Below are 228,797 nucleotides of genomic sequence, written 5' to 3' on the forward strand. Positions count from 1 at the left end.
TTTGAAATGGACTGCGGAAGGTAAGACCTCAGCGGAAATAGCGATCATTCTCTCTATCTCGGAGAATACCGTTAACTTCCATCAAAAAAATATGCAGAAGAAATTCAATGCACCAAACAAGACGCAGATTGCGTGCTACGCGGCGGCTACGGGAGTGATTTGAGTAGATAAGACGTTCTGCGTGACAGACGAGATAACGGCTGAATGCCCTGCATTCAGCCGTTTTTTGTTACTGGCGGTAGGCTTGTTTGATCTGCTTAACGGTGTTCGCAAATACCGCAGATTCAGCCTGGTCTTCCATCTCCGCGATTTGTTTTTCCATTTTAATGATCACACGACCGGCGTCAGCCTGGCCCATCGCCTGCAGCATCAGCGTCAGCAGCGCTTTCAGGCAGTTTACTTCCTGTGCCAGTTCCTGGTTATTCTCCGCAGTGGCAAATTCAGGTGTGCTCATTTATTTTCCTCATTATTTAACGGCGCTAAAACGCGACGACGAAAGTCAAGGCGGCGGAGTATACCACAAGCTGTCGCAAAAAATGCAGCGGTTGTTTTTCGTACTTTTATGCGGATGTTTAATTGCGTAAACAGAGCGAGCCGGTAAACTGAGCTGCTGTTTCTGGCAATTAATTGTTTATGTCCGGTTCGCTTGCCGTTAATTATTGTTACAAAAATTTGAGAGCTGTTTTTTTGCAGGTCAAGCATGCAAGGTTTTTGTAACTTTTTGAATACAGATGCTTAAAAAAAGCCGCAACAGCACTGTATGTACGGGCTCGCTTTCCAGGGACTGTACAGGCTAATTTCCAAAAACGAGAGCGAAATCGAATAGCCGGTTTTTTAACGTTTTAATCTTGTGAGGAAAACCGTTAATATAAACCAAATTATCACTCAGTAGCGTTATCCCTATTCTGGAGACATTTCCTTTGATCAACGTCCTTCTTGTTGATGACCACGAACTGGTGCGCGCAGGGATACGACGCATTCTTGAAGATATTAAAGGTATTAAAGTTGCCGGTGAGGCGTGCTGTGGCGAAGATGCCGTAAAATGGTGCCGCACAAACTCCGCCGACGTGGTACTGATGGATATGAACATGCCCGGTATCGGTGGTCTTGAAGCAACGCGCAAAATCGCGCGTACCTTTGTTGATACGAAAGTCATCATGCTGACCGTGCATACCGAGAATCCACTGCCTGCGAAAGTGATGCAGGCGGGCGCTGCTGGTTACCTGAGTAAAGGTGCTGCACCCCAGGAAGTGGTTAATGCTATCCGTTCCGTGTTTGCCGGGCAGCGCTACATTGCTTCCGACATTGCTCAGCAGATGGCGCTGAGCCAGATCGAGCCCGAGAAAACCGAATCGCCGTTTGCCAGTTTGTCCGAGCGTGAATTGCAGATTATGCTGATGATCACCAAAGGTCAGAAGGTGAATGAGATCTCGGAACAGCTGAATCTCAGCCCGAAAACGGTGAACAGCTATCGTTACCGGATGTTCAGTAAACTGAACATTCATGGTGATGTTGAACTGACGCATCTGGCCATCCGGCATGGTTTGTGTAATGCGGAGACGTTGTTAAGTCAGTGAGTGATGTGTTCGATTCAAAAGCATTTCTAAAAACCGTAACCAGCCAGCCTGGCGTCTATCGCATGTATGACGCTGGCGGTACGGTTATCTACGTGGGGAAGGCCAAAGATCTTAAAAAACGCCTCTCCAGCTATTTTCGCAGCAATCTTGCCTCCCGTAAGACCGAAGCGCTGGTCTCACTCATTCAGAATATTGATGTAACCGTCACGCACACGGAGACAGAAGCGCTGCTGCTTGAGCATAACTATATTAAGCTCTACCAGCCGCGTTATAACGTGCTGTTGCGTGATGATAAATCCTATCCGTTTATCTTTCTGAGCGGCGACACCCATCCGCGCCTCGCCATGCACCGCGGTGCAAAACATGCGAAGGGTGAATATTTTGGCCCGTTCCCTAACGGCTACGCCGTGCGCGAAACGCTGGCGCTGCTGCAGAAAATCTTCCCGATTCGCCAGTGTGAAAACAGCGTCTACCGTAACCGCTCGCGCCCGTGCCTGCAGTATCAGATTGGGCGCTGCCTGGGGCCCTGCGTTGCCGGGCTGGTGAGTGAAGAAGAGTACGCCCAGCAGGTGGAGTACGTGCGCCTGTTCTTAGCCGGAAAAGACGATCAGGTGTTAACGCAGCTGATCGAGCGGATGGAAAAAGCCAGCGCCTCCCTTGAGTTCGAAGAGGCCGCGCGAATCCGCGACCAGATCCAGGCGGTGCGCAGAGTTACTGAGAAACAGTTTGTCTCAAATACCGGTGACGATCTCGACGTCATCGGGGTGTCCTTTGACGCAGGGATGGCCTGCGTGCACGTTCTCTTTATTCGCCAGGGCAAAGTGCTCGGTAGCCGCAGCTATTTCCCGAAAGTGCCCGGCGGCACCGAGCTGGGTGAAGTGGTGGAAACCTTTGTCGGTCAGTTCTATCTGCAGGGAAGCCAGATGCGCACGCTGCCTTCTGAGATCCTGCTTGATTTCAATCTCGACGATAAAACCCTGCTGGCCGATTCGCTTTCCGAACTTGCCGGCCGTCGGGTCAATGTACAAACCAGGCCGCGCGGCGACAGAGCGCGTTACCTGAAGCTGGCGCGGACCAACGCGGCGACGGCGCTCACGACGAAACTGTCTCAGCAATCGACGGTGAACCAGCGCTTAACGGCCCTGGCGACGCTGCTGAAGCTGCCGGAAGTGAAGCGTATGGAGTGTTTCGACATCAGCCATACGATGGGTGAACAGACGGTTGCGTCCTGCGTGGTGTTTGATGCCAATGGCCCGCTGCGCGCCGAGTACCGCCGCTACAACATCACCGGCATCACGCCGGGCGATGACTATGCGGCGATGAATCAGGTACTGCGTCGTCGCTATGGTAAAGCCATCGAAGAGAGCAAGATCCCGGATGTGATCCTGATTGACGGTGGGAAAGGGCAGCTTGGCCAGGCGAAGGCGGTATTTGAATCGCTTGACGTCAGCTGGGATAAAAACCATCCGCTGCTGCTGGGCGTCGCAAAAGGGGCCGATCGCAAGGCCGGTCTGGAGACATTGTTCTTTGAGCCGGAAGGTGAGGGCTTCAGCCTGCCGCCGGACTCCCCGGCGCTGCACGTCATCCAGCATATTCGCGATGAGTCACACGACCATGCCATCAGCGGCCACCGTAAAAAGCGGGCCAAGGTAAAAAATACCAGTACCCTGGAAACGATTGAAGGCGTGGGGCCGAAGCGTCGGCAGATGCTGCTGAAGTATATGGGCGGATTGCAAGGATTACTCAACGCCAGTATGGAAGAAATTGCAAAAGTGCCGGGTATTTCGCAAGGGCTGGCAGAAAAGATCTACTACTCGTTGAAACATTGAGGGCTCTGTAGCAACATAGAGCTAAATTTTACTGACAACAAATAGTTACCGTCACTATGCAATATAATATCCCTACGTTGCTCACTCTCTTTCGTGTTGTACTCATCCCGTTCTTTGTACTGGCGTTTTATCTGCCGGTCGTCTGGGCACCTTTTGCCTGCGCATTGATCTTCCTGATTGCAGCGGTCACCGACTGGTTCGATGGCTATCTGGCCCGCCGCTGGAACCAAAGCACCCGTTTCGGTGCCTTCCTCGATCCGGTAGCGGATAAAGTCATGGTCGCTATCGCGATGGTGCTGGTGGCCGAGCACTATCATACCTGGTGGGTAACGCTGCCGGCAGCAACCATGATCGGCCGTGAGATCATCATCTCCGCGCTGCGCGAGTGGATGGCTGAACTGGGCAAACGCAGCAGCGTGGCGGTCTCCTGGATTGGTAAAGTGAAAACGACAGCGCAGATGGCGGCGCTGGTCTGGATGCTCTGGCGTCCGAACGCCTGGGTTGAATGGGCGGGAATTGGTCTGCTGTGGGTGGCGGCAGTGCTGACGTTATGGTCAATGCTGCAATATTTGAACGCTGCGCGCGGGGATTTGCTTGATCAGTGATCGTTTCGCCGTAATTTTCAGCAAACGATCCGGGGATGCAAAAAATAACGTTGACTCATAACGTCATATCAGTAGAATGCAACGCATCGAACGGCGGCACAGCAAGCCGGACGATAATGAAATCAAGTGGTTAGAAGTTAACTTGATGACATGCGGGAATAGCTCAGTTGGTAGAGCACGACCTTGCCAAGGTCGGGGTCGCGAGTTCGAGTCTCGTTTCCCGCTCCAGATTAAAGACATGCGCAATAGCGGGTGTCAGTTTGAAAGATTTAACGGCGCGTTAGCAAAGCGGTTATGTAGCGGATTGCAAATCCGTCTAGTCCGGTTCGACTCCGGAACGCGCCTCCACTTTCTTCCCTGGCCGGATGGTGGAATCGGTAGACACAAGGGATTTAAAATCCCTCGGCGTTCGCGCTGTGTGGGTTCAAGTCCCACTCCGGCTACCATGGGAAAACTAGAATAAAATCAATGATAAGCAGTGTCGTATAAACCACCGAAAGGTGGTTTTTTATTGTCGTTTTTTCGCCATTCGCCATTCTTTCGCCATTCGACTTCGCCAGAGAAAGAGGGCATTACTGTCCCCCGACCACCGGAACGATAGGTATTTTTCTATCATAGCGCGCTGTCTGTGACGCATTTTTATGACCAGCTATTCCCTGTTTTTCATTTAGGGTTCCTTCCAGGTCAGATATCCCTTTTGCCTTTAAATCGTGGAAGGTGAATTTGAAGTCAAGCTCAGGAAATTTTTCTGAGGCAAGGGCTTTAGCTTTTCCCCACTGCGCATTAAACGCATCTCTTGTGTATCTCAAACCAGATGGCTGGTGGATCAGATAAATACTCACCATTCCTGTATTTAGAGGGAGAGATTCAGCAAGTCTGACTGCTTTATCCAGTCGCTCCGTCCATGCTTTAATTTGAGGAACGGCTGTTTTGCTCTGTTGAATCATTATGCCTTCATTGAGGATCTGGCTTTTCTTCAGGTCCAATATATCCCCCTGCCTGGCACAACATAAGTAAGCAAGTTCCATTGCCACCTTTACGGGGGCGCCAGCAACGCTTAATAAAGCTTCATATTCCTTATCAGTGACATAGCGAGTCCTGGCCTTTTCCTTAAATTGCTTCACACCCTGACAAGGATTCATCTTCACTTTTCCACGCTCATATGCCCACCTGAACACCCTCGATATAAACGCTTTCTCTCGGTTCGCCTGAACCCTGCTTTTAACACCTCTCTTATCCATATACTTTCTGATATGCTCAGGCTTAATGTTGTCTGGCTTCATCTTCCCGAAAACAACATTTACCTTTGCGCCATACTTTCTGTAGTCCTTTCTGGTTTCAGTGGCCAGTTCATGAAAGTCACCAGAGTTAAAGAACTCTTCGCAAAGTGCGTGGAAGTTGGAACTTACCTTGATATCGTTGATGAAGTTTTCATAGGCCGCCCAGACCTGAGACTTAGTAAAATCGTGATTGCACAATCTTACAGTTCTGCCGTCTGGCGTTCTGAATTCATAGGCTGACTTGCCCCGACGAACGCGGGGCGGCATCCAATTATCTTCTGGGTTTTTGCGGATTCTGGGCATTACATGTCCTTAAAGTTTGGTTCTTCTTCCTCTGGATTGTTCACTACCAGCTTTAGGCCTGCAGGGTTAGTTACATGATCCCATGTAGTGCCAGGCCTACCGTCTTTTCGTGGCACGAAAAATACACCGCTTTCTTTCAGCGCGCGGCACTGAAGGGAAGGGCGGCGATAACCAGTAAGCTGATAGAGGTCATCAGGGGTAAGAAAACGTTGGCTTTGTCCGCTCATCGTATAGCTCTCCACTTAACCGGCTGCACCCGGCTGTAATTTTGATTAGCTCTTTTTAGCGTTCATAAAAAGACCAACGCATAAACCAACTATTCCTAACGCTAACGTTCCACATATCCAGTAGAATAAATTTATGAATCTTTCAAGTTGCTTGTCCGAATACTCACTTGAAGCTTTAATAGTTTTTTCTAAAGAGTCAATGTCTTTTCGCATTAAAGGTAGTGCCATTGCTTTTTCAGGTGAGTTGTTAAGTATATTTTCAAGGTTGTTTATTTTGTCTTGAAGTGTTTTAAATTTAGATTCTAATGTTTCAATTCTTATATTTTCCGATGATAGGGTGGAGGTATTCTTTAATCCCTCAATCATACTTGTAAGCTGAATTGTTTCGTTTCTATAATTATCAATTTGTTTAATTTGCTCTTTATATTTATTCTCAAACTCTTCTGTTGCAGAGACTGTACTGCCGATGTTCAAAGGAAAAGTCTTATCCATATTGTTTTTGAGAAGCACGACTTGTGAGCCTGCTAATACAGTGATAGCAAATACTGCTACTGATATTGATTTAGTGATGATTGAAACCTTATCCATTTTAACCTCTAGTCATATGTTTATTGATTTAGATTTCAGAAGTTTGTTTTCTTGTAAATTGGGGTAGATTGAGGAGACCTAAGTGTACGACCCCGAGTTGAACAATTTATATGCACTTCCAAAGCGTCTAGTCTACTACCTCATCATCAATAAAAGACGATGCAGGAAGCCATTTTTATTATTGTTGAAGATATTTCATATAATATTCCCCTTATCTAAAACTTTGTCTTGAATTACCCATAAGCTATCATTTACGTATTAGCTGGGTAGTTGAAATGATTTTGGACCATTGCTTGTAATAATGATATTGATAATTATCGATAATGCGACAATTTTCATTTTGTATCCAGTTGTGTTTTGTGATTTTTTACAAAGTGGGCCACAGCCTTAGATTGACTGGTGACGATCCCGTTTAGGATAACTTTCTTGCCGCGATAAATTTGTGCAGTGCCGATCCCAATTCCTTCCAGGCTGACGTAAAGGGTTTTCCCTCTTACTTCTGTTTCAGGCACAGGCTGTGAAAGGCGGTAGGTTTCACGCGCTTCCGCAATCGCTTTGTGCTCGTCCATGATGGCCAACGCTTCAGCAAGGGAAGCGCCTTCGAGAGTGAAAACACCTTCATCACTGATCGTGGCCTGAGCCATAAGCTCAACGAAACGGCGCGCGTTCTTTACGCTGAGTTCCGGAGCGATAGAACTGCGGGTAACTTTCGTTTTCCCCTGGGCAGCTGCTACTGCCTTATCGTGCTGGAGAACTTTTCCGGCTTGTTCGCCATACTCCATAACGCGATCAACCGCGACATCGACTGACACCGCACCGGATTTAACTTCCTGCTGAACGTCATGGTTCGCCGTGCTCAGGAGCAGCAACTTCTCTACCGTAACCACTGACTTATTTACCAGTTTTGCGATCTCGCTGGGGGTCTGGTTGAAGGCGTTATGAAGCTCCTGAATAACTGCAGCCTGTTCCATATCGGAGAGCGGGAGCTGGTTGTTACTCGTCATGATGCGAGCCAGGCGCTGAACATCATTACCGTTGAATGGCATGATGTGGATGCGATCTACTGGCTTACCAGCTTCAGCGCAGCGGGCATAGCAGCGACGACGGCGGTGACCTTCAACAACCCACACACCACCTTCATCACGGGCGATAACTTCCAGCGGTGGAACTGATCCGCCGTTCATCAGATAGTTGAACAGGTCATCATCAGCCTGGCGGGTACGTTCATCGTCCTCACGCTTGTTGAAACCTTCACGCACATAGATTTCATCTAGACTGATGAACATCCCGGTATCGGTGCGCTTGATGGTCCCGTCACGGGTCATTTGCTTGAATGAGTTAGCCATCAGAGAGAAACCTCGTTATTCAGGGAAATGACGACACGAGGCAGCTCACGGAGTTCTTGCTGAGCTTCCAGCAGGTGCATGTTGGTAGGTGTTTTGGTGTGGTGCTCTTCGATACGGTCACACTCTTTGGCCCAGCTGGTGACATCCTCACGCAGCGTAGCGTTCTGCTCCGCCAGTTCCTTCCGCTGTGCGATCGCTTCACACAGCGCGTCGCTGGTATAGTCAAGGCGGTTAGCCAGTTCGGTCACAATGCCGCTATAAGCTGGCGGGAGGAGAGGGGCAGCTTTACGTGCTGCGCTGATCAGTTGATCCCGGGTCATTCGTGGTTGTAACTCGGCGTCGTTTAGTGTGTTTTTCATGGTTCGTTTCTCCGTGATATATGCGCTCTGCACAGCGCTGATTTTTGGTTGCACGAATCCCTCGCCGGATGGCGACAAAAAATAAATGGGTTTCGTTTTAGTAAGCACCCAACCAGGGCACTTAGTGAAACGAGCGGCTGCCACCGCAGTTAGCTTCTCCACAATTGGGAGCGCGTTCCCCTGAGTTGATTTAACGACTTCGGCCTCTCAAGGAACCGGCTGAACGCGCTTTCAGTTGTGTAAAAGGGGCGGTCGACATTAAGGACATTCACAACTGCCGACCGCCAAGACTGCACACAGCATCTGGTACAGCTACTACGGTTTACCACGCTGGCTACGTGATAGGGTGAAACTCTTCGAGAGCAACCAATCCATAACCACCATTGCCATAGCTCTCTTTCATACACCTAATTTCAGCCACATCGGTATGCTCATAACCCATACGCTGACGTTCAATTTTCAGTCTTTCGATGGCTTCAATTTCGCTGCTCGCGCAATTGATAGTGCTAATCCAACCATTGGTAAGTTTGATGTCATAAGTTGCCATGCGAGCTCCTAAATAATGTTTGTCTGGCGCGGCATGCAGGATTCGAACCTGCGACCGACGGCTTAGAAGGCCGCTGCTCTATCCATCTGAGCTAATGTCACAACTGGAAGCGCACTCCGTTCGTTTACTTACCTGTCATCCACAACCGATAGTTGATGGAGTGCGCTTTCATGTTATGTGCCTGTCTTTCCACCACATCAGGCTCGGTGGATGTTGTTGTTCCCCAAAAACAAGGATTCGGTTAATCTAGATAACTCAGAGTCCGGAGGGTTATGATTTTGATTAAAATGAAAGTGCAGCTTTACGTGCCTTTAAATCAGAGGCCTTTACTTCCCTCAGAACCAAATCCTTCAAAAGAGGATTGCCAATGAGTCGCTTTGATCTTGAGTTTGATATTCACTACTCTTTTTTTCTAGAGAAAATGAATTACACATTACTAACTCGCATTGACAAGGCTATTACTCTTACTCTAATGGTTCTCGGATTTTCCGTATTCGCGCCATTTGCAAATTTATTTATTTTTGGTGTGATTGTCGCTTTTTTGTCCGTCATTCAACTTGTTTATCAATTCGGTCAGGCTGCAGGCCTTTCAAAAGAGCAGATGAGACAATATCGAAAGTTAATGGTTAATTTTGAGTCCATGGAGGAATCAGAGATAAGAGAACATTTTCTAAAACTTCAGGATGCAGACAGCTTTCCATGGCAGTCGCTCGAGTTTGCCGCTCATAAAAGAGCATCAATTGTGTTGGGACTGGAAGATTGCTCAAAACCACTCACATTGAAGCAAAAAATAATTTGTCACGTTGCAGGAGATGTTCCTTGATGATTAGATACAAGCAGTTTGTAATTGGTGAAGAGGAAGATGTAAATGAACATTTTTCACCAAACAGAAGACCAGTTATACCACCAAACCAATAGGGAATTTAATGTCTAAACCTCCATCAAATAATGATTGGTCACAGTTCGGAGCTGGCTTGGAGCACTTCTCGCCAGTTTCTAGGCCTCAACCCAAACCAGTTTCAGAGCCCAAAAATTCTGAGAAGAAAACTGACAGTGGCAAAAAAAGTTGACTCATCAAACTGAGTTATCCAGATTGTTAAAGAGCGAAGCGTCCAGAGTGGGCGCTTTTTGTTGTTTATAAATCAATCTCGTCTGTTTCGAGGTATCACATCTAACCGCTACGCTGATGAAGCGACCCTAGCATAGTGCGTGCCTGGCTTGCTTCCGCTATGAAAAGTAGCAACAAATGAAATTTACCGGACCGCTGCGGCACATGTGCCATATACCGTACTGCTACCCTACCGCTGGGTTTAAACATCATCACCCCGGCGCATAATGAGTATCACCAATAGTAATTAAATGATCAACACCTTTAGTGATAAAAATATCACTCATAGTGTTAACTTCATGAAAAATAAGGTGAAAAAAGATGCAAAAAAAAGGAGCCGTTTGGCTCCTTATTCGAAGATGTTTTCAGGCCATTGGGCCTTAACAACTTTGCCGATTATCCTGCAATTTTCATTACATTCAATGGCTTGATATCGTGGGCTTGGGTTGAGTGGTTCTAGCCAGGGTCTACCATCTTCACGAACAAATCTTTTAAACGTGACTTCTGAATCATTGAAAATACCAGCAACACAAAAATCACCAGCCTCTACCGGCTGCTCGGGGTCTATAAGAATGAGCATCCCTTCAGGAAAGCTTGGTTTTACGCCTGGCGGGGCTGTCATTGAATGCCCAGAAACCTCAAGCCAAAAGGCTGAATCACTGGCTTTTGCAGTAGTTGAAACCCATTCTTTAGCGTCACGCTCAGTATATGTACTCACAGGACAGAATGATCCGGCCTGAACCTCCGTTAAAAGAGGGTACTCATATACCGAAGATTGACTTCTTCCGTTTGCAATGGCTTCGAACATTGCTGATATCTCTGCAGCAAGGGAGGGGCTGAAATCATCGACTTTCACACCAAGAATCTTGGCAAACTGTGCTGCATGAGTTGCATTAATAGCGTTTGTCCCATTCAGCAACTGCGCTACACCACTCTGACCCATCCCCATTTGTTCAGCCAAAGTCTCCTGTGAGAGTCCGAGATTTTTTTTCTTGGACTCAAAAATTGCTTTCAGCCTGCTGGCATCGGCGAGTTGTTCGGCGGTTAAAGGTTTCTTTTTCATTCTCATAATTTATCACCGCAGGGCATAATCACCAATCACCGCTAGTGTTGACATGATTATCACTAACAGTGATACTTATTATGTGCAATCCACGAGGAAAACCAATGAAGATTATTCCGCTATCTGAATATGTTTTGGAAAACGGTCAGGCAAAAACAGCTGAGGCTCTTGGGATATACCAAAGTGCGATCAGCAAAGCCCTAAAGCGTAATCGCCGGGTAAACATCCTGGTTAAGGAAGACGGGAAAATTGAAGCTGAGGAAGTACGACCATTCCCTAACAAAATCAAACCTGCTGATCCTGAAGCTGCAGTAACACCGTAACCCAGCGAACAGCCTTACGTAACTACCAAAGGAAAAACAACATGGTAGAGCCAAGCTTGAAAGAAGTAGTTAAAGCGATGTGCAAAGCATATCCAGGTGGCCGTGAGGCTATGGCCGGTGCTCTTGGCATGTCCGTTACGCAGTTCAACAACAACCTGTACGAGAAGAATGGCTGCCGCTTTTTCGAAGTGAACGAGCTGGAAGCGATGGAAGACATTTCAAACACAACTCTCCTGGCTGATTACTTCGCGCAACGTCGCGGCGCTTTGCTGGTGGACGCTCCCAAGCTGGAAGACCTCGATCGCGTGGACCTTTTTACCCGAGCCATGAGAACTGCAGCAGCACGCGGACAGGTTGATCAGATTATCCAGAAGGCCCTGGAAGACGGAGTGATAGAACCGCATGAAGCTGAAGAGATTCACGAGCATCACCGCCGCCATCTGGCAGCGCGTGAAGAAGAAATCCGCGCAATTGTCACTCTGTTTAGCAGGAAGAAATCACCAAAAAAGTGACGCCAGCGGGCGTGCAGGCCCCTGGCGTCTTGGCGTGTCGTATTCAGTGGAGAAACTAACGCATGAACAGTTTAAACCGATTGAGACCAGCGAAGCAATTCAGATGCCTTCAGCTGGTGGTTAAAGACTCCCCGTTCGGCTATGTGGAGAGATTAAATGAGCAGGCTGACGCGAACAACTACCAGCCTGACAACGCGATGGTAGAGGCTTTTGCTCAGATGAACGAGAAGGGGCGTGAGGAATGGCTGAAGTTGACCGGCGATTCAGAGACCAAAGAGGCATCGCCGTCCACGTCGTTAGGTGGGAGCCCGAGACTCGACGCGTTATATACCTTCGCGAAGGGTACGATCATGAGTGCTTCAGCCCTCTTGAGCAATTCCAGCGTAAATTTACAGAGTTAAAGGACGACCATGAGCCTGTTGATGCCATCCCGGCCGATAGTGATAAACCCTGACCTTGCATGCAGCATTGGCCTGAATGAGGCCATTGCGTTGCAGCAGGTGAACTACTGGCTTAAAGAAACCACCTCCGGGCTGGAGCGTGACGGCGTGCGCTGGATTTACAACACCAACGAGCAGTGGCTGGAACAGTTTCCGTTCTGGTCTGAGTCTACTCTGAAGCGCACATTCACCCGCCTGAAGAACCTCGGCGTGCTCAAAGTTGAGCAGCTGAACAAGTCTCAGCGCGATATGACGAACTACTACACGATCAACTACGAAAGCGAGCTTTTAGATGAGGTCAAAGTGACCAAATCGAAGAGTTCAAATTGCACTCTTCCATCAGGTCAAAATGAACCGATGGATGAGGTCAAAGTGGAACGCTCCAACGGGTCAAAACGAACCGCTCTCATCAGGTCAAATTGCACTGATGTTCTTACAGAGAATACAACAGAGAATACTACAGATAATAAAAACCCTATTTGTCCGGTTGCACCGCAACCAGACCGTGATGTGTTGATCACCGATCAGGCTAAACAGGTTTTAACCCATCTCAACCAGGTGACCAGTTCGCGTTATCAGGTTTCAACAACCTCGCTGCAAAACATTCGTGCCCGAATCGGGGAGGGCTTCACCGTTGAAGAATTGTCGCTGGTGGTTGATTACTGCAACGCCAAGTGGAGCGAAGACCTGACGATGGCGGCCTACCTTCGACCACAGACGCTTTTCCAGCCGACCAAATTTCCAGGCTACCTGAAGTCAGCGACCAGCTGGCATAAAGCTGGCCGTCCACCGCGTGTTAACGGTGAGTGGGTCCGTGAAGATGGGGTATTCCGCTCCAGCTTCCAGAACACTGATTACAGCAAAGTCCCGGCAGGTTTCAGAGGAGCTAACTCATGATGGAATTAACGTCGCGTCAAGTGAATGGCGGAAGGGTAGAAATATCTATAACCAAGCATCAACCAGCAATGGGGGTAATTAGGTGAGAGCCATACTGACACCTGAAATTGCGCCAATGTCCGGGGTTGTGTTGTTCCGCCCAGGCAACGAGCTGCTGTGGCTGTTTCGTCGTGGCCGGGTGGTGATTGAAACTCCTTCGGAAGCTATCCAGCATCTTCCATCTGGGCTGATTCCTGAAGCATACCAGCCACTGACAGATGATGTCAGTATGCAGGAGCTTTTCCTGAACGAGAGGGTTATTCAGCGTGCTGGGGGGCTAAGCAGTCTTGATGCCTGGCTGGAACGTAAATTCGAATGTCAGTGGCCTCACAATGACTGGCACTCAAAGGACTTTACGGTAATGCGTCACGCACCCGGAAGCATTCGCCTCTGCTGGGGTTGCGATAACCAGCTACGTGAACAAACCACTGAAAGACTGGCAGGAATTGCCATGCAGAACCTGGTAAAATGGCTGCTCGAAAGGGTGAATATCATGCTGGGTTTCAGCGCTGACCACACACTGACGCTGCCGGAGTTTTGCTGGTGGATGGTACGTAACGATCTTGCTGACCTTATTTCTGAATCAGTGGCGCACCAGGCTCTCAGGATTAAGCCCGAATCGCACAGTTCAGTGATGCGGGAAAGCGACATTGTGCCGTCATTACCGGCTACTGAAATTCTTCAGGAGAAAGTTAAGAAGATTGTCTCGGTGAAGGTCGATCCTGAATCACCGGAATCTTTCATGCTGAGGCCAAAGCGCCGCCGCTGGGAGAACGAGAAGTACACCCGCTGGGTGAAGTCGCAGCAGTGCAGTTGCTGCAATAACCCGGCAGACGACCCCCACCACCTGATAGGCCACGGGCAGGGTGGAATGGGTACCAAAGCGCATGACCTGTTTGTGATACCGCTGTGCAGAGCGCATCACGACGAGTTGCACGCTGATCCTGTGGCATTTGAAGCGAAGCACGGCGGCCAGTTATCGCTGTTGATACGGTTTTTAGATCGTGCGCTGGGAATCGGCGTATTGGCGTAAGTGGAGACGCAAGATGATCAATCCTTCTGAAGTTGGCAAATCCGGCGAGATGGTTCGCCTTCGCACTCTTGAAAGCATCTGGGTACAGGGAAAGCTCCGCATGTGGGGCCGCTGGTCTTATATCGGTGGCGGCTCTGGCGGAAACATGTTTAACCAGTTGCTGGCATCCGGGAAAATCACCAAGACTGCAATCAACGATGCACTGCGCCGCATGAAGAAATCCGGCATCACTAAACCTGAACTGGAAGCATACCTGCGTGAAATTCTCGACAGCAAAAATAAAAGCGGCTTAGCTTTCTGCTCCGACGAAGAGGGCCTTAAGGTGGATAGTGTTATTGCTTCGGTCCTGATGAATAATGAATACCGTGGGTTATATGGCGTAATAGTTGACCGTCACCGGCTGCGTAAGAGCAAACTACAGATGGCCAACGAGCTGAATGCAAAACACCCTGACTGGACCCTAATTACTTGCCGCCGTCGAATCGACACATGGGTAAGTTTGGCAGAATCGATCCTGTACGCTCCACTTTGTGACGTGTTTGGCACAAATAGCGACAGATTTAAGTTGCAGAGGGAGCAAGAAAATGTTCAAATTGTGGTAGGCTCGGGACGTTAAAGCGAACTGAGCAGCAAAAAAAGAAACCCGCGTCGTGCGGGTTTTTTGGTAAAATGCACCAAAAAACTATTGGTGACGTTATGAACTGGCAAGGAATTCCTTTCAAATTTTTAACTGAGCAAACCGAATCGCTTAATCTCGCTGTGCAAGCTCTTCCAGATTTAGTCTTGAAAAGTGATCCTGATTATAAAACCGCCTTCATTACAGGATTAGTGTCATTGATCGCGGGCCTTATCCCTGCTGGTATTGCTATTTATACTTTTTCCAAAAACACTAAATTGATTAAACAAGAAAGAGTGGAACAGCAACTTTTTTTGAAAACTGAACGTGAAGAACAACACAAATTTCTCAAAGAGGAGAGATCAACTCAAACAGCTTCTATGGAAGCAGATAGGGCCACTCAAAAAGAAATAGCCGAAAGAAATTTCAATATGCAGGTTTTGTCAGCTAACAGACAGGCGTGGATAAATCGACTAAGGGAATTAATTGCTGAATACATGGCAGCTGCCCCTGATTTTTTGACTGCTCAATATGATTTTATAAACAGAAAGAAGTACTTTGAAGCTATAGCTGAGAATAGAAAAATCTTAGTTAATGCTGGTTCTGCAAGTGATGCTGTTAACCAGTCATATTCTGAAGCTAGTGAAAATCTTGTGAAGGCGATAAGGCATCTAAGTGAAATGCGCCAGAAAGAGAAGTTATTAACTGCTAATATCAAGTTAATGCTTAATCCTGAAGAAAAATGGTATGGGGTGCTTGAAGGTATATTTGGGGAAATATCCATTATTTACAACTCACTAGATACCCTTGACCAAGAAGTTCTTCTTGAAAAAATTAATAACATCAATAGTCAAATTTCCAGATGTTTAATTTGTTCTCAAGAGCTACTAAAATATGAATGGGAACGAGTAAAGAAAGGCGAGTAGTTCGTTCCATTTGTGTGAATTTTCATTAATAAATCAACAGGGCCGCTATAAGCGGTCTTTTTTATTCCCCTCGTTCTGAGAGGACTCACGGCAATAAGAGGGGGCTAAATGTCCGATCCTGTTTCTGGCACTACGGTAGCGGCTGGTGGTCTGATGGGGGCCAGCATGTTTGGCCTGGCAACTGGCATAGATTACGGTGTGGTGTTTGGCGCATTCGCTGGTGCGGTGTTTTATGTCGCTACAGCGGTTAATATCAGCCGCCTTAAGCTGGTTGGCTACTTCATCACCTCATTCATATTCGGCGTTATCGGCGCGCCATTGCTTGGCTCTTACTTCTCCAAATGGACTGGGTACAGCGACAGGCCTCTTGATGCGCTGGGCGCGGTAATCGTAGCCGCAATTGCTATTAAGCTGCTGACGTTCGTCAACAGTCAGGATTTGGGTAGCCTGTTTGGAATTCTCTCACGTTTACGTGGTGGAGGGGCCAGCAATGGTAACAAGTGATCCGAGTGCGATGGTGAATGCCCTAATCTGTGGGGTGATCGTCATTGCTCTGATGTTCTACCAGCGCGGCGGGGCGAGACATCGCCCTCTGATATCGCTGATGGCTTATTTCACGGTGCTGGTGTACGCCAGCGTCCCTTTCCGTTACCTGTTCGGCCTGTACCATGAATCGCACTGGTTCGTGGTGCTGGTGAACGTCCTGATATGCGCCGCCGTTCTCTGGGCTCGGGGAAACGTGGCGCGCCTGGTTGACGCACTGAGGCACTAATGAATCAATCACAATTTCAGAAGGCGGCTGGGTTAAGCGCCGAGTTAGCTGCGCGCTGGTTTCAGCCAGTCAGCGAAGCGATGAAAGAGTTCGGCATAACCAAACCGGTAGACCAGGCGATGTTCATTGCTCAAGCAGGGCATGAGTCAGCTGGCTTCACTCTGCTGGTGGAGAGTTTTAACTATCGGATTGCGGCACTGGCTAATTTCATTCGTGCCGGACGTCTCACAACAGACCAGGCAAATACGCTTGGCCGCCATCCTGAAGAGCGGACATTACCGCTTGAGCGCCAGCGAGCCATTGCTAACCTGGTATACAGCAAACGCATGGGGAACAACGCTCCCGGCGACGGCTGGTTATACCGTGGACGAGGGCTTATCCAGATTACTGGCCTCAACAACTACCGTGACTGCGGTAACGGCCTGAAGGTTGATCTGGTTAAGCAACCTGAGCTATTAGCCGAAGATGTTTATGCGGCCAGAAGCGCGGCGTGGTTCTTCGCTACTAAGGGATGCCTAAAGTATTCCGGCGACGTACTGCAGGTGACGAAGATTATCAACGGCGGCACGAACGGACTGGAAGATCGTCGCGCTCGCTTTGGTCAGGCCAAAACAGTACTGGTGTGAGGGTGATATGGGATTAGAAACAATAATTGGCCTTGCTGCACTGGTCATGGTTGCTATCGCTGGTGCCTTTGGCATTGGTCATTCACGCGGCACCAGCAAAGCGAAAGCGAAAGCCGACCAGCAGCGTACCGAAGATAACGCAGCAGCCACGGTCGCAGCAGCAGAACGCCGGGTAGAGACAACGAAAGAGGCCAGCAATGTACAGCAGAATGTTAACCGCATGCCTGATAACGATGTTGATCGCGAGCTGCGTAACACGTGGAAGCGTCCCGGCGGTGGTTGATACCGCCTGTGACTGGGTAAAGCCAATCTACCTGACCGATCACGATATCGACGTTATGGATCGCCAGACGAAGAAAGACATCCTGGTGCATAACAAAGCGTGGCAGGCTAACTGCCAGCAACTAAAAGAAGTGAGGTCCAAGTGATCGCAACCATCGGAACAATTCTTGTTTGGGCTCTAATCGTTATTGCGGGAGCCGCTGGGCTGCTATTCGCATTCATCGGCTTTATGTTTTTTATCAGTTGGCCGAAGTGACACCGAGCGTAAGCTATTACAAAGCTCACCTGCTGGTGGGCTTGATAATGGTTATCCCCACAACCGGATAATGTTGGCGGCATCCCCTGTAAGATATGGGGAAGAGCAGGCAACGATTGATTACCTGCTCTTATCTTTTAAAGACTAAATCCAAGCTTTTTGGCAAGGTTTTTAATCAAACTATTGGTATTGAGATATTCCGTTGTTCCTACAGCTGCGCCGCAAGACGCGCACTGGATGAAAAGGATACGAAAATTACTGTTTGAGACAGGGTGCTCTTTCATTTCGAACCTTGTAGATGAGCACTTTGGGCAAGAAGTTGTAGCCATAAAAATCCTTATCAGAGGTAATCAGCCATCCCTCTTGTTTAGGTTCGCTGATGTCCCACCATCAACGGACTGAGTAGTCACCATATCCAAAATTAATAATCCTAGCAATTACATGGTTTTGGTTTTATGCGCATCGCACGCGCATATCAAAGAAAGTCTTTCAGCTGTGAGCCTGGGCAAACCGTTAACTTTCGGCGGCTTTACCGTGCGACAGGCTCACGTCTAAAAGGAAAATCAAATGCAGGTCACTATTGATGGTGTCCCGTATGCGCCTGCCTGCGCAATTTCATCGCGGCTCGGCATTGCAATAACGACACACCAGCGCGCCGACGGCAAATTCAACGTTAAAATAAAACGCACTAACCTTCTGTTTTATTTATATATTTACAGTTAAGGAGACCTGTTGGTGGAGTATCTTCGCTATGCTTGAAGAAACATGACTTAGAGTGTACTATCATCATCCATTATGTTGACGTTACATTTTTATCGTCAGTTACTCATAATAAGGACTTTTATGGCTCAAGCAGAAGCAAAAAAAATCGTAAACGACTTTAACGATGCATTGAGTAAAGTTGTTGACGAATATCGTGCGCTGTCTGTGCCTGAAAAATTTAGAATTAATACAGCGTTAGATTCTATGTATCGATTGGATAAAGCTAAGTATTATGCTCTTTATTCTGCGTACAGTTCATTAATTGGTGATATGCCTGCTCTTGAGGATTGCGTTAATTACTTCTTTTCTCGTGGTGTCGTGAATTTAAATAGTAATTCATATCGATGCCTGCTTTCGATGAGTAATTCTGCAATGTTCGATGAATTATATACTTTATTGAATACGTTAAATGATATTCCTGACGAGTATGTAGAATTGTATCGGGTGCATTTTAATATTGCAGTGACTTTGTTGGATGCTGAAAAAGCAAAAGAGATACACTCTAAAATACCAGCTGAATTCTTCACTGAAGAAGATATGAATTTGTTCAATGGAATGCTTTCTAACGTTAAGTTATTCGATGCGTTACATGGCAAAGAACAAATTGTAGTTTATCGCGATTACATTTCCGAGATGCTTAAGTTACATCGGAATAAAATAATAAAAGCTGTGTATAAGAATTCAGGAGCTTGTATTGTAATACCACTTTTTTATGCTGATGATGACAAAGGAATGCTAAATATTAATGTTGAGTATGTTTCTGACGACGTTGATAAAGCTATTGAGTTAGAAGATTATTATTATAGCATTTTGTTCAAGAGTGACCTTGTACCAAGAGAAGCTCTTAACACTATTGTTTATAGCTTAACACCAATAGTCACTAAGCAAGCCAATGTGATATCTGAAAGAGTTGTCGGAGTGGACTTTTCATAATGATAATTTGTGATGATTTTTTAGATAAAGCCCAGCGGGTTTATTCTCGTATTGATGATAAAGAGTATAAAGCCCCATGTCCTGAAATGGACTTTAGAGAATGTGCACGCACTTCATACTATTATATCTTTCATGTGGCAAATCAAAGAGCATCTCAAATCCCCGGAGAAATTAACTCGCAAGTAGGGCAGCATCAACGTGTTATTGACAAATTACGCAGTAGTGCAGATATCGCCGATAGAGATTTAGGTGATTTGTTGGCGCTAATGAAACTCTCTAGAGTTAAAGCTGATTATAATCTAAGTTACAACTTCACCAAAAATGATGCCTATAAAGTATTACGTAGGGCAGAAAAATTGAAATTACTTGTAGTTGGCAGTGATTTGAAAGATACCTCTGCTTAATTTTTTTCATTCTATATGATTTATTGACTTTTTATATTTTCTAATAAGTGGAGGGGCGATTTTCTTTCGTGGATTTTAATTCAAATTAACTGAGACGTCCTAAATCGTATTCAGTGATTGAGGATAAATGATTTTTGCTGGGCCTTTCGTTAAACCGTTATCTCTTCTTGACGATGTTAGTTAAGGGTTGAATTGCCGTTTAGAATGACCGTACCGCAGTCTGCCTCCACCCTAGTGGTGCTTTTAGAACATTTTGGCCACGATAATTCACTATTGAACTCTCCCAACTGATAACTAAGCCCCCACTTTAAATTATGTAATCTCAGAAAAATTAAGAGCTATTATTTTGCCTCTGCGAATTAGATGACCTTGCCGGCATAATGGATGTACTGCGTTTACAAATGACTCTAGCAGCTATATTGACCAACATCGGGAGCAACATGCTGGTGAAGGTTGGCGAAACTAGCAGGATGGCAAAGCCGACAAGAGCATGGTTACTCGCGTCCCTGGGAAGTCAGGCGTAAACGTATTCTTCAGCGAGATAAACATATGTGCCAAGAGTGTCGACGCCCTGGAATAGCAACAATTGCATCGGGGATGCATATCCTCGCTAAAGCTCACGATGGAACAAATGATGACCTCAATCTGGAAGCGCTATGCTGGAAATTCCATATAGCCAAGACTAACGGCTTTGCGGGTCCTTTCCGGAAATCATCCCTGTTACGGGGCGGCGACCTCGCAGGTTCTCGCTATTTATCAAAATTTTCAGGATTTTGCCTTTTCCGTTCTTCTTCTTGCTAAGTATCTGTCTTTGCTGGGTATAACCCACCACAAGAAAGGAAGTGTTAAAGCCTGGTAGTTGTCATTTTACCCGGCATGGTTTCCTTACCCTGTGTTTCGCCTGGAGTTCGTCATGGAGGTCAATAAAAAACGCCTTTCAGAGATTTTTGGTGTCAGCATCCGCACGATCCAGAACTGGCAGGATCAGGGAATGCCAGTTGCGCGCGGTGGTGGAAAAGGTAATGAAGTGCTTTATGACTCTGCCGCCGTAATCGAATGGTATTCCGCCCGTGACGCAGCGATAGAAAACGAAAAGCTGCGAAAAGAGGTTGAACAGCTGAGAGTTGATTCAGAATCAGACCTTGTGCCTGGCACGATTGATTATGAGCGCCATAGGCTTACCCGAGCCCAGGCTGATGCTCAGGAACTAAAAAATGCTAAAGAGTCCGCTGAGGTGGTGGAGACCGCATTCTGCACGTTCGTGTTGTCGCGGATAGCCGGAGAAATTGCCAGTATCCTTGATGGAATACCTCTGTCGGTTCAGCGGCGCTTTCCGGAACTGGAAAATCGACATATTGATTTCCTCAAGAAGGACATCATAAAAGCCATGAACAAAGCAGCTGCGCTGGATGAAATGATACCGGGGTTGCTGAGTGAATATATCGAACAGTCAGGTTAAGGGGCTACAGCACTCCGCGCGCTCGGGGCTCCGTTCGTTGTACCGGCCAGAACCGCAAACGGCGGTTGAGTGGGCAGACGAAAATTATTACCTTCCAAAAGAGTCTGCTTATCAGGAAGGGCGCTGGGAAACGCTGCCGTTTCAGCGTGCGATAATGAATGCGATGGGTAATGACTATATCCGCGAGGTCAATGTCGTTAAGTCTGCCCGAGTAGGCTATTCAAAAATGCTGCTCGGCGTGTATGCGTATTTCATCCAGCATAAACAGCGTAACTCGCTTATCTGGTTACCTACCGACGGTGATGCAGAAAACTTCATGAAATCCCATGTCGAACCGACAATCCGGGACATCCCCTCACTGCTGGCGCTGGCGCCCTGGTACGGTAAAAAGCACCGGGACAACACGTTGAGTATGAAACGTTTCTCGAATGGGCGAGGTTTCTGGTGCCTCGGTGGTAAAGCTGCAAAAAACTACCGTGAAAAATCTGTTGATGTGGCGGGTTATGACGAGCTGGCGGCATTTGACGATGATATCGAGAAAGAGGGCTCTCCAACGTTCCTGGGGGATAAACGTATTGAAGGGTCGGTCTGGCCTAAATCGATACGAGGATCCACACCCAAAATTAAAGGGACATGCCAGATTGAACGTGCCGCCAAGGAGTCTGAGCATTTCTTGCGCTTCTATGTTCCCTGCCCACATTGTGGGGAGGAGCAGTTCCTTAAATTCGGCGATAAAGAGACGCCATTCGGGTTCAAATGGACGCCGGGCGATCCTGCCAGCGTTATATATCTGTGTGAACACAATGCCTGCGTAATTAAACAGCAGGAGCTCGATTTTTCGCAGGCGCGGTACATCTGTGATGAAACCGGGATCTGGACGCGCGACGGACTTTGCTGGTTTTCATCATCGGGTGCCGAAATTGATCCGCCTGACAGCGTAACCTTTCACATCTGGACGGCCTATAGCCCCTTCACAACCTGGGTGCAAATCGTCAAGGACTGGATCAAGACCAAAGGGGACACGGGTAAGCGTAAGACGTTCGTCAACACAACGCTTGGTGAAACGTGGGAGCCTAAAATTGGTGAGCGTCCTGATGCTGAGGTGATGGCCGAACGTATTGAGCACTTCGGTGCCAGGGTGCCGGAGCGCGTGGCCTATCTTACTGCCGGTATTGACTCCCAGCTTGACCGTTACGAAATGCGTGTCTGGGGCTGGGGGCCTGGTGAGGAAAGCTGGCTTATCGACAAAATTATCATTATGGGGCGCCATGATGATGAATCCACGCTTCTGAGGTTGGATGAGGCGATCAATAAAACCTATCCGAGGCCTAACGGCGTTGAGATGCTTATTTCCCGCATCTGCTGGGATATCGGCGGCATAGACCCAACGATTGTTTATAACCGCTCGAAAAAGCATGGTCTGTTTCGTGTCATCCCCGTTAAAGGCGCATCTGTCTACGGCAAGCCCGTGGCGAATATGCCTCGTAAGCGTAACAAGAACGGCGTTTATCTCACTGAGATAGGAACAGACACCGCGAAAGAGCAGATTTATAACCGTTTCACGCTGGTGGCAGAAGGCGACGAACCGCTGGCGGGAGCGGTTCACTTCCCTAATAACCCTGAAATATATGATTTAGCTGAGGCTCAGCAGCTTACGGCTGAAGAGCAGGTTGAGAAGTGGGTAGACGGGAAGAAAAAAATCGTCTGGGACAGTAAAAAACGACGAAATGAGGCGCTTGACTGTTTTGTCTATGCACTTGCAGCTCTGCGGATAAGTATCTCCCGCTGGCAGCTGGATCTGGATTCTCTTCTGGCCAGCTTACGGGAAGAAGACACTGGCCGTAAAAATAATAAATCTCTGGCGGATTATGCCAGGGCATTAGCGGGAGATGAATAATGGCAACACAGGCTGAACTGGATGCCGCGCGCGCAGCGTTACATGATCTGATGATGGGAAAACGGGTTGCGACGGTACAGAAAGACGGTCGAAGGGTGGAATTTACGGCGACGTCAGTCAGCGATCTGAAAAAGTACATCGCCGATCTAGAGTCACAGGTCGGTACCACTTCACGACGCCGCGGGCCGGCAAGGTTCTACGCATGAAAATTCCTTCTTTAGTTGGCCCCGACGGGAAAACCTCCCTGAGGGAATATGCAGGCTATCACGCCGGTGGCGGCGGATTCGGTGGGCAGCTAAATGCCTGGAATCCCCAGAGTGAAAGTGCCGACGCCGCACTTCTGCCGAACTTTGCCCGGGGGAATGCCCGTGCTGATGATCTGGTCCGTAACAATGGTTATGCGGCGAACGCCGTTCAGCTTCACCAGGATCACATCGTCGGGTCTTTTTTCAGACTGAGTTACTGCCCGAGCTGGCGTTATCTCGGCATTAAAGAAGAGGAAAGCCGAGCATTTGCCAGGGAGGTGGAGGCCGCCTGGTATGAATATGCGGAGGATGACTTTTGCGGAATTGATGCCGAGCGCAAGCGTACCTTTACGATGATGATCCGTGAAGGCGTTGCGACGCACGCATTTAACGGTGAACTGTGCGTCCAGCCCACCTGGGACAGTGATTCATCCCGACTTTTTCGCACGCAATTTAAAATGGTTAGTCCAAAACGCGTGAGTAATCCCGGTAATACAGGTGACACGCGTAACTGTCGCGCGGGTGTCAAAATCAGTGATAGCGGCGCAGCGCTGGGGTACTACGTCAGTGAAGACAGCTATCCTGGCTGGATGTCGCGAAAATGGACCTATATACCACGGGAACTGCCGGGCGGAAGGCCATCATTCATCCATATTTTTGAACCGCTTGAGGATGGACAGACCCGCGGCGCAAACGTGTTTTACAGCGTGATGGAGCAGATGAAAATGCTCGACACACTGCAAAATACTCAGCTCCAGAGCGCAATTGTAAAAGCTATGTATGCGGCGACAATCGAGAGCGAGCTTGATACCGATACGGCGATGGACTTTATCCTCGGCGCGGATAGTAAGCAGCAAAATAAGCTGACGGGCTGGCTTGGTGAAATGGCAGCATACTACGCTGCAGCGCCGGTTCGCCTCGGTGGCGCGAAAGTGCCTCATCTTATGCCTGGCGATTCCCTGAACCTTCAGTCAGCACAGGATACCGATAACGGTTATTCCACCTTCGAACAATCACTCCTGCGCTATATTTCGGCCGGTCTTGGTGTTTCGTATGAGCAGCTTTCCCGTAACTACTCTCAGATGAGCTATTCGACGGCGCGCGCCAGCGCCAATGAATCCTGGGCGTTCTTTATGGGGCGTCGCAAGTTTGTCGCGGCCCGGCAAGCCTGCCAAATGTTCGTCTGCTGGCTCGAAGAGGCGATTGCGCGCCGGGTTGTCACGCTCCCGTCCAAAGCCAGGTTTAGCTTCCAGGAGGCGAGAACTGCCTGGGGTAACGCCAACTGGATTGGCTCGGGGCGCATGGCTATTGATGGGCTGAAGGAGGTGCAGGAGGCCGTGATGCTGATTGAGGCTGGTCTCAGCACATATGAGAAGGAGTGTGCCAAACGCGGAGATGACTATCAGGAAATATTTTCTCAGCAGGTACGTGAAACTATGGAGCGCCGGAGCGCGGGACTTAAACCTCCGGCATGGGCGGCAGCTGCATTTGAATCTGGGCTGAAAAAATCAAACGAGGAGGTAAAAGATGACGCCAGAGCTGCGTAATCTCCCGCATATTGCCAGCATGGCCTTCAATGAGCCGCTGATGCTTGAACCCGCCTACGCGCGGGTTTTCTTTTGCGCGCTGGCAGGCCAGCTGGGTATCACCCGACTGACTGATTCCGCTTCTGGCGTCTCGCTCGGCGCTGAACAAATTGCAGAGCCGCTGGCGCTGTTTGGCGATGACGAGGAGATGGGGCCCCGGCCAGCGCGGAGCTATCAGGTAACAAACGGGATCGCGGTGCTGCCCGTTTCCGGGACGCTTGTCAGCAAAACCCGGTCACTTCAGCCTTATTCCGGTATGACGGGCTATAACGGGGTCATTGCCCGACTGCAGCAGGCAATGAGCGATCCAGGTGTAGACGGTATTCTGCTGGATATGGACACGCCGGGCGGGATGGTGTCCGGGGCTTTCGACTGTGCCGACATTATTGCCCGGATGCGGGATATCAAGCCCGTTTGGGCGCTGGCAAATGATATGAACTGCAGCGCAGGGCAGCTAATTGCCAGTTCTGCATCGCGACGGCTTGTCACGCAAACGGCCAGAACCGGCTCCATCGGCGTCATGATGGCGCACAGTAATTATGGCGCTGCGCTGAAAACTAACGGCGTTGAGGTCACGCTGATTTACAGCGGCGATCATAAAGTCGACGGCAACCCCTACGAAAAACTACCAAAGGACGTTCGCGCTGATTTTCAGACGCGCATCGATGCCACTCGTCAAATGTTTGCCGAAAAGGTTTCCGCTTATACCGGAATGTCAGTGCAGGCCGTACTGGACACCGAAGCGGCCGTCTTCTCCGGCCAGGAGTCCGTGGATAACGGTCTGGCGGATGAACTTGTTAACAATTCCGACGCGCTCAGCGTGATGCGTGAAGCACTCGACAGACGCAAAAAAACAACCACTGGAGGAACTATGCCATCACCTTCTGCATCTGCAGCGACCAATCAGCCAGCTGACCAGGCAGCAACACAGACGACTGCACCGGCTGAGCAGGTCACCACCGTTGACACAACAACTGCTGCCTTAACGGCCCCGGCAGACCTCAGCGCTCAGGTATCGGCAGCCGTAGCCGCCGAGAATGGTCGCATCATGGGTATTCTGAACTGCGAAGAGGCAAAAGGTCGTGAATCACAGGCCCGTGCCCTGGCCGAAACGCCGGGCATGACGGTCGAGAGTGCACAGCGCATTCTGGCCGCGGCGCCGCAAAGCGCCCAGGCGCGTACCGATACGGCGCTGGATCGCCTGATGGAAACCGCACCAGGCGCTCTTTCAGCAGGGAATGCCTCTGCTGAAGCCGGCGACGATTTGTTAAACACCCCCGTTTAAGAGGCTAACATGGCAATCACCGAAGTATTTACTCATCACCAGCCGCTCGGTAACAGCGATCCGGCACACACCGCGTATGCACCGGGCGAACTGACAGCATCCACCCCGGCAATGACCCCGCTCATGCTCGATGCTACGTCCGGCAAGCTAACCGTCTGGGACGGCGAGCATGCAGGTGCAGCAACCGGCATTCTGGCGGTTACCGCTGACCAGAGCAGTGCTGAACTGGCATTCTATAAATCCGGTTCTTTTCGCATCGAAGATGTGCTCTGGCCATCTGCCGTTACCGACGAAAATATCAAGCGTAACGCGTTCGCCGGTACTGCGATCAGCATCGTTTAATCACCCTCAACTTTCATAAAAGCCGCTTATGCGGCTTTTTTTACGGGAAAAATCTATGTCAGTTTACACAACAGCCCAGCTTCTGGCGGTCAATGAGAAGAAATTCAAGTTCGATCCGCTCTTCCTGCGTATCTTCTTTCGCGAAACTTATCCCTTCAGTACAGAAAAAGTCTACCTGTCGCAAATTCCGGGCATGGTCAATATGGCGCTGTACGTATCGCCGATTGTCTCCGGGAAAGTGATTCGTTCCCGTGGTGGCAGCACGTCGGAATTTACGCCGGGGTATGTGAAGCCAAAACACGAAGTGAATCCGCAGATGACCCTCCGCCGCCTGCCTGATGAAGATCCACAGAATCTGGCCGACCCTGCCTATCGCCGCCGACGCATCATTCTTCAGAACATGAAAGATGAAGAGCTTGCAATTGCGCAGGTAGAAGAAAAGCAGGCCGTTGCTGCAGTCCTCAGTGGTAAATACACCATGACCGGGGAAGCGTTTGAGCCGGTTGAAGTTGATATGGGACGCAGTGCCGGTAACAACATCACCCAGGCGGGTGCAGCAGCCTGGTCTTCTCGCGACAAAAAAACGTACGACCCGACCGATGATATTGAAGCGTACGCGCTTAACGCCAGCGGTGTGGTCAACATTATCGTCTTCGATCCAAAGGGCTGGGCGCTGTTCCGCTCCTTTGACGCGGTGAAGGAAAAGCTGGATACGCGTCGCGGCTCGAGCTCTGAGCTGGAAACCGCCGTGAAAGACCTGGGAATGGCCGTCTCTTATAAGGGGATGTATGGCGACGTGGCCATCGTTGTGTACTCCGGTCAGTACATCGAGGATGACGTCAAAAAGAACTACCTGCCGGATCTGACAATGGTGCTGGGAAATACCCAGGCGCGCGGTCTGCGTACCTATGGCTGCATTCTGGATGCAGATGCACAGCGTGAAGGCATTAATGCTTCAACGCGCTATCCGAAAAACTGGGTGCAAACGGGCGACCCGGCTCGCGAGTTCACCATGATTCAGTCAGCTCCGCTGATGCTGCTGCCAGATCCGGACGCGTTCGTTTCAGTCAAGCTAGTATAACTTTCCCCAGTGGCCCTGTTGGGCCACATTTCTGGAGTATTTCCCATGACAGAAAAAGAAACCCTTATCGCCCGACTGAAAGAGCTGGGCGTAAAGCTTGATCGTGAGGTCAACGTCACAGGCACCATCCAGGAGCTTACGTTACGTATTTCTGAGCTCGAAGAGGAACTCGACGAAGACGGAGAAGAGGGCGCTGAGGTGTCCGTTGCCAGCACTACTGCTATCAGCACCTCGGGCCAGCCCGGCCCAGAGAACACCTCTGGCTCTATTACCGAGAATCCTGCGTCAAATGAGCCCGGCGAGCTGGTGGCGGTTGAGACACTGGTGACCTTGCACATTGTTGCACTTCACGCCACACGCAACGAGTCCCTCTCTATTGTTGAGCCTGGTGTCGTTATTCGCGTGACCGACGCGGAGGCTACCGAACTGGTTTCTCAGGGGCTGGCCCGGGAAGTCTGACAGGGGGCCTAATGGCTGATTTCGATAATCTTTTTGATGAAGCGATGGCGCGCGCGGATACCACTATACGTGGAGTGATGGGCGCAGAGGCAAGGATAACCTCTGGATCTTTATCCGGCGTCACGCTCCTCGGGGTCTTTGACGATCCAGAGAACATCGGTTTCGCAGAAGCGGGGATCAGAATTGACGGAACCAGGCCGACGTTTTTTGTGAACTCATCGGATGTAAGCGGGCTGGAACGTCTGGACACGCTGAAGGTAAACGGGCGTGAATTTTGGGTTGATCGCGTGGGCCCGGATGATTGCGGTTCCTGCCATGTATGGCTGGGTAGTGGATCACCTCCCGGCGGATCGCGGCGTCGTTAAGGAGCATTCATGTCGATAAAAGGTCTTGAGCAGGCGATTGCTAACCTGGATAGCCTGGACAGAAATATGGTTCCCAATGCCAGCGCATGGGCTGTGAACCGGGTTGCTGCTAATGGCGTCTCGGTTGCCGTCCGAAGGGTGGCGAAAGAAACGGTAGCCGGTGATAACCGCGTTTCGGGGATACCTGTAAAGCTGGTCAGACAAAGGGTGAGAATCAACAAAGCCTCGGCGTCAGGGCACTCAGCGGCCCGAATTAAGGTTAACCGGGGCAACCTTCCCGCCATCAAACTCGGTGCCGCGCAGGTCAGGGCGACGAACCGAAAAGGCCCGCTGGTTCGAAAAAGTAGCGTGCTGAGAATTGGCCGTTATGTTTTTCGCGACGCCTTTATACAGCGCCTGGCGAACGGCCGCTGGCACGTCATGAAGCGCATTGCAGGAAAAAGTCGTTATCCCATCGACGTGGTCAAAATCCCATTGTCCGCGCCCCTCACTACTGCTTTCGAAGCAGAGAAGAAACGCATGCTTGAAGAGGAAATGCCAAAACAACTTGGCTATGCCCTCAGGCAACAACTGAGGTTGCATCTGACACGATGAAACACACTCTCATTCGCCAGAAAATTATTGATGTGCTTGAAGAGGCCATCGGGATCGACGTCATGTTTTTTGACGGGCGCCCGGCTGTCATTGAGGAGGAGGATTTTCCTGCCGTCGCGGTCTATCTGACCGATGCGGAGTATACCGGCGAAGAACTTGATGCCGATATGTGGGCGGCAACGCTACATATCGAGGTCTTCCTGTCCTCGCAGGTACCAGATTCCGAACTGGATGAATGGATGGAAAGCCATATCTATCCGGCCCTCGCTGATGTTCCCGGCCTCGATTCACTGTTAACGCTCATGGTTCCACAAGGCTTCGATTACCAGCGCGATGATGCGATGGGGCTGTGGACCTCCGCCGATATGAAATATTCAATCACTTACGAAATGTGAGGAAAACATGCCAACACCAAATCCACTTGCTCCTGTAAAAGGCGCCGGTACGACGCTCTGGCTTTACACCGGAACGGGCAACGCTTTCGCTAACCCACTCTCTGATATCGACTGGAATCGCCTGGCGAAAATCAAAGAGCTGACGCCGGGCGAAATGACCGCCGAATCGTATGACGACACTTACCTCGACGACGAGGATGCCGACTGGAACGCGACGGCCCAGGGGGCAAAATCTGCTGGCGATACCTCGTTCACCCTCGCCTGGAAGCCGGGCGAAGAAGGGCAAAAAGACCTGGTCGCATGGTTTATTGATGGCTCAGTACGCTATTACAAAATCAAATACCCGAATGGTACCGTCGACGTTTTCCGCGGCTGGTGCAGCAGCCTGGGTAAAGCCATTCCGGCAAAAGAGGTCATTACCCGTACAGCGAAAATCACCAATACCGGCAAGCCGGAACTGGCAGAAGAAAGCGGTACCCCGAATATCCCCGTGACCGGCGTTACTCTCGATAAAGCCACGGCAAGCGTGGCCGTCGGCGCAACCACAACGCTCAATGTGACGGTTAACCCTGCCAGCGCCTCAGATACCTCGTTTCGCGTGGCAACCTCAGACGGGGCAAAAGCAACGGTCACCGTTAGCGGCAACGCGATCACCGTCACCGGCGTGGCGGCAGGCACCGCTGACGTTATTGTTATGACCAGCGACGGTAATTTCGTTGCGGTCTGCAAAGTCACCGTAACTGCAGCGTAAGGAAGGACGCATGTTTCTGAAAAAAGAGAAGTTCACCTGGCAAAAAGAATCATTGACCATCTTTGAGCTGTCGGCGCTGCAGCGTATTGAGTACATCACGTTTATGGCCTCAGAGGAAAAGGCCGTTAGCGCTGACAGCGACGGCATCAGCGATCAGGAAATGACGGCTAGGCTGATTGGCTCAAATATTCGCTGCGGTGCGCGTCTGATTGCGATGTCTTTGTGGCATAACGATCCGGCTGGTACGGATGTGGAGACGCTTTATCAGCAGGTGCTTAGCGGCTGGCCGCCGGAGGCGATCGGTAAAGCAGAAATGGAAATAAAGCTGCTCTCCGGCATGCTCGTTCCGGTTGAGGATGACAACGCTGCCGATCCGGATGCCTCAGCGGAGGCCGAAAGCGCAGAACCCGTTACGGCGGAAAAGCCCTTGCCAGCGAGCTGAAGTTTGTCCTGAATCTGGCGCGCGAGTTCGGGCGACCCGACTGGCGCGCCATGCTGGCTGGAATGACTTCCAGTGAGCTGGGCGACTGGCACCAGTTCTACCGGGAGCATTATTTTCAGGACGCGCAGCTCGATGCGCATTTCTCAGAGCTGCTTTATTCCATCTCCACTCTTTTCTTCCGCGACCCGGAACTTACCCCCGCACATTTCAGCCTGCTTTCTCCTTCGGATGTCGTCATCAGCGATGACGAGCCGGATGATGACACGCTGATGACCGCCGCTGAGGGGATAACAGGAGGTATCCGATATGGCCCAGCAGATTAGCGATCTGGTTATTAAGCTGGATGTTGACCGCGCAACCTTCAGCGAGCAGGTCGCCCGAATCAAAGGGCAACTGACAGGAATGGCGGATGAGTCTGATAAAGTTCAGGCGCGAATGCAACGTGCTGCGGACCGTCAGAGCGCTGCACTAAAGAGTGTGGGCGACGCTGGCGCGGCGGCGGCCGCAGACATGAAAGCCCGTCAGTCGGCCGCAACGGAAGGGCTGACCAAAGACTGGCAGAGCGTTTCCAGGTCCGTTGATGAAACTCACCGCCGCGTGACCGAGCTTAATCAGCGCATGCGTGAGAATGACGGGCAGGCCGCAGCGCTTGCCCGTCGACAGGATGAACTGGCGGCATCATTTTTCCGCCAGATTGACGGCGTTCGCCAGCTCAATGGTGAAACACAGTCGCTTGCGAACGTGCAGGCGCGCTTTCGCGCAGCCAGGGCACAGGGCAACATAACCCAGCAGGATTATCTCGCCCTTATTTCCCGCACCACGGCCCGGCAAAAAGAACTGCAGATCGTGGAGGAAAAATCGGCCGCAGCGCGCACGCGATTCCTCAGCCAGCTGAAGCAACAGGTTGCAGAGCAAAAGCTCTCCGGTACCGAGCTGCTGCGCATGAAGGCGGCGCAGGTCGGTGCCAGCGATGCGGCTGAGGTCTATATCCGCAAGCTTGAAGCTGCCAAAGTGGCCACGCACGGTCTGGGGCTTCAAAGTGCTGCTGCCCGGCAGGAGCTGGGGGTACTTATCGGCGAGGTCATGCGCGGTAACTTCGGTGCACTGCGCGGCTCCGGGATCACGCTGGCGAACCGGGCAGGATGGATAGACCAGCTGCTGTCGCTGCGCGGCCTGGGGATCGCCGGCCTGGTTGGTGGGATTGCCGCGGCGGTATTCGGGCTGGGTAAGGCCTGGTATGACGGCAGCAAAGAGTCTGAGGAATTTAACAGGCAGCTGATCCTGACCGGGAACTACGCGGGGAAAACGTCAGGGCAGCTTCAGGCGCTGGCCCGCTCGCTGGCCGGTAATGGCATCACGCAGCATGCCGCTGCAGGCGTGCTGGCACAGGTCGTTGGAAGCGGTGCGTTCAGCGGGAATGACGTCAGCATGGTCAGCAATGTTGCCGCCAGGCTGCAGCAGGCTACCGGGCAGGCCGTTGACGAAACCATAAATCAGTTTAAACGCCTGAAGGATGATCCGGTTAACGCGGTCGCTACGCTCAACGATTCCCTTCACTTTCTGACGGCCACCCAGTATGAACAGATCGCTTCTGCTCAGGCGCTTGGGGATTCGCAGAAAGCTGCCGAGCTGGCCATGCGGGCATATTCCGACGCTGTCATTCAGCGCGCCGGGGCGGTCGAGGATAATCTTGGCTCCCTCGAAAAAGCCTGGAACTGGGTGAAGAATGCCGCCTCAGGCGCATGGGATGCGATGCTTGGCATAGGGCGTAATCCTGACTCCGCGATGAAGCGCCAGGACTCTTATGCTGAATGGCAGGCAGCAGAGAAAGAGTACCGCGCGCTGTCCAGCAATCTTAAGGTCGACCCGGATTATGCCGGTAACAACGTTCTGCAGAAAGCGGATGCGGAAAGGCTCAGAAACGCGCGCCAGCAGGTGGAGCTGAAAAAGCAGGCTTACGATCTTGCCGATCAGCAATACGCCCAGGAAGGGCTGGCAGCCGCGCGGGAAAAAATGCGGACGGACCAGCAGGCTCAGGCAATCCGCAGCCAGCAGCAGTTTAACCAGCTGGTGGAGTCCGGCGCGACGGCGGCAGAAAAGCGGGCTTCAGCAGAGAAAAAGCTCAGTCAGCTTATTGAGAAAAACCGCCAGGATGCGAAAGACGGTGTCGCCACGCTGTGGACTGAAAAGGACATTGCCGCTGCCCGCGCCGGGATTGAAAAGCAGTGGAAGGATCCAAAAACGCCGAAAGGCAAAAGCTACTCAACGCCCGCTGGGGATAAAGCCGAGGAAAAGGCGCAGGCCGAACTTCTCACCCTTCAGGCCCAGCTTAAAACGCTTGAGCAGCATACCAGCGTGAACGACGTCATAAGCAAACAGCGTCAGGATCTCTGGCAGACTGAAAATCAGTTCACCGTTCTGCAAGAGGCCGCGGGGCGTCGTCAGCTTACGGCGCAGGAAAAATCCCTGCTGGCGCACAAGGAAGAAACGCTCGAGTACAAGCGGCAGCTGGCCGATCTGGGCGATAAGGTTGCCAGCCAGCAAAAGCTCAACCAGCTGGCCGATCAGGCCGTGAAGTTTGAGCAGCAGCAAAAAGCCGCCAGGGCGGGCCTGCAGGCTCAGTCTGAGGGGGTATCCACCCGGGAAGCCGGGCGACAAACTACGCTGCAGCGTCTCAACGAAAGCTATTCGTACAACCCTCAGGCGCAGCAAAAGGTTCTGGAAGAGCAAAGGGCGACGTTTGAGGCTGAAGATGCCCTGCGCGCAAACTGGCTGGCCGGTGCGAAACAGGGCTGGGCCGAATATCAGGATTCAGCGACAAACGTTTTCAGCTCTGTTCAGCAGATTTCGCAGGCGACGTTCAGCGGGCTGGCGGGCCAGCTTACCAGCCTGACGACAACCGGGAAGGCGAGCTTCAGGGACTTCACCAGCTCGATCCTTAAAATGATTGTGTCCGTTATCAACCAGCTGCTGGTGGCTTACACCATCCAGAGCGCAATGGGATGGATAAGTGGCGGAACCAATACGGCATCTGCAGGACAGTCATTCGCGGTACCGTCTTTCCGGCCCAAACTCTACGACGTGGGTGGTTACACAGGAGATGGCGGCAAGTATGAGCCTGCCGGTCTTGTGCACAGGGGAGAGTTCGTCTTCAACAAAGAGTCAACCAGCCGTCTTGGCGTGAGCAACCTTTATCGCCTGATGCGCGGGTACGCCACGGGGGGACTGGTCGGTGGCGGGAGCGCAGCCGGTGCTGGCATGGGCGGGATCAGTGTTTATGCCCCAGTTAGCATCAGCCAGCAGGGGAGTGATGGAAGTATAAATCAGGCGAACGCCACGGGGACGGCGAAACAGCTGCAGGCGATTGTTCAGCAGACAATCACCGAGCGACTGAAAAAAGAAATGTCCGCGGGCGGCGTGCTTTATTCGAGGAGAACATAGTGACGGACACATTTACCTGGCGCACGCGCAAAACCGCGCAGGGCACTGAAACAGCCCGAACGCTGCAGGCCCAGTTCGGAGATGGCTACAAACAGATAGCAGGGATGGGGATCAACGACAAACAGGAAACGTGGAACCTGGACTGGACGGGAACCAGACAGGAGGCGGCTGCGCTGCGCGCTTTTCTGATGTCTCACGTTACTAAATCGTTCTGGTGGACCACGCCATGGGGTGAAAAAAAGCTGTTCAGAATGAAAGCCGATTCGTTCAGCGTTTCATTCCCTACCGGGAAAAAAGCCACTGTGGCCTTCACTTTTGAACAGGCGTTCGCGCCCTGATTTTCTCGACAAACACTGAAAGCTGCTTCCGGGCGGCTTTTTTTATGGGGGGGGTATGAGTTTTACGGCAGATATACAACAGCTTGAGCCCGGCAGCCGTATTCAGCTGATTGAGATCGACGGCACTGAATTCGGTATGGATCAGGTGCTGCGTTTTCATGCGCACAATATACAGGAAGAAGGGTGGGCAGCCTTCGCCGCGGAAAATCTTCCCGCCATTATCTGGCAGGGAAACCAGTACGATCCCCATCCCTACGAACTGAAGGGGATGGAATTATCGAGTACAGGGTCCCAGCCAACGCCCACGCTGTCCGTCGGGAACGTCGGAAACTTTGTCACGGCGCTGTGTCTTGAATATAACGATATGGTCAGGGCGAAGGTCAAAATCCATACCACGCTTTCGAAGTATCTCGATGCCGCCAACTGGAAAAACGGTAATCCGGGTGCCAGCCCGGCAGATGAGCGCGTACAGCTATTTTACGTCGATGCTAAAACCGCAGAGTCGCGGGTACAGGTTGATTTTGAGCTGTGTTCTCCTTTCGATATTCAGAGCCTTCAGCTGCCGACGCGGCAGATTACGCCTGTCTGCACCTGGTGCATGCGGGGCTGGTACCGAAGCGGGACCGGATGCGATTACAACGGCACGAAATACTTTACCAAAGACGGTACGCCGACCGATGACCCGTCGAAAGACGTTTGTGGCGGCCGCCGGCCGGATTGTCAGGATCGTCACGGTCCGGACGCGCCGCTGCCGTTCGGCGGTTTTCCGGCTGCAAACCTGCAGGGGAAATAAAAATGCGTGAAAAATTGCTGGATGCTATCCGTCAGCACGTCGCTGCTGAATACCCCAAAGAAGCCTGCGGCCTGATTGTTCAGTCAGGCCAGCAGCAAATCTATATTCCCTGCCGCAACATTGCCGATAAACCCGAGGATACATTCACGCTCTCCCCGGAAGACCAGCTCGCTGCCCGCGCGCGCGGTGAGATCATCATGCTCATTCATTCCCATCCGGATGTGGTTCGGCTGGTGCCCTCAGAGCTGGACCGGATTCAGTGCGACTGGTCGGGGATTGAGTGGGGGATCATGTCCTGGCCGGACGGGGATTTTTGTACGATTTCCCCGCGTGAAGACCGGGATTATGCCGGGCGGCAGTGGGTACTGGGTTATGCCGACTGCTGGGCGCTTATCCGTGAATTTTATCTGCGCGAATACGGCATTGTTCTCGGGAACTATTCGGTACCTTACGAATGGTGGGAGAGCGGCAAGGAGCGGCTCTACGACGATAACTGGGAGCGTGAGGGATTTGTTGAGATTGCTGCCGGTGCAATGCAGCCCGGGGATATCATCATGATGAGTGTGCAGGCATCGGTGACTAATCACGCCGCGGTATATGTGGGTGACAACATCATTCTCCATCATCTTTTCGGACACCTTTCTTCGCGAACGCCTTATGGAAAATATTATCGCGACAGAACGGTCCGGGTGGTCAGGCATAAGGACAGAATGCATGGTTAAGACGCTTATTCTCGAAGGGAAAATGGCTAAAAAATTCGGTAAACGCGTTCAGTTTGACGTTGCCGACCTGCGCGAAATGCTCAGGGCCATGTGTTCACAGGTTCCCGGATTCAAAAAATACATGTCGGAAGCCCATATGAAAGGGATCCGTTTCGCCTTTTTTAACGGCGACAACAATATCGGGCTGGAAGAGTTTGATATGACCCGTGGTGGAAACGTGTACCGGATCGTGCCCGTTTATGAGGGGGCCAAAAGCTCGGGCGTCCTGCAGATAGTTGTCGGCGCTGTTGCGCTGGTCGCTGCATTCTTTACCGCTGGTGCGAGCATGGCAGCCTGGGGGGCGGCCATGAGTGCAACAGCCATCAGCGCCACGTCAATTCTGACCGGGGTTGGGGTGTCAATGATGCTGGGCGGCGTTGTCCAGATGCTCACACCCCAGCCATCCTTCGGCGCGGGTAAATCCTCCAGCACGGACAACACGCCTAACTATGCCTTCGGGGCGCCGGTCAATACCGTCGCTATGGGGCATCCTGTCCCCCTGGCCTACGGTCTGATCGAGGCTGGGGGAGCGATAGTCAGCGCCGGTATGTACTCGAGCGATCAGCAGTAGGCCAGCGGCCACTAACTTAAAGGTGCTTCGGCACCTTTTTTTATGGGTGAAAAAATGCAGCTTCTTAAACAAGAAACCATCCTGCAGGGTGCCAAAGGGGGAGGTGGCAATTCACATACTCCGGTTGAGCAGCCTGACGATCTCCTGTCGGTCGCAAAATTAAAAATGCTCATTGCCGTTTCTGAGGGGGAAATACAGGGCGACCTGACCGCTCAGAACATTTTTCTCAACGATACGCCGCTGGCAAACGACAGCGGGGAATACAACTTCAGCGGCGTGAAATGGGAGTTCCGCAAGGGCACACAGGACCAGACCTATATTGCCGGGATGCCCCAGGTCGACAACGAGCTGGCCGTGGGCACAACTGTCACCACCACCGCGCCCTGGACGCGCCAGTTTACCAACCTTTCCCTGGATGCCATCCGCATCAAGCTCAGCCTTCCGGTCCAGTATCTCTATAAAGATAACGGCGATATGGTGGGCACGGTCACCGAGTATGCGATCGATTTATCAACGGATGGCGGCGCCTGGAAAACGGTTGTAAACGGCAAGTTTGACGGAAAGACCACGACGGAATATCAGCGTGACCACCGTATCGATCTGCCAAAATCCACGTCCGGCTGGTCTGTCAGGGTCAGGCGTATTACGGCTGATGCCAGCGGATCAAATTCGAAACTGGTTAACGCCTTCAAAGTGTTTTCGTATGCGGAAGTCATCGACAGCAAGCTTCGTTATCCTTTAACCGCGTTACTGTATGTCGAAGTGGACAGCAGCCAGTTCAACGGCAGCGCGCCGAAAGTGACCTGTAAGATAAAAGGCAAGCTGATTAAGGTTCCGGATAATTACGATCCGACAACCCGAACCTATTCTGGCTCATGGTCCGGCGGGTTCAAAATGGCCTGGTCCAATAACCCCGCCTGGATATTTTACGATCTGGTTCTGGATGAAATTTACGGCATGGGCACGCGCGTGGATGCGTCCATGGTGGATAAGTGGGCGCTGTATTCAATTGCCCAGTATTGCGACGAAATGGTTTCCGACGGGGCCGGTGGTACCGAACCTCGGTTCACCTGCAACGTTTTCATTCAGAGCCAGGAGGACGCCTGGCAGGTACTTAACGATCTCGCCGCGGTATTTCGTGGAATAACGTTCTGGGGCAACGATCAGATTTATGTCCAGGCAGACGTCCCGCAGGACGATGTTGACTGGGTTTATAACGCCTCAAACGTTATCGATGGGCTGTTTACTTATGCGGGCGGCTCATACAAGAATCGCTACAGCTCCTGCCTGGTGTCCTGGTCCGATCCGCAGAACCATTACAGCGATACCGTTGAGGGGGTCTACGATTCAGAGCTTGTAGAGCGTTACGACGTCAGGCAAACGTCCCTGACCGCAATCGGCTGCACCTCGCAAAGTGAAGCGCACCGGCGCGGTCGCTGGGTATTACTCTCCAATGCCAAAGACGGGACCGTGTCGTTTGGGGTGGGACTGGACGGCTATATTCCTCTGCCCGCTGAAATTATCGGTGTCGCCGATCCTTTCCGTTCCGGAAAGGAGAACGGGGGCCGCATAGTGGCGGTCAATGGCCGCCAGATTACGCTGGATCGAGAAATAGATTACGCAGCGAAAGACCGGCTGGTGGTTAACCTGCCCGACGGAAAAGCCCAGACGCGGACAATCAGCGCGGTGAGCGCCGATAAAATAACGGTGACGGTGGCTACGGCCTTCAGTCAGGCACCTGCCGCTGGTGCTGTGTGGGCGATAGACAGTGATAACCTCGCGATACAGTACTTCCGGGTCACTTCAATCGCTGCCAACGACGACAGCACAGGCGGTTTCACAATTACGGCCGTTCAGCACGATCCAAACAAATACCGTTACATCGATGATGGCGTTCGGATCGAGTCGCCCCCGATCACCGTCACGCCGATAAGCGTCCTGTCTGCGCCGAAGAATATCGTGGTGACTGAGAGTGATCATGTGTCTCAGGGTCTGACAGTAGCAAGCCTTGACGTGTCATGGGACAAGGTTGAGGGCGCAATCCGGTACGTTGCTCAGTGGCGCAAGGATAACGGGGACTGGATCAACGTTCCGGTTACCAGCGCGCAGGGGTTCTCCGTTCAGGGCATTTATTCAGGCAGCTATGATGTGCGCGTCCGGGCGCTGAATGCGCAGGATACGTCGTCACCATGGGGATACGCCGAAACAACGTACCTTTCCGGAAAAACGGGAAAACCGGGTACCCCGCTCAACTTCCTGGCGACCGAAGATGTGGTCTGGCATATCGATCTGACCTGGAAATTTCCGGATGGCTCAGGCGATACGGCCTATACAGAGATTCAGCGCGCTACAACCTCTGACTTTGCCAATCCTGAATTGCTGGTTCTGGTGCCGTACCCGGCCGCAGATTATCAGCATGGCCCAATGCCTGCCGGCGTCCGCCAGTGGTATCGTGCGCGCCTGATTGATCGTATCGGTAATGCTGGTGACTGGACCGACTGGGTCATGGGCACGTCCTCGATAGACGTCAGTGAAATAACTAACGACATTCTGGAGGACATGAAAGATTCCGACACGTTCAAAGACCTGATCGAGAACGCGGTGGACAGCAATGAAAAAGTTGCAGGCATGGCGGATGACATCAAAAAGCATGCCGACGAGATGGAGCAGCAGGCGAAAGACATCCAGGAGAACGCTGACGGGCTGGCGCAGGCCGAAGTGAAGATAGACGAGATTTCTGTGTCTATGGACGGCATGACGGGAGGTGTGAAGAACTCGGCAATTGCGATAATCCAGGCCAATCTTGCTCAGGTGGCCACGCGTAAAACTCTGTCGGCATCGGTAGCCGGTAACAGCGCGCAGCTGGACCGCATTGATGAGGTGATCGTCACTGACAGGGAAGCAACGGCACGCGCATTGCTGAGCCTGCAGACGAACGTCAACGGCAATACGGCATCCATCAACAGTCTGAGTCAGACGGTTTCGAATTATCAGCAGGCCACGGCGACGCAGATAAACGCCATCACTGCGACCATAAACGGTAATACGGCGGCGATAACAACGAACGCTCAGGCCATTGCGAACGTAAACGGCCAACTCAGCGCGATGTACAACATCAAGGTTGGGGTAACGAGCAATGGACAGTATTACGCCGCGGGGATGGGGATCGGCGTTGAGAATACGCCGAACGGCATGCAATCCCAGGTCATCTTCCTCGCTGACCGGTTCGCCGTCACTTCTGCCGCAGGTAACAGCGTGTCGCTGCCGTTCGTTATTCAGAACGGGCAGACCTTCATCAATCAGGGTTTTATCGGTAAAGGTTGGATCGAGAATGCGATGATTGGCGATTACATACAGTCCAACAACTATGTCGCTGGCTCAGTCGGGTGGAGACTGGATAAGGCCGGTACGTTTGAGAACTACGGTTCGACAGCTGGCGAGGGGGCCATGAAACAGACCAACCAGACAATTAGTGTCCGGGACTCCAACAATGTGTTGAGGGTGCAGATCGGAAGAATCACTGGTACATGGTGACGGGAGGCCTCTTGCGGGGCCTCTATTTTTTCAGGAGATACGATGGCGGAATACGGTGTTCAAACATGGGATGCATCAGGCAAGGTTAACAACTATGGAATTAAGCCAGTCAGCGTTTGCGGCTATCTGCAACTGGCCGTTAACCAGAAAACAGGCTCTTATTCCGTTGCCCTGCCACCAGGTTGCAAACTGACCTACTTTCAGGCCATGAACGATGATAAGTGGGGAACTGGAAGAAGGAAGATAACCATCTCCGGCGGTACTGCAACGGTTTCCTCTGTGGGGGATACCGACTACTCAGCAGGGACTGAACCCGCTGTTGCAGCTTTTTTCATTTTCCAGATCGAGAGGGCATAAATGGCGCAGTACGGCGTTTTACTGACGACGACGAGCGGTGAGGTGTGGGTTACCGCCAACAGCTCGCCAATTGCATTACAGGCGCGAAAGACAGCGGCACTGCAGGGAACATCGGGTTTTAATACCAAGGTGACGCACACCTTTCCCTCAGGTCAGCCCGTAGTGGCCTTCGTTCATTGCACGGTTGAGGTGGAAATCACTCAGACGGTAAGCGGAAACACCATCACGATTGATTTTCTCAGACCTAATGCAACCGGCACAGCGTACGTTTATTTTTTCTCTATTTTCCCCCAGACAAAGCCAGATTACGGGATGGCCGTGTGGGATGCATCGGGGACCCTGATTTTGACCCACGAGACGCGCACGCTCGGCGATGTCGTTACCATAGGCACTGCCGGAGTGGATGCAAGCTCAGGCTACAACATCAACACAACCTTGGCGGGGAAATGGGCCTGCATGCCCGTTATGCTCGGCCTGATTACCGGGGTTATATCAGCCGGTGGCCAGCCGCAGCCCTACGCTGCAATTTACAAGAGCATGGCAAAACTCGAGGGAAGCAACACGCGGATATTTGCCAGACCTCAGACAACCCCCTCCGGAGGGCTGCAAAACGTCGCGTACTCAAACATGAGAAACGTCATCATGGCCATCAACTGCGCTAACTACGATTGATCGTTTTCAACGATCAATTTTGAATAATTGATCTACCAAATCAATTATATCCCGTTGATTCATATTGTTATTGTGTAACCTTGTGAATGCCCTGGGATATAACCACGATGAAAGACATGATTCTTTACCTGGCGGTGGTGGTTTTGCTCTCCGGTTGCGCTGGCGTTATTGAGAAGCAGCAACCTGTTTGTTCTGGTACCGCCCTTATCGGCGGGCAGGAAAACAGTATCCAGATTTACGGAGTGCGTAAACAAAACAATCAGACCCAGTACCGCGCCGGTTATCCCTTTAACTGGGCCTGGGTTAGTGCCAACACGTTCACCAGCACCACCTGCCAATAACTCATTCTGTTTCAAAACAAACCTCGCTACGGCGGGGTTTTTTATTGCCTGGAGAAAATATGCTTTATAACACTGGCACCATCGCCGTTAACGGAAACACCGCAACCGGCACCGGCACGAACTGGACGGCACCCGCCAGCCAGGTCCGCGCTGGCCAGACTATTATCGTGATGTCTAACCCGGTGCAGCTGTTCCAGATTTCAGCCGTGAACAGCGCCACGTCAATGACGGTTACGCCAGCTGCTTCCCCGGCACTGAGCGGCCAGAAGTATGGAATTCTTGTCTCGGACAATATCTCGGTCGACGGCCTGGCCCAGGCAATGTCCCAACTCCTCAAAGAGTATGACGAGAATATTGGCGCGTGGGAGTCGTTCGCCACCACCTCAGCAAACCAGACTATCACCGTTACCATCAACGGGGCCTCCGTGAATATTCCTGGTATTGGCGCACTTGCCAGAAAGGGGGTAAACAGCGATATCACCGAACTGAAAGGGCTCACTACTGCGCTTTCTGTTGCACAGGGCGGGACAGGGGCAACGAATGCCGCTGACGCTCGTTCAAACCTCGAGCTAGGAACTGCTGCAACCAAAAATACTGGCACCGCAACAGGCGAAGTGCCGCTAATAGGTACTTTGGGTTTTGGTTTTGCCCAAACGGTCAATTACCACAACGAATACTTTGATCGTGCCATTTTTCTTGCGACTAACGTTCAACAGACGTGGTTCCCCGGAAGCCAGCAGGGAACAATTATCAATGTGGCCTATCCCTCTAACACACAATTTGTTTCCCGCTGGATGGGGGACACGAGCGGCAGAGCCTTTTTCCAGTCAGTGGTTAACGGGGCGTACAGCAACGCGGCAGAAATTTGCATGATTGGTAAGAGCGTCACAGTAGATGGAAACGGATTTATTAAGAAAGCATCACCCATAGTTAATATTTTGGGGGATGGAAGTGCAGAAACTAACGAAGAATCCGATGGGGTAACCGTCCAGCGCCTCGACAAGGGGGTATATCTCATTGAAGGCTGCATGGGATTGAATTCAGATGCCGCCTGGGGTGGCATAGATGGCGGCTTTGAAATACCAACTGATCGAAATAAGCAGCCTTTAATCTGGCTGGACTTTGAGGTTAATTCTGACGGTTCTGTGCTGGTTAAAACCTATCACCGCACCCACCCATCGGCCCCTGAATTTGCCAGAAATGAGCGGGCGGGGTTAGCTGATGGAGACCCGGTTGATATCCCATCAGATCAGTTTGTAAGCGTCCGAGTGGAAATGCCAGCTGACAGCATCTGGAATAAGAAACTTAATGCGGCCAGAACTGCTCTTAATGACGAGCCGGAACAAGCGGTTTAACAGATGGCTTAATTCTGCTGACCCAAGGCCATTGTCGAAAAATTTACAAAAGCCATAATTCGAAGCGTGATAAAAGCTTAGAAGCGAAACGGCGAAGCTTTAAGCAATAGCTTTTGGGGCTGCATCTTGCGGACACATACAAATAAAACTACTGTATATAAAAACAGTGTTTGAGGTGTGTGTCATGGAATTCATCAGGCCTACAGAACTGCGAGAAATCATCGCTCTCCCGCTTTTCAGTGACTTAGTACAGTGCGGCTTCCCCAGCCCCGCGGCTGATTACGTTGAACAGCGCATCGATCTCAATGAGTTACTTGTCGCTCACCCGAGCTCGACATATTTCGTCAAAGCAGCGGGCGACTCGATGATCGAGGCCGGGATCAGCGACGGTGATCTGCTGGTGGTGGACAGCTCACGCACTGCTGTGCATGGTGACATTGTCATCGCCGCGGTGGAAGGGGAGTTCACTGTTAAGCGCCTGCAGCTACGCCCGACAGTCCAGCTCATACCGATGAACAGCGCTTACTCGCCGATAATCGTCGGCAGCGAGGACACGCTTGATGTGTTCGGTGTCGTGACTTTCATCGTGAAATCTGCGAGCTGAGTATGTTTGCACTCTGTGATGTGAATTCGTTCTACGCATCATGCGAGACGGTGTTTAGACCTGATCTGAGGGGGCGGCCAGTGGTCGTTCTGTCGAACAATGATGGTTGCGTAATCGCACGAAGCGCCGAGGCCAAGGCCGCTGGAATTACCATGGGGGAGCCATTTTTCAAGCAAAAGGAGCTTTTCCATCGCGCTGGCGTTGTTTGCTTCAGCAGTAATTACGAGCTTTACGCTGACATGTCGAACCGGGTAATGACGACGCTGGAGGAAATGAGCCCCCGCGTCGAAATTTACAGCATCGATGAAGCTTTTTGCGACCTGACAGGTGTTCGCAACTGCCGTGACCTGACGGAGTTCGGCAAAGAGATCCGCGCTACGGTTCTGAAGCGTACGCACCTAACTGTCGGGGTTGGCATCGCGCAGACGAAAACCCTCGCTAAGCTGGCAAATCACGCCGCCAAGAAATGGCAGAGGCAGACGGGTGGTGTTGTTGATTTGTCCAATATTGATCGCCAGCGTCGGTTGTTGGCTATTGTGCCTGTGGAGGATGTCTGGGGCGTCGGCAGGCGCATCAGTAAGAAGCTGAACGCCATGGGCATCAAAACGGCTCTAGATCTCTCAGAACAAAGCACATGGATTATCCGTAAACATTTTAACGTGGTACTCGAGCGAACGGTCCGGGAGTTGCGTGGCGAGCCTTGTCTTGATCTGGAGGAGTTTGCTCCGGCAAAGCAGGAAATTGTCTGCAGCAGGTCGTTCGGTGAACGCGTCACCGAGTACGAACAGATGCGCCAGGCTATTTGCAGCTATGCGGCGCGCGGTGCTGAAAAGCTTCGCGGCGAGCATCAGTATTGCCGCTTTATTTCTGCATTCGTGAAAACCTCTCCCTTTGCGCTTAACGAGCCGTATTACGGTAACAGTGCGTCCATGAAGCTTCTCACACCCACGCAGGATTCCCGCGACATTATCAACGCCGCTGTAAAGTGCCTGGACAAAATCTGGAAGGATGGCCACCGCTATCAAAAGGCTGGAATCATGCTGGGAGACTTCTTCAGCCAGGGGGTGGCCCAGCTGAATCTTTTCGATGAGAACGCGCCACGCGCCGGAAGCGAAAGGTTGATGGAAGTGCTCGATCACCTGAACGCTAAAGACGGGAAAGGAACTATCTACTTTGCCGGACAGGGCATTCAGCAGCAATGGCAGATGAAGCGTGAAATGCTGTCTCCACGATATACAACGCGTATTAGTGATTTATTAAGTGTCAAATAAACTTCCTATGGTATCTTACTGATATGTCTATTATTGACTTCAATAAGATTGAACAAGGACCTAGAATGAGTAACAAACCAATTGTTTTCATTGCATCTTCGTCGGAAGCATCTTTACACGCTGAAGCTGTCAACTTACAACTTACTGAAGAAATGCAATCCGAGGTATGGACAAATGCTTTTGATTTATCATCAATTACAATAACTCAAATCATAAAAAAAACTAAAGAGTCTGACTATGCGGTATTCATATTTCATCCTGATGATCAAATTTTTATCAGAAATATTGAATATAACTCAGTAAGAGATAATGTGGTTTTAGAGCTAGGGATGTTTATTGGCAGTCTAGGGCTTGAAAAATGTTTTATTTTAATTCCAAAATCAACGGAACGGGATTTTAGATTGCCATCTGACCTGCTCGGTGTGACTGTATCTCATTATGATGTTCAAGATAAAAATATAATCCGTGCTATCACCCCAAGTTGTACAAAAATTAAATTTTCGATTAAGAGCTTGGAAAATTCAAAGATTGAAACTGATGTACTTAGCCAAGAAAGTATATTAAAGGCACAATTAAATGATGCTAAGTCTCAGATATGGACAATGAACTTTGACATGCAACGCATGACAGAGAGTGCAAATAATGCAAATGACATCATCAAAAGAATGTTTTTCTCTATTGCGAAGCCAGCTACACCTTTAGAAATAAAACAATGGGAAGACGGCGCCAAAGCAACTCAACTTAGAGAGATTAAAATCCAACGACATAATGTTTTTATAGTAGATAAGGATGTGATTATACCTCCTTTATTTGGTTCTGAATTAATATCATTGATTGTTAAAGAAGGTGTCAATGTTTATGGTTTGGATAATTGCGGGCATAATTTAATATATTTCATGGATGGGTTTAGAGTAAATAAAGAAATGGGGCATTAATTAATCTAAGTATAAAAACATAGTGCAACAAGAGTTATTTTATAAGGTGTTTATTTCATTTAATATATTTATAACTAAGGGAGTCGGCAATTAATTCGGCCCCTTGGTTCTTCACATTCCCCACGGCGCGCGACACAGCGTGCCAGATAAACTTGTCAGCTGGCACTGCGCCGTCGGCAGCTATCTCCTCAGCTTCTTTCCCGCCTATGTCCTGGCGCATCCATTCGCGCGCCGCTTCAGGTGACAGAACCAGCGGCCTGCGGTCGTGAATATCCACGAGGCCTTTATCAGCAGCAGACGTCACAATGAGAAAACCTTCTGCTTCGTCGCCACGCTCGAACGGCGTGCTGCCGATTGCAGCCATAAAGATTGGCTGATTGTCGGCGCGGTGGATGAAGAAAGGCTGTTTCTTGTCACCTTCCCGTTTCCATTCAAACCAACCATCTGCGAAGCATATCGCTCTGCCATGTTGCCAGAGCGGTTTAAACATTCTGCTCGTTGCCGCCGTTTCAACACGAGCGTTAATCAGTGGCGGTTTATCCCACCACCCGGGCGCGTAAGACCACAGGACAGGATCGAGGTGCAGCTGCTCGTCGCGTTCGCTCAGCAGGAGAACTTTTGTGCCTGGTGCCACGTTGTACCGGCCAATAGGCTCCGGGTCGTACGCGATGTCACGATCGGCTTCGTCGGCCAGGTATGCCAGATAGTCTTCACGGGTTTGGGCTTGTGCAAAACGTCCACACATAGAAACCTCCAGTCAGTCAGACTGAAAGTATAGGGCAGGGAGAAAAAGTAGCGCGCGCTGGTTAAGTCTTACAAACGGATTCGCGGTGATTATGCTGATGAGGATGAAATGCGTAAAGCGATACGTTGTGAAACTGAAGGATCTACGCAAAAGTGTCAATTTTGGGGGCAAATTTGGGGGCAAAATTGAGCCGGGGGCATGATTTGGGGCGATAAAATGACCATTATTGTCCGATAATGTCCGCCCTGAAATTGTTATATGTTATTGATTAATATATAAGTTATTGTTTTAGTGATGGTTGTGTTTTTCGCTAAGCAGTTTAACGCTGATTATATAGTTTGAAACCAGCACAATGAAATTAAATGAGTTTTTCATGAGATTACTCAGACGAAAGGGGGCATGCGGGCCAACTGGTTGCGAACGGCATGGACAGAAAGCAAGAGGCGATCATCTAAGATGTAGTTGCATTTCCCGCCTAATTGAAAACACTGGGGCTCCAGCTCCAGCTCCAGCTCCAGCTCCAGCTCCAGCTCCAGCTCCAGCTCCAGCCGCAATAAACCTACCGGCGACCGAGGCTATGACCGGCCTCCGGCAGAAGGAGATTTTTCAGGAGGCGAAATCCAGCAGAGGGGCATTTTTGAATTTCAGCCAGGTCTCTTTATCCGGGGCTGGTGGGATTTTCGCGCGGGTTATTGCAGAGAGAACGTCCTGGCAAAACTCAGGATCACCCTTCTCAATCTCTGCACTCAACAGCAATCCGTCCGGCGCTATGGAAATCCTGACTGTGCATTTTTTCCCCTTATATGACGATCTGTCCGAAAACTGTTCAATTACTGCCTGATGTATCTGTGAAGCATAGTCCTGGTTTTGCTCTTGTTCCGCTAATCTCGTTACTGAATGTTCCTGAGCCTGAGAAACAGATTTTCCGTCGCTGGTGCAGGCGTTCAGGAGAAATGGAAGGAGTAAAAGAACCGGTTTAATAAGTCGTGATGTCACGTAGGAAAGTCCCTGTAGTTGCTTAAAAACACATACTAATATCTTTTTTTAGCAGCCGTAAACTCCTGAAAATAGCCTTTGCATACACTTCGCTTCTGTTGTCTTCTCTGTGCAGTAACTTGCAAGCCCTTTCGCCATGACACGCTACAACTGGGAGCGCGAACAGCCAGTGAATTTGATGTGTCATGAACGGTACATGCCATAAAAAGTGACTGCGTCTCCTGTTTCCTTTTATCTATCGTAGAGCTTAAAGGCGGTCTGACATTTGTTGTTTGCACATGGCAAATAATGGTAGGGGAAATCCTGTTGACGATGTGAGATAGCCAAGCGTAATATTGTAAACACTGTATATAAACACATTGTTATTTATACAGTATTTTTGGTGTGCAGTGGATTTCAACAGCGTGCCGCTAACAAGGCAGCCAATAAACCGCACACCTGATTATTAAACGTCAAAGAGGATATTTTTATGAGCACTGAGTTAAATAGCGGTTCTGTCGGTGGCTTTGGTCACATGGGGAAAAATGACCCTTACAATGATGGTCATAGCGGATCTGGTAGTTCTGGTGGTAGTGGTAACGGTGGTGGTAATGGTGGCAATCATTCTTCGTCGGGCAGTTCGTCATCAAATGTTGAACATACTCCCTGGGGAGATGTTATATCCGGTGCTGACGGTTTTAATTATATGAATGGTATTAAAATGACGGGAGAAAACTCGCAACTTGCATACGTTTCTTCAACACGTCTTGTGCGAGTGCTTAATTCTCTCCTTGATCGTTCTTACATGAAACCTGAACCTGGTGAACATAATGGTGTTACTGGTGTCCCTGCGACATCACCAAGCCGTCAGGAATTAGCTGCCAATGCCCTTACAGCTGCGCAAACAAATGCTAAAACAGCGGCTGATAATGTTGCGAAAGCAAATGCTGCTATTAATCAGCAGCAGACTCGACTGAATACGGCAAAATCGAAAATCCCAGGTCTGGAAGCTAGTGTAACAACTAAGCAACAGGCTTCAGATAAGGCTACCGCTCGTGCTCATGAACTGGGGCATTTCCTGAATGATATGGGAGGGCCTGGTCGCTATCAGGCCTTGCAGGCGGGTTATCAGGCTGAAGTTGCACAGAATGAACTGAACAGTGCTAAAAAGGCTTTGGCAAACGGGCAGGCTGAAATTACCGCAGCTCAGAAAGCTCTGGATGATGCTCAAAAGGCATTACCTGTTGCGACATCGAACAAACAGAACGCAGATGCTGCTGTTGCTTCAGCTGCTGAAATGAAAGATGCGATAACGACTGCGACAGCATTTTTCGAGTCAGTTTCGAAAAAATTTGGCGAACGCTCTGCTCGTCTGGCACAGGAGTTGGCTGCACAGGCGCGCAGTTCAAAAATTCGTAGTGTGCCTGAGGCTGTGGCATTGTTTGATAAATATAAAGGTTCTGCTGTAAACAAGCTTAATGCAGCGGATAAAGCGGCCATTGCTAATGCATTTAAATCTCTCGATCAAGCTGCTATGGCGAAACAGCTAGCTGCATATTCTAAGTTGTTTGGACGTTTTAATGCTTTCGCTGATTTAGCGGATCTTTCTAATGCAGTATACAAAGGTTTGACTACTAATGATTGGAAAGATGCATTTAACAAACTGGAATCAATGGCTGTAAGTAAAGTTGCTGGTGAGTTGATTACAGTAGCGTTTGCTGCTGCAGGAGCACCACTTGGTATTGTTGGTTTTGGTATGGTAATGATGCTAAGCGGAGCACTGTTCGCGAATGAAAATGTGCTGAGTGCAATCAATAAGTCTTTAGGTCTTTAGTAGATATAGAAGGCCATTTTAAATGGCCTTTTTATTATTGGATATGAGTGGGTATAATAATGATAAGGGAATGGCAAAAGCAAAGCACAGTATCGGTATTATTACAGAAAAAAATTTTGATGGGGTTTGTTCATTCACACATTGGTTTTCCCAGAAAGTCGGCAAGTATTTCATACCTGCTCTTTCTATTACGTTGTAAGAAATAGGGAATAAAATAAGGCTGATTGAGGAAAGGATGAAAATGATCTTTTCACGATCCGATAGTTCGACCCATTCGTGACTGTATAATGTGTTGTAAAATACAACTACCCACATGATGGCGCCCCACCAAATTTTGGTTATATAGTATTTAGTACTCATGCCATCTCCTTTCTCTCAGTTCTGGTTATTATAATTCAAATCGAGTGGGGTAGATAGACTACTATAAATCACAAGCACTTTGTCGGTCCCGGCTTGTTTATTGGCTTTGCGGTTATCGAGTCGTGAGTGAAAACCAGCGAAGGGGATATCCTTCTGATTTTGAGCGATGGGCGTACGCAGTTTGTCAAGTTGATAGGAAAAGCGCTCATTACGGATGAAGGTGAGGCGATAGAGGGAACCGCGCATGCAGAGGTGAAGGTTCTTGTGGTAGCGACGTTCTTTATCAATCGGGTTAGAGATGATGATTGCACGGCTATTTAATTAACGTTTCACCACTGTTTCACCGCGCTTCATTGCAGACATTTAAAATCATTCGTAAGTGACTGGTTTAAGGCATATTTTTTTGGTGCGAGAATGTTTGAACCTCCGCCCCGCGACACCCCATGATGGTGTGTTAGGCAAAAATTAAGAGCACTTAGCCAGTACCGAGATAGACTCGGAGTGGCCAGGGATGGCACCAGCAGCGACGCTTACTATTCCAGCCCAAAGAGTTTCACAGATGCATGAAGCGAACATTAGGATACTGCGGAATACTTTATTCATAGGCTTTTCCTTATTTACATGATTCATCAAGACGACACTTACGAGACGTAGGAGCGATATGACTGACATTATGATAAGAGCCGGAATAAAAGGCATGCTCATGAGAATCGAACTCATGTTACTGGCTAAATACTCTTAAGTGAAAATTAACAATTTTCTTCAATCGGATCAACGCTTTTGCGGCAAGGGTTTCGCCATTGTGACTTTTCGATATACGTAAGCTATTGATTCATTTGATCTTAAAATTATGAGTTAATGGCGAAAAATAAACGTATCTATCTGATTATCATAGATAACACGCATGATTTAAAATCCCTCGGCGTTCGCGCTGTGTGGGTTCAAGTCCCACTCCGGCTACCATGGGAAACAAAGAATAATCAAAGCAATAAGCAGTGTCGTGAAACCACCGAAAGGTGGTTTTTTTGTACCTGAGATCCGGCCTCACACCCCGCCCAAATAAGCCTTCCTCACCTCCTGATTACCCAGCAGCTCCTCGCCGCTGCCGCTTAGCCGGATCTGTCCGTTAACCATCACGTACCCTCGGTCAGACAGCTTTAACGCGTGATGCGCATTCTGCTCCACCAGAAAAATGGTCATCCCGTTGCGGGCCAGCTCGCGCAGCGTCTGGAAGATCTGTTTCACCACTATTGGGGCTAAGCCCAGGCTAGGTTCATCCAGCAGCAGCAGTTTAGGGCGGCTCATCAGCGCCCGGGCAATCGCCAGCATCTGCTGTTCCCCGCCGGACATGGTCATGGCGCGCTGTTTGCGCCGCTCTTTCAGGCGAGGGAAGAGGTCAAACATGGTTTGCATATCGTCAGCGGCAAACTGGCTGCCAATGGGGATGGTGCCCATCAGCAGGTTCTCTTCAACGGTCATATCGGGAAAGATACGTCGTCCCTCAGGTGCCTGCGCAATGCCGCCTGAGGCGACGTAGTGGGTGGATTTATGGCTGATATCTTCACCACCGAAAAGGATCTGCCCGTTGCGGATACGGGGCTGGCCAAAGATGGACATCAGCAGCGTTGATTTCCCGGCGCCGTTTGCGCCAATCAGCGCCACGGTTTCACCCTTATTGACCTCCAGAGAGACCTGCTTCAGCGCCTGAATGACGCCGTAGAACACATCCACTTCGCGAAATGCCAGCAGCGGTTCGCTCATAGGGTGACCTCGCTTTCGTCAGTGCCCAGGTAGGCGGCAATCACCTTTTCATCATGCTGGATCTGCTCGGGTTTTCCTCTGGCAATCACATCGCCGTGGTCGAGCACGATAATGTCGTCTGAAATCTCCATCACCATCCCCATATCGTGTTCAATCAGTAATACCGTGATGTCATGGCGATCCCGCAGAAAGCGAATAATACTGCTCAGCTTGTGCGTTTCAACCGGGTTAAGCCCGGCAGCGGGTTCATCCAGGCAGATCATTTCCGGCCCGGTGCACATTGCTCGCGCAATTTCCAGACGCCGCTGCTGGCCGTACGACATCTCTCCCGCCAGGCGATTGGCGCACTCCACCAGATCCACCACTTCCAGCCAGTAGAAGGCCCGGTCCAGGGCGTCGCTTTCCGCCCGACGGTAAGCCGGCGTATTTAAGATCCCGGCGAGCAGATTGCGGTTTACGCGCATGTGCTGTGCGACCAGCAGGTTTTCCACCACCGACATCTCGCGAAAAAGGCGGATATTTTGAAACGTGCGGGCCAGCCCTGCGCGGTTGACCAGGTGCGTTCCGCCAAACATTTTGTAGAAAAGACGCTGCCCTAACTGGGCGGGATGGATCCAGTCGCCGGGCTGGAATTTTTGTCCGAGTACCTGAATGACGTTGGTCGTTTTATTGCGGGTATTAAATAAAATGTTGCCGCCCGAGGCTCTGTAGAAGCCCGTCAGGCAGTTAAATACGGTGGTTTTTCCCGCCCCGTTGGGCCCAATAAGGGCGGTAATTGACCCGCGCTGAACGTCGAGGTTGACGTCGTTTAGCGCTTTAATCCCGCCGAAGTGCATCATTAAATGTTCAACGCGTAATATCGTTTCGTTCATGGCGCGACGCCCTTACGCACGGCAAACCCGCTGCGGTTAATGCGGATCAAACCGCGTGGACGCCAGATCATCATCACCACCATGAGCATGCCAAACAGCAGGACACGGTACTCTGCAAAACTGCGCAGCAGTTCTGGCGTGACCGTGAGCACAAAGGCGGCCAGCACCACGCCCAGCGTCGAGCCCATGCCGCCCAGCACGACGATGGCGAGGATCAGCGCGGATTCAAAAAACGTGAATGAGGTTGGGTTCACGAACCCCTGGTAGGTCGCGAAGAACACCCCGGCAATGCCCGCGGTTGACGCGCCCAGCGTAAACGCCGAGAGCTTGACCAGAACATGATTCAGCCCCATTGAGCGACAGGCAATTTCGTCTTCACGCAGGGCTTCCCACGCCCGGCCAATCGGCATTCGCGTCAGGCGGTGCTTGATATAGAGTACCAGCATCACCACCAGAAACAGCACCGCATAGATAAAGATAAATTTCATGTTCGGGTTGTAGGTCAGGTGGAAGAACTCGTGAAACGGCACCCCACCTTCTTTCGCGCGCCGACCAAATTCCAGACCGAAGAAGGTGGGGGGAGGGGCCGAAACGCCGTTAGGCCCGCCGGTGAAGGTCAGCCAGTTGTTCAGGATCAGGCGAATAATCTCCCCGAACCCAAGAGTGACGATGGCCAGATAGTCACCGTGCATGCGCAGCACCGGGAAGCCGAGCAGGGCACCCGCGGCGGCGGCCATGATTGCCGCCAGCGGCAGCATGCTCCAGAAGCCCAAGCCGAGATACTGGTACCCCAGCGCCAGGCCGTAAGCGCCAATCGCGTAGAAAGCGACGTATCCCAGGTCCAGCAGACCGGCCAGACCCACGACGATGTTCAGCCCGAGACCCAGAAGCACGTAGATCAGCCCGAGGATGGCGACGGTCAGCACATATTTGGTGGCGACAAACGGGAAGCAAACCGCAAGGGTAATCACCAGAGGAATAATCCAGCGCATGCGGCTTTTGTATTCCGGTGGCCGGACATACACGCCTGCGCTATCGGCCTCGAAGCGCGCCTGGAAACGGGCGCCGGCAGGGGTACCTAAAAAAGCGCTCAGCAGAAAACGCCCCAGCATCACAATGCCGACCATCCAGGCCAGGCGCTGGCCGGCGAAGTTAAAGCTGTACCCGTCCAGCACCACGCCCGCAATGGGGCCGAAGATAATTAGCGCAATCAGCCCGGAGAAAATCGCGTCCAGAATGCAGCGTCTAAGCGAAAAAGTGTGCGATACCATGTCGTTCTCCCTCACACTTTGGCCACAATTGGGCGCCCAAGCAGCCCCTGGGGACGGAAAATCAGGATCATCACCAGCAGCCCAAACGAGAAGACATCCTTATAGTCGGAGTTCACCATGCCCGAGAACTGCGCTTCCGCCACGCCGAGGATAAGGCCGCCGAGCATTGCGCCGGGCAGAGAACCGATGCCGCCCAGTACCGCCGCCGTAAAAGCTTTTATGCCGATCACAAACCCGACGTAGAAATCAAAGGTGCCGTAATTCATGGTGATCAGCACACCCGCCAGGCCGGCCATCGCCGCGCCGATGACAAAGACCAGCGAGATGATCCGGTCGGTGTTAATGCCCAGAATGGAGGCCATTTTTCGGTCCTGCTGCACCGCGCGGCACATCCGCCCCAGCCGGGTATGGTTGATTATCCAGGTGAGCACCAGCATGCCGGCAAACGAGGCGAGCAGAATAAACACTTTGGTGTAGGTTATCTGAACGAACCCGTCGCCCAGATGCAGACGAATAACGCCGTCCAGCATGGTTGGCACCCCCTGCTGGCGCGGGCCCTGGCTCAGCTGCGCGTAGTTTTGCAGGATAAGCGACATCCCGATGGCGGAGATAAGCGGCGCCAGGCGCGTGGAGTTTCGCAGCGGCTTGTAGGCGATACGCTCGATGGTCCAGCCGTACACCCCGGTTACCACAATGGTGAATACCAGCGTCCCGAGGATCAGCAGCGGGAACGACTGCAGGCCGAAGAAAGAGAGCAGCGCCAGGCCAATGGCGCAGAGATAGGCGGAAATCATATACACTTCGCCGTGGGCGAAATTAATCATGCCGATAATGCCGTACACCATGGTGTAGCCGATGGCGATCAGGCCGTAGACGGAGCCCAGCGTTAAGCCATTAATTAACTGTTGCAGGAAGAATGTACTCATTTTAGCGCGCTCGTTTTATAGGCTGCGCGAGCCGCGCAGCCTGATGTTTATTACGCGCCGGCAGGCAGGCCCGCCGACGTTGAGCGTGACTCCGTCCCGTTACTGCACTTCCTTATATTTTCCTTTGTCGTCCCACTGGTAAACCACATAGTCAGAGACCTTCAGGTCGCCTTTGCTGTCCCAGGCTTTTTTGCCCATTACCGTGTCGACGGAGTTGGCTTTCAGCCACTCGCTGGCTTTGGCTGAATCCTTGCCGCCGGTGGCCTTGAAGGCCGCTGCAATCGCCTGTACGGAAGCATAGGAGTAGAGGGTGTAACCTTCCGGCTCGAATTTACCGGCGCGGAATTTCTCGATAACCGCTTTACCGTCCGGGATCAGGCGCGGATCTTTACCGAAGGTCATGTAAATGCCGTTGGTGTACTGCGGGCCGCCCGCGGCGGTGACCATCTCTTCGTTGACGATACAGTCCCCGGAGAAGAATTTCGCCTGTACGCCCTGTTCACGCATCTGTCGAACCAGCGGGCCGGCTTCAGGGTGACACCCGCCGAAGAACACCACGTCCGGTTTTTGTGCGCCAATTTTGGTGACCAGCGCGTTGAAATCTTTTTCACCGCGCGAGAGACCCTCGTACATCACATCCTGAACCCCGCGTTTCGCCAGCGCCGCTTTGGTGGCGTCAGCCAGGCCTTGTCCATAGGTGTCTTTATCGTGAATGATGACCACGCGTTTGGCTTTCAGCTTGTCGATGATGAAGTCGCTGGCAACCTGTCCCTGCTGGTCATCGCGGCCGCACATGCGGAACATGTCGCTCATGCCGCGTTCGGTAATCAGCGGGTTGGTCGAGCCGGGGGTGATGGCGATGATCCCCGCATCGCTGTAAACCTCGGAGGCGGGCATCGTGGAAGAGGAGCAGAAATGGCCGACCACGGCGTTGACTTTATCCTGGTCAACTAAACGGTTGGCGACGGCCACGGCCTGCTTAGGCTCGCAGGCGTCATCGCCCTGAACCAGTTTGATCTTCTCACCGTTAATGCCGCCGGCAGCGTTAATGTCTTCAGCGGCCTGCGTTGCGCCGTGCCAGTACTGATCGCCATAGGTGGCATTAGGACCCGTGAACGGCCCGGCCACGCCAATCACAATATCGGCCCTGGCGGAAAACGCCGTCACCAGGCAGCCGGCCAACACGAGAGAAAGAGGAGTTCTGATAAATTTCAGCGACATTATTATGTTCCTTAGCAAAGAGGTTTTTGCACCACGGCGTAAACCCAAACGCCCGACGGCGCAGCCAATCCAAAACGTGAACAAGAACAAAATGCACTAAACGAACAAGATACAGACGGCATCCTGCATATTACGGCGAGGTTTCCCTGCGCAGCATCGCGCGAAGAACAGCAAGCAAAAACGTTGCCAGAATGGTTAACCCATTGACGGGCCTGTGACCTGTTTGAGTATAGAGCGCCGCGTTATGCCGCCCTGCGGGAGGAGAAGAAATTACAGCGGAGATCACATATCGTTAACAATAAAGCCCATAAGTTGTGCAAAGGTCACGATTTGCACGTTTTTGCAGCAATAAAGACCTAAACTTCCGCCCGTAGAGGCGGGAGATATGTGTTAGGATCGTTTCCTTTTTATCAGGAGTGTCAGCGATGACTGAAGGCCCATTAAATGAAAGCGAAATGGCGTGGCTTGAAGAGACGTTAATGTCTTACGGTCATGATGATGCGTCCGTTATTGACGTGTCCGAGCTGGACGGCATGCTCACCGCAGTGCTTTCCGGCCCCGTTGTCGTTGAGCCAGATGCCTGGCTGGTGGCGGTATGGGGTGGCGAGAAATACATTCCACGCTGGAAAAACGATCGTGAGATGAACCGTTTTATCGATCTCTGCTTTAAGCACATGAACGATATTGCCGAGCGCCTGAGCGAATATCCGGATCAGTTTGAACCGATGTTTGGATATAACGACGTAGACGATGAAAGCTATACCGTTGTGGAAGAGTGGTGCTACGGCTACATGCGCGGCGTGGCGTTGACGGACTGGTCAGCCTTGCCGGAAGCGCTGAAGGCCGATCTTGATGTGATTGCGCTGCACGGTACGGAAGATAACAGCGAAAAGCTGGATGAACTGTCCGAAGAGGAGTATATCGCCAGCATCGAGAGCATCCAGCCTGCGGCACTGCGTTTATATCAATACTGGGTCAACAACCCGCAGCAGCCGGAAGTGAAGAAACCGACGGTGAACGGCACCAAGGTTGGGCGTAACGATCCGTGTCCTTGCGGCAGCGGGAAGAAGTTTAAGAGCTGCTGTTTGCACTGATAAAAAAGGGGCTGATGATAGCCCCTTTTTTATTTAACCCACTTCCGGCAGCATTCCCGCTGCAATCAACACCTGCACCAGAATAATCACCACTCCACAGGCAAACACAATGCACAGCAGCGGTTTTCCCCCCGCCACGCGGTATCCCTGCTGCGGATGCTGCTGGCGGCTCTTCCATGCCAGCAAGGAAGGGAGGAGCAGAGCAAGGACCGACAGCGCCACCCCTGCGTATCCCAGGGCCATCACAAACCCGCGCGGATAAAACAGTGCGAATGCCAGCGGCGGCAGGAAGGTGATTGCCCCGGTCTGTAAGCGTCCTGCGGCGGTATTGCGACGCTGGAACAGATCGGCCAGGTAATCGAACAGGCCAAGCGCCACGCCCAGGAACGAGGTCGCCAGCGCCAGGTCGGCAAACAGGTGTACCGCCAGCTCAACGTGCGGGGAGGTGACGACCTCGCGCAGGGCCAGCAGAAAACCGTTCAGGCCAGCGTGCTGTGCCATCAGCCCAATAAAGGTTGAAGAGTCAATGCTGCCCAGCGTGACCAGCTGCCAGAAAATATAGGCGATCAGCGGGATCGCGCTGCCGATAACAAAGACGCGGCGCAGCTTGCGAATATCGCCGTTCATATAGCTGACGATGCTCGGCACGCTGCCGTGGAAGCCAAACGAGGTGAAGATGACCGGGATGGCGGAAAGCGCCAGCCCTTTTTCCAGCGGCAGCGTTAGCAGGTTGACCTTGTGCACGTGCGGCGCCAGCAGGACCAGCATGACAATCAGGAACAGAATTTTGGCGCTGAACAGAAAACGGTTAAACAGATCGACAAGCGATGTTCCCACGCAGACCACGCCGCCGCCGATGAGCGCAAAGAAGATAGCCCCCGTCGCAGGGGTAATGTCAGAGCCGAACCAGTCATTAACGCTGGAGGCGATCAATTCCCCGGCGCCGCTGATGTAGGCGGCGGTCAGGGCATACATCAGGAACATCATGCTAAAGCCGGTTATCCACTGGCCGTAACGTCCCAGGTAGCGCGCCGCAAGTGAACCCAGGCCGGTGTCGGCGGGCACGTGCTGGTAAACCTCAAGCAGCAGCAGGGCGGTGTAACACATCAAGGCCCAGAGCGTACCCAGCAGCAGCAGGGTCATGCCAAATCCCACGCCTGCGGCCGCCAGGGGCATTGCCAGCATTCCTGCGCCAATTGTCGTTCCGGCGACGATAAAAATACTTCCCAGGGTTCTGTTTTTCACGCTTTCCTCTACAACGACTCTACATCGCGACAAAATCTGCGGCGCAGAGTAAGGGAAAAGCGGCAATTCGTCAAACCACCGTTACAAGGGGTGTAATGTAAGGTTTACGCATTGCGCTGCCGCCAGTCCGACGTGGGGCGAAGGTCAGGCGTGACGTAAACAAGGCGTTCAGGGAAAAATGCGGGTTTTGATGCGGGGGGAAGGTAAATTAACGCGGTGCCGGAAACCAGCACCGCATTGATATTAATTCTGCGTGTCGAGAGTGGAAAGTTCTTTATCAATAAAGTAAAGACCTTCGCCTGATTTACCGACCAGAGATAATTTATCCAGAACGGATTTAAACAGCTTCTCTTCTTCGTGCTGTTCTGCGACGTACCACTGCAGGAAATTAAAGGTTGGATAATCCTGGCTGGTCATAGCGGCATGAACCAGTTCGTTAATTTTCTGCGTGATCAGCTGCTCGTGCTCGTAGGTGGCGCGGAACAGTTCATCGAGAGAATTATATTCAGCAAAAGGGGATGTCACGGTTTCAATGCGCGGCAGGCTGCCCGTATCTGTCAGATAATCAAACAGACGCTGCATGTGGGTCATCTCTTCCTGAGCGTGACGACGCAGAAACGCGGCTGCGCCTTCGAAGCTGTGGTAGCTGCACCAGGCGCTCATCTGCTGGTAGAGGAGAGACGAAAAAAGCTCAAGGTTCATTTGTGCGTTGAGCTTGTCGATCATTTCAGTTTTCAGCATGGTGGCGCTCCGGTTTATTATTTCTGGTTCACAATGAGCGACACTATAATTTGTTATTTAATTATTTGCAAAACGTAAAATATTTATTTCTTTATTTAAAATACGAATGGGAATAAAACGCATTGGCGATATTTATATATATTAATGAGAATTGTTTTTGTTCGTAATAAATATACCCTAAATAATTCAGGTTGCATGCAGGCGGCAAGGGAGTGAATCCCCGGGAGCTTACATAAGTAAGTGACCGGGGTGAACGAGTGCAGCCAACGCACAGGCAACGTGAAGTATGACGGGTATAAAGTGCCAGCAAGCGCTGGCAGCCTCGATCAATACCACGGATTATTTGACTTAGGGTTAACGGCGTACCCCATACATTTATACTGGATGGTCACGCTCTCGTTCAGACACAACGCGCCGCTGGTCAGGGTGCAGGTTTTAATGGGCTGACCATAGGCTGATGCTGTGGCATACCCCATACTCTGACACGCTTTTGCCGCCGTTCCGTTATTCACATACTCATCGGAATACGCATTTTGCAGCACTGCCTGGCCGTAGTCGAGGCGGACGATGCCGTTCGGCGCGTCGAGGCTGCTGACTTCAGCCTGGCGGTTAATACTGCATCCTGCGAGCAGCAGGAGCATGCCGGCTACAATGACTCTTTTCATGGTTCGCTCTGAGTGGATGGAAATACGATATCGTACCCGCAGATGCCCGCTGCAATGCCTGGAATAGCCGGACATTCTGCCCTCACTCTTTGCAACGGGTCAGAGATGAACGCTTTCAGGCTACACCCTGAGAAAAATTGTGATGAATGTCACAAAAATATTGATTTTTGTGATAGTGGTCATATTATAGGCACGTTGATAATAAAGTTGTATAACAAGTTAATGGAGCCTCATCGTGAAACTGCGCAAAATCCTGAAAAGCATGTGGGCCAATTACTGCCGCACGTTCAAAGACGTGCCGCCGGGCGCCATGTTCTGATAAAAAAACCTGCTTCGGCAGGTTTTTTTGTCTCTGCAGACGACGAAGGGGAGATGAAAGGGGCTGCGTTTTGCTACTATGGCCGCCTTTAAATAAGGAGAACGCCCCATGTCACAAAACCTGAGCGCCGATCAGGAGCTGGTGTCTGACGTTGTTGCATGCCAGCTGGTTATCAAACAAATCCTTGATGTTCTGGACGTGATTGCGCCGGTTGAAGTGCGCGAGAAGATGTCTACGCAGCTGAAAAACATCGATTTCGCCAGCCATCCTGCTGCCGCTGACCCGGTTACGCTTCGTGCGATCCAGAAAGCCATCGCGCTGATTGAGCTGCGATTCACGCCGCAGGGTGAGTCCCACTAACGCGGGAAATGGGCGACGGCACGTGTCGCCCGTTGATGCCGCTAAAAGAACGTCTGGACCAGCAGGTAGCTCGCCGCGCACGCGCAGCTTACCCCAATCAGCCCCGGCAAAATAAAGCTGTGGTTGATGATAAATTTGCCGATGCGGGTGGTGCCTGAACGGTCAAAGCCGATGCAGGCCAAATCGCTCGGATAGGTCGGCAGGACAAAATAGCCGTATGAGGCCGGGAAAAAGGCGATCAGCATTTTCGGATCGATACCCAGCATAAGGCCCATCGGCGCAACGGCCGTCAGCGCAGCCGCCTGGCTGTTCACCAGTTTAGACACCAGAAACAGGACAATCGCATACGTCCACGGGTGGCTTTTCACCACGCCTTCCAGCGCCAGCTTTAGCTCGTCGAGATGCGCCTGGAAAAAGGTATCGCTCATCCACGCCACGCCGAACACCGAGAAGATCGCGACCATTCCAGCCTTGAATACCGCGCCGTTAGAAATCGCGGACGCATTGACCCTGCAGGCCATCAGCATCACGGCGCCCGCAATCAGCATCATCATCTGGATGACAAGGTTCATCGACAGCGCCGTCATTTTGCCTTTCAGTTCAAAGGCGGGGCGCAGTTCAGGAAATGCCCCCAGCAGAACGACCACGGCAATACCGGCAAAGAAAATCCACGTGGACCAGTAGGCCTGTTTTGGGAAGCGTTGATCCATTAACGTCTCCGTTCCGCCATAGATAAACTCGCGCTGCTTTGGATCTTTCAGCTTTTCCTGAAACTCTGTGTCGTCAGCCAGGTCTTTTCCGCGGCGCAAGCTCCACAGGGCCGCAATGGCCACGCCGAACAGTGAAGCGGGAACCGACACGGCGAGTATTTCAAGTATCCCCCACGCGTGACCGATCCCATGCTGGGCCGCCAGGATGGAGACCAGCGACACGACGGCAACGGAAACGGGGGAGGCCGTAATCGCCATCTGCGATGCCACCGATGCCACGGCCATTGGGCGCTCCGGGCGGATCCCTTTTTTCAGCGCGATATCTGCAATGATGGGGAACATGGTGTACACCACGTGCCCTGTCCCGCACAGGAAGGTCAGCATCCAGGTGGTGAACGGGGCGAGCAGGGTGATGTGCTGCGGGTGTTTGCGCAGCAGACGTTCGGCAAACTGCATCATGACGTTGAGGCCGCCCGCCGTTTGCAGGGTAGCCGCGCAGCCAATCACCGCGAGAATAGTCAGCATAACGTCGACCGGCGGCTTGCCTGGCTGCAGGCCAAAGACAAAACATAAAATAAAAAGACCAATACCGCTTATTAACCCAAGCCCCATCCCGCCGAAACGTGTACCCGTCAGCAGGCAGAGGAGAATGACAACAAACTCAATGGTGATCATGATGCTCCCTCGTCAATGATTATGTAATTAAATAAATCATTACACGTTGTAGGGTTAATCATTGGGAGCAAGATCTGATTTGTTAAATTTCAGCAAAAGCAGGAGGTTGGAGATAGGGAAGGGAGTCCAGCCTCCGGTGGGTTGAGGGATCCCCATAAAATAATGCCTGCTCCGACGGCCCCCTCTCCCTTGAGGGAGAGGGCTGGGGTGAGGGGGAACATACGGCTCTGGTGGTCATTCCGTTCACTTTATGTTCCTTGCTACTCTGTAACGGCATGACCTGTGAACGTGCCAGGGTGGCTCAATCGCCACCGCCCTGGCGACCCGGGCTCCCGGCGGTAAATCGCCGCTTCGCGGTGCCCTCAGCTTATTCCTTCAGGCTATCGGGTCGGGCATGAGCCTGCATCCCTGCAGGCCACGCCCTCTCGGCGCATCCCTGCGCCTCGCCCCGGCCTTACGGAAACGCTTCGGCGATTTACAGCCGGACCAGGACATCGCTGTAAGTTATTCACTTGCCTGATACAAAATTCATCGCTTCAGGTTAATAAATTCCTGGGAAACCCTCAGCCCCGTTGGAGCAGATTAAAAACTCAGTGGTGCTGTACCGCCACAATGTCGAGCAGATGACGGTCGGTTTGCTCAGGGCATAAACCCGCCTGCTGCGCATGATGAATCTCATCCGCCAGCGTCTTCAGCAGTATGCCGTCCTGCTGCTGCTCTTTGTCCATATCACGTAAGAACGTGAGGGTGGTCATGTCCTGCTGCGCTCTGGCTTCATCGGCCAGTTTGCTGAGCGTGCTGCAGCGTTGTTCATACTCTTCAAGCGTTTTCTGGAACAGCTCTTCCAGAGAGGAGTAGCTTTCATTAATTCCATCAAGGGCTTTAACGACAGGATTTGCTCCTGAGGCCTTAAGGAAGTTAAAGACGCGCATCATGTGAGTGACGTTACTTTGCGCCTGAGAGCGAAAGAATGTGGCAGAGCCCGTAAGGCTATTCTCGGCGCACCATGCGCTTAAGTGAAGGTGCAGATTCGAGGCGTAGAACTCAAGGTTCATCTGCGCGTTAAGTTTTTGCATCATCGTTTGGGTAGCCATACTCATATCCTTATTGACTGTGGGACGTGATGTCCGTTGCTTAACCTGAGCACCAGGCAAATGCGAAGAAAAAGGCAGAAATACAATTCCTGCAGTGACCTAAGTCGACCGAAATACACTTCCTGTGTTCGATATAAATAAGCATACCCTTGTCTGTGGTCTAAGAAAACTCTTAATTAGGCTGTGTTTACCATACATTACAAAGTTTAATATAGTACAGAAATGCAATTAGTTCGCCATGAATTAAGTATTTCTTAATTCTTTGATAACTAATGTTTTTCATTGGGTGTGTACATTGTTACTCTTTCGGAATTATTTAGGTGGAATAATCCTCGGCGAAAAAGAGAAATACGCATTTATTAATTTGAATATATGATGTTTTAGTAAATTTGCGCTAAATCAATTTCTGCGAAATAACGGTTTTTCAGGTTCGTTATGCTTTCGTGATGAAACACCTGCTCAATGCTTTTTAGGAATGGGTGCCATTTTGCCCGCCGCAGGGCATCAGGGATTTCTTAGCTAATCTTATGGATAATTCTGCTTAACCTCTTTTTATTTGTCAGACAAATCCTGCCTTTTTTATGTCATTTTTCGCTGAATTTATGTACGCAATTACTGTAATTCTGCGGTGTGATGGGGCTCTCTTATGGATGATTAATTTCCCGCTAAAACTATCACCAGCAATAACGCTTATGACGAGGTAAGCGCTAATGCCTTGTTTTAAGTCCGATTAAATTAGAAGCACGCAAATATTCCCTACAGAAAAGAATGCTAAAGCTGGAGTTTACCATGCACAAATTTACTAAAGCGCTGGCGGCCATCGGTCTGGCTGCCGTTATGTCACAATCCGCTATCGCTGAGAATTTAAAACTCGGTTTTTTGGTAAAACAGCCCGAAGAACCCTGGTTCCAGACCGAGTGGAAATTCGCTGATAAAGCCGGGAAAGATTTAGGTTTTGAAGTGATTAAAATCGCCGTGCCTGACGGTGAGAAAACCCTGAACGCTATCGACAGCCTGGCGGCCAGCGGTGCGAAAGGTTTCGTTATCTGTACTCCGGATCCAAAGCTCGGTTCGGCCATCGCGGCGAAAGCCCGCGGTTACGACATGAAAGTCATTGCCGTTGACGATCAGTTCGTCAACGCCAAAGGCAAGCCAATGGACAGCGTTCCGCTGGTGATGATGGCGGCGACCAAAATCGGCGAACGCCAGGGCCAGGAACTCTATAAAGAGATGCAAAAGCGCGGCTGGGATGTCAAAGAAACTGCGGTTATGGCCATCACCGCGGATGAGCTGGACACCGCACGCCGTCGTACTACCGGTTCAATGGACGCGCTGAAAGCGGCCGGCTTCCCGGAAAAACAGATCTACAAAGTCCCAACCAAGTCTAACGATATCCCGGGCGCTTTTGACGCCGCAAACTCCATGCTGGTTCAGCATCCGGAGGTGAAACACTGGCTGGTGGTCGGCATGAACGACAACACCGTGCTGGGCGGAGTACGCGCGACGGAAGGCCAGGGCTTCAAAGCGCCTGACGTCATCGGGATCGGCATCAACGGCGTTGACGCCGTCAGCGAGCTGTCCAAAGCGCAGGCCACTGGCTTCTACGGCTCTCTGCTGCCAAGCCCGGACGTTCACGGCTACAAATCCAGCGAGATGCTTTACAACTGGGTGACCAAAGGGGCGGAACCGCCGAAATTTACCGAAGTGACCGACGTGGTGCTGATCACCCGCGACAACTTCAAAGAGGAGCTGGCGAAAAAAGGACTGGGCGGTAAGTAATACGCTGTGATTGTGCCCCTCACGCATCGTGAGGGGCCAGACGTACACACTACAGGAATCACGGAGACGTTATGCGACAGTCTGATCCGTATCTCTCATTTCGCGGCATCGGGAAAACCTTCCCCGGTGTTAACGCGCTGACCGATATCAGCTTCGACTGCTATGCCGGCCAGGTTCACGCCCTGATGGGGGAAAACGGTGCGGGAAAATCCACGCTGTTAAAAATCCTCAGCGGCAACTACGCGCCCACGACCGGCACGCTCGCTATTCGCGGCGAAGAGATGGCCTTTGCCGATACCACGGCGGCGCTCAATGCCGGGGTAGCCATTATCTATCAGGAGCTGCACCTCATCCCTGAGATGACCGTGGCGGAAAACATCTATTTAGGGCAGCTTCCGCATAAAGGCGGCGTGGTGAATCGTTCGCTACTTAATTATGAAGCGGGGCTGCAGCTAAAACACCTGGGTCTGGACGTCGATCCCCAGGCGCCGCTGAAATATCTCTCCATCGGCCAGTGGCAGATGGTTGAAATTGCCAAGGCGCTGGCGCGTAACGCCAGAGTGATTGCCTTCGATGAGCCCACCAGTTCGCTCTCCGCGCGTGAAATCGACAATTTGTTCCGCGTGATCCGCGAGCTGCGTCAGGAAGGCCGTACGATTTTGTATGTATCACACCGTATGGAAGAGATATTTGCCCTGAGCGACGCCATCACCGTGTTTAAAGATGGCCGCTATGTGCGCACCTTTACCGACATGGCGCAGGTTAACCACGACCAGCTTGTTCAGGCGATGGTCGGGCGCGAGCTCGGTGATATTTATCACTGGCAGCCGCGGGCGTACGGGCCAGAACGCCTGCGTCTGGACAGCGTCAAAGCGCCGGGCGTACGTACGCCTGTGTCGTTATCCGTGCGCAGCGGCGAAATTGTCGGACTGTTTGGCCTGGTGGGCGCGGGACGCAGCGAATTAATGAAAGGCCTGTTCGGCGGTACCCGCATTACCGAGGGGCAGGTCTCCATTGACGGCGAGCGGGTAGATATCCAGAAACCGGCCCACGCGATCAGGGCGGGGATGATGCTCTGCCCGGAAGACCGGAAAGCCGAGGGGATTATTCCGGTGCACTCGGTGCGCGACAACATCAATATTTCCGCCCGCCGCAAGTTTATTCATGTAGGCTGCCTGATAAACGATAGCTGGGAGTCGAGCAACGCCGACCACCATATTCGTTCCCTGAATATCAAAACGCCGGGACCGGAACAGCTGATCATGAATCTTTCCGGCGGCAACCAGCAGAAGGCCATTTTGGGCCGCTGGCTGTCAGAGGATATGAAGGTCATTTTGCTGGACGAGCCGACGCGCGGTATTGATGTGGGGGCAAAACACGAGATTTATAACGTGATCTACGAGCTGGCAAAACGCGGCGTGGCGGTGCTCTTCGCCTCCAGCGATCTGCCGGAGGTGCTTGGCGTGGCCGACCGCATTGTGGTGATGCGTGAAGGTGAAATTGCCGGTGAATTGCTTCATGAACAGGCGAATGAACAACAGGCGTTGAATCTCGCCATGCCTAAAGTCAGCCAGGCTGTCGCCTGAGTAAGGAGTTAATGATGTCCTCTGTTACTACATCCGGAGTGCCGAAGTCGAAGTCGGCGTTGAGTTTTGGGCGTATCTGGGATCAGTACGGCATGCTGGTGGTCTTTGCCGCACTCTTCCTCGCCTGTGCGATCTTTGTCCCGAATTTTGCCACCTTCATTAATATGAAGGGGCTGGGGTTGGCCATTTCCATGTCCGGGATGGTGGCCTGCGGAATGCTGTTCTGCCTGGCCTCCGGCGATTTTGACCTGTCGGTGGCGTCGGTGATTGCCTGCGCGGGCGTCACGACGGCAGTGGTGATCAATATGACCGAGAGCCTGTGGATTGGCGTCCTGGCCGGTCTGTTACTCGGCGTCATCAGCGGTCTGGTGAACGGTTTTGTTATCGCCCGCCTGAAGATTAACGCCCTGATCACCACGCTTGCGACGATGCAAATCGTCCGCGGTCTGGCCTATATCATCTCCGACGGTAAAGCGGTGGGGATTGAAGACGAGCGCTTCTTTACCCTGGGTTACGCCAACTGGCTGGGCCTGCCTGCGCCTATCTGGCTGACCGTGGCCTGCCTGATCCTGTTCGGTTTCCTGCTGAACCGGACCACCTTTGGCCGTAACACGCTGGCGATTGGCGGTAATGAAGAGGCCGCTCGTCTGGCCGGCGTGCCGGTCGTGCGAACCAAGATTATTATCTTTGTGCTCTCAGGGCTGGTTTCTGCCGCCGCGGGGATTATTCTGGCTTCGCGTATGACCAGCGGCCAGCCAATGACCTCCATCGGTTATGAGCTGATTGTCATTTCGGCCTGCGTTTTAGGGGGTGTTTCCCTCAAGGGCGGCATCGGAAAAATCTCATATGTGGTGGCCGGTATCCTGATTTTAGGGACGGTAGAGAACGCCATGAACCTGCTGAATATTTCGCCGTTCTCTCAGTACGTGGTTCGCGGCCTGATCCTGCTCGCAGCCGTGATTTTCGACCGTTACAAGCAAAAAGCGAAGCGTACGGTTTAACTTTAATCCCTCTCTTTTATTGCTCAACTAATAACCTTAGTTGACCCCTTAACCGCCCCGCCAGTAAAACTGGCGGGGCGGTTGTCAAATGGCGAGCGACGTCACACTGTCTATACTTACATGGCTATGAAAGAGGTAAAGGCGTTTACCTCTCAGTAAACCGTAAGGAGGAATAGGGTGGCTGACTTGTTAACCGCACCGCCTGTACTGCCCGGACACTATGCTTTCTTTTTTGATCTCGACGGCACGCTCGCCGGGATAAAACCGCACCCCGATCAGGTGTCTATTCCGGATGCGGTGTTACAGGATTTGCATCAGCTCTCGCTTATGAATGAGGGAGCACTGGCATTGATATCAGGGCGCTCAATGGCCGAGCTGGACATGCTCGCCAGTCCTTACCACTTTCCGCTGGCCGGTGTACACGGAGCGGAGCGCCGCGACATCCATGATCACACGCATATCGTTTCACTCCCCGACGCACTCACGCAAATGCTGCAGAAGCAGCTCTCTGCTGCGCTGGCCGAACTGCCGGGCACCGAGCTGGAAGCCAAAGGCATGGCCTTTGCGCTGCACTATCGTCAGGCACCACAGCATGAAGAGGCCGTGCTTGCGCTGGCTCAGGCGGTTGCGGATACACACCCACAGCTGGCCTTGCAGCCCGGCAAATGCGTGGTGGAGTTAAAGCCGAAAGGGATTAATAAAGGCGCGGCCATTGCCGCGTTTATGGCGACACCGCCTTTCAAAGGGCGGACGCCCGTTTTCATTGGGGATGACCTGACCGACGAGGCCGGGTTTCGCGTGGTGAATCAGGCCGGAGGGATCGCCGTCAAGGTGGGGCCTGGTGACACCGTAGCCGAATGGCGGCTGGCGGATGTCGCCAGCGTCTGGCAATGGATATCTGACATCGCTAACCAGCAACAACAACAAATAGCGCAAAGCAAAGGGGGAAACCATTATGGGTCGCTTAGTCGTCGTCTCTAACCGAATCGCACCGCCGGATGATAAAAAAGCCAGCGCGGGTGGCCTGGCGGTAGGGGTGTTAGGTGCCTTAAAAGCCGCTGGCGGGCTGTGGTTTGGCTGGAGTGGGGAAATCAGTGAGGAAGAGAAACCGCTCAAAAAAGTGACGCGCGGAAATATTACGTGGGCTTCATTTGCATTGAAAGAGAAAGACTATGACGAGTACTACTCGCAGTTCTCCAATGCCGTCCTGTGGCCCGCATTCCACTATCGTCTTGACCTGGTCAAATTCCAGCGGGAATCGTTCGAAGGCTATTCGCGCGTGAACGCGCTGCTGGCGGATAAACTGCTGCCTTTAATCGAAGAAGACGATATTTTATGGATCCACGATTACCACCTGCTGCCGTTTGCCAGAGAGCTGCGCAAAAGGGGGGTAAATAACCGGATTGGATTCTTCCTGCACATCCCGTTCCCGACGCCGGAAATCTTTACCGCATTGCCGCCGCACGAAGAGCTGCTGGAGGCACTGTGTGATTACGATTTGCTGGGCTTCCAGACCGAGAATGACCGCCTCGCGTTCCTTGACTCCGTGTCTGGTAAAACGCGTCTGGTCACCAAAGGCGGGAAAACCCATACGGCGTTGGGGAAAACCTTCCACACTGAAGTGTATCCGATAGGCATTGAACCCGACGAAATCGCCGAGCAGGCCTCCGGCCCGCTGCCGCCTAAGCTGGCGCAGCTTAAGAATGAACTCAAGCACGTGAAAAATATCTTCTCGGTAGAGCGTCTTGATTATTCTAAAGGGCTGCCGGAACGCTTCCTGGCGTATGAGACGCTGCTGGATAAATACCCGCAGCACCACGGCAAGATTCGCTATACCCAGATAGCGCCAACGTCGCGCGGTGAGGTTCAGGCCTATCAGGATATTCGCCATCAGCTGGAGACCGAAGCAGGGCGCATCAATGGCCGCTACGGCCAGCTGGGCTGGACGCCGCTCTTTTACCTGAACCAGCACTTTGACCGTAAGATCCTGATGAAGGTCTTCCGCTATGCGGACGTTGGCCTGGTTACGCCGCTGCGTGACGGGATGAACCTGGTCGCGAAAGAGTATGTGGCGGCCCAGGACCCTGCCGATCCGGGCGTTCTGGTGCTTTCCCAGTTTGCCGGTGCCGCGAATGAACTCACGTCGGCGCTTATCGTTAACCCTTACGATCGGGATGACGTGGCTAACGCGCTGAATCGTGCCCTGACAATGCCGCTCACGGAGCGTATTTCCCGTCATGCTGAAATGATGGAAACGATCCGCGAGAACGATATTAATCGCTGGCAGGCGCGCTTTATTGAGGATCTTCGGGATATCGCCCCGCAAAGCCACGAAGGCGATCTGCAAAAAAAGATCGCGACCTTTCCTAAACTAGCCTGATATTACCCTGGGGGGTTAACGCCCCCCAAGCGGCACTAACAGCACATCAACCTGGCTTGACGCGACAATAGATTTTGCCGCGCAGGCCGCGCGCGATAAAAAGCTGTGGTTATGATTCCCACATATCACTAAATCAATATGGTGCTTACGACACATATCGAGAATATGGGCGTTGAGTTCTCCCGTCGCAATAACGGTTTCCGAAACCGGATATTGCGCCTTTTCAGCTAACTCTCGCAGAAATTGCTGTGTTTCCTCCTGAAGAACCTCACGAATATCCTCTAGCATCGGGGCAGCCAGCTGATTATACATCTCTGGCTCGGCCGCGAGAGTGATGAGGCTGATGCGGGCATTGTGGGGCCTGGCAATGGAAACGGCCCGGGCAACGAGTTGATGGCTTTCGGGGGAAACTGCAACAGAAACAAGGATATGGGAGTAACTCATGGCGCACTCCTTAGGTGTCTGACAGACAGCGTTTGATCACCATTACCGCGATTTGCCCGGTTCTGCAAGAGCGGATTACGACATTAGTGTGAAGCTTATCATAATTATTCATTAATTATTCTTATAAGAAGAATAACTGAAAAATGCGCCTAAATGAAAAAAATTAACAACTTAACGTAAATCACACAAATTCCCGCTTTCACCATTAAATGGTTTTGACACGTAACAAAATCATTTCGAATGATTACTAACTGAAACATCTTTTTTGTGCTACCTGCATAACTATATGTTTTTTCACGGTAAGAAAAATGTTCCCAGGAGAGGTACTTGATGTGAATGTTTCCGCGCATCGCTTAAGGCGGCAAAAGCACGTTACGTGCCAGTTCGGATCGCCTTTTCGCATGAGTATTCGTCAACTAAGAATACAAAACAGTGCTGATTGGTTAAATAGTAAACAAATTACAAGTCATACTGATGGATTTATGGATGATATTCACTTAAATTGTGTGACGTGGATCACATTTTTTTTAAATTTGAGGATGGCTGGATTGTATGTGGCAAAACTGACGAGTAGAGTTTGCGTCGAATTAGGAAAAATCTTAGTTATTTGTAAGAAATGATAAATCATGTAAGAGACGCGCTCGCGTTTCATCTTTACGTGTTTCAGTGAATACAAACCTAAATTCAACTATGCATTTAGCCTTTTCTTTTTTATACCGGGTGATTTCCCGGCGACATCACGGGGTGCGGTCTTTCCGCATAAAAATAATAGTTGGTTATTCGGGATGGGAACAATGCATACATCCGAGTTGCTAAAACATATCTATGACATCAATTTGTCGTATTTACTGCTCGCGCAGCGTTTAATTAGTCAGGACAAGGCGTCCGCGATGTTTCGTCTGGGTATTAACGAAGAAATGGCAACCATGCTGGGTGGTTTAACCCTCCCGCAGATGGTTAAACTGGCTGAAACGAATCAACTGGTTTGCCAGTTCCGTTTCGACGATTCGCAGACAATAACGCGTCTGACGCAGGACTCCCGTGTTGACGATCTTCAACAGATCCATACCGGAATTCTTCTCTCCACCCGCTTGCTTAACGAAATCAGCCAGCCTGATGACGCAGCCCGTAAGAAAAGGGCCTAGCAATGAGCGAGAAAAGCATTGTTCAGGAAGCGCGTGACATACAGCTGGCCATGGAGCTGATTACGCTGGGTGCTCGTTTACAAATGCTGGAAAGCGAGACTCAGTTGAGCCGTGGCCGTCTCATCAAACTGTATAAAGAGTTACGTGGTAGTCCCCCGCCGAAAGGCATGCTGCCGTTTTCTACCGACTGGTTTATGACGTGGGAGCAGAATATTCACGCTTCCATGTTCTGTAATGCCTGGCAGTATCTTCTCAAAACCGGTTTGTGTAGCGGCGTTGACGCCGTGATCAAAGCGTACAAACTTTACCTTGAACAATGCCCACAGCAGGAAGAAGGTCCTCTGCTGGCGCTGACCCGCGCATGGACGCTGGTGCGTTTTGTTGAGAGCGGAATGCTTGAACTGTCGCGCTGCAACTGTTGCGATGGCAATTTCATCACCCATGCTCACCAGCCTGCAGGCAGCTTCGCCTGTAGTTTATGTCAGCCTCCATCCCGCGCAGTAAAAAGACGTAAACTTTCCCGGGATGCTGCCGATATTATTCCACAACTGCTGGATGAACAGATCGAACAAGCTGTTTAACCCGAACGTGTGGGCAAGATTCCAGCAGCGGTAAGCAATTACCGCTGCTTTTTTTTACCCCACAAACGGTAAACGCTGCGAGCTGGACGTCCTTGCCATAGTCACTAGCGGAAGGATGATGTCGTGCTTATCTTATTAGGTTACCTGGTAGTTCTCGGTACAGTTTTCGGCGGTTACATGATGACCGGCGGGCACCTTGGAGCACTCTATCAACCGGCTGAACTTATTATCATCGGCGGTGCAGGGGTAGGGGCTTTTATCGTTGGCAACAACGGTAAATCGATCAAGGGGACGCTGAAAGCTATTCCACTGCTGTTCCGTCGTTCGAAATACACCAAAAGCATGTATATGGATCTGCTGGCACTGCTCTATCGCCTGATGGCGAAGTCGCGTCAGCAGGGGATGTTCTCTCTTGAACGGGATATTGAAAACCCTAAAGAGAGCGAAATTTTTGCCAGCTATCCGCGCATTCTTGCCGATGCCATGATGCTGGACTTCATCGTCGATTATCTGCGACTGATCATCAGCGGCAACATGAATACCTTCGAAATCGAAGCGCTGATGGACGAAGAGATCGAAACCCACGAAAGCGAATCCGAAGTGCCAGCCAACAGCCTGGCGCTGGTGGGCGATTCCCTCCCGGCATTCGGTATCGTTGCTGCGGTCATGGGGGTGGTTCACGCCCTGGCTTCGGCAGACCGTCCGGCAGCCGAGCTGGGTGCGCTGATTGCCCATGCGATGGTGGGCACCTTCCTCGGTATTTTGCTGGCGTACGGCTTCATCTCTCCGCTGGCAAGCGTGCTGCGCCAGAAGAGCGCGGAAACCACCAAAATGATGCAGTGCGTGAAGATCACGCTGCTCTCTAACCTCAACGGTTACGCGCCACCGATTGCTGTTGAGTTTGGCCGTAAAACGCTTTACTCCAGCGAGCGTCCGTCGTTTATCGAACTTGAAGAACACGTGCGCGCGGTAAAAAACCCAAACCAACAGACGACAACTGAGGACGCATGAAAAACCAGTCCCATCCGATCGTCATCGTAAAAAAACGCAAGCACAAGGGCGGTGGGCATGGCGCTCACGGCTCGTGGAAAATTGCCTACGCCGACTTTATGACCGCAATGATGGCGTTCTTTCTGGTGATGTGGCTGATCTCCATCTCCAGCCCAAAAGAGCTGATCCAGATTGCCGAATATTTCCGAACGCCGCTGGCGACGGCGGTGTCCGGTGGGCCGCGTATCTCTAACAGCGACAGCCCGATCCCCGGTGGGGGCGATGATTACACCCAGCAGAAGGGTGAGGTGAAAAAAGAGCCGAACATCGACGAGCTGAAAAGAAAGATGGAACAGGCGCGCCTGAAGAAACTGCGCGGCGATCTCGATCAGTTGATTGAAGCCGATCCGAAGCTGCGCGCATTGCGCCCGCACCTGAAAATCGATCTGGTGCAGGAAGGGTTACGTATTCAGATTATTGATAGCCAGAACCGCCCGATGTTTAAAACCGGGAGTGCGGAAGTTGAACCGTACATGCGCGATATTCTGCGCGCCATTGCCCCGGTGCTGAACGGCATTCCTAACCGGGTCAGCCTGTCAGGACACACGGATGATTTCCCGTACGCCAGTGGGGAGAAGGGATACAGCAACTGGGAGCTTTCTGCCGATCGTGCCAACGCCTCGCGCCGCGAGCTGGTGGTAGGTGGGCTTGATGATGGCAAGGTACTGCGCGTGGTCGGCATGGCAGCAACCATGCGGGTCTCCGACCGCGGGCCGGATGACGCCATCAACCGTCGTATCAGTCTTTTAGTGCTGAACCAGCAGGCGGAGCAGGCCATCCTGCATGAAAACGCCGAAAGTCAGAATGAGTCACTGGACGATTTAAAACAGCCTGGGGCCGTTCCTTCGGCTGCCGTTCCAACATCGCCACCAGCCAATCCGAGGTGATAGCGTGAGCATGGATATTAGCGATTTTTACCAGACATTCTTTGATGAAGCCGACGAATTGTTGGCCGATATGGAGCAACACTTACTCGATTTGGTGCCCGAAGCACCGGACTCCGAGCAGCTCAATGCCATCTTCCGTGCGGCGCATTCCATTAAGGGCGGGGCCGGAACGTTTGGATTTACAATCCTGCAGGAAACAACCCATTTAATGGAAAACCTGCTTGATGAAGCACGACGCGGTGAGATGCAGCTCAATACCGACATTATCAACCTGTTTTTGGAAACCAAAGATATTATGCAGGAACAGCTCGACGCCTATAAAAGTTCGGCAGAGCCTGACGCCGCCAGCTTTGAATACATCTGCAACGCGCTGCGCCAGCTCGCGCTGGAAGCCAAAGGTGAAGTTGCCGCAGCCGTGGTTCCGGCCGCAAAACTGAGCGTTGTCGATGCGGTTGCCGCGCAGGAGTCAGCCCCTGCCGACGCACCGGCGGGCAAATTGCGCGTTGTGCTGTCACGCCTGAAAGAGAGTGAAGTTAACCTGCTGGAAGACGAGCTGGGTAACCTGGCGACGTTAAGCAACGTGGTCAAAGGCAAAGACAGCCTTGCCGCGACGCTTGATGGCGGTATTGGCCAGGACGATATCGTGGCGGTGCTGTGCTTTGTGATTGAAGCCGACCAGATTGCTTTTGAAACCGAAACCGCCGCGGTTGAAGCCCCGGCGGCTGAGGAAGCGGTGGCGGTCGTCGCTCAGGCTGCGGTACCGGCCGTTGCCCCTGCGGCTCCGGCGTTAAAAGCGGTGCCAAAAGAGGCGGCCGCGCCGGGCCGTGGTGAAAAACCTGCCGCGCGCGCCAGCGAGTCAACCAGCATCCGCGTTGCGGTTGAGAAGGTTGACCAGCTGATTAACCTGGTGGGTGAACTGGTCATCACGCAGTCCATGCTGGCCCAGCGTTCTAACGAACTGGACCCGGTCACCCATGGCGACCTGATTACCAGCATGGGTCAGCTGCAGCGTAATGCCCGCGATCTGCAGGAATCGGTCATGTCCATCCGTATGATGCCGATGGAATATGTCTTCAGCCGCTTCCCGCGCCTGGTTCGCGATCTCGCCAGCAAGCTGAATAAACAGATTGAACTGACCCTGATGGGCAGCTCAACGGAGCTGGATAAGAGCCTGATCGAGCGCATTATCGACCCGTTAACGCACCTGGTGCGTAACAGCCTCGACCACGGTATCGAACTGCCGGAAAACCGCATTGCCGCTGGAAAATCCCCGGTCGGGAATCTGATCCTCTCTGCGGAACACCAGGGCGGGAACATCTGCATCGAAGTGACCGATGACGGCGCGGGCCTTAACCGCGAGCGCATCCTGGCAAAAGCCATTTCGCAGGGGATGGCGGTCAATGAAAACATGACCGACGAAGAAGTGGGCATGCTGATCTTCGCGCCGGGCTTCTCAACCGCAGAGCAGGTGACCGACGTGTCCGGCCGCGGCGTGGGCATGGACGTGGTGAAACGTAACATCCAGGAGATGGGCGGCCACGTTGAGATCAAGTCTAAACAGGGTTCCGGCACTACCATTCGCATCCTGCTGCCGCTGACGCTGGCGATTCTGGACGGCATGTCGGTGAAGGTGGCGGACGAAGTCTTTATCCTGCCGCTGAACGCGGTGATGGAATCCCTGCAGCCGCGTGAGGAAGATCTGCATCCGCTGGCGGGCGGCGAGCGCGTTCTCGAAGTGCGCGGCGAGTACCTGCCGCTGGTGGAGCTGTGGAAAGTGTTCGAGGTGGACGGGGCGAAGACGGAGGCCACGCAGGGTATCGTTGTGATCCTGCAAAGTGCGGGTCGCCGCTACGCGCTGCTGGTCGATCAGCTGATTGGTCAGCACCAGGTTGTTGTGAAGAACCTCGAAAGCAACTACCGCAAAGTGCCGGGTATTTCTGCCGCCACCATTCTGGGTGATGGTAGCGTGGCGCTGATCGTCGACGTGTCGGCGCTTCAGGGATTAAATCGTGAACAACGTGTGGCGTACACAGCCGCCTGATTAAGTAGAAGGTAAAAACATGACCGGTATGAGTAACGTAACGAAACTGGCGGGCGAGCCATCAGGGCAGGAATTCCTGGTATTCACTTTGGGCGATGAGGAGTACGGCATCGATATCCTGAAAGTGCAGGAAATCCGTGGTTATGACCAGGTTACCCGCATCGCCAACACGCCTGCTTTTATTAAAGGCGTCACCAACCTGCGCGGCGTTATTGTCCCTATCGTCGATCTGCGCGTGAAGTTCAGCCAGGGCGACGTTGACTATAACGACAACACCGTGGTGATCGTCCTGAATCTGGGTCAACGCGTGGTGGGTATTGTGGTGGATGGCGTCTCTGACGTGCTTTCTCTGACGTCCGATCAAATCCGTCCTGCACCGGAATTTGCGGTCACGCTGTCGACCGAATATCTGACCGGTCTGGGCGCGCTCGGCGAGCGTATGCTGATTCTGGTGAACATTGAGAAGCTGCTGAACAGCGACGAGATGGCGCTGCTGGATATCGCGGCGAGCCACGTAGCGTAGGTAAATGCAAAACGGCAACCCAGGTTGCCGTTTTTTGTGTTTGCTCCCTCTCCCCGTGGGAGAGGGCTGGGGTGAGGGCATCAGGCCTCACCCTTTTTTACATCATAACGCTTACCCGGCCTACGTGTTCGAGCCATTTGTAGGCCGGGTAAGGCGAAGCCGCCACCCGGCTTTTTTACTTACGCTTCCTGCTTCACCAGCTCAGCTTCCGCTTCACGCGCGCCTTCATTTTGCGACAGCATCGCGGTCGCAATCCCGTTCCCCAGCACGTTAATCGCAGAGCGGCCCATATCCAGGAAGTGGTCGATCCCCATCAGCAGCAGAATGCCGGCTACCGGAATGTTAAAGCTCGGGATCGTTGCGGCCAGCACCACCAGCGAGGAGCGCGGTACGCCCGCAATCCCTTTGGAGGCCAGCATCAGGGTCAGCATCAGAACCGTCACCTCAGAGAAGCTCAGGTGAATATTGTACGCCTGCGCGATAAACATCGAGGCGAAAGAGCAGTACACCATCGACCCCACCAGGTTGAAGGAGTAGCCAATCGGCAGAACGAAAGAGGCAATGTTGCGCGAACAGCCAAAACGCTCCAGCTGCTCCAGCGTTTTTGGATAGGCCGCTTCTGAACTGCTGGTGGTAAACGCCACCAGCACCGGGTCTTTCAGCATGCTGACCAGGCGAAACACCTCTTTTTTCAATACCATGTAACCCACGGCCAGCAGCACCATGCAGGTGAGAACAATGGCAACGTAGTAGCCGCCAATAAAGGAGGCATAGTTCAGCAGAATGCCGAGACCCTGAGTGGCAATCACGGACGAAATCGCCGCGAAAATGGCCAGCGGCGCAACGTACATTACGTAACCCGTCACCTTCAGCATGATATGGGAAACCACGTCCAGCGCGGCTACCAGCGGTGCGTTGAATTTCTGACCCAGCGATGCGCCGCCGATGCCAAAGAACATCGAGAACACCACAATCTGCAGGATCTCATTGTTCGACATCGCCCCTGCGATGCTGGTTGGAATGGTGTGGGACAGGAACGCTTTCAGCGTCATGCCCCCAACGGCCAGACCGGTATCGACCGCCTCGGTTGGGATTGTCAGGTTCAGACCGCTGCCCGGGTGCTCCAGGGTGACGATAAACAGGCCGACCAGAATCGAGAGCACGGAAGAGCTGATAAACCACACCATCGCTTTGCCCCCCACGCGGCCAATGGTGGAGGTTTCGCCCAGCTTCATGATGCCGACGGTGAGCGTGCTGAAGACCAGTGGTGCAATGACCATTTTGATCAGACGAAGGAAAATATCGGTCAGAAGGGTAATATTATCCGACCAGGCTTTGATGGCATCCGCAGATGCATACTCATGAATTGCTGCCCCTGAAAGAATACCCGCCAGCATGAATATCACGATGAAGAGTGTGAGTTTGTTTGCACTTGCCACGAAAAAAGACCCTCTATGCGCTTCGGTTGCCACTCGCATCGATACATATAAATTTTTTATTACGATGCGGGAAATTATTCGGCACATAAATTGACGCAAAGTGTAGGGGGTTACAACTCCTTTTTAATTTTTATTAATTTTGTTGTTTATACGTCGACGATATATTGTGACCGCGATCACACTTCAATGGATATATTCTCTGCGGATACAATAAAATCTCTGGTCGAATGAATTTAACCTACTGTTATCTATATAAAAATTGAGTCAATAAGACATATGCCTTATACGTCATGGGGCAGGTGGTCGAAGCGATATCCGTAAACTAAATTCTCAATAACCCCCTCAGAGGAATGTTAAGCGGGGCTAACATCTTGAACGGCCGAAATAAAATGTGGCAAGGGAACGGCGACGTCTTCTGGAGGGTGGAAAAATGAAAAGAATACTTCTTGTGATCTGCACAGGAACTTTATTGACGGCGACAACAGCCCCGCAGGCGCTGGCCGTCACCAGCAGCGGCACTATCGGCGCGACGCTGACGCTGACCAACGGTTGTCTGATAAACGGATCGCCCACGCAAAACGGCATTAACTTCGGGACGCTTAATTTCGGCACCCATCCCGCCACGTTTTCCACCCTGACCACGCAGTTAACCGGTGCCAGCGGCGGAAACACCTTCACTATTCAATGTACGACCGCCAGCTATACGGTGGCGATTACCGGCAACACCAACTCCACGGCACCCGGTACCGTTGTCGGCACGCCTGGAACGCCAGCACGTTATCTGATCAACACCGCCAATGCGGCACAGGGCGTGGCATACAGCCTTTACAGCGACAGCGGGTTTAACAACGTTGTTGCCAACAATGCCGCGTTGCCTGTCGCGTCTACGGCGGGAGGCGTCGATAGTTACACGCTCTACGGACGTATTACCGGCGGCGGTAACAGCGTAGCGGTCGTACCGGGAACCTACACCGACACGATAAACGTCAGCGTAACCTATTAGTCCGGCAGTGCCATGAAGGCATTTATAACGAGTCTGCGCAAAAGCGCAGAGGGACACGTGCAGCCTTTTTTCGCGCTGGTGGTCGGATTGCTGATGACGTCCTCGGCCGGCGCGGTGACGTCACAGTCCTTCAAAGTGAGCGCGACCATTGTACCGGGATGCGCGGTGGCCACCGGCAGCGGGGGGATGCTCGGTACGCTGGATTTTGGCAGCCATAACGGCGTCGAAACCGCACCGGTAAGCACCAGCTTTGTGCCAAGCGGGGCCTTATCCATCGCCTGTACGCCAGGCGTGGCGCTGAGCATGAGCATTAACGGCGGTCAAAATTATTCATCCGTTCGCCGCATGAAGCGCACGGACGGTGCCGACCTGGTGAGTTACCGGCTCTACAGCAGCAGCTCGCTGGCCGCGAACAGCGAAATTGGCGTCAACCAGGCAATACCGGTGACCTATACCAACAGCAATAACATCGCGCTGCCGCTTTTTGGCGTGGCGCTACTGACCGGGTTTAGCCCGGCAGGAACGTATTCCGATCAGCTCACTGTGACCTTGTCATGGTAATAAAGGGAGAGTGCCGATGAAGCCGTTTTTCAGACCTCTATGTCTGGCGGGCGCGTTGGGAATGGCGGCAGCCGGCCAGGCGCAGGCGGCAGCCACCATTCTGCTCTGGCCTATCGATCCGTGGCTTTCGGCAGACGCCAAAGCCACGGAACTGTGGATCCAGAACCAGGGAAACAGCGCGGCGACGATGCAGGTGCGCATTGTGCGCTGGAAGCAGGAGGACGGGCACGAGCGTTATACCGCGCAGCAGGACGTGGTGGCCAGCCCGCCCATCGTCACGATTGGCACAGGCAGTAAGCAGCTTATTCGTCTTATTAAACAGGCTTCGGTTCCCGCAGGCGTTGAGCAAGCCTACCGCATTATTGTGGATGAAATCCCCCAGCCGGATGCCAAAGCCGAACCTACCATCGGCCTCAAATTACAGATGCGTTACTCCATTCCTCTGTTCGTTTATGGGCAGGGGATCCCGACAATAAAAGAGGGCGCGCATCACGCGCTGGCGGAGACCCAAAACCTGAGCTGGCGGGTGACGCAGGCGGGTGGACAACCTGCGCTGGAGGTCCGAAACCGGGGTGATGTCCACGTCAGGCTGAGCCAGGTGGCGCTGGAGCAGGGTGGGCAGAAACGCACGGTCGCGGAGGGATTGCTGGGTTACGTGCTCCCGGGCAGCACCCGCAGCTGGCCAATACCCGCTGGCGTTCGTCAGCCAGAGCGGATGAGCGCGCAGATTAATGCCAGGGACGCACAATGGCAGTCGACCCCCGTCAACTGAAGCCGGCGATGATGATCCTGCTTTGCGTCAGTTCCGCGGCCTGGGCTGAGCCCGGCGACGACAGTTTACCGCCGCCTCCCCAGGCGCAGGCGATAAACGACGAGGCGGTGTTCCAGCTTGCGCTCGTGCTGAACCACTACGATACCGGCCTGGTCGTGCCGGTGACGCAGCGTAAAGGCGCTTTCTTTATCTCCAGCGCCGATTTACTGCGCGCGGGGCTGCCCCCGGAGCATGTGCCAACCGGAGAGGTCAATCTCTCCTCGCTTGCCCGGGTGCGGGTAGAGTACGACAGCGCCGCGCAGCGCCTGCTGCTGACCGTTCCCCGCGACTGGGTCACCGCCCGCGCGACTCCCTTCAGCGCCCAAACGGCGCAGACTAAACCGCACTTCGGACGCGGCGCGCTGCTGAATTACGATTTCTATACCAACCACACGGAGCATATCGGCGGTCAGGCCTCGCTCTGGCACGAATTCCGCTACTTCAATGAGAACGGCTCGTTTTCCTCTACGGGCTATGCCCGGGAAAATTTCACCGGTAACCACGGCCAGCAGGAAGGGTATGTCCGCTACGACACGACCCTGCTGTTCACGAATGAAGAGGACGCGATGAGCTGGAGCGTCGGGGACGTGATCTCCGATGCCCTGAGCTGGAGCTCCAGCGTGCGGATGGGCGGGGTAAGCGTCGGGCGGGATTTTTCCCTGCGCCCCGATCTGGTGACGTGGCCGCTGCCCGAGTTCTCGGGGGAAGCCGCGGTACCCACCTCGGTCGATCTCTTTATCAACGGCTATCGCTCCGGCTCAACCCAGCTTCAGCCGGGCCCCTTCACCCTGACCAATCTGCCCTATATTAACGGCGCCGGAAATGCGGTGCTGGTGACCACCGATGCGCTGGGGCGCCAGGTGAGCACCACGCTGCCGTTTTACGTCACCAGTGATTTGCTTAAACAAGGGCTGAGCGACGGCGCCGTGACCCTGGGCAGCCTGCGGCGCAATTACGGCATTAAGAATTTCGACTACGGCTCGGCGGCCGGCAGCGGCTCGTATCGCTACGGGGTAACGGACTGGCTGACGCTGGAGGGCCACGCGGAGGGGGCGCAGGAGCTGGCGCTGGGCGGGGCAGGGACGGTAATAAAACTCGGGCAGCTTGGCGTGGTGAATACCGCCTACTCGCAAAGCCGCATGCGCGGGGATACGGGCGGGCAAATCAGCTGGGGTTACCAGTACAGCACCAGCGAGTTTAGCGTCGCGACCCAGCACACGCGCCGCGGCCGCGGTTTTGGCAACCTCGCTCTCTACGATCAGCCGACGGTCTATGACGAAAACGACAAACCCATCGCCAGCTTTAGCCGCAATACGGACCAGTATTCTCTGACCTTCAATCTGGGACAGTACGGCAACATTGGCGCGGCCTGGATTGGCGTTGAGAGCTTTGACAGTCAAAAAACGGAGCTGCTGAACCTCTCCTGGAGCCGCAACCTGTGGGGGGCAAGCAGTATTTACCTTGCTGGCAGCCGGGACCAGCAGCGGGGAGACTGGACGGTCGCGCTGTCGCTGCAGGTCCCGCTGGGCGCGCGCGACAGCGCTGCCTTCACCGTTGAAAACACCCCTGACGCAGGCAGTACCCAGCGGATCAACTACAACCACTCTATGCCCTCAGACGGCGGGTTTAGCTGGAACATGGCGTGGGCCAACCAGTCGAGAGCCAGTGATTATCAGCAGGGCACGCTGGGCTGGCGCAACAACAACATTGAGCTGCAGGGCGGCGCCTATGGCGAAAGGGACATGATGACCTGGTGGGGCGAGGCGATGGGTTCCGTTGTGCTGATGGACGGCGAGCTGTTTGCAGCAAACAAGATCAACGATGCGTTTGTGGTCATTAGTACCGACGGCCATCCGGATGTGCCCGTCAGCTATGAGAACCAGCCCGTCGGGAAAACAAACCGCAACGGTTACCTGCTGGTCAGCGGGGTCTCGGCCTATTACCCGGCAAGCTACCGGATTGATACCCTGAATCTGCCGGCGGATACCCAGCTGAAAGAGACCGAACGGCGCATTGCGATCCGCCGCCACAGCGGTTACCTGGTTGATTTCCCGATGGAGCAGGAGCGGGTCGCCAGCGTCATCCTGCATGATGCGCGCGGACAGGCGATTCCGGTGGGCAGCCAGGTGCGCAGGACCTCGCGCAGCAATGCGGTGGTGGGGTATGACGGCATCGCCTGGCTGGAAAATCTCAGCGATGTGAACCCGCTTGAGGTAATAACGCCTGACGGGAAGCGCTGCACGACCACCCTGAGCGTGGGGGCAAACCCGGAGCACAGACTGGAAACCTACGGTCCGCTGGTTTGTCGGGAGGGGCCATGAGGCGCCTGCTGCTGTGGGTGCTGCTGCTGTTCTCCGGCGGCGGCTGGGCGGCATGTACCGTCAGTACGGTCAATGCGTCGTTTGGCAGCGTCACGTCGTTCGCGCTCAGCGGAACCGGAGAGGTGGAAACGACCGGCACGCTGGTGGTGGCGTGTGATACCGTGCTCAACGTTCTGACCAACGACTCGGTGACGCTGAACTACACCGCGGCATCGGTGTCGGGCAGCAGTCGCGCGACCATGAAACGTACGGATAATGCGGCCATCGCGGACGTTATCCCCACCCGACTGTGCGGATTATCGGGCTGCGCGAGCAGCAGCGAGGTGCAGATAAGTAAATCGTATACCTGGAGCGGAAACACTCTGCTGGGATTGCTGGGGTCAAAGCAGTACAACATTCCGCTCTATTTTCGCACCGTCGCCGGGCAAAACGTCACCGCCGGGCCTTACCAGGTACTGTTGACGTTCAGCATCAACTACAGCGTCTGCGCGTTAGGCGTGGGAAGCCTGTGTACGAATCCCCAGACGGGAACTGCAACGACCACTATTCTGCTTAACATGACCGTTACCAACGATTGCAGCGCGATGACCACCCCGGACGTGAACTTTAACAGCGCGCCGCTGGTGCAAAGTTTCCCGACCGTCTCGCAGGCGATTGCTGTTACCTGTACCAAAGGCAGTACTTATACCATCGGCATTAATAATGGTGCTAACGCGCTGAACAACGTGCGGCGGATGGTGAGCGGCAGCAACTATATGAGCTACGACATCTATAAAGAAGCCACGACTAACCGCTGGGGCGGCAGCGGCACCGAGCGCTGGACCAGCGCGACGTCGTCGCAGGTCAGCACGGACGGTTTACTGCGCACCTACAACTACACCGCAAAAGTCCTGACCAGTCAGGCCACGCCCCCCGCCGGCACCTACACCGACACGCTGATTGTCGACGTGGCGTTTTAACCCTGCGCTTTTCCCTTTCTCAAATGTAAAGTTCCTGTGGGCAGTGCCGATAACACCGTTAATAAATCTATGAGAAGGTGTTGTATGTTGAACCGTATCCGCGTTGTCACAATGCTCATGATGGTGCTGGTCATTTTCGCACTTCTTCAGCTCATTTCCGGCGGGCTTTTTTTCTCGTCATTGAAACAGAACCAGGACAGCTTCGCGGCCTCGAACGATCTCCGCCTGCAGCAGAGTGAACTCACGTCGACGTGGGATCTGATGCTGCAAACGCGTATCAACCTGAGCCGCTCGTCCGCGCGCATGATGATGGACCCCAACAATCAGCAGAGCAGCGCGAAAACCGATCTGTTGAAAAATGCCCGCGCCACGCTCGCTGACGCCGCTAAACACTACGACGCCTTCAAAAAGATTACGCCGCAGCCTGCCATGGAGCAGGTGAGCCAGAATATTGATGAAAAATACAGCGCCTACCATGCCGGTCTGACGGAGCTGATTCAGTTCCTGGAGAACGGCAACATGGACGCCTATTTCGCGCAGCCGACGCAAGGGATGCAAAACGCCCTCGGCGCGGCGCTGGGGGAATACGCGAAGGCCAGCGGTGACCTGTACCACTCGGCCTTTACGGAAAGCCAGAATGACTACCGTTTTGCAAAATGGCAGATGGCGGTACTGGCGCTGGCGCTGGTCATCGTGCTGGTTGCGGTATGGTACGGCATTCGCCATATCCTGCTGAATCCTCTCGGCCGCGTGATTGCCCACATTCGTGAAATTGCCGGCGGTGACCTGACCAAAACGCTGATCGTTTCCGGGCGCAATGAGATCACCGAGCTGGCAAACAGCGTTGACCATATGCAGCGTTCGCTTATTGAGACCGTCGCCAACGTGCGTAACGGGTCAGAGGCGATCTATACCGGCACCAGCGAAATCGCAATGGGGAATAACGATCTCTCTTCCCGCACCGAACAGCAGGCGTCCGCCCTGGAAGAGACGGCCGCCAGCATGGAGCAGCTCACCGCAACCGTGAAGCAGAACGCCGATAACGCCCGCCAGGCGTCTCAGCTGGCGGAAAGCGCCTCCGAGACGGCGCAGCGCGGTGGTCGCGTGGTGGATGGCGTGGTCAAAACCATGCACGAAATCGCCGACAGCTCGAAGAAAATTGCCGACATCATCAGCGTGATCGACGGCATAGCTTTCCAGACCAACATTCTGGCGCTGAACGCCGCCGTGGAAGCGGCGCGCGCGGGCGAACAGGGTCGCGGGTTTGCCGTAGTGGCCGGGGAAGTGCGTAACCTGGCCAGCCGCAGCGCCAACGCGGCAAAAGAGATCAAGTCGCTGATTGAAGATTCCGTCTCCCGCGTGGATACCGGCTCCGTGCTGGTGGAAAGCGCAGGGGAGACCATGAATGACATCGTGAATGCCGTTACTCGCGTGACGGACATCATGGGTGAAATCGCCTCTGCGTCCGATGAGCAGAGTCGTGGTATCGACCAGGTTGCCCTGGCGGTATCGGAAATGGATCGCGTGACACAGCAAAACGCCGCCCTGGTGCAGGAGTCCGCCGCGGCGGCCGCTGCCCTGGAAGACCAGGCGAGCCGTCTGAAGATGGCCGTCTCGGCGTTTCGTCTCGCTTCACTCGCTGGAAACACGGTCGCCCCGCAGGCGACGTATCGCGCGCCAGCCGTTGAATCGGCTGCCAACCGTACGCGTACCGCGACGACCGGACAAGATGAAAACTGGGAAACATTTTGACTGACAATTAAACCGCGGCTGCTTGCCGCTTGATGGGAGCGTGGATGTTAAATCGTATTCGTATCTCGACCACACTGTTTTTGATTTTGATCCTTTGCGGTGTGTTGCAGGTTGGCAGTAACGGGTTGTCTTTTTGGGCGTTTCGCGATGGCTATCAGAATTTGCAGGAAGTTGAGGCGAGTAACCAGCAGCGCTCCGCACTGGCACAAACGCGTGCCGTGCTGTTGCAGGCAAGCACCGCGCTGAACAAGGCGGGAACCTTAACCGCCCTGAGCTATCCGCCGGATGACATTAAGGCGCTGATGGCGACCGCGCGCGACAGCCTGAAACAGGCAGACGTACAGTTTAAGGCCTTTACGGCGCAGGCCGCCGACAGCGAGAAAGAGAAAGCGCTGAAGGCCGCCATGAAGACGAACTTTGACCAGTGGTACGGCGATCTGGACCACCAGGCGACCTGGCTTGAGAACAACCAGCTGTCGGACTTTATGACCGCGCCGGTTCAGTCCTCTCAGGCGGCGTTTGACGGCAGCTTTAACGCGTGGCAGCAGAATATTAACCAGACCGTTCAGCGTGCCGGCGAAGACAGCCGTAAAAGCTATCACATGTCCGGCGTCATCTTTGCCGCGGTTGTGATTCTGGCAGGGTTGCTGACCGGCGGGTCGCTGCTCTGGTCGCGCAGAATGATTGTGCAGCCGCTGGCGATCGTCAGCAGCCATTTCGACAGCATTGCGAAGGGGGACCTGGCGCGACCGGTGGCGGTGTTCGGCAGGAACGAAATTTCGGCGATCTTTGCCAGCCTGAAGGCGATGCAGGGATCGCTCAGGGAGACGGTATCCGACGTGCGTCAGGGCAGCTATGCCATGCACACCGGGATCTCAGAGATTGCGGCAGGTAATAACGATCTTTCATCCCGCACCGAGCAGCAGGCGGCCTCGCTGGCGCAGACGGCGGCCAGCATGGAGCAGCTGACCGCGACGGTAAGCCAGAACGCCGATAACGCGCGTCAGGCGTCTGACCTGTCAAAACAGGCGGCGATGACGGCGAAGAAGGGCGGCGATCAGGCCTCTCACGTCGCCAGCACTATGCAGGAGATTGCCACCAGCTCGCAGAAAATTGGTGACATCATCAGCGTGATTGACGGTATCGCGTTCCAGACCAATATTCTGGCGCTGAACGCCGCGGTTGAAGCGGCGCGTGCCGGGGAGCAGGGGCGCGGGTTTGCGGTGGTGGCGGGTGAAGTGCGTAACCTGGCGAGCCGCAGCGCCAACGCGGCAAAAGAAATTAAGGTGCTGATTGAAGAGTCGGTTTCGCGCGTCCAGCAGGGCTCAACGCTGGTGGACACGGCGGCGAAAACGATGAACGAGATTGTCACCTCCGTCACGCGGGTAAACGACATCATGGGCGAAATTGCCTCTGCGTCGGACGAACAGCGTCGCGGCATTGAGCAGGTTGCCCAGGCTGTCAGCCAGATGGATCAGGTCACGCAACAAAACGCCTCGCTGGTCGAGGAAGCGGCAGCGGCAACCGATCAGCTGGCCAGCCAGGCGGATCGTCTGACCGGGCTGGTCGCGGTATTTAATGTGAAAGAGCACGTTGAAGCAGTAACAGAAGTCGGGCGGTCGCAGGCCGTGCCAGTTGTATCCTGAATGTAATTAAGAAGGCGCTATGACATCACCAATGCCCCCTGGGCAAACGTCATTATTGTTGCAGATGACACAGCGCCTCGCGCTGTCCGACGCGCATTTTCGTCGGATATGTCAGTTAATCTACCAGCGTGCGGGGATCGTGCTTGCGGATCATAAGCGAGACATGGTCTACAACCGACTGGTGCGGCGCTTGCGTACGCTGGGGCTGGATGATTTTGGTCGCTATCTGAGCATGCTCGAAGCGAACCAGAACAGCGCTGAGTGGCAGGCATTTATTAACTCCTTAACCACCAACCTGACGGCGTTTTTCCGTGAAGCTCACCACTTCCCGGTACTGGCAGAGCACGCGCGCCGTCGCACCGGGGAGTACCGCGTCTGGAGTGCGGCCGCCTCGACGGGCGAAGAGCCTTACTCGCTGGCGATCACCCTTGCCGACACGCTGGGAATGACGCCCGGACGCTGGAAAGTTTACGCCAGCGATATCGATACCGAGGTGCTGGAGAAGGCGCGCAACGGTGTTTATCGCCAGGATGAGCTGAAAACGCTGTCACCGCAGCAGCTGCAGCGTTATTTCATGCGCGGCACAGGCCCGCATGAAGGCCTGGTACGCGTACGCCAGGAGCTGGCGAACTGCGTTGAGTTCGCGCCCGTTAACCTGCTGGATAAGCAGTACAACGTGCCGGGGCCGTTCGACGCCATTTTTTGCCGTAACGTCATGATCTATTTTGATAAAACGACGCAACAGGACATTCTGCGTCGGTTTGTTCCGTTGCTCAAGCCTGACGGTTTACTGTTTGCCGGGCACTCGGAAAACTTCAGCAACCTCGCGCGTGAGTTTAGCCTGCGTGGGCAAACGGTATATGCGCTGAGTAAGGAAAAAGCATGAGTAAAATCAGGGTATTGTCTGTCGATGATTCAGCGCTGATGCGTCAGATCATGACTGAAATCATCAATAGCCACAGCGACATGGAGATGGTGGCGACAGCGCCCGATCCCCTGGTAGCGCGGGATTTAATTAAAAAATATAACCCCGATGTGCTAACGCTGGATGTCGAGATGCCGCGCATGGATGGCATAGATTTCCTCGAAAAGCTAATGCGTCTTCGGCCCATGCCGGTGGTGATGGTCTCCTCCCTGACCGGGAAAGGATCGGAAATCACCCTGCGCGCGCTGGAGCTGGGGGCGGTGGATTTTGTCACCAAACCGCAGCTCGGCATTCGTGAAGGGATGCTGGCGTACAGCGAAATGATCGCCGAGAAAATTCGCACCGCGTCGCGCGCGAAGCTTGCCGCCCACACGCCGCTGGCCGCGCCGGCAACCCTGAAGGCCGGCCCGTTACTCAGCTCGGAAAAACTGCTGGTCATTGGAGCGTCAACCGGAGGAACAGAGGCAATTCGCCATGTACTCCAGCCATTGCCGCTTTCAAGTCCGGGTATTCTGATCACTCAGCATATGCCGCCAGGCTTTACCCGTTCGTTCGCCGAACGCCTGAACAAGCTGTGCCAGATCAGCGTGAAAGAGGCGGAAGACGGCGAGCGCGTGCTTCCGGGACATGCGTATATCGCCCCGGGCGACAAGCATATGGAGCTGTCGCGCAGCGGCGCTAACTATCAGATCAAAATTCATGACGGACCGCCGGTTAACCGGCACCGTCCGTCGGTGGATGTGCTGTTTCATTCGGTGGCGAAACATGCGGGGCGCAACGCCGTTGGGGTGATCCTGACGGGGATGGGCAACGACGGTGCCGCCGGAATGCTTGCAATGCACCAGGCTGGCGCCTGGACGATTGCGCAGAATGAAGCAAGTTGTGTGGTGTTCGGCATGCCGCGCGAGGCCATCAATATGGGTGGCGTGAGCGAAGTGGTCGATCTTAGCCAGGTAAGCCAGCAGATGCTGGCGAAAATCAGTGCCGGACAGGCAATACGTATTTAAAGAGGAGTGTAGTTTTATGGCGGACAAAGAGCTCAGATTTTTGGTTGTGGATGACTTTTCCACCATGCGTCGCATTGTGCGTAACCTGCTGAAAGAGCTGGGCTTCAACAACGTTGAAGAAGCAGAAGATGGCGTTGATGCGCTGAACAAACTGCAGGCTGGCGGGTTTGGTTTTGTCATCTCTGACTGGAACATGCCGAACATGGACGGTCTGGAACTGCTGAAAACCATTCGTGCAGACGCGGCAATGGCCTCTCTGCCGGTTCTGATGGTTACCGCAGAAGCGAAGAAAGAGAACATCATTGCCGCTGCACAGGCGGGCGCAAGCGGCTATGTGGTGAAGCCATTTACCGCGGCGACCCTGGAAGAGAAGCTCGGCAAGATCTTCGAGAAACTCGGCATGTGAGGTGTTGGTCATGATGCAACCTGCTATGAAACCCGTTGAAGAACACTCGCCGAGCGACATCATCGTCCGCATCGGCAGCCTGACGCGCATGCTGCGCGACAGCCTGCGTGAGCTGGGACTGGATCAGGCGATTGCCGAAGCGGCGGAAGCGATTCCTGATGCCCGCGATCGTCTGGACTACGTGGTACAGATGACCGCCCAGGCCGCGGAGCGTGCGCTGAACAGCGTTGAAGCGTCACAGCCGCACCAGGATGCGATGGAAAAGGGTGCGAAAGCGCTGAGCAAACGCTGGGACGAGTGGTTTGAAAACCCGATCGAGCTGGCGGACGCCCGCGAACTGGTGACGGATACCCGTCAGTACCTGGGTGATGTGCCGGGTCACACCAGCTTCACCAACGCCCAGCTGCTGGACATCATGATGGCGCAGGATTTCCAGGACCTCACCGGTCAGGTTATCAAGCGCATGATGGATGTTATCCAGGAGATTGAGCGCCAGCTGCTGATGGTCCTGCTGGAGAACATCCCGGAACCGGCAGCCCGTCCAAAACGCGAGAACGAGAGCCTGCTCAATGGTCCACAGCTCGACACCAGCAAGGCGGGCGTTGTGGCAAGCCAGGATCAGGTAGACGACCTGCTGGACAGCCTCGGCTTCTGATGGTCCGTTCCGCCTCAGGAGGTTAACGCCCCCCTGAGGCGGTTTGCGCCAAAATCACCGAAAAGAGCCCGAATAAACGGGCTTTTCCCGCCATTGGATTTCCGCTGCGCTGGCATGATACCCGTGACGTAATGGGCTGAGCATGCACTGTGGCAGAAGAGAACGACGACAAAACGGAAGCCCCCACACCCCACCGACTTGAAAAAGCGCGTGAGGAAGGGCAGATCCCCCGATCCCGAGAATTGACCTCCCTGCTGATCCTTATCGTAGGCGTGTGCATTATCTGGTGGGGCGGGGAGTCGCTCGCCCGCAAGCTGGCGGGAATGCTCTCAACCGGCTTACGGTTTGACCACAGCATGGTCAACGATCCGAACCTGATACTCAGCCAGATTATTCAGCTTATTAAAGGGGCCATGGTCGCGCTGCTGCCCCTGATTACCGGGGTTGTGCTGGTCGCGCTGGTTTCTCCGGTGATGCTCGGCGGTCTGGTTTTTAGCGCCAAATCGCTGCAGCCGAAATTCTCCAAACTGAACCCGCTGCCGGGCATTGCGAAAATGTTCTCTGCCCAGACCGGGGCCGAGCTGCTCAAAGCCATTCTCAAATCGGTACTGATGGGCAGTTCCGCGGGGTTTTACCTCTGGTACCACTGGCCGGAGATGATGCGTCTTATCAGCGAGTCTCCCCTTACCGCGATGAGCAACGCGCTGAATCTGGTCGGGCTCTGCGCGCTGCTGGTGGTGCTCAGCATAATCCCGATGGTGGGGTTTGACGTGATCTTCCAGCTTTACACCCACTTCAAGAAGCTGCGGATGTCGCGTCAGGATATCCGTGACGAATACAAGCAGATGGAAGGTGACCCGCACGTCAAAGGGCGTATCCGCCAGATGCAGCGTGCCGCCGCCCGTCGCCGCATGATGGACGATGTGCCAAAGGCCGACGTCATCGTCACCAACCCGACACACTATTCCGTTGCGCTGCGCTATGACGAAAACAAAATGAGCGCGCCGAAGGTGGTGGCGAAGGGGGCGGGACTGATCGCGCTGCGCATCCGCGAAATTGGCACCGAACACCGCGTGCCGATCCTCGAAGCCCCTCCGCTGGCGCGTGCCCTGTACCGCCATGCGGATATTGGACAACAGATCCCCGGACAACTCTACGCCGCCGTGGCGGAAGTGCTGGCCTGGGTATGGCAGTTGAAGCGCTGGCGTCTGGCCGGTGGTCAACGGCCTGTGAAACCTGAGAACCTTCCGGTGCCTGCCGCGCTGGATTTTATGAACGAGAAGGACACTGATGGCTAATCTGGTGGCAATGTTGCGCCTGCCCGGCAACCTGAAATCGACCCAATGGCAGATCCTTGCCGGACCGATTCTGATCCTGCTAATTCTGTCGATGATGGTACTGCCGCTTCCGGCGTTCATCCTCGATCTGCTTTTCACTTTCAATATTGCGCTGTCCATTATGGTGCTGCTGGTGGCGATGTTCACCCAGCGTACCCTGGAGTTCGCCGCGTTCCCGACCATTCTGCTGTTCACCACCTTGCTCAGACTGGCGCTGAACGTGGCGTCCACGCGTATCATCCTGATGGAAGGCCACACCGGTGCGGCAGCGGCGGGTAAAGTGGTGGAGGCGTTCGGCCACTTCCTGGTGGGCGGCAATTTCGCTATCGGTATCGTGGTGTTCGTTATCCTCGTTATCATCAACTTTATGGTTATCACCAAAGGTGCAGGGCGTATCGCGGAAGTGGGCGCGCGTTTTGTGCTGGACGGGATGCCGGGCAAGCAGATGGCGATCGACGCCGACCTGAACGCCGGCCTTATCGCCGAAGATGAAGCCAAAAAACGCCGTTCGGAAGTGACACAGGAGGCGGACTTCTACGGCTCCATGGACGGTGCGAGTAAGTTTGTGCGCGGCGACGCCATCGCGGGCATTCTGATCATGGTGATTAACGTGGTCGGCGGCCTGCTGGTGGGGGTACTGCAGCACGGAATGGACATGGGCCACGCAGCGGAAAGCTATACGCTGCTGACCATTGGTGACGGTCTGGTCGCTCAGATCCCGGCGCTGGTTATCTCCACGGCGGCGGGTGTGATTGTCACCCGCGTCAGCACCGACCAGGACGTTGGCGAGCAGATGGTGGGCCAGCTGTTCAGTAACCCGCGCGTTATGCTGCTGGCCGCTGCGGTTCTCGGCTTGCTCGGCCTGGTGCCGGGGATGCCAAACCTCGTCTTCCTGCTGTTCACTGCGGCTCTGCTGGGGCTTGCCTGGTGGATGCGCGGCCGTGAAATCAAACCGGCGGCGGAGCCTGTTCCGGTCAAAATGCCGGAGAACAACCAGGCCGTAGAAGCCACCTGGAACGACGTTCAGCTGGAAGATTCCCTGGGAATGGAGGTCGGGTATCGCCTGATCCCGATGGTCGATTTCCAGCAGGACGGCGAGCTGCTTGGCCGTATCCGCAGTATTCGTAAAAAATTCGCGCAGGATATGGGCTTTCTGCCGCCGGTTGTGCACATCCGGGACAATATGGACCTGCCGCCCGCGCGCTATCGCATCCTGATGAAAGGTGTCGAAATTGGCAGCGGTGATGCCTATCCGGGCCGCTGGCTGGCGATCAACCCGGGCACCGCCGCAGGCACGCTGCCGGGCGAACAAACCATCGACCCTGCCTTTGGCCTGGCCGCCATCTGGATTGAAAGCGCGCTGAAAGAGCAGGCGCAGATCCAGGGGTACACGGTTGTCGAAGCCAGTACCGTGGTGGCGACCCACCTTAACCACCTGATTGGGCAATTCTCGGCGGAGCTGTTTGGCCGTCAGGAGGCGCAGCAGCTGCTCGACCGCGTCACGCAGGAGATGCCGAAGCTGACCGAAGATCTGGTTCCGGGCGTGCTGACCTTGACCACGCTGCACAAGGTGCTGCAAAACCTGCTCGAAGAAAAGGTGCCGATCCGCGATATGCGCACCATTCTGGAAACGCTGGCAGAGCATGCGCCAATCCAGAGCGATCCGCACGAGCTGACGGCGGTGGTGCGCGTGGCGCTGGGACGCGCGATCACCCAGCAGTGGTTCCCGGGAACCGGGGAAGTGCAGGTTATTGGCCTCGATACGCCGCTTGAGCGTCTGCTGCTTCAGGCCCTGCAGGGCGGTGGCGGGCTGGAGCCGGGTCTGGCGGACCGCCTGCTGGCACAAACGCAGGAGGCGCTGGCGCGTCAGGAGATGCTGGGCGCACCGCCGGTGCTGCTGGTGAACCACGCGCTGCGTCCGCTGCTGTCGCGCTTCCTGCGCCGCAGCCTGAACCAGCTGGTCGTGCTGTCGAATCTGGAGCTGTCGGATAACCGCCATATCCGCATGACGGCGACGATTGGAGGAAAATAATGCGTAAATGGCTATGGATTTTGCTCTTCCCGCTGGCGGCGCAGGCTGCCGGAGAAGGCACCTGGCAGGCAAGCAGCATGGGCGTGACGCTCAGCAACCGGGGCGTGGCAATGTCCTCTAACCCGCTGGCGCCTTCTGACGCGGTATCCGGCCTGATGGGCCTTGTGGTCTGGAACTACCGGCTGATTGGCCCAACGCCTGCCGGGCTGCGGGTGCGCCTCTGTTCTCAGACGCGCTGCACGGAAATCGACGGAGAAAGCGGTACGACGCAGGCCTTCAACGGCGTGCCGGCAATCGAACCTTTGCGTTTTATCTGGGAAGTGCCGGGCGGGGGACGTTTGATCCCGGCGCTGAAGGTGCAGAGTAATTCCGTCATCGTGAACTATCGCTAAACCCCGCCTGACCTGCAGCCATCAGCATTTCTGATGGCTGCCTCGCAAAAATAGACCTCTCATTTTGAACTAAAAGAAACGCTGTTTTATAAAACGGTGACACGCGTAATGATACTCTTTGCATTTTTGCCAGCCAGACCTTATTGGTGGCAGAAATAGAAAGGTATCACCAGGACGATACTTCTACTGTAGCCGTGTAAAAACTCCCGGAACAGGTTTGCTGACAGGGAGTCTCCCAAACGTGACCAGGGGTGACGGCAATGAAAACACGCAAAATTGGATTGGCAAACTACCTTGCTTATGGGGCAGGCGATTTTCTTGGGGCGGGAACCACCGCCCTGACGGCGGCCTGGCTTTTATATTTTTATACGACGTTCTGCGGGCTCACGCCGATAGAAGCAACGTTCATCTTCGCCGCCGCCAGGGTGCTGGATGCCGTTGTCAGCCCGCTGATGGGCTTTCTGACGGATAACTTCGGTACGACGTGGCTCGGTAAGCGCTTTGGCCGCCGTAAGTTTTTCATTCTGCTCGGCATTCCCTGCGTATTCAGCTATTCCCTGATGTGGGTCGGGGACATGAGTTTTTGGTATTACCTGCTTACGTATCTGATATTCGATATCGTCTATACCATGATCCTGGTTCCCTATGAAACGCTGGTTCCGGAGATGACGGACGACTTCAAACAGAAAACCAAATTTTCGGGCGCGCGTATCTCAATGGCGCAGATGTCCGCCATTCTGGCCTCATTCCTGCCGGGGATCCTCCTCACGCAGTTCGGTAAAGACAACGCGATTTCCTTCTTTTATGCAAGTCTGGTCTTTTCCGTCCTGTGCGCGCTGATGCTCACTTTTGTCTGGTTCTTCACCTGGGAGCGGCCGCGCGAAGAGTGGTCCGAAGCGGCCCTGCGCGCGGAAGAAGAGAAGAAAACACTCACGCTCGGGCAGAGCCTGAACCGTCTGTTCGTGGAGCTAAGCTCGACGCTGCGAGTAAGGATTTTCCGTCAGCATCTGGGCATGTACCTGGGCGGCTATATCGCCCAGGACGTCTTTAATGCCGTGTTTACCTACTACGTGGTCTTTGTACTGATGCAGGAAGCGTCAATGGCTTCAAACCTGCTGGGCACAATGGCCATCTTCCAGTTCCTCGCCGTGATCGGCATGATCCCGCTGTGCATACGCTTTGGACCTGCGCCGTCTTACCGCATGGTGGTGGTGCTGTTCGGCCTGGCTTCTCTCTCTTACGCCATGCTCTATTACGCGGGACTGAGTGACGTCTACGCTCTGCTGCTGCTTGTCTCAGCGGTGGCCGGCCTTGGTCGGGGCGGTATCAACTATGTGCCCTGGAACACCTATACCTACATTGCTGATGTGGACGAAGCGATCACCGGGCAGCGTCGCGAGGGCATCTTCGCCGGCATCATGACCCTCACCCGTAAAGCGTCTCAGGCCGGTGCGGTGATGCTGGTGGGCATCGTGATGCAGATGTCCGGCTTTGTCAGCGGTCAGAAAGTGCAGCCTGCTGAAGTGAGCCACACCATTCTGATGATCCTGAGCATCGGGACCCTTCTGGTGCTGTTCTGCGGCTTCCTTGTCTCCCTGCGCTTCAGGCTCAATCTGCAAACCCACAGCACGCTGCGCGAAGAGACCGCGAAAATGCGCGAGTCCGGCTATGCGATGCCTGAAGCGGCAACCCCGCAAGCCCGTGCCACCGTGGAAATGCTGGCCGGTATGCCGTTCGAATCCCTTTGGGGCAACAACAACATCGGTTACCTGAACCGCAATAAGCCAGCGGCCCTTTCGCTGAAGGATCGCGCAGTACTGAATTCGTCATATCACGGAGGTTAAGATCATGAAAGTTTGGCCTGTCAAACACAGCCCGCTACTGCGCCAGCCCGAGCGCTTTATTGCCAGGGATGAGCTGAAATCGCTGATTCAAAAAGTGATGCACAGTCTGGTCAATATCCACGACAAAACGGGGGAGTTTTTGCTGCGGCTGGACGACGGACGCGCGATCGATACCAAAGGCTGGGCCGGGTGGGAATGGACGCACGGCGTCGGTTTGTACGGTATTTTGCAGTATTACAGCCAGACCGGCGACGAGGGGATGCGCGATATTATCGACCGCTGGTTTGCTGACCGTTTTGCGGAAGGGGCAACCACCAAAAACGTGAATACCATGTCACCGTTCCTGACCCTCGCGTATCGTTACGAAGAAACCCGAAACCCGGCCTGGCTCCCTTGGCTGGAAAGCTGGGCGGAGTGGGCGATGAACGACATGCCGCGCACTGAACACGGCGGCATGCAGCATATCACACTGGCGGAAGAGAACCATCAGCAGATGTGGGATGACACGCTGATGATGACGGTGCTGCCGCTGGCGAAAATCGGCAAGCTGCTCAACAAACCTGACTACGTAGAAGAAGCCGTTTATCAGTTCCTGCTGCATGTGCAAAACCTGATGGATCGAGAAACCGGCTTGTGGTTCCACGGCTGGAATTATGAAGGCAACCATAATTTTGCTCGTGCCCGCTGGGCCCGCGGCAACAGCTGGCTCACCATCGTGATCCCGGACTTCCTCGAACTGGTGGATCTGCCGGAAAACAATGCCGTACGTCGCTATCTGGTGCAGGTGCTAAATGCCCAGATTGCCGCGCTGGCGAAATGTCAGGACGACAGCGGCCTGTGGCATACGCTGCTCGACGATCCTCACTCCTATCTGGAGGCCTCAGCCACGGCAGGTTTTGCCTACGGGATCCTGAAAGCGGTGCGTAAGCGTTACGTTGGTGCAGAATATGCTGACGTTGCAGATAAAGCGATTCGCGGTATCGTGAAAAATATCTCACCGGATGGAGAGCTGCTGCAAACGTCGTTCGGTACGGGGATGGGAAGCAATCTTGAGTTTTATCGCCAGATCCCGCTGACGTCGATGCCGTATGGACAGGCAATGGCGATTCTGTGCCTAACGGAATATTTACGGAAATATTTTTGATGATAAAAAACCCGGCGAGTGCCGGGTTTCTTTTTTTACATACGCTCTACGGTTTCGATACCCAGGGTATCCAGACCCAGCTTCAGGGTCTTCGCCGTGAGCTGCGCCAGCTTCAGGCGGCTGTTGCGGACCGATTCATTTTCCGCAGACAGAATAGGGCAGTGCTCGTAGAAGCCGGAGAACAGACCCGCCAGATCGTACAGATAAGCACACATCACGTGCGGAGTGCCGTCACGGGCGACAACCGTCAGCGTCTCTTCGAACTGCAGCAGGCGCGCCGCCAGCTGCGCTTCACGATCTTCCGTGATGGTCACGGCAGCATTCGCCAGCGCGCTTTCGTCGATATTGGCTTTACGGAATACCGAGAGCACGCGGGTATAGGCGTACTGCATATACGGCGCGGTGTTGCCTTCGAACGCCAGCATGTTATCCCAGTCGAAGATATAGTCGGTGGTTCGGTTCTTGGAGAGATCCGCGTATTTCACCGCACCGATACCCACGGCGTTGGCCAGTTTTTCCAGCTCATCGGCAGGCATATCCGGGTTCTTCTCTGCCACCAGGCGACGGGCGCGTTCCAGCGCTTCGTCCAGCAGGTCGGAAAGCTTCACGGTACCGCCCGCGCGGGTTTTGAACGGCTTGCCGTCTTTACCCAGCATCATGCCGAACATGTGGTGCTCCAGCGGAACGCAGTCTGGCACGTAGCCGGCTTTACGCACGATCGTCCACGCCTGCATCAGGTGCTGGTGCTGACGGGAGTCGATGTAGTACAGCACGCGGTCGGCGTGCAGCGTTTCGTAACGGTATTTCGCGCAGGCGATATCGGTGGTGGTGTAGAGGTAGCCGCCATCCTTTTTCTGGATGATTACGCCCATCGGTTCGCCTTCCTTGTTTTTGTACTCATCAAGGAACACTACCGTTGCGCCTTCGCTCTCAACCGCCAGGTTTTTCGCTTTCAGGTCGGCCACAATGCCCGGCAGCATTGGGTTGTACAGGCTTTCACCCATCACGTCGTCACGCGTCAGGGTGACGTTCAGACGGTTATAGGTGAGCTGGTTCTGAGACATGGTGATGTCGACCAGCTTGCGCCACATCTCGAGGAAGTATTGATCGCCGCCCTGCAGTTTTACCACGTAGCTGCGCGCGCGCTCGGCAAAGGCTTCGTCTTCATCGTAGTGTTTTTTTGCTTCGCGGTAGAACCCTTCCAGGTCCGCCAGCGCCATTTCACCCGCGTTTTCCTGCTGCTGTTTTTCCAGGTAGGCAATCAGCATGCCGAACTGCGTACCCCAGTCGCCCACGTGGTTCGCGCGGATCACCTTGTGACCGAGGAACTCAAGCGTGCGCACTGCGGCATCACCGATGATGGTGGAGCGCAGGTGACCAACGTGCATCTCTTTCGCCACGTTCGGGGCAGAGTAGTCGATCACGACGGTCTGCGCCTCCGGCCGGGAAACGCCCAGACGGTCAGATTTCAGCGCCGCGTCAACGTGGCTGGCCAGGAACGCCGGTTCCAGGAAGATATTGATAAAGCCCGGACCGGCAATTTCGGTTTTGCTGGCAATGCCGGTGAGGTCCAGATGCGTCAGTACCTGCTCAGCGAGCTGTCGCGGCGGCATGCCCAGTTTTTTAGCCACTGCCATCACGCCATTAGCCTGATAGTCGCCAAACTGTACTTTTGCTGACTGACGAACCTGCGGTTCGCAATCCGCAGGTGCGCCTGCGGCAATCAGTGCCTGACTGACTTTTTCGGAGAGAAGAGCCTGAATATTCACCTGGATACCTTACGTTTTTGATGCGAGCCTACAACCGCCCGCGCCAGTTAAAGAATTTAGGGCGGGAGTATACTGCAAATGCCTTCTGACGTCAGCATCGCGGGGGCCGAAGAGTGTTCAGAATCCAGGCTAAGAAGGCGTGCATAATCATGCAGTCATAAAAAGCCGTATTCTGCGGTTGGTCAAAACAGGGCAACAGAGTAAATTAGCGCCTTTGCGACACGAAAAGAGACTGATTTATGGCGAACTGGCAATCCATTGACGAACTGCATGATATTTCCGCAGATTTACCGCGCTTCACCCAGGCGTTCACAGAACTTGCCACCTGCCTCGGTCTGGATATCGCGCCGCTTGAGGCCGATCACATCTCTTTGCGCTGTCATCAGAACGCGACCGCCGAGCGCTGGCGCCGCGGGTTTGAACAGTGTGGCGAGCTGCTCTCCGAGAACATCATTAACGGTCGCCCCATTTGCCTGTTCAAACTTCACCAGCCGGTCTGCGTAGCGCACTGGCAATTCACCGTGGTTGAGCTGCCGTGGCCGGGCGAAAAACGCTATCCGCACGAAGGCTGGGAACATATCGAAATTGTCCTGCCGGGTGAGCCGGAAACGCTGAGCGCCCGCGCGCTGGCCCTGTTATCTGACGAAGGCTTAAGCAAGCCGGGGATCTTTGTGAAGACAAGCTCACCCAAAGGCGAGCGCGAGCGTTTACCTAACCCGACGCTGGCCGTCACGGACGGACAGGTCACGGTGAAGTTTCATCCGTGGACCATTGAGCAGATCGTTGCCAGCGAAGCCTGAGAGTTGTGATTCCACGCTGAGACCGAAAGCGAGCAGCGTGTCATGATGGTGTGTTACGTGGATTTTAAGGAGGATTGGATGGCGCTGCTGGAGATTTGCTGTTACAGCGTGGAGTGTGCCGTGACTGCACAACGGCAGGGTGCTGACCGCATTGAACTGTGCGCGGCCCCGAAAGAAGGCGGGTTAACGCCCTCGTACGGCGTGTTGAAGTCTGCCCGCGAGGCTGTCACCGTTCCGGTACACCCGATTATTCGTCCTCGCGGCGGTGATTTTTGTTACACGCCGGGCGAGTTCGGTGCCATGCTTGAAGATATCGCCCTCGTGCGCGATCTGGGATTCCCCGGGCTGGTGATCGGTCTTCTTGATGAAGACGGTCAGGTCTGCCTGCCGCGTATGCGTCAGGTTATGGACGCCGCAAAAGGGATGGCCGTCACTTTTCATCGCGCGTTTGATATGTGCAAAGATCCCCTGCAAGCGTTTGATACGCTTGCCGAACTGGGTGTGGCGCGCATCCTGACATCCGGGCAGCAGGCCTCTGCTGAAAAAGGACTGCAATTAATTACGGAACTAAAAGCACATTCCGGTGTTCCAATAATAATGGCGGGTGCGGGAGTCCGTGCCAGCAATCTGGAACTGTTTTTAAACGCCGGGGTAGAAGAGCTTCACAGCTCGGCAGGCAAATGGATGCCGTCGCCCATGCGTTATCGCAATACAGGGTTGTCAATGTCGACGGATGCTGAAGCGGATGAGTATTCACGCTACGGTGTAGATGGAGAGTCGGTTGCGGAAATGAAGTCGCTGATTGAGCGCCATCACGTGTAGCAACGTACCGATTTTTACCGCGCATCATGTCGCCCAATATGATGCTTGCTTGTACCAGGCCCCTGCAATTTCAACAGGGGCCTTTTTTTCTCCTGTGCCCGGTGGCGCTGCGCTTACCGGGCCTACGAAAGCGAGGTAGGCCGGGTAAGGCGTAGCCGCCACCCGGCTAAAGGGCTACGGCTTCGTCGCAATCAACACCGCACGCATCGGGGCAGGATAGCCTTCAATGGTTTTGCTGCGGTCGGCCGGGTCGAGGAACTGCTCCAGCGATTCGGTGATCATCCAGTCGGTGCGGCGCTGTTCTTCGATAGACGTCACGCTGACGTCGGCAATCCGGACATCCACAAACCCGCACTTCTCCAGCCAGTTTTTCAGCGCCAGCGCGGAAGGGATGAAGTAAACGTTACGCATCTGCGCGTAGCGATCGCCCGGCACCAGAACGGCGTGTTCGTCACCTTCAATCACCAGCGTTTCCAGCACCAGCTCGCCGCCGCTGACCAACTGGTCTTTCAGTTGCCACAGGTGCTCAAGCGGAGAACGGCGGTGATACAGCACGCCCATGGAGAAGACGGTATCAAACGCCTTCAGGGCGGGGAGCTGCTCAATACCCAGCGGCAGCAGGTGCGCGCGCTGGTCGTTACCCAGCAGCTTACGCACCGCTTCAAACTGGCACAGGAAGAGCTGCATCGGGTCAATACCGACAGCCAGATGCGCCCCCGCGCCAATCATGCGCCACATGTGGTAACCGCTGCCGCAGCCGACGTCCAGAATGGTGCGCCCGGTCAGGTCGGAAAGATGCGGCAGAACGCGATCCCATTTCCAGTCAGAGCGCCACTCGGTATTGATGTTCACGCCGTAAAGGGAAAACGGCCCTTTGCGCCACGGCATCAGGTTACGCATCAGCGTTTCGATGCGGTTGACCTGACCTGCCGGAAGCGGCTCTTCACTCTCAGCGGTCACGCTGTGCAAGAGATCCAGACGATGCGGGGTCAGCTCGGGCAGAAACTCCACCGCGTTTGACCACTGCTTTAGCAGGCCGTGCTGCTGATCCCGCTGCCAGGCGGCAATCTGCGCAGGCAGCGTCTCCAGCCAGTGGGAGAGCTGGTTTTTGGCAATCAGCTGATAGAAGTTGCTGAACTCGATCATGCGGGTTCCCCCGCTTTCAGCGCCACCAGAGAGCCAAAGTTAAAGCACTGGAACCACAGTTCGCTATGCTCAAATCCGGCCTGACGCAGGCGCGCCTTGTGGGTTTCCACGGAGTCCGTCAGCATCACGTTTTCGAGCATGCTGCGCTTCTGGCTGATCTCCAGCTCGCTGTAGCCGTTCGCACGCTTGAAATCGTGGTGCATATTGAACAGCAGCTCGCCAACCTCGGCATCTTCAAAGCTGAATTTCTCTGAGAGCACCAGCGCGCCGCCAGGGTTCAGCCCTTTATAAATTTTGTTCAGCAGCAGCTGGCGGTCTTCAGGCACCAGGAACTGAAGGGTGAAATTCAGCACCACCATCGACGCGTTTTCGATCTCGATCTCGCGGATATCGCCTTCCACCACGTCCACCGGGGTAGGGGCTTTATAAGCATTAATATGGCGACGGCAGCGTTCAACCATGGCCGGGGAGTTATCGACGGCAATGATCCGGCAGCCTTCGTGGTGAACATTACGACGAACCGACAGCGTTGCCGCGCCGAGCGAGCAGCCCAGGTCATAGACATGCGTGCCGGGTTGAACGAAGCGCTCAGCCAGCATGCCGATCATAGAGATAATATTGGAATAACCGGGAACAGAGCGCTGGATCATATCCGGGAAGACTTCGGCTACCCGTTCATCGAAGGTCCAGTCGCCCAGGCTGGCGATAGGCGCGGAAAAAAGCGTGTCGCGATCTGACATAACGTAAAAATCCGGGAAAAATAAAGTGGCGTATTGTGCGCTAATGGAGGGAGAAAACCAACTCCCACGGCATATACCACAGGTTTGCCAGCACCATCAGCACAAGTGAACACCAGGTTGCACTCATGCCGGAACGACGCCAGCGGAATAAGCGGTGGTGAAAGCCGTAATAATGCATCAGCCGGCCAGCAATCAGAAGCAGGCCGCAGATGTGCACCATCCAGGTTTCTGCGCCATTCATCTCCATAAAAAGCAGCAGGATTAATCCCGCGGGGATGTATTCGACCGCATTGCCGTGAATGCGAATAGCGCTCTGTAGCTCGGAAAACCCGCCGTCACCGTAAGAGACGCGGTACTGCATTCTGAGGCGCACAACATCAAATGAAAACTTAATCAGCAGTAATGCACCTAACACCGCATACAGCGCGCTGACCATACAAACTCCCTGTTTTTGGCAGATGGCACATCACTATGATAGGGGGTGATATCAGAAAAGAGAAGATTGTTGTGGGATGGAAGGGGCGCTGCCCACGGACGGCAACGCAGCCTGCAAGGCCTGCCAAAGAGCATCGACCAGTTCGGGCGCCTGGGCGATATCCGGCGTGTGCAAAAAGAGATACGGCGTGGTGGTATGTTCCCACTTCGCTAACGTTTGCAGCCAGACGGCGAACATCGCCTGGTTTTGCTGCATGTTATCGCTGCCGATAAACCGGACCATGGGGTGATGAGCGGTTACCAGGGCATGGACAGGCACTTTGGGCTTTTTGCGCTGCGCATCGATGATCGCCTCGCTGTGCGGTATTGCGCTGTGCACCGGACGGCTGTCGAGGATCACCCGGTTAACGGAACGCTCAAGCAGGCCGCGATTAAGCGCCTTTTCGGCTTCACCTTTTGCAAAAAACTCAGGATGCCTGACTTCCACGCCGTAGGTAAACGTCCGGGGCAGCGCATCAAGAAACTGCCAGAGTGCGGGCAGATCGCGCGGGCCAAAGACGGCCGGAAGCTGTAGCCAGTACTGACCGATGCGGTTCGCCAGCGGCGACATGCGCGTAAAAAATTCTTCAGTCAAATCCCCGCAGTTGCGCAGCGCGGCCTGGTGCGAAATGGTGGCCGGGAACTTGAAGCAGAAGCGGAAGTCGTCGGTGGTTTGTTCCCGCCAGCGCGCCACAATCTCTGCTTTGGGAAGCGCATACAGGGTGGTGTTACCCTCGACGCAGTTGAAGTGTCGGGCATATTCCTCAAGGCTGGTGATGCCAAGGCGCACCCATTTCGGGTGCGACCACTGGGGCAAACCGACATACATCATAGCGCGCTGATAATCTCATCCGTGCTGCGTACTCGGCCGATGCGCGGGAAGATATGGGTCATACTGCCCTGATGCTGTTCCGCGGAGGCCGCGCTGCAGGCATCTTCCGCAATCACAAGATTAAAGCCCAGCTCCCAGGCGTTACGGGCGGTAGACTCCACGCCGATATTGGTGGAAATACCGCACAGAATGATGGTGTCGATGCCGCGACGGCGCAGCTGCAGCTCGAGATCGGTACCGTAGAATGCGCCCCACTGGCGTTTAGTCACTTCGATATCGCTGTCGCGTTTGCCGAGTGAGACCGGGTACGTCCACCAGTTTTCCGGCAGGGCATGTGCCGCAGCCTGCGCGTCGACGGGCTGTTTTAAGGCTTCGGCAAAATCAGCGGACCAGCCGACTCGCACCATGACAACAGGGGCACCGCTGGCGCGGCATTTTTCCGCCAGGCGGGCGGCGCGGCTGACGACATCGTCCGCAGCGTGCGGGCCGCCGGCAAAGGGCAGAATGCCTTCCTGTAAATCAATCACAACAAGCGCGGTTTTGCTGGCATCAAATGTTAACATCGTTACTCCCGTTAAATTAATCGCTTCCTGACACCATACGACGTGATGGCCTGTTATCGGTCGGATAATTTTGTTAATTTTTGTGAGAATAGGCAATAAGAGTGCAGCAAACGAGCGTCTGGCCGTGGTTCGCTCTTATCGTCCGGCGGAATTTCCAGTATAATAGCCGCCTTTTTTCATCCAGTTGTGACATACAGAAAGCTGCGACATAGTAGCCTGCATACCAGGCGACATTTAGCCTGCGGCTAATTAAGGGATATCTCATGCGTACAGAATATTGCGGGCAGCTGCGTCAGTCCCACGTCGGACAGCAGGTCACCCTGTGTGGTTGGGTCAATCGTCGTCGTGATCTTGGTAGCCTTATCTTCATCGATATGCGCGACCGCGAAGGTATCGTTCAGGTGTTCTTCGATCCCGATCGCGCAGATGCGTTGAAGCTGGCTTCTGAGCTGCGTAATGAGTTCTGCATTCAGGTCACCGGTACCGTGCGTGCGCGTGACGAGAAAAACGTTAACGCGGACATGGCGACAGGCGCCATTGAAGTGCTGGCGTCCGATCTGACCATCATCAACCGTGCTGAAGCGCTGCCGCTGGACTCTAACCACGTCAACACTGAAGAAGCGCGTCTGAAATACCGCTACCTGGATCTGCGTCGCCCGGAAATGGCTCAGCGCCTGAAGACCCGTGCGAAAATCACCAGCCTGGTGCGTCGCTTTATGGATGACCACGGTTTCCTCGATATTGAAACCCCGATGCTGACCAAAGCCACGCCGGAAGGCGCGCGCGATTACCTGGTCCCATCCCGCGTTCATAAAGGCAAATTCTACGCGCTGCCGCAGTCTCCGCAGCTGTTCAAACAGCTGCTGATGATGTCCGGCTTCGATCGCTACTATCAAATTGTAAAATGCTTCCGCGACGAAGACCTGCGCGCTGACCGCCAGCCAGAATTTACCCAGATCGATGTGGAAACCTCCTTCATGACCGCCGAGCAGGTGCGTGAAGTAATGGAAGCCCTGGTGCGTAGCCTGTGGAATGACGTGAAGGGCGTAGAGCTGGGCGATTTCCCAATCATGACCTTCGCCGAAGCCGAGCGTCGCTACGGTTCTGATAAGCCAGACCTGCGTAACCCGATGGAGCTGGTGGACGTGGCTGACCTGGTGAAATCCGTTGAATTCGCCGTGTTTGCGGGCCCGGCTAACGACGCCAAAGGCCGCGTAGCAGCGCTGCGTGTACCTGGCGGTGCGGCTCTGAGCCGTAAGCAGATCGACGACTACGGCAACTTCATCAAGATCTACGGCGCGAAAGGTCTGGCCTATATTAAAGTGGCCGAGCGTGCGAAAGGCCTGGAAGGTATCACCAGCCCGGTCGCGAAATTCCTGAACGCGGAAATCGTAGAAGCAATCCTTGAGCGCACCGGCGCGCAGGACGGCGATATGATCTTCTTCGGTGCAGACAACAAGAAAGTTGTTGCTGATGCGATGGGCGCGCTGCGTCTGAAGCTCGGCAAAGACCTGAACCTGACCGACGAGAACAAATGGGCGCCGCTGTGGGTTATCGACTTCCCGATGTTTGAAGACGACGGTGAAGGCGGCCTGACCGCAATGCACCACCCGTTCACGTCGCCAAAAGACATGACGGCAGCAGAGCTGAAAGCGGCGCCGGAAGACGCGGTCGCTAACGCTTATGACATGGTTATCAACGGCTACGAAGTGGGCGGCGGTTCCGTGCGTATTCACAGCGGTGAAATGCAGCAGACCGTGTTCGGCATCCTGGGCATCAACGAGCAGGAACAGCGCGAGAAATTCGGTTTCCTGCTGGACGCGCTGAAATACGGTACGCCTCCGCACGCGGGTCTGGCCTTCGGTCTTGACCGTCTGACCATGCTGTTGACCGGCACCGACAACATCCGTGATGTTATCGCCTTCCCGAAAACCACCGCAGCGGCGTGTCTGATGACCGAAGCGCCAAGCTTTGCTAACCCGGCCTCTCTGGCCGAGCTGGGCATTGAAGTGGTGAAGAAGGAAGAGAAAAACTGATATGGCATATAAGCTTCCCGTTTCGGTCCTGGTGGTCATCTATGCAGAAGACACGAAGCGGGTGCTGATGTTGCAGCGGCGCGATGATCCTGATTTCTGGCAGTCGGTTACCGGCAGTCTGGAAGAGGGGGAAACCGCGTCGCAGGCCGCCGCGCGCGAAGTAAAGGAAGAGGTCGCCATTGATGTTGCCCGCGAGCAACTGACCCTGAAGGACTGTCAGCGCACGGTGGAGTTTGAAATTTTTAGCCATTTACGTCATCGCTACGCGCCGGGTACCGAGCGCAATACGGAATCGTGGTTCTGTCTCGCACTCCCCCACGAACGGGAGATCGTGTTTACCGAACACCTGACCTACCGCTGGGTGAATGCGGCGGATGCCGCCGCGCTGACCAAGTCGTGGAGCAACCGGCAGGCGATTGAAGAATTTGTAATTAACGCAGCCTGAAAAGGCGCGATTTTTGGAGAACTTTTTATGGCAGGTCATAGTAAGTGGGCCAACACCAAACACCGCAAAGCGGCACAGGATGCCAAGCGCGGTAAGATCTTTACCAAAATCATTCGCGAGCTGGTAACCGCAGCGCGTCTGGGCGGCGGCGACCCGGCTTCTAACCCGCGTCTGCGCGCGGCGGTAGATAAAGCGCTGTCTAACAACATGACGCGTGACACCCTGAACCGTGCTATCGCACGCGGCGTGGGCGGCGATGAAGACGCGAACATGGAAACCATCATTTATGAAGGTTACGGTCCTGGCGGTACGGCGGTAATGGTTGAGTGTCTGTCAGACAACCGTAACCGTACCGTAGCGGAAGTGCGCCATGCGTTCACCAAAACCGGCGGCAACCTGGGCACTGACGGTTCCGTTGCGTACCTGTTCAGCAAAAAAGGCGTTATCTCCTTCGAGAAAGGCGACGAAGATGTCATCATGGAAGCGGCGCTGGAAGCCGGTGCGGAAGACGTCGTGACTTTCGACGACGGTGCTATTGACGTTTACACCGCGTGGGAAGAGATGGGCGCCGTGCGCGATGCGCTGGAAGCGGCTGGCCTGAAAGCGGACAACGCTGAAGTCTCCATGATCCCGTCTACCAAAGCGGACATGGATGCGGAAACGGCACCAAAACTGCTGCGTCTGATCGACATGCTCGAAGACTGCGACGACGTGCAGGAAGTGTATCACAACGGTGAAATCTCTGATGAGGTTGCAGCGACTCTCTAATGAGAGCGTGTAAATCCGTTACAGGAGACGCGTGATGTCGATTATTCTTGGGATTGACCCCGGCTCGCGCGTCACCGGTTATGGCGTTATCCGTCAGGTGGGACGCCAGCTAACCTACCTCGGCAGCGGGTGTATTCGCACCAAAGTGGACGACCTTCCTTCGCGCCTCAAGCTCATTTATGCGGGCGTGTCGGAGATCATCACCCAGTTTCAGCCTGACTATTTCGCCATCGAGCAGGTCTTTATGGCGAAAAACGCCGATTCGGCGCTAAAGTTGGGTCAGGCGCGCGGTGTTGCCATCGTTGCTGCCGTGAACCAGGATTTGCCGGTGTTCGAATACGCGGCAAGGCAGGTTAAGCAGACGGTGGTGGGCATCGGTAGCGCGGAGAAAAGCCAGGTGCAGCACATGGTGCGAACCTTGCTCAAGCTCCCGGCGAACCCGCAGGCGGACGCCGCGGATGCGCTGGCAATCGCGATCACCCACTGTCACGTCAGCCAGAACGCGATGCAAATGAGCGAGTCGCGGCTCAATCTGGCGCGAGGCAGGTTACGATAATCAGAAATCAGGCTGGATGTTTATCCAGCCTTTTTTTATTATATCGCCAGTCCAACATTTTCCAGAACGCAGGAGCGTCACGTGATAGGCAGACTCAGAGGCATCATCATTGAAAAACAACCCCCGTTAGTGCTGCTGGAAGTGGGTGGCGTGGGCTATGAAGTCCATATGCCGATGACCTGCTTCTATGAGCTGCCGGACGCGGGCAAAGAGGCGATTGTCTTTACTCAGTTTGTGGTGCGTGAAGATGCTCAGCTGCTGTACGGCTTCAATAACAAACAGGAACGTACCCTGTTCCGCGAGCTGATTAAAACCAACGGAGTGGGGCCGAAGCTGGCGCTGGCGATTTTATCCGGCATGTCAGCCCCGCAGTTTGTGAATGCCGTTGAGCGCGAAGATCCTGCGGCGCTGATTAAGCTTCCTGGCATCGGCAAAAAAACCGCCGAGCGCCTGATTGTCGAAATGAAAGACCGCTTCAAAGGGCTGCATGGCGATCTCTTCACCCCGGCGGCCGATCTGGTGCTCACGTCACCTGGCGGCCCTGCGACGGATGACGATGCCGAGCAGGAAGCGGTTGCTGCGCTGGTGGCGCTGGGCTATAAACCTCAGGAGGCCAGCCGTATGGTGAGCAAAATTGCCAAACCGGATGCCAGCAGTGAAACCCTGATTCGTGAAGCGCTGCGCGCTGCATTGTGAGGTAAAGGATGATTGAAGCAGATCGCCTGGTGTCGGCAGGCACCCTTCAGGCAGAAGACGTGGTGGATCGCGCGATCCGCCCGAAACTGCTTGATGAGTATATCGGTCAGCCGCAGGTACGTTCCCAGATGGAGATTTTCATCCAGGCGGCAAAACTGCGCGGCGATGCGCTCGATCACCTGCTGATTTTTGGCCCTCCGGGGTTGGGGAAAACCACGCTGGCGAATATCGTCGCCAATGAGATGGGCGTTAACCTGCGCACCACCTCTGGCCCGGTGCTGGAGAAGGCGGGGGATCTGGCGGCGATGCTGACCAACCTCGAACCCCATGACGTGCTGTTTATCGATGAAATCCACCGTCTGTCGCCGGTGGTGGAGGAAGTGCTCTATCCGGCTATGGAAGACTACCAGCTGGATATCATGATCGGTGAAGGCCCGGCTGCGCGCTCCATCAAAATCGATCTCCCGCCGTTTACCCTGATTGGCGCAACGACTCGGGCGGGATCGCTGACCTCACCGCTGCGCGACCGTTTCGGCATCGTGCAGCGTCTGGAGTTTTATCAGGTGCCGGATCTTCAGCACATCGTGGGGCGCAGCGCCCGCTACATGGGGCTGGAGATGAGCGAAGAGGGGGCGTTTGAAGTGGCGAAGCGTTCCCGCGGCACGCCGCGTATTGCCAACCGCCTGCTGCGACGCGTGCGCGACTTTGCCGAAGTAAAGCATGATGGCTCGATTTCGGCCGAGATTGCCGCGCAGGCGCTGGACATGCTGAACGTCGATGCTGAAGGTTTTGACTATATGGACCGCAAGCTGCTGCTGGCGGTGCTGGACAAGTTCTTTGGTGGTCCAGTCGGGCTGGATAACCTGGCGGCGGCTATCGGTGAAGAGCGCGAAACCATTGAGGACGTGCTTGAGCCGTATCTGATCCAGCAGGGTTTCCTGCAGCGCACCCCGCGCGGACGCATGGCAACGGTGCGGGCGTGGAATCATTTCGGCATTACGCCACCGGCAATGCCGTAATGTGTAATTCCCTCTCCCTGTGGGAGAGGGGCAGGGTGAGGGCATCAGCGCCCTCGATGTCAACTTGCCGTCTTCTTCATCATACTGAAGATAAACAGCATCGCCGCACTCAGCACCACGGACGGCCCCGCAGGCGTGTCATAGAACGCCGAGAAGGTTAACCCCCCCGTTACCGCAATCATCCCAACAATCACGGCAACGCCGGCCATCTGCTCAGGCGTACGGGCAAAACGACGCGCCGTGGCGGCGGGAATGATCAGCAGCGAGGTGATAATCAGCGCGCCGACGAACTTCATCGCTACACCGATCGTTAACGCCGTCACCAGCATCAGCAGCAGCTTCACGCGCTGCAGCTTCACGCCGTCGACAAACGCCAGATCCGGGCTAACGGTCATCGCCAGCAAATTACGCCACTGCCAGAGCAAAATCCCCAGGACTACAACTACGCCGATAGCGATGGCGATCAGATCGTCCGGCGTCACGGCCAGCAGGTCACCAAACAGGTAGGCCATCAGGTCGACGCGGATATTTGACATCAGGCTGACGACCACCAGACCTAGCGAGAGGGCGCTGTGCGCCATAATGCCGAGCAAAGTATCAATGGCGAGGTGAGGGCGTTTTTCCAGCCAGACCAGACCGGCAGCCAGCAGCAGCGTGACCACAATTACCGCGTAGAAAGGATTCACATTCAGCAGCAGACCAAAGGCAACGCCCAGCAGAGACGCATGCGCCAGGGTGTCACCGAAATAGGACATTCTGCGCCACACCACAAACGAGCCCAGCGGCCCCGCGGCGCAGGCAAGCATAATCCCGGCAAGCCAGCCGGGCAGTAACAGTTCAATCATGAGTGTCCATTTCCCCGGCGCAGGACAATTCGTCCCTGTAAATCATGGCGATGATTATGATGATGGCGATAAATGCCTAATTGTTCAGCGCCGCGAGGGCCGAACATGGAGATAAATTCAGGGTGCATTGACACCACTTCAGGCGTACCGGAGCAGCAGATATGATGGTTGAGACACAGCACTTCGTCGGTTTTCGCCATCACCAGATGCAGATCGTGAGACACCATCAGCACCGCGCAGTTCAGCTCCCGGCGCAGCTGGTCGATGAGGTCGTAAAGCGCGACCTGGCCGTTGACGTCGACGCCCTGGGTTGGCTCATCCAGTACCAGCAGCTGCGGGCTGCTCAGCAGCGCGCGGGCCAGTAAAACGCGCTGCGTTTCACCGCCGGACAGTTTTTGCAGTGGCGCATCGATAAGATGGCCCGCCTGCACGCGTTTCAGCGCCGGAAGAATATCGGCTTTCCGCGTGCCGGGGCGCAGACGCAGGAAACGGCTGACCGTCAGCGGCAGAGTGGCGTCGAGGTGAAGCTTTTGCGGCACATAGCCGATACGCAATTTTTCCTCACGCTTGATCACACCTTCGTCGGGCGCGACCAGACCCAGCACCACGCGCACAAGGGTGGATTTACCTGCGCCATTGGGACCGAGCAGCGTCAGAATTTTACCGGGCTTCAGATCTAACGACACGTCAGAGAGGACGCGGCGCTGACCGAATGAGACCGAAATATTTTCAAGAGAAACCAATGTCGTCATGTCATTTTAAGCTTGAAGAAGTCAACGAATGTTATAATATCACATTTCACGCATTCACTACGATGATTAGTCGCATTATGTTACATAAAAATACGCTTCTTTTCGCAGCATTATCCGCTGCCCTTTGGGGAACAACCGCACAAGATGTTAACGCTGCTGTTGTCGCTTCGCTTAAACCGCTCGGTTTCATCGCGTCGGCCATTGCAGATGGGGTCACAGAAACCCAGGTTCTGCTTCCCGACGGGGCATCTGAGCATGACTATTCTCTGCGTCCTTCGGATGTAAAGCGCTTACAAAACGCGGACTTAGTGGTATGGATTGGTCCTGAGATGGAAGCGTTTATGCAAAAGTCAGCAAAACAGGTTGCTGGCGAAAAACAGGTCGCGATTGCCGCGCTCCCAGGCGTGAAACCGTTGCTCATGAAAGGAGCCGACGACGACGGTGACGAACATGACCATCACCCTGCAGATGCAGAAAAAGGTGACGGAGATCACTATCACGGCGAGTACAACATGCACCTTTGGTTATCCCCAGAGATAGCGCGCCTTTCGGCGGTTGCAATCCATGACAAATTAGTGGAACTTATGCCGCAAAGTCGAGCCAAACTTGACGCCAACCTGAAGGATTTTGAGGCACAATTAGCCGCAACCGATAAGCAGGTAGGTAATGAGCTCGCACCGTTGAAAGGAAAAGGGTATTTCGTTTTTCATGATGCCTACGGCTATTACGAAAAACACTACGGCCTGACCCCGCTGGGTCACTTCACCGTCAACCCTGAAATTCAGCCTGGTGCGCAGCGTTTACATGAAATCAGAACACAGCTGGTTGAGCAAAAAGCGACATGTGTTTTTGCTGAGCCACAGTTCAGGCCAGCGGTCGTAGAAGCCGTGGCCAGGGGGACATCCGTGCGCATGGGAACCCTTGACCCGCTAGGTACGAATATCCAGTTGAGCAAAGCGAGCTATTCGCAGTTCCTCAGCCAACTGGCGAACCAGTATGCGAGCTGCCTGAAAGGAGATTAACGAGGAAGTGAATACGTGCAACAGATAGCCCGCTCTGTCGCCCTGGCATTTAACAATCTGCCTCGACCCCATCGCGTTATGCTGGGGTCGCTTACAGTACTCACCTTAGCGGTCGCCGTCTGGCGGCCCTATGTTTACCACCCGAGTTCTGCCCCAATCATCAAAACCATTGAGCTTGAAAAGAGCGAAATCCGCTCTTTGCTGCCTGAAGCCAGCGAGCCTATCGACCAGGCGGCTCAGGAAGATGAAGCTATTCCGCAGGATGAACTGGACGATAAAACCGAGAACGAAGCGGGTATCCACGAATATGTTGTGTCTACCGGGGACACGCTGAGCAGCGTGCTGAACCAGTACGGCATCGACATGGGTAATATCAGCCAGCTGGCGGCTGCGGATAAAGATCTTCGCAACCTGAAAATCGGTCAACAGCTCTCCTGGACATTAACGGCCGATGGCGATCTGCAGCGTCTAACCTGGGAAATGTCCCGCCGCGAAACCCGTACCTACGATCGCACTGCAAACGGTTTTAAAATGACCAGCGAAATGCAGAAGGGCGACTGGGTGAACAGCGTTCTGAAAGGCACCGTGGGCGCGAGCTTTGTCTCCAGCGCGCGAGATGCAGGATTGACCAGCGCTGAAATCAGCTCGGTGATCAAAGCCATGCAGTGGCAGATGGATTTCCGCAAGCTGAAGAAGGGGGATGAATTTTCCGTTCTGATGTCCCGCGAAATGCTGGACGGCAAGCGCGAGCAGAGCCAGCTCCTGGGCGTTCGTCTGCGCTCCGAGGGCAAAGATTACTACGCGATCCGTGCCGAAGACGGTAAGTTCTATGACCGCAGCGGTACGGGCCTTGCGAAAGGCTTCCTGCGCTTCCCGACGGCTAAACAGTTCCGTATCTCCTCTAACTTTAACCCGCGTCGTCTGAACCCGGTGACCGGGCGCGTCGCACCGCACCGCGGCGTCGACTTTGCCATGCCGCAGGGCACGCCGGTACTGGCGGTAGGGGATGGTGAAGTGGTGGTCGCCAAACGTAGCGGTGCAGCCGGATATTATGTCGCGGTGCGTCATGGCCGTACGTATACGACCCGTTACATGCACCTGCGTAAGCTGCTGGTTAAACCGGGCCAGAAAGTGAAGCGTGGCGACCGCATCGCGATCTCCGGAAACACCGGGCGTTCTACCGGCCCGCACCTGCACTATGAAGTGTGGATCAACCAACAGGCAGTGAACCCGCTGACGGCGAAACTGCCGCGCACCGAAGGCCTGACGGGTAAAGATCGTACTGATTACCTGGCGCAGGTGAAAGAGGTGCTGCCGCAGCTGAGCTTAAACTAAGCCCTCTGTTTTTGTTAAAAAGCCGGCGTCAGAATGCGCCGGCTTTTTCTTTTGTGCGTAGGCGGCTGCCTCGCTACACTATCTGAATATTTTTTTGCGTCATCAGACCCTGGATCCAGCATGGAAACCCAAAAAAACAATATTGAATACATTCCTGAGTTTGAGAAATCCTTCCGCCATCCGCGCAACTGGGGCGCCTGGCTTGGCGTTTACGCCTTTGCAGGGATGGCGATGTTGCCTCCCTCCGTTCGCGATCCTGTGCTGGGTAAAATAGGCCGTCTGGCAGGGCGCTTAGGAAAAAGTGCCCGTCGTCGCGCGCAAATTAACCTCTATTACTGCTTCCCGGAAAAGAGCGACGCCGAGCGGGAGGCCATTATTGATGCTATGTATACCACTGCGCCTCAGGCAATGGCGATGATGGCGGAACTGGCGCTGAAAGGGCCGGAAAAAGTCATGGAACGCGTTGACTGGAAAGGGCTGGAAATCATCGACGAGATGCGTCGCAACGATGAGAAGGTCATTTTTCTCGTTCCGCACGGCTGGGGCGTGGATATTCCAGCCATGCTGATGGCATCACAGGGCCAGAAGATGGCGGCAATGTTCCATAACCAGGGTAACAAGATCTTCGATTACGTCTGGAATACCGTGCGTCGTCGTTTTGGCGGCCGTCTTCATGCGCGAAATGATGGCATCAAGCCGTTTATTCAGTCCGTGCGTCAGGGATACTGGGGATACTATTTGCCGGATCAGGACCACGGCCCGGAGCACAGCGAGTTTGTTGATTTCTTCGGGACCTACAAGGCGACTCTGCCCGCGATTGGCCGTTTGATGAAGGTATGCCGTGCCCGGGTCATCCCGCTTTTCCCGGTCTACGATGGCAACACCCATCGCCTGAGCATTGAGGTTCGCCCACCGATGGACGATCTTCTCACCGCGGCCGATCGCACTATTGCGCGTCGAATGAACGAAGAGGTTGAGATCCTGGTGGGACCGCATGCCGAGCAGTACACGTGGATACTGAAGCTGCTCAAAACGCGCCAGCCGGGTGAGATTGAGCCTTATAAGCGCAAAGAGCTTTATCCGACGAAATAAAAAAAGCCCTCTCCATCCGGAGAGGGCTTTTTAACAGAGACGTTATTACTCGACGGTCATAACGCGCGTGGTGTTGGTTGAACCGATGGTGCTCATCACATCGCCCTGGGTCACAATGACGATATCCCCGGAGACCAGATAACCTTTGTCGCGCAGCAGGTTTACGGCATCGTGCGCCGCAGCCACGCCGTCATTGGTGCTGTCGAAGTGAACCGGCGTCACGCCGCGGTACAGCGCCGTCAGGTTCAGCGTACGTTCGTGGCGAGACATGGCGAAGATCGGCAGGCCGGAGCTGATACGGGAGGTCATCAGCGCGGTGCGGCCGGATTCGGTCATGGTGATGATCGCCGTTACGCCCTTAAGGTGGTTAGCGGCGTACATGGCAGACATCGCAATCGCTTCTTCCACGTTGTCGAACTGCACATCCAGACGGTGTTTAGAGACGTTAATGCTCGGGATCTTTTCCGCGCCCAGGCAGACGCGCGCCATGGCGGCCACGGTTTCTGCCGGATACTGGCCCGCCGCGGTTTCCGCAGAGAGCATCACCGCATCGGTACCGTCCAGCACGGCGTTAGCCACGTCCATGACTTCCGCACGGGTCGGCATTGGGTTAGTGATCATGGATTCCATCATCTGAGTGGCGGTGATCACCGCGCGGTTCAGCTGACGGGCGCGACGAATCAGCGCTTTCTGGATACCCACCAGCTCAGGGTCGCCGATTTCAACGCCCAGATCGCCGCGCGCAACCATCACCACGTCAGACGCGAGGATCACGTCGTCCATGGCGTCCTGATCGCAAACCGCTTCCGCACGTTCAACCTTGGCGACAATTTTGGCATCACAGCCTGCATCACGTGCCAGACGACGCGCATAGTTCAGATCTTCGCCGCAGCGCGGGAAGGAGACGGCCAGGTAGTCAACGCCAATCAGCGCCGCAGTCACGATGTCCGCTTTGTCTTTATCGGTAAGCGCCTCTGCAGAGAGGCCGCCGCCCAGCTTGTTGATGCCTTTATTGTTGGAGAGCGGGCCGCCGACGGTGACTTCGGTGAACACTTTCATGCCCTGAACTTCCAGCACTTTCAGCTGTACGCGCCCGTCGTCGAGCAGCAGGATATCGCCTGGCACCACGTCAGCCGGCAGGCCTTTATAGTCGATACCGACTTTCTCTTTATCGCCTTCGCCTTTGCCCAGGTTGGCATCAAGCAGGAATTTGTCGCCGATGTTGAGGAAAACTTTACCTTCTTTAAAGGTCGAAACACGAATTTTAGGGCCCTGTAAATCGCCAAGGATCGCAACGTGGCGGCCCAGTTTTGCTGCGATTTCACGCACTTTATCGGCACGTAATTTATGGTCTTCTGGCGTACCGTGAGAGAAGTTCATACGCACCACGTTGGCGCCAGCGGCGATAATTTTTTCAAGATTATTATCGCGGTCGGTGGCCGGGCCTAAGGTGGTTACGATCTTGGTTCTGCGAAGCCTTCTGGACATGTAATACTCCGTTGACTGAAACAACTTTGGTGTTGCGTGAACATTGAATCGGCCTTCATCTGCCGCAAGGCAGCAAAGAGGGGACCGAATGCCGTAAGTCGTACATCTTAGTTATTAGGGAACATCGCTCTTTATAAGCAATTCTTTATCAAAACGCGATTCCTTCAGCGCTTCCTTGACCCGCTTCAAGTTATCCCGGAATTTTGCGCCCCGACGCAAGGTAAAACCGGTCGCCAGCACGTCAATCACCGTAAGCTGCGCCAGACGGGAGACCATCGGCATATAGATGTCGGTGTCTTCAGGCACGTCGAGAGTAATCGCCAGCGTCGCTTCACGCGCCAGCGGCGTGCCCGCCGTGGTAAGGGCGATCACCATGGCATCGTTTTCACGGGCCAGCTGCGCCAACTCGACCTGACTCTTGGTGCGGCCGGTATGCGAAATCAGCACCACGACGTCATCTTCACTGCAATTCATACAGCTCATGCGTTGCAGCACAATGTCATCGGAGTAAATCACCGGGACGTTAAAGCGGAAAAATTTGTTCATGGCGTCATGCGCCACGGCCGCCGACGACCCGAGACCAAAGAACGCAATTCGCTTGGCCTGGGTGAGCAAATCCACCGCGCGATTCACGGAGCTCATATCCAGAGACTGACGAACGTGGTCAAGGGAGGCCATGGCCGATTCAAATATTTTCGCGGTGTAGGCATCAACGCTGTCGTCTTCATCCACATTACGATTAACATAAGGGGTGCCGTTAGCCAGACTTTGTGCCAAATGCAGTTTAAAATCAGGAAAGCCGCGCGTTTCCATGCTGCGGCAAAAGCGATTGACCGTCGGTTCGCTAACACCCGCTTCCTGTGCCAGAGCGGCGATGCTTGAATGGATCGCCTGAGCGGGAGAGGCCAGAATGACCTCGGCCACTTTTCGCTCGGATTTGCTAAGGTGTTCCAGTTGAAACTGGATTTTTTCCAGCATGTTCATGTTAACAGGACGCTCATGGGTGTAAACGATTTCATAAATTGATGAAATCGTGATTCGATTTAGCCGATATTACCCTTGCGGCTTCCATAAAGGGTAACAATCGACAAGATAATGTTGTTGTTTTTTTTCATTACTTGATCGGTGTCGGGTTTTGCTGTGACCATGTTGCGCAAAGAATCGACGCTTGTTGCGTCATTACGCCACCGTAACCCGCTGACGGGTGAAAAATCGCGGTATCGCACGCGACGTTAAGCGCTAATGGTTTCGGGAATGACGTAAAAGCAGTACAGTGCATTGTAATAAAATTACAACGATACCTGGCAGAAGTACCAGGTGATCCAACTGAGGAGAATGACATGGCGGTAACGCAAACAGCCCAGGCATGTGACCTGGTCATTTTCGGCGCGAAAGGCGATCTTGCACGCCGAAAATTGCTGCCTTCCCTGTATCAACTGGAGAAAGCGGGCCAAATTCACCCGGATACCCGTATCCTGGGTGTCGGGCGCGCCGACTGGGACAAGGACGCTTATACCAAAGTCGTCCGCGAGGCGCTCGAAACTTTCATGAAAGAAAAAATTGATGAAAGTTTGTGGGATACCCTGAGTGGACGCCTCGATTTCTGCAATCTGGACGTGAATGACGTCAGCGCGTTTACCCGCTTAGGCGCGATGCTGGATCAGAAAAACCGTGTCACCATTAACTATTTCGCCATGCCGCCAAGCACCTTCGGCGCCATCTGCAAAGGGCTGGGTGAAGCCAAACTGAACGCCAAACCGGCTCGCGTCGTGATGGAAAAACCGCTGGGTACCTCACTGGCCACCTCGCGTGAAATCAACGACCAGGTGGGCGAGTTCTTTGAAGAGTGCCAGGTTTACCGTATTGACCATTACCTCGGTAAAGAGACGGTACTGAACCTGCTGGCGCTGCGCTTTGCCAACTCCCTGTTTGTGAATAACTGGGACAACCGCACCATCGACCACGTGGAAATCACCGTGGCGGAAGAGGTTGGCATTGAAGGTCGCTGGGGTTACTTTGACCAGGCCGGCCAGATGCGTGACATGATCCAGAACCACCTGCTGCAAATTCTGTGCATGATTGCCATGTCCCCACCGTCTGACCTGACGGCTGACAGCATCCGCGATGCAAAAGTGAAAGTGCTGAAATCGCTGCGCCGCATCGACCGCTCCAACGTGCGTGAGAAGACCGTTCGCGGTCAGTACACCGCCGGGTTTGCACAGGGCAAAAAAGTGCCAGGCTACCTGGAAGAAGAGGGCGCGAACAAGGCCAGCAACACCGAGACGTTTGTTGCGATCCGCGTGGATATCGACGACTGGCGCTGGGCGGGTGTTCCATTCTACCTGCGCACCGGTAAACGTCTGCCGGCCAAGTGCTCCGAAGTGGTGGTTTACTTCAAAAACCCGGAACTGAACCTGTTCAAAGAGTCATGGCAGGAGCTGCCGCAGAACAAACTGACCATTCGTCTGCAGCCGGACGAAGGGGTGGATATCCAGATCCTGAACAAAGTGCCGGGCCTGGATCATAAGCACAACCTGCAGACCACCAAGCTGGACCTGAGCTACTCCGAAACCTTCAACCAGACGCACCTGGCCGATGCTTACGAGCGTCTGCTGCTGGAAACCATGCGCGGCATTCAGGCGCTGTTCGTGCGTCGCGATGAAGTGGAAGAGGCGTGGAAATGGGTCGACTCCATTACCGAAGCCTGGGCGGCCGATCAGGATGCGCCAAAACCGTATCAGGCGGGCACCTGGGGACCTGTGGCGTCGGTGGCGATGATCACCCGCGATGGCCGCTCCTGGAACGAGTTTGAGTAAGATAATCCTCTAGCTCGAAAGTGTTATTTTACCGGTAACATGATCTAACACAGCTAGTGGCACAATTTTCAACTTTTAAGCTCCGCGTGGATTCACCCGCGGAGCTTTTTTTATTACACTGCCGGAAGTGATTTTGCCCCTGAGCTCCGGACAGCAAGCGTTTCAGCGTTGTTAACAACTGCCAGCGACTTTGTAAACTCCCGAGCCCGGACAGATAAATGAGAGGAGCTTTTATGAATCCGACATTGTTACGCGTAACACAGCGCATTATCGAACGCTCGAAAGAGACCCGTTCGGCCTACCTCGCCCGGATTGAACAGGCAAAGAGCAACACCGTACATCGCTCGCAGCTGGCCTGCGGTAACCTGGCGCACGGTTTCGCCGCCTGCCAGCCTGATGATAAAGCCTCATTAAAGAGCATGTTGCGTAACAATATCGCCATCATTACCTCCTACAACGATATGCTTTCCGCGCACCAGCCTTATGAGGTTTATCCCGATATTATCCGTAAAGCGCTGCACAGCGTGAATGCCGTGGGCCAGGTGGCGGGCGGTGTACCCGCTATGTGCGACGGCGTGACGCAGGGTCAGGACGGTATGGAGCTGTCTCTGCTGAGCCGCGAAGTGATTGCCATGTCCGCGGCGGTGGGGCTGTCACACAACATGTTTGATGGCGCGCTGTATCTCGGCGTGTGTGACAAGATTGTCCCGGGCCTGGTGATGGCTGCGCTGTCGTTTGGCCATCTGCCTGCGATCTTTGTGCCGTCCGGCCCGATGGCAAGCGGCCTGCCGAACAAAGAAAAAGTCCGTATTCGTCAGCTGTATGCGGAAGGGAAAGCAGACCGCCAGGCGCTGCTGGAGGCGGAAGCCGCGTCCTACCATGCGCCGGGGACCTGTACGTTCTACGGTACGGCCAACACTAACCAGATGGTCGTGGAATTTATGGGGATGCAGCTTCCAGGCTCGTCCTTTATCCAGCCGGATGCACCGCTGCGCAAGGCGTTGACCGAGGCCGCGGCCCGTCAGGTCACGCGACTGACCGGCAACGGCAACGAATGGATGCCGATGGGCAAAATGGTCGACGAAAAGGTCATCGTCAACGGGATTGTTGCGCTGCTGGCAACCGGGGGGTCAACTAACCACACCATGCACCTGGTGGCCATGGCGCGTGCGGCGGGCATCCTGATTAACTGGGATGATTTCTCTGAGATCTCTTCCGTGGTGCCCCTGATGGCACGCCTCTATCCGAACGGCCCGGCGGATATTAACCACTTCCAGGCCGCAGGCGGCGTACCGCTGCTGATGCGTGAGCTGCTGAAGGGGGGTCTGCTGCATGAAGATGTAAACACCGTGGCGGGCTTTGGCCTGCAGCGCTACACCCAGGAGCCGTGGCTGAACAACGGCGAGCTGGACTGGCGTGATGGGGCGAGCGCCTCTCTTGATGCGCAGGTGATTGCCACCATCGATAAACCTTTCTCTCCTCACGGTGGCACCAAAGTCCTGAGCGGTAACCTCGGTCGTGCGGTGATGAAAACCTCAGCCGTACCGGAAGAGAACCAGATTATCGAAGCGCCGGCGGTGGTGTTTGAAAGCCAGCACGACGTATTACCCGCCTTTGATGCCGGTCTTCTCGACAAAGACTGCGTGGTGGTGGTGCGTCATCAGGGGCCAAAAGCCAACGGGATGCCAGAATTACATAAACTTATGCCACCACTTGGTGTATTATTGGACCGCCGTTTCAAAATTGCACTGGTGACCGATGGGCGCCTCTCTGGCGCATCCGGTAAAGTGCCTTCAGCCATCCACGTGACGCCGGAAGCATACGACGGCGGCCTGCTGGCGAAAGTGCGTGACGGCGACATGATTCGCGTTAATGGCCAGACGGGCGAGTTAACCCTGCTGGTTGATGACGCAGAGCTGGCGGCACGTCAGCCCCATATTCCTGACCTGAGCGCCTCGCGCGTGGGGACTGGACGCGAAATGTTTGGTGCGCTGCGTGAGAAACTCTCCGGTGCGGAGCAGGGCGCAACCTGTATTACGTTTTAAGACGACTTGATTTTAACGATCTGGCGAGAGAAGACTCTGATGAAAAACTGGAAAACAAGTGCAGAAGCAATCCTGACCACTGGCCCTGTCGTGCCGGTTATCGTGGTAAACAAGCTGGAGCACGCTGTACCGATGGCGAAAGCGCTGGTTGCGGGCGGCGTTCGCGTTCTGGAAGTGACCCTGCGTACCGCCTGCGCGATGGACGCTATTCGCGCTATCGCCAAAGAAGTGCCGGACGCCATCATCGGTGCGGGTACCGTTCTTAATGCACAGCAGCTGGCCGACGTGACCGAAGCGGGCGCACAGTTTGCCATCAGCCCGGGCCTGACCGAGCCGCTGCTGAAAGCCGCCACCGAAGGCACTATTCCGCTGATCCCGGGTATCAGCACCGTTTCTGAACTGATGCTGGGGATGGACTACGGTCTGAAAGAATTCAAATTCTTCCCGGCGGAAGCGAACGGCGGCACCAAAGCGCTGCAGGCGATTGCGGGTCCATTCTCTCAGGTGCGTTTCTGCCCGACCGGCGGTATCTCTCCTGCTAACTACCGTGACTACCTGGCGCTGAAGAGCGTGCTGTGCATCGGCGGCTCATGGCTGGTTCCGGCGGATGCGCTGGAAGCAGGCGACTGGGATCGTATCACCAAACTGGCTCGTGAAGCGGTTGAAGGCGCGAAGCAGTAAGTCATCTCCGCATGAGAAACGGGCCTTACGGCCCGTTTTTTTTATCCTGCTACCTTAACGTTTGCTGCGGCCGCTTTCGCTCTCGCCACGGCGTCGTCCACGTTATCTCCGGTGGCTAATGCCACGCCAAGACGACGGGAGCCATCGATTTCCGGCTTGCCGAACAAACGCACCTGCAGACCTGCGCCCACCGCTGCGTCGACGTTATCAAACGTGACGTTCTGGCTGGTTAACTGCGGCAGGATCACCGCCGACGCGGCCGGGCCGTACTGACGAATGCCGCCCACAGGCAGGCCGAGGAAGGCCCGCACGTGAAGGGCAAACTCGGAGAGATCCTGCGAAATGAGCGTGACCATGCCGGTGTCATGCGGGCGAGGGGAAACTTCGCTGAAAATCACGTCATCACCGCAAACAAACAGCTCCACGCCGAACAGGCCGTATCCGCCCAGCGCCAGAACGGTCTTGCGGGCAATCTCCTGCGCACGTTCCAGCGCAAGGGCGCTCATCTGCTGCGGTTGCCAGGATTCGCGGTAATCGCCATCTTCCTGGCGGTGGCCAATCGGATCGCAGAAATGGACGCCGTCAACGGCGCTGACGGTTAGCAGGGTGATCTCGAAATCAAACTTCACCACGCCTTCGACAATCACGCGTCCAGCTCCGGCGCGGCCACCCTGCTGGGCATAATCCCACGCCTTGTCCAGCGTGCTGCTGTCGCGAATGAAGCTCTGCCCTTTACCGGAGGAGCTCATCACCGGCTTAATGATGCACGGGTAGCCAATCTCCCCGACGGCCTGCAGAAACGCGGCCTTATCGGCAGCAAAGCGATAGCTCGAGGTGGGCAATCCCAGCTCTTCCGCCGCCAGGCGACGGATGCCTTCGCGGTTCATGGTCAGCTTTGCGGCTTTTGCACAGGGCACCACGCGCTGGCCTTCCTGTTCAAGGGCGATCAGCGTATCGGTGGCGATGGCTTCAATTTCCGGCACAACGAAATCCGGTTTCTCGCGCGTAATCAGCTCGCGAAGGGCATCGCCATCCAGCATGTTAATCACATAAGAACGATGGGCGACGTGCATGGCGGGTGCGTCGGCGTAACGGTCTACGGCAATGACTTCCACGCCTAAGCGCTGACACTCAATGGCGACCTCTTTACCCAGCTCGCCCGACCCTAACAGCATCACTCGCGTCGCCGCAGGTCGCAGCGCGGTTCCTAAACGAATCATAACAATCCCCCTGAAAAAGTTGCGCGCAGTATAAACGAAAACGTTTGCGTCTGTCTTGTGCAGGGCTCAAGGCGCGGGCAGAAATTTGCGCTTCTTTAGTCCGTCCAGACATTTCCTGACGCCTGCTCGCTTACGCTGTGGAGCATGTTCACCGTTAAGTGAGGGAAACCATGTCTGGCTGGCTAAATCAATTGCAATCCCTGTTAGGGCAGAAAACATCCACCTCTGGCGAACAGGGGCTCAGTAAACTGCTGGTCCCCGGGGCGCTCGGCGGGCTGGCAGGCCTGCTGGTCGCGAATAAATCCTCGCGAAAATTACTGGCAAAATACGGCACAGGCGCGCTGCTGGCCGGCGGTGGCGCCATCGCCGGCACCGTACTGTGGAATAAATACAAGGACAGGGTACGGACCGCGCACGGCGATGAGCCGCATTACGGCGAGCACACCTCGCCGCTGGATCTGCGGACAGAACGGCTGATCCTTGCGCTGGTCTTTGCCGCGAAAAGCGACGGGCATATCGACGTCAAGGAGCGATCGGCGATTGAGCAGCAGCTGCGCGAAGCCGGTGTTGAAGAGAAGGGAAGAGCGCTGGTGGCACAGGCGATTGAACAGCCGCTCGATCCGCAGCGTCTTGCGCAAAGTGTGAAAAATGAGGAAGAGGCGCTTGAGCTTTATTTCCTCAGCTGCGCCGCCATCGATATCGATCACTTTATGGAGCGGAGCTACCTTAACGCGCTCGGCGACGCGCTGAAGATACCGCAGGATGTGCGCGAGGGGATTGAGCAGGATATCAAGGAGCAAAAACAGGCGTTGCAGGGATAGCAATCGCCGTTCCGGCCATGTTTCGCTTGCATCATGCGCGGGTTTTGCCAACCTTATAGGGTGTAAAACTTAAAAGAATGATGCTATGCCACCGAAAGCCCGACGTACTCCTTATGCGATCGTCACGCATGGCGATACGCGCATAGACAACTATTACTGGCTGCGGGATGATTCGCGATCCCGGCCAGAGGTGCTCGACTACCTGCACGCGGAAAACGACTATGGCCGCAAGGTCATGTCCAGCCAGCAGACGCTTCAGGACCAGCTGCTGAATGAAATGGTGCAGCGCATTCCCCAGCGCGATATCTCCGCGCCCTGGACCAAAAACGGCTATCGCTACCGCCATATTTACGAGCCCGGCAATGAGTATCCCATCTACCAGCGTCAGTCGGTGTTAAGCGCCGAATGGGACGAGTGGGATATTCTGCTGGATGCCAACCAGCGCGCCGCCCACAGCGAGTTTTATACCCTGGGCGGCATGTCCATTTCCCCGGATAACGCGGTGATGGCGCTGGCGGAGGATTACCTCTCCCGTCGCCAGTACGGCCTGCGTTTTCGCAATCTCGAAACGGGCAACTGGTATCCGGAAATGCTGGAAAACGTCTCTCCAGATTTTGTCTGGGCGAATGATTCAGAGACGGTTTACTACGTTAAAAAGCACGCCTCCACGCTGCTGCCTTACCAGGTATGGCGACACACCGTGGGAACGGACTCCGCAGACGACGAGCTGGTCTATGAAGAGAAAGACGAAACGTTCTATGTCAGCCTGCATAAAACCTCTTCACGCCACTATGTGATTATCTTCCTTGCCAGCGCGACGACGTCTGAAGTCCTGCTGCTGGACGCCGAACTGCCCGATGCCCAGCCGCTCTGTTTCCTGCCGCGTCGCAAGGATCACGAGTACAGCCTGGATCACTTCCAGCACAGCTTTTATTTGCGCTCGAATCGCGAGGGCAAAAACTTTGGTCTTTATAAAACCAAGGTGCGCGATGAGCGCAAGTGGGAGGTGCTTATTCCCGCGCGGGATCAGGTGATGCTGGAAGGGTTCACCCTGTTTACCGACTGGCTGGTGGTGGAAGAGCGCCAGAGGGGGCTGACCAGTATCCGGCAAATCAACCGCAAAACCCGGGAAGTGGTGGGGATTGCGTTCGACGACCCGGCGTATGTGACGTGGATTGGCTTCAACCCGGAGCCCGAATCGTCGCGGTTGCGCTACGGCTACTCGTCCATGACCACGCCGGATACCCTGTTTGAGCTGGATATGGCAACCGGGCAGCGTCAGGTGATTAAACAGACCGAGGTAAAAGGATTTGAGTCCGAAAACTACCGAAGCGAGCACGTGTGGGTTATCGCCCGCGATGGGGTGGAAGTGCCCGTCTCGCTCGTCTATCACAAAGCACATTTCCAGAAAGGCAAAAATCCGATCCTCGTCTACGGCTACGGCTCGTATGGCTCCAGCATGGACGCCGATTTCAGCAGCAGCAGGTTAAGCCTGCTCGATCGCGGCTTTGTGTTTGCCATCGCCCATATTCGCGGCGGCGGTGAGCTGGGGCAGCACTGGTATGAAGACGGGAAATTCCTGAAAAAGAAAAACACGTTTAATGACTACCTCGACGTCTGCGATGCGCTGATTGAGCAGGGCTATGGCGATCCGCAGCTCTGCTTTGGTATGGGAGGCAGCGCGGGCGGCATGCTGATGGGGGCGGTTATCAACCAGCGTCCCGACCGCTTTAAGGGGGTTGTCGCACAGGTTCCGTTTGTTGATGTGGTTACGACCATGCTCGATGAATCCATCCCACTTACAACCGGGGAGTTTGAAGAGTGGGGGAATCCGCAGGATGAGATTTACTACCGCTATATGAAAGAGTACAGCCCGTACGATAACGTAGAGGCGAAAGCCTATCCCCATATGCTGGTAACCACCGGTTTGCATGATTCTCAAGTGCAGTACTGGGAGCCGGCAAAATGGGTGGCGAAACTGCGCGAGCTGAAAACCGATGACAATCTGCTGCTGCTGTGCACGGACATGGACTCCGGACACGGCGGGAAATCGGGACGGTTTAAATCGTACGAAGGGGTGGCCCTGGAGTATGCCTTTTTGATAGGCCTGGCGCAGGACACGCTGCCAGGCCGTGCGGAGCGTTAAGCCTCACCCAGATAATGTTTCAGCGTTAAGCGCAGCTCCGGGCTCATTTTGTCGAGGTTGTTATACAGCCAGCGCAAATAGCCCGGGTCTTTATCCGCAATATCCGACACCGCTTTGCCCCGGTATTTACCAAAGGTGAACGTGGTCAGCAGCGCAGGGCGACCGGTAATCGTCGCCATATCATCCGGCGTCCAGCCAGAGATATTCATAATATCAATGAGCAACGCGGCGGTGATATAGCAGTCATACAGCGCGCGGTGATGGTGAAGCCCCTCAGGGGTACGAACGCTGAGCTTGCGGGACTTGTACAGCGCCATATTACTGTATTTGATCCCCGGCCAGAGGCGGCGCGCCAGCTTCATGGTACAAATCCATTCGCCTGGCATTTCAGGCAACACCCGGCGGTCAAAGCTGGCGTTATGCGCGACATACCACGGGCTACCGTAATAGTGGGGAATGATCTCTTCTATCCACGGCTTATCCGCCACCATCGATTCGGTAATGCGATGGATAGCCATAGCCTGCGGGCTGATGGGGCGATCGGGACGCACCAGATGGCTCATTGGGTTGACGATTTTACCGTCAACCACATCGACAGAGGCCACTTCCACAATTCCGCCCTGAAGATCGCAAGTTTCGGTATCGATTACGCGCAGCATTGAAAACTCCTGAGCTCAAAACGCTTAGCCTAAAGGAATGATATCGCCTTGCCAACCCCGTCTGCTGAGCGTACCGGTCAACAGCAGCTCGCCTTTATCCGCCCGGACGATGAGCTGGCCTCTTTCATCCCACAGCGCGCTGCCGCCACAGGCATTCGCCATTAACACCGCAATGGCATATTTATGCGCGAAGCGCTGCAGGGAGCTGATGGACTGCCGCCAGCGGTGATCCCCCACAGACTGACAGCTGGTAACAAGCGTAGCCCTGGGATCGAGGAGGGGAGAATCGGCGTGTGCATCAATAATGGTAAGCTGTTTATCCCCCGGAATCAGGCTTGCACCGCTACCCTGCGGGTAGCGCAAAATGCTCTGGCGCGAGGGTGAAAATAGGGCGAGGCCTTTCTGGCGCTGGCCATTCCGCTCAAGGGGGAGCCCGGCAATAACCGTAATCCGGTAAAAATGGGCCGCTTCAAGCAGAGGTTCCAGCTGCGCGTCGCCGGGTGGGGGAGGTAACGTCAGCGTACCTGACCCCGTTAACGAGAGTTCAGGGAAGACCAGCAAATCGCACCGCTGCCGTGCTGCTTCAGCAATGAAGCGGAGGTGGTGCGTAACGTGCTCATCAATACTCTGGTGCTGCCCGCCATACTGGGCTGCCGCTATATTCCAATGTGACATCGTGACTTCCTTATACACTGAGTCGCAGAGATTTAAGAATACACCTAATTTTATCAGGGCTTTCTTATCCTGGCAGATTCCGCGTAAGGAAGTGTAACGACTCGTTAAGCTTATTTAACTTTAGGCTCGTACGGCAAACGAGAGAGGTTGACCGATGCGAGACGGTGGGCGATTAACCTTTCGCGAAACCAGTCGCGCAGATGGGCGGGTTGTTCACGTTCTACCACTTCAGCCACGATGGGCATGTTGTAACGCTCTTTAAAAGCGACGCCAGCGGCAGCGAGATCGACATTCACTTTATCCATCTCGTCCTGAGGAAGGGCGGCCAGATTGATCTTCATTACCTTCTCCTTATTATGCGGCGGCAACGTTACCGCGATTGCACGACGATGACAAGCGGAGGTGGGATGATCCTCGACTCGTTTATTATACAGCGTTATTCTTTAGCATACAGACATAACAAAAAGGAATGATTGCGATGGGTTTCTCCGCTTCCCGCGCGGTATGCGCACTGGTTTTTCTGTCCTCTACTCTCGTTACGCCCTCCGCGCTGGCGCATGCGCACCTTAAGCAGCAGATCCCGGCAGCTGACAGCCTGGTAGCCGCACCGCAGGCGCTAACGCTGAATTTTTCTGAAGGTATCGAACCTGGGTTCAGCGGCGTGGTGGTAACGGATGCGCAAAAGCAGGTCATCAGGACGGGTACCGCTACGCGAGATGAAAAGAACAAGGCTCAGCTCACCGTGCCGCTGGAGCAAACGCTGACGTCCGGGACCTACCAGGTCGACTGGCATGTGGTCTCCGTAGACGGCCATAAAACCACAGGCAGCTATCACTTTAGCGTGAAATAGCATGCTGGCGCTGTTTTATATCGGGTTGCGCTTTATCCATTTCACGGCGCTGATGCTGGTTTTTGGCAATGCGCTTTACAGCGTCTGGTTTGCGCCTTCCTCTCTCCACCGCCTGATGTCCCGGCGTTTCCAGCGGCAGCAGAAAGTGGCGTCCTTACTCTGCCTGGCGTCTGCACTCCTGATGTTTATGCTGCAGGGCGGATTGATGGGGAGCGGATGGGGCGATGTGTTTGCCCCGGCGGTCTGGCGCAGCGTGATGCCCACACAGTTTGGCGGCGTCTGGCTGTGGCAAATTATACTTGCGGCGATTACGGTCAGCGCGGCATGGCTCGCACCGCTGAAAGGCTCACGATTGCTATTGCTCGCAATGGGCCAGCTTATCCTGCTCGCTGGGGTAGGGCACGCGGCGATGAACGAAGGCCCGTTAGGGGCTTTGCAGCGTGTTAATCACGCTATTCATCTGCTGTGTGCCGCAATCTGGCTTGGTGGCTTACTGCCGCTGCTGTTCTGCATGCGGCTGGCGAAAGGTGACTGGCAGAATGCTGCCATCTATACCATGATGCGCTTCTCGCGCGTGGGCCATTACGCCGTCGCAGGCGTGCTGCTTACCGGCGTTGTTAATTCGCTATTGATACTGGGCGTTCATATTCCCTGGCAGGCTGGCTACGTGCAGTTTTTGTTGTTCAAATGTGCGCTGGTGGCGTTGATGGTGGTAATTGCGCTGGCAAATCGGTATTTTCTGGTGCCACGGTTTCGTCCGGAGACCGGGCGAGCACAACAGATTTTTATCAGGATGACACAGGCAGAAGTGGTTCTGGGGGCACTGGTGCTGGCAGCGGTCAGCCTGTTCGCCACCTGGGAACCCTTCTGACAAGGTTAAATATCATATGAAAAAGACAGTACTTTCTCTCGTATTGCTGGCCTGCACGGGTAGCGCTATTGCCGCACCGCAGGTTATCACCGTCAGCCGTTTTGAAGTGGGTAAGGACAAATGGGCGTTCAATCGCGAAGAGGTGATGCTGACCTGCCGTCCGGGCCATGCGCTGTACGCGATCAACCCGAGCACGCTGGTGCAATACCCGTTAAATGATATTGCTGAGCAGCAGGTAGCCAGCGGCAAGAGCAGCGGCCAGCCGATTAGCGTGATTCAGATCGATGACCCGGTTCATCCGGGGCAGAAAATGAGTCTGGCGCCGTTTATCGAGCGTGCCGACAAGCTCTGCTAACATTCAGGTTTCCAATAAAAAACCGCAGATGCTTGCGAAAGCACTGCGGTTTTTTACATTTAATGATGCTCTGGCGCTTTTTTTCCGACCGCTTTAACTGTGGACTGGAAAACCTGGCGTCGTCATCTATTCTTAAAAGGCAAGGCGACTTAGCCTGCATTAATGCCAACTTTTAGCGCACGGCTCTCTCCCAAGAGCCATTTCCCTGGACCGAATACAGGAATCGTATTCGGTCTCTTTTTATCTGTATGAAAGTAAACGCGAAATCCCAACGCTATCTTTCCCATACAGCGCGCACATCCTGTACGTCTTGCTAAAACATAACACAACACAGCATGCGGAAGTCCAGCCCTTTTTGCCTGTTTTGTTAAATTTTTGTATGCAGTCAGCAAAAGCAGGCGCCGCGCTTAAAAGCGGGATTTTACGGATGCCTCAATTTCATCAAGCAGTTCAAAGCGACGGCGGTATTCGGCACGCTTTTTACTGGCAATGTCATCAAGGGATTTGCGTTCCATCTGCAAGGGGAGTCGCCAGCTGAAGGTTGAGTGTTTTTGACCGTCGATAGATGCCCAAAATTCGTCGTAGCTTGCATGAAAATGACGGCCTTTACTCAGACGATAACGCAGCGCACGGAAAATGTGGCCTTCATCGCTGACCGCATAAATAGCTTTGATGCCGGAAAGCGTAGCCAACTGGAAAAGCACTTCCATCAGCACGCGCTTCGGGAAAAGGCCATGGCAGGCGCGGGTTGCCTGTTTGATCACATCACGGGATACGCTGCGGCGTGGACCCTGAAGACCGCCAATCACCAGCACATATTCTCCGTTTTCACGGGCAACGCAAAAGGTCACGCTCGCAAGCAGAGTATTTTCGTTATCACGCAACCAGAGCGTACACTCCCCCTCACGCTCTGCTTTGCTGGCGTTCATGGCATTGACGTTATAGCTCACGCCATCTTTGGCATGAAACTCAACAATGGATTGCTCTTGCGGTCCGGTTAAAGCGGCGATTAGCCCGGCATCTTTCAGGGAGTCAATCCACTGATAATGGCTGATGATGGCATCAGCCCGTGCGTTGGCGTTCATACCCCGCATCAGATACTGGCGATGTGTTTTGCTCGGCAGGGTGATTTGCGAGGCCAGCAACTGGTCGAAATCGTTACGGCGAGCCAATGCATCGAGCATGCGATGCGTTGAAGACCAGAACAGCAGTGAGCGTAACAGAAATTTGAGACGGTACTCGCGTTTTTGCCAGATAGGGCCTGGGACGAGTTTACCTTTCACCAGTTCGGAAATGATATGGGTACGATGCGAAAGTGGGGCATCGTCTTGCAGGCGCGTATTTGACACGGGAAAACCTCAAAGTTTATGCAATGCATAGTTTAGGGGGCATGCAAAAGTGGATTAATACTGGTGAAATATTTATTTATCCTTAGTTTACTGTTTGTTTAGCTTTGTGAAAAGCGCTCCTGTGGAGCGTATCTAAGCGTATGCCATCTGCAACTATACTCCCTGAGGGAGGTTCTATGTATCAGCGAATCGAATGTGGGAAGTGGCGTCACGTCTGGGTTGTCAGCGATATACATGGCTGTTATCAGTGGCTTATGGATGAGCTTAAACGCCGTCACTTTAACCCGTATGAGGACTTACTCATTTCTGTAGGCGATATGATCGATCGTGGCCCTGACAGCGTGAAATGCCTGCAGTTAATGAACGAAAAATGGTTTCGCGCCGTGCGCGGTAACCACGAGCAAATGGCTCTCGACAGTCTGGATAATAACGATTTTGCGCTCTGGGCGATGAATGGTGGAATGTGGTTTGCACAACTTGAACGCGACCAAAAACAGCTCGCGCTGGGGTTGCTAAATGCCTGCCGCAGTTTACCGCATATTATAGAGATAACCTGTGCTAACGGTCTGAATGTAATAGCCCATGCCGATTATCCGGCAGCCGAATATTGCTGGCAAAAACCGGTCAGCGCCCATCGCGTTTTATGGGACCGCGAAAGGTTAATGGGGTTTATGGTAGGTAAAGGGCAGGGCATCAGCGGCGCGGATCATTTCTGGTTTGGTCATACGCCCGTCGACAGACGGTATGATTTTGATAATCTCCACTACATTGATACGGGGGCTGTTTTCGACGGCTACTTTACGCTGGCGCAGCTTCAGTAATAAATAACCCGCCTTCGGGCGGGTTCTTTTTAGGTCAGGCAAGGCGCATGACCCAGGCATCGGTTTTGCTATCGTAATGCTCACGGTAAAGGACAGAATGTTCGCCATCAAGTATTGCCGGGACGCTGGTATCTGCATCCCATGCATCGAGCTGCATGCACAAATCCGGGTCGGATTTGCAGGGAATACTTAACGTTCGATCGCCTTGTGCTTCGCCGCGCAATTCTGCGTCGTCGATCTCAAAAGCGCCAATACGCACGCTGGTTTTCGTCATAGTGCTCTCCGGGTCGGTTGTCAAAATCTGGTATGACCAGTGCGATCACCCATTTTTGATCGTAGACAAGGAGAGCAAAATCGCCAGTAAAAAAATGCGCTTTTTTTCAGGCCGTGCGATCGTTACCGGTAAACAGCCGGCCATCCCGAACCAGCTCGCGCGGATAGCTGTTTTTGAGGCGGGAGCCGACTTTTTTTGCCAGTCCCAGCGGATATCCCTGATACGTCACCACCACTTCATCGCCTGACGGCGTGCTTTCAGGATAGACATCGCGACCGCGATACCACTCTTCTGCTTCCTGATGCGTCAGGACAAAGGTATTCTCGTGCCCGGCAAGCGCGATGACGGCCTCGTGCTGCCAGCGATAGCCTTTATTATGGACCTCCGCAAGGCGGATCCCGATGCGGGAGAAGCGAACTTTGCCAATAAGCGGCTCAATATTTGCCGGGAACAGCCAAATCTCCTTATCTCGCTGCCAGAGATGGAGCGTTTCATCCCAGCTAAGTCCGGCTTTACCCGCGGCAAGAGTGACCTGCCCGGCGTCACGGCCTTTTAGCGGCGCGAACGGGAAATTGCCGACCTTGAATTTAGGGGCTGGCAGGGGAGCAACCGACTGCGTTTTGCGCAGACGCGCCACAAAGAACCCTTCGCAGTCGTAAATTTGCGGGAACACATGGAGGAAACCTTCTGGTGTGACGGCTTCACGCGCTGAGGCAAACAGATCGTTAAGCGGCAGGAACTCGACTGCATCCGGATACTGCGCTTTCAGCCACAGACAGACGTCTTCGTTTTCATCGCGGTTGAGGGTACAAGTTGAATAAACCAGCGTGCCACCGGGGCGCAGGGCATGAAAGGCACTCTCGATCAGCTCTCGCTGCGTGGCGGCGATCTCAAGATTGCTTTCCACAGACCAGTTTTTCAACGCATCGGGATCTTTACGCACCACCCCTTCGCCGGAGCAGGGGGCGTCCAGCAAAATGGCATCAAAGGCTTCCGGTAAGGCAGCGCCAAACACGCGTCCATCGAAGTGCGTCAGGGCGACGTTATGAATGCCGCAGCGGCTGATGTTGGCATGCAGCACTTTCACGCGGCTGGCGGAAAACTCGTTGGCGAGGATCGCCCCGCGGTTACCCATCCGGGCGGCAATTTGCGTGGTTTTCGAGCCGGGCGCCGCCGCGACGTCCATCACCCGTTCGGGCGCATTACCCTCCGCGAACAGAGCGGCAACCGGGAGCATTGAGCTGGCTTCCTGAATATAGAACAGACCGCTCAGATGTTCAGCGGTACTGCCCAGCGGCACGGCGTCTTCATCATCGCGTTCGATCCAGAACCCCTCAGCACACCACGGGACTGGCGTCAGCTGCCAGCCGTATGGCGCGACAAGCGTCAGAAAATCTTCGACGCTGATTTTCAGCGTGTTGACGCGAATACTCCGGCGCAGCGGGCGCTGGCAGGCGGCAATAAAATCGTCTAACGACAGGTGAGAGGGAAGCGCCTCGCGCATCTGCGCCAGGAATTGTTCAGGAAGAAATACGGAGTTTTGAGCCACGGGCACACCACAGGGAAAAGTTCAGGTGCGCAGTGTAACATAAAGGCTCCGGCGCGTTGACACCGGAGCCTTTCAGATTAACGCGGCAGGGCCGTTCCCCATTCACGCCACTCTTTCGGTTCACTTTCGAGCAGCAGGAAGTGTTTACCCGACTGCGCTTTCGGCGCCAGCGGCGTTCCCGGCGGTGTGGCAAACGCGATACCGCCGCGAATGAACTGGTTGAAGGTGCCGGTTTTCACCACGCCTCCCGTCAGGCCGAAGTCCAGCGAATAGCCGGATGCCAGCCAGAATACCGAGTTATTACGGACCAGGTGCTGGTACCGTTCACTGATACGCAGTGCCACCATCACGCGGTCAGAGAGCGTACCGAGCGTCAGGCCCGTGACCGTACCCACCTCAATGCCGCGGAACAGTACCGGCGTGCCGATGTTCAGCGAGCCCGCTTCCGGCACTTCCACGACGATGCTCAGACCGCCAAGGTAGCGCGAGTCGGTGATCGTCGCTTCCTGCAGCTCAAAATCACGGCGGGCATTGCCCTGGCCGGGCTCAACGTTGATGTACGGCTGCAGGATGGTGTCGAGATGCTCAACGCCCGCGGCCGAAATCTGCGGCGTGACCACCGAGAAGCGCGAACCCGAACGGGCGAAGGTCTGCACATATTCCGGGTAAAGCACCGCGGTGGCCTGGACCTCGTTACGCGCCGTGATCAGCGTCAGCTTCTGGATCTGGCCGATATCAATGCCCAGATAACGGATTGGCATGCCCTCCGCCAGCTTGCCGGCATCAAACGCGTGCAGGGTAATTTGCCCGCCAACCGCACGCGCGGCGGTTTCGGAAGGGAAGAGAATGCGTTTATCGCCTTTGCGCAGATTCGCCCCCGCACCGCTGAGGTTATCGAAGCTAATCGCCCCGCGCAGCGCGCGTGAGAGCGGGGAGGCCTGCACGGTCAGCCCGTTGCCGTTAAGCTGAACTTTCGCGCCGCCCTCGGCCCAGAAGACGCTGTTTGGCGTCAGCAGCTTGCGGTACTCCGGCTTGATATGCAGTTCAATATCAAACGCGTCCGCACGGGGGCGCACGGTGATGACTTCCCCGACTTCAAACTTGCGATACAGCACCACGGAGCCTGCCTGCACGTCCGGCAGCGTCTCGGCGCTTAACGTTAGCGTGGTGGTAGGGAGATCGCTCAGGCTGTTTTCAATCGCTTTCTCCAGGTTGGCATACAGCGGGTAGCTTTCGCGCACGGGGCCTTTATTGCCCGGCAAAATACGGATACCGCCGTTAACCCATTCGCTGGCGCTGGCCCCGAGGAACTCCACGCCGTCCAGACCTACCTTCACGTCGACGCGGCTGTTCACCACGAATTTACTGTCTCCGTGCACCAGGTCGCTGTATTGCGGATCGATGGCGACAGAGAAGCTCACTCCGTTCGCGGAGAGCGTACGCTCCAGCACCTGTCCGACCTGCACGCCGTGTAAAATCACCGGCTGGCCGGCTTCGATACCGTAGCTTTCTGGTGCATTCAGCGTGACGGTTACCACACCCGGCTTTTGCAGCAGGGCTTTATCCGCCGGGGCAATCACGAAGCTATTGCTGGGTTGACCATCGCCGGGGATCAGCTCAAACGTATTGCCGGTCAGCAGGGTGCTGAGGCTGGCATCGTTCAGGGAGAGCTTTGGACTGCGCATTTCGATGCGCGTCTTTTCGCGCAGGAGATCGACCACGCTTGGATCGACCGTCATCTCGCCGGTGACCGAGCCGCCCGGGTTGAGCGTCATTTTGGTGAGCTGGCCAACCTGCAACCCCTGGTACATCAGCGGCGTTGAACCTGCTTTTAGTCCCTTAGCATCGGGCAGGGCGAGTTTGACGATCACGCCGCGCTGGCTGTGCGCCAGGTCAGCGTACAGCCCGAACGTGTCATCGGCCGTGGCAGGGCTTGAGTTTTCCGGGGAATCAAAGGCAATGGCGCCATTCACCAGTGCGGCAAGGCTCTCCAGCTTCACCTTCGCTCCGCTCAGGCTGAGGTCTGCGTCCACGCCGGACACGTTCCAGAAGCGGCTGCCTTTTTTCACCAGGTTAGTGAAGCGACGCTCGATCAGAACATCAATGGTGACGCCCTGTTTATTCGGGTTGATCGCGTAGTCGTACACGCGGCCAACCGGGATTTTACGGAAATAGACCAGAGAGCCACTGTTCAGAGAACCGAGATCCGGCGCCTGGAGATGGATCATCAAATCGCCGTTATTGAGACGGTATTTGGGCTGTGTATCCAGCGCCACAAAGTGATCCTGAGGCTCACCTTTACCCGGCATCATGCCGATATAGTTACCGCCCACGAGCGCATCCAGCCCGGACACGCCGGCCAGAGAAGCCTTCGGCGTCACCAGCCAGAACTGCGTTTCGCTGCGCAGGGCATCCTGCATGTCAGATTTAATACTGACCCGCACCTGTATCTTGTTCAGCCCTTTTCCAAGGGAGATGTCCTGAACCGTACCGACCTCAACCCCCTGGAAGCGAACGGGGGTTCGCCCGGCAACAATGCCGTCAGCGGTCTGAAAATCAATCGTGACCGTACTTCCGCGATCTTCATAGCTCGTCCAGATAAGCCAGCCTGCAATCATCAGCGCGATGACGGGCAGCAACCAGAATGGCGAAATGCGGCGTTTTGTTTTAATTCTCGCTTCAGTCGGCGAAGCGGGGGTTTCCTGACTCATGTGCATCCCAAAGTAAGCGGCTATCCAGCCATTCCACAGCAAGAATAGTCAATATCACCGCAGAGCCGAAATAAAAAGCCGCGGGTCCCATTGTAAAAGCAAGTAACTGGTCGCGATTGATTAGCGACATCATCAGCGAAATCACAAACAGATCTAACATTGACCAGCGGCCAATCCAGGTGACGAATCGCAGAAGCAGAATACGGGTACGTAAGCCTTGTTCACACTTAAAGTGAATGCTGATAAGCAGGGTAATCATCACCACGACTTTGGTAAAGGGAACCAGGATACTGGCAATAAAGACTATCGCAGCCACCCCAACATTGCTGTGCGCAAGGGAGATAATGCCCGAAAGGATAGTATCCTCCTGACGCCCGCCATTCACGTAAATAATGGAAATAGGCAGCATGTTGGCCGGGATCAGAAACACCAGGGAGGCGATCAGCGCGGCCCAGCATTTTTGCAGGCTGTTGTTGCGCCGCAGCCTTAATGGAATGTGGCACCGCGGGCAGCGTCCACGCGCGTCGGGCAACCCGGTATAATGGCATCCCAGACAAACGCGGAGATTTTCATCAGGACGCGTGGCGGGGCGCTGAGGATAAAATCGCTCCCAGAGCTGCTCAACGTTCAGATGTATCAGCGTCAGGATGCTCAGCAATACCAGACAGATGAAGGCAAAGAGCCCGATGCCGGGCTGCAAGAATGCATAGTCCTGCACCTTTATCGACGCAACGCCCACGCCCACCAGATAAATATCCAGCATCACCCACTCTTTGAGTTTATCCAGCATCAGCAGCACCGGGCGAAGATTCATGCCAAGAATATTGCCAAACCAAAGATAGGCAATGGCGGCGACCAGTACCAGCGGCGCGCCGACGGTGCAGAACAGCACCATGGCAGCGGTGATGGGATCGCCCTGACGGGTCATCTGCCAGATACCCTGCAGCACGTTGGCGTCAATACGTACGCCAAGCAGGTAGAGCTTCAGCAGCGGCTCGCTCCAGGCGAAGGGCATCAGCAGCAGCATGGTGACGGCCATCGCGGCAAGGCGAGTTAACGACCAGTCGCGACCGTCACGAATTTTGGCGTCGCAGCGGGGACAAAAGGCACTTTGGTGCGATTTCATCTTCGGCAACATAAAAAGCGTATCGCACTGGGGGCAACGCTGATAATGTGCACGGGGCAAAGCTTCGCTTACCGTATGGACAGTTATCTTTCTTGTCGGCGTAATTTTGGTTGTTTTTAAGGCCATCAGCTGCGCACAAATAAGTATTGTTGAAAGTTATAATAACTCATGAACGGATTCATCTTGAGCATGAGCGCATTTAATGCTTATTTTAATAGGCTCTGCGGTAATTTTGTAAGACAACCAAGTGATTGAATAATGAACAAAACAGAATTCTACGCGGATCTGAACCGCGATTTTAAGGCATTGATGGCGGGTGAGACCAGCTTCTTAGCCACTCTGGCAAATACTAGCGCATTGCTGTTTGAACGTCTCTCTGACGTGAACTGGGCCGGCTTTTACCTCCTCGAAGGTGAAACGCTGGTACTGGGGCCGTTCCAGGGCAAGCTGGCCTGCGTGCGCATTCCGGTAGGACGTGGCGTCTGCGGCACGGCTGTGGCCGAAAATCAGGTACAGCGTGTGGAAGACGTTCATGCGTTTGACGGGCACATTGCCTGTGATGCCGCCAGTAATTCTGAAATCGTTCTGCCGCTGGTGGTAAAAAATCAGATTATTGGCGTTCTGGATATCGACAGTACGGTCTTCAGTCGCTTTACAACCGAGGACGAACAGGGGCTGCGCGAGCTGGTAGCGAATCTCGAAAACGTACTCTCTGCAACCGATTATCAAAAATTCTTTGCGAGCGTCGCAGGATAATCAACGGATAACGTAGCATTTACTGATAGCGTCATTATAATGACGCCTGTTCATGCCTGCGCTTGTTGGCAACGTCCGTTGTAATCAGGAAATTTCATGGAAAATCAACCTAAGTTGAATAGCAGTAAAGAAGTTATCGCATTTCTGGCCGAGCGTTTCCCGCAGTGCTTCAGCGCGGAAGGTGAAGCTCGTCCCCTGAAAGTCGGTATTTTTCAGGATCTGGTGGCGCGCGTTGAGGGGGAAATGAACCTCAGCAAAACTCAGCTGCGTTCCGCCTTACGTCTTTATACTTCGAGCTGGCGTTACCTGTACGGTATCAAAGCGGGCGCGACGCGTGTGGATCTCGACGGTAACCCTTGTGGTGAGCTGGACGAGCAGCACGTTGAGCACGCGCGTAAACAGCTGGAAGAAGCCAAAGCACGCGTTCAGGCACAACGTGCAGAGCAGCAAGCGAAAAAACGCGAAGCCGCAGCGGCAAACGGTCAGGAAGAAGCGCCTCGTCGCGAGCGTAAGCCACGCCCAGCGCCGCGTCGTCACGAGAATAACGATCGCAAACCGCGTGCTGACAAACCAGCAGCTAAAGCCCCGCGCGCCCCTCGTGAAGAGCCGCGCCATACTCCGGTTTCAGACATTAACGCCCTGAGCGTTGGTCAGGCGCTGAAGGTAAAAGCGGGTAACAATGCTATGGACGCCACCGTACTGGAAATCACCAAAGATGGCGTTCGTGTACAGCTGACTTCTGGTATGTCAATGATTGTACGCGCAGAACACTTGTTGTTCTGAAACGGAGGCCAAGCCTGGCATGAACACTTTTTTTAAGCTCACCGCGCTGGCGGGCCTGTTTGCCATAACAGGTCATGCTTTTGCAGTGGACGATATCACCCGTGTTGATCAAATTCCTGTACTCAAGGAAGAGACGCAACACGCGACGGTGAGCGAGCGCGTGACCTCACGTTTCACCCGTTCGCACTATCGTCAGTTCGATCTCGATCAGGCCTTTTCGGCCAAAATCTTTGACCGCTATCTGAACTTGCTGGATTACAGCCATAACGTTTTGCTCGCCAGCGATGTCGAGCAGTTCGCTAAGCGCAAATCCGAGGTGGGTGACGAGTTGCGTTCAGGCAAGCTGGATCTGTTTTACGATCTCTACAACCTGTCGCAAAAGCGCCGCTTTGAACGCTATCAGTATGCGCTGAAAGTGCTGGAACGTCCGATGGACTTTACCGGTACCGACACCTTTAATCTGGACCGCAGTAAAGCACCCTGGCCGAAAGATGAAGCCGAGTTGAATGCGCTGTGGGACAGCAAAGTTAAATACGACGAACTGAGCCTTAAGCTGACCGGCAAAGATGAAAAAGAGATCCGTGACACGCTGACGCGTCGTTACAAATTTGCCATTCGTCGTCTGGCGCAGACCAACAGTGAGGATGTCTTCTCGCTGGCCATGACTGCCTTTGCTCACGAAATCGATCCGCACACCAACTACCTCTCTCCGCGCAACACCGAACAGTTCAATACCGAAATGAGCCTGTCTCTGGAAGGTATCGGCGCGGTGCTGCAGATGGACGATGATTACACGGTGATCAATTCAATGGTCGCGGGTGGCCCGGCATCCAAAAGCAAAGCGATTAGCGTAGGCGATCGTATTGTGGGTGTAGGACAAACCGGCCAGAACATGGTCGACGTGATTGGCTGGCGTCTTGATGACGTGGTTGCGCTGATCAAAGGCCCGAAAGGAAGCAAGGTTCGCCTCGAAGTTCTACCTGCTGGCAAAGGTACCAAAACTCGTATCGTTACCCTGACCCGCGAGCGTATCCGTCTGGAAGACCGCGCGGTGAAAATGTCGGTGAAAACCGTGGGTAAAGAAAAGGTGGGCGTCCTGGACATTCCTGGCTTCTACGTCGGCCTGACAGACGATGTGAAAGTACAGCTGCAGAAGCTTGAAAAGCAGAACGTCAGCAGCGTTATCATCGACCTGCGCAGTAACGGCGGCGGTGCGCTGACGGAAGCGGTTTCACTCTCTGGCCTGTTTATTCCATCTGGACCGGTGGTTCAGGTGCGCGATAACAACGGTAAAGTACGTGAAGATGCCGACAACGACGGTGTGGTCTACTATAAAGGCCCGCTGGTGGTCCTGGTTGACCGCTTCAGCGCCTCCGCGTCTGAAATCTTTGCCGCTGCCATGCAGGACTATGGTCGTGCGCTGATCGTCGGTGAGCCAACCTTCGGCAAAGGTACTGTTCAGCAGTATCGCTCTCTGAACCGTATTTACGACCAGATGCTGCGTCCGGAATGGCCTGCACTGGGCTCGGTTCAGTACACCATACAGAAATTCTACCGCGTGAACGGCGGCAGTACGCAGCGTAAGGGCGTCACGCCGGATATCATGATGCCGACAGGCACGGAAGAGACTGAAACCGGCGAGAAGTTTGAAGATAACGCGTTACCGTGGGACAGCATCAATGCCGCGACGTACGTGAAGGCGGGCGACATGACGCAGTTTGGTCCTGAACTGCTGAAGTCACATAACGACCGCATCGCGAAAGATCCGGAATTCCAGTACATCATGAAGGACATTGCTCGCTTCAATGCCCTGAAAGATAAGCGGAATATTGTTTCTCTGAACTACGCTCAGCGAGAGAAAGAGAACAACGAAGACGATGCAACGCGTCTGGCGCGTATTAACGATCGCTTTAAGCGTGAAGGGAAGCCTCTGCTCAAGAAACTGGACGATCTGCCTAAAGATTACCAGGAGCCCGATCCGTATCTGGACGAGACGGTGCATATCGCCCTCGACCTGGCGAATCTGGAAAAAGATAAGCCTGCCGTACAGCCCGCTCCGGCAAAATAACCTCCCAACAGGCACAAGAAATTGTGCCTGTTTCTTTTTGTTCTGCATCCTTCCGTCAGCCTGATTTCCAATTGTGTAAAGTTGTGTCTTTCTGGTGACTTACGCCCGCCGGATGCTTGAAAATAGTCGCAATACCCATACGATGTGGGTAATCGCATAGTGCGTTTTGTTAAACTGAGGTAAAAAGAAAATTATGATGCGAATCGCGCTCTTCCTGCTCACCAACCTGGCGGTAATGGTGGTTTTCGGGCTCGTGCTAAGCCTGACAGGAATTCAGTCGAGCAGCGTTCAGGGTCTGTTGATTATGGCGCTGCTGTTTGGTTTTGGTGGCTCTTTCATTTCCCTGCTGATGTCGAAGTGGATGGCTCTGAAATCGGTAGGCGGTGAGGTTATCGAACAACCGCGTAACGATATGGAACAGTGGCTGATGAATACGGTGGCCCAGCAATCCCGTCAGGCTGGGATCGCCATGCCGCAGGTAGCCATTTACCACGCTCCGGATATCAACGCCTTCGCCACCGGTGCCCGTCGTGATGCGTCACTGGTTGCCGTCAGCACCGGGCTGCTGCAGAACATGAGCCGTGACGAAGCCGAAGCGGTTATTGCCCACGAAATCAGCCATATCGCTAACGGTGACATGGTAACCATGACCCTGATTCAGGGCGTCGTGAACACCTTCGTTATCTTTATCTCCCGTATTCTGGCGCAGATTGCGGCAGGCTTTATGGGTGGTAACCGCGACGAAGGCGAAGAGAGCAACGGTAACCCGCTGATCTATTTCGCTGTCTCCATGGTTCTGGAACTGGTGTTCGGTATTCTGGCCAGCATCATCACCATGTGGTTCTCCCGTCATCGTGAATTCCACGCGGATGCCGGCTCTGCGAAGCTGGTTGGTCGTGAGAAAATGATTGCGGCGCTGCAGCGACTGAAAACCAGCTACGAGCCGCAGGAAGCGAACAGCATGATGGCTTTTTGCATTAACGGTAAATCGAAATCGTTGAGCGAGCTGTTTATGTCTCACCCGCCGCTGGATAAGCGTATTGAAGCGCTGCGCAGTGGGGAATACCTGAAGTAACTCTGAAGATGCAGTCTGAGCCGGGCGGAGGAAACTCCGCCCGGCTTTTTTTATGCCTGTAACCTGGGCTGGGTCACCCGCAGTCCGCTGACGACAGCCGCGAGGGTGGCAAGGGCACCCGCGGTGAGGAGCGCAACGTGGTTACCGTTTTGTCCGGCGAGGTTAAACATCAGGGCGACCAGTGCCGCACCGGTGCTTTGCCCCAGCAAGCGCGCGGTACCCAACATGCCACTGGCTCCTCCGCTGCGATGGCGCGGTGCGGAGGTGATAATGGTGTGGTTGTTCGGCGACTGGAACAGGCCAAAACCGGCACCGCAGAGGATCATGCGCCAGATAATATCCAGATCCGTAGGTTGCGAGGGAAGCAGCGCCAGCGCAAACAGACCCGTCGCCATGACTGCCAGCCCCAGCGCGCCCAGTAATCCGGCATGCACGCGCTCTATTAAATAACCTGCCAGCGGTGCCATCACCATCGTGGCCAGCGGCCACGGGGTTAACAGCAGGCCGGTCTCCACTTCTGAACGTCCAACCACGCTCTGCAAAAAGAAGGGCAGAGAAACCAGAGCCAGCATCTGAGCGCAGAATGAGCAGACAGAGGTGCAAATGGAGAGCGAAAAGAGGGGGATGCGCAGCAGGTCAAAAGGCAGTAAAGGCACCGGGAGAGTGAGCTGGCGGCGAACAAAGAAGAAACCTATGACCAGCAGCGCGAGCAGTTCCACTCCGGTAAGCACCAGCGATTGCCCCTGCGCAAAGCCGCTCAGGGCTGTAATCAGCAGGCCAAAGGTAAGGGCATTCATCACCGCACTCGCGACGTCGAACCGCGGCATGGTGCTTTTGGGGCCGTTAGCGGGCAGGAAGCGCAGGGCAAAGAAGATGGCCACGATACCCAGCGGCACGTTAATGGCGAAGAGCCATTGCCAGGATGCAACGGAAAGAATAGCCGCCGCAATGGTTGGCCCGGCGGCGGAAGAGACGGCGACAATAAACGAGTTTATTCCCATGCCGCGCCCCAAATGACGCTGCGGATAAATTAAGCGAATCAACGCCGTGTTTACGCTCATGAGCGCCGCGCCACCAAAACCTTGCGCAATGCGCGCAAGCGTCAGGGTATGCAGCGAATCAGAAAGGGCACACAACAGCGAGGTAATGGTGAAAACCACCAGACCACACTGATACACCCGACGGTAGCCGAACATATCGCCCAGGAAGGAGAACGAGAGCAGGGAAACCACAATCGCAATCTGGTAGGCGTTAACAATCCAGATTGAACTGGCTGGGGAAGCATGCAGGTCGCTGGCGATGGTTGGCAGGGCAACGTTGGCAATTGCGCCGTCAAGGACGGCCATTGAGATACCGATAATGATGGTCGCTATCGCGCCGTACCGCTGGGGTAACGGCAGGCCATCGGAAAGATTCTTTTCCATTTGGATTAAAAAAGCTCAGTATGAAATTATTCTCAGGGTAACTATTTTAGCATTGTTACTGCCGCGATATGTCGCAGATTTGTAACGAAGTAAACGCGGATTGATTGCAGGTGACATGACGGGAACTTATAATAAAAACCGGTTCTGATTTTTATAAAACACTCTCTATGAGGTGGTAAATGGCTATTGCGGATTTGGATAAACAGCCAGATTCTGTTTCTTCCGTGCTGAAGGTGTTTGGCATCTTACAGGCGCTCGGGGAAGAGCGTGAAATTGGTATTACGGAGTTGTCGCAGCGCGTGATGATGTCGAAAAGCACCGTTTATCGCTTTTTGCAAACCATGAAGTCACTGGGCTATGTTGCACAGGAAGGCGAGTCAGAAAAATACTCTCTGACCCTGAAACTGTTCGAACTCGGTGCCCGCGCGCTGCAAAATGTTGATCTGATCCGCAGCGCTGATATTCAGATGCGTGAAATCTCGCGCCTGACTAAAGAGACTATCCATCTCGGTGCGCTGGATGAAGACAGCATTGTTTACATCCATAAAATCGACTCCATGTACAATCTGCGCATGTATTCGCGCATTGGTCGTCGCAACCCGCTCTACAGTACCGCCATTGGTAAGGTTCTGCTGGCGTGGCGCGATCGCGAGGAAGTGAAGCAGATCCTCGATGGCGTGGAATACAAACGCAGTACGGCGCGAACCATTACCAGCACGGACGAACTGTTAACGGTGCTCGATCGCGTGCGTGAGCAGGGATATGGCGAAGATAATGAAGAACAGGAAGAAGGGCTGCGCTGCATCGGCGTTCCGGTGTTTGACCGCTTTGGCGTGGTGATCGCGGGCTTAAGTATCTCTTTCCCAACCCTTCGCTTCTCTGAAGAGCGTCTGCACGAATATGTTGCTATCCTGCACACTGCAGCACGTAAGATTTCTGAACAGATGGGCTATCACGACTATCCGTTTTAATCTCTGTTCGCATAAAAAACGCCGCAGAAGTTGCGGCGTTTTTGTCAGTGATTAAACCGGTTGATTAGCCATTATCGATGACGACGGACGTTTTACGCAGTACAGGACAGTTCGTTAAGCCAATGATCCCGCTGTCAGAATGCAGATACTGCGCAGTGCTCAGTCCTTGTGCCGTTAAATACTTACACTGAATGCCTAAGCCGGCTGCGTTTTCGGTGCTTCCCACGAGCACACCGTAACCCGTTAACAGAAGGCCAATCCAGACGATGGCCAGTGCAATAATTGTTCGAATGATTAAGCGCATCATTACCTCTTTTATCGTTGTTATCATACAGCTAGCGTAAACGGTTTACGCTATGAAACAAGTGCACGATTCTGAAAAAAGCGCGATGGCGGTACAGTTAGTCCTTGTTTAAGATAACCGTGATAACCTGGTTACATCAGGTCTTTAGACGGAGTGTGGAGTGAAAAAAATACGCTGGGTGATTCTGATTATCGTGCTGATAGCGTGCGTGGTGTTATGGACGCAGACTATCAACGTAATGTGCGATCAGGATGTACAGTTTTTTAGCGGCGTCTGCGCAATCAATAAGTTTATTCCGTGGTAACACGCATTTTTTCTCAAGGTGATTTCCTTCCTTCGCGCCAGTGGTAAAATAGACGTTTTTATTGAGGTGGTGAAATGGGTGAGTTACTGAATTCAGGGCTGCTGAATATGGCATCCCTGATGATTTCTCTGGTTGTTCTGCTTGTGGGGCTGGTCATCTGGTTTTTCGTAAACCGTGCCAGTTCGCGTACGAACGAGCAGATCGAACTGCTGGAAGCGCTGCTCGATCAGCAAAAACGTCAGAATGCGCTGCTGCGCCGTCTGTGTGAAGCTAACGAGCCGGAAGAGAAAGACGCGCCGAAAGACGCGGTCGCTGAAGATAACAAAGACGAAGACGACTTTATCCGCCTGGTGGCTGAGCGTTAATCTTTTCGTGCTGGGAGGTGGCTGTGGTCTGGAAAAATCCCTGGTATGACCCCTCCCTGAAACATCACACCCCAAACGGCTTTCGTAATACCCACCCTGCAGAACATCAACCCGGCGACCTGGACCGCTGGCGTAAAGCGCGTAAAGAAGCCGGTTTGCCGAAAACCCCCGCGCTGGGTTATGAAGATTTTATCCGTCAGTGGTGGCAACCCGCCGAGCTAACGCAGCCTCAGGAAGATGGGGTGTGGTGGCTGGGACATGCGAGTGTGTTACTCCAGCTAGACGGCAATATCATCCTTACCGACCCGGTTTTTTCACAGCGCGCCTCTCCGCTCCCTTTCCTGGGACCACAGCGTAAGACGCCTCCTGCACTGTCTGTCGAAAAACTGCATCAGCTTGATGCGGTCGTCATTTCCCATAATCATTACGATCATCTTGATGATGCGACCATTCGCCGTATTCTCAAACGCTTTCCCGACGTGAGTTTCTTTGTCCCGTTAGGACTGGCCGCCTGGTTTCGACGCCGGGGAGCAAGGCGCGTGGTGGAGCTCGACTGGTGGCAGAGTTTCACCTGGCAGGGGATGACGCTGACCGCCGTACCTGCGCAGCACTGGAGTATGCGCACGCCGTGGAACCGCAATCGCTCCTTATGGTGCGGCTGGGTCATGGAAGGGCGGCATCATCGTTTCTGGTTCAGCGGTGATACAGGGTACTCGCCTGAACTACTGTTGATACCTGAACGTCTGGGGCCTGTTGATGCTGCCGCGTTACCGGTGGGGGCCTATGCCCCGCGATGGTTCATGGCTGTACACCATATGGATCCGCAATCTGCGGTGGCATTGTGGCAGCAGCTGGGTTGCCCTCTGGCGTTTCCCATTCACTGGGGGGTGTTTGAACTGGCAGATGAAGCGTTGGATGAGCCGGTGCAGGAGTTAACTGACGCGCTAGATAATTTAGCACCAGTTAACCATTCTTTCAGGATACTGAAAATTGGCGAATATTTATCCTTATAAACGACGCGATAAATTGTTGCATATATTCTGTAGGTAAACGCGCTTAAGAATGTTTTATTTTTATCGAAACGTTTTGCTTGCCTTGTTTTGATGCAGAGTCATAAAAATTTCATTATTTTGGTGCATAACACTGTTTATTACCTGATGCATTTTAATACAGTTGGGCGCGCGTTATTAACGCTGTTTTTTCTCTGAAACAATTTGGCCGCGTTACAATGATTTAAGCATAAGTTTTCACAAATTGTTCTAACTCAATCAATGCGTAAAATTTCTTTTCCCGGTTGCTGGACGCTTTGTAATGATTGAGCTATGTTAAAAATGTCTTAGATTACAGCGGCCGTGCAAACAGCGTTGGATCTTTGTTGCGAAGCAGGGCTGTCTGTATGTGATGCGCATAATTGTGCAAAACCTGACGGGCACTGTTCGAATTTGTGCGGCGGATCGAGACATGTTTAAAAATGGCTTGCCATATTAAACATTGTGTGTGATAACACGTTTTGGGTCAAACGAGGTACAGTTCTGTTTATGTGTGGCATTTTCAGTAAAGAAGTCCTGAGTAAACACGTTGTCGTTGAATACCGCTTCTCTGCCGAACCTTATATTAGTGCCTCATGCAGTAATGTCTCAGTTTTATCTCAGTTAATGCCTGCGGGCTAAGAAAACACTCTAAGGAATTTTGCAAATGGCAAAGATTAAAGGTCAAGTTAAGTGGTTCAACGAGTCTAAAGGTTTTGGTTTCATTACTCCTGCTGACGGCAGCAAAGACGTGTTCGTACACTTCTCTGCAATCCAGGGTAACGGCTTCAAAACTCTGGCTGAAGGCCAGAACGTTGAGTTCGAAATTCAGGACGGCCAGAAAGGCCCTGCTGCAGTTAACGTAACTGCTATCTGATCGAACCACTGCTGACTGAAACGCGCCGCGTTTCACTCTCAGACATAAAGCCTCGCATAACGCGGGGCTTTTTTATGCCCCTTATCTTTCAAAATATTACGATCCACGGCCTTGTTAGTACCTTGTTGCAAAGCTGCGAGGTTAGTAGCACTGTTTCGCCACCTTCCTCCCGGCTTTTCCCGTTAAATCAGGGCGTTGTTTAACAGCCCTGGGGTTCAGGTGAAGAAGAAATTGATAACGGCCACTGGCAATTTCACGCCAGCGCGTTTTGCTCTGCTCTGTTTAGCTATTTTTTGTAGTCTGGCTTTTTTGCTGGGCCGCGTTGCCTGGCTGCAAATTATCAAGCCTGACAATCTGGTGAAGCAGGAAGATATGCGATCCCTCCGCCAGCTGGCGATTGACGCGCCGCGCGGCATGATAATGGATCGTGAAGGCCGACCGCTGGCGGTGAGCGTGCCTGTCCGGGCCGTATGGGCCGATCCCAAAACGGTGCTGGCAAAAGGGGGCGTCGGCGCTGATGAACGCTGGCAGGCGTTGGCAAATGCGCTGCATCTCTCCCTGGATACGCTTTCGGCTCGCATCAACGCCAGTCCACAGGGGCGTTTCATTTACCTTGCCCGTCAGGTCGATCCTGCGCAGGCAAAGTGGATCGATAAACTGAATCTGCCCGGCATCAATTTACGCGATGAGTCCCGCCGTTTTTATCCTGCCGGTCATGTGGCCGCGAACCTGATTGGTTTCACCAATATCGACGGACAGGGCATTGAAGGCGTGGAAAAAAGCTTCAATACGCAATTGACGGGCAAGGCCGGGGTGCGGCAGGTAAGGGAAGACCGCTATGGACGCGTGGTTGAAAACCTGACCGAAGTTGCGCCCGCGCCCGCGCACAACATTCAGTTGAGTATTGACGAGCGGCTGCAAACCATTACCGAAGATGCTCTTGATAATGCCGTGGCCTGGAACAAGGCCGAGTCAGGCGCATCGGTGTTAATTAATATCCCAACCGGGGAAATACTCGCCATGGCGAGCTATCCGGACTTCAACCCCAACAATCGGGAAGGCGCGACGATAAACGATTTCCGCAATCGCGCGATCAGCGATACGTTCGAACCCGGTTCGACCGTCAAGCCGCTGGTGCTGATGACGGCCCTGCAGCAGGGGCTGGTCCAGCCGGACAGCGTGATTGACACTCACCCGTATATCCTTGACGGGCATCGTATCCGCGATGTGGGTTACTATCCTGAACTGACGATGACCGGGATCCTGCAAAAATCGAGCGACACCGGCGTATCCCGGCTTTCGCTGGCGATGCCCGTTCAGCATCTTATTGATACCTACCGAAACTTTGGCTTTGGCACCAATACGGGGCTTGGCTTAACGGGTGAGAGTGCGGGACTGTTGCCACATCGTAAATACTGGAGCCAGCTCGACAGAGCGACCTTTGCCTTCGGCTACGGGCTGATGGTAACCCCGCTCCAGCTGGCGCACGTCTACGCCACCATTGGCGGCTTCGGGCTTGAGCGTCCCCTCTCCATTACCCGTATCGATCCCCCCGTCATTGGCCACCGCGTCATGCCGGAAGAGATTGCGCATGAAGTGGAACACATGATGGAGAGCGTGGCGCTGCCCGGCGGCGGCGGGGTTAAGGCCGCCGTTCGTGATTACAGGGTGGCGGTAAAAACCGGTACGGCGAAGAAAATTGACGATAGCGGGAAGTATGTTGATAAATACGTGGCTTACACCGCGGGCGTTGCGCCTGCCAGCGACCCGCGCTTTGCCCTGGTGGTGGTAATTAACGATCCCCAAAACGGGGCCTACTACGGTGGTGCCGTTTCCGCCCCTGTCTTCAGTGAGATTATGGGTAACGTGCTGCGTCTGGAGAACGTGAAGCCTGACGGGCTACCGGTGGGTTCCGATCACCTCATCGTTATGCGCTAACCGGGCGTTTATAACCAGGGCGAATAGCGGTACACTTCGCCCTTTGATTATGCTCCGGAGTTGCCATGTCCTTCAGTTGTCCCCTTTGCCACGCGGTTCTGACTCGCTCAGATAAAAGTTTTAGCTGTCCGCAGGGGCATCAGTTTGATATGGCGAAAGAGGGCTATGTGAATCTTCTGCCGGTACAGCATAAGCGCTCCCGCGACCCCGGTGACAGCGCAGAGATGATGCAGGCACGTCGCGCGTTTCTGGACGCCGGACACTATCTGCCGCTGCGGGAGACTGTCGCGCAAATACTGAACGATATTTTGCCTGGTTCATCAACCGCCATGCTCGATATCGGGTGCGGGGAAGGGTACTACACCGCGCGGTTTGCAGAGGTTGCACGCGAGAAGGGCGCGCTGACGTTTGGTCTGGACGTGTCGAAAGTGGCGATTCGCGCGGCGGCAAAACGTTACGCTGACGTGACGTTCTGCGTGGCGTCCAGCCACCGGCTGCCGTTTGACGATGCCAGCATGGACGCTGTGATCCGCATTTACGCGCCCTGTAAGGCCGAAGAGCTGGCACGCGTGGTGAAACCGGGCGGATGGGTGGTCACCGTTACGCCAGGGCCGCGTCATCTGATGGAGCTGAAAGGGCTTATCTACGACGAGGTGCGTCTGCACGCCCCTCATTCTGAACAGCTGGCCGGGTTTACCCTGAAGCAAGCGCAAAGCGTGGCGTATGACATGACGCTCAAAGGGGAAGAGGCTACCGCGCTGCTGCAGATGACGCCGTTCGCGTGGCGGGCAAAACCGGAAGTGTGGGAAGGATTAGCTGCACTCTCAGCATTTTGCTGCCAGACTGATTTCAGTATTCACGTCTGGCAGCGCGAAGATTAACCCGCGAAGTGTGCCCAGAGGATCTGGGCACCAATCCCAATTAATACAATCCCGCCCAGGATCTCGGCGCGTTTACCCAGCAGTGGGCCGATAAACCGTCCGACCATCATTCCCAGCGTGGACATAATCAGCGTTGCGCAGCCAATGGCCAGCGCGGTGGCGATAATATTAACCTGCAGGAAAGCCAGACCGACGCCGACGGCCATCGCATCCAGACTGGTGGCGATGGCCGTGGTGACCAGCAGCCAGAATCCGTGACGGTGCAGTGGCTCCTCAGCTTCATCATCAGTACCGCGAAAACCTTCGATCACCATTCGACCGCCGAGAAACACCAGCAGGACGAACGCAATCCAGTGGTTCCACTCCAGTACAAACTGGCTGGCAAGCATGCCAAGGCCCCAGCCGATAAGGGGGGTCAGCGTTTCGATAGCGCCAAAAATCAGGCCTGTGCGCAGGGCTTCTGAGAATTTAGGTTTGTGGAGCGTGGCACCTTTCCCGATGGAAGCAGCAAAGGCGTCCATGGACATGCCAAAAGCGAGGAGGATCGTAGCGGAGATATTCATAACAGCGTCCAGACCGGGGATATCCATATGACACATCACTGCCCCCAGTAAACAGCAGTTGATGTATCTATGGTCTCGCCTGATCGCTTTGCACATAAAATGTGCTGAAAACGATCCGTACGCGCCACGTTTTTCAACGAGTATGTTGACACGTACATTTCCTGTGAACAGGAAATCGGCTACTCCCCAACGACGGGCGCAACCTTAACATATTTTGAGAATATAAAACAACAATGAAAATGCATTATTTAAAACGCTTATTGATAACGATTTTCATTTGTCTTTAAGCGTGAAAATAGCGTTAAAAAATAGAGATAAAATTAACGTTCTGGATATAGCTTCGGCTATATTTCGTGCGCAAAATAGACACAGAATATAGCCATTGCTATATATCTAACTTATTGAGTTTTAAGGAGTAGGTTGTATATTCTTTCCAGGTCGTCAATATTCTTCACCCGGATAAGCAGGCGACGCTGTTCTAATTGCATAACCAGCACACCGTCTTCGGATAAATTCATCTCTTTAATACGGTTATATTCTATCCATACGTTGGCGAAGAAAAATCCACGGGATTTAAAAATGATTTTCGGCGTGCGGATCCAGAACAGATAAATCGCCATTAATGCCAGCGCACATAATAACCATGTGGTTAATATTGCACCATGGCTGGTGACGTTATTGTAAATAAGGATGACGATGAGACCGGCGAAGATAAACGCATCCACGCGCCCGCGTCGCAGAAGGGGAAGGGAGAGCAGCGTCTCGCCGTGACGGCGGGGCATGATGAACTCGTCATAGATCGCGTAAGCCAGAAGGGCTGCAATAAATAAAACCAGTACGATGTCCGTGACAGTCATTCATCCTCCAGAAAACAGATAAAAAAACCGGGGGCAAGCCCCCGGCGTCTAACGTTATTGCTTTACAGGCCCAGCAGACCTACAGCGTAGCCCGCGATACCGATGACGAAGAAGCCAACGATAATCCACAGCGGGTTCACTTTCTTACGCAGCAGCCACATACAGGCGAAGGTCAACAGCAGAGGGACCAGACCAGGCATCAGCTGGTCCAGGATAGTCTGCACGGTGGTGACGCGGGTCTGGCCATCCTGCCCGGTGATGGTTGAAACCACCAACGGGATGTTGACGTGCGTCCACTTGTTAACCAGCGCCCCCATGACAAACAGGCCGAGGATTGATGCCCCCTCAGTCAGTTTCTGCAGGAAGCCGCCGCCCATGTCCTTAACGATGTCCACCCCTTTACGGTAGCCGTAGGCCACGCCGTAGTAACGGGTCAGCAGGCGCACGGCGTTGAACAGGATGAAGAACAGCAGTGGGCCCAGCAGGCTGCCGCTCATCGCGATACCGGCACCCAGTGCCGCAAAGACCGGACGCACGGTACCCCAGAAGATAGGGTCACCAACGCCGGCCAGCGGGCCCATCAGACCGACTTTGATACCGTTGATGGCACCATCGTCAATCTCTGCGCCGTTCGCTCGCTGCTCTTCCATCGCCAGCGTAACGCCCAGAACCGGAGCTGCTACATAAGGATGGGTGTTAAAGAATTCCAGGTGACGCTTGATCGCCTGACGGCGCGCTTCGTTGTTTTCCGGGTACAGGCGTTTGATCGCCGGTACCATGGAGAAGCAGAAACCCAGCGCCTGCATACGTTCGAAGTTCCATGAACCCTGAAACAGGTTAGAACGGATGAACACGCCACGAATATCACCCGGAGTGAGTTTTTTCTCGGTGGTAGTTTTTGTCATATCAACCATTTCGCTCACCTGTTAGTCCAGTTCGTTATCGAGATCGTTGTTACCAGCAGCCTGTGCTGGGGCACCCGCGACGCGGTTATATTTCGGGCTGAGCTGGATGTAGAGTATCGCCATCACCGCACCAATCACACCCAGCGCAACCAGGTTGAAGTTGGTGAATGCAGCGGTCACGAAGCCGAGGTAGAAGAACGGCATCAGGTAGCCTGCGCGCATCATGTTGATGACCATCGCATAACCGACGACCACGATCATACCGCCCGCGATGTTCAGACCGCCGGTGACCACTTCAGGAATGGCGTTCAGCATGCTCTGGACTTCACTGGTACCGACAGAGATCGCAACGATGACGGCTGGGATCGCAATACGCATCGCCTGCAGGAACAGGGACGAAACGTGGATCCACGACAGTGCCGTGAGGTTACCGTTGTCAGCCGCCTTATCCGCCGCGTGCTGGAAGGCCACGGTGATAGTACGAACGATGATGGTCAGAACCTGGCCTGCGGCTGCCAGCGGGATCGCCAGGGCGATACCTGCACCAATACTCTGGTGACCGGCAATAACCAGAACGGTAGAAATGATAGAGGCCAGCGCGGCATCGGGCGCAACCGCCGCACCGATGTTCATCCAGCCCAGGGCGATCATTTCCAGGGTACCACCGATGATGATACCGGTTTTCATGTCACCCAGAACGGCCCCAATCAGCGTACAGGCCACCAGAGGGCGGTGGAACTGAAATTCATCAAGTACGGATTCCATACCCGCAATACATGCGACGACGAACACCAGCACAATCTGAAGAGTGGTAATCTCCATTGCACTTCTCCTATTACATAAACTTTATGTGAGAACCGGCGCGGGCTTATTTCCCAACTTTGCCGATCAAATCCATCATTTTCAGTTTTTGATCCGTGGAAACCTTACGGGCTTCCAGCTCAATACCGCGCGCATTCAGCTTGTTGAATGCTTCGATATCTTTCGCATCGACTGAAATGGCGTTGTTGACCTGCGTTTTGCCCTGACGGAATGCCATACCACCAATGTTCACGGAGGTGATTTTCACGCCGCCTTCAACAATGCGCTCAACGTCTGTCGGGTTAGTGAACAGGAGCATGACGCGTTCACCCGCATATTTCGGGTTGTTGTACACGCGGATCATCTTGGCGACATCCACGACGTGCGCGGTAACGCCAGGAGGAGCAACCTGAGTCAGAAGGGTTTTACGAACGGTGTCGGCGGCTACTTCGTCGCTGACCACGATAATGCGTCGAACGTTGGTCTCTTTGGTCCAGCGCGTGGCAACCTGGCCGTGGATTAAGCGGTCATCAATACGGGCAAGGCCGATAACCATGTAATCATTCGGGCCCATCGGTTTTGCCGGCGCTGCCGCTTTCGGTGCCGCTGCAGGCGCAGGGGCTGGTTTTTCTACCGGCTGCGCTTTCAGGGCTTTTACCCCTTCGCGACCGGTTTCAACGGCCAGGGCCACCAGTTCGTCGAAAGACGGATTGTCGTCGCGCGCCATGAAGGTTTCCACCAGCATGGGGATATTTACCCCGGCGACAACTTCATAGTGCTCTTTATCGACGACAATGCGGCTGGCAGCATTGAACGGGCTGCCGCCCCATGTATCAACGAGAAACAGCACGCCCTTGCTGGTATCCAGCTTCGCGAGTTGAGCGTTGTACTTCTCAATCAGCGTCTCGGCGTTTTCACCGGGAACGAAATCGATCCAGCCGACGTTTTCCTGCTCGCCCAACAGCATCTCTGCCGTTTTGAGTAGCTGCTCAGCAGCCCAACCATGTGTGCCTATGACAATAGCAATGGTCACTTGCTACCTCCTTTTATTATCATTAATACGCCTGCCGGGCAGTCGTACTGAGAATCGTATTGGCGAACCGAATCGATTCAGATAAGGGTTAGAGTTCAAAAAACTAAGACTTCCGCGAATTATTTTAGATAGTGAAAAAATAATTTATGTGATGAAGATCCGTAATTTAGCCACACGTGACAGATTTATCTTAAGGTTACAGCCCCAGTGTTACAGATCTTTGCAAAGGAACGTAAATCTTTGCTAAAAATGCATTGTGTCTGATATGTTTAGCCTCCGTTTAATTGTTCAGGAGTATAGGGCTACAGCCCACTATATGGACCGTCACCGACGTCAGTCATCTTCCAGGCCATTTCGCGCCTTTTTCACTGGCGATCCTCGCCACGTATCGACTCTGTCTTCCTCTGTTTTGCCCACGTTGAGTGGGGCACCGTTTCGTCATTCCTTTAGCAGGAGCTTGTCATGGAATTCTTAATGGACCCGTCAATCTGGGTAGGATTGCTCACGCTGGTGGTGCTGGAGATTGTTCTCGGCATCGATAACCTGGTGTTTATTGCCATCCTCGCGGACAAACTGCCGCCAAAACAGCGTGATAAAGCGCGTCTGATTGGTCTTTCGCTGGCGCTGGTCATGCGACTGGGCCTGCTGTCCGTCATCTCCTGGATGGTCACGCTGACCAAACCGCTGTTCTCCGTCATGGATTACACCTTCTCCGGCCGTGATTTGATCATGCTGATCGGGGGGATATTCTTGCTCTTCAAAGCGACGACTGAGCTCCATGAGCGGCTGGAAAACCGGCAGCATGACGATGGGCACGGCAAAGGCTATGCCAGCTTCTGGGTAGTGGTGCTGCAGATCGTGGTGCTTGATGCGGTCTTCTCGCTGGATGCGGTGATCACGGCGGTCGGCATGGTGAACCATCTGCCGGTAATGATGGCTGCGGTCGTTATTGCAATGGCGGTCATGCTTCTGGCCTCGAAACCGCTGACGCGTTTCGTGAACCAGCATCCCACGGTGGTGGTCCTGTGTCTGAGCTTCCTGCTGATGATCGGTCTGAGCCTGGTGGCCGAAGGCTTTGGCTTCCATATTCCGAAAGGCTACCTGTACGCCGCGATTGGCTTCTCGATCCTGATCGAGCTGTTCAACCAGATTGCGCGCCGTAACTTCATTAAGCAGCAGTCTAATCAGCCGCTGCGCGCCCGTACCGCAGATGCCATTCTGCGCCTGATGGGCGGTCGTCGTCAGGTGAACGTTCAGTCTGATTCCGAAAACCACAACCCGGTTCCGGTTCCGGAAGGGGCGTTTGTGGAACAGGAGCGCTACATGATTAACGGCGTGCTCTCTCTGGCCTCTCGTTCACTGCGCGGGATCATGACCCCGCGCGGGGAAATCAGCTGGGTTGATGCGAACCTGAGCGTGGATGAAATTCGTCAGCAGCTGCTCTCTTCACCGCACAGCCTGTTCCCGGTGTGTCGCGGTGAGCTCGATGAGATCATCGGCGTCGTGCGGGCAAAAGAGATGCTGGTCGCCCTGGAAGAGGGCGTCAATGTCGAAGCCGTTGCTGCCGCATCGCCTGCGATTGTCGTGCCGGAAACGCTGGATCCGATCAACCTGCTGGGCGTGCTTCGCCGCGCGCGCGGTAGCTTTGTCATCGTTACCAACGAGTTTGGTGTGGTGCAGGGTCTGGTGACGCCGCTGGACGTGCTTGAAGCGATTGCCGGTGAATTCCCGGATGCCGACGAAACGCCGGAGATCGTCGCCGACGGCGAAGGCTGGCTGGTTAAAGGAACGACCGACCTGCACGCGCTCTCGCACACGCTGGGGCTGGAAAACGTGGTTAACGATGAAGAAGATATCGCGACCGTTGCCGGTCTGGTTATCGCCGTTAACGGGCAAATCCCGCGCGTAAGTGATGTGATCGAGCTGCCGCCGCTGCACATTACGATCGTCGAAGCCAACGACTATCGCGTTGATATGGTCCGCATTGTTAAAGAACAATCTGCCCACGACGAAGATGAGTAAGTCTGCTTAACGCAACGGCATTAAGGGCACGATGTGCCCGTTATGACGCGCTGGCGGGGGAGTACGTCCCGCCAGCCAGTCTGGAAAGTCCCGTAGCGGCATCGGCCGCGCATAGAAAAACCCCTGCAGGACAGGTACGCCATGGCGGCGTAAATATCGCGCCTGCTCCTCCGTCTCGACCCCTTCAGCCACCAGTTCGATATTCAGCCGCTGACCCAGAGCAATAATGATATCCGTCACCGTTGAATTCACGGCATCTGTGCCAATGGCCGTGGTAAACGACTGGTCGATTTTCAGCACGTCCGGGTGCAGCTTTTCAAGCCAGGAGAAGGAGCTGTTTCCGGTGCCAAAATCGTCGATGGCGAGCTTCACCCCTTTACGATGCAGTTCGCGCACGATGCGATAGTCCGCATCCAGCAGCGCATCCCGCTCCGTTAATTCAATCACCAGCTGCTGGCGCGGATGGGCGCTGAACCAGAGGCGGTTCAGGTCCTGCAACAGCACCGCGCGACGGAAATGGCTGGCGGCGACGTTAATACCGATGTGAAAACCGGCGCTGGAGGGGAAGTAGCCTATCTGGCGCACCGTTTCGGCGATCACATAACGGGTGAGGGGGACAATTTGGTTGTGTTCTTCAGCCAGAGGAATAAACACCTCCGGTGAGATCCACCCCTGACGGGGGTTATTCCAGCGGAGCAGGATCTCAACGCCGGTGCATTTCTGGGTACGGGCATTCACCAGCGGCTGGCAGAAAAGTTCAAATTCCCGCGATGCGATCCCCATGTCGATCTCCCACGTGAAGCTCATCCGGTTTGCCGTGGCCAGCCAGGCGAGATAGCCCAGCAGCAGGCTGAGCATGAGCCCCAGCGGCAGCTGGGCTGGCAGGCTTTTTAAGGCAAGCTGTCCAGGGCCTGGCCCGCTGACCGTAATGGTGAAAGGATTTCGGGATGATGACTGCTGGAAAATGGAGCCATCCTCATCAAACGTCAGGCTGTCGGTGACGCGTTGACCATAGCGCAAAAAGCGATCGCCCACGCTTAGCGCCACGTCATTGATGAGCGGACGCTGCGGCTCCAGAATCATTTTGGTGATCAGATCGATATTGATGATTTCGATGATGCCATCTTCACCGCTCCCGGAGACGGGATACCACTGGATCACTATCGGGCTGCCCTTCAGCAGCCACTGGTCAGTCGATAAAATCAGTTTTGCGGTGCTGGCGGGTAATTCCGTCAAAAAGTCGCGGACGGGCACATCGCGGCTTCCGAAAATACTCGAGCAATACAGGATACCGTCTTTAATCAGGGCGATGGAGCGCACCGTCTGCAAAATGGCGGCCTGCTTTCTCAGGGCCAGGTGCGCCTGCGGGCACGGCTGACCGACCAGCGGCTGTAGCACGCTGCGGCGGTTTTCTAAAGAAAGTAGTACGTTATCGAGGGCGCGAACGGAATGGCTAGTAAAATCGAGGATCCGCTGCTGGTTAACGTTGCGCTGTGAAATAAAGCGAATGCCTAACGTCAGGATGAGCGTAAGGAGCGCAACCGCCACACAGACGATAACGCGTTTTCGGCGATAGTTTTTAATGATCGTTTGTGCAGTTTGCATGAACGGTCGCCTGATAAGCCACCAGCCACAAAAGCCGGACGCAACAGTGAAAGTGTAGTGGGGAAAGCAGAAGGAGACGAGGAAGAAGAGGGAAATTCGCCCATCCGTTGCAGATGGGCGAAAGGCAGTATTAGTCGCACTGCACCTTAATGGCCAGGCCACCACGGGACGTTTCGCGATACTTCGCGTTCATGTCTTTGCCCGTTTCGTACATGGTTTCAATCACCTTATCCAGCGATACGCGAGGTTCGCTGGTACGGCGCATCGCCATACGTGAGGCGTTGATGGCCTTCACCGATGCAATCGCGTTACGCTCGATGCACGGCACCTGCACCTGGCCTGCGACCGGGTCACAGGTCAGACCGAGGTTATGCTCCATACCGATTTCTGCCGCCACGCAGACCTGCTCAGGGCTTGCGCCCAGCAGCTCTGCAAGGCCGGCCGCCGCCATAGAACAGGCCACGCCCACTTCACCCTGGCAACCGACTTCAGCACCGGAGATGGAGGCGTTCATCTTGTACAGCGCACCGATGGCACCTGCCGCCAGGAAATAGCGGATGTAGATATCCGGCGTAACGGGCTCAATAAAGTGGTCGTAATAGGCCAGCACCGCGGGAACAATACCGCACGCGCCGTTGGTTGGCGCAGTCACGACGCGGCCACCGGCGGCGTTCTCTTCGTTAACCGCCAGGGCAAACATGTTCACCCAGTCGACGACGTTCATCGGGTCGTTGGAGAATTTGTCTGTGGTCACCAGCATGCGGCGCAGGGCAGAGGCACGACGCGGCACGCGCAGCGGACCCGGCAGGACACCTTCGGTGTTCATCCCGCGATCGATACAGGCTCGCATGGTTTGCCAGACGTTCGCAAAATAGTCTTCAATCTCTTTTTTGCTGTGCAGCGCCAGTTCGTTCTGCATCACCATGCCGGACAGTGAAAGACCGGTCTGTTTGCAGTAACCCAGCATCTCGGTAGCCGACTTAAACGGATACGGAACGCTGACGTCGCCAACGCTGTCTTTGCCAAAATGCTCTTCATCCACGATGAAGCCACCGCCGATGGAGTAGTACGTCTTGCTGTAAATCTCTTTTTCACCGCTAAAAGCGTGAATGGTCATACCGTTCTCATGCAGCGGCAGGTTGTCGCTGCGAAAACGCATGCCGTCATCCTGCGGGAAATCGACTTCCTGCTGACCGTTTGCCAGCAGCAGGCGGCCGCGTGTTTCCACGTCGCGGATGAATGCCGGAATGGCATCAATATCTACGGTATCCGGCATATTGCCCGCCAGACCCATAATAATGGCGATATCGGTGTGGTGGCCTTTACCCGTCAATGACAGCGAGCCGTAAACATCCACGGCGACACGGGTAACGCTTTCCAGTAATCCTTTTTCGACCAGATCATCGACGAACTGTTTACCGGCCTTCATCGGGCCAACAGTATGGGAAGACGAAGGGCCAATTCCCACTTTGAACATGTCGAATATACTAATCACTTTCACACTCCTGACAGGGTTACCGGGGTTCCAGTAACGATGTTATAACTGCGCATAGTGTAAGAGGGAACACCGACCTCGGCTTAACTATTCACATGAATTAAACTAATGGTTGGCGATGGGTTTTGCTAATAGCGCGACGCGGATCGCAAACCTGGCAGAAGAGGGTAGAATGTAAAGTATAGTCAAGGCTTCAGGCCGATTTGCAACGCCAGCTCACGAATAATGCCCGCCGTCATGCCCCAGACAAAATAATGCTGATACCAGGATAACCACACCCGATGGTCATGCCCCCGGCGTTGGATATCCAGCGGGTGATAACGACTCAGTCGAAGGGCCTCTTCCAGCGGCATTTCAAACACCGCTGAGACTTCATCGACGCTGGCGTGATACTGCAGGTCCGGCGGGATAATACCGACCACCGGCGTAACCTGAAAGCCGGTGACGCTGTTGACGGGCGGCAGCACGCCGATGACCTCAACCGCTTCCGGCGGAATGGCGACCTCTTCCTGCGCCTCCCGCAGCGCGGCGGCAATCAGCGAGGCGTCGGTGCTATCGACTGCGCCACCCGGAAAGGCGACCTGACCGGCGTGCTTGCGTAAATGGGGAGAACGCTGGGTGAGCAGCAGGCCCGGCTGCGCGCGACGCACGACCGGGATCAGCACGGCCGCCTGGCGTTGATTCAGCGCTTCGCGGTTGACCTGCGGTCGTAATAGCTGAAAGCGAGATAAAAAGTCATCCAGCGTCAGGTTCTCTTTTTCCACCCGTGATTACTCCAGTTGTTTCAGGATACGGTTAACTTTATCAAAGGTTTCCTGATATTCCGCATCGACCTGGCTGTCGGCGACAATGCCGCCCCCGGCCGAACAGTATACATTTCCGCCGCAGGCGGTCAGCGTGCGTATGGTAATGCTGGTATCCAGCGTGCCGCACAGGCTGATGTAGCCGATACTGCCGCACCAGGCGTTGCGGCGCTGCGGCTCCAGCTCATCAATGATCTCCATCGCCCGCACCTTTGGGGCACCGGTGATAGAGCCGCCCGGAAACGCGGCGCGCAGCAGATCGCAGGCCGTGCGTGAATCCGGCAGCCGTGCGGTAATCGTACTGACCAGATGATGCACGGCCGGGAAAGGCTCGACGACAAACAGTTCCGGCACGCGCACGCTGCCCGGAACGGCCACGCGTCCGATATCGTTGCGCATCAGATCGACGATCATCAGGTTTTCGGCGCGGTCTTTCGGCGAGGCGGCCAGTTTTTCCGCCTGCTGGCGATCGGCATCAGGATCCGCAAGGCGCGGCAGGGTGCCTTTGATCGGGCGGGTCTGAATAGTGCCCTCCGCCAGATGGATAAAACGCTCGGGCGACAGGCTCAGGATAGCTCCCTGTTCCAGACGTACGAACGCGCTGAACGGCGCCCTGTTGCTGGCATTCAGACGGGTAAACGCCTGCCACTCATCTCCCTGATAGGTCGCCTGGAAACGCTGCGCAAGGTTGACCTGATAACAGTCGCCGCTTTGCAGATACGCCTGAACGCGCGAGAATTTTTCTGCATATTCCGCTGCGCTCATATTCGAGCGCCATTTTGAGGTCAGCGTGAACGGCTGTGCCGGGGCAGCCTGCTGCGCCTCAAGCCAGGCCAGACGCGCTTGCACGTCACGATGGCTCAGCAGTGAAACCGTTTTTTTCTGGTGATCAACAATTAACGCCCAGTCATACAGCCCGACGGCCATGTCTGGCAGGGAAATATCCGCCTGCGCGTGCTTGGGCAGCGTTTCGTAACGACGGCCTAAATCGTAGCCAAACAGGCCCAGCGCGCCTCCCTGAAAGGGGAGGTCCGGGTTCGGGGTGGCAGCCAGGCCCAGCGCGTTAATTTCTTGCTGAAGCAGCATCAGCGGATCGTCCGTTAACGACATGTCGCTGGTCGTCAGCGTTTTCAGCGGATCGGCTACCAGGATATCAAAGCGGCTGTAAGGGTGGTCCGCGTGGCCGGAATGCAGCAGCATCGCAAAAGGAAGGTGGCTCAGGCGGTCAAACCAGAATTCCGCAGCGTCTGTGCGCCAGGGCAAGGTAATAACAGTGGGGAAGCGCATGTTCATGTGTGGCATACTACCGGGCAGCGTGAAATAATTAGCGCGAATAATTTAGCAGGAGTTGACGATGTTTGCAGGTTTACCTTCTCTCAGTCATGACCAACAGCAGAAAGCGGTTGAACGCATTCAGGAACTGATGACCCAGGGTATGAGCAGCGGAGAGGCGATTACCGTTGTCGCTCAGGAGATTCGCGCCAGTCATACCGGCGAGCGGATTGTGGCGCGATTCGAAGATGAAGATGAAGAAGAGTAACCGGGCTTAAACCGCCGCGATAATCTTGATCTCAACCTTATACTCCGGTTTCATCAGCGTGGCCTGTACGGTGCAACGTACAGGCGCGTGACCCGCCACGACCCATGCATCCCAGGCTTTGTTCATTGCCGCAAAATCGTCTTTGTTTGCCAGGAAGATCGTCGCATCCAGAATGCGGGATTTGTCGCTACCTTGCTTAGCAAGTACCGCATCAATTTGCGCCAGGGTGTTAGCCGTTTGCTCGAAGGCATCCGCGTCCAGGTTAGCCGGTACGCCGGTGTAGTACAGCGTCTGGTTATGGATCACCACATCAGACCAGCGGGCTTCGGCATCAATGCGCACAATCGTCATAAACGTTTCCTCGTTATTTTTCGTCATCAGGCGGCAAGACTGCCATATTGTTCCGTCGTCGTCACTATTTGGGGTGGCACTGGAGAGGATGGGCTGACATAATCCCTGTGCAAAAATACAGTGAGAGAGCACCCGTGGCAGACGATTTTTCCCCTGAAGGTCAATTAGCACAGGCCATTCCTGGCTTCAAACCGCGTGAACCTCAGCGGCAGATGGCGCACGCCGTTGCGAATGCTATTGATAAGGCGCAGCCGCTGGTGGTGGAGGCCGGAACCGGCACGGGGAAAACCTACGCCTATCTCGCTCCGGCGCTGCGGGCCAAAAAAAAGGTCATTATCTCGACGGGGTCGAAAGCCCTGCAGGATCAGCTCTACAGCCGTGATTTGCCCACCGTCGCAAAAGCGCTGAAATACAAAGGCCGGTTGGCGCTGCTGAAAGGGCGATCCAACTATCTCTGCCTGGAGCGTCTCGAGCAGCAGGCGCTGGCCGGCGGCGATCTGCCGGTACAAACCCTGAGCGACGTTATTATTCTTCGCGCCTGGGCGAACCAGACGGAAGAGGGGGATATCAGCACCTGCGCGAGCGTGCCGGAAGACTCACCTGCCTGGCCGCTGGTGACCAGCACCAACGACAACTGCCTCGGCAGCGACTGTCCGCTCTATAAAGACTGCTTTGTGGTAAAAGCGCGCAAAACGGCGATGGATGCCGATGTGGTCGTGGTCAACCACCATCTGTTCCTCGCGGATATGGTGGTCAAGGACAGCGGCTTTGGTGAGTTGATCCCCGAGGCGGACGTCATGATCTTCGATGAAGCCCACCAGCTCCCGGATATCGCCAGCCAGTATTTCGGCCAGTCGCTCTCCAGCCGCCAGCTGCAGGACCTGGCGAAAGATTTCACCATTGCTTACCGAACCGAATTGAAAGATACCCAGCAGCTGCAGAAGTGTGCCGACCGCCTGGCGCAAAGCGCGCAGGATTTCCGGTTACAGCTCGGCGAGCCGGGCTATCGCGGTAACCTGCGCGAACTGCTGGCGGACAAAAATATCCAGCGCGCGCTGCTGCTGCTCGATGATGCCCTGGAGCTCTGCTACGACGTGGCGAAACTGTCGCTCGGCCGTTCCGCGCTGCTGGATGCCGCCTTCGAGCGTGCCACCCTCTACCGCGGACGGCTCAAGCGGCTGAAAGAGATTAACCAGCCGGGCTTCAGCTACTGGTACGAGTGCACCTCGCGGCATTTCACGCTGGCGCTCACGCCGCTGACGGTGGCGGATAAATTTAAAGAGGTGATGGCGCAAAAGCCGGGAAGCTGGATCTTCACGTCGGCAACCCTGTCGGTGAATGACGATCTGCACCACTTTACCGGGCGTCTGGGCATTGAGCAGGCGGAGTCGCTGCTGCTGCCTAGCCCGTTCGATTACGAAAAGCAGGCGCTGCTCTGCGTCCCGCGCAATCTTCCGCTGCCTAACCAGCCGGGCGCGGCGCGCCACCTGGCGGCGATGCTAAAACCGATGATCGAGGCCAACAACGGCCGCTGTTTTATGCTCTGCACCTCTCACGCCATGATGCGCGACCTCGCGGAGCAGTTCCGCGCCACCATGACCCTGCCGGTGCTGCTGCAGGGTGAAACCAGTAAAGGGCAGCTGCTGCAGCAGTTCGTCAGCGCCGGTAATGCCCTGCTGGTGGCCACCAGCAGCTTCTGGGAAGGGGTCGACGTGCGGGGAGACACCCTTTCGCTGGTGATCATCGATAAGCTGCCGTTTACCTCCCCGGACGATCCGCTGCTGAAGGCGCGGATGGAAGACTGCCGCCTGCGCGGTGGCGATCCGTTCGACGAGGTACAGCTGCCGGACGCGGTGATCACCCTCAAGCAGGGGGTAGGGCGTCTGATCCGCGACGTCACCGATCGCGGCGTGCTGGTCATTTGCGATAACCGGCTGGTCATGCGCCCTTACGGCGCCACCTTCCTTGCAAGCCTGCCGCCCGCGCCGCGGACGCGGGACATAAAACGCGCGGTGCGTTTCCTGGCAAACCCAACGGCGGAGTAATTTACCCCGGAGTGTGCTAAGATGCGCGCCATTTTGTGACTGCCCCTTGCGAGAGCGCGACGACCCATGCGAATTCTGGCTATTGATACCGCAACAGAGGCTTGCTCTGTTGCTCTGTTGAACAACGACGCTGTTTCTGCTCATTTCGAAGAGTGCCCGCGGGAACACACCCAGCGCATTCTGCCCCTGGTAAAAGAGATCTTAACCCGGAGCAATACCTCCTTAACCGACCTCGACGCGCTGGCCTTTGGCCGCGGCCCCGGCAGCTTTACGGGCGTACGCATCGGGATTGGCATTGCGCAGGGGCTGGCGCTGGGCGCCGAACTGCCGATGATTGGCGTCTCTACTCTCGCCACTATGGCGCAGGGCGCATGGCGCATGACCGGAGCAACCCGCGTTCTGGCCGCGATTGACGCCCGCATGGGCGAAGTCTACTGGGCCGAATACACTCGCGACGAGCAGGGCGTGTGGCACGGTGAAGAGACGGAAGCCGTTCTTAAGCCGGAAGCGGTCACTGAAAGGCTGAAACAATTGTCCGGTGAGTGGGCGACCGTCGGCACGGGCTGGCCGGCGTGGCCTGAGATGGCGAACGACACCGGGGTGACGCTGGTGGACGGCAACATGCTTCTGCCGGCCGCTGAGGATATGCTTCCCATTGCCTGTCAGCTGCTTGCAGCAGGAAAAACCGTTGCCGTTGAACACGCGGAGCCGGTTTATTTGCGAAACACCGTCGCGTGGAAGAAACTTCCGGGCCGCGAGTGAATCTCAGTAACAGGAACTGAGAAAAAGGAGTCGCATCATGGCGGTTCAGACTAAAGCAGTACGCCTTATTATGGCAGGCGCGGTAGCCATAGCACTGAGCGGATGCGTTTCCGTTCCTGATGCGATCAAGGGCAGCAGCCCGACGCCCCAGCAGGATCTGGTTCGGGTGATGAATGCGCCTGAGCTGTACGTCGGCCAGGAAGCGCGCTTCGGCGGTAAGGTGATCGACGTGCAAAACCAGCAGGGGAAAACCCGCCTGGAGATCGCGACCGTTCCGCTGGACAGCGGCGCGCGTCCCGTACTGGGCGAAGCCTCCCGGGGACGCATCTATGCGGACGTCGGTGGTTTCCTCGACCCGGTTGATTTTCGCGGACAGCTGGTGACCGTCGTCGGGCCGATTACCGGCGCCGTGCAGGGTAAAATCGGCAGCACGCCGTATAAATTTATGACCATGCAGGTCAACGGTTATAAACGCTGGCGGCTGGCGCAGCAGGTGATCATGCCGCCTCAGCCGATCGATCCGTGGATGTGGGGACCACACCCTTATCGTTACGGCTACCCGGGCTGGGGCTGGTATAACCCGGGACCTGCACAGGTACAGACCATCGTTACTGAGTAACTTACTGTTATTATTACTAAAGAGACAGCGGCTCAGCCGCTGTCTCTGTTTTTTTACGGCTACAACGAAAAAAAAGAGTGACGCGCTTCGCAACCTTAAATCTGGGCAATTAATAAACTGGTACGCTGAGTTAATATAATGTTAACAAACTGTTTATTATCGGGGTTGTGATGACGACGAACACTCAGTTCAGAGGTGATGCATTGAAAAAGGTTTGGCTTAACCGTTATCCCGCAGATGTGCCTGCGGAGATCAATCCTGACCGTTATCAATCCCTGGTGGAATTATTTGAGCACTCGGTAAGGCGCTACGCGGACCAGCCCGCATTTGTGAATATGGGCGAGGTGATGACGTTCCGTAAGCTTGAGGAGCGTAGCCGCGCGTTTGCGGCCTATCTTCAGGAAGGGCTGGGGCTGCAAAAGGGGGACCGCGTCGCGCTGATGATGCCAAACCTGCTGCAATACCCGGTGGCGCTGTTTGGTATCCTGCGTGCCGGGATGATCGTCGTCAACGTTAACCCGCTGTATACCCCGCGCGAGCTGGAGCATCAGCTGAACGACAGCGGCGCGGCCGCGATTGTCATTGTATCCAACTTCGCCCATACGCTGGAAAAAGTGGTCGACAAAACCCAGGTGAAACACGTCATCCTGACGCGCATGGGGGATCAACTCTCCACAGCCAAAGGCACGCTGGTTAACTTTGTCGTCAAGTACGTCAAGCGTCTGGTGCCAAAATACCACCTGCCGGATGCTATCTCCTTCCGCCGTGCGCTGCACGCGGGCTATCGTATGCAGTACGTTAAGCCGGAAGTGGTTTGCGAAGACCTGGCCTTCCTGCAATACACCGGCGGCACCACCGGCGTGGCGAAAGGCGCGATGCTGACCCACCGCAACATGCTGGCGAACCTTGAGCAGGTCAATGCGACCTACGGGCCGCTGCTGCATCCGGGTAAAGAGCTGGTGATCACCGCGCTGCCGCTGTATCACATTTTCGCGCTGACCATGAACTGCCTGCTGTTTATTGAGCTGGGCGGTCAGAACGTGCTGATTACGAACCCGCGCGATATTCCGGGGCTGGTGAAAGAACTGGCGAAATATCCGTTTACCGCCATGACCGGGGTGAACACCCTGTTTAACGCGCTGCTTAATAACAAAGAGTTCCAGCAGCTGGATTTCTCCACGCTGCATCTCTCTGCGGGCGGCGGCATGCCGGTTCAGCAGGCGGTGGCCGAGCGCTGGGTGAAGCTCACCGGCCAGTATTTGCTGGAGGGCTATGGCCTGACGGAATGCGCGCCGCTGGTCAGCGTTAACCCGCATGATATCGACTATCACAGTGGAAGCATTGGTCTGCCTGTCCCTTCCACCGAGGCCAAACTGGTCGACGATAACGATAACGAAGTCGCGCCGGGCGAGCCTGGCGAGCTGTGCGTCAAAGGTCCGCAGGTGATGCTGGGCTACTGGCAGCGTCCCGACGCGACCGACGAAATCATCAAAGACGGCTGGCTGCATACCGGTGATATCGCGGTGATGGACGAAGAGGGCTTCCTGCGCATCGTCGATCGTAAGAAAGACATGATCCTCGTCTCCGGCTTCAACGTTTATCCGAATGAGATTGAAGACGTGGTTATGCAGCATAGCGGCGTGCTCGAAGTGGCGGCCGTAGGCGTCCCTTCCGGCAGCAGCGGTGAAGCGGTCAAAATATTTGTGGTCAAGAAAGACGCTTCGCTGACGGAAGAGGAGCTGATAACGTTCTGTCGTCGTCAGCTGACGGGCTACAAGGTGCCGAAACTGGTTGAATTCCGCGATGAGCTGCCGAAATCCAACGTCGGAAAGATATTACGACGAGAATTACGTGACGAAGCCCGTGGCAAAGTAGACAATAAGGCCTGAGCTTCACGCTAATCGCCCAGACGCCGGTTAAGCCGGCGTTTTTTATGGGCGCAAACAAAAGAGAACCCGTTTTGAATTACCAGATGATCACGACCAATGACGAGCTGGCTTCGCTGTGCGAAGTGACGCGCGACTTTCCTGCCATTGCCCTGGATACCGAATTTGTCCGTACCCGGACGTACTATCCGCAGCTGGGTTTGATTCAGATGTACGACGGTAAGCACGTGTCGCTGATTGACCCTCTCGGGATTACCGACTGGGCACCTATGCGCGATCTGCTGCTCGATACCGCCGTGACGAAATACCTGCACGCAGGCAGTGAAGATCTGGAAGTCTTTCTGAACACCTTTGGCATCATGCCTCAGCCGCTGATTGATACGCAGATCCTCGCAGCATTCAGCAATCGTCCTCTCTCATGGGGCTTTGCCGCCATGGTAGAGGAGTACACGGGCCTGGCGCTGGATAAAAGCGAATCCCGCACCGACTGGCTGGCGCGTCCGCTTACCGAGCGTCAGCTGGAGTATGCGGCAGCTGACGTGTTTTACCTGCTGCCAATTGCCGGACAGCTGATGAAAGAGGCCGAAGCCTCTGGATGGCTCTCCGCGGCGCTGGACGAGTGTCGTATGACCCAGCAGCGTCGCCAGGAAGTGGTTGACCCGAAAGAGGCCTGGCGCGATATCAGCAACGCCTGGCAGCTGCGTACGCGCCAGCTGGCGTGCCTGCAGCTGTTAGCGGACTGGCGTCTGCGTAAAGCGCGCGAGCGCGATCTGGCCGTCAACTTTGTGGTTCGCGAAGAGCATCTCTGGGCGGTCGCGCGCTATATGCCGGGCAGCCTCGGCGAGCTGGACAGCATTGGGCTTTCGGGTAGCGAGATCCGTTTCCACGGCAAAACCCTGCTGGCGCTGGTCGCTAAGGCGCAGGAATTACCCGACGACGCGCTGCCGGAACCGCTGCTGAATCTGATGGATATGCCGGGCTATCGCAAGGCTTTCAAGGACATTAAAGCGCTGGTGCAGGAAGTCGCAACGGAAAGCAAACTGAGCGCTGAACTGCTCGCATCACGCCGACAGATTAATCAGCTGCTTAACTGGCACTGGAAGCTGAAGCCGCAGAATGGCGTGCCGGAGATGATGGCGGGATGGCGCGGCGAATTGATGGCCGATCGTCTGAATACGCTGCTGGAAGGTTATCCGAGATAAAAAATATGCCGGGCATAGGCCCGGCATATCCCCCGGTGGCGCTGCGCTTACCGGGGCTACAAAATCACAATCCTACGGACGCGACTCTTCCGCTTCCGGGAGCGTAACGTTCAGCTCCAGAATCGAAATATCCCCGTCTTTTTGTTCCAGCTGTACCGTGACCATCTCCGGGTCAATCTGCACGTACTTACAGATCACTTCCAGGATGTCCTTGCGCAGCTGAGGCAGGTAGTGAGGCTCGGCGTCGCTACGACGACGCTCCGCAACGATAATTTGCAGACGTTCTTTTGCGATGTTGGCGGTGTTCTTTTTCCGCGAGAGAAAAAAGTCCAGTAATGCCATAACTTATCCTCCGAACAGGCGTTTGAGGAAACCTTTCTTCTCTTCTTCAATGAAGCGGAAAGGACGTTCTTCTCCCAGCAGACGGTCAACGGTATCGGCGTAAGCTTTACCTGCATCTGCCATTGTATCAAGGATCACTGGCTCGCCCTGGTTAGAGGCGCGTAACACGGACTGATCTTCCGGGATGACGCCCACCAGTTTAATGCGCAGGATCTCAAGCACGTCTTCCATGCTCAGCATGTCACCTTTGTTCACGCGGCCCGGATTGTAGCGGGTCAGCAGCAGGTGCTCTTTAATCGGGTCTTCGCCATTTTCCGCACGACGGGATTTAGAGGCGAGGATCCCCAGAATGCGGTCTGAGTCACGCACGGATGAAACTTCAGGGTTAGTGGTGATGATCGCTTCATCTGCGAAGTAGAGCGCCATCAGGGCACCGGTTTCGATGCCGGCAGGGGAGTCGCAAACAATGAAGTCGAACTCCATCTTTTTCAGCTCGTCGAGCACCTTTTCCACCCCTTCACGGGTCAGGGCGTCTTTGTCACGCGTCTGAGAAGCCGGAAGAATGTAGAGGTTGTCGGTGCGCTTGTCTTTAATCATCGCCTGGTTCAGCGTGGCATCGCCCTGAATGACGTTCACGAAGTCATACACGACGCGACGCTCACATCCCATGATGAGGTCGAGGTTACGCAGACCGATATCGAAGTCGATAACGATGGTTTTCTTTCCCTTCTGGGCCAAACCAGTAGCGATGGCCGCGCTGGAGGTGGTCTTGCCAACGCCTCCTTTACCCGAAGTAACAACAATAATGCGTGCCATAGAAATTCCTTGTTAAAAAGGGATCAATTCAACGGTTGAACGGTCAACGCGTCGTCTGCCAGAAGCAGGCGAGCCGCTTTGCCATAAAATTCGGCTGGGATCTTGTCGCTCAGCCAATATTCACCTGCGATGGACACCAGTTCCGCCGTCAGGTGAGTACAAAATATTTGCGCATCACGATCGCCACTTGCACCCGCGAGCGCACGTCCACGCATCATACCGTATACGTGAATATTGCCATCTGCAATCAGCTCAGCGCCAGCACTGACGTGGCTTGTAACAATTAGATCACAGTTTGGTGCATAAATGCGCTGACCGGAACGAACCGGTACATCAATCATTCGCGTTTTTGTGACGGTAGTAACGTTTTGCACCGCAGGAGGGGGCGTTTGCACGGCAACGGGTGCCGCACGTGGGGCTTTTTCTTTGCCCTCGTTCAGAAGGGGCAGCCCCGCACGGTCAATTTCCGCTTTCAGCTCAGTATCTTTACAGCCGCTGATGCCCACAATACGTAGCCCGGTAGAGGAGACGGCCTGCTGGAGAAGTTTCCAGTTAACCGGAGCCTCAAGACCGCTGACGTTAATAACTACAGGGGCGTGTTTCAGAAAGGCGGGAGCCTGGGCGATTTTGTCTTCTAACGCCTGACGAATAACCTCGGGTTTTGCATCATGCAAATGTACCACTGATAAGGTGAAGCTACTGCCTTTAAGCTCGATGGGCGTGTTTGACATCCTGGCCTTACTCAATTTGCTATTAACCGCAACCACTCGCTGCGATATTCCGAAGAGTATCAGGCATGTTATAGTCAGGAGTATATTGAGGCAAGCAACCACCCATTAATTCAGAGTAAAAACATGTTTTGTGTGATCTACAGAAGTACAAGCCGTGACCAGACCTATCTTTATGTCGAAAAGAAAGACGATTTTTCACGCGTGCCTGAAGAATTAATGAAGAGCTTTGGCCGACCACAGCTGGCGATGCTGCTGCCGCTCGATGGTCGCAAGAAGCTGATAAATGCCGATCTGGATAAAGTGAAAACGGCATTAGCCGAACAAGGCTATTATTTACAGCTTCCACCGCCACCCGAGAATTTATTAAAACAGCATCTTGAGGCGAACGGTAAAAAATAGTCTCAACTGTTTTCGGTCACAACACATCAACCGTTTAGGGGTCGAGCATGTATCAACATCATAACTGGCAAGGTGCATTACTGGATTATCCCGTCAGCAAAGTGGTTTGCGTGGGCAGCAACTATGCGAAACACATTCAGGAGATGGGCAGTGCGACGCCAGAAGAGCCGGTCCTGTTCATCAAGCCAGAAACGGCGCTTTGCGATATCCGCCAGCCGCTGGCGCTGCCGCAGGGGCTGGGGACGGTGCATCACGAGGTTGAGCTCGCGGTGCTGATCGGCGCGACGCTGCGTCAGGCCTCGGAAGAGCATGTTCAGAAAGCGATTGCCGGATACGGCGTGGCGCTGGATCTGACCCTGCGCGATGTGCAGGGCAAAATGAAGAAAGCAGGGCAGCCGTGGGAAAAGGCCAAAGGCTTTGATAACTCCTGTCCCATCTCGGCGTTTGTTCCGGTGAGCGAATTCACCAACGACCCGCAGGACACGCCGCTCAGCCTGAAGGTTAACGGCGAGATCCGCCAGCAGGGCACTACGGCAGATATGATCCATAAGATTGTGCCGCTGATTGCCTACATGAGCCGCTTCTTTACCCTGAAACCGGGTGATGTGATCCTGACCGGTACGCCTGAAGGCGTTGGCCCGCTGCTCAGCGGCGATGAACTGGAAGTCGGGTTTAACGGCCTGTCGCTGAAAACCCGCGTGCTGTAACCCCATCTTGCCGCCTGAAGAGGGCGGCAAAACTTGCAACAACGTGCCAGACTCGTTATAAGGTGCGCTTTCTTTTGACGTGTGGACATCCTGATGAACGACATCCCTTTCTGGCAAAGCAAAACTCTCGACGACATGACTGACGCAGAATGGGAATCATTGTGCGACGGCTGCGGCCAGTGCTGCCTGCACAAGCTGATGGATGAAGATACGGACGAGATCTACTTCACCAACGTTGCCTGCAAGCAGTTAAACATCAAAACATGCCAGTGCCGCAACTATGAGCGTCGGTTTGAATTTGAGCCGGACTGCATCAAGTTAACCCGGGATAATCTGCCCACCTTTGAATGGCTACCGCATACCTGCGCGTATCGCCTGCTGGCGGAGGGGAAAGGCCTGCCTGACTGGCACCCGCTGCTGACCGGCTCAAAAGCGGCGATGCACGGCGAGCGTATCTCCGTGCGCCACATTGCGGTGAAAGAGTCCGAGGTGCGTGACTGGGAAGACCACATCATGAACCACCCGACCCGTTGAGAATAAAAAACCCGCCGAAGCGGGTTTTTTATTGTGCGCTGTTGTGTCGGGTGGCGCTGCGCTTACCCGACCTACAAAACCGTAGGCCCGCGCAAGCGAAGCGCCGCCGGGCAAATTAGCGCCCAAAAAGATCGCGTTTCTTCGGCTTAAACGGCTGAGCAATCAGCACCAGCAGCGCCACGACGAGGTAGGCAGCAAAAATACCCACCAGCCACTGCGGCATCTCCAGGGTCAGGAATTCCCACTGACGAACGGAGCAGTCACCGGATGCAACAAACACCTGCGGCAGCCATTTATCCAGCGGCAGCCAGCTCGGGAAGCGGGCGGCAAAATCACAGGTCATAAACGGTGACGGATGCAGCTGCATCATGGTGTGCTGCCAGGAGAGTTCAAGCCCTTTCCAGGCGCTGTAGATCCAGATAGCGATACCGGCATAGCGAAGCGGTGATTTTGGCGCAATGGCGCCGACCAGGCCTGCACCCATAATGCCGAACAGCGCGCAGCGTTCGTAAATGCACAGCACGCAAGGCTTAAGTCCCATTACGTGCTGGAACCACAGCGCGACCATTTCCAGCGCAAAGGCGGTCAGGGCCATTAGCAACCACGCTCCGCGACCGCGGGAGCACTGGTTTAAAAATCTCAACATAATCATTTCCCTGGAACATGCTTAGAAAGCGCAGTGTAAACGAATTCGTTTTTTGCGCCACCTGTACCTGGCGAAATAAAACGTAATTGGATGTTTATCGTGCGAAAAGGCAAACGGGCAGCGAACTGCCCAAGATGCATTGTTTACTGCGCCGCAAGTATACCCGCTTGTATCAGCCATTGCGTACAGGGAATGAGGGTAATTTTGACGCAAAGCAATCCCACGATCGTGAGCACTATCGTATACGGCAGCGCCATCCATACCATCCTGCCATAGGAAAGACGTATGAGCGGCGCAAGGGCGGAAGTCAGCAGGAACAGGAAGGCGGCCTGTCCGTTGGGCGTCGCCACCGACGGCAGGTTGGTGCCGGTATTGATTGCCACGGCCAGTAGCTCGAACTGTCCGGCGCTGATGACGCCTTGCTCCATTGCAGCCTTAGCCTCGTTTATATAGACCGTCCCGACAAAGACGTTATCGGAGATTGACGAAAGCAGACCGTTGAACAGATAAAACAGCGTCAGCTGAGCGTCCGGCGCGGCCTGTAAGACAAAGGCAATAATCGGCGCGAACAGGTGCTGGTCGATAATCACGGCAACGACCGCAAAGAACACCGCCAGCAGGGCGGTAAACGGCAGGGCTTCGGTAAAGGCTTTGCCGATGGCGTGTTCATCCGTCACGCCGGTAAAGGTGGTGGCGAGAATAATGACCGACAGGCCAATCAGCCCCACTTCGGCAAGATGGAGCGCCAGCGCCGCGATAAGCCAGACGCCGATAATCCCCTGGGCGATCAGGCGCAGCGTCTCCTGGCGCGTGCGCTGGCTCCGGCTCTGCAGATCGAATTTATGCAGCTCCTGACGCACCGGGTCCGGGAGCTGCGCGCCGTAGCCAAAGAGACGAAACTTCTCCACCAGCAGACAGGTCGCCAGACCGCAGATAAGCACCGGTACGCTCACCGGCGCCATTCTCAGGAAGAAATCACCGAAGTGCCAGCCCGCCGCTTTGGCAATGATCAGGTTTTGCGGCTCGCCCACCATCGTCATCACGCCGCCCAGCGCGGTACCGACGCCGGCATGCATCATCAGGCTGCGCAGGAAGGCGCGAAACTGCTCCAGTACGTCACGGTTATGCGCCTCGACGTGGCTGTCATCCTGCAGATCTTCGCCCGGGCGAGAGGAGGCGACACGGTGGTAAATACCGTAGAACCCAACGGCTACGCTTATCACTACCGCGACAACCGTCAGCGCATCCAGGAAGGCCGACAGGAATGCTGCCGCCAGGCAAAACGCCAGCGAGAGGAACATTTTCGACGGAATGCTGAGCAGCAGACGGGTGAAGATAAACAGCAGCAGCTGCTTCATAAAGTAGATGCCCGCCACCATAAACATCAGCAGCAGAAGCACTTCAAGATTAGACGCCAGCTCGGCTTTGACGTGTTCAGCGCTGGTCATACCGATGACCACAGCTTCAAACGCCAGCAACCCGCCCGGCAACAGGGGATAACATTTCAGCGCCATGGCGAGGGTGAAGATAAACTCCGCCACCAGCAGCCACCCGGCAATGAACGGGCTCACGCTAAAGATAAGAGGGTTAACGACCAGGAATACCAGAAGTATCAGTTTGTACCAGTCAGGAGACTGGCCTAAAAAGTTGCGCCACAGCGCGCGCCCAAAAGAAATTTCCACGACAGACGTCCTTCCCCGTCAAGTAAGACAAAACACCAGTATACGCAAAAATCGCGGCCTGGAGGCGGATAAGGCCGGATTGTAAATTTCATAAAAATGAAACGGCGATCCCTCTTTTCTCTCTTTGCCGCGCTACCTGCCACTGCACGCCTCTGGTATGATGAGTCCAATTTGCTAAAGCTGTGTAATGGAAATCTCACTATGGTCATTAAGGCGCAGAGCCCGGCGGGTTTCGCGGAAGAGTACATCATTGAAAGCATCTGGAATAATCGTTTCCCCGCAGGGTCCATTCTTCCAGCTGAACGCGAACTCTCTGAACTGATTGGCGTCACTCGCACCACGCTGCGCGAAGTGCTCCAGCGGCTGGCGCGTGATGGATGGTTGACGATCCAGCACGGCAAGCCGACGAAAGTAAACAACTTCTGGGAAACCTCGGGGCTGAACATTCTTGAAACGCTGGCGCGTCTCGATCATGAAAGCGTGCCGCAGCTCATTGATAACCTGCTCTCCGTTCGCACCAACATCGCGACGATCTTTATTCGTACCGCGTTCCGTCAACATCCGGAAGACGCCCTGGCGGTGCTGGCCACCGCGAACGAGGTGGAAGATCACGCCGACGCGTTTGCCACCCTCGATTACAACGTGTTTCGCGGCCTGGCGTTTGCCTCCGGCAACCCGGTATACGGACTTATCCTCAACGGCATGAAAGGGCTCTATACCCGCATCGGCCGCCACTACTTTGCTAATCCGGAAGCGCGTAGCCTGGCGCTGGGCTTCTACCACAGGCTGAGCAAGCTCTGTACCGAAGGCCTGCACGATCAGGTTTACGAAACGGTGCGCCGCTACGGTCACGATTCCGGTGAAATCTGGCACCGTATGCAGAAAACGCTGCCGGGTGATTTGGCGATTCAGAGTCGCTGAAATAAAAAACCTCTCATACGAGAGGTTTTTTTTCGCCAGGTGGCGCTTCGCTTACCGGGCCTACAAAACCCGTAGGCCGGGTAAGGCGTAGCCGCCACCCGGCAAAAAACTACAGCGTATTCAACCGCGCCGGGCAGCGTTCCAGCAGCTCGACGCTCCCGTCTTCATTCTGCTGCTCCAGCTGCACGTCAAAGCCCCACAGGCGATGCACATGCTTCAGCACCTCTTTACGCCCTTTATCCAGCGGCGCGCGATTGTGCGGGATATAGCGCAGCGTCAGTGAGCGGTCACCGCGCAAATCCACGTTCCACACCTGAATATTGGGCTCAAGGTTGCTCAGGTTGTACTGGGAAGAGAGGCGAGAGCGGATCTCACGGTATCCCTCCTCGTTGTGGATCGCAGAAATCTCCAGGTAGTTGTTTCGATCATCGTCCAGCACGGTGAAGAAGCGGAAGTCACGCATGATTTTCGGCGACATAAACTGGCTGATAAAGCTCTCATCCTTGAAGTCACGCATCGCAAAATGCAGCGTTTCCAGCCAGTCAGAGCCAGCGATATCCGGGAACCAGTACCTGTCTTCTTCCGTCGGCGACTGGCAGATGCGCTTGATGTCCTGGAACATGGCAAAGCCAAGCGCGTACGGGTTAATCCCGCTGTACCACGGGCTGTTGTAGGGCGGCTGGAACACCACGTTGGTATGGCTGTGGAGGAATTCCATCATGAACCGCTCGGTGACTTTCCCTTCGTCATACAGATGGTTGAGGATGGTGTAGTGCCAGAACGTCGCCCAGCCTTCGTTCATCACCTGCGTCTGCTTTTGCGGGTAGAAATACTGGCTCACCTTGCGCACGATGCGCAGGATCTCACGCTGCCACGGCTCCAGCAGCGGGGCGTTCTTCTCCATAAAATAGAGCAGGTTTTCCTGCGGCTCGGACGGGTAACGACGCGCTTCGGCGATCGTTTTTTCCTCCTCACGCTTCGGCAGGGTACGCCACAGCATGTTCACCTGGCTTTGCAGATACTCTTCGCGGCTTTTCTGCCGGGCTTTCTCCTCCTGCAGGGAGATCTTCTGCGGGCGTTTGTAACGGTCAACGCCGTAGTTCATCAGCGCATGGCAGGAGTCGAGCAGTTTTTCCACTTCGTCCACGCCGTAGCGCTCTTCGCAGTCGGTAATGTATTTACGGGCGAAGATGAGGTAATCGACGATGGAGCTGGCGTCGGTCCAGCTGCGGAACAGGTAGTTATTCTTGAAAAAGGAGTTGTGCCCGTAGCAGGCGTGCGCCATCACCAGCGCCTGCATGGTAATGGTGTTCTCTTCCATTAAATAGGCGATGCACGGGTTGGAGTTAATGACAATCTCGTACGCCAGCCCCTGCTGGCCGTGCTTGTACAGCCGCTCGGTTTCAATAAATTTTTTACCAAACGACCAGTGCGGATAGTTAATCGGCATCCCGACGCTGGAGTAGGCGTCCATCATCTGTTCGGACGTGATGACTTCAATCTGATGGGGATAGGTATCCAGACGATAGAGTTTTGCGACCCGGTCGATTTCGGCGAGGTAGACATCCAGCAGCTCGAAGGTCCAGTCGGGTCCATCGCTCAGACGTGTGTTGTCCTTGTTCAGGGAATCAATAGTAGCCATTAGCGCGCCCTCGTTGTGGGTGCTCTCTCTGTCTGGAGAGCCTCCTTTCAAGCATAGATCAACGTGTTAAAAAGCGTGCTGGGGCAGAAATTTTTTCTTTGCGATTTCGCGTTTTTGATACGGCAAAAAAACGGTTCCTCGCAGCACATTATGCTGGTTAAAAATAACGCGCAGCAGGAGATCCCAAATTAGCACTATCCCCTGATGCTGGGGGATGTGTGAGGTAAGTCACCATAAAAAAGTCGTATGTTGAATAATATTTTCAACTAGGTTATCAATCTGTAATTAGAAGATTGTTCTTTTGCACATTATGGAGTGGCTATGCGTGTTGTCATACTGGGAAGTGGTGTCGTTGGCGTAACCAGCGCCTGGTATTTAAGTCAGGCGGGACATGACGTAACCGTTATCGATCGTGAGCCAGGCCCTGCGCTGGAAACCAGCGCGGCGAATGCCGGGCAAATCTCTCCGGGCTACGCGGCACCGTGGGCTGCGCCGGGTGTTCCGCTGAAAGCGATTAAGTGGATGTTCCAGCGCCACGCGCCGCTGGCCATCAGCCTTGACGGCACGCAGTTCCAGCTGAAGTGGATGTGGCAGATGCTGCGCAACTGCGACACCCGCCACTACATGGAAAACAAAGGGCGCATGGTGCGCCTGGCGGAATACAGCCGCGACTGCCTGAAAGCGCTGCGCGCGTCGACCGGAATTGAGTACGAAGGCCGTCAGGGCGGGACGTTACAGCTGTTCCGCACCGAGCAGCAGTACGAAAATGCCACCCGCGATATCGCCGTGCTGGAAGATGCCGGCGTGCCGTACCAGCTGCTGGAAGCCAGCCAGCTTGGCCAGGTTGAACCGGCGCTGGCGGAAGTGGCGCATAAGCTGACGGGCGGCCTGCGCCTGCCGAATGATGAAACCGGCGACTGCCAGCTCTTTACTCAGCGTCTGGCGCAAATGTGCGAGCAGGCGGGGGTGAAATTCCGCTTTAACACCTCCGTCGACAAGCTGCTGTCGGAAGGGGAGAAAATTTACGGCGTGAAGTGTGGCGAAGAGGTGATCAAAGCGGATGCCTACGTCATGGCGTTTGGTTCGTACTCCACCGCGATGCTGAAAGGCATTCTCGATATTCCTGTTTACCCGCTGAAGGGCTACTCGCTGACCATTCCGGTGAAAGAGGAGAGCGGCGCGCCCGTGTCGACCATTCTGGATGAGACCTACAAAATCGCCATTACCCGCTTCGATAACCGCATCCGCGTAGGCGGCATGGCGGAGATTGTCGGCTTCAACACCGAGCTGCTGCAGCCGCGTCGTGAAACGCTGGAGATGGTGGTGGGGGATCTCTTCCCGCGCGGCGGTTTTGTTGATCAGGCGACCTTCTGGACCGGTCTGCGCCCAATGACGCCAGACGGCACGCCAATTGTCGGACGCACGCCGTACAAAAATCTGTGGACCAATACCGGACACGGCACGCTTGGCTGGACGATGGCCTGCGGGTCCGGCCAGCTGCTGAGCGATCTGATTTCCGGGCGCACCCCGGCAATTCCGTTTGACGATCTCAGTGCCGCGCGCTATCAATCGGGGTTTACGCCTTCGCGTCCACAGCACCTGCACGGCGCGCATAACTGAGGAGTTGTCATGTCCCGTCCTGTTCTGGCCCAGCTGAACCTGCAGGCCCTGAAGGATAACCTGCAAATTGTTCGCCGGGCAGCACCTGGTGCTCGCGTGTGGTCGGTGGTGAAAGCGAACGCCTACGGCCACGGTATTGACCGGATCTGGAGCGCGCTGAGCGCGACCGATGGCTTTGCGTTACTGAATCTGGAAGAGGCCATTCTGCTGCGCGAGCGCGGCTGGAAAGGGCCCATACTGCTGCTGGAGGGGTTCTTCCACGCCGACGATCTGCCGCTGCTGGACAAGTACCGGCTGACCACCAGCGTTCACAGCAACTGGCAGATTAAGGCGATTCAGGATGCGAAGCTTCATGCTCCGCTGGATATCTATCTCAAGGTCAACAGCGGCATGAACCGCCTGGGCTTCCAGCCCGAGCGGGTGCATACGGTCTGGCAACAGCTGCGCGCCCTGAAAAACGTCGGTGAAATGACGCTGATGGCGCACTTTGCCGACGCGGAAAAACCGGACGGTATTGCCGATGCCATGGTGCGCATTGAGCAGGCGGCAGAAGGGCTGGATTGCCCGCGCTCGCTGTCAAACTCGGCGGCCACGCTGTGGCACCCCGAAGCGCACTATAACTGGGTGCGTCCGGGCATCGTCCTGTACGGCGCGTCGCCCTCAGGCCAGTGGCAGGATATCGCCAACAGCGGCCTGAAGCCGGTCATGACCCTGCGCAGCGAAATTATTGGCGTACAGACCCTGAAGGCCGGTGACGCAGTGGGCTACGGCAGCCGCTACCGGGCAACGGGCGAGCAGCGCATTGGTATCGTGGCGGGCGGCTATGCTGACGGCTACCCGCGCATCGCGCCGACCGGTACGCCGGTCCTGGTAGATGGCGTCCGCACGGGGACGGTGGGCACCGTATCAATGGATATGCTGGCCGTTGACCTGACGCCATGCCCTCAGGCGGGCATTGGTTCACCGGTCGAGCTGTGGGGTAACGAAATCAAAATTGATGATGTGGCGGCCGCGGCGGGAACGGTAGGGTATGAACTGATGTGCGCGCTGGCACCGAGAGTGCCGGTTGTGACGGTGTAACTTGTCAGTGTGCCGGGTGGCGGCTTCGCCTTACCCGGCCTACAAGGTACGCAAACGTAGGCCGGGTAAGCGTTAGCGCCACCCGGCAAAAAACCGCTACTCCACGTCCTCTTCCCTCGGCCTCAACCCCACCTTCCGTACCGCGTTATCTTCTTTTTCGGCAACCGTCCAGATCATTCCGGCAAACTCCACCTGGTCTCCCACGACCGGGGCAGCGCCGAGACGCTGCTGGATGATTTCGCCCAGCGTTTGCTGGCTATCACCGTCTTCAGCGCCCTCATCCAGACCGTAAATCAGCGCCACATCCGCAAACCTGGCGCTGGCTTCCAGAATAAAATCGCCGAAGAAACGCTGGTCCAGCGCCACCGGAGGCGACTGACTGAACAGCTTGCCCAGCGCGGGGAGGTCTCGCTCGCGGCCAATCACGCACAGAATATCCCCTTCGCGCAGGCGGGTGCTGCCGGTAGGGTGCAGCAGGACATTGTCGCGGAACAGGGCGGCAATGCGCGTTTCGGCCGGCATGTGCAAATCGCGCAGCGAGGCCCCCACGCACCATTTGTCGGCGCTCAGCTGATAGACAAGCTGTTCCCACGGGTTTTCAGGGTGAATATCGAGCCCGACGCGGGATACCGGCCAGCCCACGGGAGGGACCACCACTTTGGCTTTTTTCGCCGCCCACCCGAGCGACGTTCCCTGGAAGAGCAGCGAAATCAGCACCACGAAGAACGCCACGTTAAAGAACAGCCGCGCGTTATCCAGTCCGGCCATCATCGGGAAGACCGCAAGAATAATCGGTACCGCGCCGCGCAGGCCCACCCAACTGATAAATATGCGCTCGCGCAGGTTGAAGCCGCGAAACGGCAGCAGGCCCGCAAACACCGACAGCGGACGGGCGAAGAAAATCATCCACGCAGACAACAGCAGCGCCGGAATGGCGATCGGCAACAGGTCCGATGGCGTAACCAGAAGCCCCAGCACCAGGAACATGCCGATTTGCGCCAGCCAGGCCAGGCCGTCGAAGTTTTGCAAGATGGCATGGCGGTTGCGAATAGGGCGGTTGCCCATCAGGAACCCGCAGAGATAAACGGCGAGGATACCGCTGCCGTCCAGCGCCGTGGTAACGGCAAAAATAAGAATGCCGCCGCTCAGCGCCAGCAGCGGGTAAAGCCCCAAAGGCAGCGATATGCGGTTGATTGTCTGCTGTAACAGATACCCTCCCGCCAGGCCGATGAGGATCCCCAGGCCGAACTGCTGCAGGATATGCCAGGCAAACATCCAGCTCAGCCCGGTTTCGTGCTGCTGAATCATCTCGATCAGCGTGATGGTGAGAAACACCGCCATTGGATCGTTACTGCCGGATTCAATCTCAAGTGTAGAGCCTACGCGTTCGTTAAGCCCTTTACCGCCGAGCAGGGAAAACACGGCTGCCGCATCGGTTGAGCCCACGATGGCGCCAATCAGCAAGCCTTCCATGATATTAAGATGGAAGAGCCACGCGGCCATCATCCCGGTGAGGCCAGAGGTAATCAACACGCCGACCGTGGCGAGCGACAGCGCGGGCCCCAGAGCAACGCGAAAGGAGCTCGCCTGGGTGCGCATCCCGCCATCAAGCAGGATCACGGCCAGCGCAAGGTTACTCACCATGTACGCGAAGGGGTAGTTGTCGAAGGGGATACCGCCGATGCCATCAATGCCGGCCAGCATGCCGATGGCAAGAAAAATAACAAGAATTGGTATGCCAAGACGCGATGAAAATGAACTTAATAAAATACTGCTGGTTACAAGGACCGAACCCAGAATGAAAAGGCTGATTATCGCTGCGGCATCCAATGTTCTCTTACTCCCACCTCAATGTTAACGCTGTTACTAAAACCCTAACATATTAACGACGGCAACAGCGTTTTATTAAGCGGGTATAACGGCTTTTTTATGCCTTTATGACAGGATGGCCGCTGATGGTCAGCCGGCTGCCCGAATCATTATGAATCAGGGAGGCGTGCGCCCCCAGCGCCAGGGTGACTGTTTGCTGCTCATGACCGAAATCCAGGCCGGTGATGACCGGAATATCCAGCCGCGAGCGAATGAAGTCGACCATGGCTTCAAGGGTGTAACCCGCGTCATAATCATTCGGCGCAGAGCCGCTAAAGCTGCCCAGCACAATCGCGGACTGGCGCTCAAGAATACCGGCATGATAAAGCTGCAATAGCATGCGCTCGACGCGGAACGGATGTTCGTTAATATCTTCCAGCACCAGAATGCCGTCCTCGATGTGCGGCATCCACGGCGTTCCGATAAGCGAGACCAGCATCGCCAGGTTGCCGCCCCAGAGCTGGCCTTCGCACTCCCAGTGAGGTCCATTCCCCTGCCACTCAACGCTGTAGGTTGAATTGCGCAGCGCGCGCCAGAAGTGTTCCACGGTAAACGTATCCAGCTCCGGCGCACCGAAGTTGCCGGCCAGCATCGGGCCGCTGAAGGTGATGACGTTATGCAGGGCCAGCAGCCCAAGCTGGATGACGGTGAAATCGCTGTGGCCGCAAATTAGCAGCGGATCCTGCTGCTGGCGCTGCGCCAGGCCCTGCCAGTCAATGCTCTCCAGCAGACGGCTCGCACCATATCCGCCGCGCACCGCCAGAACGATTTGGTTTTCACCCTTCAGGTTCACCAGACTATTGATATCATTCAGCCTCTGCGCTTCAGTGCCGGCAAAGCGCTGCTGGCGGCGGGGGATAATTGTCTGATTTTCTACCTGATGGCCGGATTCCAGCAAACGCTGAACGCCCCGCTGCGCCGCGTCCTGGTTAATGCAATAGCCCGACGGCGCGATGAGATGAAACTGAGACATGGCAATTCCTTGCTGAATGAGAAACTAATTGTCTATATCATGCCGCTTAAACGCTGCCTGCTTCAAGGGGCGGCGCACTGCGATGACCGGCTATAAGGATAGATGACGTGAAATTGAGATGGTTTGCTTTTTTGATTGTGTTGCTCGCTGGCTGTAGTTCAAAGCATGATTATCAAAATCCGCCCTGGAACCCTGAAGTGCCGGTAAAGCGGGCCATGCAGTGGATGCCAATCAGTGAACAGGCCGGAAAGGCCTGGGGCGTCAGTCCGCGTCTAATCACGGCGATTATTGCGGTCGAGTCCGGCGGTAATCCTACGCTTGTCAGCAAGTCCAACGCGGTGGGGCTGATGCAGCTTAAAGCGTCTACGGCGGGCAGAGAGGTTTACCGCTACATGGGCTGGAGCGGCCAGCCGTCGACCAGCGAGCTGAAGAACCCGGAGCGCAACATTTCAATGGGTACAGCCTATCTGAGTATTATGGAGCATGGCGTGCTGAAGGGGATTGAGGACCCGGAGGTGATGCAGTACGCGCTGGTGGTCTCTTACGTTAACGGTGCCGGTGCGTTGCTCAGAACCTTCTCCTCTGACCGCAAAGAGGCGATAGAAGAGATTAACGGCATGGACAAAGACGAGTTCTTTGAGCATGTCGCGAAAAATCACCCGGCACCACAGGCGCCTCGTTATATCTGGAAAGTTCAGAAAGCGATGGATGCCATGTAATGCCGCAGACGGGCGGCGGTCACGCTGCCCGATTTTCCCTACAGAACTTTGTTTGCGCGTTCGCGCGCTTCCCGCTCCAGCGAATAGATAATGCGCTGAAGTTCACGCTCTGCACCGGGTCCGACGTTCAGGAAACGGAAACTCAGGCGCGGCGTGGTGATGGTTTCATTTTTGCTGTCCACGACGGTGCGATCGCTGATGGCAATCAGCTGTGCATCGAAATAAAAACGCCCCCAGCCCCCCATATCCAGCTCGATTTGCGTAAACCGCATGCCTTCTACCAGTCCGTCAGGTTTCGGCGTATCCATCAGCGCGCCCATGCCGCCCAGCGACAGATCGAAGAGGCGAAAGCGGATCTCCTTTTTGTCCGGCATTTTGGCCTTGCAAAAATAGGCGGGGTGAAGCGGGGCGCTGATGCGGAAGTATTCACGGCGCTGGACAAACCAGAGATTGGTGGGAAGCGGGGTAGCAAAAGCAGGGAGTCCCTGGTATTCGCTCAGTTCCAGCCGTGACAGGACAAACTCCACTTTGGCCCCCTGCGTTTCGGCCATCACCGCGACATTCTCCGCTTTCAGCGCCGCACGGTTTTCATGCTCCTGGCTGCCTAAATCAATCACCAGCCGCTCCTGCGAGGCGTCAAGGATCTTGCTGATGAACTGATTATTCGACCAGCTGATGCGCAGCGGCACTTCGCCTTTTTGCAGGTCGCGTAATACCCCTAATACAGCCAGCGGATTTTGCTTGAGGAACTGCTCACTGTAATGACTCACGCCGGATGGCTCCTTGATTGATGACAGACTGTCTTAGCGTTATCGGCAATCTGCAATGAAACTTAATACAAACCGGTGAGTTTTTTTTGCCTGTTCAGGCAAAGATAAGTCGGTGAGATGAAAATGATTTTCCGGCGATGACCTATACTTACGTTAGCTGCGCAGAAGGTTTTCTGCACATGCGTTAAACCTGCAAGAGGGCATCGCTATGGGTATCATCGCCTGGATTATCTTTGGTCTTATCGCTGGCGCTATCGCTAAATTGATCATGCCGGGAAACGATGGCGGCGGCTTTATTTTGACCTGTGTACTCGGGGTCGTTGGTGCGGTTGTGGGCGGCTGGCTGGCGACGATGTTTGGCTTTGGAGGCAACATAAGTGGTTTTGACCTGCACAGTTTCCTGGTCGCTGTCGTGGGTGCCATTGTTGTGTTGGGCATATTCAGATTACTGCGACGAGCATAAAATGACATAAACGGCTCTCTGCGGAGGGCCGTTTTTTTTACCTGAATATTGATTTGTTAATCGAAATGATAATAATTGTCGTTCCGTATTGCATCTGACAACAAGACGACATTATGAATACCTCACGTTTCACGCTTTGCGCCCTGGCAGGCGCCGTCACGCTGGCATTGCAGGTCCAGGCGTTTGCCGAAGAATCCACCATCGTCGTCACGGGCTCAGAGCAGGGCAGCGCGCTGCCGGCCTGGACAAACAGCGCCACGAAATCCGCCGTGGCCGAAAGTAAAACGCCGCAGGTCATCACGACCCTCTCTGCGCAGGAAATTGAAAAGCGTCACGCGAATTCCGTGAACGAAATCCTGCGCTATGCCCCGGGTGTCTCTACGGAGGTGAGGGGGAATACGTCGTACATGAGCGAATATAAAATTCGCGGCTTTACCGTCGACCAGGAGTTCTACAACGGGCTGCAGCTGCCCTATAACGTCACCGGCAATACTAAAGCCCGCATCGATCCGCTGTTGATTGACAGCGTGGATATCCTGAAGGGCCCTTCATCGGTCCTTTACGGCGGCGGCTCGCCGGGCGGGCTGGTAAACATCCAGAGTAAAAAACCGCAGCGGGAAGCCCGAACCGAGATTGGCGTTAATACCGGGACCCGAAACCTGAAAGAGGGCTATCTCGACTCAACCGGGCAGATTGCCGACAGCGACTGGAACTATCGCCTGCTGGGCAAAGCCACGGAAAATGACGATCAGCCGCACACCACCCGGTATGAAAACTACCTGGTTGCCCCGTCCGTCACCTGGCAACCCGACAGCAAAACTCGCCTCACCCTCGATGCGCTGGCGCAAAATACCCCAAGCCTGACGCCGTCGAACCCGCTGCCGCTCGCCTATCTGCGCTCGAAATACGCGGGTAAGCGCGATTACGCCGGCGATGAGTGGAGCGGGTTTAAGCAGCGGCAGTGGATGCTGGGCTACAGCTTTGAACACGAGTTTGACAGCGGCTGGGGCTATAACCAGAAGGCGCGCTATTTCGACGTCGACACGCATCAGCGCAGCGTTTATGCAACGGGCGCGGGGAGCGAGGTTTATCAACTCAACCGCTTTGCCTACACCACGGATGAAGATCTGAAGAGCTTCAACATCGACAACCAGGTGACCAAAACCGTTGCGCTGGGCGAGTGGAAACACCACCTGCTGGCCGGGTTTGACTATCAGAAGCTGAACTCCCGCTTCCACTATCGTTACGCATCTGCCACGCCGGGCATTGATATGCGCAATCCGGACTATTCGCAGATCGACGATAGCGCGCTGGGGCTCTATACCGCCCAGAAAAACCGTCTGAGCTATCAGCAGAACGGCTATTACCTGCAGGATCAGGTGGAATTTGGCGGCTTAAATCTGCTGGGTAGCCTGCGCTACGACGATTACCGCTCCGTCACCACCAATTATCTGCAAAACGGCGATAAGGCCTGGGTATCGCAGGATCGCGTCACCAAACGCCTGGGCGCGCTGTACGCCTTCGATAACGGGATTTCGCCGTTTATTAGCTATTCCGAAGGGTTTGCCCCGGTGTCGCCGCAGGGCACGCTCGTAGCGAAAGACGTCAAGCCCACCACCAGCAAGCAGGTGGAAGGTGGGGTGAAATACCTGCTGGCGGATTACGCCACCACCTTTACCGCCTCAGTGTTTAACATCCGCCAGAAAAATGTCGTCACCTCCGATCCGGGCTTCCTGAACTATCGTCAGACCGGGGAAGTGGAATCCAAAGGGGCGGAACTGTCTGCCATCAGCCGTCCGACGGACAACCTGACGCTGATTGCCAACTATGCGTACACCCACGCGATCAATACGGAAGATGATAAGTACAAAGGTAAACGCCCAACGCAGGTGCCGGAGAACGCCTTCAACCTCTGGGGGGACTACACCTTTGAGAACACCGCGCTGAAAGGGCTGATGCTGGGCGCAGGTGCACGCTACACCGGGCCAATGGAAATCTCTCCGGCTAACGATGCGGGTAAGCTGGGCGGCACCACGCAGTACGATCTGTCGGCATCCTACCGAATGGGCGAAATACTGCCTTCGCTGGCAGGGCTAACGCTTAAGGCCAGCGCGCAGAACATCACCAACAAAGAGACGCTGACCTGTTACGACGCGACAAACTGCTGGATTGGGCGTGACAGAACGTATCAGCTCGGGGCGAGTTACAGCTTCTGATCAAAGCCCTGTGAGTTCAAAATGTAGGCCGGGTAAGGCGTAGCCGCCACCCGGCAATACACTTACTGCGCCGCAGCTTTCACCGGCGCAGCCTCGTCATTCGCCGCAGGCTGTTTCTCCGGCACGCTGTCGCACGGTTTCTCTTTCGGGCAGACCAGGTCCAGCATCTTCAGCGTCACGCCGTTGCTCCAGCCGAACCCATCCTGCAGCGGATACTCTCCACCGCCGCCACCGGTACCGGTTGTCGACACGTCATACTTCTCGACCAGTTTCTTTTCGCGATCGTAGGTATGCTGTACGTTCTTCAGGAAGCGCCAGGTCACATCCATCGCGACCTTATCTTGCCCGTAATTCTGCAACCCTTCGGTCGCCACCCACTGCAGGGGAGCCCAGCCGTTAGGCGCATCCCACTGCTGGCCGCTGTTGACGGTGGTGGTTGCGATCCCGCCCGGCTGCAGCAGGCGTGATGAGGTCGCCGCGGCGACTTTATCGGCACGATCCTGTGCCGCGGCCTTCACGTAAAGCGGGAACAGGGCCGCCGCTGTGAGCTGATTGCGGACCTTCTTGCTCTTCAGATCGTAATCGGCGTACCAGCCCTCTTTATCATTCCACAGGTGGCTTTCGATAGCTTTCTGGCGCGCGGTAGCCAGCGCCTCGTATTTGCTGGTGCTGGCAGCATCGCCGCTCTCCTGGCTTGCCCGCGCCAGCAGTTTTTCCATCTTGAACATCAGGGCGTTCAGATCCACGGGGACAATGCTGGTGGTCCGGATGGTGCCGAGTTTTTGCGGGTCATCCATCCAGCGTGAGCTAAAGTCCCAGCCCGAAGCTGCCGCCGAACGCAAATCACGGTAGATCTCGGTCGCCGATCGGTTAGGGTTACTTTTGGCGGTATTCACATCATCAAGCCAGGATTCCGGACGCGGGGTATCGCGATCGTCCCAGTAGCGATTGAGGACGGCGCCGTCATCCAGCTTCACCACGCGTTTGTTGGCCTGCCCCGGTTGAAGGGCGTCAACGCCGTCCATCCAGTAGGCATACTCTTTCTCCATCTGCGGACGGTATTTCTTCAGCGCATCGCTGTCGTGGGTCGCCAGCAGTTCAACCATCAGCGAGAAGAACGGCGGCTGAGATCGGCTCAGGTAATAGCTGCGATTGCCGTTAGGAATATGCCCGAAAGTGTCGATTTCATAGGCAAAGTTATCCACCATGTCGCTGATTTTGTCCCAGTGACCGCTTTCCGCCAGGCCCAGCATGGTGAAATAGCTGTCCCAGTAGTAAACCTCCCGGAAACGACCGCCGGGCACAACGTAAGGCTTCGGTAACGGCAGGAGAGAATCCCATTTATTGCTGGCTTTATCGGTGGTGCGCGTCAGCACGGGCCAGAGATCGTCAATGTGTTCACGCAGGCTTTGTCCGGCAGGCGGGACGTATTTTTCACCTTCACCCGGCAGCGTAAAGTTCACCTCGACAAAATGGCGTAAATCAAACCCGGACTGACGACGCTGCATGCGGTAGTCGGCAAGGATCGTCAGGGGATCGCTGTTAGGCACCGCATCGGCAAAGGTTTTTTGATCCGGGAAGAGTTTGGCACTCTGAACGTCGCTGAAGAGGGGCCCGAGCAAAATATCCGGTGAATTCGTCTGGCCAGCGTTCATCTCTTCCGCGGCGCCAGAAGCGGCAACCGCGAGCAGCGCACTGCCCAGAACCAGAGGTAAGAGGCGAGGGCGCAGCTTTTGAGGGGTTATCATGGGTGCTTCTCCTTATTCACTGAGCAGCAGTTACGCTGTCTTAATCACCAGAAAACCTTAGTCGAATATGCCGCGCTTCGCGTGTCGAACATCGCATTTTGCACAAATCCAGACTATTTACCGTTGCGCTTAATGCCGCACGTGATGCGGTGAAATATTGATATTGTGAATATTTAAAAGGTACGGGAAATAAATTGCGATCCGTTGCACATAATGTGCCCGGTGAATTGTTTCTTTTAATTATCACGATCACATAAAGCAAAAAACATAAGTTCATGGTGAAAAAACATAATGGATCGCGGCGTCACTCTCAGGCGAAATTGTCGCAACAAAAGAAACCGGTTTCATAAATGAGGAGTTACGCTATGTCAGTTGCAGAAAAAATTCCGGTCAAAGAAAAAATAGGCTATAGCCTGGGAGATGCAGCGAGTCACATTGTATTTGACTCATCGGTGGCCATTCTGGCGTATTACTATACGGATATATATGGATTACCGCCTGCCGTAATGGGAACCATGTTTCTTCTGGTGCGTTTATTAGATGCCATTACCGATCCCGTTATGGGGGCAATTGCCGATGCGACGACAACGCGCTGGGGGCGTTTTCGTCCCTGGCTGCTGGCGATATGCGTACCTTTTGCGGTGAGCTGCGTACTGGTTTATTCCATTCCGGACTTTACCGAAACCGGAAAAATTTATTATGCCGTCGGGGCGTATATATTTATGACCCTGATGTATACCGCCATTAATATCCCGTATTGCTCCCTGGGGGCGGCGCTCACCTCCGACCCGCGTGAAAATCTCTCGTTGCAGTCCTGGCGATTTGCCATCACCCCCATTGGCGGCGCGCTTGGCACAGCCCTCATTCTGCCGCTGGCGGACTACCTCTACCCGGGCGACAGAGCGACCGGTATTCAGGTGGCGATGGCGCTTTTTGGCGCGATCGGCTGTCTGATGTTTATCGTCTGTTTTGCGACTACAAAAGAGCGCGTGCAGCCCATCAAAGAGGAGAATCTGAATATCGCCCGCGACGTTAAAATTCTCTTCCGTAACGATCAGTGGCGCATTCTCTCCATCTATAACTTTATGATGCTGGTGGCGGTGGTGATTCGCGGCGGCGCGGTGGTCTATTACGTCAACACCGTGCTGAACAAAGGGGCGGACATCATCTCGTTCTTTATGCTGGGCGGGATGCTGGCCTCGATGTTTGGCTCCGTGCTGGCTCAGCCGTTTGGCACCCGTTTTTGCAAGGTCAAACTCTCGTTCTGGATCAATATTCTGAATGCGGCATTAGGCGTCGCCTGTTTCTGGCTGCCGCTGGAGTTCTGGGTTATTCCCCTGATCGCCCACGTGCTTATTCAGATTGTCCAGGGCGGTAACGGTGCGCTGCAGTGGTCTATGATCACCGATGCGAATAATTACGGTGAATGGAAAACCCAGCGTCGTATTACAGGCATGAACGTTGCGGCCAATATATTCGTGATTAAATTAGGCGTCGCTGTCGGCGGCGCCATTCTCGGGTGGGTGCTGGCCTGGTATAATTATGAATCCAACAGCACGGTACAATCGGAATCTGCTGTTCAGGGCGTCATTCTGCTGTTTACGCTGATCCCATCACTCTTTTATTTACTCACCGCCTTCTCAATTAAGTTTTATAAATTAACGGAAAACGTCATGAATGGCGTGGTGAGCGATTTAAATAAAGGCGAGTTCGCTAACTCTTAATGGTTTATACCCTAAATAATTCGAGTTGCAGGAAGGCGGCAAAGGAGTGAATCCCCAGGAGCTTACATAAGTAAGTGACTGGGGTGAACGAGTGCAGCCAACGCACATGCAACTTGAAGTATGACGGGTATAAGTAGTAAGCCGATAATTCATGCGAAGTATCGGTGAGGTTCTCTGTGTCCGTCAGGAAATAATGATTAACTCACGAGGATGGAATCGATGAAAGTGAAAACCCTTGCACTTATTGTCAGTGCGTTTTGTACTACCGGAGCAATGGCAGCAAAAGATACTCAGCGTCTGGAGGATAAGCTGGCGCAGCTGGAGGCGCGTCTCGAAAAGGCCGAAACCCGGGCGTCAAAGGCGGAAGCACAAATTCAGGTTCTGGAAAAACAACAGCAGACCGCAGTGGCCGCCAGCCCGGTTGTCGTTGAATCCACGGAGCCTGCGACAGCGCAAACGGCACCGAAGCTGACGTTATCCGGCTACGGCGATATTAAGTTTTATGGCGACGTTGAATTTAATATGGACGCGGCCAGCAAGACCGGCAGCTTAACGTCCATGAAAACGACGGCTAATAAAGACTGGGCGCCCGGCAGCCACGAGCGCTGGGATATCAACGGTCGTCTGCTGCTGGGCTTTGACGGATATAAGCGCATGGAAAACGGCAATTTTGCCGGCTTCTCCGTACAGCCGCTGGCTGACCTGACTGGCAAAATGAACCTTGATGATGCCGTTTTCTTCTTTGGCACGGAAAACGACTGGAAGGTGAAAGTCGGACGCTTTGAAGCCTATGACATGTTCCCGCTGAATCAGGACACCTTCGTTGAATATTCTGGCAACACGGCCAACGATCTCTACAGCGATGGTTACGGCTACATCTACATGATGAAAGAGGGACGCGGGCGTAGCGACAGCGGCGGTAACTTCCTGCTGAGCAAAACCCTGGGAAACTGGTATTTCGAGGTTAACACCCTGCTGGAAGACGGCAGTTCGCTGTTTGTTGACCAGCAGTATCACGGCGTGGACCTGGATAATGAAAAAAACGTCGCCTACGTCCGACCGGTCATTGCCTGGCAGGAAGGCAACTTCTCGACGGCTGTCGCGATGGAGAGCAACCTCGTCAACAACGCCTATGGCTACCGCGATGCATCGGGGAAGTGGGTAGACCAGTCTGACCGCACCGGCTACGGCTTCACCATGACCTGGAACGGGCAAAAAACCGATCCGGATAACGGTATCGTGGCGAACCTGAATACCGCGTATATGGATGCCACGGACGAGAAGGATTTCACCGCAGGCGTGAATGCCTTATGGCGTAATTTTGAGCTGGGCTATATCTACGCGCATAACCAGATCGATAACTTCAACACCGCGAACTTCGACGCTGACTGCGACGGCGACTGCTGGGTGACCGATCCCGGGGATTATGATATTCACACCATTCATGCTTCATACCTGATCCCGAACGTGATGAAGATGAAGAATTTCAATATTTATCTTGGCGCGTATGCGTCCTGGGTGGAAGCCCATCCGAAAGACGGCGATGACCGAAATGACGATCGCTATGGCGGACGCGTGCGCTTTAAATACTATTTCTGATGCCTCACGCCAGTCAGACCTCTTCCGGGGTCTGGCTGGCTTCCCGCAGCGTGCCGGGCGCATGCCCGATAATCCGCTTAAACGCCCGGCTAAACGCCGCCAGCGATCCGTACCCCAGCCGCAGCGCGACCGTTTCAATGGGCTGATTTTCATGGCGAATGTACTGAATGGCCAGCCGCATCCTCAGCTCGCTGAGATATTTGGCCGGGGTGGTTCCCGTCGCGGCCAGAAACCGTTCGGCAAACACGGAGCGGGAGGTACCCGCTTCTTTTGCCAGATCCGCCACGCTCCAGTTCAGGCCGGGCTGCTGGTGCATAGCGTAGATGGCCCGGCTCAGGCGAGGATCGCGCAAGACCTGCACCCAGCCCGTCGCTTTTCCACAACCCGCCTCGACCCAGCCGCGCACGATCAGCGCCGCCACCACGTCGGCCAGCCGGGCGAGGATCCCGGCGAAGCCGACCTGTCGCGTCATTGATTCACGCTCCATCGCCGCGAGCAGCGGATGAATTTCCGGCCAGGTGGACATCAGGCGGCTGACCATCATCACTTCCGGCATCGCCTTGATCAGCGGCTGCATCCCGCCCAGCTCGAAATCCATGCACCCGCTAAAGATGATGGTGTTCTCGCTCTCCGGGCAGGGCTCACAGGTAATGGCGCAGACCGAGCTGCAGATAGGTTCACTGGGAAAGTCGCTGACCGGGGTAATGGTGGCCTGCTCGTCGGAGAGCAGGGCATGAGAATTACCGCCCGGAATAAACAGGGCGTCCCCGCTGCTCAGTTCGAACGTCGCACCGCTCTCCATTCGCAGCAGGGCGCTGCCGTGGCTCACGAAATGAAACTGCGCTTTACCGGGCGCCTGATGGAACGCAACGCCAAACGGCGAGCTGGCTTCAATCCGCCGGTATTTCACCCCTGACAGGCGCATGCCGCGTAAAAGTTCGCTGATCAAATCGGGTGACTGTACGGTCATGGCGCAACTCCGGACGAATAATCAATAAGTGGAGATTATATGTCATAGATCGTCCAGGGTGAACCTTCTATGCTTTTGCGACAGTTGTCACATTTCTATAACGGGAGAAAAACAGATGAATTCATGTGTCGCGGCGAGCGAGGCGGTAACGCCTGCAAAACCCGCCTGGCGGGCCGTCTATTCACTGGGGCTGGGGGTGTTTGGCTTGATTACGGCAGAATTTCTGCCCGCCAGTTTGTTAACGCCCATGGCCGCGAGCCTGGGCGTGAGCGAGGGAATGGCCGGACAGGCCGTGACCGCCACCGCACTCGTGGCGCTGGTGACCGGGCTGCTGATTACCCCGGCAACCAAAAGTATCGATCGCCGCTGGGTGCTGATGTTTTTCTCGGTGCTGCAAATCATCTCCAGCCTGCTGGTGGCCTTTGCGCCCAACCTGCACGTCTTGCTGATGGGGCGCCTGCTGCTGGGGGTTGCCATTGGGGGATTCTGGGCAATGTCGACGGCCACGACGATGCGTCTGGTGCCGGCGGATAAAGTGCCGAAAGCGCTGGCGGTGATCTTCTCCAGCGTATCGATTGCCACGGTGGTTGCGGCGCCGCTGGGGAGCTATCTTGGCAGCCTGATTGGCTGGCGTAACGTGTTTATCCTCTGCATTCTGCCAAGCATGTTGGCGCTGCTGTGGCAGCTCTGGGTCCTGCCGTCCATGAAGCCGGAGAGCAGCGGGAGCCTGAGCACGCTGTTCCGCGTGCTGCGTCGTCCGGGGATGATCGGCGGCATGCTGGCAACCATTCTGATCTTCAGCGGCCATTTTGCTTTCTTCACCTACCTGCGTCCGTTCCTGGAAACGGTAGGGCAGGCGAGCGTAGAGACCATTTCACTGATCCTGCTGGGCTTTGGACTGGCCAATTTTGTGGGCACCTCCGTTGCCGGACATCTTCTGGCGCGTAATCTGCGACTGACGCTGGCGCTGGTGCCGTTCGCCATGGGCGTTCTCGCCCTCACGATGGTGGCGTTTGGTCATCTGGCCATGCTGGACGGATTCCTGGTCGCGCTGTGGGGCTTTGCATTTGGTCTGGTTCCGGTGGGCTGGTCAACCTGGCTTGCCACCACCGTTCCGGATGAAGCCGAAAGCGCAGGGGGGCTGCTGGTGGCCTCAATCCAGCTGGCGATAAGCGCCGGTGCGGCCGGAGGCGGGGCGGTCTTTGACCTCAACGGTGCCAGCGGCGTATTCGCCGGCAGCGGCCTTCTGCTGGTAACGGCAATGGTGATTGTGTTTATGGGCGTGAAGGTTAAGGCGGAGTGATGCATTTGCCGGGTGAGCGTTAACGCCACCCGGCGCAAGACTTACAGCCCTTTTTTATCCATAAATACCGCCAAATCCACCAGGCGGTTTGAGAATCCCCACTCGTTGTCATACCACGCCAGGATCTTCACCATGTTCCCGCCAATCACCAGCGTGGAAAGCCCGTCAATAATCGAGGAGCGCGGGTCGCCCTGGTAATCGCTGGAGACCAGCGGCTCATCGCTATACCCCAGAATGCCTTTCAGTGGCCCGCTGGCGGCAGCGTGACGGAACGCGTCGTTCACCTCTTCGGCGGTCACGTTCCGGCTCAGCGTCACCGTTAAATCCACAACCGACACCACCGGAACCGGCACGCGCAGGGAGTACCCGGTCAGTTTACCGTCCAGGGAAGGGATCACTTTCCCCAGCGCTTTCGCCGCGCCGCTGGAGTAAGGCACAATCGACAGCGCCGCCGCGCGCGCGCCGCGCAGATCTTTCTCCGGCTGGTCGTGCAGCGCCTGGCTGTTGGTGTAGGCGTGGGTCGTGTTCATCAGGCCATGCTCAATCCCGAACTGCTGATGCAGCACCTGCGCAGCCGGCGCCAGACCGTTCGTGGTGCAGCTCCCGTTGCTGACCACAGCGTGGCGGGCGGGATCGTACTGCTCGTGATTGACGCCCATCACAATCGTCAGGTCGTCGTTCTTCCCGGGAGCGGAAATGATGACGCGCTTAGCGCCGCCGTGGGTGATATGCACTGCCGCTTTTTCCCGCTCGGTAAAGAACCCGGTGGCTTCAATCACCACGTCAACGCCGACATCGCGCCACGGAATATCCGCCGGATCGCGTTCGCTAAAGACGGCGATACGATGCCCGTCTACCTGCAGCGCGCCGTCGGCCGCTTCAACGGGCGCGGGCAGTTTGCCCAGCAGGGAGTCATGCTTCAGCAGATGGGCGAGGGTTTTGCTGTCCGTCAGATCGTTAATGGCCACAATCTGCAGATCCGGGTTACCCAGCGCTGCGCGCAGGAAATTACGTCCGATACGGCCGAAACCGTTAATACCGACCTTAACCATGGTGCACTCCTTATCTTTCGTTGTCTGGAGTCACTGTAGGCGTCAGGTGCCGTGGCGTAAACGACAAAAAAGGATCAGATTACGCCATTTTCCGGCAATGAAAGCGCTGGCGATATTCGCCCGGGGTGAGGTGGAGCTGTTTCTCAAACACGCGCCGCAGGTTAATACTGGTGCCAAACCCGCTTTGCCCGGCAATGCGCTCCAGGGAATCGCTGGTCTGCTCAAGCAGCTGGCGGGCTGCGGCCAGACGCGCTTCGGTCACGTAGCGGGCAGGAGATACGCCGGTCTCACGGGTAAACACGCGGGTGAAATTACGCGGGCTCATCGCCGCCTTTTCGGCCAGATTTTCCACGCACAGGTCGGCGGTGAGGTTCTGCAGCATCCAGGACTGCAGCTCGCTTATTGGGCCCGACGTGCCGGGCTGCTGCAGGCTGTAGCGGCTAAACTGCAGTTGTCCCCCGGGGCGGCGCAGATACATCACCATATCCTGCGCCACGTCGCGGGCGAGGGTAAATCCGTAGTCATCCTCCACCAGCGCCAGGGTCAGATCAAACCCGGAACTCACGCCGCCGGAGGTCCAGACGGGGCCGTCCTGAATATACAGCGGGCCGCCTTCGACCCTGATCGACGGATACTGAGCCTGCATTGTCTCCAGCAGCCGCCAGTGGGTGGTCGCGCGACGACCGTCAAGCAAACCGCTCTGGGCCAGCAGCATCGCGCCGCCGCATATAGAGGCGACCCGCCGGGCGTGCGGCGCAGCAAGGTGCAGCCAATCGACCACCGCCGTGCTCTCCTGCTCGTTCATGCCGCGTCCGGTGATGATAATGGTATCCAGCGGTTCGCGCGGATCCAGCTCCGGCAGGCGGTAATCCGCCAGCAGATTCAGGCCGGACTGACCGTGGATCACCTGGTGAGGCTGGGTTGTGGCGATGATAATCCGGTAGCGGGGTTGGGCAAGCCCTTCCGGGTGCAGCCGGTTGGCCTGCATCAGAATGTCGGCGATACCGGCGGCTTCAAACAGCATGCCGCCGTCGGGAACGATAATCAGGATTTTTTTCATGTCCTGAAAAGTACCTTTATTACAGAATAAGTCAAGCGGCGGGCGAGCCCTACGTTTCTGGCAAAGCAAAGCGATTTAAGTTGTTTGTTATTTCAGGCGTAATACCCGATCGTCAGGGCTCTGTCTCTGGCGAAACGGCGTCTGAAGGAATGGGTAAACGAAACTCCCTCTATTTGCATCCGCAACAACGCAATCAAATCCACCGTCTTGCATCGGGATTCCTGTGGCGAAGCGAACTGCCCACCTGGCTGTTAATTATGACCATTTATGCTGGCTGGTTTGGCACGCTGGCGTTCTGGCAAACGCTCGGCCTGCTGCCCGCCACGCTGCTGCTTATCGGGTTTACCGCCTGGTATATGTCCCTGCAGCATGAGCTTATCCACGGACACCCGACGCGTTTTGCGTGGCTTAACCAGCTGTTTGGCACGCTCCCGCTGGCGGTCTGGTATCCGTATGGCCTGTACCGGGATTCCCATCTGGCCCATCATCGGTACGATAGCCTGACTCATCCGGTGGATGACCCTGAGTCGTACTATTTTACCGACGAGAGCTGGGCGCGCTTTACCCCGTGGCAGAAGCGCGCGATCCGCGCCCGGAACACCTTCGCCGGTCGTTTGATGCTGGCGCCGCTGCTCGATATTCTTCAGACGCTGGGCAGCGCCGCGGCGGCGTTTCGCCATCTTCATCTGCGGGCAATGGCGATGTGGCTGGTGCACGGTGTGCTGCTGGCGGCACTTTTCGCCTGGATGACGCGCGTCGGTTTTTCACCCGTCTGGTTTGTGCTGGCGGTAAGCTATCCGGCGCTGGCGCTCACTAAAGTTCGATCGTTTTTTGAACATCGCGCGGCGGATGACCCGCTCGCGCGCTCCGTCATTAACGAGGCGGGGCTCTTCTGGCGGGTGCTGTTTTTGAATCTCAACTACCATTCAGTACATCATGATTTGCCGGGCGTTCCCTGGTACGGGCTGCGGGCGATCTACCTGCAAAACCAGGAGGCGTACCGGGAGCGAAACCACGGTTTTCTCGTCAGGGGCTACGGTGAATGGCTGCGCCAGTTCTGGACCCGGCCCGTCGACGTCACCGTTCATCCCGGAGTGCAACAAGGGGAAGGTTATGAGTAACCTGCTGGCGTTTCCCATGTACGCCGTGGATCGCGCCGACACCCGCGCGCTCTGGCTGGCGGTAAAGGGTTTACTGGTTGCGCGCGGTGTGCCCGTCGATCGTGACCCCGGCTGGCCGGAGTCTGACCTGCTGACCCACTGGCAACAGCCTGAGCTTATCCTCAGCCAGGCCTGCGGCTATCCGCTGGTCACGCAGCTCCCTGACGTGCAGGTGGTCGGCTGCTTTCACTACACGGCGCCGGGCTGCGAAGGGATCCATTACCGCAGCGTTCTGGCGGTGCGCGAGGAGGATAGGCATCTCACGCTGGCTGATTTTCGCGGACGCCGGGCGGTCTGTAATTCCCCGGACTCGCAGTCCGGCCACCGTGCGCTGCGAAAAAAAGTGGCTCCCCTGACCGCTGACGGTCCGTTTTTCGCACAAACGTCCTTTAGCGGTAGCCATCGGCAGTCGCTGATTGATATCAAACGCGAGGCAGGGGATATTGCGGCCATCGACTGTGTTACCTGGGCGCTGCTGCAGCGTCACGAGCCGGAGCGGCTTGCCGGGCTGGCGGTCATCGACCACACCCCCCTGACGCCAGGGCTGCCGCTCATCACCTCGCACAATACCTCGGCTGAAACGCTGAGCGCCATTCGCGATGCGCTACGCGCGCTTGTGGACGCGCCAGAACACCGGGACGTTTGCGACGCGGTGCTCATCGGCGGTTTTAGCGCGGTGACGCGTCAGGCTTATGCCTCATTGCGCGAATGAAAAACCTCCTGCGCGTCGGTAAAACAGCGCAGCGCCAGCGAGGAGACGGGCTTCTGCCTGCGCATAATCAGGCCGACGGGGGCCTCAATATTCGCGTCGGCGATGGGGACTATCCGAAAATGACCGTTCAGATCTTCCAGCCCGTTATTCAGCGGCATCACGGCGCAGCACACGCCGCTCTGAACCGCCTGAATGATCTGGAACGTGGAGTCGCTTTCAAAAACGGACGTCGGTTCGATACCGGCCGCGTTAAAGCTGGCCTCCATATGCGCCCGGTAGTGCATCCCTTTGGTCAGGAACCCCAGCGGAAAATCCATCAGATCGTGCCAGGTCAAACTCTCCTGGCGTAGCTGGAAGTGGCGGATGTCGTGCAGCAGCCCCATCTTCGTTTTGGGCAACTGGATTACGTCGAACAGGCTGGTGTCGATACTGTTAAGGTAGCAAATCCCCAGTTCGAGCTGGTTGCGGCTGACGCCGTCGGCAATCTGCGCTGAGGACATGGAATAGAGGCTGTAGGTCAGCTCCGGGTATTTTTGCGTCAGCAGACGAATAAAGATCATTGGATCCACGCTTGCCAGCGGCACCATCCCCAGCCGTAAATCACCCACCACCTGGCCTTTGCACAGCGCGGCTTCCGCCTGTAACCCGTCGTGCGCGGCCAGCAGGGTGCGAGCCCATGCGAGGATGCGTTCTCCCTCCGGCGTAAACCCTTCAAAGCGCTGCCCGCGCACTATCAGCACCAGCCCCAGCTCCTCTTCCAGGCTGCGGATGCGCATGGAGAGGGTCGGCTGGGTAATGTTGCACTGCGAGGCCGCTTTACCAAAGTGCCGGGTCTGGTCGAGCGCGATTAAGTATTTTAACTGTTTAATATCCATCGTTTTCTCCGCGCGAACGGCCTTACAGCATGCGGATCTCTTTTGAGCGCAGGGTGATGCGAACCGGAACGGATTTATAGGACGGCGTTCCGCTGTCCTTATCCAGATAGTCGAGCGGTACCAGCACGTTGGCTTCCGGGTAGTAGGCGCCGACAGAGCCCGGGGCGATGCTGTAGGCCACCACGGTGATGTCTTCCAGCCGCTGCGCGCTGCCGGGCAGGGCGGTTTCAATATCCACGCGGTCACCGTGCTCCAGTCCTGCCTGCGCCATGTCGTCTTCGTTCATAAACAGCACGTCGCGGCGGCCAAACACGCCACGGTAGCGGTCGTCCAGGGCGTAAATGGTGGTGTTGTACTGGTCGTGGCTGCGCAGCGTGATCAGGCGCAGAACGTGCTTGCCTTCACCGCTGGCGTTCTCGTGAACGCCGTCGAATACCGAGAATATCGCTTTTCCCGTCGCCGTTGGCCAGATACGCTGCGTTGGCGGTAGCGGCATCCGGAAGCCGCCGGGAACGCGGATCCGCGCATTGTAGTTCTCAAAGCCCGGAATGGTCTGCTCGATCAGATCGCGGATTTTGTCGTAATCCTCAACCAGCGTTAACCAGTCCACGCGGGTGGCGGGCAGGGTGGCGCTCGCCATGCCGGCGACGATAGCGGGCTCTGAACGGAGCAGCGGTGAGGCCGGCTTCAGCTTGCCGGAAGAGGCATGCACCATCGACATGGAATCTTCGACGGTGATGGACTGACGACCGGTTGCCTGAACGTCCAGCTCGGTGCGGCCCAGGCACGGCAGAATAAACGTCTCTTTGCCCACCAGCAGATGCGTGCGGTTCAGCTTGGTGCCAACGTGGACGCTGAGCTCGAGGGACTCCATTGCCGGGAAACCGCGTTCATGATCGGGCATCGCCACCGCAAAATTGCCGCCGAGGGCGATGAGCGCTTTTGCCCGGCCGTCGATCATCGCCTGCGTCGCCTGCACCGCGTCGTGTCCGTGGTGAGACGGCGGTTCAAAGCCGAACACCTCCTTCAGACGGTTCAGGAAGGCCGGCGTGGGTTTCTCGCTAATCCCGACGGTGCGGTTTCCCTGCACGTTTGAGTGGCCGCGCAGCGGGCAAATTCCCGCGCCGGGCTTGCCGATATTCCCGCGCAGCAGCAGCACGTCAGCGATCAGCCGCACGTTTGCCGTGCCTTTATTATGCTGGGTGATCCCCATCCCGTAGGTAATGATGGTGGCCTTCGATTTCGCATAGGCTTCTGCGACCTTTTTGAGCGCCGCCTGGCTCAGGCCCGACTCGCGCTCGATATCGTCCCAGCGGGTTTGCGCGATATCGGCGGCAAAGTCCGCAAAGCCCTGGGTGTGCGCCGCAATAAACGCGTGGTCGAGTACGTCACCGCCTTCGGCCTCCATCTCCAGGATATGTTTGGCAAGGCCTTTCAGCGCGGCGGCGTCGCCCCCGGCCTTCACCTGGTAGTAGGTCGAAGCGATATCCGTGGAGCCGTAGGTGGCCATTTCAATCACGCTTTGCGGATCGGCGAAGCGTTCCAGGGCGCGCTCGCGCAGCGGGTTAAAGACGATGATCGGCACATTGCGACGCGCCAGCTCGTGCAGGGTACCCATCATTCGCGGATGGTTGGTGCCGGGGTTGTGACCGATGGAGATCACAAGCTCGGTTTTGTCGAAGTCGTCCAGCGAGACGGTGCCTTTCCCGATGCCAATCGAACGCGGCAAACCGACGCTGGTGGCTTCATGACACATATTCGAGCAGTCGGGGAAGTTATTGGTGCCGTATTCGCGGGCGAACAGCTGGAACAGATACGCCGCTTCGTTAGAGGCTCGCCCGGAGGTATAGAACTCGACCTGGTCCGGTTCGAGCCCGCGCAACACCTCTCCGATGCGCTGAAACGCCTCGTCCCATTCGACGGGCCTGAAGGTATCGCTGTCGCGGTCATAGCGCAGGGGATGCGTCAGCCGACCGTAACCTTCCAGTTCAAAGTCCGATTTTGCCAGCAGCGAGGAGACGCTGTTTTCCGCCAGAAACGCGGGTGTCACGCGCTTGCTGGTGGCTTCCCACGTCACCGCTTTGGCGCCGTTCTCGCAGAACTGGAACGTGGATTTGTGTTCTTTATCTGGCCACGCGCAGCCCGGGCAGTCAAAACCGTCAGGTTGATTGGTGCGCAGCAGCGTCGCGGGGGCATCAAAGGTATCCATCTGGGTACGTACCGCAATGGCCGTGGCTTTTAACGCCCCCCAGCCGCCTGCAGGACCATCATAGTGTCTGATACCGGGCACTGAGCGTCTTTTACTGTTCATACCAACTCCTGATTTGTTCGGTCTTACGGCGACTAAGCCAATAAATCACTGAAGAAGACGATAAGCGACAGCAATGGCGGCCGGATGTCTGTGTGCATCCGATACGGCAAAGTGCCTTATCTTAAATTCTTTTTATTACAATTATTTATCAGATATGTCGCATAAATATTTAAAGAAATTATAACGAAATTTTATCATTTTAATAATAAATATTATCTATCACCTGTTAGGTGGGATAGATGGTGGCGAGCGCAGGAGGATGTAGTACCCGTTAAACTTCGAATGAAGTTTTCGCACGGTGAAAAAGACAATATCCGCGCCTGGCAGGCGATCTGGCGCATCGGGTAACGCGAGGGCGGCAGGAATGTTTACTCAGGCTTAATGATTAATGGATATAATTTATGCCCTCGAGGGTAATTATCACATCGTGAAATATAAAGTTATTTTGAGGCGTGAAATTAACGTCAGTCTGCATAAGTGAAATAATCCCATTTTGATCATTAATTACGACGAATATTAAAGATACCCTGTTAGTGCAACAAATAATTCATCGTCAGTATATTGTTCTGACATCAGCAATACGCGAATTCTACTAATTATGGTAGTGGCGATAATAGCGACATTGCGTTAATGAAAGTGATTCTCTTTTGTGTTTTTTATTTATAAAACATAAAGTTATGTCGTTGTGGGGTGAGCGAATAAGAGGGCTTAGGCCACGTCGGGTTTTTTTCTCAGATTAATCCTATAATCTTCCGACTGCTTCATTTACCATCAGTTACGCAGCGGTAAATATTGAATTGATACGAAGCTCATGTAAACTTGTTTACCGTTTGTCAAAATATGTCAGGAAGACGCTGGGCCTTATTCCGGAGGGCTCGTGCGGTAGCTATGCCCTTAAAATAGTAACGCCCTGAAAATATCCTGGCTATTTTAACAATAGCACTTAAGTCAAACTTCATCCCCTTATCTCCATCATCGAAATATCGCTACGGAAAAGCATATGAAAATGCGCGTACTGTTTTCACTTCTGTTTGTAATGGCGGTGGCGGGCTGTAAAGCGCCGCAGAAACCTGTGATCAACGACGATACGATCGAGACCAGCCAGGTCAACGGCGTAACCTTAACCCACCGTCACGCCGTTACGCCGCCGGCAGAGTTCACGCCGGTCAACGAGCCGTATCGTGCCATGTATCCGGCCTCCCTGATGAGCCGTCCTGACTTTGGCGGCAAGGTTATCCGCAACCTCGAGACCGGTAAAACGTATGTGGTGCTGGGGCAGGTTGAACACTACTGGATGGCGCTTGCCGATGAAGGTAACGAGCAGCTGATTGGTTACGTCCCGATGCGCGCCGTTATCAAGGCCGATCAGTACGAAGCCACCGTGCGTAAGCAGGCCATTCGTCCTAAGGCGCGTAAAAAAGCGACCTGCGTTGATGTCGACGGCAACAGCAAAGCCTGCAAAGACAGCGCTAACGGTACCTGGATCCTGAACTAAACGGCTTTCATGAGCGCATTTTTATGAATAATAAAAATTTTCATAAGCTGTGGTTATTCTTTTACGCGGTGATTTTCGCCCTTGTCGGTGGTTGTACGTCGTCTTCACACAGCGACCCCTCCCGCTACAATCTGCAGTTTCAGGCTCATCCACAAATCAATGAATCTGCGCCGCTTAAGGTCCGGGTGCTGTTGCTGAAATCCGATGCGGATTTTATGTCCAGCGACTTCTACTCCCTGCAGAACAACGCGTCCGCCACGCTTGGCGCGAATCTGCTGAACAGCGATGTGTTCTTCCTGATGCCGGGACAGCTGTCGAAAACCCTCAGCGGGCAAAGCTCTCCGGAGGCCCGCTACATCGGCGTGATGGCGGAATATCAGATGCTGGATGGCAAAAAATGGCGCGTTTCACTCCCTCTGCCCGTGCCTGGCGAAAATCACATCTATCAGTTCTGGAAATGGTCCGCAGATGAACTTCAGGCCAACGTCTTCCTCGACGTGAACGGCATTCGGGTCATCAGCCAGTAACGCGCTCTAAAACAGGAAACACATCATCATGACCAAAGCAGAAAAGGTCGTCTGGACCGAAGGCATGTTCCTGCGTCCACACCATTTTCAGCGGACTGAAAGTTATCTGCTCAACCATGTTCGTGAATGGGGTGCGCTGCAGCGCTCTTACCTCTGGGGCTTTCTGGACGTTGAACTGGATGAAGCGATGCTTCGCCAGGGATGCATTGCCCTGAGCTACTGCAGCGGGTTGCTGCCGGACGGCACCTTTTTCCAGGTCCGTAACGGGCGCAACGGTCCTGTGCCGCTGAAAATTCCTGACAACCTCACCAATGAAAAAGTGGTGCTCGCGCTGCCGGTTCGCCGCGGCGAGAGAGAAGAGGTGATTTTCAGCGAAGAGCCGGCCTCGCTGGCGCGCTTTATCGCGTTTGAGCAAGAGGTGGAAGACGATAACGCCATGTCGGTGGGGGACGCCACCGTCCAGTTTGGCCGCCTGCGTCTGACCCTGATGCTGGAAAAAGACCTCACGGCCGAATGGACCGCCATCGGCGTGGCGTTTGTAGCTGAGAAACGCAACGACAACCACGTGCGCCTCGATAACAGCTACATCCCGCCGATGCTGAACGCCAATAACAGCCCTCAGATCTACAGCATGATCAACGATCTGCACGGCTTACTGGTACAGCGCAGCCAGCAGATTGGCGGCCGCCTGCGCCAGCCTGGCCGCTTTAACACCTCTGAAATGATCGAGTTTACGCTGCTGTCGCTGGTTAACCGTCATCTGGGCGAGGTGTCGCATTTAAAAACCCTGCCGCTGCTGCATCCGGAAACGCTCTGGCGCAGCTGGCTGCCGTTTGCCACAGAGCTTTCTACCTGGACGGCGCAACGCACCGCTGAAAGCGTGCTGCCGATTTACGATCATGACGACCTGGCAAACTGCTTTAGCAAGCTGATGCTGATGCTGCGTCAGGGACTGTCGCTGGTGATGGAAGACCACGCGATTCAGCTGCCGCTTAACGAACGCTCTCACGGTCTGAACATCGCCACGGTGCCGGAAACCAGCATGGTGCGCGAGTTTGGCTTCGTGCTGGCGGTCAAAGCCAATGTGCCGGGCGAACACCTGCAAACCCATTTCCCGGCGCAGATGAAGGTCGCGCCGGTGTCGAAAATTCGCGATCTGGTCCAGCTGCAGCTGCCTGGCATTATGCTGCGCGCCATGCCGGTCGCGCCGCCGCAGATCCCGTGGCACGCCGGCTACAGCTACTTCGAGCTCGAGAAGGGCAGCGAGCTGTGGCACGAGATGGATAAGTCCGGCGCATTCGCCCTGCATCTGGCAGGGGAGTTCCCGGGACTGGATATGGAGTTTTGGGCCATCCGTAGCCCGACAGAATAATAAAGCGAGCGCTTAATATGCAGGAACGACAGGACACCGGCAGTGATGCCGGGTTTACCGGAGCCAGTAGCAACAATCAGCTGGTGGCCGCCGCCAATCCGCTGCTCAATGCGATCCCGCAGATCCGTCATTCGGTTTCGCATGACGATCAGGTGGCGCTGCGCCAGCGTCTGATCGATGAGATTCGCCGTTTCGAAGTCCGCTGCCAGCAGGCCGGGCTGCCTTATGAGGTGATCGTCGGGGCGCGTTACTGCCTGTGTACGGCGCTTGATGAAGCCGCCGCGCTCACCCCCTGGGGCAGCAGCGGCGTCTGGTCAAGCAATGGCCTGCTGGTGACGTTCCACAACGAAACCTGGGGCGGCGAGAAGTTTTTCCAGCTGCTGGCGCGCCTGTCGCAGAACCCGCGCGAACATATCCTGCTGCTGGAGATGATCAACTACTGCCTGCTGCTTGGATTCGAAGGGCGCTATCGGGTGCTTGACAATGGCCGCACCCAGCTTGAGACCATCAAGCAGCGTCTGTGGCAGATGATCCGCGGCGTGCGCGGCAGCTACCCGCCGCCGCTCTCACCCCATCCGGAAGATCGTCCGGTGCTGCGCAAGCTCTGGCGGCCGATGGTTCCCCTGTGGGCCTGCGTGGCGCTCGCCGGCTTTATCGCCTGCCTGTTTTATATCGTGCTTAACTGGCGTCTTGGCGATAACACCAACCCGGTGCTGGCGAAGATTTACCAGTCCCAGCTGCCGGAAACCACTATTCAGCAGCCGGCTCGTCAGCTGCCGGCGGTGCTGAACCTGCGCGGCTTCCTGAAACCGGAAATCGAGGCGGGCCTCGTCGCGGTGAAAGACGAAGCGGATCGCAGCGTCGTTATCCTGAAGGGTGACGGGCTGTTTGCCTCAGCTTCTACCGTGGTGCGCGACCGCTATGAGCCGGTGATCAACCGCATTGCGCAGGCGATGAATAACGTCAGCGGCAAAATTCTGGTGGTGGGCTACAGCGACAACGTGCCGATCCGCAGCGCGCGCTTTGCCTCTAACTATGAGCTCTCTCTGGAACGTGCCCGCTCCGTACAGAAAATGCTGCAGGGAAGCCTCTCTCAGCCTGGCCGCGTGAAGGCGGAAGGGCGGGGCGAGATTAACCCGGTGGCGCCGAACACGACGCCGGAAAACCGCGCCCGTAACCGCCGTGTGGAAATTACTCTGCTGGTGTCGCCTGAAAATACGCAGGCCGAGCTGAACGGATTGCCGCAAGGAAACTAAGGATGCTGACTACACTTCTTTCCATTCTGACCAACCGCATTCTGTGGAGCTTCCTCGGCGTAACGGCGCTGGCGGCGGTGATCTGGATGATTGGTCCCCTGTTGTCCATCGTGGACACCCGGCCGCTTGAGTCCGAACAGAACCGCATAATCAGCATCGCCGTGGTCTACCTGCTCTGGGCGCAGGGCCACATTCTGCCGCGGCTGTACAATGCCTGGCTGAACCGCAAGCTGATGGACAAGCTCAAAGAGAACACCGCCAGCCCGGAAGCGGCGGATCCGCAGAAGCGGCTGAACAGCGAGGAGCAGATCCTCGCCAGCCGCTTTGATGAAGCCGCGCAAATGCTTAAAAAAGCGCACTTCAGCAAAGCGGGTCAGGGCGCCCAGTGGACCCAGCGCTTCAGCACGCAATATCTCTATCAGCTGCCTTGGTACGTCATTATCGGCGCGCCGGGTTCGGGTAAAACCACGGCGCTGGTCAACTCCGGGCTGCAGTTCCCGCTGGCGGATCGTTTCGGTAAGACCGCGCTGCGGGGCATCGGCGGCACGCGCAACTGCGACTGGTGGTTTACCAACGAGGCGGTGCTGCTGGACACGGCAGGGCGCTACACCACGCAGGAGAGCGAGCAGGTGCAGGACGCCGGCGAGTGGCTGGAGTTTATCAACCTGCTGCGCAAGTATCGCCGCCGCCAGCCGATCAACGGCGTCATCATCACCATCAGCATTTCTGACCTGCTTACCCAGTCAGCCGAGGCGTCCCGCCAGCAGGCGGTGAATCTGCGTCAGCGTCTGTCCGAGCTGCATGAACAGCTGGGCATCCGCTTCCCGGTGTACGTGATGGTGACCAAGGCCGACCTGCTTAAAGGCTTCCGCGCCTGGTTTGCCGACTACGACAAAGCGCAGCGCGACCAGATCTGGGGCTTTACGCTGCCGTGGGAGCAAACCAAACACGCCGACTACGACCTGATGGGCAACTTCCAGCAGGAGTTTTCGCTTTTACAGCAGCGCCTCGATGCCGGGCTGCCGGAAACGATGCTGAAAGAGCACGACGCGAAAGCCCGTGCCGAAGCGTATCTCTTCCCACAGGAGTTCGCCGCGCTGCGTCCGCTGCTGGCAGATTACCTGAGCACGGTCTTCGCCCGCTCCAACTTCGAAACCGAATTCTCCCCGCGCGGGATCTACTTCGCCAGCGGCACGCAGGAAGGCATGCCGTTCGACCGCGTGATGGGCGAACTGAACCGTGCGCTGTCGCTGCCGGAAGGGGCGGAGGCGGATCGCTGGGATTCAGTCAGCAAAGAGGCCCCTATCCCGGGGGCGAAAGGCCAGAGCTTCTTCATTAAGAACCTGCTGCAAAACGTCATTTTCCAGGAAGCCGGGATCGCCGGAGAAAACCGCTGGTGGGAACTGCGCAACCGGGCCGTGATCTGGTCCGGCTACGCGGCGCTGCTGGCCCTGCTGGTGATTCTGGGCGGGCTGTGGCTGACCAGCTATGCCAAAAACAAGGCCTATCTGGAAGAGGTGGATGCGAAGGTGCCGCTGCTGGACCAGCAGAGCAAAGCGCTGCAGAACCAGACCCAGCGCGATCTGTTCGATCTGCTGCCGCTGCTGAACGGTCTGGTTGACCTGCCGAAAAGCGACGCGTTTGACGTGAACGATCCGCCCGTTTCCCGCCGTATGGGGCTTTATCGCGGGGATGACGTCAGCGATGCTTCCCAGTCTCTGTACCAGAAAGCGCTGGATCAGATGCTGCTGCCGGCCGTCGCCATGCACATTATCACCTGGCTTCGCAACGACAACGGCAGCGATGTGGAATACAGCTACGAAGCGCTGAAAGCCTATCAGATGCTGTATCAGCCGAAGCACTATGACGGCAAATTCCTGCACTCGTGGGTGATGCTGAACCTGCAGCGTAACCTGCCGCAGAACGTCACGAAGGCGCAGCTGCAAGAGCTTGAATGGCACCTGACCCAGCTGCTGGAGCCAAAGATTCAGGCCTCCCCGTACGCGCAGGATGAATCTCTGGTTGCGCGCGAAAGGGCGATGATCAACCAGCAGCCGCTCTCCACGCGGGTGTACGGCCGTCTCAAGCGCCTGCTGGAGCATGATGAAAACCTGAAGCCGGTCTCCCTTTCCGATCTGGGCGGACCGCAGAGCGAGCTGGTGTTTTCACGCAAAAGCGGCAAGCCGGTGAGCGAAGGCGTGCCGGGGCTCTATACGCCGGACGGCTACTGGAAAAGCTTTAACGGCCAGATTGACAGCGTCACCACCGCCCTGCACGAGGACGACGCCTGGGTGCTGGGGGCCGCCACGGCGCAAGAGGATAAACAGCAGATCGATAACGCCGTGCGCCAGCTCTACATGCGCGACTTTATCGCTAACTGGGATCGCTTTCTCGCCGACATTCAGCTGAACAACAGCGCCGACCTTTCCCAGCGCATCAACACCGCGCGCCTGCTCTCGGGCGCAAACTCGCCGCTGCGCCGTCTGGTGCAGAACCTGAGCCAGGTGCTGACGCTGTCGCGCAATGCGCCCGCGCCAGAAGATGCGAGTAAAGCGCAGGATCAGAGCAACCGCGCCACCCGTACGCTGGAAGCGCTGTTCAGCAATAATGACAATGCCCCGACGCAGGCTGCCGTGGTCACGCAGGCGCCGGAGCAGCTGGTGACCGACCACTATGCGCCGATGATCGAGCTGGCGCAGCCGCTGGAGAAGGGCGGGAAGACCATCGTATTTGACGATTTTCTCAAGCAGGTGGACGAGCTTTACCGTTATCTGACCGCCGTACAGGACGCCGCCAACAGCGGCATGCCGGCACCGGGCGGCGAGGCGATCAGCCGTCTGCAGGCCAGCGCCGGTCGTCTGCCGGGCGGGCTGCAAACCATGTTCAGCAATATGGCGGTGGGCGCCAGCAGCGATACCCAGCGCCGCGACCTGGAAAACGTGCGTAAGCGCATCAACGTTGAGGTGGGCGGGTTCTGTCGCCAGGCGATTGCCGGTCGCTACCCGCTGGTGCGCAGCGCCAGCACCGAGGTCACCCCTGACGATCTCGCGCGCATGTTTGCCCCCGGCACCGGGCTGATGGACGCCTTCTTCCGCGACAACCTGACCAATAAAGTGGATACCACGCAGGCAAACTGGCGCTTTATGCCGGGCATCGACGGTAAAACGCTGCCGGGAAGCGAAGGGCTGCTGAGACCGTTCCAGCAGGCCCAGTCCATTCGCGACGCCTTTTTTGCTAATGGCGCAACTACGCCGTCTTTCAAGGTGACGGTACGCACCGTGCGAATGGATAACACCATTCTGAACCTGACGCTGGACGTCGACGGCCAGCTGCTGCGCTACAGCCATGGCCCGCAGGCCGTGCAGATCATGAACTGGCCGGGGCCTGGCGGCACCAACCAGGTCCGCATGCAGCTGGGGCTGGCGAACGGCAGCACGGCGACGCTGGTGACGAACGGTGCCTGGGCGCTGAACCGCTTCTTCGATAAAGCGAGCACCAGCCCGGGCGCGGGGAGCCTGAGCCGTCAGGCCACCTTCAACGTTGACGGACATCAGGTCACGCTGGAGTTTGCGCCAAACAGCATTCGCAACCCGTTCCAGCTTCCTCGTTTCTCATGCCCATAACCGCAAGGACAGCCGTATGACGAATACCCCTGCGATGAACCGCTACAGCTGGTATGGCAAATTACCCAGCGCCGGAGATTTTTTGCAGCGCCGCTTTCCTGACACCTTACAGCGCCAGTGGTCCCACTGGTTCCAGGTTGGTCTGCTGGCCTGGCAGCAGGAAGAGCTGCGCAGCGGCGAGCGACAGTTCCACAAAGCGCCGGTCTGGAATTTTGTTGTACCGCCTATGCTGGGCAGCCAGATGATCCAGATGGGCTGCCTGCTGCCCGGCCGCGACAGCGTTGGCCGACAGTACCCGGTTTGCCTGCAGCTGAGCTTCGCCCCGTCAGAGTGGTCGACTAATCTGCTCAGTCAGGCCGAGAGCTGGTATCAGCAGCTTGGACGCCTGGGGCTGCACGCGGTGCGCAACAGTTTTTCCGCCTCGCAGCTGGACGAGATGTTGATGTCCATTCCGGCACCGCAGCCCGTCGAGCCGCAAAAGCGTTCCGATATCCTTGATGTGATTGGCTATGACGAGGACGGCCAAAGCACGCTGGGCTGGCCTCAGGCGGCAGAGTGTTTTGACCCGCTTCGTCAGACCAGCTACTGGTGGACCAACCGCTGCGACGGCTACCCGCTGTACACCCACGTTCACAGCGGTAACTTTACCGGGCAGCTTTTCACCCTGCTGTTCGATCCGGCAGGGGGCGCCCGCCCGGGCCGTCACGGTCTTTATCCGCCTATGTTTGAATAAGCAGGGATCTTATGAATATCGAAGAATTTCTCGCGCCAATAAGCCCCGACAGGCCCTGCGGCGAAAACCTGGAGTACGACGCTGACTTCCAGCTCATGAATCAGGCAGGGCAGGGAAAAGCGGAACAGCAGTTTGGCGACACCATCATCCCGGCGGAGCCGGCTGACTGGAACACGGTTGAAAAATACGCCACCAGCCTGCTGAGCCGCACCAAAGATCTTCGCGTGCTGCTGGCGTTAACCCATGCCTGGACGCGCCGCCGCGGGCTCGCGGGCTACGCAGACGGATTGCTGCTGGTGCAGGAGGCGCTCGCACGCTACTGGGAGCCGCTTTACCCGCTGCTGGAAGAGTTTGGCGAAACCGATCCGTTCTACCGCATTAACGCCCTGGCAGGGCTGAGCGATAAGTCTGACCTCACCGTCGCCGTGCGTAATGCCTCGCTTCTGCGTTCAAACGGCGATGAAATTTCGCTCCGGGATGCCCAGGCGCTGCTGGACGGCAGTAAGACGGAATGCCCGGACTATCCCGGCGGCCGTCCACGGCTGATTGACGAGCTGGCCCGCGGCGACCAGCCGGGAACCGCAGCGGTTATCGTGATTAACGAACGCCTGCTGGCGATTCGCGATCTGCTCACCGGCTATCTCGGCGAAAGCGGGGTACCGGAGATGGAGCAGCTCCTGAAAACCGTTGGACTGGTTGCCAGCGCCTGTCAGGTGACCGACATCAGCAAGCTGCTGCCGAACCGGGAGGCGCAGGCTGAACAGCATGCCGAGCCGCAGCCTGCGGCAGCGCAACCCGTTCAGCAGGTCACCGACTGGCGCAGCGTGCAGGTCACCAGCCGCGCCGACGCGCAGCTGATGCTGGAAAAAGCGAAGCAGTATTTTGCACAGTACGAACCGAGCCACCCGGCACCGCTGATGATTGAGCGGGTGCAGCGGCTGTCAGAACTTAACTTTATGGACATTATTCGCGACCTGGCGCCAGACGGCGTTAACCAACTGGAAAACATCTTTGGACGCCGCGAATAACGCGTCCAGGCATTATGACGACAGGCATGGAGCCTGCCGTTTCACCTTCACCGCGCATCTTTGATGGAGAACATCATGGCAATGAGTAACAGTGGGCAGAAATTCATCGCACGTAACCGTGCCCCCCGCGTGCAGATCGAGTACGACGTAGAGATCTACGGTGCAGAACGTAAAATTCAGCTGCCGTTCGTGATGGGCGTCATGGCCGATCTGGTCGGCAAACCGGTGGAAAACCTGCCGGCCGTGGATGAGCGTAAGTTCCTCGAAATCGACATCGACAACTTTGACGAACGCATGAAGGCGCTGAAGCCGCGCGTGGCGTTCCAGGTGGATAACACCCTGACCGGCGAAGGCAAGCTCAACGTCGATCTGACCTTCGACAGCATGGACGACTTCCTGCCGGATGCGGTGGCCCGCAAGGTTGAGCCGCTGAACAAGCTGCTGGAAGCGCGTACTCAGCTCTCCAACCTGCTGACCTACATGGACGGCAAAAACGGTGCGGAAGAGCTGATCGCTAAAATTCTGCAGGATCCGACGCTGCTCAAATCCCTGAGCCAGTTGCCGAAAAATGACGAAAGCGCGAAAGGTAGCGAGGAATAATCAATGAGCAACCAGACTCAACAACACGAGCAGCAGGCGGGTCAGGCGTTCAGCCAGGATGAATTCAGCGCGCTGCTGAACAAAGAGTTCCGCCCGAAAACCGACCAGGCACGCTCCGCCGTAGAAAGCGCGGTTAAAACCCTGGCGCAGCAGGCGCTGGAAAATACCGTCACCTTCTCAAACGATACTTACCGCACCATTCAGAATCTGATTGCGGGTATCGATGAGCAGCTGTCACAGCAGGTCAACCAGATTATTCACCACGACGAGTTTCAAAAGCTGGAGAGCGCCTGGCGCGGTCTGAGCTACCTGGTGAACAACACTGAAACCGACGAGATGCTGAAGATCCGCTTTATGAGCATCTCCAAGCAGGAGCTGGGCCGTACCCTGAAGCGCTACAAGGGCGTGGGCTGGGATCAGAGCCCGATCTTCAAGAAAATCTACGAGCAGGAGTACGGTCAGTTTGGTGGCGAGCCGTTTGGCTGCATCGTCGGCGACTACTACTTCGACCACAGCCCGCAGGACGTTGAGCTGCTGGGTGAAATGGCGCGCATCGGTTCTGCGGCACACTGTCCGTTTATCACCGGTACCGCACCGGGCGTGATGCAGATGGAGTCCTGGCAGGAGCTGGCCAACCCGCGCGACCTGACCAAGATCTTCCAGAACACCGAATACGCCGCCTGGCGTTCACTGCGTGAATCTGAAGATGCCCGCTATCTCGGTCTGGTGATGCCGCGCTTCCTGTCGCGCCTGCCGTACGGCATTCGCACGAACCCGGTCGACAGCTTTGACTTTGAAGAGCAGACCGACGGCGCGAACCACAACAGCTACTCCTGGGCGAACGCCGCCTATGCGATGGCCGCCAACATCAACCGCTCCTTTAAAGAGTACGGCTGGTGCACCTCGATTCGCGGCGTGGAGTCCGGCGGGGCGGTAGAAAACCTGCCGTGCCACACCTTCCCGAGCGACGACGGCGGCGTAGACATGAAGTGCCCGACCGAGATCGCCATCAGCGACCGTCGTGAAGCCGAGCTGGCGAAAAACGGCTTTATGCCGCTGGTTCACCGCAAAAACTCCGACTTTGCTGCCTTCATCGGCGCGCAGTCTCTGCAAAAACCGGCGGAGTACCATGACCCGGATGCGACCGCTAACGCGCGCCTGGCGTCTCGTCTGCCGTACCTGTTTGCCTGCTGCCGCTTTGCCCACTACCTGAAGTGCATCGTGCGCGACAAAATCGGCTCCTTCCGCGAGCGCGAAGAGATGGAGCGCTGGCTGAACGACTGGGTGATGAACTACGTGGACGGTGACCCGGCTAACTCCTCTCAGGAGACCAAGTCCCGCAAACCGCTGGCGGCTGCGGAAGTGCAGGTGCAGGAAATTGAAGACAACCCGGGCTACTACGCCGCGAAGTTCTTCCTGCGTCCACACTACCAGCTGGAAGGCCTGACCGTTTCCCTGCGTCTGGTTTCTAAACTTCCGTCGCTGAAGACGAAAGACGCGTGATAATGATTGCCGGCTCGAAGGAGCCGGCCATTTGAGCGTAAAGAGCTTAGCTTAATTCTGTCAGTGAATAAGGATATACGGTGAAACATATACTTTTGATCGCAACCAGTTTGCTGGCAGTTTCTACTCTGGCAAGCGCGGACGCTGGAAATTATAAATTCCCTCAAGCAGAAGCATTGCCTCAGGATGACACATCAAACTTCCAACGCGATCCGACGTTGTTAACGGGATACGATTTAAATTTGAGTGCAGAGCGTTTCGCTAAAGCCTGGCTGTCGAAAACGAATGAACGTGAACGCATTAAGGCAAATATGTATCTTCTCGGCGTAGTCGACGCGTCTGAGGGCACTGCATGGTGCAAGGGCAGGCCTTTTTTGCCAAATACTCTACATGAGTTTCTCTATTCTCGTTTTGCGAACTTATCGAAACAGCAAGGTGATGAACGCGCTTCAAAAATCATCATTGACGGAATGAAAGAATTACGCCCATGCAAAAAGGAGAGTGATAAATGAGACCATTATTCGAACAACTTAAACGTCAGCATTACTCTTCAAATCATACACGCGCGGGTTTTGCCTCGGGTGAACAGGTCTTCTCAGAAATTGGCTACGATTATTCAACGATTATCAAGCAGCAACCGGCATACGAAAATACATGTGCGGTAAGAATGAGTCTGGCATTGTTAAAATGTAATGTTGAATTCACAGGTCGTTTACCTATAAAGTCGGGTCCCTATAAAGGTAAAACAATCGAACCTGGCGCAAAATTACTTGCCGATCAACTTTATAAATCCCATGTATTTGGCAAGGCCGAAATATTTACCGATCGCGAGGCGGGTGCGCGCGCAATGTTGGGCCGAAAAGGTGTTGTTTTCTTCAATAAAATTGATGGGTATGGCGGTGGTCATATCGACCTTATTGAGCCTCTGAGTAATAATTCGTTTATATGTAACTCCGATTGTTTTCCGTACTGTCAGGAAATCTGGTTTTGGGAATTAAAATAATTTCATTCAGGTATCTAAAGACAGCATTTCTTTTGCTCACTTGCTTATGTTTTTCTGCTCGCGGTGATAACCCTCACGTAGATTTTTATCAGCAGCAAACATACCGGCAGGTTTTAAAAGATTTAGTTCTGGTGCGCTGTCTTGCGCAGGTGGCAGATAAAGGCAGCCAGTTTTCTGCTGATGCGGCCCGCAGTGCGAGTGCATTTATTGAGTGGATACCTTTTGATGCCGAAAATGGTACTGATAAAGTGAATGCCCTCATTAGAAAATATAAAAATCAAATTAACGGTTTTCATTCAGAGCGAAAACCCGATGTCAAAGGCGTAACCTTAAACTGTTTACGTCTTTATCATAGCGACGAACTGAACAAACTGGTTCCGCAAGTCATCATTGGCGATCCTGATCGTACCTGGATTCAGGATAACCCGCAGTAGTAAAAGACTTCACATTCTTTCCGTTCATTCAGGGGGAATGTAAGGCTGTCAAATGACACGGGTCATTTGATATGAGGCAGAGGTAAAATATGGACGGTTTTATTCAGCCCCATGCTTTCCTGTTTGCCATATAAGTGCTTTTTCGAAAGCAATATTGTTCATCCACGAAGAGTAGATATTATGGCTATTGATATGTTTCTGAAGGTCGAGGGTGTTACTGGCGAATCTAAAGATTCTAACCACACCGGCTGGACTGATATTACCTCCTTCTCCTGGGGCGCTTCCCAGCCAGGTAATATGAGCGTTGGCGGTGGCGGCGGTGCCGGTAAGGTTAACTTTAACGATCTGCACGTAAACGCACTGATCGACAAATCCACTACAGCAATCCTGAAACACTGCGCCAGCGGTAAACACCTGACCAAAGTTGAGCTGTCCGTCTGTAAAGCCGGCGGCCAGCAGGTGGAATATACCCGCATCACGCTGGAAGATGTACTGGTCACTTCTGTTCAGTACACCGGTGCCGACAACGGCGATACCGTTGGTGTGACCTATGCATTCCAGGCTGCGAAAGTGAAACAGCAGTACTGGGAGCAGACCACTGCCGGTGGTAAAGGTGCTGAAAGCAGCGCTGGCTGGAACATCAAAGAGAACAAAGAAGCGTAATAATAGTGAGCCCGAAAGGGCTCACTCCAGATTTTCTGTCCGTTCTTCCCCTACATTATATGACGTAATGGATTGATATTATTGTCGATTGTAGGCCGGGTAAGCGTAGCGCCACCCGGCACATGACACCGGAACCTGAAATGAAATGTTTGCTGATGCCTTTTTTGGCATTAATTGTCAGTGGTGCGTATGCGCAAACGCTCCCGGACTTGACGAGTTTCTCTGAGCAACAGATATTTGAAAACTGGGTGCAAAATCGATGCATCGGCAAGATTGCGGATAGTAAGAGTCTGAAAGATGATGCGATAGCCAGCGCTGCCGCATGGCTAGAAGCAAGCAATCAGCCTGCCGGGAATTTCGAAACAGCAGACAAGGTTATTGATAACTTACTCAACGAGAAGCCGGGCGGTAACGCACCAGTTGGTTATCAGGTTTTGAAGTGCAGCTTAATCGCCAATAGCGACGCAATTCGCTCGCTTGGGGTCCAAAAATAACGTTTCGCCGATATGCCAGGAGATTTGACCGCACCATCTCGCGTCTTCAAGTCACTGCCCGTGATGGCCCTCAAGATGAGTGCAGATTCGCCAGCCTTGGTAGTAAAATATGGTGCATATGAACTGTTTACTATTCTTTCTTATTGTGGTCTTGTTCCTGATTGTTGTAATCATGGATCGATTCAGTTCTCGTTTTTTTAAAAAGCACGAGAATGATTATAATCAGCTTCTTTCAGACTACAGACGGAAAGGATATGACCTGGATCTTGTGACAAATTACGCTTCTTTTTTTGGTTCACTGGCTAATTACCAAAAAATAATCTGGTTTGTACGCCTTTATAAAGGCGTCAAAATGAAGTTTACTCATGAAAGGCCGGTGCAGGAAGAAGCTTATAAATACGTGCAGTCATTACCGGATGAAAGAATTGGCTGGATACTAAAGTTACATCGTCGTTATAAATTACAGGCGTTAATATTCACTCTATGGCTCATTGTTGGATTATATTTTATAACCTTCATTAAATAGTTTTAATATTCACTTTCTCAAACGCCGCCGTTCTCGCCCCGAGAGCGGCAGCGTTTGAGCGCTAATCATACCAGCAGGAATACGCCATGCGATTCACGATTATTTCTACGAAACCCGGTCATCAGCCGCCGCAGAGCAGCTGTGATTTTTACGCCCCGGGCGGCACCATTGGGCGCGGTACGGATAACAATCTGGTATTGCCGGACAATGACCGCACCATCTCGCGTCTGCAGGCCATTGTTCACGTTGACGCGCAGGGCGAATGCCGCGTCACCAACCGTGGCAGCGTCACCCGCGTGGTATTAAATGACATTCCGCTGGAGCGGGGGCGTCAGGTTGAGCTGCAGGATGGCGACATTCTCGGTATTGATGAATACCGCATCGAAGTGACCGAGCTTATCCACGACACGCAACCGGTGAGCCGCATGGCGGCCAGCATGCAGCAGCAGGCTCGTCCAGCAGCGCCAGCGCCTGCTCCGCAGCCGAAACCGGCGAGCGCCGCCCCGCGCGGGAAGAGCGAGCCGACAGCCGTGCCAACGGAAATCTGGGATAGTCTGATGCAGGAATTCTCTATCTCCGACAGCATCTCCAGCAACCGCACAAAGCCGCAGCCCGCTGCATCGCACGATCCCTTCACCCAGCCCGCGGCGCCCGAGCGTAACGCCGAAGATCCGCTGGCGATGTTTAACGACAGCGATCCGAAGCTTGAGCGTAAGAATGTCGACCCGGACACGCTGTTCAGCGATGAGGCGCTGTTCAAAAAAGAGAGTATTTTTGACGACGTCACCCCGTCAACGCTGGTGCCGCCGAGCGAGACAACTCCCGTGCAGCCAGAAGAAGAGGCGACGGATGAGCTCGACCCGCTGGCCCTGTTTGGTGGTAAGGCCAGCGCACCCGCCGCGCGTAATGACGACCCGCTTGGGCTGATGGGCGGCGCGCCGTTGACCCATCCGGACGACATTGCCGACGAAAAGCCGGAGCCGAAAACGGAGCCTGCGCCAGCGCAGGAGGAGGACGTGCTTGCCGCTTCCCCGCTGTTCGCCCCTGAGCCGCAGGAGGCCCCGCGCGCTGAAGAAGAGCCCGCGCGTCCGGATTACGCAGGTTTCACCATGCCTACGCCGCAGGCCGTTGCGCGCAGTAGCGCTCAGACGCCTAAGGGCCGTCTGCGCATTGACCCGGTCAATAACGCCGCTTCCCCAACCTCCACGGCGAACAGCGGTGAAAAGGGCGAAGTGCTGCAGGGCGAGCTGCTCGAGGCGCTGCTGGAAGGCATGGGCCTGAGCGAAATGCAGCCGGTGCCGCAGTTTGACCGTGAAAATATGCGTCAGCTGGGCCAGATCCTGGGCATGTTCTCCCAGGGGACCGTGGCGCTGCTTTCCTCGCGCTCCATCCTCAAGCGCGGCGTAAAAGCCGATATGACCATGGTGCTGGACGATGCCAACAACCCGTTCAAGCTGTTGCCTACCGGGAAAACCGTCCTGATCCAGATGTTCGGCACGCCGATGCCGGGCTTTATGCCGCCGACCAAATCCGTGCGCGACGCGCTGATCGATCTGCAGGCGCACCAGCTGGGTATGATCTCCGGTATCCGCGCCATTATTGCCGCAATGCTGCAGTCCTTTAACCCGGAACAGCTCGAAGAGCAGGCGAAGCAAAACGGGATGACCTCTCGTCTGGCGCTGCCGGGAAGCCGCAAAGCCGCCCTGTGGGACTATTTTGTTCGCAGCTACGGTGAGACGGCCGGCGAGATTGAAGATGACTTCCACACCCTGTTTGGCGAAGCCTTCCTTCATGCATATGACATGGAGGTGAATCAGTACAAAGACTCACAGAGCGGATCGGAAGACAAATGAATATCGCAACGGCTTCTCTCTCCCGACAGGGGACGCGCGCCAGCAACCAGGATCAGACGGGAGAAACCATCGGGGAACGTTCAGCCTGCTTTGTCGTCTGCGACGGCATTGCCGGCCTGCCGGGCGGTGAGGTCGCCGCTGAACTGGCCCGCAACAGCATTATCTCCCGCTTCGATGGCGACAAACATCTTAATGCGCAGCATATTCGCGACTACGTGCAGACCGCGAATCGCACCATTCTGAGTGAACAGCAGGCCGTTCAGGACTATCGCCGGATGGGCACGACGCTGGTCAGCCTGTTCATTGACCGGGATTACGGCCTGGCCTACTGGGCGCACGCGGGCGACAGCCGCCTGTACCTGTTCCGCCGGGGATGGCTGTGGCACGTCACCACCGACCACAGCCTGGTGCAGCAGATGAAGGATGCCGGGCACCAGACCGAGAACCTGAACAGCAACCTGCTGTATCTGGCGCTGGGGATTGAAAACGGTGGGCCGGAAGCCAGCTACAGCGACGTGGTGCAGGTCGAAGACGGCGATGCATTCTTACTCTGCACCGACGGCTTCTGGCACGGCGTCAGCGAAGAGCAAATGAAGCAGTCGCTGCATATGGTCAATACGCCACAGGAGTGGCTGACCTTAATGAACCAAATCATTCAAAAGAATGGCGAACAGGAGGGGAATGCTCAGGATAACTATACTGCCCTGGCGGTATGGATGGGCAACCCTCAGGACACCACTTTGCTGCACACCCTCTCTGATGCAGCACAATTTCTTCCCTGCGGAACTGATTAGACACACAAGGAACGATATGAAACTTTGGCTATCGGGTTTGGCAATTCTGGCGGTGACCTCCACCGCACAGGCTGAAAATTTCCGCATCGTGCAGTCTCCTGCGCAGAAGCTGGATATCTGGATCGACAACATCAAAGACAACACCCCGCAAAGCTGGTGTAAGCCAGAGGTGGCGCTGCGTATTGTGGCGAACGGCAAGAAAGACGTCTCCGTGCTGGAAAACTTTGTGCCGCGTCTTGGCTCACTGCTGGAACACCAGTGCAGCAAAGTGAATAAGCTCAGCTGGACGCTCAACGATCCGGCGGGGACGACGCTGGCGCAGGGCACGGCAGGCAAAGCGCAGGAGTGGGCGCTGGTGGTGAAACAGGCGCAGGCCGAGCCCGCCGCGACCCCGACCGCAACCGCAACTGCGGCCAGCGGCGCGTTGCTGCCGCCAGACCAGAACGTGGCAGCCAATACCGTCGCCGCCGACCGCACGCCGTGGCAGGAGTTTACCCTTCAGGACGGCTGCCACCTGCGCACCTTCTGGGAAGGCGGCGCTTCCGCACCGGCGCTCTTCATTCCGGATTCTGACACCACCCGCTGCGGTAACGGCAGCTGGCTGAGCGGACACACCGTTATTTCTCAGTCCCGCAACGGTGGGCAGAAAGAGATGGCGGTGACCTACATTCATGGCTTCCCGGTGGCGGGGCTGAACCAAAGCGCTGACCCGGAAAACGCGCTGATCACCTCCGTTAACAAAGAGCGCATGGTATTCAGCACCCCGAACAGCGACCAGAGCTGGATGATCCTGCCTTACGATCCCACCCTCAACAGCTGGAAGAGCAACGGCACGGTGGCGGTAGAAATTTCGCGTGAAACCGCCAGCGACGATGCCAAACTGCAGGCGCGTATCGCCGCGGTGAAAAAAACGTGGGGCGCCTGGGTTGCACCCGGCACCCCGCTGAATATCGTTCTGATTGACACCCTGCGCCCGCAGTTGCGCGATCCGGCAATCGGCGCATGGCGCGCGGCGAATTAAGGAGTGGCTATGAATACGCTCTATCAACACCTGGCGGGTGAGACGCTCGGCGACGCGCTGGCGCGTCTTGAAGCCGAAATTAAAGCCCGTCCGGCGGATGCCGATCTCCGCGCCGCGTTCGTGCAGTTTTTAACCCTCAGCGGCAACTGGACGCGCGCGCTGACCCAGCTGAAAAGCTGGCTGGCGCTGAAGCCTCAGGCGAAGCCCACCGTCACGCTGCTGGAGCAGTCCATTCAGGGCGAGCTGCAGCGCGCGCAGGTGATGGCCGGCGCGCAGCGTCCTGCCATGCCTGAAACCCAGTGGCCGTGGCTGACCACCCTTGCCGCGGCGCTGGGCGAGGAGCGCGAGCGCGCGCAGGCGCTGCGTCTTGAAGCCCTTGACCAGGCTCAGGCAAACCCGGGCCGCATCGTCCTCGAAAACGAGGAGACGCAGGCTTTTGACTGGCTGATGGACGGCGATGCCCGTCTCGGCCCGGTGTGCGAAACAATTGTTAACGGCCGCTATTTCTGGCTGCCGTTTAGCGCGATTGCGGAGATCCGTTTCCAGGCTCCGGCCAGCGTCACCGACCTGGTCTGGCGCCATGCGCTGGTGCGTCTCACCGACGGCACGGAGCAGGTGTGCCAGATCCCGGCGCGCTATCCTTTTGCGGACGATGCTTCCGATGCGGTCAGGCTGGCGCGCACCACCGAGTGGCGTGCGCTCGACGAGGACGGCACCCTTTACGAAGGGATGGGGCAGAAAGCCTGGCTGAGCGAGCAAAGCGAAAGCCCGCTGCTGACGCTAAGCCTCGTGACGTTTGCGACGGATGGAGCCGATGAGTAATCCCGCTGGCGAAGGCGATCTGCTGCGCAGCGGCTGGCAAGCCCGCAGCAAGCAGGAGAAGGTGGGGGCGCGCGACAAAATGCAGCCCTCGCTGCTGGATCGTCTCACCGATAACGACCCGGAAAAAAAGCGCGAGTCGGCCAACAGCAATCTGATCACCCACGCCGCGCTGCGCCGCAACGTTCTGCGGGATCTGCAGTGGCTGTTTAACACCATCAACCATGATGCCTCCGGTGATTTGAGCGCCTTGCCGCACGTGAACCGCTCGGTGGTTAACTTCGGCGTCGCCCCGCTGGCCGGGAAGCGAATGTCGGATATCGAATGGCACGATATTCAGCGCAAGCTCACCGAGGCCATCATCAATTTTGAACCGCGCATTTTGCCGCAGGGGCTGCAGGTTCGCTGCGTGTCGGATACCTCCTCGCTGGATTTGCACAATGTGCTGTCCATCGAGATAAAAGGGCGCTTATGGTGCGTGCCGTACCCGCTGGAGTTCCTGTTTCGCACCGATGTCGATCTGGAAAACGGCCATTTTGAACTGAAAGATGCGGGGTAATCATGGAAAGTAAACTGCTCGAGTATTACAACCGCGAGCTGGCCTACCTGCGCGAAATGGGGGCCGAGTTTGCCGAACGCTATCCGAAAGTTGCCGGACGGCTGGGCATGCGCGGTATCGAAGTGGCGGACCCGTACACTGAACGGCTGATGGAGGGCTTCGCCTTTCTCACCTCCCGCGTGCAGATGAAAATGGATGCGGAGTTTCCGCGCTTCTCCCAGCGCCTGCTGGAGATGATTGCGCCGAACTACCTCGCGCCCACGCCCTCGATGGCGATTGCCCAAATTGAGCCCGACAGCAGCCGGGGCGACCTGAGTAAAGGCTTTATCGTGCCGCGCGGCACCATGATGGACAGCCTGGCGCTGAAGAAGACGGGCGTCACCTGCAGCTATACGACGGCGCACGACGTCAACCTGCTGCCGCTGAAAATCGACAAGGTTGAGCTGGGCGGCGTCCCCGCAGACCTGCCGCTGGCGCAGCTGGGCCTGAGCCAGCGGGGGATCAACAGCGCCTTACGGATCCGCATCGCCTGCGACGGTCCGCAAAACCTCGGGCACCTGGATTTTGACCGTCTCGAGTTTTTCCTCAGCGGTCCGGACATTGAAGCGCTGAAGCTGCTGGAGCTGGTGATGGAGCACCATGCCGGGATCGTCTGTCAGACGGTCAGCCAGCATCCGCAGCGACAGCTGCTGGCGTCGGACGCGCTGCGTCAGGAGGGCTTTGGGCCTGACCAGGCGCTGCTCCCGGACGACCTGCGCAACTTTGACGGCTACCGTCTGCTGCAGGAGTATTTTGCTTTCCCGGCCCGTTTCCGCTTTATCAGCCTGAGCGGTCTGAGCAAGCTGATTCAGCGTTGCGAAAACGAAAAAGCCTTTGATATTTTCATCCTGCTGGATAAGTCGGATGAACAGCTGGAGCGCGTGGTCGACGCCAGCCATCTGGCGCTGCACTGCACGCCGGTGATCAACCTCTTCCCCAAGGTGGCCGCCCGGCAGAAGCTGAACGAAGGCCAGCACGAATACCATCTGGTGGTCGATAACATCCGGCCGCTGGACTATGAAATTTACGCCGTGAATAAAATTTTCGGCAGCGCCGACGGGCAGCGCGACGACCAGACGTTTCGTCCTTTCTGGAGCACCTGGAGCGGTGACGCGGGCAACTACGGGGCCTATTTTTCCCTGCGCCGGGAGCAGCGCGTGCTCTCTGAGCATGCCCTGCGCTACGGCACCCGTACCGGCTATATCGGCTCGGAGGTGTTTGTCTCGCTGGTGGATGAACAGCACGCGCCGTGGCAGGAAAACCTGCGCTACATCTCTGCCGAGGTACTCTGCACCAGCCGCGACCTGCCGCTGATGCTCCAGCAGGAGCTCGGGCAGTTCATCATGGCCGACTCCATGCCGGTGAAGTCCCTGACCCTGCGTAAAGGGCCGACGCCGCCGCGTCCGGCGCTGGCCGAAGGGTTCAGCACCTGGCGGCTCATCAGCCAGCTGCAGATGAACTACCTCAGCCTGATGGACAGCGAAAATGAAGACGGCGCCGCCGCGCTGCGCCAGCTGTTAGGCCTGTACGCCAACCTGGCCGAAACGCCGGTTGCGCGTCAGGTAGAGGGCGTTCGCCACTGCGTGCTGGAGCCGGTTCACCGCCGCGTGCCGGAACCCGGTCCGGTTGTTTTCGCCCGCGGAATTGGCATTACCCTGACGGTGGACGAGCGGGCGTTTTCCGGCGCCAGCCCCTGGCTTTTCGGCAGCGTGCTGGAGCGCCTCTTTGCCCGGCTGGTGTCGATTAACAGCTTCACGGAATTCACCCTGAAAAGTCAGCAGCGCGGCGAAATTGGCTACTGGGCGCCGCGGATGGGTAAAAGGGCGCTGCTATGAGTGACGTTGCTGCCGCACCGCTGCGCGTTCACCGCCTCACGCCGCTGCCGGAAAGTTTCTGGCGCGGGGTGCGCGAGACGCCGTGGCGCTATGACCTGTTCCAGCTGCTAAGGCGCATTGACGCCCAGGGCGGCGAGCGCTATCCGCTGGGACGCGCGCCGCTGCCGAAATTTGAGCCGTTACGCATCGGCCAGCAGCCGTCGATGAGCTTTGCGCCTTCCACGCTGGCGCAGGTACGACAGCGGGAGGAGAGCGGGCTGCACGAGGTCTCTATCCTCAGCTTCGGCCTGTTTGGCCCTAACGGTCCGCTGCCGGTGCACATGACCGAATACGCCCGCGAGCGTATTCATCATCATCAGGACAGCAGCCTGAGCGCGTTTGCCGATCTGTTCCACCATCGCCTGACGCTGCTGTTTTACCGCGCCTGGGCGGACGCGCAGCCCGCCGTCTCCCTTGACCGCGCCGACAACAGGCGCTTTGAGGGATACCTGGCCTCGCTGATTGGGATGGGGCAGCCGGGCCAGATGAGCAAAGGCAGCCTTAGCGCCCATGCCCGCTTTACCCACGTCGGGCACCTGACCCGTAACGGGCGGGATCCGGAGGGGCTGGAAAAGATCCTGCGCAACTATTTTAAGGCGCCGGTCAGGCTGGTAAGCAACGTGCCGCAGTGGATGCCGCTCTCCGCGCGCGAGCAGGCGCAGCTGGGAGCAGGGCGCCGCATGCCGCGCATGGGCGAATCCGCCTTTCTGGGCGTTGCGGTGCGCGACGTGCAGCATAAGTTTCGCATCGAGATTGGCCCGCTGAGCGCGGAGGAGTACAACCGCTTCCTGCCGGGCGAGGCGTGGGTCACCGAACTGCGCGACTGGGTGCGCCAGTATGCCGGGCTGGAATTTGAGTGGGAAACGCGGGTGATCCTGCGCGAAGACGCGGTGCAGGGCACCACGCTCGGCGGTGCCGGGCGATTAGGCTACAGCACCTGGCTGGGCCACCAGCCCCAGCCTGTCCCGCGTGGCGATCTGGTGTATCGCGCAGAGCGGTAATCCTTCCGTATACCGAATTATTGTTAATGGAAACTAACATGTCAGAAATTAGCCGTGCCGTGCTTTTCGGCAAACTGGATACGCTGTTATTTACCTCTCTGGAAAGCGCCACCGCGTTTTGCAAGCTGCGCGGCAACCCGTACGTGGAGCTGGTGCACTGGCTGCATCAGCTGATGCAGCAGCAGGAGGGCGATCTGCAGCAGGTCATCCGCCACTTTGCCCTCGACGAACAGCAGCTGACGCGCGATATCGTCGCCGCGCTGGACGCCCTGCCGCGCGGGGCGAGTTCTGTTTCCGATCTCTCCGAACATATCGACAGCGCCGTGGAGCGCGCCTGGGTTTATGGCTCGCTGAAGTTTGGCGTCAGCCGTATTCGCGGCGGTCACCTGCTGATCGGCCTGCTCAAAACCTGGAACCTGGCCAATGTGCTGAAAAGCATCTCGGCGCAGTTCACCCGTCTTAACGTCGAGGTGCTGATTGAGCAGTTCGATGCCATTTGCGCCAACAGCAAAGAGACGCAGCAGGCCCCAGCCGCCGTCGATGCACCGGCGGGTGCGGTACCGGCTGCGCAGGGGACGCTGGCCCAGTACGGCCAGGACCTGACCGCCCGCGCTCGCGAAGGGAAAATTGACCCGGTTGTCGGGCGTGATGAAGAGATCCGCCAGATGGTCGATATCCTGATGCGCCGCCGTCAGAACAACCCGCTGCTGACCGGGGAAGCCGGGGTCGGCAAAACGGCGGTGGTGGAAGGGCTGGCGCTGCGTATCGCCGACGGCGACGTGCCGGAGCCGCTGCAAAATATTCAGCTGTGGCTGCTGGACATCGGCATGCTGCAGGCAGGCGCCGGCATGAAAGGCGAGTTCGAGGCCCGACTGCAGGCGTTAATCAATGAGGTGCAGTCCAGCGCCACGCCGATCATTCTGTTTATCGATGAGATCCACACCCTGATTGGCGCAGGCGGCCAGCAGGGTACCGGCGATGCCGCCAACCTGCTGAAGCCAGCCCTGGCGCGCGGACAATTGCGCACCATTGGGGCAACCACCTGGGCGGAATACAAAAAATATATCGAGAAAGACCCGGCGCTGACCCGTCGTTTCCAGACGGTGCAGGTTCACGAGCCGGACGAAGCGAAAGCCGTTCTGATGCTGCGCAGCACCGTGTCGCCGCTGGAGACGCACCACCAGGTCCTGCTTCTCGACGAAGCGGTCAGCGCGGCAGTGAAGCTGTCGCATCGCTATATTCCGGCGCGTCAGCTGCCGGACAAAGCCGTTGCCCTGCTCGACACCGCCTGTGCCCGCGTTGCGGTCAGCCAGAGCGCGCCGCCGGCGCAGCTGGAAGACTGCCTGCGCCATCTCGCCGCGCTGGACGTGGAAATCGATATAGCCGAACGCGAAGCGCGCGTCGGTGCCGGTGACGCCGGGCGCGTCACGGCATTACGCGCCGAGCGCGACGCGTATGAAACCAAACGTGAAGCCCTGGCCCAGCGCTGGGAAGAAGAGCGCAGCCTGGTGCAGGAGATTATCCGCCTGCGCGCGGCGCTGTTCGCGGCGGGCGATGAAGATACCGCCGAACTGCGCGGCCAGCTGGCGGAGCAGCAGCAGGCGCTGAACGCCTTACAGGGCGATGAGCCGCTGCTGTTTGCCGCGGTGGATGAAAACGTGGTGGCCGCGGTGGTCTCTGACTGGACCGGGATCCCGCTGGGCCGGATGGTGAAAAACGAGATCGACGCGGTGCTGAACCTCGCCGACACGCTGAACCAGCGGGTCATAGGCCAGCGTCACGGACTGGATCTCATTGCCCGCCGCGTGAAAACCTCGCGGGCGAAACTCGACGACCCGAACAAACCGGTGGGCGTCTTTATGCTGTGCGGCCCGTCCGGCGTCGGTAAAACGGAAACCGCGCTGGCGCTCGCGGAGTCGCTGTACGGCGGCGAGCAGAACGTCATCACCATCAACATGAGTGAGTTCCAGGAAGCGCACACCGTTTCCACCTTAAAAGGTGCACCTCCGGGGTACGTAGGGTATGGTGAAGGCGGGGTATTAACCGAGGCCGTTCGCCGTCGCCCGTACAGCGTAGTGCTGCTGGACGAAATTGAAAAAGCGCACCCGGACGTCCACGAGATCTTCTTCCAGGTCTTTGATAAAGGCTGGATGGAGGACGGCGAGGGGCGCCACATTGATTTCCGCAACACCATTATTATTCTGACGTCGAACGTGGGCACCGACCTGATTAGCGCCATGTGTGCCGATCCGGAGCTGATGCCGGAGCCGGATGCCCTGAGCGGCGCGCTGCGCCAGCCGCTGCTGGAGGTGTTCCCGCCCGCGCTGCTGGGCCGTCTGCTGGTGGTGCCGTACTACCCGCTCAGCGACGATATGCTGGGGCAGATTGTTCGCCTGCAGCTCAAGCGCATCCAGCGTCGTCTGGAAGAGAATCACAACATCATTTCTGAGTTTGACGACAGCGTGGTGGAACAAATTGTTCAGCGCTGCACCGAGGTGGAGTCCGGCGGCCGCATGGTAGATGCGATCCTCACCAACACCTTGCTGCCTCAGATGAGCCAGATATTACTTACCGCCAGCCGTAGCGACGAGCAGTACCGACGTCTGCACGTCACCTGCGAGCAGGGCGAGTTTCACTGTCAGTTTGCCGCGTAATAATCATCAAGAGAACTGTAAAAGATGACGGATAATGATAACAATCGGACTGTCCCAAACGCGCTCCCGGTCGGGTACCGCTTCAACGAGTTTGAAATCAAAGAGGTGATCGGCGGCGGCGGTTTTGGCATCGTTTATCGCGCGTGGGATCACCAGCTCGAACGCACTATCGCTATCAAAGAATTTATGCCTTCCTCGCTCGCCGTGCGCGGCGACGACATGACCCTGGTGCTGCGCAGCGAGCGCTTTGGCAAAGCCTTTTCCGCCGGGCTGAACAGCTTTATTCAGGAGGCGCGCCTGCTGGCGCGCTTTAACCACCCGAACCTGCTGCACGTCCTGCGTTTCTGGGTGCAGAACGACACGGCCTACATGGGGACGCTGTTTTACAGCGGCACCACGCTTTCGCGCCTGCGCGAACAAAAGCCGGAGCTGATTAACGAAGCCTGGATCCGCCGCACGCTGCCGATGCTGTTTGGCGCGATCAAGACCATCCACGACGAAGGCTATCTGCACCGCGACATCTCTCTGGATAACATCCAGATCCAGGATAACGGCCTGCCGGTACTGCTCGATTTCGGCTCCGCGCGCCGCACGATCGGTAACCTCTCTGATGAAACGGAAACCATGCTGCGCCCGGGCTTTGCGCCGATTGAGCAGTACACCGACGATAACGAAAGCGAGCAGGGCCCGTGGACGGACATTTACGCCCTCGGCGCCGTGCTGCGTACCCTGATTGTGGGGTCGCCGCCGCCGGTCAGCGTGGTGCGCTCCATTCAGGACACCTGTAAACCGCTGGTCGAGCTGATGCCGCAGGGTTATTCCATTCCGCTGCTGCAGGCCATCGACCGCGCGCTGGCGCTGCACATGGAGGACCGTCCTCAGTCTATCGACGAGTTCGCCGCGCTGATTGAGATGCCGGTTGCTGGTATTAACGACGTGCTGACGGCGAAAAAGCCCGGCACGATGCTGGTTCCGGTCGAAGACGAAAGCCCGGCTTCGGCACTCGACTGGCGTCGCTACAAGATCCCGGGCATGGTTGCCGCGGGCGTGCTGGTGGGCGTCGTTGCCGGCGCGATGCTGTTCAGCGGCGGTGGCCATGACGCGCCTGAGCAGGCTGCACAGGCACCGTCCGAGACGCGTCCGGCTGAAACAGCCGCAAACGCGCCGGACGTGAAGCCAGAAACGACGACGGTGAACGAGCAGGCGACTGCGCCAGCAGCGGCGCAGCAGACGCCACCGCCTGTCGAGGCCAGCCCGGTTGCGTTGGTTTATATCCGTATTCTCGACGGCGAAACGCTGAAAGTGAACGGCGAGCCAAAAGCGCTGCGTCCGGCGAATAACGGCTACGCGTCGCTCAAGCTGCCAGCCGGCGAGGTGAAGATTGAACTGCAGGGCAACGGCATAACGCGTAGCCAGACGCTGAATATCGCCAAGCCGGGCACCTGGCTGGTGAATCCGTAAGTCAGGCAGGGACAGGGAACAGGACGGAGCGAATGTATAACATTAAGTTTGTCTATCTTTTCAGCGAGAACGTCTCGCCAGCGCTTTTTGCGAAAATTATCCGCCCGTCCGTCGCCGGGCAGTGGATTATGTCGGTGCCCGACAATTCGCTGCGCTCGCTGTTCACGCGCTACGATTTGCTGCGAACCATCACCGGTGCGAATCCCTATCAGTCCGGGCGCGATACGCGCAAGCTGATAGCGCAGGATCTCGATATGGGCAGAATCGTTGCAATTGACGAAAGTTTTCGCAGCTGGTCATCGGTAACGGAAATCTTTTACATCAATGCCAAAGGGCGGCTGCAGGCCGCCTCGCTCACCGGGCTGGGCTGGTACCCGGTAAGCACTATCGTCGATCGTTACGAAACGATGGTGCGCATCTATGGTTCTCGCCCTGCGCCGACGGAGCTCCCGACGCAGGTGGTGAAATCCAAAGCGGCGCAGGTGCCTGACCAGCCGACGCCGGGCAAAGACGGTAAAACCTACGCGGCACAGCTGCAGAATATGACCAAAGCCGAACGCTGGCAGGCCCGTAAGGACCTGATTGCGAAAGGCAGCAACAGCCTCTACCCGGATGCGCAGATCGCGGCTAAACGGCTAGCGGCGAATAACATTGCCGTGGAGAAAGCGAAGCTTGCGGAAAATGTTTATAAGACCGTAAACCCGCTGGAAACGACGCCGGGCGTGCCGGAGGGGTGGACGGATATTAGTAATGACGCAGCGGCGCTGAAGAAGCTTGGGCTGAACAGCAAATCACTTTTCGACAATACAGCCTCTCCTGATTTTCTGGCCCGCGTATATCAACCCGACCCAGAGGTGTTTGGTCGTGATATGAACCCAACGTTGGTTTTCCGAGGGTCACGACAACCCGAATTTTTCCCCATGAAGAACATGGCTGACTGGAAAAATAACGGTGCGCAAGGGCTCGGAATGGCGTCAGATTATTATAAAAGAGCAGTGGGTCTTGGCGAACAACTCTCTAAATCCGGTCAACAAGTAGATATTGCGGGCCACTCTTTAGGGGGCGGATTAGCGTCTGCTACCGCGATGGCCAGCGGTATGCCGGGATGGACCTTCAACGCGGCCGGTCTGCATCCGGGTACCGTAGAGAAATACGGCGGAAGTTTATTGGGCAGCACGGAAAATATTCAGGCTTACCGGGTTGAAGGTGAACTGCTGACAAAAATTCAGGAAGTTAACCTTTGGGAAGATTTCAAAACGGTTAAAGGACACGTGCCGGCGCTGATAGCCAAAGAAGAGCTTTCTGCCGTCATGCCTAACGCTGCCGGAATTGCACACGACCTT

At 55.1% G+C, this 228,797-nt stretch carries 224 protein-coding genes, 4 tRNA genes, 2 pseudogenes and 1 riboswitch (2 of these 231 running past the window's edge); of the genes and pseudogenes, 159 read left to right on the forward strand and 71 right to left on the reverse strand.

The features are described 5' to 3' along the window. A protein-coding gene (gene sdiA, locus AC3WOK_RS09845; RefSeq protein WP_059310217.1) for a quorum-sensing transcriptional regulator SdiA crosses the window boundary here: on the forward strand, window positions 1-163 show its end. The gene continues 560 nt to the left of window position 1, outside the view; the window shows 163 of its 723 coding nt (coding positions 561-723); the start codon falls outside the window, past its left edge; its stop codon occupies window positions 161-163. Between the two features lie 66 nt (window positions 164-229). Here sdiA and AC3WOK_RS09850 read toward each other — a convergent pair whose 3' ends face one another. Together AC3WOK_RS09850 and AC3WOK_RS09855 are read right to left on the reverse strand one after the other, a co-directional pair. Further along, on the reverse strand, window positions 230-454 hold the full coding sequence (locus tag AC3WOK_RS09850) for a DUF2594 family protein (RefSeq protein WP_008500345.1): 225 nt from the start codon (window positions 452-454) through the stop codon (window positions 230-232). Then, window positions 451-702, reverse strand: coding sequence for a hypothetical protein (locus AC3WOK_RS09855; RefSeq protein ID WP_447855889.1), 252 nt, complete (start codon window positions 700-702; stop codon window positions 451-453). The genes AC3WOK_RS09850 and AC3WOK_RS09855 overlap by 4 nt, the downstream gene beginning before the upstream one ends. Window positions 703-920: 218 nt before the next feature. On the opposite strand from AC3WOK_RS09855, the gene uvrY reads away from it, so the two are divergent. The 6 genes from uvrY to AC3WOK_RS09885 all read left to right on the forward strand — a co-directional run bounded on the left by uvrY (window position 921) and on the right by AC3WOK_RS09885 (window position 4,457). Beyond that, a complete protein-coding gene (gene uvrY / locus AC3WOK_RS09860; protein ID WP_013096026.1) occupies window positions 921-1,577 on the forward strand; it encodes a UvrY/SirA/GacA family response regulator transcription factor in 657 nt (218 codons plus the stop codon). Further along, window positions 1,574-3,406, forward strand: coding sequence for an excinuclease ABC subunit UvrC (gene uvrC / locus AC3WOK_RS09865; protein WP_059310216.1), 1,833 nt, complete (start codon window positions 1,574-1,576; stop codon window positions 3,404-3,406). The genes uvrY and uvrC overlap by 4 nt, the downstream gene beginning before the upstream one ends. A gap of 56 nt (window positions 3,407-3,462) precedes the next feature. Then, entirely contained in the window at window positions 3,463-4,011 is a 549-nt protein-coding gene (gene pgsA / locus AC3WOK_RS09870; protein ID WP_008500348.1) for a CDP-diacylglycerol--glycerol-3-phosphate 3-phosphatidyltransferase, read from the forward strand. Window positions 4,012-4,163: 152 nt separating this feature from the next. Next, window positions 4,164-4,239, forward strand: a tRNA-Gly gene (locus AC3WOK_RS09875). 46 nt (window positions 4,240-4,285) lie between these two features. Further along, window positions 4,286-4,359: transfer RNA gene (locus AC3WOK_RS09880), tRNA-Cys, on the forward strand. An 11-nt stretch (window positions 4,360-4,370) separates the two neighbouring features. Next, window positions 4,371-4,457, forward strand: a tRNA-Leu gene (locus tag AC3WOK_RS09885). Between the two features lie 126 nt (window positions 4,458-4,583). Here AC3WOK_RS09885 and AC3WOK_RS09890 read toward each other — a convergent pair. The 7 genes from AC3WOK_RS09890 to AC3WOK_RS09920 form a co-directional block, all read right to left on the reverse strand. Then, window positions 4,584-5,594: a phage integrase central domain-containing protein gene (locus AC3WOK_RS09890; RefSeq protein ID WP_492354429.1), complete on the reverse strand. Its 1,011-nt coding sequence runs from the start codon at window positions 5,592-5,594 to the stop codon at window positions 4,584-4,586. Continuing rightward, window positions 5,594-5,821 carry a DUF4224 domain-containing protein gene (locus AC3WOK_RS09895; protein ID WP_016063584.1) on the reverse strand — a complete coding sequence of 76 codons (228 nt, stop codon included), beginning with the start codon at window positions 5,819-5,821 and terminating at the stop codon, window positions 5,594-5,596. Before AC3WOK_RS09895 ends, AC3WOK_RS09890 begins: the two co-directional genes overlap by 1 nt. A 45-nt stretch (window positions 5,822-5,866) precedes the next feature. Further along, window positions 5,867-6,409, reverse strand: coding sequence for a hypothetical protein (locus AC3WOK_RS09900; protein WP_492354430.1), 543 nt, complete (start codon window positions 6,407-6,409; stop codon window positions 5,867-5,869). 335 nt (window positions 6,410-6,744) lie between these two features. After that, complete coding sequence (locus tag AC3WOK_RS09905) at window positions 6,745-7,755, reverse strand: ParB-like helix-turn-helix domain-containing protein (protein WP_492354431.1); 1,011 nt, start codon at window positions 7,753-7,755, stop codon at window positions 6,745-6,747. Further along, complete coding sequence (locus tag AC3WOK_RS09910) at window positions 7,755-8,114, reverse strand: hypothetical protein (RefSeq protein ID WP_492354432.1); 360 nt, start codon at window positions 8,112-8,114, stop codon at window positions 7,755-7,757. Before AC3WOK_RS09910 ends, AC3WOK_RS09905 begins: the two co-directional genes overlap by 1 nt. 334 nt (window positions 8,115-8,448) lie before the next feature. Continuing rightward, window positions 8,449-8,661 (reverse strand): hypothetical protein, encoded by a 213-nt coding sequence (locus tag AC3WOK_RS09915; RefSeq protein ID WP_492354433.1) that lies wholly within the window; start codon window positions 8,659-8,661, stop codon window positions 8,449-8,451. Window positions 8,662-8,685: 24 nt separating this feature from the next. After that, window positions 8,686-8,762: transfer RNA gene (locus AC3WOK_RS09920), tRNA-Arg, on the reverse strand. A 266-nt stretch (window positions 8,763-9,028) separates the two neighbouring features. On the opposite strand from AC3WOK_RS09920, the gene AC3WOK_RS09925 reads away from it, so the two are divergent. After that, window positions 9,029-9,484, forward strand: a complete 456-nt coding sequence (locus tag AC3WOK_RS09925) for a hypothetical protein (RefSeq protein ID WP_492354434.1) — start codon at window positions 9,029-9,031, stop codon at window positions 9,482-9,484. 634 nt (window positions 9,485-10,118) lie between these two features. On the opposite strand, the gene AC3WOK_RS09930 is transcribed toward AC3WOK_RS09925, so the two are convergent. Continuing rightward, complete coding sequence (locus tag AC3WOK_RS09930) at window positions 10,119-10,838, reverse strand: LexA family protein (protein ID WP_492354435.1); 720 nt, start codon at window positions 10,836-10,838, stop codon at window positions 10,119-10,121. A 98-nt stretch (window positions 10,839-10,936) separates the two neighbouring features. On the opposite strand from AC3WOK_RS09930, the gene AC3WOK_RS09935 reads away from it, so the two are divergent. The 42 genes and pseudogenes from AC3WOK_RS09935 (at window position 10,937) to AC3WOK_RS10140 (ending at window position 45,527) form a co-directional block, all read left to right on the forward strand. After that, window positions 10,937-11,155, forward strand: coding sequence for a Cro/CI family transcriptional regulator (locus AC3WOK_RS09935; RefSeq protein WP_492354436.1), 219 nt, complete (start codon window positions 10,937-10,939; stop codon window positions 11,153-11,155). 41 nt (window positions 11,156-11,196) lie between these two features. After that, complete coding sequence (locus tag AC3WOK_RS09940) at window positions 11,197-11,667, forward strand: YmfL family putative regulatory protein (RefSeq protein WP_492354437.1); 471 nt, start codon at window positions 11,197-11,199, stop codon at window positions 11,665-11,667. 241 nt (window positions 11,668-11,908) lie between these two features. Continuing rightward, window positions 11,909-12,121 carry a DUF4222 domain-containing protein gene (locus AC3WOK_RS09945; protein WP_492354438.1) on the forward strand — a complete coding sequence of 71 codons (213 nt, stop codon included), beginning with the start codon at window positions 11,909-11,911 and terminating at the stop codon, window positions 12,119-12,121. Continuing rightward, window positions 12,078-13,004 (forward strand): conserved phage C-terminal domain-containing protein, encoded by a 927-nt coding sequence (locus AC3WOK_RS09950; protein ID WP_492354439.1) that lies wholly within the window; start codon window positions 12,078-12,080, stop codon window positions 13,002-13,004. The genes AC3WOK_RS09945 and AC3WOK_RS09950 overlap by 44 nt, the downstream gene beginning before the upstream one ends. Before the next feature lie 82 nt (window positions 13,005-13,086). After that, window positions 13,087-14,076 (forward strand): DUF968 domain-containing protein, encoded by a 990-nt coding sequence (locus AC3WOK_RS09955; protein ID WP_492354440.1) that lies wholly within the window; start codon window positions 13,087-13,089, stop codon window positions 14,074-14,076. 13 nt (window positions 14,077-14,089) lie between these two features. Then, the gene (locus AC3WOK_RS09960; protein WP_492354441.1) at window positions 14,090-14,692 is read left to right on the forward strand and encodes a DUF1133 family protein; all 603 of its coding nucleotides are present in this window, start codon (window positions 14,090-14,092) and stop codon (window positions 14,690-14,692) included. Window positions 14,693-14,745: 53 nt separating this feature from the next. Then, entirely contained in the window at window positions 14,746-15,618 is an 873-nt protein-coding gene (locus tag AC3WOK_RS09965) for a hypothetical protein (protein WP_492354442.1), read from the forward strand. 108 nt (window positions 15,619-15,726) lie between these two features. After that, complete coding sequence (locus AC3WOK_RS09970) at window positions 15,727-16,122, forward strand: phage holin family protein (protein ID WP_022648767.1); 396 nt, start codon at window positions 15,727-15,729, stop codon at window positions 16,120-16,122. Further along, complete coding sequence (locus tag AC3WOK_RS09975) at window positions 16,109-16,390, forward strand: phage holin family protein (RefSeq protein ID WP_492354443.1); 282 nt, start codon at window positions 16,109-16,111, stop codon at window positions 16,388-16,390. The genes AC3WOK_RS09970 and AC3WOK_RS09975 overlap by 14 nt, the downstream gene beginning before the upstream one ends. Then, window positions 16,390-17,016: a glycoside hydrolase family 19 protein gene (locus AC3WOK_RS09980; RefSeq protein WP_492354444.1), complete on the forward strand. Its 627-nt coding sequence runs from the start codon at window positions 16,390-16,392 to the stop codon at window positions 17,014-17,016. The genes AC3WOK_RS09975 and AC3WOK_RS09980 overlap by 1 nt, the downstream gene beginning before the upstream one ends. Window positions 17,017-17,023: 7 nt before the next feature. Further along, a complete protein-coding gene (locus tag AC3WOK_RS09985; protein WP_492354445.1) occupies window positions 17,024-17,299 on the forward strand; it encodes a hypothetical protein in 276 nt (91 codons plus the stop codon). Continuing rightward, window positions 17,250-17,444, forward strand: coding sequence for a hypothetical protein (locus AC3WOK_RS09990; protein ID WP_492354446.1), 195 nt, complete (start codon window positions 17,250-17,252; stop codon window positions 17,442-17,444). Before AC3WOK_RS09985 ends, AC3WOK_RS09990 begins: the two co-directional genes overlap by 50 nt. Before the next feature lie 953 nt (window positions 17,445-18,397). Beyond that, window positions 18,398-19,249: a hypothetical protein gene (locus AC3WOK_RS09995; protein WP_160176897.1), complete on the forward strand. Its 852-nt coding sequence runs from the start codon at window positions 18,398-18,400 to the stop codon at window positions 19,247-19,249. After that, a complete protein-coding gene (locus AC3WOK_RS10000) occupies window positions 19,249-19,653 on the forward strand; it encodes a hypothetical protein (protein WP_160176898.1) in 405 nt (134 codons plus the stop codon). Before AC3WOK_RS09995 ends, AC3WOK_RS10000 begins: the two co-directional genes overlap by 1 nt. Before the next feature lie 367 nt (window positions 19,654-20,020). Beyond that, a pseudogene (locus AC3WOK_RS10005) lies at window positions 20,021-20,337 on the forward strand (HNH endonuclease); the annotation flags it as partial. A gap of 229 nt (window positions 20,338-20,566) precedes the next feature. Continuing rightward, a complete protein-coding gene (locus AC3WOK_RS10010; protein ID WP_023292740.1) occupies window positions 20,567-21,112 on the forward strand; it encodes a terminase small subunit in 546 nt (181 codons plus the stop codon). Further along, entirely contained in the window at window positions 21,087-23,009 is a 1,923-nt protein-coding gene (locus AC3WOK_RS10015) for a phage terminase large subunit family protein (protein WP_492354447.1), read from the forward strand. The genes AC3WOK_RS10010 and AC3WOK_RS10015 overlap by 26 nt, the downstream gene beginning before the upstream one ends. Then, entirely contained in the window at window positions 23,009-23,215 is a 207-nt protein-coding gene (locus AC3WOK_RS10020; RefSeq protein WP_023292738.1) for a phage head-tail joining protein, read from the forward strand. Before AC3WOK_RS10015 ends, AC3WOK_RS10020 begins: the two co-directional genes overlap by 1 nt. Beyond that, complete coding sequence (locus tag AC3WOK_RS10025) at window positions 23,212-24,801, forward strand: phage portal protein (RefSeq protein ID WP_492354448.1); 1,590 nt, start codon at window positions 23,212-23,214, stop codon at window positions 24,799-24,801. The genes AC3WOK_RS10020 and AC3WOK_RS10025 overlap by 4 nt, the downstream gene beginning before the upstream one ends. Beyond that, window positions 24,782-26,125, forward strand: coding sequence for a S49 family peptidase (locus tag AC3WOK_RS10030; protein WP_492354449.1), 1,344 nt, complete (start codon window positions 24,782-24,784; stop codon window positions 26,123-26,125). The genes AC3WOK_RS10025 and AC3WOK_RS10030 overlap by 20 nt, the downstream gene beginning before the upstream one ends. 9 nt (window positions 26,126-26,134) lie before the next feature. Further along, the gene (locus tag AC3WOK_RS10035; protein WP_023292735.1) at window positions 26,135-26,467 is read left to right on the forward strand and encodes a head decoration protein; all 333 of its coding nucleotides are present in this window, start codon (window positions 26,135-26,137) and stop codon (window positions 26,465-26,467) included. 55 nt (window positions 26,468-26,522) lie between these two features. Next, window positions 26,523-27,548 (forward strand): major capsid protein, encoded by a 1,026-nt coding sequence (locus AC3WOK_RS10040; protein ID WP_492354450.1) that lies wholly within the window; start codon window positions 26,523-26,525, stop codon window positions 27,546-27,548. Window positions 27,549-27,593: 45 nt separating this feature from the next. Then, window positions 27,594-28,007 carry a DNA-packaging protein FI gene (gene gpFI / locus AC3WOK_RS10045; protein WP_194500716.1) on the forward strand — a complete coding sequence of 138 codons (414 nt, stop codon included), beginning with the start codon at window positions 27,594-27,596 and terminating at the stop codon, window positions 28,005-28,007. Between the two features lie 11 nt (window positions 28,008-28,018). Then, window positions 28,019-28,372, forward strand: a complete 354-nt coding sequence (locus AC3WOK_RS10050; protein WP_492354451.1) for a head-tail joining protein — start codon at window positions 28,019-28,021, stop codon at window positions 28,370-28,372. A gap of 9 nt (window positions 28,373-28,381) precedes the next feature. Then, the gene (locus AC3WOK_RS10055; protein WP_023292731.1) at window positions 28,382-28,966 is read left to right on the forward strand and encodes a phage tail protein; all 585 of its coding nucleotides are present in this window, start codon (window positions 28,382-28,384) and stop codon (window positions 28,964-28,966) included. Then, on the forward strand, window positions 28,963-29,361 hold the full coding sequence (locus AC3WOK_RS10060) for a phage minor tail U family protein (protein ID WP_000683284.1): 399 nt from the start codon (window positions 28,963-28,965) through the stop codon (window positions 29,359-29,361). Before AC3WOK_RS10055 ends, AC3WOK_RS10060 begins: the two co-directional genes overlap by 4 nt. A 7-nt stretch (window positions 29,362-29,368) precedes the next feature. Beyond that, window positions 29,369-30,112: a phage tail protein gene (locus AC3WOK_RS10065; protein ID WP_001704116.1), complete on the forward strand. Its 744-nt coding sequence runs from the start codon at window positions 29,369-29,371 to the stop codon at window positions 30,110-30,112. Window positions 30,113-30,122: 10 nt separating this feature from the next. Then, window positions 30,123-30,554, forward strand: a complete 432-nt coding sequence (gpG, locus tag AC3WOK_RS10070) for a phage tail assembly chaperone G (protein WP_118283032.1) — start codon at window positions 30,123-30,125, stop codon at window positions 30,552-30,554. Between the two features lie 50 nt (window positions 30,555-30,604). Beyond that, window positions 30,605-30,877 carry a phage tail assembly protein T gene (locus tag AC3WOK_RS10075; protein WP_023292728.1) on the forward strand — a complete coding sequence of 91 codons (273 nt, stop codon included), beginning with the start codon at window positions 30,605-30,607 and terminating at the stop codon, window positions 30,875-30,877. Then, complete coding sequence (locus tag AC3WOK_RS10080; RefSeq protein ID WP_492354452.1) at window positions 30,861-33,995, forward strand: phage tail tape measure protein; 3,135 nt, start codon at window positions 30,861-30,863, stop codon at window positions 33,993-33,995. The genes AC3WOK_RS10075 and AC3WOK_RS10080 overlap by 17 nt, the downstream gene beginning before the upstream one ends. Next, the gene (locus tag AC3WOK_RS10085; protein ID WP_001704112.1) at window positions 33,995-34,333 is read left to right on the forward strand and encodes a phage tail protein; all 339 of its coding nucleotides are present in this window, start codon (window positions 33,995-33,997) and stop codon (window positions 34,331-34,333) included. Before AC3WOK_RS10080 ends, AC3WOK_RS10085 begins: the two co-directional genes overlap by 1 nt. A 55-nt stretch (window positions 34,334-34,388) precedes the next feature. Further along, window positions 34,389-35,126: a phage minor tail protein L gene (locus tag AC3WOK_RS10090; RefSeq protein ID WP_492354453.1), complete on the forward strand. Its 738-nt coding sequence runs from the start codon at window positions 34,389-34,391 to the stop codon at window positions 35,124-35,126. A gap of 2 nt (window positions 35,127-35,128) precedes the next feature. Further along, complete coding sequence (locus AC3WOK_RS10095) at window positions 35,129-35,848, forward strand: C40 family peptidase (RefSeq protein ID WP_492354454.1); 720 nt, start codon at window positions 35,129-35,131, stop codon at window positions 35,846-35,848. Then, window positions 35,841-36,458, forward strand: a complete 618-nt coding sequence (locus AC3WOK_RS10100) for a tail assembly protein (protein WP_492354455.1) — start codon at window positions 35,841-35,843, stop codon at window positions 36,456-36,458. The genes AC3WOK_RS10095 and AC3WOK_RS10100 overlap by 8 nt, the downstream gene beginning before the upstream one ends. 42 nt (window positions 36,459-36,500) lie before the next feature. Next, the gene (locus AC3WOK_RS10105) at window positions 36,501-39,992 is read left to right on the forward strand and encodes a TipJ family phage tail tip protein (RefSeq protein WP_492354456.1); all 3,492 of its coding nucleotides are present in this window, start codon (window positions 36,501-36,503) and stop codon (window positions 39,990-39,992) included. Window positions 39,993-40,034: 42 nt separating this feature from the next. Continuing rightward, window positions 40,035-40,349 (forward strand): hypothetical protein, encoded by a 315-nt coding sequence (locus AC3WOK_RS10110; RefSeq protein WP_492354457.1) that lies wholly within the window; start codon window positions 40,035-40,037, stop codon window positions 40,347-40,349. After that, window positions 40,350-41,021, forward strand: coding sequence for a hypothetical protein (locus AC3WOK_RS10115; protein ID WP_492354458.1), 672 nt, complete (start codon window positions 40,350-40,352; stop codon window positions 41,019-41,021). 107 nt (window positions 41,022-41,128) lie between these two features. Then, entirely contained in the window at window positions 41,129-41,362 is a 234-nt protein-coding gene (gene cor / locus AC3WOK_RS10120; RefSeq protein ID WP_492354459.1) for a phage exclusion lipoprotein Cor, read from the forward strand. A gap of 59 nt (window positions 41,363-41,421) precedes the next feature. Continuing rightward, on the forward strand, window positions 41,422-42,717 hold the full coding sequence (locus AC3WOK_RS10125; protein ID WP_492354460.1) for a phage tail fiber protein: 1,296 nt from the start codon (window positions 41,422-41,424) through the stop codon (window positions 42,715-42,717). 184 nt (window positions 42,718-42,901) lie between these two features. Beyond that, window positions 42,902-43,321, forward strand: a complete 420-nt coding sequence (locus tag AC3WOK_RS10130; RefSeq protein ID WP_192986562.1) for a translesion error-prone DNA polymerase V autoproteolytic subunit — start codon at window positions 42,902-42,904, stop codon at window positions 43,319-43,321. Window positions 43,322-43,323: 2 nt separating this feature from the next. Continuing rightward, window positions 43,324-44,592, forward strand: a complete 1,269-nt coding sequence (locus AC3WOK_RS10135) for a Y-family DNA polymerase (protein ID WP_492354461.1) — start codon at window positions 43,324-43,326, stop codon at window positions 44,590-44,592. A gap of 65 nt (window positions 44,593-44,657) precedes the next feature. Continuing rightward, a complete protein-coding gene (locus tag AC3WOK_RS10140; RefSeq protein ID WP_222563447.1) occupies window positions 44,658-45,527 on the forward strand; it encodes a TIR domain-containing protein in 870 nt (289 codons plus the stop codon). 55 nt (window positions 45,528-45,582) lie between these two features. Here the strand turns inward: AC3WOK_RS10140 and AC3WOK_RS10145 are convergent, their stop codons facing one another. Together AC3WOK_RS10145 and tolA are read right to left on the reverse strand one after the other, a co-directional pair. Next, window positions 45,583-46,272 (reverse strand): SOS response-associated peptidase, encoded by a 690-nt coding sequence (locus AC3WOK_RS10145; RefSeq protein ID WP_492354462.1) that lies wholly within the window; start codon window positions 46,270-46,272, stop codon window positions 45,583-45,585. Window positions 46,273-46,878: 606 nt separating this feature from the next. Further along, entirely contained in the window at window positions 46,879-47,268 is a 390-nt protein-coding gene (gene tolA, locus AC3WOK_RS10150) for a cell envelope integrity protein TolA (RefSeq protein ID WP_492354463.1), read from the reverse strand. 469 nt (window positions 47,269-47,737) lie between these two features. Here tolA and AC3WOK_RS10155 point away from each other — a divergent pair, with 469 nt between their 5' ends. Next, window positions 47,738-49,081 (forward strand): colicin-like pore-forming protein, encoded by a 1,344-nt coding sequence (locus tag AC3WOK_RS10155; RefSeq protein WP_492354464.1) that lies wholly within the window; start codon window positions 47,738-47,740, stop codon window positions 49,079-49,081. A gap of 18 nt (window positions 49,082-49,099) precedes the next feature. Here the strand turns inward: AC3WOK_RS10155 and AC3WOK_RS10160 are convergent, their stop codons facing one another. After that, window positions 49,100-49,441 carry a colicin E1 family microcin immunity protein gene (locus AC3WOK_RS10160; RefSeq protein WP_492354465.1) on the reverse strand — a complete coding sequence of 114 codons (342 nt, stop codon included), beginning with the start codon at window positions 49,439-49,441 and terminating at the stop codon, window positions 49,100-49,102. A 126-nt stretch (window positions 49,442-49,567) separates the two neighbouring features. Between AC3WOK_RS10160 and AC3WOK_RS10165 the strand changes: the two genes are divergently transcribed. Continuing rightward, window positions 49,568-49,762: a hypothetical protein gene (locus AC3WOK_RS10165; RefSeq protein WP_492354466.1), complete on the forward strand. Its 195-nt coding sequence runs from the start codon at window positions 49,568-49,570 to the stop codon at window positions 49,760-49,762. A gap of 723 nt (window positions 49,763-50,485) precedes the next feature. On the opposite strand, the gene AC3WOK_RS10170 is transcribed toward AC3WOK_RS10165, so the two are convergent. The 5 genes from AC3WOK_RS10170 to AC3WOK_RS10190 all read right to left on the reverse strand — a co-directional run bounded on the left by AC3WOK_RS10170 (window position 50,486) and on the right by AC3WOK_RS10190 (window position 55,492). Beyond that, entirely contained in the window at window positions 50,486-51,202 is a 717-nt protein-coding gene (locus AC3WOK_RS10170; RefSeq protein WP_059312425.1) for an ABC transporter ATP-binding protein, read from the reverse strand. After that, complete coding sequence (locus AC3WOK_RS10175) at window positions 51,199-52,074, reverse strand: ATP-binding cassette domain-containing protein (protein ID WP_063431875.1); 876 nt, start codon at window positions 52,072-52,074, stop codon at window positions 51,199-51,201. Before AC3WOK_RS10175 ends, AC3WOK_RS10170 begins: the two co-directional genes overlap by 4 nt. Further along, window positions 52,071-53,345, reverse strand: coding sequence for a high-affinity branched-chain amino acid ABC transporter permease LivM (gene livM, locus AC3WOK_RS10180; RefSeq protein WP_059312427.1), 1,275 nt, complete (start codon window positions 53,343-53,345; stop codon window positions 52,071-52,073). Before livM ends, AC3WOK_RS10175 begins: the two co-directional genes overlap by 4 nt. An 11-nt stretch (window positions 53,346-53,356) precedes the next feature. Next, window positions 53,357-54,271 (reverse strand): ABC transporter permease subunit, encoded by a 915-nt coding sequence (locus AC3WOK_RS10185; RefSeq protein WP_047345968.1) that lies wholly within the window; start codon window positions 54,269-54,271, stop codon window positions 53,357-53,359. Between the two features lie 99 nt (window positions 54,272-54,370). After that, entirely contained in the window at window positions 54,371-55,492 is a 1,122-nt protein-coding gene (locus AC3WOK_RS10190) for a branched-chain amino acid ABC transporter substrate-binding protein (protein WP_023312277.1), read from the reverse strand. A 425-nt stretch (window positions 55,493-55,917) separates the two neighbouring features. On the opposite strand from AC3WOK_RS10190, the gene AC3WOK_RS10195 reads away from it, so the two are divergent. After that, window positions 55,918-56,586, forward strand: coding sequence for a YecA/YgfB family protein (locus AC3WOK_RS10195; protein ID WP_447855888.1), 669 nt, complete (start codon window positions 55,918-55,920; stop codon window positions 56,584-56,586). A gap of 33 nt (window positions 56,587-56,619) precedes the next feature. Here the strand turns inward: AC3WOK_RS10195 and tyrP are convergent, their stop codons facing one another. From tyrP to yecR, 3 genes are all read right to left on the reverse strand, one after another. Beyond that, window positions 56,620-57,831: a tyrosine transporter TyrP gene (gene tyrP / locus AC3WOK_RS10200; protein WP_063431877.1), complete on the reverse strand. Its 1,212-nt coding sequence runs from the start codon at window positions 57,829-57,831 to the stop codon at window positions 56,620-56,622. A 243-nt stretch (window positions 57,832-58,074) separates the two neighbouring features. Beyond that, entirely contained in the window at window positions 58,075-58,572 is a 498-nt protein-coding gene (ftnA, locus tag AC3WOK_RS10205; RefSeq protein ID WP_023336146.1) for a non-heme ferritin, read from the reverse strand. Window positions 58,573-58,898: 326 nt separating this feature from the next. Continuing rightward, window positions 58,899-59,237: a YecR family lipoprotein gene (gene yecR / locus AC3WOK_RS10210; protein WP_447855887.1), complete on the reverse strand. Its 339-nt coding sequence runs from the start codon at window positions 59,235-59,237 to the stop codon at window positions 58,899-58,901. 235 nt (window positions 59,238-59,472) lie between these two features. Between yecR and azuC the strand changes: the two genes are divergently transcribed. Together azuC and AC3WOK_RS10220 are read left to right on the forward strand one after the other, a co-directional pair. Continuing rightward, window positions 59,473-59,556 (forward strand): stress response protein AzuC, encoded by an 84-nt coding sequence (azuC, locus tag AC3WOK_RS10215; RefSeq protein ID WP_014884364.1) that lies wholly within the window; start codon window positions 59,473-59,475, stop codon window positions 59,554-59,556. Between the two features lie 108 nt (window positions 59,557-59,664). Next, entirely contained in the window at window positions 59,665-59,916 is a 252-nt protein-coding gene (locus AC3WOK_RS10220; RefSeq protein WP_008500405.1) for a DUF2766 family protein, read from the forward strand. Between the two features lie 41 nt (window positions 59,917-59,957). Here AC3WOK_RS10220 and AC3WOK_RS10225 read toward each other — a convergent pair whose 3' ends face one another. Next, on the reverse strand, window positions 59,958-61,301 hold the full coding sequence (locus tag AC3WOK_RS10225) for an anaerobic C4-dicarboxylate transporter (protein ID WP_059312430.1): 1,344 nt from the start codon (window positions 61,299-61,301) through the stop codon (window positions 59,958-59,960). A gap of 590 nt (window positions 61,302-61,891) precedes the next feature. Next, a complete protein-coding gene (locus tag AC3WOK_RS10230; protein WP_492354467.1) occupies window positions 61,892-62,395 on the reverse strand; it encodes a non-heme ferritin-like protein in 504 nt (167 codons plus the stop codon). Between the two features lie 789 nt (window positions 62,396-63,184). On the opposite strand from AC3WOK_RS10230, the gene araF reads away from it, so the two are divergent. The 5 genes from araF (at window position 63,185) to otsA (ending at window position 69,141) form a co-directional block, all read left to right on the forward strand. Next, window positions 63,185-64,174 (forward strand): arabinose ABC transporter substrate-binding protein AraF, encoded by a 990-nt coding sequence (araF, locus tag AC3WOK_RS10235; RefSeq protein ID WP_008500409.1) that lies wholly within the window; start codon window positions 63,185-63,187, stop codon window positions 64,172-64,174. Window positions 64,175-64,245: 71 nt separating this feature from the next. Then, entirely contained in the window at window positions 64,246-65,760 is a 1,515-nt protein-coding gene (araG, locus tag AC3WOK_RS10240) for an L-arabinose ABC transporter ATP-binding protein AraG (RefSeq protein ID WP_492354468.1), read from the forward strand. A gap of 14 nt (window positions 65,761-65,774) precedes the next feature. Next, window positions 65,775-66,761: an L-arabinose ABC transporter permease AraH gene (gene araH, locus AC3WOK_RS10245; protein WP_023336141.1), complete on the forward strand. Its 987-nt coding sequence runs from the start codon at window positions 65,775-65,777 to the stop codon at window positions 66,759-66,761. 177 nt (window positions 66,762-66,938) lie between these two features. Then, entirely contained in the window at window positions 66,939-67,742 is an 804-nt protein-coding gene (gene otsB, locus AC3WOK_RS10250; RefSeq protein WP_447855885.1) for a trehalose-phosphatase, read from the forward strand. Further along, on the forward strand, window positions 67,717-69,141 hold the full coding sequence (otsA, locus tag AC3WOK_RS10255) for an alpha,alpha-trehalose-phosphate synthase (RefSeq protein ID WP_492354469.1): 1,425 nt from the start codon (window positions 67,717-67,719) through the stop codon (window positions 69,139-69,141). The genes otsB and otsA overlap by 26 nt, the downstream gene beginning before the upstream one ends. Before the next feature lie 15 nt (window positions 69,142-69,156). On the opposite strand, the gene uspC is transcribed toward otsA, so the two are convergent. Further along, the gene (gene uspC / locus AC3WOK_RS10260; RefSeq protein ID WP_059312723.1) at window positions 69,157-69,585 is read right to left on the reverse strand and encodes a universal stress protein UspC; all 429 of its coding nucleotides are present in this window, start codon (window positions 69,583-69,585) and stop codon (window positions 69,157-69,159) included. A 794-nt stretch (window positions 69,586-70,379) separates the two neighbouring features. Between uspC and flhD the strand changes: the two genes are divergently transcribed. The 6 genes from flhD to cheW all read left to right on the forward strand — a co-directional run bounded on the left by flhD (window position 70,380) and on the right by cheW (window position 75,812). Then, window positions 70,380-70,730 (forward strand): flagellar transcriptional regulator FlhD, encoded by a 351-nt coding sequence (flhD, locus tag AC3WOK_RS10265; RefSeq protein ID WP_023336137.1) that lies wholly within the window; start codon window positions 70,380-70,382, stop codon window positions 70,728-70,730. Window positions 70,731-70,732: 2 nt separating this feature from the next. Further along, a complete protein-coding gene (flhC, locus tag AC3WOK_RS10270) occupies window positions 70,733-71,311 on the forward strand; it encodes a flagellar transcriptional regulator FlhC (RefSeq protein WP_013096051.1) in 579 nt (192 codons plus the stop codon). 123 nt (window positions 71,312-71,434) lie between these two features. Then, complete coding sequence (gene motA, locus AC3WOK_RS10275) at window positions 71,435-72,322, forward strand: flagellar motor stator protein MotA (RefSeq protein WP_008500417.1); 888 nt, start codon at window positions 71,435-71,437, stop codon at window positions 72,320-72,322. Further along, window positions 72,319-73,248 (forward strand): flagellar motor protein MotB, encoded by a 930-nt coding sequence (gene motB, locus AC3WOK_RS10280; RefSeq protein ID WP_047345957.1) that lies wholly within the window; start codon window positions 72,319-72,321, stop codon window positions 73,246-73,248. Before motA ends, motB begins: the two co-directional genes overlap by 4 nt. Before the next feature lie 4 nt (window positions 73,249-73,252). Then, complete coding sequence (gene cheA, locus AC3WOK_RS10285; RefSeq protein WP_059312724.1) at window positions 73,253-75,289, forward strand: chemotaxis protein CheA; 2,037 nt, start codon at window positions 73,253-73,255, stop codon at window positions 75,287-75,289. 19 nt (window positions 75,290-75,308) lie between these two features. Beyond that, on the forward strand, window positions 75,309-75,812 hold the full coding sequence (gene cheW / locus AC3WOK_RS10290) for a chemotaxis protein CheW (protein WP_008500420.1): 504 nt from the start codon (window positions 75,309-75,311) through the stop codon (window positions 75,810-75,812). Window positions 75,813-75,991: 179 nt separating this feature from the next. Here cheW and AC3WOK_RS10295 read toward each other — a convergent pair whose 3' ends face one another. Continuing rightward, window positions 75,992-77,251: a dicarboxylate/amino acid:cation symporter gene (locus AC3WOK_RS10295; protein WP_063957579.1), complete on the reverse strand. Its 1,260-nt coding sequence runs from the start codon at window positions 77,249-77,251 to the stop codon at window positions 75,992-75,994. Between the two features lie 430 nt (window positions 77,252-77,681). On the opposite strand from AC3WOK_RS10295, the gene AC3WOK_RS10300 reads away from it, so the two are divergent. From AC3WOK_RS10300 to bglB, 16 genes are all read left to right on the forward strand, one after another. Next, window positions 77,682-78,254 (forward strand): Csu type fimbrial protein, encoded by a 573-nt coding sequence (locus AC3WOK_RS10300; RefSeq protein ID WP_047345954.1) that lies wholly within the window; start codon window positions 77,682-77,684, stop codon window positions 78,252-78,254. Between the two features lie 12 nt (window positions 78,255-78,266). After that, window positions 78,267-78,815 carry a Csu type fimbrial protein gene (locus AC3WOK_RS10305; protein WP_492354470.1) on the forward strand — a complete coding sequence of 183 codons (549 nt, stop codon included), beginning with the start codon at window positions 78,267-78,269 and terminating at the stop codon, window positions 78,813-78,815. A gap of 16 nt (window positions 78,816-78,831) precedes the next feature. Then, window positions 78,832-79,587 (forward strand): fimbrial biogenesis chaperone, encoded by a 756-nt coding sequence (locus AC3WOK_RS10310; protein WP_063957578.1) that lies wholly within the window; start codon window positions 78,832-78,834, stop codon window positions 79,585-79,587. Continuing rightward, entirely contained in the window at window positions 79,563-81,947 is a 2,385-nt protein-coding gene (locus tag AC3WOK_RS10315) for a fimbria/pilus outer membrane usher protein (RefSeq protein ID WP_492354471.1), read from the forward strand. The genes AC3WOK_RS10310 and AC3WOK_RS10315 overlap by 25 nt, the downstream gene beginning before the upstream one ends. Continuing rightward, window positions 81,944-82,906, forward strand: a complete 963-nt coding sequence (locus AC3WOK_RS10320) for a Csu type fimbrial protein (RefSeq protein ID WP_059312729.1) — start codon at window positions 81,944-81,946, stop codon at window positions 82,904-82,906. The genes AC3WOK_RS10315 and AC3WOK_RS10320 overlap by 4 nt, the downstream gene beginning before the upstream one ends. Window positions 82,907-82,990: 84 nt before the next feature. Then, a complete protein-coding gene (gene tar / locus AC3WOK_RS10325; RefSeq protein WP_492354472.1) occupies window positions 82,991-84,658 on the forward strand; it encodes a methyl-accepting chemotaxis protein II in 1,668 nt (555 codons plus the stop codon). Between the two features lie 44 nt (window positions 84,659-84,702). Continuing rightward, window positions 84,703-86,304, forward strand: coding sequence for a methyl-accepting chemotaxis protein IV (gene tap / locus AC3WOK_RS10330; RefSeq protein ID WP_492354473.1), 1,602 nt, complete (start codon window positions 84,703-84,705; stop codon window positions 86,302-86,304). Between the two features lie 19 nt (window positions 86,305-86,323). Then, complete coding sequence (gene cheR / locus AC3WOK_RS10335) at window positions 86,324-87,190, forward strand: protein-glutamate O-methyltransferase CheR (protein WP_023312253.1); 867 nt, start codon at window positions 86,324-86,326, stop codon at window positions 87,188-87,190. Continuing rightward, a complete protein-coding gene (locus AC3WOK_RS10340; protein ID WP_029741783.1) occupies window positions 87,187-88,236 on the forward strand; it encodes a protein-glutamate methylesterase/protein-glutamine glutaminase in 1,050 nt (349 codons plus the stop codon). Before cheR ends, AC3WOK_RS10340 begins: the two co-directional genes overlap by 4 nt. A 16-nt stretch (window positions 88,237-88,252) precedes the next feature. Next, complete coding sequence (gene cheY, locus AC3WOK_RS10345) at window positions 88,253-88,642, forward strand: chemotaxis response regulator CheY (protein WP_006176072.1); 390 nt, start codon at window positions 88,253-88,255, stop codon at window positions 88,640-88,642. A 10-nt stretch (window positions 88,643-88,652) separates the two neighbouring features. Next, window positions 88,653-89,297 carry a protein phosphatase CheZ gene (gene cheZ / locus AC3WOK_RS10350; RefSeq protein WP_492354474.1) on the forward strand — a complete coding sequence of 215 codons (645 nt, stop codon included), beginning with the start codon at window positions 88,653-88,655 and terminating at the stop codon, window positions 89,295-89,297. A 149-nt stretch (window positions 89,298-89,446) separates the two neighbouring features. Then, a complete protein-coding gene (gene flhB, locus AC3WOK_RS10355) occupies window positions 89,447-90,595 on the forward strand; it encodes a flagellar biosynthesis protein FlhB (RefSeq protein ID WP_021240449.1) in 1,149 nt (382 codons plus the stop codon). Continuing rightward, the gene (flhA, locus tag AC3WOK_RS10360; protein WP_047345946.1) at window positions 90,588-92,666 is read left to right on the forward strand and encodes a flagellar biosynthesis protein FlhA; all 2,079 of its coding nucleotides are present in this window, start codon (window positions 90,588-90,590) and stop codon (window positions 92,664-92,666) included. The genes flhB and flhA overlap by 8 nt, the downstream gene beginning before the upstream one ends. After that, window positions 92,666-93,058 carry a flagellar protein FlhE gene (gene flhE, locus AC3WOK_RS10365; RefSeq protein WP_023336119.1) on the forward strand — a complete coding sequence of 131 codons (393 nt, stop codon included), beginning with the start codon at window positions 92,666-92,668 and terminating at the stop codon, window positions 93,056-93,058. The genes flhA and flhE overlap by 1 nt, the downstream gene beginning before the upstream one ends. Before the next feature lie 260 nt (window positions 93,059-93,318). Continuing rightward, window positions 93,319-94,902 (forward strand): MFS transporter, encoded by a 1,584-nt coding sequence (locus AC3WOK_RS10370; protein WP_492354475.1) that lies wholly within the window; start codon window positions 93,319-93,321, stop codon window positions 94,900-94,902. A 4-nt stretch (window positions 94,903-94,906) separates the two neighbouring features. Continuing rightward, window positions 94,907-96,046: a beta-galactosidase BglB gene (bglB, locus tag AC3WOK_RS10375; RefSeq protein ID WP_492354476.1), complete on the forward strand. Its 1,140-nt coding sequence runs from the start codon at window positions 94,907-94,909 to the stop codon at window positions 96,044-96,046. A gap of 35 nt (window positions 96,047-96,081) precedes the next feature. Here bglB and argS read toward each other — a convergent pair whose 3' ends face one another. Beyond that, entirely contained in the window at window positions 96,082-97,815 is a 1,734-nt protein-coding gene (gene argS / locus AC3WOK_RS10380) for an arginine--tRNA ligase (protein WP_047345943.1), read from the reverse strand. A gap of 239 nt (window positions 97,816-98,054) precedes the next feature. On the opposite strand from argS, the gene AC3WOK_RS10385 reads away from it, so the two are divergent. Next, a complete protein-coding gene (locus AC3WOK_RS10385) occupies window positions 98,055-98,615 on the forward strand; it encodes a VOC family protein (RefSeq protein WP_063957572.1) in 561 nt (186 codons plus the stop codon). Window positions 98,616-98,693: 78 nt separating this feature from the next. After that, window positions 98,694-99,437, forward strand: coding sequence for a copper homeostasis protein CutC (gene cutC / locus AC3WOK_RS10390; protein ID WP_059312736.1), 744 nt, complete (start codon window positions 98,694-98,696; stop codon window positions 99,435-99,437). A gap of 174 nt (window positions 99,438-99,611) precedes the next feature. Here the strand turns inward: cutC and cmoB are convergent, their stop codons facing one another. The 5 genes from cmoB to AC3WOK_RS10415 are packed head-to-tail and all read right to left on the reverse strand — an operon-like array spanning window position 99,612 to window position 103,192. Further along, window positions 99,612-100,583 carry a tRNA 5-methoxyuridine(34)/uridine 5-oxyacetic acid(34) synthase CmoB gene (gene cmoB, locus AC3WOK_RS10395; RefSeq protein WP_492354477.1) on the reverse strand — a complete coding sequence of 324 codons (972 nt, stop codon included), beginning with the start codon at window positions 100,581-100,583 and terminating at the stop codon, window positions 99,612-99,614. Beyond that, a complete protein-coding gene (cmoA, locus tag AC3WOK_RS10400) occupies window positions 100,580-101,323 on the reverse strand; it encodes a carboxy-S-adenosyl-L-methionine synthase CmoA (protein ID WP_492354478.1) in 744 nt (247 codons plus the stop codon). The genes cmoB and cmoA overlap by 4 nt, the downstream gene beginning before the upstream one ends. Window positions 101,324-101,363: 40 nt before the next feature. Further along, a complete protein-coding gene (locus tag AC3WOK_RS10405; protein ID WP_059312739.1) occupies window positions 101,364-101,759 on the reverse strand; it encodes an MAPEG family protein in 396 nt (131 codons plus the stop codon). 51 nt (window positions 101,760-101,810) lie between these two features. Continuing rightward, entirely contained in the window at window positions 101,811-102,629 is an 819-nt protein-coding gene (locus AC3WOK_RS10410) for a DUF72 domain-containing protein (protein ID WP_492354479.1), read from the reverse strand. Beyond that, window positions 102,626-103,192, reverse strand: coding sequence for a hydrolase (locus AC3WOK_RS10415; RefSeq protein ID WP_047345936.1), 567 nt, complete (start codon window positions 103,190-103,192; stop codon window positions 102,626-102,628). Before AC3WOK_RS10415 ends, AC3WOK_RS10410 begins: the two co-directional genes overlap by 4 nt. Before the next feature lie 263 nt (window positions 103,193-103,455). Here AC3WOK_RS10415 and aspS point away from each other — a divergent pair, with 263 nt between their 5' ends. The 6 genes from aspS (at window position 103,456) to ruvB (ending at window position 108,712) form a co-directional block, all read left to right on the forward strand. Next, window positions 103,456-105,228: an aspartate--tRNA ligase gene (gene aspS, locus AC3WOK_RS10420; protein WP_059312741.1), complete on the forward strand. Its 1,773-nt coding sequence runs from the start codon at window positions 103,456-103,458 to the stop codon at window positions 105,226-105,228. A 1-nt stretch (window position 105,229) separates the two neighbouring features. Beyond that, entirely contained in the window at window positions 105,230-105,673 is a 444-nt protein-coding gene (nudB, locus tag AC3WOK_RS10425; protein WP_047345934.1) for a dihydroneopterin triphosphate diphosphatase, read from the forward strand. Window positions 105,674-105,700: 27 nt separating this feature from the next. After that, window positions 105,701-106,441 (forward strand): YebC/PmpR family DNA-binding transcriptional regulator, encoded by a 741-nt coding sequence (locus tag AC3WOK_RS10430; protein WP_047345933.1) that lies wholly within the window; start codon window positions 105,701-105,703, stop codon window positions 106,439-106,441. 34 nt (window positions 106,442-106,475) lie between these two features. After that, window positions 106,476-106,997, forward strand: a complete 522-nt coding sequence (ruvC, locus tag AC3WOK_RS10435; protein ID WP_003859749.1) for a crossover junction endodeoxyribonuclease RuvC — start codon at window positions 106,476-106,478, stop codon at window positions 106,995-106,997. A gap of 81 nt (window positions 106,998-107,078) precedes the next feature. Continuing rightward, the gene (ruvA, locus tag AC3WOK_RS10440; RefSeq protein WP_023312236.1) at window positions 107,079-107,693 is read left to right on the forward strand and encodes a Holliday junction branch migration protein RuvA; all 615 of its coding nucleotides are present in this window, start codon (window positions 107,079-107,081) and stop codon (window positions 107,691-107,693) included. Window positions 107,694-107,701: 8 nt separating this feature from the next. After that, window positions 107,702-108,712 carry a Holliday junction branch migration DNA helicase RuvB gene (ruvB, locus tag AC3WOK_RS10445; protein ID WP_047345932.1) on the forward strand — a complete coding sequence of 337 codons (1,011 nt, stop codon included), beginning with the start codon at window positions 107,702-107,704 and terminating at the stop codon, window positions 108,710-108,712. A gap of 59 nt (window positions 108,713-108,771) precedes the next feature. Here ruvB and znuB read toward each other — a convergent pair whose 3' ends face one another. Together znuB and znuC are read right to left on the reverse strand one after the other, a co-directional pair. After that, complete coding sequence (znuB, locus tag AC3WOK_RS10450) at window positions 108,772-109,557, reverse strand: zinc ABC transporter permease subunit ZnuB (RefSeq protein WP_492354480.1); 786 nt, start codon at window positions 109,555-109,557, stop codon at window positions 108,772-108,774. After that, window positions 109,554-110,309, reverse strand: coding sequence for a zinc ABC transporter ATP-binding protein ZnuC (gene znuC, locus AC3WOK_RS10455; protein WP_047345930.1), 756 nt, complete (start codon window positions 110,307-110,309; stop codon window positions 109,554-109,556). The genes znuB and znuC overlap by 4 nt, the downstream gene beginning before the upstream one ends. A gap of 77 nt (window positions 110,310-110,386) precedes the next feature. Here znuC and znuA point away from each other — a divergent pair, with 77 nt between their 5' ends. From znuA to lpxM, 3 genes are all read left to right on the forward strand, one after another. Then, window positions 110,387-111,331, forward strand: a complete 945-nt coding sequence (gene znuA, locus AC3WOK_RS10460; protein WP_492354519.1) for a zinc ABC transporter substrate-binding protein ZnuA — start codon at window positions 110,387-110,389, stop codon at window positions 111,329-111,331. Window positions 111,332-111,346: 15 nt separating this feature from the next. Then, on the forward strand, window positions 111,347-112,666 hold the full coding sequence (gene mepM, locus AC3WOK_RS10465) for a murein DD-endopeptidase MepM (protein ID WP_047345929.1): 1,320 nt from the start codon (window positions 111,347-111,349) through the stop codon (window positions 112,664-112,666). Between the two features lie 120 nt (window positions 112,667-112,786). Further along, the gene (lpxM, locus tag AC3WOK_RS10470) at window positions 112,787-113,758 is read left to right on the forward strand and encodes a lauroyl-Kdo(2)-lipid IV(A) myristoyltransferase (protein ID WP_492354481.1); all 972 of its coding nucleotides are present in this window, start codon (window positions 112,787-112,789) and stop codon (window positions 113,756-113,758) included. Window positions 113,759-113,803: 45 nt separating this feature from the next. Here lpxM and pyk read toward each other — a convergent pair whose 3' ends face one another. Next, window positions 113,804-115,246: a pyruvate kinase gene (gene pyk / locus AC3WOK_RS10475; protein WP_008500455.1), complete on the reverse strand. Its 1,443-nt coding sequence runs from the start codon at window positions 115,244-115,246 to the stop codon at window positions 113,804-113,806. Window positions 115,247-115,360: 114 nt separating this feature from the next. Beyond that, window positions 115,361-116,230 (reverse strand): MurR/RpiR family transcriptional regulator, encoded by an 870-nt coding sequence (locus AC3WOK_RS10480; RefSeq protein ID WP_063957565.1) that lies wholly within the window; start codon window positions 116,228-116,230, stop codon window positions 115,361-115,363. Window positions 116,231-116,586: 356 nt separating this feature from the next. On the opposite strand from AC3WOK_RS10480, the gene zwf reads away from it, so the two are divergent. The 3 genes from zwf (at window position 116,587) to kdgA (ending at window position 120,788) form a co-directional block, all read left to right on the forward strand. Beyond that, window positions 116,587-118,062, forward strand: a complete 1,476-nt coding sequence (gene zwf, locus AC3WOK_RS10485) for a glucose-6-phosphate dehydrogenase (protein WP_047345927.1) — start codon at window positions 116,587-116,589, stop codon at window positions 118,060-118,062. Window positions 118,063-118,295: 233 nt separating this feature from the next. After that, the gene (edd, locus tag AC3WOK_RS10490; RefSeq protein WP_063430697.1) at window positions 118,296-120,107 is read left to right on the forward strand and encodes a phosphogluconate dehydratase; all 1,812 of its coding nucleotides are present in this window, start codon (window positions 118,296-118,298) and stop codon (window positions 120,105-120,107) included. 39 nt (window positions 120,108-120,146) lie between these two features. After that, window positions 120,147-120,788, forward strand: a complete 642-nt coding sequence (gene kdgA, locus AC3WOK_RS10495; protein WP_006176036.1) for a bifunctional 4-hydroxy-2-oxoglutarate aldolase/2-dehydro-3-deoxy-phosphogluconate aldolase — start codon at window positions 120,147-120,149, stop codon at window positions 120,786-120,788. A 41-nt stretch (window positions 120,789-120,829) separates the two neighbouring features. Here kdgA and purT read toward each other — a convergent pair whose 3' ends face one another. Continuing rightward, on the reverse strand, window positions 120,830-122,008 hold the full coding sequence (gene purT / locus AC3WOK_RS10500; RefSeq protein ID WP_492354482.1) for a formate-dependent phosphoribosylglycinamide formyltransferase: 1,179 nt from the start codon (window positions 122,006-122,008) through the stop codon (window positions 120,830-120,832). Window positions 122,009-122,178: 170 nt separating this feature from the next. Here purT and AC3WOK_RS10505 point away from each other — a divergent pair, with 170 nt between their 5' ends. Then, window positions 122,179-122,829, forward strand: coding sequence for a tellurite resistance TerB family protein (locus tag AC3WOK_RS10505; protein ID WP_492354483.1), 651 nt, complete (start codon window positions 122,179-122,181; stop codon window positions 122,827-122,829). Window positions 122,830-122,914: 85 nt separating this feature from the next. Further along, a complete protein-coding gene (ptrB, locus tag AC3WOK_RS10510; RefSeq protein ID WP_059312750.1) occupies window positions 122,915-124,975 on the forward strand; it encodes an oligopeptidase B in 2,061 nt (686 codons plus the stop codon). Here ptrB and exoX read toward each other — a convergent pair. The 3 genes from exoX to AC3WOK_RS10525 all read right to left on the reverse strand — a co-directional run bounded on the left by exoX (window position 124,972) and on the right by AC3WOK_RS10525 (window position 126,650). Beyond that, window positions 124,972-125,634 (reverse strand): exodeoxyribonuclease X, encoded by a 663-nt coding sequence (gene exoX / locus AC3WOK_RS10515; RefSeq protein ID WP_047345922.1) that lies wholly within the window; start codon window positions 125,632-125,634, stop codon window positions 124,972-124,974. The genes ptrB and exoX overlap by 4 nt on opposite strands. Before the next feature lie 24 nt (window positions 125,635-125,658). Next, window positions 125,659-126,309 carry a nitrilase-related carbon-nitrogen hydrolase gene (locus tag AC3WOK_RS10520; protein ID WP_492354484.1) on the reverse strand — a complete coding sequence of 217 codons (651 nt, stop codon included), beginning with the start codon at window positions 126,307-126,309 and terminating at the stop codon, window positions 125,659-125,661. A gap of 110 nt (window positions 126,310-126,419) precedes the next feature. After that, window positions 126,420-126,650: a DNA polymerase III subunit theta gene (locus AC3WOK_RS10525; protein ID WP_013096102.1), complete on the reverse strand. Its 231-nt coding sequence runs from the start codon at window positions 126,648-126,650 to the stop codon at window positions 126,420-126,422. 137 nt (window positions 126,651-126,787) lie between these two features. Between AC3WOK_RS10525 and yobA the strand changes: the two genes are divergently transcribed. The 3 genes from yobA to AC3WOK_RS10540 are packed head-to-tail and all read left to right on the forward strand — an operon-like array spanning window position 126,788 to window position 128,385. Next, window positions 126,788-127,159 (forward strand): CopC domain-containing protein YobA, encoded by a 372-nt coding sequence (gene yobA / locus AC3WOK_RS10530; protein ID WP_063957563.1) that lies wholly within the window; start codon window positions 126,788-126,790, stop codon window positions 127,157-127,159. Between the two features lies 1 nt (window position 127,160). Next, window positions 127,161-128,030, forward strand: coding sequence for a copper homeostasis membrane protein CopD (gene copD / locus AC3WOK_RS10535; protein ID WP_447855868.1), 870 nt, complete (start codon window positions 127,161-127,163; stop codon window positions 128,028-128,030). A gap of 16 nt (window positions 128,031-128,046) precedes the next feature. Further along, on the forward strand, window positions 128,047-128,385 hold the full coding sequence (locus tag AC3WOK_RS10540; RefSeq protein ID WP_492354485.1) for a YebY family protein: 339 nt from the start codon (window positions 128,047-128,049) through the stop codon (window positions 128,383-128,385). A gap of 407 nt (window positions 128,386-128,792) precedes the next feature. On the opposite strand, the gene AC3WOK_RS10545 is transcribed toward AC3WOK_RS10540, so the two are convergent. Then, window positions 128,793-129,734, reverse strand: a complete 942-nt coding sequence (locus AC3WOK_RS10545) for a VirK/YbjX family protein (protein WP_492354486.1) — start codon at window positions 129,732-129,734, stop codon at window positions 128,793-128,795. Between the two features lie 176 nt (window positions 129,735-129,910). Here AC3WOK_RS10545 and pphA point away from each other — a divergent pair, with 176 nt between their 5' ends. Further along, entirely contained in the window at window positions 129,911-130,555 is a 645-nt protein-coding gene (gene pphA / locus AC3WOK_RS10550) for a protein-serine/threonine phosphatase (RefSeq protein WP_492354487.1), read from the forward strand. A gap of 34 nt (window positions 130,556-130,589) precedes the next feature. Here pphA and AC3WOK_RS10555 read toward each other — a convergent pair whose 3' ends face one another. The 4 genes from AC3WOK_RS10555 to yebS all read right to left on the reverse strand — a co-directional run bounded on the left by AC3WOK_RS10555 (window position 130,590) and on the right by yebS (window position 136,341). After that, window positions 130,590-130,829 (reverse strand): YebV family protein, encoded by a 240-nt coding sequence (locus AC3WOK_RS10555; RefSeq protein WP_008500472.1) that lies wholly within the window; start codon window positions 130,827-130,829, stop codon window positions 130,590-130,592. Between the two features lie 106 nt (window positions 130,830-130,935). Then, window positions 130,936-132,378 (reverse strand): 16S rRNA (cytosine(1407)-C(5))-methyltransferase RsmF, encoded by a 1,443-nt coding sequence (rsmF, locus tag AC3WOK_RS10560; RefSeq protein ID WP_492354488.1) that lies wholly within the window; start codon window positions 132,376-132,378, stop codon window positions 130,936-130,938. Between the two features lie 77 nt (window positions 132,379-132,455). Next, entirely contained in the window at window positions 132,456-135,089 is a 2,634-nt protein-coding gene (locus AC3WOK_RS10565) for a PqiB family protein (RefSeq protein ID WP_063430671.1), read from the reverse strand. Further along, window positions 135,058-136,341, reverse strand: coding sequence for a membrane integrity lipid transport subunit YebS (gene yebS, locus AC3WOK_RS10570; RefSeq protein ID WP_059312759.1), 1,284 nt, complete (start codon window positions 136,339-136,341; stop codon window positions 135,058-135,060). The genes AC3WOK_RS10565 and yebS overlap by 32 nt, the downstream gene beginning before the upstream one ends. A 132-nt stretch (window positions 136,342-136,473) precedes the next feature. Here yebS and AC3WOK_RS10575 point away from each other — a divergent pair, with 132 nt between their 5' ends. The 4 genes from AC3WOK_RS10575 (at window position 136,474) to htpX (ending at window position 140,897) form a co-directional block, all read left to right on the forward strand. Continuing rightward, window positions 136,474-136,971, forward strand: coding sequence for a GAF domain-containing protein (locus AC3WOK_RS10575; protein ID WP_047345851.1), 498 nt, complete (start codon window positions 136,474-136,476; stop codon window positions 136,969-136,971). Window positions 136,972-137,067: 96 nt separating this feature from the next. Then, a complete protein-coding gene (proQ, locus tag AC3WOK_RS10580; RefSeq protein WP_047345850.1) occupies window positions 137,068-137,754 on the forward strand; it encodes an RNA chaperone ProQ in 687 nt (228 codons plus the stop codon). A gap of 19 nt (window positions 137,755-137,773) precedes the next feature. After that, window positions 137,774-139,822 (forward strand): carboxy terminal-processing peptidase, encoded by a 2,049-nt coding sequence (gene prc / locus AC3WOK_RS10585; protein WP_059312760.1) that lies wholly within the window; start codon window positions 137,774-137,776, stop codon window positions 139,820-139,822. A 193-nt stretch (window positions 139,823-140,015) separates the two neighbouring features. Further along, the gene (htpX, locus tag AC3WOK_RS10590; RefSeq protein ID WP_014884290.1) at window positions 140,016-140,897 is read left to right on the forward strand and encodes a protease HtpX; all 882 of its coding nucleotides are present in this window, start codon (window positions 140,016-140,018) and stop codon (window positions 140,895-140,897) included. Window positions 140,898-140,947: 50 nt separating this feature from the next. Here the strand turns inward: htpX and AC3WOK_RS10595 are convergent, their stop codons facing one another. Beyond that, window positions 140,948-142,321, reverse strand: a complete 1,374-nt coding sequence (locus tag AC3WOK_RS10595) for an MFS transporter (protein WP_492354489.1) — start codon at window positions 142,319-142,321, stop codon at window positions 140,948-140,950. Between the two features lie 179 nt (window positions 142,322-142,500). Between AC3WOK_RS10595 and kdgR the strand changes: the two genes are divergently transcribed. After that, a complete protein-coding gene (kdgR, locus tag AC3WOK_RS10600; protein WP_059312762.1) occupies window positions 142,501-143,292 on the forward strand; it encodes a DNA-binding transcriptional regulator KdgR in 792 nt (263 codons plus the stop codon). A 64-nt stretch (window positions 143,293-143,356) separates the two neighbouring features. Here kdgR and AC3WOK_RS10605 read toward each other — a convergent pair whose 3' ends face one another. Continuing rightward, on the reverse strand, window positions 143,357-143,596 hold the full coding sequence (locus AC3WOK_RS10605; protein ID WP_047345845.1) for a YobH family protein: 240 nt from the start codon (window positions 143,594-143,596) through the stop codon (window positions 143,357-143,359). Window positions 143,597-143,756: 160 nt separating this feature from the next. On the opposite strand from AC3WOK_RS10605, the gene mgrB reads away from it, so the two are divergent. The 7 genes and pseudogenes from mgrB (at window position 143,757) to rlmA (ending at window position 148,989) form a co-directional block, all read left to right on the forward strand. Beyond that, on the forward strand, window positions 143,757-143,900 hold the full coding sequence (mgrB, locus tag AC3WOK_RS10610) for a PhoP/PhoQ regulatory lipoprotein MgrB (protein ID WP_006175995.1): 144 nt from the start codon (window positions 143,757-143,759) through the stop codon (window positions 143,898-143,900). 74 nt (window positions 143,901-143,974) lie between these two features. Continuing rightward, a complete protein-coding gene (locus tag AC3WOK_RS10615; RefSeq protein ID WP_008500484.1) occupies window positions 143,975-144,265 on the forward strand; it encodes a YebO family protein in 291 nt (96 codons plus the stop codon). A gap of 23 nt (window positions 144,266-144,288) precedes the next feature. Beyond that, window positions 144,289-145,278, forward strand: coding sequence for an MBL fold metallo-hydrolase (locus AC3WOK_RS10620; RefSeq protein ID WP_492354490.1), 990 nt, complete (start codon window positions 144,289-144,291; stop codon window positions 145,276-145,278). A 525-nt stretch (window positions 145,279-145,803) separates the two neighbouring features. Next, window positions 145,804-145,948 (forward strand): annotated as a pseudogene (locus AC3WOK_RS10625) (DUF2627 domain-containing protein). 12 nt (window positions 145,949-145,960) lie between these two features. Further along, window positions 145,961-146,170, forward strand: a complete 210-nt coding sequence (gene cspE / locus AC3WOK_RS10630; RefSeq protein ID WP_001062678.1) for a transcription antiterminator/RNA stability regulator CspE — start codon at window positions 145,961-145,963, stop codon at window positions 146,168-146,170. Window positions 146,171-146,389: 219 nt separating this feature from the next. Then, the gene (gene ftsI / locus AC3WOK_RS10635) at window positions 146,390-148,108 is read left to right on the forward strand and encodes a peptidoglycan glycosyltransferase FtsI (protein WP_059312764.1); all 1,719 of its coding nucleotides are present in this window, start codon (window positions 146,390-146,392) and stop codon (window positions 148,106-148,108) included. 65 nt (window positions 148,109-148,173) lie between these two features. Beyond that, on the forward strand, window positions 148,174-148,989 hold the full coding sequence (gene rlmA / locus AC3WOK_RS10640; protein WP_063957558.1) for a 23S rRNA (guanine(745)-N(1))-methyltransferase: 816 nt from the start codon (window positions 148,174-148,176) through the stop codon (window positions 148,987-148,989). On the opposite strand, the gene mntP is transcribed toward rlmA, so the two are convergent. The 5 genes from mntP to manX all read right to left on the reverse strand — a co-directional run bounded on the left by mntP (window position 148,986) and on the right by manX (window position 153,148). Beyond that, on the reverse strand, window positions 148,986-149,552 hold the full coding sequence (gene mntP, locus AC3WOK_RS10645; RefSeq protein ID WP_047346086.1) for a manganese efflux pump MntP: 567 nt from the start codon (window positions 149,550-149,552) through the stop codon (window positions 148,986-148,988). The two genes, rlmA and mntP, sit on opposite strands and share 4 nt — an antisense overlap. A gap of 10 nt (window positions 149,553-149,562) precedes the next feature. After that, window positions 149,563-149,752: riboswitch (yybP-ykoY riboswitch) on the reverse strand. Window positions 149,753-149,950: 198 nt separating this feature from the next. Beyond that, entirely contained in the window at window positions 149,951-150,409 is a 459-nt protein-coding gene (locus AC3WOK_RS10650; RefSeq protein ID WP_047345841.1) for a DUF986 family protein, read from the reverse strand. A gap of 62 nt (window positions 150,410-150,471) precedes the next feature. Then, entirely contained in the window at window positions 150,472-151,323 is an 852-nt protein-coding gene (locus AC3WOK_RS10655) for a PTS mannose transporter subunit IID (protein ID WP_006810994.1), read from the reverse strand. Window positions 151,324-151,335: 12 nt separating this feature from the next. Continuing rightward, entirely contained in the window at window positions 151,336-152,136 is an 801-nt protein-coding gene (manY, locus tag AC3WOK_RS10660; protein WP_024909729.1) for a PTS mannose transporter subunit IIC, read from the reverse strand. 46 nt (window positions 152,137-152,182) lie between these two features. Continuing rightward, window positions 152,183-153,148, reverse strand: a complete 966-nt coding sequence (gene manX, locus AC3WOK_RS10665; protein WP_032641236.1) for a PTS mannose transporter subunit IIAB — start codon at window positions 153,146-153,148, stop codon at window positions 152,183-152,185. A 462-nt stretch (window positions 153,149-153,610) separates the two neighbouring features. Between manX and yoaE the strand changes: the two genes are divergently transcribed. Further along, the gene (gene yoaE / locus AC3WOK_RS10670) at window positions 153,611-155,170 is read left to right on the forward strand and encodes a CNNM family cation transport protein YoaE (RefSeq protein WP_492354491.1); all 1,560 of its coding nucleotides are present in this window, start codon (window positions 153,611-153,613) and stop codon (window positions 155,168-155,170) included. A 6-nt stretch (window positions 155,171-155,176) separates the two neighbouring features. On the opposite strand, the gene AC3WOK_RS10675 is transcribed toward yoaE, so the two are convergent. From AC3WOK_RS10675 to pabB, 4 genes are all read right to left on the reverse strand, one after another. Beyond that, window positions 155,177-156,775: an EAL domain-containing protein gene (locus tag AC3WOK_RS10675; protein ID WP_059312766.1), complete on the reverse strand. Its 1,599-nt coding sequence runs from the start codon at window positions 156,773-156,775 to the stop codon at window positions 155,177-155,179. A 130-nt stretch (window positions 156,776-156,905) separates the two neighbouring features. Next, entirely contained in the window at window positions 156,906-158,270 is a 1,365-nt protein-coding gene (sdaA, locus tag AC3WOK_RS10680) for an L-serine ammonia-lyase (protein ID WP_025756887.1), read from the reverse strand. Between the two features lie 185 nt (window positions 158,271-158,455). Then, the gene (locus AC3WOK_RS10685; RefSeq protein ID WP_047345838.1) at window positions 158,456-159,034 is read right to left on the reverse strand and encodes a CoA pyrophosphatase; all 579 of its coding nucleotides are present in this window, start codon (window positions 159,032-159,034) and stop codon (window positions 158,456-158,458) included. Window positions 159,035-159,040: 6 nt separating this feature from the next. Then, window positions 159,041-160,366, reverse strand: a complete 1,326-nt coding sequence (gene pabB / locus AC3WOK_RS10690; RefSeq protein ID WP_492354520.1) for an aminodeoxychorismate synthase component 1 — start codon at window positions 160,364-160,366, stop codon at window positions 159,041-159,043. Between the two features lie 61 nt (window positions 160,367-160,427). Between pabB and AC3WOK_RS10695 the strand changes: the two genes are divergently transcribed. Beyond that, window positions 160,428-160,613, forward strand: coding sequence for a YoaH family protein (locus tag AC3WOK_RS10695; RefSeq protein WP_047345836.1), 186 nt, complete (start codon window positions 160,428-160,430; stop codon window positions 160,611-160,613). Between the two features lie 6 nt (window positions 160,614-160,619). Here the strand turns inward: AC3WOK_RS10695 and AC3WOK_RS10700 are convergent, their stop codons facing one another. Then, window positions 160,620-160,964 carry a RidA family protein gene (locus tag AC3WOK_RS10700; RefSeq protein ID WP_047346085.1) on the reverse strand — a complete coding sequence of 115 codons (345 nt, stop codon included), beginning with the start codon at window positions 160,962-160,964 and terminating at the stop codon, window positions 160,620-160,622. 134 nt (window positions 160,965-161,098) lie between these two features. On the opposite strand from AC3WOK_RS10700, the gene yoaA reads away from it, so the two are divergent. The 5 genes from yoaA to rnd all read left to right on the forward strand — a co-directional run bounded on the left by yoaA (window position 161,099) and on the right by rnd (window position 167,478). Beyond that, complete coding sequence (gene yoaA, locus AC3WOK_RS10705) at window positions 161,099-163,009, forward strand: DNA repair helicase YoaA (protein WP_492354492.1); 1,911 nt, start codon at window positions 161,099-161,101, stop codon at window positions 163,007-163,009. 66 nt (window positions 163,010-163,075) lie between these two features. Beyond that, window positions 163,076-163,771 (forward strand): tRNA (adenosine(37)-N6)-threonylcarbamoyltransferase complex dimerization subunit type 1 TsaB, encoded by a 696-nt coding sequence (gene tsaB / locus AC3WOK_RS10710; RefSeq protein WP_063430655.1) that lies wholly within the window; start codon window positions 163,076-163,078, stop codon window positions 163,769-163,771. Between the two features lie 37 nt (window positions 163,772-163,808). Next, window positions 163,809-164,390 carry a Slp family lipoprotein gene (locus AC3WOK_RS10715; RefSeq protein WP_047345833.1) on the forward strand — a complete coding sequence of 194 codons (582 nt, stop codon included), beginning with the start codon at window positions 163,809-163,811 and terminating at the stop codon, window positions 164,388-164,390. Window positions 164,391-164,593: 203 nt separating this feature from the next. Then, on the forward strand, window positions 164,594-166,279 hold the full coding sequence (gene fadD, locus AC3WOK_RS10720) for a long-chain-fatty-acid--CoA ligase FadD (protein ID WP_072250749.1): 1,686 nt from the start codon (window positions 164,594-164,596) through the stop codon (window positions 166,277-166,279). Window positions 166,280-166,350: 71 nt separating this feature from the next. After that, window positions 166,351-167,478, forward strand: coding sequence for a ribonuclease D (gene rnd / locus AC3WOK_RS10725; RefSeq protein WP_492354493.1), 1,128 nt, complete (start codon window positions 166,351-166,353; stop codon window positions 167,476-167,478). 72 nt (window positions 167,479-167,550) lie between these two features. On the opposite strand, the gene minE is transcribed toward rnd, so the two are convergent. Genes minE through minC form a run of 3 tightly spaced genes read right to left on the reverse strand, consistent with a single transcriptional unit; the run spans window position 167,551 to window position 169,367 of the window. Continuing rightward, window positions 167,551-167,820, reverse strand: coding sequence for a cell division topological specificity factor MinE (gene minE, locus AC3WOK_RS10730; protein WP_008500504.1), 270 nt, complete (start codon window positions 167,818-167,820; stop codon window positions 167,551-167,553). 3 nt (window positions 167,821-167,823) lie between these two features. Beyond that, window positions 167,824-168,636 carry a septum site-determining protein MinD gene (gene minD / locus AC3WOK_RS10735; RefSeq protein WP_047345831.1) on the reverse strand — a complete coding sequence of 271 codons (813 nt, stop codon included), beginning with the start codon at window positions 168,634-168,636 and terminating at the stop codon, window positions 167,824-167,826. Window positions 168,637-168,659: 23 nt separating this feature from the next. After that, window positions 168,660-169,367 carry a septum site-determining protein MinC gene (minC, locus tag AC3WOK_RS10740; protein ID WP_047345830.1) on the reverse strand — a complete coding sequence of 236 codons (708 nt, stop codon included), beginning with the start codon at window positions 169,365-169,367 and terminating at the stop codon, window positions 168,660-168,662. Between the two features lie 123 nt (window positions 169,368-169,490). Here minC and AC3WOK_RS10745 point away from each other — a divergent pair, with 123 nt between their 5' ends. The 3 genes from AC3WOK_RS10745 (at window position 169,491) to ycgN (ending at window position 171,007) form a co-directional block, all read left to right on the forward strand. Further along, window positions 169,491-169,766, forward strand: a complete 276-nt coding sequence (locus tag AC3WOK_RS10745) for a YcgL domain-containing protein (RefSeq protein ID WP_032641206.1) — start codon at window positions 169,491-169,493, stop codon at window positions 169,764-169,766. 47 nt (window positions 169,767-169,813) lie between these two features. Continuing rightward, a complete protein-coding gene (locus AC3WOK_RS10750) occupies window positions 169,814-170,473 on the forward strand; it encodes a fumarylacetoacetate hydrolase family protein (RefSeq protein ID WP_059312773.1) in 660 nt (219 codons plus the stop codon). 93 nt (window positions 170,474-170,566) lie between these two features. Continuing rightward, window positions 170,567-171,007, forward strand: a complete 441-nt coding sequence (gene ycgN, locus AC3WOK_RS10755) for a cysteine cluster protein YcgN (RefSeq protein ID WP_024909872.1) — start codon at window positions 170,567-170,569, stop codon at window positions 171,005-171,007. A gap of 115 nt (window positions 171,008-171,122) precedes the next feature. Here the strand turns inward: ycgN and dsbB are convergent, their stop codons facing one another. Next, the gene (gene dsbB / locus AC3WOK_RS10760; protein WP_047345828.1) at window positions 171,123-171,653 is read right to left on the reverse strand and encodes a disulfide bond formation protein DsbB; all 531 of its coding nucleotides are present in this window, start codon (window positions 171,651-171,653) and stop codon (window positions 171,123-171,125) included. Window positions 171,654-171,796: 143 nt separating this feature from the next. Next, window positions 171,797-173,335 carry a Na(+)/H(+) antiporter NhaB gene (gene nhaB / locus AC3WOK_RS10765; protein ID WP_059312774.1) on the reverse strand — a complete coding sequence of 513 codons (1,539 nt, stop codon included), beginning with the start codon at window positions 173,333-173,335 and terminating at the stop codon, window positions 171,797-171,799. A 201-nt stretch (window positions 173,336-173,536) separates the two neighbouring features. On the opposite strand from nhaB, the gene fadR reads away from it, so the two are divergent. Further along, window positions 173,537-174,256 (forward strand): fatty acid metabolism transcriptional regulator FadR, encoded by a 720-nt coding sequence (gene fadR, locus AC3WOK_RS10770; protein ID WP_059312775.1) that lies wholly within the window; start codon window positions 173,537-173,539, stop codon window positions 174,254-174,256. Between the two features lie 109 nt (window positions 174,257-174,365). Here fadR and AC3WOK_RS10775 read toward each other — a convergent pair whose 3' ends face one another. Next, the gene (locus AC3WOK_RS10775) at window positions 174,366-175,898 is read right to left on the reverse strand and encodes a SpoVR family protein (protein ID WP_032658465.1); all 1,533 of its coding nucleotides are present in this window, start codon (window positions 175,896-175,898) and stop codon (window positions 174,366-174,368) included. Between the two features lie 321 nt (window positions 175,899-176,219). Here AC3WOK_RS10775 and AC3WOK_RS10780 point away from each other — a divergent pair, with 321 nt between their 5' ends. Both AC3WOK_RS10780 and dadX read left to right on the forward strand, forming a co-directional pair. Further along, window positions 176,220-177,518 (forward strand): D-amino acid dehydrogenase, encoded by a 1,299-nt coding sequence (locus AC3WOK_RS10780; RefSeq protein ID WP_447855852.1) that lies wholly within the window; start codon window positions 176,220-176,222, stop codon window positions 177,516-177,518. 9 nt (window positions 177,519-177,527) lie between these two features. Next, on the forward strand, window positions 177,528-178,598 hold the full coding sequence (gene dadX, locus AC3WOK_RS10785) for a catabolic alanine racemase DadX (protein ID WP_059312777.1): 1,071 nt from the start codon (window positions 177,528-177,530) through the stop codon (window positions 178,596-178,598). A gap of 96 nt (window positions 178,599-178,694) precedes the next feature. Here the strand turns inward: dadX and AC3WOK_RS10790 are convergent, their stop codons facing one another. Beyond that, window positions 178,695-180,428 carry a potassium/proton antiporter gene (locus AC3WOK_RS10790; protein ID WP_063430647.1) on the reverse strand — a complete coding sequence of 578 codons (1,734 nt, stop codon included), beginning with the start codon at window positions 180,426-180,428 and terminating at the stop codon, window positions 178,695-178,697. A 97-nt stretch (window positions 180,429-180,525) separates the two neighbouring features. Continuing rightward, the gene (gene ldcA / locus AC3WOK_RS10795; protein ID WP_492354494.1) at window positions 180,526-181,440 is read right to left on the reverse strand and encodes a muramoyltetrapeptide carboxypeptidase; all 915 of its coding nucleotides are present in this window, start codon (window positions 181,438-181,440) and stop codon (window positions 180,526-180,528) included. A gap of 107 nt (window positions 181,441-181,547) precedes the next feature. On the opposite strand from ldcA, the gene emtA reads away from it, so the two are divergent. Then, window positions 181,548-182,159, forward strand: coding sequence for a membrane-bound lytic murein transglycosylase EmtA (emtA, locus tag AC3WOK_RS10800; RefSeq protein WP_047345820.1), 612 nt, complete (start codon window positions 181,548-181,550; stop codon window positions 182,157-182,159). A gap of 38 nt (window positions 182,160-182,197) precedes the next feature. On the opposite strand, the gene ycgR is transcribed toward emtA, so the two are convergent. Then, window positions 182,198-182,929, reverse strand: coding sequence for a flagellar brake protein YcgR (ycgR, locus tag AC3WOK_RS10805; protein WP_047345819.1), 732 nt, complete (start codon window positions 182,927-182,929; stop codon window positions 182,198-182,200). A 208-nt stretch (window positions 182,930-183,137) separates the two neighbouring features. Here ycgR and AC3WOK_RS10810 point away from each other — a divergent pair, with 208 nt between their 5' ends. Both AC3WOK_RS10810 and AC3WOK_RS10815 read left to right on the forward strand, forming a co-directional pair. After that, entirely contained in the window at window positions 183,138-183,392 is a 255-nt protein-coding gene (locus AC3WOK_RS10810) for a GlsB/YeaQ/YmgE family stress response membrane protein (RefSeq protein WP_008502662.1), read from the forward strand. Window positions 183,393-183,505: 113 nt separating this feature from the next. Beyond that, window positions 183,506-185,608 (forward strand): TonB-dependent siderophore receptor, encoded by a 2,103-nt coding sequence (locus AC3WOK_RS10815; protein WP_492354495.1) that lies wholly within the window; start codon window positions 183,506-183,508, stop codon window positions 185,606-185,608. Window positions 185,609-185,670: 62 nt separating this feature from the next. On the opposite strand, the gene AC3WOK_RS10820 is transcribed toward AC3WOK_RS10815, so the two are convergent. Then, complete coding sequence (locus tag AC3WOK_RS10820; RefSeq protein ID WP_063430641.1) at window positions 185,671-187,356, reverse strand: alpha,alpha-trehalase; 1,686 nt, start codon at window positions 187,354-187,356, stop codon at window positions 185,671-185,673. A 365-nt stretch (window positions 187,357-187,721) separates the two neighbouring features. Here AC3WOK_RS10820 and AC3WOK_RS10825 point away from each other — a divergent pair, with 365 nt between their 5' ends. After that, window positions 187,722-189,080 carry a glycoside-pentoside-hexuronide (GPH):cation symporter gene (locus tag AC3WOK_RS10825; RefSeq protein ID WP_059312782.1) on the forward strand — a complete coding sequence of 453 codons (1,359 nt, stop codon included), beginning with the start codon at window positions 187,722-187,724 and terminating at the stop codon, window positions 189,078-189,080. Between the two features lie 219 nt (window positions 189,081-189,299). Further along, on the forward strand, window positions 189,300-190,679 hold the full coding sequence (locus tag AC3WOK_RS10830) for a carbohydrate porin (protein WP_059312783.1): 1,380 nt from the start codon (window positions 189,300-189,302) through the stop codon (window positions 190,677-190,679). Between the two features lie 13 nt (window positions 190,680-190,692). Here AC3WOK_RS10830 and AC3WOK_RS10835 read toward each other — a convergent pair whose 3' ends face one another. After that, window positions 190,693-191,649 carry an AraC family transcriptional regulator gene (locus tag AC3WOK_RS10835; RefSeq protein WP_047345814.1) on the reverse strand — a complete coding sequence of 319 codons (957 nt, stop codon included), beginning with the start codon at window positions 191,647-191,649 and terminating at the stop codon, window positions 190,693-190,695. Window positions 191,650-191,764: 115 nt separating this feature from the next. Between AC3WOK_RS10835 and AC3WOK_RS10840 the strand changes: the two genes are divergently transcribed. Further along, window positions 191,765-192,952 carry an MFS transporter gene (locus AC3WOK_RS10840; RefSeq protein WP_059312785.1) on the forward strand — a complete coding sequence of 396 codons (1,188 nt, stop codon included), beginning with the start codon at window positions 191,765-191,767 and terminating at the stop codon, window positions 192,950-192,952. A 41-nt stretch (window positions 192,953-192,993) separates the two neighbouring features. Here the strand turns inward: AC3WOK_RS10840 and gap are convergent, their stop codons facing one another. Continuing rightward, window positions 192,994-194,004: a type I glyceraldehyde-3-phosphate dehydrogenase gene (gene gap / locus AC3WOK_RS10845; RefSeq protein ID WP_492354496.1), complete on the reverse strand. Its 1,011-nt coding sequence runs from the start codon at window positions 194,002-194,004 to the stop codon at window positions 192,994-192,996. A 79-nt stretch (window positions 194,005-194,083) separates the two neighbouring features. After that, a complete protein-coding gene (locus AC3WOK_RS10850; protein ID WP_492354497.1) occupies window positions 194,084-195,064 on the reverse strand; it encodes a GlxA family transcriptional regulator in 981 nt (326 codons plus the stop codon). Window positions 195,065-195,213: 149 nt separating this feature from the next. Here AC3WOK_RS10850 and AC3WOK_RS10855 point away from each other — a divergent pair, with 149 nt between their 5' ends. Both AC3WOK_RS10855 and AC3WOK_RS10860 read left to right on the forward strand, forming a co-directional pair. Further along, window positions 195,214-196,185: a fatty acid desaturase gene (locus AC3WOK_RS10855; protein WP_492354498.1), complete on the forward strand. Its 972-nt coding sequence runs from the start codon at window positions 195,214-195,216 to the stop codon at window positions 196,183-196,185. Next, entirely contained in the window at window positions 196,178-196,936 is a 759-nt protein-coding gene (locus tag AC3WOK_RS10860; protein WP_492354499.1) for a phosphate/phosphite/phosphonate ABC transporter substrate-binding protein, read from the forward strand. The genes AC3WOK_RS10855 and AC3WOK_RS10860 overlap by 8 nt, the downstream gene beginning before the upstream one ends. On the opposite strand, the gene AC3WOK_RS10865 is transcribed toward AC3WOK_RS10860, so the two are convergent. Continuing rightward, window positions 196,915-197,811, reverse strand: coding sequence for a LysR family transcriptional regulator (locus AC3WOK_RS10865; RefSeq protein WP_492354500.1), 897 nt, complete (start codon window positions 197,809-197,811; stop codon window positions 196,915-196,917). The two genes, AC3WOK_RS10860 and AC3WOK_RS10865, sit on opposite strands and share 22 nt — an antisense overlap. A gap of 22 nt (window positions 197,812-197,833) precedes the next feature. Continuing rightward, complete coding sequence (locus AC3WOK_RS10870; RefSeq protein WP_492354501.1) at window positions 197,834-200,122, reverse strand: FdhF/YdeP family oxidoreductase; 2,289 nt, start codon at window positions 200,120-200,122, stop codon at window positions 197,834-197,836. A gap of 1,000 nt (window positions 200,123-201,122) precedes the next feature. Between AC3WOK_RS10870 and AC3WOK_RS10875 the strand changes: the two genes are divergently transcribed. From AC3WOK_RS10875 to AC3WOK_RS10990, 24 genes are all read left to right on the forward strand, one after another. Further along, on the forward strand, window positions 201,123-201,617 hold the full coding sequence (locus AC3WOK_RS10875; RefSeq protein ID WP_059312794.1) for a hypothetical protein: 495 nt from the start codon (window positions 201,123-201,125) through the stop codon (window positions 201,615-201,617). A 23-nt stretch (window positions 201,618-201,640) separates the two neighbouring features. Further along, on the forward strand, window positions 201,641-202,144 hold the full coding sequence (gene tssJ / locus AC3WOK_RS10880) for a type VI secretion system lipoprotein TssJ (RefSeq protein ID WP_047345803.1): 504 nt from the start codon (window positions 201,641-201,643) through the stop codon (window positions 202,142-202,144). A 28-nt stretch (window positions 202,145-202,172) separates the two neighbouring features. Then, on the forward strand, window positions 202,173-203,516 hold the full coding sequence (gene tssK, locus AC3WOK_RS10885; protein WP_063430624.1) for a type VI secretion system baseplate subunit TssK: 1,344 nt from the start codon (window positions 202,173-202,175) through the stop codon (window positions 203,514-203,516). Between the two features lie 17 nt (window positions 203,517-203,533). Then, window positions 203,534-204,772 (forward strand): DotU family type VI secretion system protein, encoded by a 1,239-nt coding sequence (locus AC3WOK_RS10890; protein WP_029740100.1) that lies wholly within the window; start codon window positions 203,534-203,536, stop codon window positions 204,770-204,772. Window positions 204,773-204,774: 2 nt separating this feature from the next. Further along, window positions 204,775-208,395: a type VI secretion system membrane subunit TssM gene (tssM, locus tag AC3WOK_RS10895; RefSeq protein ID WP_492354502.1), complete on the forward strand. Its 3,621-nt coding sequence runs from the start codon at window positions 204,775-204,777 to the stop codon at window positions 208,393-208,395. Between the two features lie 16 nt (window positions 208,396-208,411). Further along, window positions 208,412-209,128 (forward strand): type VI secretion system-associated protein TagF, encoded by a 717-nt coding sequence (gene tagF, locus AC3WOK_RS10900; RefSeq protein WP_047345800.1) that lies wholly within the window; start codon window positions 208,412-208,414, stop codon window positions 209,126-209,128. Between the two features lie 11 nt (window positions 209,129-209,139). Beyond that, on the forward strand, window positions 209,140-210,156 hold the full coding sequence (gene tssA, locus AC3WOK_RS10905; protein WP_059312798.1) for a type VI secretion system protein TssA: 1,017 nt from the start codon (window positions 209,140-209,142) through the stop codon (window positions 210,154-210,156). 75 nt (window positions 210,157-210,231) lie between these two features. Further along, window positions 210,232-210,756, forward strand: coding sequence for a type VI secretion system contractile sheath small subunit (gene tssB / locus AC3WOK_RS10910; RefSeq protein ID WP_008502644.1), 525 nt, complete (start codon window positions 210,232-210,234; stop codon window positions 210,754-210,756). Between the two features lie 3 nt (window positions 210,757-210,759). Next, entirely contained in the window at window positions 210,760-212,259 is a 1,500-nt protein-coding gene (tssC, locus tag AC3WOK_RS10915; protein WP_028018712.1) for a type VI secretion system contractile sheath large subunit, read from the forward strand. An 80-nt stretch (window positions 212,260-212,339) separates the two neighbouring features. Next, the gene (locus tag AC3WOK_RS10920; RefSeq protein ID WP_492354503.1) at window positions 212,340-212,771 is read left to right on the forward strand and encodes a Rap1a/Tai family immunity protein; all 432 of its coding nucleotides are present in this window, start codon (window positions 212,340-212,342) and stop codon (window positions 212,769-212,771) included. After that, complete coding sequence (locus AC3WOK_RS10925) at window positions 212,768-213,262, forward strand: T6SS effector amidase Tae4 family protein (RefSeq protein ID WP_492354504.1); 495 nt, start codon at window positions 212,768-212,770, stop codon at window positions 213,260-213,262. The genes AC3WOK_RS10920 and AC3WOK_RS10925 overlap by 4 nt, the downstream gene beginning before the upstream one ends. Further along, window positions 213,247-213,696, forward strand: a complete 450-nt coding sequence (locus AC3WOK_RS10930) for a T6SS amidase immunity protein Tai4 family protein (RefSeq protein ID WP_492354505.1) — start codon at window positions 213,247-213,249, stop codon at window positions 213,694-213,696. The genes AC3WOK_RS10925 and AC3WOK_RS10930 overlap by 16 nt, the downstream gene beginning before the upstream one ends. Before the next feature lie 180 nt (window positions 213,697-213,876). Then, a complete protein-coding gene (locus AC3WOK_RS10935; RefSeq protein WP_014884229.1) occupies window positions 213,877-214,359 on the forward strand; it encodes an Hcp family type VI secretion system effector in 483 nt (160 codons plus the stop codon). Window positions 214,360-214,499: 140 nt separating this feature from the next. Then, on the forward strand, window positions 214,500-214,853 hold the full coding sequence (locus tag AC3WOK_RS10940) for a T6SS amidase immunity protein Tai4 family protein (protein ID WP_059312803.1): 354 nt from the start codon (window positions 214,500-214,502) through the stop codon (window positions 214,851-214,853). A gap of 612 nt (window positions 214,854-215,465) precedes the next feature. Then, window positions 215,466-217,232 (forward strand): type VI secretion system-associated FHA domain protein TagH, encoded by a 1,767-nt coding sequence (gene tagH / locus AC3WOK_RS10945; protein ID WP_492354506.1) that lies wholly within the window; start codon window positions 215,466-215,468, stop codon window positions 217,230-217,232. Continuing rightward, window positions 217,229-218,026 (forward strand): PP2C family protein-serine/threonine phosphatase, encoded by a 798-nt coding sequence (locus AC3WOK_RS10950; protein ID WP_059312806.1) that lies wholly within the window; start codon window positions 217,229-217,231, stop codon window positions 218,024-218,026. The genes tagH and AC3WOK_RS10950 overlap by 4 nt, the downstream gene beginning before the upstream one ends. A gap of 16 nt (window positions 218,027-218,042) precedes the next feature. Then, window positions 218,043-219,047, forward strand: coding sequence for a hypothetical protein (locus AC3WOK_RS10955; RefSeq protein WP_059312807.1), 1,005 nt, complete (start codon window positions 218,043-218,045; stop codon window positions 219,045-219,047). Between the two features lie 9 nt (window positions 219,048-219,056). Beyond that, window positions 219,057-219,869 carry a type VI secretion system accessory protein TagJ gene (locus AC3WOK_RS10960; RefSeq protein ID WP_059312808.1) on the forward strand — a complete coding sequence of 271 codons (813 nt, stop codon included), beginning with the start codon at window positions 219,057-219,059 and terminating at the stop codon, window positions 219,867-219,869. Then, on the forward strand, window positions 219,862-220,425 hold the full coding sequence (gene tssE / locus AC3WOK_RS10965; RefSeq protein WP_010432861.1) for a type VI secretion system baseplate subunit TssE: 564 nt from the start codon (window positions 219,862-219,864) through the stop codon (window positions 220,423-220,425). The genes AC3WOK_RS10960 and tssE overlap by 8 nt, the downstream gene beginning before the upstream one ends. A 2-nt stretch (window positions 220,426-220,427) precedes the next feature. Next, window positions 220,428-222,299, forward strand: coding sequence for a type VI secretion system baseplate subunit TssF (gene tssF, locus AC3WOK_RS10970; RefSeq protein WP_492354507.1), 1,872 nt, complete (start codon window positions 220,428-220,430; stop codon window positions 222,297-222,299). Then, window positions 222,296-223,339 (forward strand): type VI secretion system baseplate subunit TssG, encoded by a 1,044-nt coding sequence (gene tssG / locus AC3WOK_RS10975; RefSeq protein WP_492354508.1) that lies wholly within the window; start codon window positions 222,296-222,298, stop codon window positions 223,337-223,339. Before tssF ends, tssG begins: the two co-directional genes overlap by 4 nt. 38 nt (window positions 223,340-223,377) lie before the next feature. Further along, on the forward strand, window positions 223,378-225,993 hold the full coding sequence (tssH, locus tag AC3WOK_RS10980; protein ID WP_063957520.1) for a type VI secretion system ATPase TssH: 2,616 nt from the start codon (window positions 223,378-223,380) through the stop codon (window positions 225,991-225,993). Window positions 225,994-226,017: 24 nt separating this feature from the next. Then, window positions 226,018-227,454 (forward strand): serine/threonine protein kinase, encoded by a 1,437-nt coding sequence (locus tag AC3WOK_RS10985; protein ID WP_492354509.1) that lies wholly within the window; start codon window positions 226,018-226,020, stop codon window positions 227,452-227,454. A 32-nt stretch (window positions 227,455-227,486) separates the two neighbouring features. Continuing rightward, window positions 227,487-228,797 carry the 5' portion of a Tle-like phospholipase domain-containing protein gene (locus AC3WOK_RS10990; RefSeq protein WP_492354510.1) on the forward strand. It continues 108 nt past the right edge of the window, so the window shows 1,311 of its 1,419 coding nt (coding positions 1-1,311); its start codon is at window positions 227,487-227,489; its stop codon lies beyond the right edge, outside the window.

This window comes from Enterobacter sp. FW301-JW81, assembly GCF_058788735.1.

Excerpts from the sequence above, each read along its gene's own strand:
- AC3WOK_RS10155 (WP_492354464.1), top strand. The coding sequence starts at position 47,738 with ATGAGCACTGAGTTAAATAGCGGTTCTGTCGGTGGCTTTGGTCACATG.
- AC3WOK_RS09975 (WP_492354443.1), top strand. The coding sequence starts at position 16,109 with ATGGTAACAAGTGATCCGAGTGCGATGGTGAATGCCCTAATCTGTGGG.
- AC3WOK_RS10140 (WP_222563447.1), top strand. The coding sequence starts at position 44,658 with ATGAGTAACAAACCAATTGTTTTCATTGCATCTTCGTCGGAAGCATCT.
- AC3WOK_RS10850 (WP_492354497.1), bottom strand. The coding sequence starts at position 195,064 with ATGAAAAAAATCCTGATTATCGTTCCCGACGGCGGCATGCTGTTTGAA.
- AC3WOK_RS10195 (WP_447855888.1), top strand. The coding sequence starts at position 55,918 with ATGACTGAAGGCCCATTAAATGAAAGCGAAATGGCGTGGCTTGAAGAG.
- AC3WOK_RS09910 (WP_492354432.1), bottom strand. The coding sequence starts at position 8,114 with ATGAAAAACACACTAAACGACGCCGAGTTACAACCACGAATGACCCGG.
- AC3WOK_RS10960 (WP_059312808.1), top strand. The coding sequence starts at position 219,057 with ATGAATACGCTCTATCAACACCTGGCGGGTGAGACGCTCGGCGACGCG.
- tssE (WP_010432861.1), top strand. The coding sequence starts at position 219,862 with ATGAGTAATCCCGCTGGCGAAGGCGATCTGCTGCGCAGCGGCTGGCAA.
- AC3WOK_RS10505 (WP_492354483.1), top strand. The coding sequence starts at position 122,179 with ATGTCTGGCTGGCTAAATCAATTGCAATCCCTGTTAGGGCAGAAAACA.
- pphA (WP_492354487.1), top strand. The coding sequence starts at position 129,911 with ATGTATCAGCGAATCGAATGTGGGAAGTGGCGTCACGTCTGGGTTGTC.
- AC3WOK_RS10835 (WP_047345814.1), bottom strand. The coding sequence starts at position 191,649 with ATGACCGTACAGTCACCCGATTTGATCAGCGAACTTTTACGCGGCATG.
- AC3WOK_RS10020 (WP_023292738.1), top strand. The coding sequence starts at position 23,009 with ATGGCAACACAGGCTGAACTGGATGCCGCGCGCGCAGCGTTACATGAT.
- AC3WOK_RS10135 (WP_492354461.1), top strand. The coding sequence starts at position 43,324 with ATGTTTGCACTCTGTGATGTGAATTCGTTCTACGCATCATGCGAGACG.
- AC3WOK_RS10100 (WP_492354455.1), top strand. The coding sequence starts at position 35,841 with ATGGTTAAGACGCTTATTCTCGAAGGGAAAATGGCTAAAAAATTCGGT.
- tar (WP_492354472.1), top strand. The coding sequence starts at position 82,991 with ATGTTGAACCGTATCCGCGTTGTCACAATGCTCATGATGGTGCTGGTC.
- AC3WOK_RS10810 (WP_008502662.1), top strand. The coding sequence starts at position 183,138 with ATGGGTATCATCGCCTGGATTATCTTTGGTCTTATCGCTGGCGCTATC.
- AC3WOK_RS10875 (WP_059312794.1), top strand. The coding sequence starts at position 201,123 with ATGAAAATGCGCGTACTGTTTTCACTTCTGTTTGTAATGGCGGTGGCG.
- AC3WOK_RS09900 (WP_492354430.1), bottom strand. The coding sequence starts at position 6,409 with ATGGATAAGGTTTCAATCATCACTAAATCAATATCAGTAGCAGTATTT.
- AC3WOK_RS10595 (WP_492354489.1), bottom strand. The coding sequence starts at position 142,321 with ATGGAAAAGAATCTTTCCGATGGCCTGCCGTTACCCCAGCGGTACGGC.
- htpX (WP_014884290.1), top strand. The coding sequence starts at position 140,016 with ATGATGCGAATCGCGCTCTTCCTGCTCACCAACCTGGCGGTAATGGTG.
- tssM (WP_492354502.1), top strand. The coding sequence starts at position 204,775 with ATGCTGACTACACTTCTTTCCATTCTGACCAACCGCATTCTGTGGAGC.
- AC3WOK_RS10035 (WP_023292735.1), top strand. The coding sequence starts at position 26,135 with ATGGCAATCACCGAAGTATTTACTCATCACCAGCCGCTCGGTAACAGC.
- copD (WP_447855868.1), top strand. The coding sequence starts at position 127,161 with ATGCTGGCGCTGTTTTATATCGGGTTGCGCTTTATCCATTTCACGGCG.
- yecR (WP_447855887.1), bottom strand. The coding sequence starts at position 59,237 with ATGAAAAGAGTCATTGTAGCCGGCATGCTCCTGCTGCTCGCAGGATGC.
- otsA (WP_492354469.1), top strand. The coding sequence starts at position 67,717 with ATGGGTCGCTTAGTCGTCGTCTCTAACCGAATCGCACCGCCGGATGAT.
- AC3WOK_RS10220 (WP_008500405.1), top strand. The coding sequence starts at position 59,665 with ATGTCACAAAACCTGAGCGCCGATCAGGAGCTGGTGTCTGACGTTGTT.
- AC3WOK_RS10315 (WP_492354471.1), top strand. The coding sequence starts at position 79,563 with ATGGCAGTCGACCCCCGTCAACTGAAGCCGGCGATGATGATCCTGCTT.
- proQ (WP_047345850.1), top strand. The coding sequence starts at position 137,068 with ATGGAAAATCAACCTAAGTTGAATAGCAGTAAAGAAGTTATCGCATTT.
- AC3WOK_RS09950 (WP_492354439.1), top strand. The coding sequence starts at position 12,078 with ATGAGCCTGTTGATGCCATCCCGGCCGATAGTGATAAACCCTGACCTT.
- AC3WOK_RS10410 (WP_492354479.1), bottom strand. The coding sequence starts at position 102,629 with ATGATGTATGTCGGTTTGCCCCAGTGGTCGCACCCGAAATGGGTGCGC.
- exoX (WP_047345922.1), bottom strand. The coding sequence starts at position 125,634 with ATGCTGCGCGTAATCGATACCGAAACTTGCGATCTTCAGGGCGGAATT.
- AC3WOK_RS10855 (WP_492354498.1), top strand. The coding sequence starts at position 195,214 with ATGGGTAAACGAAACTCCCTCTATTTGCATCCGCAACAACGCAATCAA.
- tagF (WP_047345800.1), top strand. The coding sequence starts at position 208,412 with ATGACGAATACCCCTGCGATGAACCGCTACAGCTGGTATGGCAAATTA.
- tssC (WP_028018712.1), top strand. The coding sequence starts at position 210,760 with ATGAGCAACCAGACTCAACAACACGAGCAGCAGGCGGGTCAGGCGTTC.
- AC3WOK_RS09940 (WP_492354437.1), top strand. The coding sequence starts at position 11,197 with ATGGTAGAGCCAAGCTTGAAAGAAGTAGTTAAAGCGATGTGCAAAGCA.
- dadX (WP_059312777.1), top strand. The coding sequence starts at position 177,528 with ATGTCCCGTCCTGTTCTGGCCCAGCTGAACCTGCAGGCCCTGAAGGAT.
- AC3WOK_RS10985 (WP_492354509.1), top strand. The coding sequence starts at position 226,018 with ATGACGGATAATGATAACAATCGGACTGTCCCAAACGCGCTCCCGGTC.
- cor (WP_492354459.1), top strand. The coding sequence starts at position 41,129 with ATGAAAGACATGATTCTTTACCTGGCGGTGGTGGTTTTGCTCTCCGGT.
- AC3WOK_RS10950 (WP_059312806.1), top strand. The coding sequence starts at position 217,229 with ATGAATATCGCAACGGCTTCTCTCTCCCGACAGGGGACGCGCGCCAGC.
- zwf (WP_047345927.1), top strand. The coding sequence starts at position 116,587 with ATGGCGGTAACGCAAACAGCCCAGGCATGTGACCTGGTCATTTTCGGC.
- araG (WP_492354468.1), top strand. The coding sequence starts at position 64,246 with ATGCGACAGTCTGATCCGTATCTCTCATTTCGCGGCATCGGGAAAACC.
- AC3WOK_RS10340 (WP_029741783.1), top strand. The coding sequence starts at position 87,187 with ATGAGTAAAATCAGGGTATTGTCTGTCGATGATTCAGCGCTGATGCGT.
- lpxM (WP_492354481.1), top strand. The coding sequence starts at position 112,787 with ATGGAAACCCAAAAAAACAATATTGAATACATTCCTGAGTTTGAGAAA.
- AC3WOK_RS09995 (WP_160176897.1), top strand. The coding sequence starts at position 18,398 with ATGGCTCAAGCAGAAGCAAAAAAAATCGTAAACGACTTTAACGATGCA.
- AC3WOK_RS10230 (WP_492354467.1), bottom strand. The coding sequence starts at position 62,395 with ATGGCTACCCAAACGATGATGCAAAAACTTAACGCGCAGATGAACCTT.
- AC3WOK_RS10525 (WP_013096102.1), bottom strand. The coding sequence starts at position 126,650 with ATGAAGATCAATCTGGCCGCCCTTCCTCAGGACGAGATGGATAAAGTG.
- tssK (WP_063430624.1), top strand. The coding sequence starts at position 202,173 with ATGACCAAAGCAGAAAAGGTCGTCTGGACCGAAGGCATGTTCCTGCGT.
- AC3WOK_RS10105 (WP_492354456.1), top strand. The coding sequence starts at position 36,501 with ATGGGTGAAAAAATGCAGCTTCTTAAACAAGAAACCATCCTGCAGGGT.
- cheZ (WP_492354474.1), top strand. The coding sequence starts at position 88,653 with ATGATGCAACCTGCTATGAAACCCGTTGAAGAACACTCGCCGAGCGAC.
- flhC (WP_013096051.1), top strand. The coding sequence starts at position 70,733 with ATGAGCGAGAAAAGCATTGTTCAGGAAGCGCGTGACATACAGCTGGCC.
- aspS (WP_059312741.1), top strand. The coding sequence starts at position 103,456 with ATGCGTACAGAATATTGCGGGCAGCTGCGTCAGTCCCACGTCGGACAG.
- minE (WP_008500504.1), bottom strand. The coding sequence starts at position 167,820 with ATGGCATTACTGGACTTTTTTCTCTCGCGGAAAAAGAACACCGCCAAC.
- cspE (WP_001062678.1), top strand. The coding sequence starts at position 145,961 with ATGGCAAAGATTAAAGGTCAAGTTAAGTGGTTCAACGAGTCTAAAGGT.
- AC3WOK_RS10065 (WP_001704116.1), top strand. The coding sequence starts at position 29,369 with ATGCCAACACCAAATCCACTTGCTCCTGTAAAAGGCGCCGGTACGACG.
- AC3WOK_RS10305 (WP_492354470.1), top strand. The coding sequence starts at position 78,267 with ATGAAGGCATTTATAACGAGTCTGCGCAAAAGCGCAGAGGGACACGTG.
- AC3WOK_RS10925 (WP_492354504.1), top strand. The coding sequence starts at position 212,768 with ATGAGACCATTATTCGAACAACTTAAACGTCAGCATTACTCTTCAAAT.
- araF (WP_008500409.1), top strand. The coding sequence starts at position 63,185 with ATGCACAAATTTACTAAAGCGCTGGCGGCCATCGGTCTGGCTGCCGTT.
- tssH (WP_063957520.1), top strand. The coding sequence starts at position 223,378 with ATGTCAGAAATTAGCCGTGCCGTGCTTTTCGGCAAACTGGATACGCTG.
- cheY (WP_006176072.1), top strand. The coding sequence starts at position 88,253 with ATGGCGGACAAAGAGCTCAGATTTTTGGTTGTGGATGACTTTTCCACC.
- AC3WOK_RS09945 (WP_492354438.1), top strand. The coding sequence starts at position 11,909 with ATGGCTGAAGTTGACCGGCGATTCAGAGACCAAAGAGGCATCGCCGTC.
- AC3WOK_RS10300 (WP_047345954.1), top strand. The coding sequence starts at position 77,682 with ATGAAAAGAATACTTCTTGTGATCTGCACAGGAACTTTATTGACGGCG.
- cheW (WP_008500420.1), top strand. The coding sequence starts at position 75,309 with ATGACCGGTATGAGTAACGTAACGAAACTGGCGGGCGAGCCATCAGGG.
- AC3WOK_RS09965 (WP_492354442.1), top strand. The coding sequence starts at position 14,746 with ATGCACCAAAAAACTATTGGTGACGTTATGAACTGGCAAGGAATTCCT.
- AC3WOK_RS10310 (WP_063957578.1), top strand. The coding sequence starts at position 78,832 with ATGAAGCCGTTTTTCAGACCTCTATGTCTGGCGGGCGCGTTGGGAATG.
- AC3WOK_RS09985 (WP_492354445.1), top strand. The coding sequence starts at position 17,024 with ATGGGATTAGAAACAATAATTGGCCTTGCTGCACTGGTCATGGTTGCT.
- AC3WOK_RS10190 (WP_023312277.1), bottom strand. The coding sequence starts at position 55,492 with ATGTCGCTGAAATTTATCAGAACTCCTCTTTCTCTCGTGTTGGCCGGC.
- AC3WOK_RS10840 (WP_059312785.1), top strand. The coding sequence starts at position 191,765 with ATGAATTCATGTGTCGCGGCGAGCGAGGCGGTAACGCCTGCAAAACCC.
- AC3WOK_RS10780 (WP_447855852.1), top strand. The coding sequence starts at position 176,220 with ATGCGTGTTGTCATACTGGGAAGTGGTGTCGTTGGCGTAACCAGCGCC.
- AC3WOK_RS10080 (WP_492354452.1), top strand. The coding sequence starts at position 30,861 with ATGGCCCAGCAGATTAGCGATCTGGTTATTAAGCTGGATGTTGACCGC.
- AC3WOK_RS10030 (WP_492354449.1), top strand. The coding sequence starts at position 24,782 with ATGACGCCAGAGCTGCGTAATCTCCCGCATATTGCCAGCATGGCCTTC.
- AC3WOK_RS10000 (WP_160176898.1), top strand. The coding sequence starts at position 19,249 with ATGATAATTTGTGATGATTTTTTAGATAAAGCCCAGCGGGTTTATTCT.
- AC3WOK_RS10540 (WP_492354485.1), top strand. The coding sequence starts at position 128,047 with ATGAAAAAGACAGTACTTTCTCTCGTATTGCTGGCCTGCACGGGTAGC.
- livM (WP_059312427.1), bottom strand. The coding sequence starts at position 53,345 with ATGGTATCGCACACTTTTTCGCTTAGACGCTGCATTCTGGACGCGATT.
- AC3WOK_RS09855 (WP_447855889.1), bottom strand. The coding sequence starts at position 702 with ATGCTTGACCTGCAAAAAAACAGCTCTCAAATTTTTGTAACAATAATT.
- AC3WOK_RS10115 (WP_492354458.1), top strand. The coding sequence starts at position 40,350 with ATGGCGCAGTACGGCGTTTTACTGACGACGACGAGCGGTGAGGTGTGG.
- AC3WOK_RS10865 (WP_492354500.1), bottom strand. The coding sequence starts at position 197,811 with ATGGATATTAAACAGTTAAAATACTTAATCGCGCTCGACCAGACCCGG.
- yobA (WP_063957563.1), top strand. The coding sequence starts at position 126,788 with ATGGGTTTCTCCGCTTCCCGCGCGGTATGCGCACTGGTTTTTCTGTCC.
- AC3WOK_RS10605 (WP_047345845.1), bottom strand. The coding sequence starts at position 143,596 with ATGCGCTTAATCATTCGAACAATTATTGCACTGGCCATCGTCTGGATT.
- AC3WOK_RS10125 (WP_492354460.1), top strand. The coding sequence starts at position 41,422 with ATGCTTTATAACACTGGCACCATCGCCGTTAACGGAAACACCGCAACC.
- AC3WOK_RS10745 (WP_032641206.1), top strand. The coding sequence starts at position 169,491 with ATGTTTTGTGTGATCTACAGAAGTACAAGCCGTGACCAGACCTATCTT.
- rlmA (WP_063957558.1), top strand. The coding sequence starts at position 148,174 with ATGTCCTTCAGTTGTCCCCTTTGCCACGCGGTTCTGACTCGCTCAGAT.
- AC3WOK_RS10405 (WP_059312739.1), bottom strand. The coding sequence starts at position 101,759 with ATGGTCAGCGCGCTGTATGCGGTGTTAGGTGCATTACTGCTGATTAAG.
- AC3WOK_RS10935 (WP_014884229.1), top strand. The coding sequence starts at position 213,877 with ATGGCTATTGATATGTTTCTGAAGGTCGAGGGTGTTACTGGCGAATCT.
- AC3WOK_RS09895 (WP_016063584.1), bottom strand. The coding sequence starts at position 5,821 with ATGAGCGGACAAAGCCAACGTTTTCTTACCCCTGATGACCTCTATCAG.
- flhE (WP_023336119.1), top strand. The coding sequence starts at position 92,666 with ATGCGTAAATGGCTATGGATTTTGCTCTTCCCGCTGGCGGCGCAGGCT.
- yoaE (WP_492354491.1), top strand. The coding sequence starts at position 153,611 with ATGGAATTCTTAATGGACCCGTCAATCTGGGTAGGATTGCTCACGCTG.
- AC3WOK_RS10775 (WP_032658465.1), bottom strand. The coding sequence starts at position 175,898 with ATGGCTACTATTGATTCCCTGAACAAGGACAACACACGTCTGAGCGAT.
- AC3WOK_RS10175 (WP_063431875.1), bottom strand. The coding sequence starts at position 52,074 with ATGAACGAAACGATATTACGCGTTGAACATTTAATGATGCACTTCGGC.
- cutC (WP_059312736.1), top strand. The coding sequence starts at position 98,694 with ATGGCGCTGCTGGAGATTTGCTGTTACAGCGTGGAGTGTGCCGTGACT.
- flhD (WP_023336137.1), top strand. The coding sequence starts at position 70,380 with ATGCATACATCCGAGTTGCTAAAACATATCTATGACATCAATTTGTCG.
- motB (WP_047345957.1), top strand. The coding sequence starts at position 72,319 with ATGAAAAACCAGTCCCATCCGATCGTCATCGTAAAAAAACGCAAGCAC.
- ycgN (WP_024909872.1), top strand. The coding sequence starts at position 170,567 with ATGAACGACATCCCTTTCTGGCAAAGCAAAACTCTCGACGACATGACT.
- znuB (WP_492354480.1), bottom strand. The coding sequence starts at position 109,557 with ATGATTGAACTGTTACTGCCCGGCTGGCTTGCCGGGATTATGCTTGCC.
- AC3WOK_RS10815 (WP_492354495.1), top strand. The coding sequence starts at position 183,506 with ATGAATACCTCACGTTTCACGCTTTGCGCCCTGGCAGGCGCCGTCACG.
- AC3WOK_RS10060 (WP_000683284.1), top strand. The coding sequence starts at position 28,963 with ATGAAACACACTCTCATTCGCCAGAAAATTATTGATGTGCTTGAAGAG.
- AC3WOK_RS10430 (WP_047345933.1), top strand. The coding sequence starts at position 105,701 with ATGGCAGGTCATAGTAAGTGGGCCAACACCAAACACCGCAAAGCGGCA.
- cmoA (WP_492354478.1), bottom strand. The coding sequence starts at position 101,323 with ATGTCAGATCGCGACACGCTTTTTTCCGCGCCTATCGCCAGCCTGGGC.
- AC3WOK_RS09970 (WP_022648767.1), top strand. The coding sequence starts at position 15,727 with ATGTCCGATCCTGTTTCTGGCACTACGGTAGCGGCTGGTGGTCTGATG.
- tap (WP_492354473.1), top strand. The coding sequence starts at position 84,703 with ATGTTAAATCGTATTCGTATCTCGACCACACTGTTTTTGATTTTGATC.
- AC3WOK_RS10825 (WP_059312782.1), top strand. The coding sequence starts at position 187,722 with ATGTCAGTTGCAGAAAAAATTCCGGTCAAAGAAAAAATAGGCTATAGC.
- AC3WOK_RS09890 (WP_492354429.1), bottom strand. The coding sequence starts at position 5,594 with ATGCCCAGAATCCGCAAAAACCCAGAAGATAATTGGATGCCGCCCCGC.
- AC3WOK_RS10025 (WP_492354448.1), top strand. The coding sequence starts at position 23,212 with ATGAAAATTCCTTCTTTAGTTGGCCCCGACGGGAAAACCTCCCTGAGG.
- AC3WOK_RS10385 (WP_063957572.1), top strand. The coding sequence starts at position 98,055 with ATGGCGAACTGGCAATCCATTGACGAACTGCATGATATTTCCGCAGAT.
- AC3WOK_RS10320 (WP_059312729.1), top strand. The coding sequence starts at position 81,944 with ATGAGGCGCCTGCTGCTGTGGGTGCTGCTGCTGTTCTCCGGCGGCGGC.
- tssF (WP_492354507.1), top strand. The coding sequence starts at position 220,428 with ATGGAAAGTAAACTGCTCGAGTATTACAACCGCGAGCTGGCCTACCTG.
- AC3WOK_RS10370 (WP_492354475.1), top strand. The coding sequence starts at position 93,319 with ATGAAAACACGCAAAATTGGATTGGCAAACTACCTTGCTTATGGGGCA.
- AC3WOK_RS10010 (WP_023292740.1), top strand. The coding sequence starts at position 20,567 with ATGGAGGTCAATAAAAAACGCCTTTCAGAGATTTTTGGTGTCAGCATC.
- AC3WOK_RS10700 (WP_047346085.1), bottom strand. The coding sequence starts at position 160,964 with ATGACGATTGTGCGCATTGATGCCGAAGCCCGCTGGTCTGATGTGGTG.
- AC3WOK_RS10860 (WP_492354499.1), top strand. The coding sequence starts at position 196,178 with ATGAGTAACCTGCTGGCGTTTCCCATGTACGCCGTGGATCGCGCCGAC.
- AC3WOK_RS10225 (WP_059312430.1), bottom strand. The coding sequence starts at position 61,301 with ATGATCACCATTGAGTTTGTTGTCATTCTCCTCTGCCTGCTGACGGGT.
- AC3WOK_RS09925 (WP_492354434.1), top strand. The coding sequence starts at position 9,029 with ATGAGTCGCTTTGATCTTGAGTTTGATATTCACTACTCTTTTTTTCTA.
- AC3WOK_RS10940 (WP_059312803.1), top strand. The coding sequence starts at position 214,500 with ATGAAATGTTTGCTGATGCCTTTTTTGGCATTAATTGTCAGTGGTGCG.
- AC3WOK_RS10565 (WP_063430671.1), bottom strand. The coding sequence starts at position 135,089 with ATGAGTCAGGAAACCCCCGCTTCGCCGACTGAAGCGAGAATTAAAACA.
- minC (WP_047345830.1), bottom strand. The coding sequence starts at position 169,367 with ATGTCAAACACGCCCATCGAGCTTAAAGGCAGTAGCTTCACCTTATCA.
- AC3WOK_RS09905 (WP_492354431.1), bottom strand. The coding sequence starts at position 7,755 with ATGGCTAACTCATTCAAGCAAATGACCCGTGACGGGACCATCAAGCGC.
- AC3WOK_RS10955 (WP_059312807.1), top strand. The coding sequence starts at position 218,043 with ATGAAACTTTGGCTATCGGGTTTGGCAATTCTGGCGGTGACCTCCACC.
- prc (WP_059312760.1), top strand. The coding sequence starts at position 137,774 with ATGAACACTTTTTTTAAGCTCACCGCGCTGGCGGGCCTGTTTGCCATA.
- kdgA (WP_006176036.1), top strand. The coding sequence starts at position 120,147 with ATGAAAAACTGGAAAACAAGTGCAGAAGCAATCCTGACCACTGGCCCT.
- AC3WOK_RS10575 (WP_047345851.1), top strand. The coding sequence starts at position 136,474 with ATGAACAAAACAGAATTCTACGCGGATCTGAACCGCGATTTTAAGGCA.
- kdgR (WP_059312762.1), top strand. The coding sequence starts at position 142,501 with ATGGCTATTGCGGATTTGGATAAACAGCCAGATTCTGTTTCTTCCGTG.
- znuA (WP_492354519.1), top strand. The coding sequence starts at position 110,387 with ATGTTACATAAAAATACGCTTCTTTTCGCAGCATTATCCGCTGCCCTT.
- AC3WOK_RS10555 (WP_008500472.1), bottom strand. The coding sequence starts at position 130,829 with ATGACGAAAACCAGCGTGCGTATTGGCGCTTTTGAGATCGACGACGCA.
- cmoB (WP_492354477.1), bottom strand. The coding sequence starts at position 100,583 with ATGATCGAGTTCAGCAACTTCTATCAGCTGATTGCCAAAAACCAGCTC.
- nudB (WP_047345934.1), top strand. The coding sequence starts at position 105,230 with ATGGCATATAAGCTTCCCGTTTCGGTCCTGGTGGTCATCTATGCAGAA.
- gap (WP_492354496.1), bottom strand. The coding sequence starts at position 194,004 with ATGGTTAAGGTCGGTATTAACGGTTTCGGCCGTATCGGACGTAATTTC.
- AC3WOK_RS10095 (WP_492354454.1), top strand. The coding sequence starts at position 35,129 with ATGCGTGAAAAATTGCTGGATGCTATCCGTCAGCACGTCGCTGCTGAA.
- AC3WOK_RS10615 (WP_008500484.1), top strand. The coding sequence starts at position 143,975 with ATGGGTGAGTTACTGAATTCAGGGCTGCTGAATATGGCATCCCTGATG.
- pgsA (WP_008500348.1), top strand. The coding sequence starts at position 3,463 with ATGCAATATAATATCCCTACGTTGCTCACTCTCTTTCGTGTTGTACTC.
- pabB (WP_492354520.1), bottom strand. The coding sequence starts at position 160,366 with ATGAACATGCGCTTCCCCACTGTTATTACCTTGCCCTGGCGCACAGAC.
- AC3WOK_RS10160 (WP_492354465.1), bottom strand. The coding sequence starts at position 49,441 with ATGAGTACTAAATACTATATAACCAAAATTTGGTGGGGCGCCATCATG.
- AC3WOK_RS10820 (WP_063430641.1), bottom strand. The coding sequence starts at position 187,356 with ATGATAACCCCTCAAAAGCTGCGCCCTCGCCTCTTACCTCTGGTTCTG.
- edd (WP_063430697.1), top strand. The coding sequence starts at position 118,296 with ATGAATCCGACATTGTTACGCGTAACACAGCGCATTATCGAACGCTCG.
- AC3WOK_RS10040 (WP_492354450.1), top strand. The coding sequence starts at position 26,523 with ATGTCAGTTTACACAACAGCCCAGCTTCTGGCGGTCAATGAGAAGAAA.
- minD (WP_047345831.1), bottom strand. The coding sequence starts at position 168,636 with ATGGCACGCATTATTGTTGTTACTTCGGGTAAAGGAGGCGTTGGCAAG.
- AC3WOK_RS09930 (WP_492354435.1), bottom strand. The coding sequence starts at position 10,838 with ATGAGAATGAAAAAGAAACCTTTAACCGCCGAACAACTCGCCGATGCC.
- araH (WP_023336141.1), top strand. The coding sequence starts at position 65,775 with ATGTCCTCTGTTACTACATCCGGAGTGCCGAAGTCGAAGTCGGCGTTG.
- fadR (WP_059312775.1), top strand. The coding sequence starts at position 173,537 with ATGGTCATTAAGGCGCAGAGCCCGGCGGGTTTCGCGGAAGAGTACATC.
- AC3WOK_RS10750 (WP_059312773.1), top strand. The coding sequence starts at position 169,814 with ATGTATCAACATCATAACTGGCAAGGTGCATTACTGGATTATCCCGTC.
- AC3WOK_RS10890 (WP_029740100.1), top strand. The coding sequence starts at position 203,534 with ATGCAGGAACGACAGGACACCGGCAGTGATGCCGGGTTTACCGGAGCC.
- AC3WOK_RS09935 (WP_492354436.1), top strand. The coding sequence starts at position 10,937 with ATGAAGATTATTCCGCTATCTGAATATGTTTTGGAAAACGGTCAGGCA.
- uspC (WP_059312723.1), bottom strand. The coding sequence starts at position 69,585 with ATGAGTTACTCCCATATCCTTGTTTCTGTTGCAGTTTCCCCCGAAAGC.
- AC3WOK_RS10090 (WP_492354453.1), top strand. The coding sequence starts at position 34,389 with ATGAGTTTTACGGCAGATATACAACAGCTTGAGCCCGGCAGCCGTATT.
- AC3WOK_RS09960 (WP_492354441.1), top strand. The coding sequence starts at position 14,090 with ATGATCAATCCTTCTGAAGTTGGCAAATCCGGCGAGATGGTTCGCCTT.
- pyk (WP_008500455.1), bottom strand. The coding sequence starts at position 115,246 with ATGTCCAGAAGGCTTCGCAGAACCAAGATCGTAACCACCTTAGGCCCG.
- ruvB (WP_047345932.1), top strand. The coding sequence starts at position 107,702 with ATGATTGAAGCAGATCGCCTGGTGTCGGCAGGCACCCTTCAGGCAGAA.
- cheR (WP_023312253.1), top strand. The coding sequence starts at position 86,324 with ATGACATCACCAATGCCCCCTGGGCAAACGTCATTATTGTTGCAGATG.
- AC3WOK_RS10830 (WP_059312783.1), top strand. The coding sequence starts at position 189,300 with ATGAAAGTGAAAACCCTTGCACTTATTGTCAGTGCGTTTTGTACTACC.
- tagH (WP_492354506.1), top strand. The coding sequence starts at position 215,466 with ATGCGATTCACGATTATTTCTACGAAACCCGGTCATCAGCCGCCGCAG.
- AC3WOK_RS10050 (WP_492354451.1), top strand. The coding sequence starts at position 28,019 with ATGGCTGATTTCGATAATCTTTTTGATGAAGCGATGGCGCGCGCGGAT.
- AC3WOK_RS10130 (WP_192986562.1), top strand. The coding sequence starts at position 42,902 with ATGGAATTCATCAGGCCTACAGAACTGCGAGAAATCATCGCTCTCCCG.
- AC3WOK_RS10185 (WP_047345968.1), bottom strand. The coding sequence starts at position 54,271 with ATGAGTACATTCTTCCTGCAACAGTTAATTAATGGCTTAACGCTGGGC.
- AC3WOK_RS10695 (WP_047345836.1), top strand. The coding sequence starts at position 160,428 with ATGTTTGCAGGTTTACCTTCTCTCAGTCATGACCAACAGCAGAAAGCG.
- AC3WOK_RS10655 (WP_006810994.1), bottom strand. The coding sequence starts at position 151,323 with ATGGTTGATATGACAAAAACTACCACCGAGAAAAAACTCACTCCGGGT.
- AC3WOK_RS09915 (WP_492354433.1), bottom strand. The coding sequence starts at position 8,661 with ATGGCAACTTATGACATCAAACTTACCAATGGTTGGATTAGCACTATC.
- gpG (WP_118283032.1), top strand. The coding sequence starts at position 30,123 with ATGTTTCTGAAAAAAGAGAAGTTCACCTGGCAAAAAGAATCATTGACC.
- AC3WOK_RS10870 (WP_492354501.1), bottom strand. The coding sequence starts at position 200,122 with ATGAACAGTAAAAGACGCTCAGTGCCCGGTATCAGACACTATGATGGT.
- dsbB (WP_047345828.1), bottom strand. The coding sequence starts at position 171,653 with ATGTTGAGATTTTTAAACCAGTGCTCCCGCGGTCGCGGAGCGTGGTTG.
- AC3WOK_RS10110 (WP_492354457.1), top strand. The coding sequence starts at position 40,035 with ATGGCGGAATACGGTGTTCAAACATGGGATGCATCAGGCAAGGTTAAC.
- tsaB (WP_063430655.1), top strand. The coding sequence starts at position 163,076 with ATGCGAATTCTGGCTATTGATACCGCAACAGAGGCTTGCTCTGTTGCT.
- tssB (WP_008502644.1), top strand. The coding sequence starts at position 210,232 with ATGGCAATGAGTAACAGTGGGCAGAAATTCATCGCACGTAACCGTGCC.
- AC3WOK_RS10415 (WP_047345936.1), bottom strand. The coding sequence starts at position 103,192 with ATGTTAACATTTGATGCCAGCAAAACCGCGCTTGTTGTGATTGATTTA.
- AC3WOK_RS10170 (WP_059312425.1), bottom strand. The coding sequence starts at position 51,202 with ATGAGCGAACCGCTGCTGGCATTTCGCGAAGTGGATGTGTTCTACGGC.
- ftnA (WP_023336146.1), bottom strand. The coding sequence starts at position 58,572 with ATGCTGAAAACTGAAATGATCGACAAGCTCAACGCACAAATGAACCTT.
- manY (WP_024909729.1), bottom strand. The coding sequence starts at position 152,136 with ATGGAGATTACCACTCTTCAGATTGTGCTGGTGTTCGTCGTCGCATGT.
- flhA (WP_047345946.1), top strand. The coding sequence starts at position 90,588 with ATGGCTAATCTGGTGGCAATGTTGCGCCTGCCCGGCAACCTGAAATCG.
- gpFI (WP_194500716.1), top strand. The coding sequence starts at position 27,594 with ATGACAGAAAAAGAAACCCTTATCGCCCGACTGAAAGAGCTGGGCGTA.
- ptrB (WP_059312750.1), top strand. The coding sequence starts at position 122,915 with ATGCCACCGAAAGCCCGACGTACTCCTTATGCGATCGTCACGCATGGC.
- purT (WP_492354482.1), bottom strand. The coding sequence starts at position 122,008 with ATGATTCGTTTAGGAACCGCGCTGCGACCTGCGGCGACGCGAGTGATG.
- AC3WOK_RS10520 (WP_492354484.1), bottom strand. The coding sequence starts at position 126,309 with ATGTCACATTGGAATATAGCGGCAGCCCAGTATGGCGGGCAGCACCAG.
- AC3WOK_RS10480 (WP_063957565.1), bottom strand. The coding sequence starts at position 116,230 with ATGAACATGCTGGAAAAAATCCAGTTTCAACTGGAACACCTTAGCAAA.
- AC3WOK_RS10675 (WP_059312766.1), bottom strand. The coding sequence starts at position 156,775 with ATGCAAACTGCACAAACGATCATTAAAAACTATCGCCGAAAACGCGTT.
- AC3WOK_RS10145 (WP_492354462.1), bottom strand. The coding sequence starts at position 46,272 with ATGTGTGGACGTTTTGCACAAGCCCAAACCCGTGAAGACTATCTGGCA.
- AC3WOK_RS10650 (WP_047345841.1), bottom strand. The coding sequence starts at position 150,409 with ATGACTGTCACGGACATCGTACTGGTTTTATTTATTGCAGCCCTTCTG.
- tssG (WP_492354508.1), top strand. The coding sequence starts at position 222,296 with ATGAGTGACGTTGCTGCCGCACCGCTGCGCGTTCACCGCCTCACGCCG.
- yebS (WP_059312759.1), bottom strand. The coding sequence starts at position 136,341 with ATGGCCTTAAAAACAACCAAAATTACGCCGACAAGAAAGATAACTGTC.
- tssA (WP_059312798.1), top strand. The coding sequence starts at position 209,140 with ATGAATATCGAAGAATTTCTCGCGCCAATAAGCCCCGACAGGCCCTGC.
- AC3WOK_RS09990 (WP_492354446.1), top strand. The coding sequence starts at position 17,250 with ATGTTGATCGCGAGCTGCGTAACACGTGGAAGCGTCCCGGCGGTGGTT.
- ldcA (WP_492354494.1), bottom strand. The coding sequence starts at position 181,440 with ATGTCTCAGTTTCATCTCATCGCGCCGTCGGGCTATTGCATTAACCAG.
- AC3WOK_RS10075 (WP_023292728.1), top strand. The coding sequence starts at position 30,605 with ATGCTGGCTGGAATGACTTCCAGTGAGCTGGGCGACTGGCACCAGTTC.
- AC3WOK_RS10715 (WP_047345833.1), top strand. The coding sequence starts at position 163,809 with ATGGCGGTTCAGACTAAAGCAGTACGCCTTATTATGGCAGGCGCGGTA.
- AC3WOK_RS10055 (WP_023292731.1), top strand. The coding sequence starts at position 28,382 with ATGTCGATAAAAGGTCTTGAGCAGGCGATTGCTAACCTGGATAGCCTG.
- ruvC (WP_003859749.1), top strand. The coding sequence starts at position 106,476 with ATGTCGATTATTCTTGGGATTGACCCCGGCTCGCGCGTCACCGGTTAT.
- AC3WOK_RS09980 (WP_492354444.1), top strand. The coding sequence starts at position 16,390 with ATGAATCAATCACAATTTCAGAAGGCGGCTGGGTTAAGCGCCGAGTTA.
- mntP (WP_047346086.1), bottom strand. The coding sequence starts at position 149,552 with ATGAATATCTCCGCTACGATCCTCCTCGCTTTTGGCATGTCCATGGAC.
- AC3WOK_RS09850 (WP_008500345.1), bottom strand. The coding sequence starts at position 454 with ATGAGCACACCTGAATTTGCCACTGCGGAGAATAACCAGGAACTGGCA.
- bglB (WP_492354476.1), top strand. The coding sequence starts at position 94,907 with ATGAAAGTTTGGCCTGTCAAACACAGCCCGCTACTGCGCCAGCCCGAG.
- tssJ (WP_047345803.1), top strand. The coding sequence starts at position 201,641 with ATGAATAATAAAAATTTTCATAAGCTGTGGTTATTCTTTTACGCGGTG.
- znuC (WP_047345930.1), bottom strand. The coding sequence starts at position 110,309 with ATGACGACATTGGTTTCTCTTGAAAATATTTCGGTCTCATTCGGTCAG.